Source organism: Pseudomonas sp. MF06569 (assembly GCF_059862735.1).
Genome location: NZ_JCBCUZ010000001.1, coordinates 165800 through 392332 on the forward strand (window position 1 = coordinate 165800; position 226533 = coordinate 392332).

Sequence of the window (226533 nt, forward strand, 5' to 3'; positions counted from 1 at the left end):
TGGCGCTCAAACAGGCGCAAGGCAAGTGAGCCGCTCAGTGAAGTGCGCACGCAACGGTCGGGGGCAATGTGCCGCTGGCTTCTTGGTCCAGCTGTTTGCAGGAGTCAGGACATGAGTGCTGTTATCGATGACCACGGACATGCAGACGGCCAGGCCCATGGTCCGGCCAAAGGCCTGATGCGCTGGGTGTTGACCACCAACCACAAAGACATCGGTACCTTGTACCTGTGGTTCAGCTTCTGCATGTTCCTGCTCGGCGGCTCGTTTGCGATGGTCATTCGCGCCGAGCTGTTCCAGCCCGGCCTGCAGATTGTGGCTCCGGCCTTTTTCAACCAGATGACCACCATGCATGGGCTGATCATGGTGTTCGGCGCGGTGATGCCCGCGTTTGTCGGCCTGGCCAACTGGATGATTCCGTTGATGATCGGCGCACCCGACATGGCCCTGCCGAGGATGAACAACTTCAGTTTCTGGCTGCTCCCCGCAGCGTTCCTGCTGCTGGTATCGACCTTGTTTACCGCCGGTGGCGGGCCCAATTTCGGCTGGACGTTCTATGCGCCACTGTCCACAACGTACGCACCCGAAAGCGTGACTTACTTTATTTTTGCCATTCATTTGATGGGTATCAGTTCAATCATGGGCGCGATTAACGTGATCGCCACCATCCTGAATTTGCGTGCCCCCGGCATGACCTTGATGAAAATGCCGCTGTTTGTCTGGACCTGGCTGATCACGGCCTTCTTGCTGATCGCGGTCATGCCGGTGCTGGCGGGCGTGGTGACCATGATGTTGATGGACATCCACTTTGGCACCAGCTTTTTCAGCGCGGCCGGTGGCGGAGACCCGGTGTTGTTCCAGCACGTGTTCTGGTTCTTCGGGCACCCCGAGGTGTACATCATGATCCTGCCGGCCTTCGGTGCCGTCAGCTCGATCATCCCGACCTTCTCGCGCAAGCCGCTGTTCGGCTATACCTCGATGGTCTACGCCACGGCCAGCATCGCATTCCTGTCGTTTATCGTGTGGGCGCACCACATGTTTGTGGTCGGCATTCCGTTGGTGGGCGAGCTGTTCTTCATGTACGCCACGTTGCTGATCGCGGTGCCGACCGGGGTCAAGGTGTTCAACTGGGCCAGCACCATGTGGCAAGGCTCGCTGACCTTTGAAACACCGATGCTGTTCGCCGTGGCCTTTGTGATCCTGTTCACCATTGGCGGGTTTTCCGGGTTGATGCTGGCCATTGCCCCTGCGGACTTCCAGTACCACGACACCTATTTCGTGGTGGCGCATTTCCACTATGTGCTGGTACCGGGAGCAATCTTCGGGATCTTCGCGTCGACCTACTACTGGTTGCCGAAATGGACCGGTCACATGTACGACGAAACCTTGGGCAAGCTGCATTTCTGGCTGTCGTTTGTGGGCATGAACCTGACCTTCTTCCCGATGCACTTTGTGGGGCTGGCGGGCATGCCGCGGCGGATTCCGGACTACAACCTGCAATTTGCCGACTTCAACATGGTGTCGTCGATTGGCGGATTCATGTTTGGCGTTACGCAGTTTCTGTTCCTGTTTATCGTCATCAAATGCATTCGCGGCGGCCCGAAAGCACCGGCCAAACCGTGGGACGGTGCCGAGGGTCTGGAGTGGAGCGTGCCTTCACCTGCGCCTTACCACACCTTTACGACGCCTCCGGAGATCAAGTGAACACCCCTGTAGGAGACGGTCATGACTGAGTCCTCTTCCATCAAGCGTCTGGTCCTGCGCCTGTCACTGATGGTGGTGGTGATGTTCGCCTTCGGTTTTGCGCTGGTACCTATTTACGACGTGATGTGCAGGGCCTTCGGTATCAACGGCAAGACTGCCGGGCAGTACGAAGGTGAGCAGGTGGTGGACCCGAGTCGTCAGGTACGGGTGCAGTTTTTGTCCACCAATGCCATCGACATGGTGTGGGACTTTTATCCCAAGGGCGATCAGCTGGTGGTCAACCCCGGCTCGGTCAACGAGATGGTCTTTGTGGCCTACAACCCCACCGACCACCCCATGTCGGCGCAGGCGGTGCCGAGTATTTCTCCCGCCGAAGCGGCTCAGTACTTTCACAAAACCGAGTGCTTTTGCTTTACCCAGCAGGTGCTGCAACCGGGTGAACGGATCGAGATGCCGATGCGCTTTATCGTCGATCGGGCCATGCCCAAGGATGTGAAACACCTGACGCTGGCCTACACGCTGTTCGATATCACTGCTCGCCATCCGCCCGTCGCCGCTATCGCTGGCAAGGACGCTGACCAGCCTTCCCGATAAGGAGAAAGCCCCATGGCAACTCATGATCAGTACTACGTCCCGGCGCAAAGCAAGTGGCCGATCATTGCCACGATCGGCTTGCTGGTCACGGTGTATGGCCTGGGAACCTGGTTCAACGATCTGAAGGCGGCGCGGCCTGAATCCCATGGCCCGCTGATCTTCTTTGTCGGCGCCCTGATAGTGGCCTACATGATGTTTGGCTGGTTCGGCGCGGTTATCAAGGAGAGCCGCGCCGGGCTCTACAGCTCGCAACTGGACCGTTCGTTCCGTTGGGGCATGACCTGGTTTATTTTTTCCGAGGTGATGTTCTTTCTCGCGTTTTTTGGCGCGCTGTTTTATGTACGCCACTTTGCGGGCCCTTGGCTGGGTGGCGAAGGCAGCAAGGGCGTGGCGCATATGTTGTGGCCTGACTTTCAATTTGCCTGGCCGCTGCTGCACACCCCCGACCCGGCCCTCTACCCGCCGCCCAAAGGCACCATCAGTCCTTGGGGCTTGCCACTGCTCAACACAGTGCTGCTGGTCAGTTCCAGCATCACGCTCACCATTGCCCACTACGCACTGAACAAAGGTCATCGCGGGGCACTCAAGTTCTGGTTGGCCGTCACGGTGCTGCTGGGCGCCGGTTTTCTGGGGTTCCAGGCCGAAGAGTATGTCCACGCGTACAAAGAGCTGGGGCTAACCCTGGGCTCCGGGATCTACGGCGCGACTTTCTTCATGCTCACCGGTTTTCACGGCGCCCACGTGACCATTGGTGCACTGATTCTGCTGATCATGCTGATTCGCATCGTTCGAGGGCATTTCACTGCCGAGCACCAGTTCGGCTTCCAGGCCGCAACGTGGTACTGGCACTTTGTGGACGTGGTCTGGCTCGGCCTGTTCTTGTTTGTCTACGTGCTATGACGCGCTTTCGTCCCGGTGTTGCCCCCACCCTGGTGGTGCTGGCACTGCTGCCTGTGCTTGTGTTTCTGGGGTTCTGGCAGCTTGGCCGCGGTGAGCAGAAACGCGTGTTGCTCGGCAGCTACGCCGAGCGCCAGGTAGCCGCGCCGGTAACGGTCGGGCAACTGCTGACCCTGGACGGCCCGGCCTTTCGCCGCGTGCAGTTGCGCGGGCATCTGGATGGGCAACACAGCCTGTTGCTGGACAACCGCGTACGGGACGGCAAGGTCGGCGTCGAGCTGCTGCAACCTTTTCAGGATCAGGCCAGCGGTCAGTGGCTGCTGCTCAATCGTGGCTGGTTGCCGTGGCCGAGCCGCCAGACACCGCCCGTGTTCACCACCCCCGATCAGATACTGGACGTTCAGGCGTGGGTCTATGAGTCTCCGGGCACGCCCTTTCAGTTACACGCCGATCCGTCGGACGCGCCCTGGCCACGACTGGTAACGGCCGTGATGCCTGACAAATTGTGGGCCGAGCTGGGCCGCGAAGGTTTTGCCGATGAGGTGCGTATCGCTCCGGGCCCCGCAGCGTATCAGGCCGACTGGCCGCTGATCTCCACGGGCATGGGCCCGGAGAAACACACCGCTTATGCCGTGCAGTGGTTCGCGATGGCGCTGGCCTTGCTCGGTCTTTATCTGTACCTCGGTTGGCACACTGCTCAGGAGAAACGCCATGGGAACGGCCATCAATCAGCCTGATACCGCACGCGTCCCGTCCCCGGCTACACGTCGGCGCGGACGGTTGCAGCTGATCCTTATTTTGCTGCTTACCGTTGGCCCCATGGTGTTGGCCACGGGCATGTACAAACTCAAATTCTGGGTGCCCGACAGCCGTAGCTATCACGGTGAGCTGATTGGCGACGGGCAAAGCCGGGCCGCCCTTGGGGTGGCGGCCGATGAGCAACGCTGGCAATTGCTGGTGACCGCGCCACAGGCCTGCGATGCGGATTGCCAGCAACTGGTGTATCTGGCCCGCCAACTGCAAATCGGCCTGGGCCGCGATGCGTCCCGTGCAACCCACGGGCTGGCGGTCGCACAGCCGGTGGACGCGGCCTACGCCGCCAAGCTGCAACTCGAGTATCCGCAGTTACAGCGCTACACCCTGGACGTGCCGACTTATACACAGGGCGCCGAGGGCAACGGTGCCGCGCAACTGTGGATCATCGACCCCCATGGCAATCTGGTGCTGCGCTACGGCCCCGGGGTTATCGGCAAGGACGTGCTCAACGACCTGCGCCTGCTGCTCAAGCTGTCCAATATCGGATAGGGGCTCTGTCATGGCCAAAGCTGGATTTCGCCTCGCGTTGTTTGCCACCTTGCTGGCGCTGGTGGTGGTGCTGCTCGGCGCCTACACCCGCCTGACCCACGCCGGGCTCGGCTGCCCGGACTGGCCCGGCTGCTATGGCTTTATCAGCGTGCCCAAGACCGAGGCGCAACTGGCCCATGCCGAACTGCACTTTCCCGATACCCCGGTGGAGGCTGACAAGGGCTGGAGCGAGATGACCCATCGTTATTTCGCCGGCACGCTGGGCTTATTGATCGTGCTGTTGGCGGCACGGGCCTGGCGGCAACGGCATGTGCCGGATCAACCGCTCAAGCTGCCGCTGTTCATTTTGCTGGTGGTGATTGCCCAAGCGGCTTTTGGCATGTGGACGGTGACGCTCAAATTGTGGCCGCAGGTGGTCACGGGCCATTTGCTGGGCGGTTTTGCGACCTTGAGCCTGCTGTTTTTGCTGACCCTGCGCCTGTCCGGCGTCCTGCCCGCGCTGGCTGTGCCCCGTCGCTTGCAGCGCTGGGCCACGGCCGGGTTGGTGCTGGCGATCATGCAAATCGCGCTGGGGGGGTGGGTCAGTTCCAACTATGCCGCGGTGGCCTGTGTCGACGTACCGACCTGTCACGGCCAGTGGTGGCCCGAAGCTGACTTTGCCAATGGTTTTCACCTGACTCAGCACATCGGTCCCAACTACCTTGGCGGGCAACTGGACAGTGAGGCCCGTACGGCAATTCACCTTACCCATCGTCTGGGCGCGTTGTTGCTGACCCTGGTGTTGCTGGGCCTGGCCTGGCAGTTGCGCAGGGTCGGCATGACCCGCCTGGCGGGGTTGCTGCTGGTGGCGCTGGCGGTGCAAATCAGTCTGGGGCTCAGCAATGTACTGTTTGGCTTGCCGCTGGCGGTGGCGGTGGCACACAACGCCGGTGGCGCGGCGTTACTGATGACGCTGGTGCTGGTCAACTACCACGCGCGTACGGCCCTGGTCAGGGTCAGGGCCCCGCGCTTTGCCCGCTGGACCTACAGCCTGAAAGGAGAACAGCCGTGGCGACCTTGATTGGCGAACGGGCGCAGCAAGCGTTGTGGCGCGATTATCTGGAACTGACCAAACCCAAAGTGCTGGTACTGATGTTGATTACCTCGCTGGTGGGCATGTTCTTGGCGACCCGTGCCGGAGTGCCCTGGACAGTGCTGATCTTCGGAAATCTGGGGATTGGACTGTGTGCAGGCGGGGCTGCGGCGGTCAATCATGTGGTGGACCGGCGCATTGACGCCGTCATGGCCCGCACCCATAAACGCCCGCTGGCGCAGGGGCGTGTGTCACCGCTTGGCGCGCTGTCATTCGCCCTGTTGCTGGCCTTGGCGGGCATGGGACTGCTGCTGACGTTTACCAATCCCCTCACCGCCTGGCTGACGCTGGCGTCTTTGCTGGGTTACGCGGTGATTTACACCGGTTTTTTGAAGCGGGCCACGCCGCAGAATATTGTGATCGGCGGGCTGGCCGGTGCGGCGCCGCCATTGTTGGGGTGGGTGGCAGTCACGGGGCACGTCACCGCCGAGCCGCTGCTGCTGGTGCTGATTATCTTCGCCTGGACCCCGCCGCATTTTTGGGCGCTGGCCATTCATCGCAAGGAGGAATACGCCAAGGCTGATATCCCGATGTTGCCGGTGACCCATGGCGAGCACTACACCAAGGTGCATATCGTGCTGTACACCTTCGTACTGCTAGCAGTCAGCCTGCTGCCGTTTGTGATTCACATGAGCGGCTTGCTCTATCTGGCGTGTGCGCTAGGGTTGGGCGCACGCTTTCTGCATTGGGCGTGGGTGTTGTACCGTGGCACCCAGCCGCACGCGGCGATCAACACGTTCAAGTACTCTATCTATTACCTGTTCTTGCTGTTTATCGCGCTGCTTGTCGATCACTACCTAGTGTTGAACCTATGACTAAAACTCAAAAAACCGTCTATATCCTCGTTGCGCTGGTGGCGTTGGTCATGGGCCTGACGTTTAACAAAATGATGTCGGGTAAAAGTCAGGGCGACAACACGTCTCTGATTGATGCGGGGATCATTTTGCTGCCGCAAAGCCGTCAGTTGCCGCAGGTGACAATGACCAACCAGGACGGCCAGCCGGTGGTGATGAACGAGCTGAAAGACAAGTGGAGCCTGCTGTTTTTTGGCTACACCTTCTGCCCGGACATTTGTCCGACCACCCTCGCCCAGTTGCGTCAGATCAAAAGCGAGCTGCCTAAAGAGGTGCAGGACAAACTGCAAATCGTGCTGGTCAGCGTCGACCCCCATCGCGATACACCGCAACAGCTCAAGCAGTACCTGGGCTACTTTGACCCGCAGTTTGTGGGCCTGACGCCGGGCTCCATCGATGAGCTGCAAACACTGGCCAACGCGGTGAGCATTCCGTTTATTCCGGCGGATACCAGCAAGCCGAACTACACGGTGGATCACAGTGGAAATCTGGCGCTGATCGGGCCGGACGGCACTCAGCGAGGTTTTATCCGCGCACCGTTCAACAACCAGAAGATGGTTGCCCAGTTGCCGGGGTTGGTTGAACGCAAGTAAGGAAGGTTGCAGAAAACTGCTGTGTGGGAGCTGGCTTGCCTGCGATGCAGGCGGCACGGTCTTTCAGACAAACCGTAATGATGCCATCGCGAGCAAGCCCGCTCCCACAGGGAGAGGGGTTTGGTCGCGATGGTGGGTATCAGAACGCTGGAACGATTGCGCCTTTGTATTTTTCCAGAATGAAGGCTTTCACTTCCGGGGTATGCAGGGCTGCAACCAGCTTTTGCATGTCAGCCGAATCTTTATCGTCCGGGCGAGCTACCAGAATGTTCACGTAAGGCGAGTCGCTGCCTTCGATGACCAGTGCATCTTTTTCCGGGTTCAGCTTGGCTTCCAGCGCGTAGTTGGTGTTGATCAGCGCCAGATCAACCTGGGTCAGCACGCGCGGAATGGTGGCGGCTTCCAGTTCGCGGAACTTCAGGTTTTTAGGGTTCGCGGTGATGTCCTTGACCGTGGACAGGATGTTGGTCGAGTCCTTGAGCTTGATCAGGCCAGCCTTGTCCAGCAGCAGCAGCGCACGGCCGCCATTGGTGGCGTCGTTGGGGATGACAACGGTGCTGCCATCCTTGAGTTCATCAAGTTTTTTGTACTTGCTCGAGTAAGCACCCAGCGGTTCAAGGTGAACGGCTGCAACGCTGACCAGGTGGGTGCCCTTGGCCTTGTTGAACTCATCCAGGTACGGCTGGTGCTGGAAGAAGTTGGCGTCCAGGCGTTTTTCGGCCACTTGTACGTTTGGCTGGATGTAGTCAGTGAAGACCTTGACCTTGAGGTTGACGCCCTCTTTGGCCAATGCAGGTTTCACGAACTCCAGGATCTCGGCGTGCGGCACCGGGGAAGCGGCTACCGACAGGTCGCCCGCGTGGGCCGAAAACGCCGCAACAGCGGCCACAGCAGCAAATAACTTCTTCATTCAGCAACTCCTTGTGAATACCTGGGTTCAGGTATCTGCCAGCCGTGGGCTGGCGGTTACGTTTATTGACGCGGGTCGCGTTTACTTGCGTGAAAAGTGAACCACCAGCCTGTCGCCAACGGTTTGCAGAATTTGCACCAGAATCAGCAACAGCACCACTGTGACGATCATCACGTCAGGCTGGAAGCGCTGATAACCGAACCGGATGGCCAAATCCCCCAGACCGCCAGCGCCAACCACGCCCGCCATTGCGGTGTAGCCCACCAGCGTAATTGCCGTCACCGTTATCGCGGCAAAAATGCCGGGGCGCGCTTCGGGCAACAAGGCATTGGTAATAATCTGGCGCGTATTGGCGCCCATAGCCTGAGTGGCTTCGATGATGCCGCGATCCACTTCCCGAAAGGCTGTTTCTATCAAGCGGGCAAAGAACGGTGTGGCGCCCACCACCAATGGTGGAATGGCCCCGGCAACGCCCAATGATGTCCCGGTAATCACCACGGTGAGCGGGATCATGACGACCAGCAAAATGATGAACGGCAGCGAGCGCAGGATGTTCACCACAAAAGACAGCGCGCCATACAGGGTTTTCTGTTCAAGAAGCTGGCGCGGGCTGCACAGGAACAGCAGGATGCCCAGCGGCAGGCCGAGCAATACCGTGAACAGCAGCGAACCGCCGAGCATGATCATGGTGTCGCCGGTGGCTAGCCATATTTCGTACCAATCAATGTTGGAGAAGAAGCCCAGGAAGGATTCCATTAGCGCAGCACCTCCATATGAACGTCAGCAGCAACGAAGCTGGCGAACGCCGCTTCCATGTCGCCACCGGTGATGGCGAGGGTCAGTTGCCCATAAGGGGTGTCTTTGATGCGGTCAATGCGGCCGGCCAGGATGCTGTAATCCACGCCCGTTTCGCGGGCGATGGTGCCCAGCAGAGGCGCGTAGGTAGATTCGCCCTGGAAGGTCAGGCGGACGATGCGGCCAGGGACATGAGCGAAATCGTCGCGCTGCTCACTCTCGTCGATCTGCTCGTCTTCTTGCACAAAGCGCTTGGTGGTCGGGTGCTTGGGGTGCAGGAACACCTCGGCCACCGGACCTTGCTCGACGATAACGCCAGCATCCATCACCGCCACTTCGTCACACACACGACGGATGACATCCATCTCATGGGTGATCAGCACGATGGTCAGCTTCAGCTCGCGGTTGATCTCGGCCAGCAGTTGCAACACAGAGGCGGTGGTTTGCGGGTCGAGGGCACTGGTGGCCTCGTCGCACAGCAATACTTTGGGTTTGGTGGCCAGGGCACGGGCAATGCCCACACGCTGTTTCTGGCCGCCCGACAGTTGCGCCGGGTACTTTTTGGCGTGATCAGACAGGCCTACGCGTTCGAGCAATTCAGCGACGCGCTGATCAATAGCACTGCGGGACAACTCACCGGCAAGTGTCAGAGGCATTGCAACGTTGTCGGCCACTGTCTTGGAGGCCAGCAGGTTGAAGTGCTGGAAGATCATGCCCACTTGCTGACGGAAGCGGCGCAGGCCGTTGGCGTCCATTGCGGTCACGTCTTCGTTGTCGACGATGATCTTGCCGCCGCTCGGGGTTTCAAGGCGGTTGATCAGGCGCAGCAATGTACTTTTGCCCGCACCGGAGTGGCCAATCAGGCCGAACACCTTGCCGCTCTCAACACGCAAACTGGTGGAGTGCAACGCGGGAATGTCCTTACCGGCAACCCGGTAAGTTTTATGAACGTTATGAAACTCAATCACGTAGCGAACCTTGTGGGCGCGTAAATAGAAGTTCAGCGGTAAGCCGGGCACGCATCTTATCGTGCTCGCATATGCTTGACTTAGCATTTATTAATGGGCATTCCTTTGATTTTGGAATAAGAAATCAAAGGTCAGAAAATGCCAATCGCCGCGTGTGCCAGTGTTGCGCTAGGGCGCAATACTCTGGGTTGGCACAGGCGGCGACTTTTTGTATCAAGGCTTGCGCGGTGTCAGTACCAATTGCGCAGGCACATGGCGAATGATCTGACGCTCAAGGCTCAGGTCAAACCCGGGGTCGAGCTTTTTAACGCGCTTGCTGATCAGTGTGACCAGCCACGGGTAGTCCGCCGTACGCGGAACCTGCAGGCTGACGGCACACTGGTAATTGACGATATCTTGCGCGATCAAATCCAGTTGATGGCGAAGTTTCGCACTATCGGTGATGTTCAGCGCTACGGTGGTGCTCAGGGCCGCCGGGTCGATCACCTTGGCCGGTGGGCGGGCTTCAGCTGCCTTGAGGGCTGCCTCGGCTTTATCCAGCTCGGCCTTGCGTGCCTGGGCAATGGCGCTGTTGACGCCGCCCGTCAGCGCAGGTGCTTTGGGCATCAGGGCGCGGGCACGGCTCAGGGCTGTGGCTGCGGCGTTGACGTCACCTTTTTGCAGAACGATCTGGCTGCGCTGCAGGTAGGCTTCGGCCAGTTGGCGCTGGTACTGCACCCATTGCGGATCATCCGGCGTCTGGGCCTGCAAGGTGCTCAGTTGGTCTTCAGCGGTCGCGAGTTCGCTGCTGGCCAGGTTTTGCTCCAGCTGTGCGATGGCCGCAGCGCGAGCGTCAACGGCAGTAGTATCGGCCGACGGCGTGCTTTGGCAGGCGCCCAGCAGCAAGGAAAATGCGGCCAGGAGCAAGTAACGGAAGTTGAACAGCTTCATTCCTGCGGCTCTCTAAGTGCGCAAAAAACAAGCAAGTCTACACCCCTCGACGGGGCAGAACAAAACTCAGCAAAAACAGTGCTGCGGCACACACCACAATCGATGGCCCCGCCGGCGTGTCCTTGAACCATGACAAGGCCAGACCACCACACACGGCCAGTATTCCCAGGGCACTGGCGCCCAGTGCCATTTGCTCCGGAGAGCGCGCATGGCGTTGGGCCGCTGCTGCCGGAATGATCAGCAGGGAGGTGATCAACAGCACGCCGACGATCTTCATCGCCACGGCGATCACCACGGCGATCAAGAGCATCAGGGTCAAGCGTAACGCGGCCACTGGCAAACCTTCCACCGTGGCCAGTTCTTCGTGAACAGTAATCGCCAGCAACGGCCGCCACAGCGCAACCAGAAGCGCCAGTACCGCAGCGCTGCCGCCCAGAATCCACATCAGGTCGGTAGGGCTGATGGCCAGTAGGTCGCCAAACAAATACGCCATCAGATCAATCCGAACTTCATGCATGAAGCTTAGTACGACCAGCCCGAGGGACAAGGTACTCGGGGCGAGAATTCCGAGCAACGTGTCGGATGCCAACGATTGGCGTTGCTGAAGCGTGACCAGCAGCACGGCCAGCAGCAGGCAGCCCACGGTCACGGCAATGGTGGGGCTGATGTCCAGCAAGAAACCCATCGCTACACCCAGCAGGGCCGCATGGGACAACGTGTCGCCGAAGTAGGCCATGCGCCGCCACACCACGAACGAACCCAGAGGTCCTGCAACTATTGCCAAAGCCAGACCTGCCAGCAGGGCGTAAAGCAGAAAATCAGCCATGCTTGCAGCCTTCTCCGTGAACGTGGGCGGATGCCGCCGTGGTGTTTTCGTTGACCACCGAACCATGCAAGTCATGGGCGTGGTCGTGATGGTGGTGATAAATCGCCAGGCTTTGTGCGTTTTTGCCAAACAGCTCGACAAAGGCCGGGTCGCCGCTCACCTGCTCAGGATGGCCTGAACAGCAGACGTGGCGATTAAGGCACACCACCTGATCGGTTGTGCTCATCACCAGATGCAAATCGTGGGAAACCATCAGCACGCCGCAACCGTGACGGTCGCGCAGGCGGGTGATCAGGGCATACAGCTCCGATTGGCCGGCTACGTCCACGCCTTGAACCGGTTCGTCGAGCACCAGCAATTCGGGTTTGCGCAGCAGGGCACGGGCCAGCAGCACACGTTGCATTTCACCCCCTGAAACGCTTTGCACCGGGCTGTCGATCACCTTCTCGGCGCCGACTTCCTTCAGTGCCTCAAGGGCCTGGGCGCGATCTACGCCGGGCACCAGGCGCAAAAAGCGCAGCACCGACAGTGGCAGTGTCGGGTCGACGTGCAGCTTCTGGGGCATGTAGCCAACACGCAGTTTAGGCTTGCGCCAGACACTGCCGCTGGTGGGCTTGAGCAGGCCGAGTACGGCCTTGACCAACGTGGTTTTACCCGCGCCGTTGGGGCCGATCAGGGTCACGATCTGGCCCGGCTCAACGCTCAGCTCAATATTGTCGAGTACGTTTTGCCCGGCATACGTCACGGTGACGTGTTGCAGGCGAATCAGTGCAGTGCTCATCAGGCCTCCCGGCAACCCGAACACAAACCGACCACTTCGACGGTCTGGCCTTCGACAGTAAAGCCGACATCCCGTGCGCTGTTGATAATCGCGTCACTGATGGATTTTTGTTCAAGTTCGATCGCGGCGTGGCACGTGCGGCAAATCAGGAACTGGCCCTGATGCGGATGCTCGGGATGGCTACAGCCGACAAAGGCATTGAGCGACGAGATGCGGTGCACCAGGCCATTGTCGAGCAGGAAGTCCAGGGCGCGATAAACGGTCGGCGGCGCGGCGCGGCGCCCGTCCTGCTCGCTGAGCACGGCCAGAATGTCGTAGGCACCCAGCGGCTTGTGGCTCTGCCACACCAGTTCCAGCACCCGACGTCGCAAAGCGGTCAGGCGCAGGCCTTTTTGCGCACACAGTACATCGGCCTCAGTAAGCGCACTGTGGACACAATGAGAATGGTCATGGGGACGACTGGCAAGCGGTGTTATAGGCATGGGCGGCGACGATTTTTGAGAGAGACGTTATTATGTTACCTGTTTCAGCCACCATGAGTGCTCATCGTGCCCCGTCTTTTTTCCCTTTTTCTTGCTCTAAGTGCCAGTTTGCTTGTGATTAACCCGGCTCAGGCCGAGGTGAACGTGCTGACCAGCATCAAGCCCTTGCAACTCATTGCCGCTGCCGTACAGGACGGCGTAGGGCACCCGGAGGTACTTTTGCCTCCCAATGCTTCGCCGCATAACTATGCGTTGCGACCATCCGACGTACGGCGTGTGCAGTCGGCGGATCTCTTGTACTGGATCGGTCCGGACATGGAAGGTTTCTTGCCGCGAGTGATCAAGACTCGCACCTTGCCATCAGTGACGGTGCAAACCCTGCCGGGTTTGAAGCTACGTCATTTCGCCGAAGATAGTCATTCCCACGAAGAAGATGCCGCCGAACATGATCACGATCATCGTCCTGGCACGCTGGATGCGCATTTGTGGCTGGCGCCGGACAATGCACGGGTGATTGCTGCAAAAATGGCCGCAGACTTGAGCGAAAAAGACCCCGCCAATGCGGCCAGATACCAGGGCAACCTCAAGGCTTTCAATGAGCGTCTGGACGAATTGAATGCGCGCTTGAAAGCCCGCATGGCCGGAATTGCCGACAAGCCGTTCTTCGTCTTCCATGAAGGCTACGATTATTTCGAAAGCGCTTACGGTCTTAAGCACACGGGTACGTTCAGCGTGGCTTCGGAAGTGCAGCCGGGCGCTCAACACGTAGCGGCCATGCGCAAGCGTTTGCAGGAAGTGGGCAAGACGTGCGTGTTCAGCGACCCGCCGCTGCGTCCGCGTCTGGCTGACACGCTGACGGCCGGCTTGCCGGTGAAGTTGGCGGAGCTGGATGCATTGGGCGGCTATACCCCCGCGACGGCGCAGGGCTACGAGCAGTTGCTGGAAAAGCTGGGCAATGATCTGGCGGGATGTCTGGAAAGCTTGTAAGCCGACTCCCACAGATTGTGTGGCATTCACAAAAGTTGCTGCTTGCCAGAACCTCTGTGGGAGCGGGCTTGCTCGCGATTGGATCGACGCGTCTGTTCAGATACACCGCGCCGTTTGAATCGCGAGCAAGCCCGCTCCCACAATTGATTACTGTGTTTGTTACAGCGCGAACGGCAGTTGTACGGTCACCGTCTGACGCAATGCCAGGCGCTTTTCAAATTCGCCCGGATCGTGAATCAGCACGTCCTGACCGGCAAAGGTCTGAGCGGCGATGAGGCGCGACAGCCAGAATCTCACGCACGCTACGCGCAACATGGTGGGCCACAACTCGGCTTCAGCAGCCGTGAACGGGCGCAGTGCCGCATAGGCGCCGAGCAGGGCGCGCGCGCGCGGGGCGTCGATCTGACCTTCTTCGTCAGCACACCAGTCATTCAGGGCGATCGCCACGTCGTACAGCATTGGACCTGAGCAGGCGTTGTAAAAGTCGATCAGCCCCGTCAGATGGGTGCCTTCAAACATCGCGTTGTCGCGAAACAGGTCGCCGTGCAGGTTGGCCCGGGGCAGTGCCAGGATCTGTGCCTTGCGCTCAGTGATTTCCTGTAGCGCCTTTTGCAGCAAATCTGCCGAGTCAGGCGACAAATCGGCCATCAGGGCGGGTCCTTCAGCCAGCATCCAGTCCAGGCCGCGGTCTGTCTTGCGCTCCAGTACCTTGTTGCGCGTGGCTGTGTGCAAGTGACCGAGCAATTCCCCGACCTGGGCGCAATGCTGCGCGTTGGCCTCACGAATATGCTTGCCCGCCAGGCGTGGCTGCAGCAATGCCGGTTTGCCCTTGAGTTCGCGCAGGGCCTGGCCGTCAACGGTGCGCAAGGCAAAAGGCACCGGAAGGTCGGCGTCATGCAGCACATCCAGCAGCTCGATAAAGAACGGCATTTCTTTGACCGGGCCGCGCTCAACCAGGGTCAGGACATATTCACCCTTCTCCAGGCTGATGAAGTAGTTGGTATTTTCGCTTCCCGCGGCAATTCCCTGGAAATCGAGCAGGCGGCCGAGTTCGTAAGGCGCAAGGAAGGTTTCCAACTCGCTGCGAGTCAGTGGGGTGAATACAGACATGATTTAAATTGCCAGTACGGGCGCCGTGCGAGGCGGCGCCAATTAAAGTTAAGACGCTACTTCCATTCGAAGATTTTCCACGAAGGAATCAGCATATCCGGCTGGTCGGAACGGATGTAATTGGCATCAGTACCATCAGCCCGCACCAGAAAGTACGGTTTGCCCCCTTTTGGGGTGACCTTGATGGCGTACAGGAAACCGTTTTGACGGTATTCCTGAATGGTTTTATCGCCTTCCGTGCGAATGGTTACATCTGGATCGGCGGTGACTGCTTCATCGGCTGCAAAGGTTACCAGCGGAGTGAATGCAAACAAACCGGTCAGCAACAGGCGATTGAGTGTACGCATGATAACCTTGTCCCTTTGTCGTCATTGGTCCGGACATTCTAGCGCCGGACTCGCCGAAAAGGTTGATCCTGCTCATGAGCCAAGCTCCCCTCGTCCTGGTGGACGGTTCTTCATATTTGTACCGCGCCTTTCACGCGCTTCCGCCGCTGACTACGTCCAAGGGTCTGCCGACAGGCGCCGTAAAGGGCGTGTTGAACATGCTCAAAAGCCTGCGCAAGCAGTATCCGGACAGCCCGTTCGCGGTGGTTTTCGATGCCAAGGGCGGGACATTTCGCGATGACATGTACGCCGAATACAAGGCCAATCGTCCAAGCATGCCCGATGACATGCGGGTGCAAATCGAGCCGTTGCACGCCAGTGTGATCGCGCTGGGCTTCCCTCTGCTGTGCGTTGAAGGCGTTGAAGCGGACGATGTCATCGGCACGCTGGCCCGCAGCAGCGCAGCAGCAGACCGACCAGTGGTTATCTCGACCGGTGACAAGGACATGGCCCAGCTGGTTGATGGCCACATCACCCTGGTCAACACCATGACTGGCAGCGTGATGGATATCGAGGGCGTCAAAGAGAAATTTGGCGTCTCGCCCGAGCAGATCATCGATTACCTCGCGCTGATGGGCGATTCGTCCGACAACATTCCAGGCGTTCCGGGGATTGGTCCAAAGACCGCGTCTGGCTTGCTGGTGGGTGTAGGCGGTGGCCTTTCTGATCTGTACGAAAAGCTCGATATCGTGCCGACCCTGCCCATTCGTGGCGCAAAAAACCTGCCCGCCAAACTCGAAGAACACCGGGAAATGGCATTTTTGTCGTATCAGCTGGCGACCATCAAGGTCGATGTGCCGCTGGACATCGGCCTGGAAGACTTGCACCTCAAGGCGCCGGACTGCGAAAAACTGATTGAGCTGTACACCGAGCTGGAATTCAAAAGCTGGATTGCCGATGTTGAGCGCGAGGCCAAGCGCGCCGGTCAGGTGATCGTGCAGGAAGAGCTGCCCGCCTCAACGGATGAACAGCACTACGAGACCATTCTCGATCAGGCCCGTTTTGACGTATGGCTGAAGAAGCTCAACGACGCCAAATTGATTGCCTTTGACACCGAAACCACCGGCCTGGACGCCCAGCAAGCACAGCTGGTGGGGCTCTCGTTTGCAGTCAAGCCGGGCGAAGCTGCCTATATTCCGTTGACCCACTCCTATATGGGCGTGCCGGAGCAACTGGATCGTGACACCGTCCTGCGTGCCCTCAAGCCGTTGCTGGAAGACCCGAGTAAAGCCAAGGTCGGGCAACACGCCAAGTACGACATGAATATCCTGGCCAACTGCGCCATCGGTGGCGATCAGGCGTGCGGGATCATGGTGCAGGGCGTTGCCTTCGACACCATGCTTGAGTCCTATGTGCTGGACTCCACAGGCAGCCGTCACGACATGGACAGCCTGGCCCTCAAGTACCTGGGGCACACCACCACCAGTTTTCAGGACATAGCCGGCAAAGGCGTCAAACAGCTGACCTTTGACCAGATTTCCCTGGAGCAGGCAGGGCCGTATGCTGCCGAAGATGCTGACGTGACCTTGCGCCTGCACCATGTGCTGCACGAAAAACTGGCAGCGATTCCTAGCCTGAACAGCGTGCTGACAGACATCGAGATGCCGCTGGTGCCGGTGTTGGCGCGTATTGAACGCCAGGGCGCGTTGGTAGATGCCAACCTGCTGGGCATTCAAAGCGTTGAGCTGGGTGACAAGCTGGTTGCACTTGAGCGTGAGGCTTTTGTCATTGCCGGTGAGGAATTCAACCTGAGTTCACCTAAACAACTGGGTGTGATTCTGTACGAAAAACTCGGTTTGCCGATTATCAGCAAAACAGCCAAAGGCCAGCCTTCGACTGCCGAAGCCGTGCTGGCTGAACTGGCCGAGCAGGATTTCCCGTTGCCCAAGGTGCTGATGCAGTACCGCTCGATGAGCAAACTGAAAAGCACCTACACCGATCGGCTACCTGAGCAGATCAATCCGCGTACGGGGCGCATTCATACGTCCTACCACCAGGCTGTTACGGCGACCGGGCGTTTGTCTTCAAGTGATCCAAACTTGCAGAACATTCCGATTCGTACCGCCGAAGGTCGTCGGATTCGTCAGGCGTTCGTTGCTCCCAAAGGCTACAAACTGCTGGCGGCGGACTACTCGCAAATCGAATTGCGGATCATGGCTCACCTGGCCAAGGACGAAGGTTTGCTGCATGCCTTCCGCAACAATCTGGATGTGCACAGCGCTACGGCGGCCGAAGTTTTTGGGGTTGAACTGGGTGATGTCACCACTGATCAGCGTCGCAGCGCCAAGGCAATCAACTTTGGCCTGATCTATGGCATGAGCGCCTTTGGCCTTGCCAAGCAGATCGGTGTCGATCGCAAACAGTCACAGGCCTATATCGACCGCTATTTCGCGCGGTATCCGGGGGTGCTGGATTACATGGAGCGCACGCGGACTCAGGCTGCCGAGCAAGGATATGTCGAGACCATTTTTGGCCGTCGCCTGTACTTGCCGGAAATCAACGCGAAAAACCCGGCGCTGCGCAAAGGCGCCGAGCGTACGGCCATCAACGCCCCGATGCAGGGCACCGCAGCCGATATCATCAAAAAAGCGATGGTGGCTGTGGACAACTGGTTGAGTGCGTCCGGCCTAGATGCCCGCGTCATCCTGCAGGTACACGATGAATTGGTGCTTGAAGTGCGTGAAGACCTGGTGGATCAGGTGCGCGACGAAGTACGTGTGCACATGAGCGAAGCGGCGAAGCTGGATGTGCCACTGGTGGTTGAGGTGGGAGTGGGCAATAACTGGGATGAGGCGCACTAAAGGGGGGATGTGGGAGCGGGCTTGCTCGCGATGCAGGCAACGCGGACTGTCGCAATGACCGCGTTGATGCCATCGCGAGCAAGCCCGCTCCCACACTAAAAATCTATTGCTGCTGCAAAGTCGGGGCTTATTCCAAATCGTTTTTAGCCTCCGGGAACTAAATCTGCCAATCACCACTCAGATTTATTGAACGGGTGGTGAAGCCCTTCAATGCTCCTAATGTTGTGTTAAGTGTTGGCAGATATCTGGACCCCGCCCTAGCGGTCCAGTACTTGAACCCCGGACCTCCTTCCCCCCATGCGAAGTCCGGGGTTTTTTTTGCCCGGGGTTTTTACTCGCCAGCCTCGACCAGCTCTTCGCCTTTGTTCGGCAGTTCCATCCAGCGTGCAAGGACGGTGTACGCCTCTTCCAGGCCCATGCGCTTAGGAGTGGAGAATAGCTGGATAGTGACTGCGTCGCCCCACTGCTTGCGAATATCCGACTGAATTTTGAGCAGCGTATTTTTTGCAGCGCCGTACGTCAGTTTGTCGGCTTTGGTCAGCAAAATATGCATCGGCATGCCGCTCGACACGGTCCAATCGAGCATCAACAGGTCGAAATCGGTCATTGGATGACGGATATCCATCATCAAAATCACACCCTTGAGGCTTTCGCGGCTGCCGAAATAAGCTTCAAGGTGACGCTGCCAGTGCAGCTTCAGCGGGATCGGCACCTTGGCGTAGCCGTAGCCGGGCAGGTCGACCAGGCGACGTTCTTCGTCCAGCTGGAAGAAGTTCAGCAGTTGGGTGCGCCCTGGCGTTTTCGACGTACGCGCCAGGCTGGCGTGGGTCAAAGTGTTGAGTGCGCTGGACTTGCCGGCGTTTGAGCGGCCGGCAAACGCGACTTCGTAGCCTTCGTCATCGGGGCATTGATCGACTTTGGCAGCGCTGAGCATGAAGGTAGCCTGTTGGCACAGACCTAGAATGGGGTTCTTGAGTTGCATGGGATTTCCGATGTGAGCGGCGTCAGGAATGGACGCGGCGAGCGTGTCGTTTCCGTTTCAGTGACGCCAGTATATAATGCCGCAGATTTTGTGTGCGCTTTGTCCCAGCGTAGGATGAAGAACACGGGAGTGAAAAAACCAGGTTGCGCATTAGAACGCAGCAAGCTCCCAACCCTGAAAAGGTCGTTTTATGACGAAATGGCTGCTAGTTACCGGTGTCTTGAGGCCACGTTACAGCATTCAGGCTACACAGGATTCGGAAGCCGTGTACAACCGCGTTTGTATTGTCTGCCATGCTGGCCAGCAGTAAGGCCAAGGTTTGAGCAAGGTATGGAGGCGCTGGTGCAACACGTGACCCAGGGTTTCAAGGCGATGCCGCCGCGTGGTTTGTGCATGGACTGCAGTGTCGAGGATTACCGATCTGTCCTACAGTGGATAGGCGAGTGAGCCCGGCCCATAACTCTTTAACCCTTAGCCGTAGTTGGATTAGCTGATGAACAAATTACTCGTGAGTCTGCTGTTGACCTTGGGTGTCACCGGTATTGCCCAGGCTGCAGGCACCGCTGTTGTAGGCGATGCTGCTGCAGGTCAGGCAAAAACCGCTGTGTGTGGCGCTTGTCACGGTCCAGACGGCAATAGCATGGCCCCAAACTTCCCAAAACTGGCCGGGCAAGGTGATCGTTACCTGCTCAAGCAGTTGCATGAAATCAAGGACGGCAAGCGTCAGGTGCTGGAAATGACCGGCCTGCTGGCAAACCTGAACGATCAGGACCTTGCCGATATCGCTGCTTACTACTCCAGCCAGAAAAACTCGGTTGGCGCTGCCGACCCGGCACTGGTTGCCCAGGGTGAAGCCCTGTTCCGCGGCGGCAACCTTGAGAAAGGCATGCCAGCATGCACCGGTTGCCACTCCCCGGATGGCCAGGGTAACGCGGCTGCAGGCTTCCCGCATCTGGGCGGTCAGCATGCAAGTTACATCGAGAAGCAACTCACAGACTTCCGTGAAGGCGATCGCACCAACGATGGTGACTCGATGATCATGCGCGGCATTGCGGCCAAGATGAGCAACAAGGACATCAAGGCGCTGGCCAGCTATATTCAGGGTCTGCACTAAGGCCGTTACGATCGGTGGAGACAGTCCTTGAAACGACTGGTCATCTTAACGATCGTTTAATCCTTGAATGTGAACCTCAAAGGGCAGCTTCGGCTGCCCTTTTTCATGGCATCTACCGTTACACTATCGAACTCAAGTCAGCGCGGGCCTGTCTGAATACAGGTCACGTTGAAACGACCTTATCTGCCCAGGAGTAAAGCATGCGTAATCTGATTCTCAGCGCCGCTCTCGTCAGTGCCAGCCTGTTTGGCATGACCGCTCAAGCTGCCGAACCGCTTGAGGCGGGTAAACAATATGTAGAGCTGAGCAGCGCCGTTCCGGTTGCAGTGCCTGGCAAGATCGAAGTTGTCGAACTGTTCTGGTATGGCTGCCCGCATTGCTTTGCATTCGAGCCAACCATCAACCCTTGGGCTGAAAAGTTGCCGGCTGATGTGAACTTTGTACGTATCCCTGCCATGTTTGGCGGGATCTGGAATGTTCACGGTCAACTGTTCATCACCCTGGAAGCCATGGGTGTAGAAAACAAGGTTCACAAGGCTGTTTTCCAGGCGATCCATGATGGCAAAAAGCTGGCTACCCCGGAAGAAATGGCTGAGTTCCTGGCAGGCGAGGGCATCGATAAAGACAAGTTCCTGAGCACCTATAACTCGTTCGCCGTTAAGGGCAAGGTTGAGGATGCCAAGAAAAAGGCCCAGGCCTACCAGATCTCCGGTGTACCGACCATGGTCGTTAACGGCAAGTATCGCTTTGACCTGGGCACTGCCGGCGGTCCTGAGGGCGCATTGAGTGTTGCCGATCAGTTGATCGCCAAAGAGCGCGCGGCGAGCGCCAAGAACTAAGCGGCGCCCGCCCCCGTGGGTCGCTGGAAAAGCGAGCGAATCGTTGGTCTGCACGAACCGCAGATCAATGAGGACCATCTGGCAACCTGCGGGATGCCGGATGATCGGCGTCTGCGATTGCTCAGTTTCAATATCCAGGTTGGTAACAGCACTCAAGGTTACCGACACTACCTGACCCGCAGCTGGCAGCATGTGCTGCCACACAAGGGGCGGGCCGGTAATCTGGAGCGCATAGGCGACTTGCTGGGCGACTTCGATCTGGTTGCCCTGCAAGAGGCGGACGGTGGCAGCCACCGCTCCGGCTACGTCAATCAGGTCAAGTACCTGGCCCAACAGGGCGAATTCCCCTACTGGTATCAACAACTCAATCGCAATCTGGGTCGCCTGGCCCAGCACAGTAACGGGATGCTGAGCCGTCTGCGTCCTAGTGCTATTGAGGATCATCCCTTGCCCGGCCCTGCGGGTCGTGGCGCCATTCTGGTGCGTTTCGGTGATGGCCCGGATGCTTTGGTGGTCGTGGTCATGCACCTGGCGCTGGGGACAAAAACCCGCACCCGACAGCTGGCTTACATTCGTGAGCTGATTGGCGGGTATCAGCATCAAGTGTTGATGGGCGACATGAATACCCATGCCAACGACCTGCTGCATACATCGCCTCTGCGCGACCTGGGGTTGCTGGCACCGCAAATGGAGGCCACTTTCCCCAGTTGGCGTCCACAACGCTGTCTTGATCATATTCTGCTCAGTCCCAGCCTGACCCTTGAACGGGTGCAGGTGCTGGACCAGCCTATTTCAGACCACTTGCCGGTGGCGGTTGATATCCGTTTGCCAGGTTCGGTGGGTGTTGATTCACAGATTGCCTTGCGACCCACAGACAGTGGGCCCCTGGCATGAGTGACGAAGCTGCGCGCTGGAAAGAGAAATACCTTAAAAGTGTTGAGCAGCAAGACAAGCTGGAGCGTCGCTGGAATGCACGCCTCGACTTGCTGCGCCGTGGACTGGTACGCAGCACCCTGGCGGCAGAAGGCACTGATCGCACCGTCGATCAGTGCATGAAGGAAATGCGCGAAGTGGTGCGCACCAATGAGATGGACGCTGCCCTGGCCGCCTTGCTGCCTCGTCTGGAAAAGGCTGTCCTCGACTCTGAACAGCGTCGCGAAACCCGGGTTGAGCAAGTCGGTGTAGCGCTCAACACCCTGGTCACACAACTGCAGGCTTTACCGTTGCCACGTGAAGTCAGCAAACCGCTCAAGGCATTTGCCAAGCAGCTCGACAACCGGGTGGCCCATGCCCGTGAAATACCGCTGTTGCTTGACGAGCTAAGCCGCTTGCAGGGACAGGCTCTGGCGCAGCAAGACAATGGCGCAGAACCGCCCAGGCCGGGCTTGTTGCAGCGACTGTTCGGGGGGCACGACGCCGATAAAACCCAGGGCGAGCCCCCTGAACCTGCGCCGGCAGCTCCCGAGGTGCAGCCGGCACGTGTCATGGCGCCACCGGTTGTCGCCAAACCACTGGAAGCCTCTTCGCCAGAGGTGAAGCCGCGGCTGACAGTTGAAGTGGCCTCTCCACACATCAACGCCCCGCAGCCCAAGACGGAGTCTTTGGCCGACGCCGAGCTTTTTTCGTCCCCCGAACCCGAGCCGCAGGTTGTTGGCGAGCCTGAAGAGCCGGAGCCGGAGCCGGGCGGTGCGCTTGAGTCCGTTGTCGCGCAGGTCGACGCCGAAAATAATGTCCTCCACGTGCCGCCTGAGCCTTCCACCCTTGAAATGGCGGGCAGTCCCGAGCCGGTTGAGGGTGAGATTGACGCCGTCTATGCCCTGCCCGAAAGCCCCGAGCCGTCTTACAGTTCGGTGGCGGTGCATATCGAATCCACACTGCTCGGTCTGCTCAATGATCTATCCCTGCCCGAACATCACCGGCCGCAGGCCGAAGCTATGCGCAAGCGTCTCGAAAAGGGGCTGAACTGGTACGAATTGCTGCCGATTCTCGATGATCTTGCCGTCTTGATGCTAGCCATTACCGATAGCGGCCAGCATGAGTTTGAAGCGTATCTCAAGCAACTCAACGGGCGCCTTGAGTCGTTCCAGAACAACCTTCAGGCGGCCAGTGAAGGCCATGCCGAAGGACGGTCTGCCGCGGACGACCTGCACTCCCGGCTGCTTGAGCACGTCGATGGTTTGCAAAACAGCGTGCAAGACGCCGTTGACCTGAACAGCCTCAAGCACCTTTTGGAAAACCGCCTGGAAGGGTTGCTGGGCACGATGGATCAGCACCAGCAACAGCGAAATGCCCGTGAACAGGAGCTTTCAGCCCACCTGCAAGGGTTGGCCGAGCGCATAACCCACATGGAGCAGCAGGCCCAGGACTACCGCGAACACCTTGAGGAGCAGCGCCAGAAAGCATTGATAGACCCTCTGACCGGCCTGCCTAACCGGGCGGCATGGGGTGAGCGCCTGCAATTTGAAGTGGAACAGTGGCAAGTTCACGGCAACCCGCTGCTGATTGCCATGCTCGACCTCGATCACTTCAAGCGTATCAATGATGGCTATGGCCACCTGGCGGGCGACAAGGTGCTCAAGATCATCGCCGCACAGTTGCGCAAACACCTGCTTCCCAGCGATTTTGTTGCCCGTTTTGGTGGCGAAGAGTTCGTGCTGCTGATGCCCGGTACAACACTGGCTGACGGCCTGCAGCGGGCCGAAAGGCTTCGGGCGGCCATCGAGGCGTGTCCGTTCCATTTCAAGGGCGAGCCTGTGACTCTGACGGCCTCCATCGGTGTGTCGGCGTTCAAGGCGGGTGATCGCAGCGAGCACGTGATCAAGCGGGCAGATGAGGCGCTGTATCGGGTCAAGGCTAATGGGCGTAATGGCGTTGATCCGTGTCCATCAACTACTGAGTTCATTCTTTAAATAAACACTGTCGATTGAAAGTATCTAAGCAAAGCGTGCTGGGAGTCGTAATAGCTTTCCAACTTCCCAGTAGTACTTATCGGTTTTTAAACAGTATTGCTTAATGATGTTTGTTGATTCTTGACGTGCGAAGGGTGAGCGACTTATATGAAATAACAGGCTGTTTCAGGTTGCTCTAAGGGTGGCCGCAGCACTGTCATCTGTTTATAGGTCGGATGTTTATTGAGAGCGCCATGCCTGCGTGTTCAGGCTGTGTGGTGCCCTGCGCGACTCAAAAGGTAATATATGAAAACGTTAATTTCCTTGTTGTCCGCTCTTGTTTTACTGGTGGGCGCTATTGCGGTTAATGCAGCGGATAAAACCTCCCTGTATTCAGCATATATCAACAAAGATGGAACCCTGGCAACGCAGTCGCCTTATTGGATTGACCGTATTGAATATTCCAGTCAGCCCGATTATGCAGCCAGTTATAAAATAAAGTTGAGGCCCGGCAGCTTCCAAAAAGTGCCAAAGTTTTGTGTGGTGTCAGCCGATGATAAATCAAGTTATGAGCACACGCTTTATGGCATGGCAAAGTTGTCGGGTAAACCGACCCGTGAAGAGGTCAATGTGATCGGGCTGATGCTGGGGCTCGATGGGCCGTCGGGCGACTCATCGACAAGCTTTTATCTGGTGTGCGGCAAGTAGCCGCTTTCCTCCTGCTCGTGCGCGAGCAGGGGGCTCGTTTCAACTCGCTGCCCTGGTACAGCTGCGCGACATGAGCAGTGAGGTATGCTTGATCATTAACTTTCAGCTGTGTTGTCTTTGCCCATGAAATTTTTAACGTTGATCTTGTCCATCGTTTTGCTGGCCGGGTGTGCCAATGGCCCTCCCATGGACACCCGCCATCCGTCGGTCAACTACGACAGCCGCGTGCAGTTTGTGGTGCTTCATTACACCTCGACCTCTCTGGAGCGCTCTCTGGAGCTGTTGACCCATGGTCCTGTCAGCAGCCATTACCTGATAGGTGATACCCCGCCAACGATCTACAAGCTGGTGGACGAAAACCAGCGCGCCTGGCATGCCGGTGAAAGCCAATGGAAAGGCCGCACATGGTTGAACTCCAGCTCCATCGGCATTGAAATCGTCAACAAGGGTTTTCGTGACACCCCGCAAGGGCGGGTCTGGTATCCCTACACCGAAGGTCAGGTCCAGTCGCTTATTGCTCTGCTCAGAGACATTTCGACACGCTACAAGATCGACCCGCGCAACATCATTGGCCATAGCGACATAGCCCCATTGCGCAAGCTGGACCCCGGGCCGCTTTTCCCCTGGAAGCGACTGGCCGAGGCAGGCTTTGGTATCTGGCCAAATGCTCAAGCCGTCGCCCGTGAGCAAGCGCTGTACGCCAGCAATGTGCCGAGCATCACCTGGTTTCAGCAGCAACTGGCGCTATTGGGCTACGAAACGCCGCAAACCGGGGAGCTGGATGTTGCGACCCGCCACGTGTTGTCCGCGTTTCAGATGCACTTCAGGCCTGCACTATTTGATGGCACGCCGGATGCTGAGAGTGCGGCCATCTTGAAAGTGTTGAACACGCAAAAGCACTGATAAACCCGTGAGGGCTACAGCAGCGGTAGCGCCATGTAAAACTGCGTGCCTTGGCCGGGGCGCGAGTACACACCGATGCGTCCGCCATGCAGTTGCACAATCTCCTTGCACAGCGCCAAACCAAGCCCGGCCCCGCCTTTTTTGCGACCCACCTGCACAAAGGGTTCAAAAATACGGCCTTGCTGGCTATAGGCAATACCTTCGCCATTGTCTTCGATACTGATGATTACCCGCTCACCATGGCGCCGGGCCTGAAGTCTGATCTGGCCGCCGCTGGGGGTATGGCGCAAGGCGTTGTCCAGCAGATTATCCAGCACACGTTCAAGCTGGACCTGATCGGCACTGAGCACAGGCAGAGGCTGTTGCAGCTCGACCAATAGCTCGATATTCCTCGCGGTGGCGGGTTCTGCGAAGCGTGCGCGTGCGTCTTCGAGCATCTGCCCGAGGTCACAGGGGGTCAGCGTCAGCTTTTGCATGCCGTTTTGATAACGAGAGAAGTTCAGCAGGTCATTGATCAGCTGCATCAGGCGCTGCATTTCTTCGTTTACGGTGTTGAGCAAATCGGTTTCGCGCGATTGCGGATCAAAGCGCGCGCGCTCCAGAAACAACCCGAACGCCATGTGCATGCCGGTGACGGGGGTACGCAGCTCATGGGACGCCCGCAGTACGAACTCGCTGCGTACACGCTCAAAAGCGCGTTGCTCGGTGACATCATGGAGCACCATGACCGCGCCAAGAATCGGACCTTTGGGTTGGCTGACCGGGGTCAGGCTATAGGTCAGCAGGCGGTTCTCGCCCTCGATGTCGACACTCAAGTCTTCCGGTAACCGTTCAAGGCTGCCACCGCGCAGCACCGTTTGCAGTTGCTGGTCGAGTTCGGGGCGTTGCAAGGCTTCGCCCAGTGGCTGGCCCAGGCGGCTTTCGTCCCAGCCCAGTTGCCGCTGTGCCACTGGATTCAAATGCTCGAGTCGACCCTGCTGATCAATCATCAACAACCCGTCATCAATACTGTCGAGCACTGCCTGCAGCCGTTGCTGGCCCGCCAGCAGCTCGTCGATATTGGTTGCCTGATGTTGGCGCAACGCTTCGGCCATCGTGCCGAAGCGCCGTGTCAGCAGGTTCATTTCAGTGGCCGAAGAGAGGGGAAGTACCACCTCAAAGTTACCTTTGCCAATATTGTCGGCGGCTTTGGCCAGCGCCTCGATGGGGGCACCAAAACGCCTGGCAATGCCGTGGGCGGTAACAAAGCCGATGATGAGCACCGCAAGGCCGACCAGACCCAGCAGGGACGCGATGATAATGGCGCGATCACGGGCGGCGGCCTGTGCGGCATAAATGGTATCCAGCGCTCGGCGGTGTTCGGTGATCAGGCCATTGCGCAACTGATTGAAACGATTTGAAAGCTCGTTGTCAGTGCTCAGATTGAGTGAGGCGCTATTGGCTTGATGGAACGCTTCCAAAAAACTGCCGTAATCTTTGCGTGCCTGAGCAAAGCCGCTGTGCAGATCGTTTTTGCGCTCATGCTCGATGCCCTCGTCGAGCAGGGTCAGATACTCCTGGGTAGAGGCTTGCAGCGCCTGCGGGTCTGGATTGTTGCGCAGCATCAGGATCAATTGATCACCCAGGGACTGACGCAGCTTGAGCCCCAGATCCAGAGTGATGAAGTTGTTGCGTATCAGAGCTTCCTGGCTCTTGGCCATCTGCATCACGCTGACAACGCCAAGCAAAAGCCCGAGCAACGCCACTGTAATCAGTGCAGATATGCTAAGGAACAGACGGGTACGCAGCTTGATCGCAAGTCTCATCGGATGCTCACAGGTTGTACTGCTTACGTTTGCGATACAGCGTCGAGGCATCAATGCCCAAGGTTTTTGCCGCCTGATCCAGTGTTTCGCTGGTAGCCAGAACGGCGCCGATATGGGCTTTTTCCAGTTGGTCCAGGCTTAATGCCGCACCAATGCGCGGGGCATTGGGTGTGGTCTGTTCGGCCATGCCCAAGTGGCTGACTTCGACCACTTCCTGGGGACAAATGATACTGGCGCGCTCAACCACGTTGCGCAACTCTCGAATATTACCCGGCCAGCGGTAGTTGGACAGCGCCAGGCGGGCTTCCTGACTGAAGCCCCGAGCAGGTCGGGCGTATTCCTTGACGAAGCGGGCCAGAAAGCGATCGGCCAGGGTCAGGATATCTTCACTGCGCTCGCGTAACGGCGGCAGATGCAAGGTGATTACGTTCAGGCGATAGAGCAGGTCTTCACGAAAACGACCATCACGCACCATGTCTTCAAGGTTGAGGTTGGTGGCGGCCAGAATCCTTACATCGGCGCGGCGGGTCACGGGGTCGCCCACGCGTTCGTATTCCTTGTCCTGAATAAAGCGCAGCAGCTTTGGCTGGAGTGTCAGTGGGAAGTCACCGATCTCATCCAGGAACAATGTACCGCCGTCAGCCTGGTTAACCCGGCCCAGTGTGCTTTCACTGGCACCGGTGAACGCTCCGCGGGTATGGCCGAACAGCTCGCTCTCCATCAACTCGGCCGTCAGGGACGGACAGTTAATAGTCACGCACGATTTCTTGGCCCGTTTGCTCCAGCCATGAATCGCCCGTGCCAACTCGCCCTTACCAGTGCCGGATTCACCGAGAATCAAGATGTTGGCATCAGTGCCAGCTACCTGACGTGCCGTTTCCAGCACCGCCATCATGGCCGGACTGTGGGAGTCCAGGCCGTCCTTTGGCTTGCGCACTTCGCCTTCCAGGGCTTCAAGACGGGCGGACAACTGGCGCACTTCCAACTGTTTGGCCGTCGCCAGACGCAACTGGTCAGGGCTGCACGGTTTGACCAGATAGTCGGCGGCACCGGCTTGAATCGCATCCACTGCGGTGTCGACCGCCGAGTGGGCGGTGACAATCACCACGCGCATCCATGGGGCTTGAATGCGCATCTGGGCCAACACATCCAGTCCGTTATCTTCGCCCAGACGCAAATCGAGGAAACACAGATCGAACACCTGACGTTGCAGCAGCGAGTCTGCCTGTGCCGCGCTGTTGGCGGTGGCAACGGTGTAACCCTCGTCTTCGAGGCAATAGCGGAATGTGCGCAGGATGGCAGATTCATCATCGACCAGCAGAATGCGGCCCTGGTGCTCTTTGGCTGATTCCATGTCCTGCGTTCCTTTATGAGTGATCTTGGTTAGTGTCGGAATAATCGGGCAAGTTGCATGATTTTTCAGGATTCATTCCGAGGCTAGCACTGAAGGCAGTCTGTTGCCCGGAGTAACTGGCTGATTTTAAAGCTGAATAGGCTGAATATCAGGTCTTGATCGATCGTGGGAATTTACCCTCGTAGCATCTGACTCGCGGAGCGAGGCTGCGGGGTTTGCGTGGCAGCGGGATCGTGCATAACGCACGACGGGCATTGGGGCTATCGTGCAGGATGCGCGTAAAAGCGGCCTTTTAAAACAACTAAGTAGCTGATTTATATAGGTTTTATATCGATTCAAAAACTGGCATGGCACCTGCAATTACCTATGTATAGAGCGTCGCGGCTTGCGACTTATCCACACATTGACCACCGGGTGGCAGGAGTTTGAACATGAATCGTCAACAATTCTCCAACATGCGTGTTTCGTCATTGCATCTACAGCAGGGTTTGTTTGCCAGCCTTGCCTTGTCGGTGACATTGATCGGTGGTCAACAGTGGAGCCGATTGGAAGCCGCGCCGCAGCCCGTTGCGACCGTTCTGCACTCTGCCGCCCCACAGCAGCATTTCAAGGCTTACGGATCTGTGACTGACTCCGCTGGCCGTTACGAACTGGCGGCTTCGGACGAAACACAAATAGCCAACACTCAACCTGCACCGGAACGTTGGGTGTTTTGAGTGTTCACAACCTTGAGGCCCTGATCGGGCATCGAGCTATACCAGCGGCATCATCCTGTTTCGCACAGTAATAAGGAGAATCACCATGTTGAGTTGGGCAATTACCTTCCTGATTATCGCCATCATCGCTGCTGTTTTGGGCTTCGGTGGTATTGCGGGCACCGCGACCGGCATCGCCAAGATCCTCTTTGTCGTGTTCCTGGTCATGTTTGTGGTGTCCTTCATCTTTGGTCGTCGCGGTCGAGGCTAGGCATGTTCGCCCCATCCTTTAAGGAAGTGGTCGCTGTCCTGTTAATAACAGGCGGCGACCGAGGGGCATGAAACCGGTTACAGGCTTTAATGATGCCAAGGTTTTGCCTTGGTTTTTTTGTGCCTGAAGAAAATCATCCGGTAGACGTAATGCCTTATCAGGGTTCATTTTTTTGAAAACAAATGTGGCCTGAACGGTGCTTCGAAACGTCGACCGTATATCGACAAATAGAAAAATAGCCCGGACTTATATCTGATTTGTGTTGTCGGATATTTCTTGGATATATGCGGCTTTATGCCACTCCCTTCGTGGCTAAAAATACCTTGAAACAGCCGGTCTACGGCACTTATGTCGTCTATTCTGTGGAATCGCAGGGGGGGCGATTTGAGGTCTTGTCGGACAAAACCCATGCCGATTCGGCATAGGGTAGGCGTTTACGGCATTAGACGGCCACCTCATGCATGGGAATAGTTGCGCCTTTTTTCGCCTGCCAAAGAGCCTTTCTGGCTCGGTTTGGGCGACCTTCTACGGGGGTGGCGGTTTCTGATTTTTGCGCTTTCGAGCGCTCTAGTCTGAGCCTCTGCCCGAGTCCACTTGAAGTAAGGGTAATGACATGAAGAAGGCAAAACTTAGCCTCGCCTGGCAGATCCTGATTGGTCTGGTCCTCGGGATTGCAATCGGCGCGCTGCTCAACCATTTCAGTGCTGAAAAGGCCTGGTGGATCAGTAACGTTCTGCAACCTGCCGGCGATATCTTTATCCGTCTGATCAAGATGATCGTAATCCCAATCGTGATTTCTTCACTGGTTGTCGGGATTGCAGGCGTGGGAGATGCGAAGAAACTCGGTCGTATCGGTTTTAAAACCATCATTTACTTCGAGGTGGTCACCACCATCGCGATTTTGGTCGGCCTGGTGCTGGCCAACGTGTTCCAGCCAGGTGCCGGGATCGACATGAGCACCCTGGGCACAGTCGATATCTCGAAATATGCGGCCACGGCGGCTGAGGTTACCCATGAACATGCGTTCATCGAGACCATCCTCAACCTGATCCCGTCCAACATCTTCGCGGCCATGGCTCGCGGTGAGATGCTGCCGATCATCTTCTTCTCGGTGCTCTTCGGTCTCGGTTTGTCGAGCCTGAACGCCGAACTGCGCGACCCGCTGGTGAAAACCTTCCAGGGCGTGTCCGAGTCGATGTTCAAAGTCACTCACATGATCATGAACTACGCGCCAATCGGTGTGTTTGCCCTGATCGCCGTGACCGTCGCCAACTTCGGCTTCGCCTCCCTGGTGCCATTGGCCAAGCTGGTGGTGCTGGTTTACGCGGCCATCCTGTTCTTCGCCTTTGCGGTACTGGGCCTGATCGCCAAGCTGTTCGGCTTCTCCGTGATCAAGCTGATGCGCATCTTCAAAGACGAACTGGTACTGGCTTACTCCACCGCCAGCTCCGAAACCGTGCTGCCGCGCGTGATCGAGAAGATGGAAGCCTACGGCGCACCGAAAGCGATTTGCAGCTTTGTGGTACCGACCGGCTACTCGTTCAACCTTGACGGTTCGACCCTGTACCAGAGCATCGCGGCAATCTTTATCGCTCAGCTGTATGGCATCGACCTGTCGCTCAGCCAGCAACTGCTGCTGGTATTGACCCTGATGGTCACCTCCAAAGGCATCGCCGGTGTGCCGGGCGTGTCCTTCGTGGTGTTGCTGGCCACGCTGGGCAGCGTGGGTATCCCGCTGGAAGGCCTGGCCTTTATCGCCGGTGTTGACCGTGTGATGGACATGGCCCGTACGGCCCTGAACGTGATCGGTAACGCCCTGGCGGTACTGGTAATTTCCCGTTGGGAAGGCATGTACGACGACGCCAAGGGCGAGCGCTACTGGAACTCGCTGCCGCACTGGCGCAGCAAGGAAGCCCTGCCAAAAGGTGAGTAACCTCGCCTGGTAGTGCAACTCCCACAAACCCCGGCCCAGGCCGGGGTTTGTTGTTTCTGGGGGTAGGCCGCTATCATTCGCACCATCTTCCAGGAGTTTTCTTGATGCTCAACGGCCTATGGCTCAGCTTTTTCGTCGTCGCTACGGTGTCGGCGCTCGCCCAATGGCTGGTGGGGGGCAATGCGGGGATCTTCTCCGCGATCGTGGAAAGCATCTTCGCCATGGCCAAGTTGTCGGTCGAAGTGATGATTTTGCTCTTCGGCACACTGACGTTATGGCTGGGCTTTTTGCGTATTGCCGAAAAGGCCGGGATCGTCGACTGGCTGGGCAGGGCGCTGGGGCCGCTGTTCAAGCGCCTGATGCCGGAAGTCCCGCCCGGCCACCCGGCGCTGGGCTTTATCACCCTTAACTTTGCCGCCAACGGCCTGGGGCTGGACAACGCTGCCACTCCCATCGGCCTCAAAGCCATGCGCGCCCTGCAAGAACTCAACCCGAGCCCGACCAGTGCCAGCAATGCGCAAATCCTGTTTCTGGTGCTCAACGCCTCGTCCCTGACCCTGTTGCCGGTCACCATCTTTATGTATCGCGCCCAGCAAGGGGCTCCTGACCCGACGCTGGTGTTCCTGCCGATCCTGCTGGCGACCAGTGCCTCAACCCTGGTCGGGCTGCTATCGGTGGCCGTGGTGCAGCGCCTGCGCCTGTGGGACCCGGTGGTGCTGGCGTACCTGGTGCCTGGCGCGTTGATCCTGGGCGGCTTCATGGCGCTGCTGGCGACCCTCTCGGCCACGGCGCTGGCCAGCCTGTCCTCGATCCTGGGCAACCTCACCCTGTTTGGGCTGATCATGTTGTTTCTGGTGATTGGCGCCTTGCGCAAGGTCAAGGTTTACGAAGCGTTCGTTGAAGGGGCCAAGGAAGGCTTCGACGTGGCAAAAAACCTGCTGCCATATCTGGTGGCGATGCTGTGTGCAGTGGGGGTGTTGCGGGCATCCGGGGCCCTGGACTTTGGCCTGGACGGCATTCGTCATGTGGTCGAGTGGTTGGGTTGGGACACCCGTTTTGTCGACGCTTTGCCCACGGCGATGGTCAAGCCTTTCTCGGGCAGTGCTGCACGGGCGTTGCTGATCGAAACCATGCAGACCCAGGGTGTGGACAGCTTCCCGGCGCTGGTGGCGGCCACGGTGCAGGGCAGTACTGAAACCACCTTCTATGTGCTGGCGGTGTACTTCGGTGCGGTGGGTATCCAGCGAGCCCGGCATGCGGTGAGCTGCGCCTTGCTGGCTGAACTGGCGGGTGTCGTGGCCGCTATTTTGGTGTGCTACTGGTTCTTTGGCTAAGAGCACACCGTTTACAGCACTGTAGTCGCTGCCGAAGGCTGCGAAGGGTTGCGGAGCAACCCGTTATTCTGAATTTCACGCGACCCTCAACGCAGCCTTCGGCAGCGACTACAGGGCTTGTGCAGCGGGCTTGCGCCACACACTCACCAGCCACGGCTGCAGGTCACGGGGCAAGCCCGCCGGGCGATAGTAGTGTTCAAGTTCGGCAAAACCGGCTGCCATCAGCATCGCACGCCAGTTCTCCAGATCGTGATAAGCGCCATAACGTTCACCATTCCAGCCTTCACGGTTGTCGCCGCGAGGGTTGGAACTGAGCAGTACACCTCCGGGTTTCAAGGTGGCGTGCAGCTTGCCCAGTACCAGGCCCAGTTCCTGGGTCGGCACATGGAACAACGAGGCGTTGGCAAAAATGCCGTCGAAGCGCTCAGCGGGCAAATCAAGCTTGAGAAAGTCCTGGTGCCACACTTCGCAGCCGCTGTCCTCGCGGGCCATTTGAGTGAAACGCTCGGTGCCGTCCAGCCCGACCGCGACATGGCCCAGCCGGGTGAAGGTTTGCAGGTCGCGACCCGGACCACAGCCAAAATCCAGAATCGAAAACGGCGAACTGCCCTGGATATGCCGCAGCAGAGCGTTGATGTTCTGGCTCACGTCGTGGTCGCGGGTGCCTTCACGGAAGCCTTCGGCACTCTGTTGATAGTGGCCAAGTGTGATGGCAGCAATCTGTTCGAGGGTCTTTGGATCGAGGGTCATCGCAGGCTCAGTCGGCGTCAGTCAGGCCGCCGACTATACCTCAGCGTTTGTTCAGTGCCAGGGCCAGGCGGTCGCCGCCGAGCTGGATCACGGCCACCAAAATCACCAGCAATACGATCACGGTCAACATCACTTGCGAATCGAAGCGCTGATAGCCGTAGCGGTAGGCAATGTCACCCAACCCGCCTGCACCGATCGCACCAGCCATTGCCGAAGAGTTGATCATGGTCACCAGGGTGATGGTAAAACCGCCGACGATACCGGGTAAGGCTTCGGGCAACAGCACATGCCAGATGATGTGATGACGCTTACAGCCCATCGCCTGGGCGGCTTCGATTAATCCGTGATCAACTTCGCGCAGGCTGACTTCGGCAATCCGGGCAAAAAACGGTGTAGCCGCGATGGTCAGTGGTACGACTGCAGCCCAGACCCCGTAGGTAGTGCCTACAATCAGGCGGGTAAACGGGATCAGCGCCACCATCAAAATCAGAAAGGGAATTGAGCGAAACAGATTCACGAACGCACCCAATGCCTTGTTCAGCGCCGGGGCCTCATAAATGCCACCCTTGCCGCTGGTGACCAGAATCACCGCCAGCGGAATACCCAGGATCAGCGCGATCAGCGAAGACACACCGACCATCAAGAAGGTGTCGATCACCCCCTGCCATAAACGATCAAATCCCATAACCCACCACCTCGACCTGTTGTGCCCATTGACCGGCGCGCTTGCGCAGTTCGTCCACGCCCAGCGACGTGCTGGTCACGCTGAGCAGCAGTTGGCCCAGGGCATGGCCCTGGATGTGCTCGACACCGCCGTGCAGCAGTCGCACCTGCCCACCCAGGGCGCTGAACAACGCGCCAAGATCCGGCTCTTGCGCCTGGTTGCCGGTGAAGCGCAGACGCAGGATCACGCTGGATTGCGAAGACAGCGGTTGCGCGCAAATACGCTTTTGCAGGGCTTCGGGCAGGGTGTCTTGCAGCGGCGCGAGCAGGGTTTTGCTGACATCGTGCTGTGGGTCGCCAAACACTTGCCACACCGGCCCTTGCTCCACCACCCGACCTTGCTCAAGCACCACTACGCGGTGGCAAATATCCCGAATCACAGCCATTTCATGGGTGATGAGGATGATGGTCAGGCCCAGGCGCTGATTGATTTCGCGCAGCAAGCCCAGAATCGACTGCGTGGTTTCGGGGTCCAGCGCCGAGGTGGCTTCGTCGCAGAGCAGAATCGCCGGGTCGTGAACCAGCGCCCGGGCAATGCCGACACGCTGTTTCTGCCCGCCCGAGAGCTGCGCCGGGTAGGCCGTGTGCTTGCCTTGCAGGCCGACCAGCTCCAGCAGTTCGCGGACTTTCTGCTCGCGTTGCAGCTTGGGAACCCCCGCCACCTTGAGCGGCAGTTCGACGTTCTGCCACACGGTCTTGGCCGACATCAGGTTGAAGTGCTGGAAAATCATGCCGATCTTGCGCCGCAGTGCGACCAGTGTGTCTTCGTCAAAACCGGCGATATCCACCTGGTCAATCAGCACGCGTCCGCTGCTGGGATGTTCGAGGCGGTTAATGGTACGAATCAGCGACGACTTGCCCGCGCCGCTGCGGCCAATAATGCCGAATATTTCACCCCGTTGAATCGCCAGGTCGATGCCTTTGAGGGCATCCACCGGGCCTTGGCGGCCGTCATAGGTTTTGCCGATACCGATAAAACGCACATGGGCGTGGCTCAGCTCGGGGTGCAGCTCGGTGTGGTTCGCGCTGGGCTGCGGCTGATCGAGCCGCTCGCGAGCAATGGCCACGCTCATGATCAGCCTCCCCAGCCGGGCTGGTACAGGTTGCCGTAGGTCTTATCCAGTTGGGCCTTGACCACGGGGGAGTGCTGATAAATGTCGATGAACTTGGCCAGGCGCGGGTCGTCCTTGTTTTTAGGCTGGATCACGAACTGAATCACGTACTCGGGGTGATCGATGCCGTCGAACAGCAACGCCGACTCGGCATCAAAGGTTTTGGCCAGGCGGATGTAGGCAGGGTAGCCCTGAACCAGGTCGGCATCGTCGTAGGCGCGTACCAGTTGCACGGCTTCAACCTGCAGTATTTTGATCTTCTTCGGGTTGGCGATGATGTCTTCTTCGGTGGCCTTGTAACCGACGCCGGGCTTGAGGGTAATCAACCCGGCCTTGGCCAGCAGTTGCAGGCCGCGCCCGCTGTTGATCGGGTCGTTGGCGATGGCGACAGTGGCGCCTTCAGGCAAGGCGTCGAGGCTTTTGTATTTTTTCGAATACAGGCCCACGTTGTTGATGATGCCTTTGGCGTAAGGCGTCAGGTCAAACCCGGCAGCGGCTTTGGCGTTTTCCAGAAAGGGGATGTGCTGGAAGTAGTTCACGTCGATATCGCCGCTGGCCAGGCTGACGTTAGGTGCGATCCAGTCGGTGAACTCCACCAGTTCGACCTTGAGCCCTTGCTTGTCGGCCTCGGCCACTGCGGTTTCCAGCGGGATGGCGAAAGCGGCGGTGGTGCCGACCTTGAGGGGCTTGTCGGCTGCGTGGATGAGGCCGCTAAACAGCCCGAGGGCCAGAACCAGTGCGTGTTTTTTGTTCATGGTGTTTTCTCAGTCAAATAGTCGGAATTCGAACCCTGTAGTCGCTGCCGAAGGCTGCGAAGGGTTGCTCTGCAACCCGTTTTCTCGAAATCCACGCAGACCTGATCGCAGCCTGCGGCAGCGACTACAGGGCTTGATATCTGTAAGCCGCGCCGGTATGGCGTTGTGGCAAGTGCGCATCCCCGTCGACAAACAGCTTTTGCCGCAGGCTGCCGGTGTCATAAGCGGTTTTATAGGAGCCCCTGCGTTGCAGTTCGGGGACCACCAGGTCGATAAAATCGACGTAGCTTTCAGGGGTAACGATGCGGGTCAGGTTGAAACCGTCGAGGCCGGTTTCTGCGATCCACGACTCCAGTTCATCAGCCACGTGTTCCGGCGAACCCACCAGGGTGATGTAGCGCCCGCCCAGCGCGTGCTGTTCGAGTAACTTGCGCCGGGTCCAGTCGTTGTTTTGCAGCACTTTGGTCGCTGACTGGATCGCGTTGCTCTTCACGTACTGGATCGGCTCGTCCAGCTCATAGTCGGCAAAGTCGATGCCCGTGGAGCTGGAAAAGTGCGCCACTCCCGCTTCGGCGCTGGCATAGCGCAAGTACTCGTCACGCTTTGCCTGCGCCTGTGCCTCGGTCGGTGCAACGATCACGTTGAGGCCCATGAACAATTTGATGTCGTCAGGGTTGCGACCCGCCGCCACGGCGCTGGCGCGAACCTTGTCGACCTGGGCTTTTGTGGCGGCCTTGGTCTGGCCACTGATAAACACGCACTCGGCATGGCGCCCGGCAAATACCAGCCCGCGATCCGAGCTGCCCGCCTGAAACAGGACCGGGGTGCGCTGGGGCGACGGCTCGCAGAGGTGATACCCCTCCACCTGATAGAACTCACCGTCGTGTTTGACCTTGTGAACCTTGTCGGGCCGGGCGTAGATGCGCTGCACCGGGTCATTGATCACGGCGTCGTTTTCCCAGCTGCCTTCCCAGAGCTTGTAAAGCACTTGCAGGTACTCATCGGCCTGATCGTAGCGACGGTCGTGCTCGACTTGCTCGGTCAGGCCCATGGCCTTGGCAGCGCTGTCGAGGTAGCCAGTGACAATATTCCAGCCCACGCGGCCGCGGGTCAGGTGATCCAGGGTCGACATGCGGCGCGCGAATAAATACGGGGTTTCGTAGGTCAGGTTGGCGGTCAGGCCAAAGCCGAGGTTTTTGGTGACGGCAGCCATCGCCGAAACCAGCAGCAGCGGGTCGTTGACCGGCAACTGGATCGCCTCTTTGAGGGGGACATCAACCGACTGTTGATAAACGTCGTACACGCCCACGATGTCAGCGATGAACAGCCCGTCAAACAGTCCTCGTTCCAATAGCTGAGCCAGCTCTGTCCAGTACTCCAGGGTGTTGAAGGTGGTCGAGTTGTCCCGTGGGTGCGTCCACAGCCCGTGATTGATATGGCCAATGCAGTTCATGTTGAAGGCATTGATCAGGATCTTCTTTTTACTCATCAAATGGTCCCCCGCAGTGGCGGGTTGGCATCGTTGAGGTAGTAGTTGCCCACGGCGTGGTACTTCCAGCGCACCGGGTCATGCAGCGTATGGACCCGGGCATTGCGCCAGTGGCGGTCGAGACCGTGTTCGGCCAGGGTGGCCTGGCTGCCCGCCAGCTCGAACAGAGTGCTGCCCGCGGCCAGGGAAATTTCAGTGCTCAGGGCTCGCGCCTCAGCGATGGCTATCGAGGCGGCTGCCACGGTGCTGGCGCTGGTGTCGGTCTGGGCGCTGTCGAGGAATTCCCCGGCCCGCTCCAGCAGGGCCTCGGCAGCATGCAGGCGCACACTCAAGTGGCCGAAGCTTTTCAGGGTCAGGGGGTCTTCGCTGGCGATATCGGTGGTGGCGTCGATCCAGGGCCGGGTTTTGGTACGCACAAAATTCAGGGCGTCTTCAAAGGCGGCGCGGGCAATACCGGTGTCGATGGCCGCGTGCAGAATCTGCGCCAGCGGGCCAACCGGGGTCGGACGCTCGAAGGCGCTTTGAAACGGGATCACGTCCTGGACGGCGACCGATACGTTGTCGAATACCACCGAGCCGCTGCCCGTGGTGCGCTGGCCAAAGCCGCTCCAGTCGTCGATCACGCTCAGACCGTCGCTGTCGCGGTGGACAAATGCCAGGTGCTGGATACCGTTATCGTCCACCACCGAGGTAGGAATCCGCTGCGCATACAGTGCGCCGGTGGCGTAGAACTTGCGGCCGGTGATGCGATAGCCGTGTTCGGCCTTGGCCAGGTGGGTGGTGCGATCGTGTGCAGTCTTGGTGCCGATTTCGGCCAGGGCATTGCCGAAGCGTTGCCCGGCCAGCACTTCGGCATACAGCCGCTGCTTTTGCTCGTGAGTGCCATTGACCCGAAGAACTTCAAGGGCATAAAAGTGATTCTGCGGGATTTGCCCCAGCGAGGCATCGGCCGCAGCGATCAACGCGACAACCTGGGCCAGGGTGACATTGGACACACCGGCACCGCCGTAGGCCTTGGGCACGGTGATGCCCCACAGGCCGGTGTGGGAAAACAGTTCCAGCTCATCAAAAGGCAGGCGTCGCTCACGATCGCGCAAGGCGCTGTCGCGTTTGAAATGCGCCGCCAGCTCACGGGCTACGCTCAGGGCCTCGGCATCGCTGTGGATAACCGGGACCTGTTTGGATATCAGTGACATGGGTGTCTCCAGGGTCAGATCCAGGAATGCCGGGCAGGCAAGGTGCCGTTGAGGCGGTAAGCGCCAATGGCGTGGTACTTCCAGCGCACCGGGTCGTGCAGGGTATGCACCCGGGCGTTGCGCCAGTGGCGGTCGAGGTTGAATTCGGCAAGGGTGGCGCGGCTGCCGGCGAGTTCGAAGAGCTTTTCGCTGGCCAGCAACGACAGCTCGGTGGTCAACACTTTGGCCTCGGCCACGGCAATGGATGCGCGGGCAGCGGCGGGGGCGTCAATCGCAGCGGCGCTGACTTCGTCCAGCACGCGACCGGCTTTGCGCAGCAGGGCCTCGGCGGCGTGCAACTCAATGTGCAGCTTGCCGATGTCGGCGATCACGTAAGGGTCATCGCTGTTGCGTTCGACCTTGGCGTCGATCCACGGGCGTGAGCGTTCGCGCACAAAACTGATGGTGTCGGCGATGGCGCCCCGGGCAATACCCAGATCGATGGCCGCCTGGATCAACTGCGACACCGCGCCTTGAATATTGGGCGCATCGTTGAGGCGCGAACTGTCGACCACCAGTTCGGCTTCAACTCGAACATTGTTGAGCAGTACGGTGCCGCTGGCGGTGGTGCGCTGACCAAATCCGGACCAGTCATCGACAACGCGCAAGCCCGGTGTGCCGCGACGAACAAAGGCCATGACCGGCTTGCCGTGATCGTTGATTGCCTTTACCGCAATCCAGTGGGCGAACAGGGCCCCGGTGGAATAAAACTTTTGACCGTTGATGACGAAATCGTCGCCATCGGCGGTGATCCGTGCCTTCAGGTCGAGGGTGTTTTTGCTGCCGCGTTCGGGACCTGCATTGCCGATGCGCCAGCCTTGCAGCACGCTGGCGAACAGTTGTTCTTTTTGCGCCTGGGTGGCCGTGGCAGCGATCAGGCTGAGAATGCCGACCTGATTCTGCGGGATCTGCCCCAGCGCCGGATCGGCAGCCGAGATAATCGCGAACACTTCGGCCAGGGTCACGAATGATACCTTGGGCCCGCCAAACTCGCGGCCAATGGAGATACTTCCCAGGCCACTACGGGTAAAGGCTTCTATATGCGACCACGGCAGCTTGCGTTGCTGGTCGCGTTTGCCCGCGTGTTCCCGTGCGCTGGCAGCCAGCGCGCGGGCGGCTTCAAGGGCTTCGTTGTCGGTGCGCAGAACCTGCGCTGCCAGCAACAGAGGCGCGACATCCTGGTCGCTTTGCAGGTGTGCATTGGCCAGATTGGACATTAGTACCGCTCCTTGGCTGCACTCAATGCCCTGGCGTTATGCACAAGGGTGATTGTTTTACGGACCATACCTACCTCACGTTTCATGGGAGCGCCGCTTGAGCGGCGCGGATAAAAGCAGAGAGTCCGGTGGTCCGGTCTATATACCCTAATCGAGTATAAAAATTAAAAGAACTAACTTTTAGGAATATGAATAGATGATTCCATTGCGTCCCCGGCCCTAGCTGCGCCAGTCGGGGTGTGTTTCTGCCGCGTGCAGTGCCTCCCGTGGCGTGGGCTTTAGATAGCGTTTTGGGGCGCCTACCTTGAGTATTCGTGCGGGCGCCCAGCGCGAATTGTTGCCTGCACGGTCGATCACGCAGTAGGTGACTTCCAGTTTGGAGTCTTCGCCGGCTTCCTGAATGATGTGTGGGGGGACGAACACGCTTACAGGCTTGTCGATATCCACCTGGCGCAGTTTGGGCAGGTCCAGGCGTACGTCGCCCCACAGCAGGGTGATCGCGTCTTCGCAGGCCATGTTGCGGTAGGGCTCGATGGTCACGGGTACGCCGCGTCTCATCTGGCTGGAGTTAACCCCGTAACGCTGGATAGGCTCGGGAATGATGAGTGGGGCGAGGCCCTGATTTTCATCGTCGACGGCTTCCCCGCCCGGGCAGTCAAGTTTGACAAAGACCTTGAGCTGGGCAGAAAGAGCAGGGGTACTGCCGATATGCATCACACGGTAATAAAGACGTGCCGAGCCACTTTGAATAAAACTTTGAGGCACTCTTAACAGCACAGGGTGGCCAATGTCAGTGTTTAGAATTTTCTGCGAGGTTACATAACAGCCGTCCCAAAACAACTCGACGAGGTCGCCTTCCTCCATGTTTTTATAAGGCGTTATTGTGATAAGCAAATGTTCAGCGGCCCGTGCGCAGATCGTGTTTTTTTCAGGGTTGGAAAGTGCAGGAGGCGCAAGTTTGTTTATGCATGAGGTAAAGGGCATATATAAAAGATTCCTTTCTGGCTGGTCAGTGGGCGACAGGCGTCGCACAGGCGAGCTCCGGGCCTGGTGCCGTGTGATGAAGGGCCTGCGATGAATGTGCGTGGTGGCTGGTGTTAGCTGCACAGTAGGCGATCGATATATAACTACTTCAGTAAGTCAGCCGAGCCGGTTGTTTTATTAGATAAGAGCCTGGAAGTCTGAGTGTCAAGGGAGAATGGAATACGTGTGAATGTCTTTGGGTTATTCGGAAATCTCCTACTGGTAGAGCGTGTAGATAATGAAAGGCAAGTGCTAGTTGTTCGGTATTAGTGTCTGTGGGGTACTAAAAGTTATAGAGAGTCAGGCCCGAGAGTGGATGGGCGTCTATTTTTATACCTGTGAAGTGAACCGCGCTGTCGATCAATGGCACTCGTTCAATCAGCAAGGACCAGTGCCATCAAGTTTTTTGGCATTTTTACTATTAATTTCACACGCCTTTTGCATAATCATTGCGCGCGAGGCAGTCGGTTTGCCCGCTTTGTGATGTCCAGCATCAGCCAAATCTCATGGAAGCCCACTCAAATGGCAACAGACCCTCAGTTGATTCCGCCTCTCCCCAAGTCCTCTCGCTTGCGCATGCGCTGGTATTACTGGTTATTGCTGCTTGGCGCATTGCTTTATGGACTGGCGTCGATCATGCATTGGGATGACCGCGGTGCATTGTGGGTGCTGGAACGGTTTGAGAGCCCGTCTGAGCAGAACGAAAGTGTGTGGCTGCCTGACTACACCGTGGTGATTGATGCCAAGGTGCTGCCGGGGATGGAAAAGGACGAAGCATCAGATCTGGCTTATAACCCGCTGAGCAAAACGCTGTTTTCGGTGATGGGCAAGAATCCGTTCCTGGTGGAGCTGACCCTTGATGGCGATGTGCTGCGTAAAATTCCTCTGGTGGGCTGGAGCAACCCCGAAGGCCTGACGGTGATGGAAAACGGTCTGCTGGCCATTGTTGACGAGCGTGAGCACATGCTGAGCATCGTTAATATCGATGCCGACACCAAAACCTTGAACATTGCCGACTTCCCCAAGTACGACCTGGGCCCGTCGAAAAACCAGAACAAGGCGTTTGAAGCCATTGCCTGGGATCCCCGCCGCCAGCAGCTGTTGCTGGGTGAGGAGCGTCCGCCGCAGTTGTTTGTATGGAAAAGCGATGGTGGCCAGGTACTCACCGGCAGCAAGCAAAAAGTACCCAGCGATGAACTGGATCTGCGCAATCTGTCTGCCCTGAGCATTGACCCGCGCACGGGGCACACACTGGTGCTGTCGGCTGATTCGCACATGCTCCTAGAACTTGATGAACTGGGCGAACAAGTCAGCTTCATGACCTTGCTCGGCGGTTTCAACGGTCTCAAGAACACCATTCCCCGGGCCGAAGGGGTCGCGATCGATGAGCACGGTACGCTCTACATGGTGAGCGAGCCGAACCTGTTTTATCGTTTCGAGAAAAAGGCCAGGTAACCAGCCGTCTTGCGCGCCAGACACGTTGTGTATTGAGGGTTAAGGTTGAGTTCAGGCAGTGGTGGTATTTCTCCTGCCTGATTTTTTAGAGTTCGACCTCAATGCGCCGTGTCAGCCGTCCTTTTGCTCTTGTTCTGGGTGTAATGCTCGTGGCTCTTGTGGCCGCCGGATTCGCCGCGCAACACTTTCGAGTCTTTGAGCGAGCCTGGTTTCAGGCCAGCCAGTTGTGGCAACCCGCCGATCCGGCTGCGATCAATCTGGGCGAGTACCGCGCCGTGCTGCAAGGCAAGGTGATCGAGGGACTTGAGGACGATGTGTCGGCCCTGACCTACGATCCGCTGCGCAAAAGCCTGTTCACCGTCACCAATAAAAAAGCCGAGCTGGTCGAGCTGTCCCTCGATGGTCGTCTCTTGCGGCGCATCGTGCTGGTCGGGTTTGGCGACGCCGAGGCCGTTGAGTTTATTGGCGAGAACACTTACGTCATCACCGATGAGCGTCAACAGCGGCTGATCAAGGTAAGGATCGATGACAGCACCCAGGTGCTGGATGCAAAAGATGCGGAGCAATTGACGCTGGGGATCAACCGGTCGGGCAACAAGGGCTTTGAAGGCCTGGCCTATGACTCTGTGGGCAAGCGCCTGTTTGTGGCAAAGGAGCGCGACCCGATGTTGATTTATGAGGTGCGCGGCTTTCCTCAGGCCAATGCGCAGCAACCTTACGCCACCCATGTGGTGACCAACCCGCGACGTGATGCGCGATTGTTTGTGCGGGATTTGTCGAGCTTGCAGTTTGACGAACGCACCGGGCATTTGCTGGCGCTGTCGGATGAGTCCAGGTTGTTGCTGGAGCTGGACCTGGAGGGGCGCCCGATCAGTGTGTTGTCGCTGAAAAAGGGCCGTCATGGCCTGAAGAAATCAGTGCCGCAGGCAGAAGGTGTGGCCATGGACGAAGACGGGACGGTGTACGTGGTGAGTGAGCCGAATTTGTTTTACGTGTTCAAAAAAACCTGATTTGTAGTCGCTGCCGCAGGCTGAGATGGGTTTGGTGCGCCACTGCGACGCAGCGACCCTGCTTAAAAGCGAAGGCCCTGCGGTCCTTATCGCAGCCTGCGGCAGCGGCTACAAGTTTTGCAGTTACTTGCTCAGGGTTTTGACGCCTTCAGGCGTACCCAGCAACAGCAGGTCAGCCGGGCGGGCGGCGAACAGGCCGTTGGTCACGACGCCAACAATGGCGTTGATCTGACGCTCCAGCTCAACCGGGTTGATGATCTGCATGTTGAACACGTCGATGATGATATTGCCGTTGTCCGTCACCACGCCTTCGCGGTAGACCGGATCGCCACCCAGCTTGACCAGTTCGCGGGCCACGTGGCTGCGGGCCATCGGGATCACTTCAACCGGCAGCGGGAACGCCCCCAGTACCGGAACCAGTTTGCTGGCGTCGGCGATGCAGATAAAGGTCTTGGCCACGGCCGCCACGATCTTCTCGCGGGTCAGGGCTGCGCCACCGCCTTTGATCAGGTTCAGGTTTTCGTCGCTTTCATCGGCACCATCAACGTAGAACTCCAGGTCGCTGACCGTGTTCAGCTCATACACCGGAATGCCGTGGCCCTTGAGGCGGGCAGCGGTGGCTTCCGAGCTGGCCACGGCGCCGTCGAATGCGCCCTTGTGCTGGGCCAGAGCGTCGATGAAGCAGTTGGCCGTGGAGCCGGTGCCGACCCCGACGATGCTCTTGTCATCCAGTTTTGGAAGGATGAAGTCGACTGCAGCCTGGGCTACGGCCTGTTTGAGTTGATCCTGGGTCATGCGGGCTCCGGGGCGGGAAGGTTAAACAAACAGAAGGGCGCAAGTATAACCCAAGCATGTAAAACCTTTGGATTCGTATGGTCGCCCGCGTAAACGCTGGGGTAGACTCCTTGGTCCCTGCCAACCCGCCCAGTGAAGCTTCCCGATGCTCGAACAGTACGTTAAGAAGATCCTAAACTCGCGTGTTTATGACGTTGCCGTAGAAACCCCGTTGCAGCTGGCCAACCAGCTGACCGAGCGGTTGGGCAACCAGATTTGGCTCAAGCGTGAAGATTTGCAGCCGGTGTATTCGTTCAAGATTCGTGGCGCTTACAACAAGCTGATGCACTTGAGCGACGCCGAGCGCGCTTGCGGAGTGGTCACGGCCTCTGCTGGCAACCACGCCCAGGGCCTGGCCCTGGCGGCCAAGGTACTGGGTGTCAAAGCCACTATCGTCATGCCGAAAACCACTCCTGAGATCAAGGTCGAAGGCGTGCGTTCCCGTGGCGGCATTGTGGTGCTGCACGGCGATTCCTTCCCGGAAGCGCTGGCCTACTCGCTGCAACTGGTTGAGCAAAAAGGCTACGTCTACGTCCATCCCTACGATGACCCGCACACCATTGCCGGGCAGGGCACCGTGGCGATGGAAATTCTGCGCCAGCACCCGGCGCCGCTGGATGCGATTTTCGTCCCGGTGGGCGGTGGCGGGCTGATTGCCGGTATTGCGGCGTACGTGAAATATCTGCGTCCGGATATCAAGATCATTGGTGTCGAGCCCGATGACTCCAACTGCCTGCAAGCTGCGATGGCGGCAGGCGAGCGCGTGGTACTGCCAACGGTGGGGATTTTTGCCGACGGTGTTGCTGTGGGCCAGATTGGCCAGTACACGTTCGACATCTGCAAAGACTATGTGGATGAAGTGATCACCGTCAGCACTGACGAGATCTGTGCGGCAATCAAGGATATCTTCGACGATACCCGCTCGATCACCGAACCTGCCGGCGCGTTGGGTGTGGCCGGGATCAAGAAGTACGTTGAGCAACGGGGCGTGCGTGGCCAGACCCTGGTGGCGATCGATTCCGGGGCCAACGTCAACTTCGATCGTTTGCGCCATGTGGCCGAGCGTGCAGAGCTGGGTGAAGGCCGCGAAGCCATCATCGCCGTGACGATTCCAGAAGAAGCAGGCAGCTTCAAGGCGTTTTGCCAGGCCATCGGCAAGCGTCAGATCACCGAATTCAACTACCGCTACCACACCGGCAGCGAAGCGCACATTTTCGTGGGTGTGCAGACTCATCCTGAAAACGACCCGCGCAGCGCACTGCTGGCCAGCCTGACAGAGCAAGGCTTTCCGGTGGTCGACCTGACCGAGAACGAACTGGCCAAGCTGCACATCCGCCATATGGTGGGCGGGCATGCGGCGAAGGTCAGTGATGAATTGCTGTTCCGTTTCGAGTTTCCGGAGCGTCCGGGTGCGCTGTTCAACTTCCTGAACAAGCTGGGCGGGCGCTGGAATATTTCGATGTTCCACTACCGCAACCACGGTGCGGCCGATGGTCGGGTCATGGCGGGCCTGCAAGTGCCTGCCGACGAACGCCATCTGGTGCCGGCGGCACTGGCTGAAATCGGTTATCCGTATTGGGATGAGAGCGATAACCCGGCCTATCAGCTGTTTCTTGGCTGATAGCCGCTACGCTGATTGAACGGCTCAAGGGATTAACATATGGAAACGTTCACAGCGTTAAAACTGCTGCATGGCGTGTCGACACTGCTGCTGTTTGTCAGCGCCATTGCTTTGCTGGTCCTGGTGATTCGTCGTTGGCGTGCAGGGGACAAGAACCTGTCGGGCGGGCTGGTGCAGCGGCCCTGGAGCTTTGTCTGGGCGTTGATGGGGGTGTGCTTGCTGGCGTTGCCGGTCAGTGGCTGGTTTCTGGTGCACTTGGCCGGTTGGCCCCTGAGCCAATTGTGGTTACTGGCGGGCAGCTGTTTGTATGTGCTTGGCAGCTTGAGCTGGTTGTGGCTGGTGGTGCGCCTCAACCGGCTGCGGTTGGGAAGAATGGCCAGGTATCCGGGCTTTACGCTGGTTTTAGCGATTTTTTGTGCCGTCTGCTTTATCGCCATTGCCGGGCTGATGGGCGCCAAGCCGGTTTAAGCACACTTGCTTGTGTGGGAGCGGGCTTGCTCGCGATAGGATCGCCGCGGTTTTTCTGCAAGATCGCAGTGATGCCATCGCGAGCAAGTCGAATCGTCGCACCGCCGCTCCCACACAGGTTGTGTGTCAGTCGCGCAGCGAGATGACTTCCCAGCCACGCTTGATGGCCTCGGATCGCAAGTTTGGATCAGGGTCCACTGCCACCGGATGGTCAACCTGCTCCAGCAACGGCAAGTCGTTCATCGAGTCGCTGTAGAAGTAGCTGTCTTCAAGGCTGTAGCCGTTTTCGGCCATCCAGCGGTTCAGGCGTGTGACCTTGCCTTCACGGAAGCACGGTACGTCGGTGCTGCGTCCGGTGTAGCGGCCATCGACGATTTCGCACTCGGTGGCAATCAGATGTTCCACGCCAAGTTTCTGGGCAATGGGGGCCGTGACCACGCGGTTGGTGGCGGTGATGATCACCAGCGTGTCGCCTGCTTCACGGTGCTTGGCAAGCAGGGCCTGGGCCTTGGGCAGCATCAGGCCGTCGATGCAGTCGCGCATGAACTCGCGGTGCCACTGATCCAGTTGCGCCATGTCATGGCGGCCAAAGATTTCCATGCTGAAATTAAGATAGGCAGCGTTGTCGAGCTTGCCGGCCAGGTAATCCTGGTAGAACTCGTCGTTGCGCGCCTTGTAGGCGTCGCCATCGAGAATGCCCCGTTGGCACAGGTAGTCGCCCCAGGCGTGATCGCTGTCACCGCCCAGAAGGGTGTTGTCCAAGTCGAATAAAGCCAGACGCATTGAGGTTACCCGTTGAGTTGCCTGAGAAAAGGCCACAAGAATACGGTCTTTTAATAAGAGTGCACATAAGGCAGGAAGGCGCGTTGCTGCTTTCACAACCTTTGTGGAACAATGCGGTGACATGCGTTTGCGAGGTTGTTGCCGTGATCGACCCCGATGGTTTCCGCCCTAATGTCGGGATTATTCTGACAAATGACGCTGGTCAGGTACTTTGGGCTCGCCGTATCAATCAAGACGCCTGGCAGTTTCCACAGGGAGGCATCAACCCTGATGAGACGCCGGAAGACGCCTTGTACCGTGAGCTGAACGAAGAAGTTGGCCTTGAACGCGAAGATGTAGAAATACTCGCCTGCACGCGAGGCTGGTTGCGTTATCGTTTGCCGCAACGACTGGTGCGTACCCACAGCCAACCGCTGTGTATCGGCCAGAAGCAAAAGTGGTTTTTGCTGCGCCTGGTCTCTAACGAGCAACGGGTGCGGATGGATTTGACCGGTAAACCGGAGTTCGATGGCTGGCGTTGGGTCAGTTATTGGTACCCGTTGGGCCAGGTGGTGACATTCAAGCGCGAGGTCTACCGTCGCGCTCTCAAAGAGCTTGCCCCGCGCCTTTTAACGCGCGCCTGACACGGAGTTCGACCCCGAGCCATGCTCAATACGCTGCGCAAGATCGTCCAGGAAGTTAACTCCGCCAAGGATCTCAAGGCGGCGTTGGGGATTATTGTGTTGCGCGTCAAAGAGGCCATGAGCAGCCAGGTCTGCTCGGTCTATTTGCTTGATCCAGAGACCAACCGCTTTGTCCTGATGGCCACCGAGGGCTTGAACAAGCGCTCGATCGGCAAAGTCAGCATGGCGCCCAACGAAGGCCTTGTGGGCCTTGTGGGCACCCGTGAAGAGCCTCTGAACCTCGAAAACGCCGCCGATCACCCGCGCTATCGCTACTTTGCCGAAACCGGAGAGGAGCGCTATGCCTCTTTCCTGGGTGCGCCGATCATCCACCACCGCCGTGTGGTCGGGGTTCTGGTCATCCAGCAAAAGGAGCGTCGCCAGTTCGATGAGGGTGAAGAAGCCTTCCTGGTGACCATGAGCGCCCAGTTGGCCGGGGTTATTGCCCATGCCGAAGCCACGGGGTCGATTCGCGGCCTGGGCCGTCAGGGCAAGGGTATTCAGGAAGCCAAGTTCGTCGGCGTGCCGGGTTCTCCGGGTGCGGCGGTGGGTACTGCCGTCGTCATGTTGCCTCCGGCGGATCTGGACGTGGTGCCCGACAAGGCCATCACCGATATTCCTGCCGAAATCGCGCTGTTCAAAACAGCCCTCGAAGGCGTGCGCAACGACATGCGCGCCGTGTCGAAAAAACTCGCCACGCAGTTGCGCCCCGAAGAGCAGGCGCTGTTCGACGTATACCTGATGATGCTCGACGATGCGTCGCTGGGCAGCGAAGTCAAAAATGTCATCAAGACCGGTCAGTGGGCCCAGGGCGCGCTGCGTCAGGTGGTGACTGATCACGTCAACCGTTTTGAATTGATGGACGACGACTACCTGCGCGAGCGGGCGTCGGATGTGCGCGACCTCGGTCGTCGCCTGCTGGCCTACTTGCAGCATGATCGCCAGCAGAGCATGGTCTACCCCGACAACACCATTCTGGTCAGCGAAGAACTGACCGCCACCATGCTCGGCGAAGTGCCTGAGGGCAAGCTGATCGGCCTGGTGTCGGTACTGGGTTCGGGCAACTCCCACGTGGCCATTCTGGCACGGGCCATGGGCATTCCTACGGTCATGGGCCTGGTCGATCTGCCGTACTCCAAGGTCGACGGCATCCAGATGATCGTCGACGGCTATCACGGCGAGGTCTACACCAACCCCAGCGAAGTGTTGCGCAAGCAATACGCCGAGGTTGTCGAAGAAGAACGCCAGTTGTCTCTGGGGCTGGACGCCCTGCGCGAGCTGCCGTGCATCACCCCGGACGGGCATCGCATGCCGCTGTGGGTCAACACCGGCCTGCTGGCCGATGTGGCGCGTGCGCAACAGCGTGGCGCCGAAGGCGTAGGTCTGTACCGCACCGAAGTGCCGTTCATGATCAACCAGCGCTTTCCAAGCGAAAAGGAGCAGCTGGCGATTTATCGCGAGCAACTCGCCGCCTTCCATCCGCAACCGGTGACGATGCGCAGCCTGGACATTGGCGGCGACAAGTCACTGTCGTACTTCCCGATCAAGGAAGACAACCCGTTCCTTGGCTGGCGCGGGATTCGCGTCACCCTCGACCACCCTGAAATCTTTCTGGTTCAGGCCCGGGCCATGCTCAAGGCCAGTGAAGGCCTGAACAACCTGCGCATTTTGCTGCCGATGATCTCCGGCACCCATGAGCTCGAAGAAGCCTTGCACCTGTTGCACCGTGCCTGGGGTGAGGTGCGTGACGAAGGGACCGACGTGCCGATGCCGCCCATTGGCGTGATGATCGAAATCCCGGCGGCGGTCTATCAGACCAAGGAGCTGGCGCGCCAGGTGGACTTCCTGTCGGTGGGTTCCAACGACCTGACTCAATACCTGCTGGCCGTGGACCGTAACAACCCACGGGTCGCGGATTTGTACGACTACCTGCACCCGGCCGTACTGCAAGCCCTGCAATCGGTCGTGCGCGACGCCCACGCTGAAGGCAAGCCGGCGAGTATCTGCGGTGAAATGGCCGGTGATCCGGCGGCAGCGATCCTGCTGATGGCGATGGGTTTTGACAGCCTGTCGATGAACGCCACCAACCTGCCAAAAGTGAAGTGGATGCTGCGTCAGGTCAGCCTGAGCCGCGCCAAGGAGCTGTTGGCTGAAGTGATGACCATCGACAACCCGCAGGTTATTCGCAGCACCATCCACCTGGCCCTGAAAAATATGGGTCTGACGCGGATGATGAACCCGGCGGCAATCAAGCCGTATTGAGAAGCGGCCACGTGTGGGAGCGGGCTTGCTCGCGATAGATTCAACTCGGTCAATCAGTCAGACCGTGGTGTCTGTATCGCGAACAAGTCCGCTCCCACAGGGTTTATGCCCTCAGGCTTCTATCCTCACTTCCCCCAGCCGCCCCCCGAGCGGTCCGAAGCTGTGCTCCACCACTAACCTTGAACCGTCAGCATTGATGATCAGCGCCGTGCTGGCGCGAGTGCCGTAGCTGGGACTGGCAATGAACACACTCGACAGCAGGCTTTCAGTGGCCAGCCCCACACCGGTATCCGGCAGTTCGCTAAAGGGTGCGGTTTGCGAGTCTTTGAGCAAGGCCAGCAGGGCTTGCGGTTGCGGGTCGTCGAGTACCTCGGCCAGCGCTGCCTTGGCCTTCATCAGCTTGGGCCAGGGAGTGTCCAGCCCGGCATTCGACAAGCCATAAATACCTTCGCCCAGCGGCTGTGGCGCCAGGTCTTTGGAGTTGAAGTGCCAGAGTTGATCGCGGGTGCCCAAAAGCAGGTTAAAGCCAGCATATTCGACGGAACGTCGCCCAATTTGCGTGAAGTACTCTGCAATGGACTGGTTGCCGGTCAAGAAGTCCGCCACCAATTCACCTCGGGAACGCCGCGAAGGTGGCTTGTGGGGTTCGCGGATATTGGTCAGTGCCGCAAAGCGCCCGTCAGCACCAATCCCCAGCCAGGTTCCGCCCGCCTCAAGGTCGCGGCCAGCATACACCTGGGGTGTATTGGCCCATTGGGCAAAGGGTTTGGCGGGGCGCGCATAAAACTCATCGCGGTTGGCCGCAACGACCAAAGGCTGTGCATGGCCGGGGCGCCAGGCGAAGACAATCAGACACATGGGCAGTCCTTAATGTTTTTTTAATCACTCTACTTATAGATTGCTCAGGCCGGTCGCGCCATACCACTGCAGCGCAGTGGAGCCAAAGCCCTTGCTCCGTTACCATGCGGATCAAATTTGGGGGGCGTCATGGAATTTCTGCTCTATCTGGTGCTGGGAGGTTTTGCGGGCGTGCTGGCCGGGCTGTTCGGGGTCGGTGGCGGAATAATCATCGTGCCGGTGCTGGTGTTCAGCTTCACCTTGCAGGGTTTTGACAGCGAGGTGCTGACCCATCTGGCCGTGGGTACGTCATTGGCCACGATCATTTTTACCTCGATCAACTCGATTCGTGAGCACAACCGCAAAGGCGCCGTGCGCTGGCCGCTGTTTGTCTGGATGACACTGGGCATTCTGATCGGCGCGGGTATTGGTGCGATCACGGCAGAAGCGATTGCCGGTCCTCACTTGCAGAAAATTATTGGCGTGTTCGCCCTGTTGATTGCCGTGCAAATGGCCCTGGGGTTGCAGCCCAAGGCCAGCGGCACGGTGCCGGGCAAGTTCGGTCTGACCCTGGCGGGCACCGTGATTGGCTGGGCTTCGGCGATTTTCGGCATCGGTGGTGGTTCGCTGACCGTGCCATTTCTGAGCTGGCGCAGTGTGCCGATGCAGCAAGCCGTAGCCACCTCGGCGGCCTGCGGATTGCCGATTGCGCTGGTGGGTGCATTAAGTTTCATGATCATTGGCTGGCATAACCCCGACCTGCCCGCGCATAGTCTCGGTTTTGTCTACTTGCCGGCGCTGCTCGGGATTGCCCTGACCAGCATGTTTTTCGCCCGTTTTGGTGCGCGACTGGCCCACAAGCTTTCGCCACGCCTGCTGAAACGGCTGTTTGCCGCACTGTTGTTCTGTGTCGGTTTGAGTTTCCTGATCTAACAAGGAGTCGCAATGCTGCCTTACCCGCAGATTGACCCGGTGGCACTGGCCATCGGACCGCTGAAAATCCATTGGTATGGCTTGATGTACCTGATCGGCATTGGCGCTGCCTGGCTGATCCTGTCGCGACGCCTTAACCGCTTCGACCCGACCTGGACCAAGGAGAAACTCTCCGACCTGGTGTTCTGGGTGGCCATGGGCGTGATTGTCGGGGGTCGTTTGGGCTATGTGCTGTTTTACGACCTGAGCGCCTACATCGCCAACCCGCTGCTGATTTTTGAAGTGTGGAAAGGCGGCATGGCGTTCCACGGTGGCCTGATCGGCGTGATGCTGGCTGTCTGGTGGTTCGGCAAGCGCAACGGCAAATCGTTCTTCCAGATCATGGACTTTATTGCCCCTGTGGTGCCGATTGGCCTGGGTGCGGGGCGCATCGGCAACTTCATCAACGCCGAACTGTGGGGCAAGGCCAGTGATGTGCCGTGGGCGATGATCTTCCCTACCGACCCGCAGCAACTGGCGCGCCATCCGTCGCAGCTTTATCAGTTTGCGCTGGAAGGTGTGGCACTGTTCCTGATTCTTTGGCTGTACTCGCGTAAACCTCGGCCAACCATGGCGGTGTCCGGGATGTTCGCCCTGTTCTACGGCATCTTCCGCTTTATCGTCGAATTCGTCCGTGTACCGGATGCCCAGCTAGGCTATCTGGCGTTCGGCTGGGTGACGATGGGGCAAATTCTCTGCATCCCGATGATCGCGGGCGGCCTGTTCCTGATCTGGTGGGCTTACCACCGCGATCCAGCGGCTAACAAAGCTGCGCTTTAAATTCGAATCGCAGGGCGCACAACGCCCTGCATTCAAACGGTAGGAAAACCATGAAGCAATATCTCGACCTCGTTGCCAACGTCATCAAAAACGGCACCCTGCAAGCCAACCGCACCGGCGTGAAGACCATCAGTCTGCCCGGCGCCATGTTGCGCTATGACCTCAAGGAAGGCTTCCCGGCCATCACCACCCGACGCATGGCGTTCAAATCTGCCATTGGCGAGATGTGCGGCTTCCTGCGTCCGGTCAACAGCGCCGCCGATTTCCGTGCGCTGGGTTGCAAGGTGTGGGACCAGAACGCCAACGAAAACGCGCAGTGGCTGGCCAACCCGTTCCGTCAGGGTGAAGACGACCTGGGCGAAATCTACGGCGTGCAATGGCGCAAATGGCCGGCTTACAAGCAAATCGAGCGCAGCAACCAGGCGGCTATCGAGTTGTGCCTGAGCCAGGGCTATCGCCAGATCGCCGAAGGTGAAGAAGACGGTCAGGCCTACGTGGTGCTGTACAAAGCCATTGATCAGGTGCGCCAGTGTGTCGACACCATCATCAATGACCCGGGCAGCCGCCGTATTCTGTTCCACGGCTGGAACTGCGCCCAGCTCGACGAAATGGCCCTGCCGCCGTGCCATTTGCTGTATCAGTTCCACCCGAATGTCGAGACCAGGGAAATTTCCCTGACCCTGTACATCCGTTCCAACGACCTGGGCCTGGGCACACCGTTCAACCTGACCGAAGGTGCTGCACTGCTGAGCCTCATCGGCCGTCTGACCGGATATACGCCACGCTGGTTCACCTACTTCATCGGCGATGCCCATGTGTATGAAAACCACCTGGACATGCTCAATGAGCAACTGACCCGTGAACCGTTCCCGATGCCTAAATTGGTGATTTCGGATCGCGTGCCGGAATTCGCCAAGACGGGCGTGTATCAGCCGGAGTGGCTGGGCCTGATCGAGCCGAGCGACTTCAGCCTCGAAGGCTATCAGCACCACGCGCCAATGACCGCGCCGATGGCGGTGTAAACCCTCAACGCCAACCCTGTAGTCGCTGCCGCAGGCTGCGATCGAGCCCGAAGGGGTCGCGCTTTTTGGCCCTTGTCGCAGCCTGCGGCAGCGGCTACAGGGTGGTGTCAATGTCCGTGGCTTCTGCCCACATGGCTGGGCTCGCCTTCCGGCGTGCTGACCGATCCGCTGACTTCCAGCTGCTGCAAAATTCCGCAATGTTCCCCGTTCGGCCCTTCGCCACACCGTTGGCGCAGGTCGAGCAGTTGTGTCTGCAAGGCCAGCAAGCCGTCGATCCGTGCCTTGACGTGATGAATATGCTCGTCGATCAGCGCATTCACGCTTTCGCACTGGTCCTGCGGGCTGTCGCGCAGGTTGAGCAGGCTGCGGATTTCTTCGAGGGTCATGTCCAGGCTGCGGCAATTGCGGATGAACGTCAGCCGCTCCACGTGGGCCTGGGTGTACAAGCGGTAATTGCCTTCACTGCGCGCAGGCTCCGGCAGCAACCCTTCGCGCTCGTAATAACGGATGGTTTCGACCTGACAATCGGTCAATTTAGCCAGTTCACCAATTTTCATCGCGTTTATCTCCGAAAGGTTGCTTGACCCTATAGTGGCTACAGGGTCTTTACTTGGCAACAGGCACCTTTTCCGGACGCAACCTGATGAGCGATTCCATTCACACCCCGCACAAGCACGACCACGACCACGACCACGATCATGGCAAAAAGCATGACCACGCCAGTCATGGCCACAGCTGCTGTTCGACCGCGGCGGGCCCCAGCGTGATCAAGCTCGGCGCTGCCCCTACGGCGGGTGCTCGGCTGAGCAACTTTCGCATCGAAGCAATGGATTGCCCCACCGAACAAACGCTGATCCAGAACAAGCTGGGCAAGCTGGCGGGTGTGCAGCAGCTGGAGTTCAACCTGATCAACCGGGTGCTGGGCGTGACCCACGACCTGCCGTCGACCGAACCGATTATCGCGGCGATCAAATCCCTTGGCATGGTGGCTGACCCCATTGAGTCCGGGGCAGAGGCGGCCCCGGCTGCGCCACCCGTCAAAAAACACTGGTGGCCGCTGGCGGTAGCCGGTGTGGGCGCACTGGCGGCGGAAGTCCTGCACTTCACCGATGCGGCGCCTACGTGGGTGATCGCGCTGGTGGCCTTGGTGTCGATCCTCAGCGGCGGCCTGACCACCTACAAAAAGGGCTGGATTGCCCTGAAAAACCTCAACCTGAATATCAATGCGCTGATGAGCATTGCGGTGACTGGCGCAGTGTTGATCGGTCAGTGGCCAGAAGCTGCCATGGTGATGTTCCTGTTTACCGTGGCTGAGTTGATCGAGGCCAAATCCCTCGACCGCGCACGCAATGCCATCAGCGGACTGATGCAAATGGCACCGGACAAGGCCACCGTGCAACAGGCGGATGGCAACTGGATCGAGCTTGAGGTCAAAGACATCGCGCTTGGCGCCATCGTGCGGGTGCGCCCCGGCGAGCGGATCGGCCTGGACGGCGAAGTGATCGCGGGCAGTTCGACGATCGATCAGGCGCCGATCACCGGTGAAAGCCTGCCCATCGAGAAGACAGTGGGCGATAAAGTCTTCGCGGGCACCATCAACCAGGCCGGTGCCCTGGAGTACCGGGTGACGGCAGCGGCCAACAACTCGACGCTGGCGCGGATCATCCACGCCGTGGAGCAAGCCCAGGGCTCTCGGGCGCCGACCCAGCGCTTCGTCGACAGTTTCTCGAAAATCTATACCCCGCTGGTGTTCGTTTTCGCCTTGGCAGTGGCTGTGATTCCGCCCCTGTTCATGGGTGGCGTCTGGTTCGACTGGATCTATCGCGCACTGGTGCTGCTGGTTGTTGCGTGCCCGTGTGCGCTGGTGATCTCGACACCGGTCACCATCGTCAGCGGCCTGGCGGCAGCGGCCCGCAAGGGGATTTTGGTCAAAGGCGGTGTGTACCTGGAAAGCGGCCATAAGCTCGACTTTCTGGCGCTCGACAAGACGGGCACCATCACCCACGGCAAACCGGTGCAAACCGATTACCTGCCCCTTGATCCGTTGGTCACCGACAGCGCCGTGTTGTTGGCCGCAAGCCTGGCCTCGCGCTCCGATCACCCGGTCTCACTGGCGGTCGCCACTGCGGCTGTGGATAAAAACCTGCAACTGAGCGCTGTGGATAACTTCGCCGCCCTGGCGGGTCGCGGCGTGCGTGGCGAGATAGACGGCAAGCTTTACCACTTGGGCAACCACCGACTGGTAGAGGAACTGGGCCTGTGCTCGCCTGCCCTTGAAGAAAAGCTGTTTGCCCTGGAAGAGCAGGGTAAAACGGTCATCTTGCTGTGCGACAACTCAGGTCCGATGGCGCTTTTCGCGGTAGCAGACACCGTCAAGGAAACCAGCCGCGAAGCGATTCGGGAATTGCATGAGCTGGGCATCAAAACCTTGATGCTCACCGGCGACAACCCGCACACCGCCAGTGCCATTGCGGCCCAGGTCGGCATCGACGAAGCGCAAGGCAACTTGCTGCCGGAGGACAAGCTCAAGGCGATCGAAGCCCTGTATGCCAAGGGGCATCACGTAGGCATGGTGGGTGACGGAATCAACGACGCCCCTGCCCTGGCCCGCGCCGAGATTGGTTTTGCGATGGCTGCTGCGGGTACGGATACTGCGATTGAGACGGCGGATGTCGCCCTGATGGACGACGATCTGCGCAAGATCCCGGCATTCATTCGCCTGTCACGCCAGACCTCCAGCATCCTCAAGCAGAACATTGCCCTGGCATTGGTCATCAAAGCGATCTTTCTTGCGGTAACCTTCCTCGGTATGGCCACCATGTGGATGGCCGTGTTTGCCGACATGGGCGTGAGTCTGTTGGTGGTGTTCAACGGTTTGCGCCTGCTGCGCAAATAGAGCAAGAGAGGCCGCTGTGCTGAGTGCCGAGCTGAAAGCGTTTTACCGGGTGGCCCAGTTGGGCAGCATTACTCAGGCCGCAAAAAAGCTCGGGCTTAGCCAGCCGACTGTGACCACGCAGATCCGTAACCTCGAAAGCCAGTACGCCGTGGAGCTGTTCTACCGTGGCGGCCGGCGCCTGACACTCAGCGATGAGGGCGTGCGTCTGCTGCCGATGGTCAAGGCGCTGCTGCAGCAAGAAGCCGACATCGAGTTCTTTTTGCGCAACAGCGGCCAGGGCAACGGCACCTTGCGTATCGCCGCCACGGCACCGTATTACATCCTCGATCTGGTGAAGGCCTTTCGCGAACGCTTGCCGCAGATCGAAGTGTCGGTGGACATCGGCAATTCCCAGCAGGTGCTTGAAGCGCTGGATGAATACCGGGTCGACATTGCGGCCTCGTCGCAATTACTCGAAGACCCGCGCCTGATTCGCCGCGTACTCGGCGCCGATCCGCTGGTGCTGGCGGTGCATCGCAATCACCCGCTGGCCAACCTAGAACACGTGCCGTTGAGTGCGCTGGCCGGGCATTGTCTGTTGATGCGCGAACAGGGTTCGACCACGCGCAAGTTGACGGAAGAACTGCTTGAAAGCGCCGGTGTCAGCTTTGGCCCGCTGCTGGAAATCGGTAGCCGGGAATCGATCCGCGAGGCGGTGCTGCGCAACATCGGCATCAGCATCATTGCCCGGCAAGAAGTGCCCCACGACCCGCAGCTTCGGGTGCTGACCCTGGAAAATGCCCCGGTCATCCACGAATACCTGTACTGCCTCAAAGAGCGTAAATCGGCGCGTTTGCCAGCGGCTTTTCTGGGGCTGGCGCAAGAGATGGCCCCGGCCTGACCACAACCACTGTGGGAGCGGGCTTGCTCGCGATGCAGGCGATGCGGCCTGTCAGGCAAAACGCGGTAAGGCCATCGCGAGCAAGCCCGCTCCCACAATGACCCAGCACCCATACCCAAATCCACCAATACCACTATCGGCAGCTTTGGCCTTGCTGCCATATCCTGTACGCATTGCGTCTCTAGGATGACCCCCATCTGCTTGATGAGGTGCATCCATGAACAGCTCGAACGCAACCGCTTTGACCCAACCCGGCGTACCGATGAGGGTGCGCAATGTCAGCAAACGCTTTGGCGCCTTTACCGCGCTGGACAGCGTCTCGCTGGAGGTGGCCGCAGGCGAACTGGTGTGCCTGCTCGGGCCGTCAGGTTGCGGCAAGACCACGCTGCTGCGGTGCATTGCGGGGCTTGAACGCCAGGACGACGGCGCGCTGTATCTGGGTGATCGCGATGTGTCCGAGCTGGCACCGCAAGCCCGTGACTACGGGATTCTGTTTCAGTCCTACGCCTTGTTTCCCAATCTGACCGTTGAAGCCAACATCGCTTATGGCCTGGCGGGCAGCAATCGTGATGTGGTGCGCAAGCGCGTTGGCGACATGCTCGAACTGGTGGGCCTGACCGGCAGCGAAAAGAAATACCCGGGGCAGTTGTCGGGTGGCCAGCAACAGCGCGTTGCCCTGGCCCGCGCCCTGGCTCCTTCGCCGTCCTTGTTGTTGCTCGACGAGCCGATGTCGGCACTGGATGCCCGTGTGCGTGAGCACTTGTGTACCGAACTGCGCCAACTCCAGCGCAGCCTGGGCATCACTACGCTGATGGTGACGCACAACCAGGACGAGGCCATGTTGATGGCCGACCGCATTGCCGTGATGAACAACGGTAAGGTCGAGCAATACGCCACCCCGCAGGAAATCTACGACAAACCGGCCACCCCGTTCGTGGCCGAGTTTGTGGGGCAGGGCAACTGGCTGCCGTTCCAGCGCAACAGCGCGAGCCACGCCCAGGTCGGCGGTATGAACATGCGCCTGGCAGACGATGCCGGGCGTGCCGCCTCGGGCCGTCTGTTTTGTCGCCCTGAAGCCATCAGCGTGAACCCGGTGCTGCATCAGGAAAACCTGTTCCCGGCGCGGGTGCGAGAAATCACCTTTCTGGGCAATCGTTGCCGCATGAGTTTTGAACTCAACCACTTGCCGGGCCATGCGCTGACTGCCGAAGTCGGCAGCCAGGACTTGCCGCGCCTTGGCGCCCCGGACATTTTCGTCGCCCTGCCCCCGGGCAGCTTGCAGGTGTTTGCCTGAGATGGCTGCTGATATGGCCCTGCCACTGCCCGGCAACCTGCCCCGCAAAACTACCCGCGCTGAGCTCGGCGACCGCATGTTTGTAGTCGGCGGCAAACTGCTTTTACTGCTGCTGCTGGGGGTTGCCGTGTTGATGCCGTTGCTGGCGATCTTCTGGCGCGGCTTGAGCGCCGAAGAGGGGCAGGGCGGTGGTTGGGTTGCCGCTCGGGAGCTGGTCACCAGCGATAATTTCCACTGGCTGGTGGGCAATAGCCTCAAAGTGGCGCTCAGTGTAGCGGCCATTGTCGTGCCGCTGGCCTACCTGTTTGCCTACGCCCTGCAACGCACCCTGATCCCCGGCAAACCCATCTGGCGCGGTATGTCCCTGTTGCCGCTGATGGCTCCGTCGATGTTGCCGGGCATTGCGCTGGTCTACCTGTTCGGTAATCAGGGCATGTTGCGCGGGCTGATTTCGGACAACATCTACGGCTTCTGGGGAATCGTGCTCGGCGAAGTGATTTATACCTTCCCCCACGCGTTGATGATTTTGCTGTCGGCCTTGTCGCTGGCCGATGCACGTTTGTTTGATGCGGCATCGAGCATGGGCGCCGGGCCATTCAAAGCCTTTCGCAGCATCACCTGGCCGGGCACCCGGCAGGCGGTGTTCGCAGCGTTCTGCCTGGTGTTCACCCTGACCATCACTGACTTCGGGGTGCCTGTGGTGGTGGGCGGTGACTATCAAGTGCTGGCGCTGGAAGCCTACAAGGCCGTGGTCGGTCAGCAGCAATTCGGTCGCGGTGCCCTGATCGGCATGGTCTTGTTGCTGCCTGCGCTGTTCAGCTTCGGGGTCGATGCCTGGCTGCGCCGCCAGCACGGCGATGCCATGAGCGGCCGCGCCCAAGTGTTCAAGCCCCTGCCTTCCAAGATGCGTGACCGCTGCTACCTGGCCATCGTGCTGCTGATCTGCGCCATCCTGCTGCTGGTGTTCGGCATGGCGGTGTACTCGTCGCTGGTCACGTTCTGGCCGTACAACCTGTCGTTGTCGCTCAAGCACTACCAGTTCGGCGACACGGCCGGCGGCGGCTGGCTGGCCTATCGCAACAGCGTGACGATGGCGCTGTGCACGGCCTTGATCGGGAGTGCAGTCATCTTCACCGGTGCCTACCTGATGGAAAAAACCAGGGGCCAGAAGGGACTGACCCTGGCCCTGCGCATGCTCAGCTTCGTGCCGATGGCGGTGCCCGGCCTGGTGCTTGGCCTGGGCTACGTGTTCTTTTTCAATTTGCCCGGCAACCCGCTTCACGTGCTCTACGGCACCATGACCCTGCTGGTGGTGTGCACCATTGCTCATTATTTGACCACCGCGCAAATGACCGCCACCACTGCGCTGCGCCAGCTCGACGGCGAATTCGAAGCGGCCGCGCTGTCGCTGAAAGCGCCGCTGTACCGCCATTACTGGCGCGTCACCGTGCCGATCTGCCTGCCAGCGCTGCTGGACATCATCCGCTACCTGTTTGTCTCGGCGATGACCACCGTGTCGGCGGCGATCTTCCTCTACAGCCCCGACACCATCCTTGCAGCGGTGGCGGTGCTGAACATGGACGACGCCGGCAATGTGGGCGGCGCGGCGGCCATGTCGACCCTGATCCTGTTCACCTCGGCGTGTGTGTCCCTGCTGCTGGCCCGGGCTTCGCGCGGCTTGCTGAGTCGCTCCCAGGCCTGGCGCCAGGGCGCTCCTGCGCAATGATGCGTGCCCACACAACTCTGCCCCTACAACCATAAAGGAACCGCACCATGTTCAAGCCACTTGCCCTTGCCGCTGCTGTCCTCACCGCTTTTAGCTTCAATGCGTTTGCTGCGAAAACCGAGCTGACCGTATACACGGCCCTCGAAGCCGAGCAGCTCAAGACCTATAAGCAGGCTTTCGAGAAGGCCAACCCGGACGTTGAGATCAAGTGGGTGCGCGATTCCACGGGCATCATCACGGCCAAACTGCTGGCTGAAAAAGCCCGCCCGCAAGCCGATGCCGTATGGGGCCTGGCTGCGTCCAGCCTGGCGATCCTGGATCAGCAAGGAATGCTGCAACGCTACGCGCCCAAGGATCTGGCCAAGATTGGCGTCAACTACCGCGATGCGGCCAATCCGCCTGCCTGGGTGGGGATGGACGTGTGGGCTGCGACCATTTGCTTCAACACCATCGAAGCCGAGAAACAGGGCCTGACCAAGCCGGTGAGCTGGCAAGACCTGACCAAGCCCGAGTACAAGGGCAAGATCGTCATGCCCAACCCGGCTTCATCCGGTACCGGCTTTCTGGACGTGAGCGCGTGGTTGCAGACCTTTGGCGAGAAGCAGGGTTGGCAGTACATGGACGACCTGCACCAGAACATCGGCCAGTACGTTCACTCCGGCTCCAAGCCATGCAAGTTGGCCGCTTCGGGGGAATTCCCGATCGGTATTTCGTTTGAATATCCGGCGGTGCAGCTCAAGCGCCAGGGTGCCCCGCTGGACATCGTGTTGCCAAAAGAAGGCCTGGGTTGGGAAATCGAAGCCACTGCCGTGATCAAGGGGACGCCCCACGAAGAAGCCGCCAAGAAGCTGGCTGACTTCTCCGCCAGCCCCGCAGCGATGGAGCTTTATAAAGAGAACTTCGCCGTCCTCGCCCAGCCCGGCATTGCCAAGCCACAGACCGAACTGCCAGCCGACTACGAGCAGCGCCTGATCAAGAACGACTTCGCCTGGGCCTCGCAGAACCGCGACAGCATCCTGGCCGAGTGGCGCAAACGCTATGACGGCAAGTCCGAGAAAGCGGCGCAGTAGTTTTGTAGCCACAAAAGACCTGTGGGAGCGGGCTTGCCCGCGATTGGATAGCCGCATCGCGGCGTTTGTATCGCGAGCAAGCCCGCTCTCACAAGGTAAGTGAAGTTGCCCTTCAGGACATCGTGATGACTCAACCAATCCTTATCGTCGGCGCTGGCATTCTGGGCTTGTCCCACGCCTATGCCGCTGCAAGACGCGGGCTCAAGGTGCGCGTATTCGAGCGTACGGCTACGCCCTTGGGCGCTTCGGTGCGCAACTTTGGCCAGGCCCTGGTCACCGGCCAACCGCCCGGCGTGATGCTCGATCTGGCCCGGGCCAGTCGCCCTGTCTGGGCCGACTGGGCGCAGCGTGCAGGTTTCGAGCTCAAGCGTAATGGCTCATACCTGTTCGCCCGCACCGAAGCCGAAGAGCACCTGCTGGACGCCTTTTGCCAAGGCCGCGCTCGTGAATTCGGCTATCGTGCCGAACTGTTGCGCGGCGCAGACCTGGACGCGCTGTACGGCGGTCAATTCAGCCATCACCGTGCTGCTTTGCACGGTCTGGACGATCAGCAGGTCTATTCCCGGGAGGCGATCCCGGCATTGATTGCGTATCTGCAGCGTGACCTGGGGGTCGAGTTTCATTTTTCGACCCTGGTACGCGAGGTCGAGCCCGGTCAAGTCCACACCACGGCGGGCAGTTTCAAGGGCTCGCAGGTGATTGTGTGTTCGGGGCACGATTACCTGACTTTACTGGCCGAGCCGCTGGCCCGGCTCAACCCGCAGATTTGCCGCCTGCAAATGCTGCGTGTGAGACCCAAGGTCGATTTGAAGTTGCAACACGCCCTGCTGACCGGGCTCAGCTGTGTGCATTACGGTGCCTTTGCCGACTTGCCAGAAGCAGCGGCGGTGCAGGACGAAATCCTGCGAGGCAGCCCCCATCTGGATCAGCACGGCATACATCTGCTGATCAGCCCAACGCCCTACGGTGACTTGATTGTCGGTGATTCTCACGATTACAGCCGGGATCCGACACCCTTTAACGGTGAACAGGTTGATAACTGGATGCTGCAGCTGTGCGAGGAAACCCTGGGTTGTGAAGTCCGGGTGATTGAGCGTTGGCAGGGTGTCTATGGGGCAAAAGGGGCCAAGCCGTTCACCTGGCTGGAGGTGGAACCGGGGCTGAATGCGGCGCTGATGCACACCGGCGTGGGCATGAGCGTGGGCCCGGCGATGGCCGAGGGCAATATCGCCCGGATGCTGGAGAGCATGTGATGACAGCTGCGCAGCAAGTGGTTGAAGAGGTGTTTGGCTTGTATCGGCAATACGGCACTGACGATTACATCGGCGAGCCGGTGTCCCAGATCGAGCATATGTCCCAGGCCGCACAGTTAGCGTTGGCCGAAGGCTGTGACGATGAAGTGGTATTGGCGGCGTTCTTTCACGATATTGGCCACTTCTGCGTCAATGATGCAAAGAACATGGATGGCTATGGCGTGGTCAGCCATGAACGGGTGGGCGCCAATTATTTGCGCCGTGCAGGTTTCAGCGAGCGGGTGGCCAGGCTGGTGGAGTACCACGTACAGGCCAAGCGCTACCTGACCTTGCGCCAGCCGGGGTATTACGACTTGCTGAGCGAGGCCAGCATTCGCACGCTGGGGTATCAGGGCGGGGTGATGAGCGAGGCCGAGGCGGATGCATTCGAGCAAGATCCGCTGTGTGCGTTGAGCCTGCGCATGCGGGTCTGGGATGAGCAGGCCAAACAAGAGCATGTCCCCATCATTGACCTGCAAATGCTTAAGGACAAGGCCATCCGCCTGCTGAACAGTTAAAGACAAACTCTTGTGGGAGCGGGCTTGCTCGCGATGCAGGCGATGCGGTCTACCTGCATGACCACGGTGATGCCATCGCGAGCAAGCCCGCTCCCACAGAAGATGCCTTTCAGATGTGTGTGGCCAGCCACTCGATCTGTTCCTGGCGCTCGGCCTGGTTCAACTTCGGATGGGGGTTCAGAGACGACCATTGCGGGTGCGCACGGGCTTTGTTCAGGGCTTCGGGCAATTTGCCCTCGCGCCAGGTTTTGTCCTGTGGGGTGGCGACCTTGATGCTGTCGACAGCGGCATGCCCGCGGGCATTGAGGGCGTGCAGCAATTGCCGTTGGCGCAAGGCCAGCAGGCGCAACACGCTGTCGTCCACGGTCAATTCACGCTGGCCCTTGAGTTTGCCCAGCAAGCGGCTGCCATAGCTGCGTGCGGTCTGCAGCGCACCGCCGGCAATGGCGCCGGCCAGTGCGGCCGCACCCAGGGTCAGGCCGCCGACCATCAGGTCCACACCGGCCCCGGCCGCCGCGCCTGCAGCAATCCCGCTACCGACCCGCACACCCAGTTGCTTGAGGGTCTCGGGGTTGAACAAGTCATCGCCCCAGCGCCCGTCAAGCAACGGCAAATCACTGGCCGCCGCATCGCTGGTACGAAAGCCATACAGTTTGAGCATGGCTTCAACGCAGCGCTGCTCACGCTGGCGGATGGCTTCGCGCAGTTGCTGGATGGCCTGTTGTTCGGCGGCTTTTTCGCTGATCACGCTACGACGGCACGCGGCGCAGTCGATCAGCAACTCGGCGATCAAGCGCAGCGCACTGTGCTTGCGGGCTTCTCGTTGGGCCTCCTGGTCTGTAATCAGGCGCTGCAACGCCTCCCGTGAATGCTCCAGCAGCAGGGCCAGGCTTTCATACAAGCGGCGCTCGCCATCTTCGGGCGGGGCCACGCTGTCAAACCGCACCAGAGCATGCAAACCAAGGCGTGCCAGGGCTTCGCGCCATTCAGGCTCGCGGTGCTGCGGGCTGCTGACAAAATTGAGCACCGGCAGCAGCGGCTTGCCGCAACTGGCCAGCACACTGAGTTCGTCGCGGTACTTGGCCAGGACCGGCTCGCGGGCGTCGATCACAAACAACCCCGCGTCCGATGCCAGCAGTTGGCGCAGTACCTTGGCCTCCTGCTCAAAACGCTGGCGTGCCTCGCTGCCTTCAAGAAACCGGGCCACCCGCGCCGGGCCATCAAGGCGTTCGCCGGGGTGGTCGAGGCGCTCAAGGTAGTCGAGCAGGGCGATGGCATCTTCAAGCCCCGGGGTGTCGTAAAGCTCCAGCAGGGGCTCGCCGTCTACCGACAATCGCGCACCTTCGACATGGCGCGTGGTACTGGGACGATGGGACACCTCGCCAAAGCCGACATCCCGGGTCAGGGTGCGCAGCAAAGAGGTTTTGCCGACATTGGTGTGGCCGACTACGGCCAGCGTCAGTGGCTTAGTCATGGCCTGTCTCCAGCCAGTTCAAGGGGGCACTGGCGGCGAACGGCAGCCCCAGTTGCTGCAGCGCAGTGTGCCAGTCGCCCAGGCGGTCGGCATCCAGCGCCTGGCCGGGCGGGGCTTGCAGCAGCCACACGCGGGTCTCGCTGGCACTGCGGGCCAGTTCGCCGATCAGCGCCAGGCTGCCGCGGTCCGGCGAGCGCCGCGGGTCGCAAGCGATGGCAAGCCGGGCCGGAGGGAAGCGGGTCATTTGTTCGAGCAGTTTTTGCCGGGACTCGCGGCTGTCGAGTATGCCCGCATCCTTGACCGTGGGCGGCAAGGTGGGTGGCCACGGATGCTGGTCGTCCAGTTCAATGGCCACGATCAATGCGCCATCGGTGTGCAGGTCGCTGTGCCCGCCCTGCACGCTGTGCAATTGCTCGGGGGCGATGTCGTTGACGCCCAGGCGTTCGCTGCTGGGCATCAGCCGTTCGCGCAACTGGCTGTAGCCGGGCAGGTTGAGATCCAGCTCCAGAGCGTTGCGCCCGGTTTTCCAGCGCCACAGGCACAAGGCTGCCAGAAGCAGGCGCGGCAGTACGCCGTAAATCAGTACCACGCCAACCAGCCAGACCGCCCAGGCCTGACGCACCAGTTCGTTGTTGTAGAGGCTGGTGTCGTTGCTGATGCGGATCATCTCTACGGTCGGCACGCTCATGCCCAGCCAGTTGGGCAATGCGCCAAGGGCGCGGGTGGCGGCGACAAAGACGTCGGCGCCCAGAATCGTGGTCTCCCAGATAAACCCGTAGCGGCGGGTGGCCATAAGCAACAGCATCATCACCAGCGCGCTGAGCATTGCCAGCAGCCACAGGCCATTGACCAGTGTGCCGAGCGCCCAGCGATTGAGTTTGCGCCGTTGCAGCAACAGCAATAACGCGGGTGCCAATTGCGCGGCCTTGGCGTCACGGGCGAGTTTTTCACTGAGCCACAGCCACAGGCGGCCGAGGCTGGCGCCGTGTTCACCGGCAAACAGCAGGCCGGTTGCCCAGCTCAGAAGCAGTATCAGGTTGAGCCCCAGCAGGCTGCCCAGTGCCCAGAACACATTGACCGGGGTTTGCCCGTCGCCCAGGGCCGCAAATGCAAGGCCGGCGCCGCTGATCACGGCCAGCACGGCCAGCACCAGCAACGCCAGCCGGGCGCCTTGCAGCCAGTGCTGCATGGCACTGAGCAAACCATCGCGTTCGGCCAGCCACAGGGCACGGTTTTGCAGGCGTGTGGATAAGTCGCCAGCCGTGGTGCGGGCACGGCGATTGGCTTCCAGGTCGTCCAGCGGGCCTGCGTGTTCTTCGCGCAGGCGCACGGTCTCGGTCAACCAGAGGCGTTGTAATGGGGAAAGTTGAGTCACGCGACATTCCATTCAAGTGAACAAGGAGCATAACCGCTGTTAGTCAGGCGGGGTACTGTCGGCGCAGGTCGCTCTGGTATCCTCGGCGCCATGAAAAAATCACTCCCCCTAAGCCTGATCGCGGCACTCGCTGAAAACCGCGTGATCGGCGTCGACAACAGCATGCCGTGGCATTTGCCTGCGGATTTCAAATACTTCAAGGCCACCACCCTGGGCAAGCCGATCATCATGGGTCGCAAAACCTGGGACTCCCTGGGGCGCCCGTTGCCGGGTCGATTGAACCTGGTGGTCAGTCGTCAGACCGATTTGCAGCTCGAAGGTGCCGAGGTGTTTGCATCGCTTGAAGCCGCGGTTGAGCGTGCCGAGCAGTGGGCAACCGAGCAGGGCGTAAGCGAAGTCATGTTGATTGGCGGCGCGCAGTTGTACACCCAGGGCCTGGCGGATGCCGACCGGTTGTACCTGACGCGGGTGGGGATGAGCCCGGAAGGCGATGCGTGGTTCCCTGAGTTTGATCAGGCGCAATGGAAGCGGGTGTCAGAAGAACTGCATGCCGCCGCGGATGACAAGCCGGCGTTCAGCTTTGAGGTGTGGGAAAGGGTTTAAGGCAACCCATTACCCTGTGGACCTGGCTTGCTCGCGATTGCATCACCGCGTTGGTACAGACAAACCGCGTTGCCTGAATCGCGAGCAAGCCCGCTCCCACAAGCGTGGGCGCGGGGTCAGTCAGGTGTTACGCGTGCGCCAGATCACCATGGTCGTCTTCAGCCAGAATGGCCTTGTCGGTCTGGTGCAGAATCTGGCTGGTCACCGTACCGGCGACCATCGAACCGCTGACGTTCAGCGCCGTGCGGCCCATGTCGATCAGTGGCTCAACCGAAATCAGCAACGCCACCAGCGATACCGGCAAGCCCATCGCGGGCAATACGATCAGTGCCGCGAAGGTCGCACCACCGCCCACACCGGCCACGCCCACTGAACTCAAGGTCACAATCGCTACCAGCGACGCGATCCACACCGGGTCCAGCGGGTTGATGCCAACGGTCGGGGCAACCATCACCGCCAACATGGCCGGGTACAGGCCGGCACAGCCGTTCTGGCCAATGGTGGCGCCAAACGAGGCGGCAAAGCTGGCGATGGAAGATGGAATCCCCAGGCGACGGGTTTGCGCTTCAATGCTCAGCGGGATGCTGGCCGCGCTCGAGCGGCTGGTGAAAGCAAACGTCAGTACTGGCCATACCTTGCGGAAAAAGCGCAGCGGGTTAACGCCGGATACCGACAGGATCACGCCATGAATCACGAACATCAGGGCTAGGGCGATGTAGGACACCACCACAAAGCTGCCCAGTTTGATGATGTCTTGCACGTTGGACATGGCGACCACTTTGGTCATCAGGGCCAGAACGCCATACGGGGTCAGTTTCATCACCAGGCGCACCAGGCGCATCACCCAGGCTTGCAGGGTGTCGATGGCGCTGAGGATCTTGCCGCCTTTTTCCGGTTCATCCTTGAACAGTTGCAGTGCAGCAATACCCAGGAATGCAGCGAAAATCACCACGCTGATGATCGAGGTCGGCTTGGCTCGGGCCAGGTCGGCAAACGGGTTCTGCGGGATAAACGACAGCAGCAACTGCGGCACGTTCAGGTCCGACACCTTGCCCACGTAGTCGCTCTGGATCACTTGCAGGCGGCTCATTTCAGCCGCGCCCGCCACCAGGCCATCGGCGGTCAGGCCGAACAGGTTGGTCAGGCCGATGCCCACCAGCGCTGCGATCATGGTGGTGAACAGCAGCGTGCCGATGGTCAGGAAGCTGATCTTGCCCAGGGATGAGGCGTTATGCAGTCGGGCCACAGCGCTGAGGATCGATGCGAAAACCAGCGGGATCACGATCATTTGCAGCAGTTGCACGTAGCCGCTGCCTACCAGATCGAACCAGCCGATGGACGTTTTCAGGGTAGGGCTATCAGCACCGTAGGTCATGTGCAGGCACAGACCGAAGACCACGCCGAGAACCAGTGCCAGCAAGACTTTTTTAGCCAGGCTCCACGCGGTGTGGCGGGTCAGCGACAGGCCAAACAGCAACGCGAGGAACACCAGCAGATTGAGGATCAGCGGGAAATTCATGAAAACTCCGAGGGGACGACGTGTATCAGTATTTGTATGCAGCTATTGCGAACCGGAAATCGTAACAGTTTGAAATAACAGGAAATATACCGTTGTGGAATGACAACCTTTGTTTTTGGAATAAGGCGGTGACGCATTCACGACGATAGCCGTCGTGTCCGAATCAAAAATTGTCACACAGGTTTGTTAGCTTCGATGCCTTTGACGTGGAGCATAGCTGATGAAACTGACCGCCAAGTTGATCGCTGCAACCCTGTGTCTGGGCCTGACGGGCCAGGCACTGGCCACAGAACTGAAACACTGGCCCGCTGACCAGGCCAGGCAACTGGAAGCCATGATCGCCGCCAACGCGAACAAGGGTAACTTCGCGGTCTTTGACATGGACAACACCAGCTATCGCAACGATCTGGAAGAGGCCCTGCTGCCTTATATGGAGAACAAGGGCCTGATCACCCGCGAAAGCCTGGACCCGTCACTCAAACTGATCCCCTTCAAAGACACCGCTGACCACAAGGAAAGCCTGTTCAGTTACTACTATCGCCTGTGTGAAATCGACGACATGGTCTGCTACCCGTGGGTGGCCCAGGTGTTTTCCGGTTTCACCCTGCAACAGCTCAAGGGTTACGTGGATGAGTTGATGGCGTCGGGCAAGCCGGTGCCGGTGACTTATTTCGAGGGTGATGTGGTCAAGACCTCAGAGGTTCAGCCGCCCAAGGTGTTTACCGGTCAGGTCGAGCTGTTCAACAAACTGATGGAAAACGGCATCGAGGTCTACGTGATGACGGCCGCCTCGGAAGAGCTGGTGCGCATGGTGGCGGCCGATCCCAAGTACGGTTACAACGTCAAGCCGCAGAACGTGATTGGCGTGACCACCTTGCTCAAGGACCGTAAAACCGGGGAGCTGACCACGGCACGCAAGCAGATCAGTGCGGGCACCTATAACGAAAAAGCCAACCTTGGGCTGGAACTGACGCCTTACCTGTGGACTCCGGCGACGTGGATGGCGGGCAAGCAAGCGGCGATCCTGACCTATATCGATCAATGGAAAAAACCGGTGCTGGTGGGCGGTGATACGCCGTCCAGTGATGGCTACATGTTGTTTCACGGGGTTGACGTCGCCAAGGGCGGGATTCACCTGTGGGTCAACCGCAAGGACAAATACATGGCGCAGCTGGAAGGCATGATGGCCAAAAACGCAGCGGCCCAGGCCAAGGAAGGTTTGCCGGTGACGGCGGACAAGAACTGGGTGATCGTCAAGCCTGACCAGATCCAGTAATTCCTGTGGGAGCGGGCTTGCTCGCGATGCAGGCGGCGCGGTCTGCCTGCATGACCACGGCGATGCCATCGCGGGCAAGCCCGCTCCCACACGGGTGGTTATGTTGCCCATAAAAAATCCCGGCACCTGGCCGGGATTTTTGTTGTTGCAGGGTGGCTTACGGCACCAGCTTGTCCAGCAATGCTTTGTCACGCACCGCGCCCTTGTCGGCGCTGGTGGCCAGCAAGGCGTAGGCCTTGAGGGCGGTGGTGACTTTGCGCGGACGCACTTCAACCGGCTTCCAGCCTTTCTTGTCTTGCGCGGCACGGCGTGTCGCCATTTCTTCGTCGCTGATCAGCAGGTTGATCGAGCGGTTTGGAATGTCGATCAGCACTTTGTCGCCGTCCTGCACCAGACCGATCGCGCCGCCAGCCGCCGCTTCCGGCGAAGCATGGCCGATGGACAGGCCCGACGTACCGCCCGAGAAGCGGCCATCGGTAAGCAGGGCGCAAGCTTTGCCCAGACCTTTGGATTTCAGGTAGGACGTCGGGTAAAGCATCTCTTGCATGCCCGGGCCGCCTTTCGGGCCTTCGTAGCGGATGATCACGATGTCACCGGCCTGCACTTCGTCCGCCAGAATGCCGCGCACGGCGCTGTCCTGGCTTTCGAAGATCTTGGCATTGCCTTCGAACACGTGGATCGACTCGTCTACGCCCGCCGTTTTAACGACGCAACCATCCAGCGCGATGTTGCCGTACAGCACGGCCAGGCCGCCTTCTTGCGAGTAGGCATGCTCGACACTGCGGATACAGCCGTTTTCACGGTCGTCGTCCAGGGTGTCCCAGCGGGTCGACTGGCTGAACGCGGTTTGGGTTGGAATACCGGCCGGGCCTGCACGGAAGAAGGTATGCACGGCTTCGTCGTCAGTCTGGGTGATGTCCCACTTGGCGATGCCTTCGGCCAGGGTCTTGCTGTGTACGGTCGGCAGGTCGGTGTGCAGCAGACCGCCACGGGCCAGCGAGCCGAGGATGGAGAAAATGCCGCCGGCGCGGTGCACGTCTTCCATGTGGTACTTCTGGATGTTCGGCGCGACTTTGCACAGCTGCGGCACGTGACGCGACAGGCGGTCGATGTCTTTCAGGTCGAAGTCGATCTCGGCCTCTTGGGCAGCGGCCAGCAAGTGCAGGATGGTGTTGGTCGACCCGCCCATGGCGATGTCCAGCGTCATGGCGTTTTCGAATGCCTTGAAGTTGGCGATGTTGCGCGGCAGTACCGATTCGTCGTTCTCGACGTAGTACTGGCGGCACAGGTCGACGATGGTGCGACCAGCTTGCAGGAACAGTTGCTCGCGGTCGCTGTGGGTCGCCAGTGCCGAGCCGTTGCCCGGCAGGGCCAGGCCCAGGGCTTCGGTCAGGCAGTTCATGGAGTTGGCGGTGAACATGCCGGAGCACGAACCACAGGTAGGGCAAGCGCTGCGCTCGTACTCGGCAACCTTCTCGTCAGAAGCGCTGGAGTCGGCCGCGATGACCATGGCATCTACCAGGTCCAGGCCGTGGCTGGCGAGTTTGGTCTTGCCCGCTTCCATTGGGCCACCGGAAACGAAAATCACCGGGATGTTGAGGCGCAACGAGGCCATCAACATGCCAGGGGTGATCTTGTCGCAGTTGGAGATACACACAATGGCGTCGGCGCAGTGGGCGTTGACCATGTACTCGACGGAGTCGGCGATGATCTCGCGGCTCGGCAGCGAATACAGCATGCCGTCATGGCCCATGGCGATGCCGTCGTCTACGGCAATGGTGTTGAATTCCTTGGCAACGCCGCCAGCGCGCTCGATCTCGCGGGCAACCAGTTGACCCATGTCCTTCAGGTGGACGTGGCCGGGTACGAACTGGGTAAAGGAGTTGGCAATGGCGATGATCGGCTTTTTAAAGTCGGCATCTTTCATCCCCGTGGCGCGCCACAAAGCGCGGGCGCCGGCCATGTTGCGGCCGTGGGTGGAGGTTTTCGAACGATAGTCAGGCATGGAACAACTCCGGGCGGCTAATCAGGTAACAAACAGGGAAGTGAGCTTCTAATGACTGGCAGACCACACAGAAAATGACTACGTGTCAGCTAGCTGCCTTAAACGCTGCGGGATCGCCGCGCGCCTGGGCCTGAGCTCATAAACCCGCCGGGGATGATTGGCGATGAATCCGTCGATTCTACACGGCTGGCGGGCGGAGGGAATGGGCAGGGCCGTTACTCCAAGGTACAAATGAATGACTCGTGAAGATGTATGGGGCAATAAGTTCTAGTAAGGCGGGACCTACTTTACTGTGGGAAAGAACTATTTTTAAAAAGTGGCAAGATCATTTAATGGGAACCAAGCAATAGTGTGCGATTGGTTTTTTGGTGAGGAGTGCAAATGCTGACGCTTGATCGATCCGTCAAAACGTATCTGGTCATCGGCCTGGTGCAAGGGCTGTTGCTATGGCTGGGCACCGCCATAGGCGAGCCGGGAGTCCAATATGGGCTGATGACTGCAGTGCTGGTGGGTGGCATCAACCTGTTGCTGCTGGGCGAGAAAATCCGTCAGAGCGGCACTATAGGGTTGGTGCTCGGGCTTACGGCAGTCATGACGGCAATCAGTGCCTGGGTATTTTGGGGCGGCGATGAGTATTGGCGCTCAGGCAGTTGGCTGGTGGGCAGTTGGACCTTCTTCGCCGCCGTCATTACTTATGTGTGCACGGTTTTTATGCTGAGCTGGCCGACGCGCGAGGGGCGCTACCCACGCTACGAAGACCTGTTCCGCCATGCCTGGGACACAGTGTTTATCGTCATGCTGGGCCTGCTGTTGAACGGGGTGTTCTGGGCATTGCTGTTGCTGTGGGGCGGGCTGTTCAAGATGCTCGGCATCGTGGCGCTCAACAAGCTGTTCTCAACCGATGGGTTTATCTGCGTCAGCTCGGCGATGGTGTTTGCCCTTGGCGTGCATATGGGCCGCGAAAAAGAGCGGGTTGTCGGCCAGCTGCGCGGGATTTTGCTGGCGCTGTGCCGCTTTCTGCTGCCGTTGAGTGCGCTGATTGTCATTGTGTTCACTTTCGCCTTGCCTTTTACCGGGCTGGAGCCGATCTGGGATACCGGCTATTCGACGCCAATCATGTTGTGGCTGGTGGCGGTCAGTCTGTTTTTGCTCAATGGCGTGTTTCAGGATGGCAGCCAAGGCAGCGGTTATCCGGCCTGGCTGGTGCGGGTAATCGACCTTTGCCTGCTGTGCTTGCCGGTGCTGGTGGTGTTGGCGGGGTATTCGACCTGGCTGCGTATCGAGCAGTACGGCCTGACCCCGTCGCGGATTCTGGCCATGGCGCTGGTGCTGATGATTTTTGTTCATTGCCTGGCGGCGGTTTGGGCCGTGTTCGCCACCAAGGCTGTCTGGCTGGGTAGCTTGCGTGCCAGTAATCCGTTGATTGCGCTGCTGTGTGTGGTGTTGCTGCTGGGGCTGCATACGCCGTGGTTCAGCCCGCTTAAGTTGAGCGCGAACAATCAGGTGCAGCGCGTGCTCAGCGGCAAGGCTGCGGTGGATACCTTTGATGCTGATACCTTGCGCAATCGTCTGGGGCCACAGGGCAAGCAGGCGTATGACGCGTTGTTGGCGCAAGTCGAGCAGGGGGTGGTACTGACCGGGCCGAAGCGGCAAGTCTTGTTGAAACGTCTCAAGGAAGCAGGAACGGGCAATGGCCCCAGAGGGTCGGAACGGTTGCTGGAATGGATCGGGCCCAAGGTCGAGGGCAGTGAGCAGTTTGAGGACAAGGAGTTTGACGGGCAGTTGTGCCTGGCGCCAGGTTGCGCCCTGTGGGCCGTGGATCTGGATCAGGACGGGCAGCCGGAGGTGCTGCAGTTACCCAAGAACAAGTGGTCCGAGCCGTTGCACTTCTTCAAGCGTGATGCTCAGGGCAAATGGCGGCGAGCCGGTACTTATGCGGGTGATGAGAGCGCGCTGGAACTGATCGAGAAAATCCGCCAAGGCAATGTGAAGGTGGTGAAACCGAGTTATCAGTCATTGCAGATTGGCGAGGTTGAGCTGACGCCGAAGCTGGAGAAGCCTAGCAAGCCCTGAGCCCCCCGTAACAGCTGCCTTCGTTCCTCGGCAGCTGTTACGGGGCGATGCCCGCCTTACTTAGCTGTTAGGCAGCAAACGGCAGGTGATGCTCTTGATGTAGCGTGTTTCGTTGATGGCCGGGTGTACCGGGTGATCCGGACCCTGGCCACCGCGTTCCAGCAGCTGGATGTTGCGATCCAGATGACGGGCGCTGGTCAGCAGAATGTTCTGCAGGTCGTCTTCTGGCAGGTGCATCGAGCACGATGCGCTGACCAGAATCCCGTCCTTGGTGAGCAGGCGCATGGCTTGCTCATTCAGGCGGCGGTAGGCACCTTCGCCGTTTTTCAGGTCTTTTTTGCGTTTGATGAAGGCCGGCGGATCAGCAACGATCACGTCGAAACGCTCTTCGTTGGCTTTGAGTTCCTTGAGGGCTTCAAACACGTCGCCTTCCATGCAGGTGACTCGCTCGGCAAAACCGTTCAGGGCCGCGTTGCGCTCAACACCGTCCAGGGCGAACGATGACGCGTCGACACAGGTCACTTCGCTGGCGCCGAAAGCAGCCGCCTGAATACCCCAGCCACCGATGTAGCTGAACAGGTCCAGGACCTTTTTGCCTTTGACGTAAGGCGCCAGGCGGGCACGGTTCATGCGGTGGTCGTAGAACCAGCCGGTTTTCTGACCGGTCATGACCGGCGCTTCGAACTTGACGCCGTTCTCTTCCAGCGCAACCCACTCCGGCACCAGGCCGAACACGGTTTCGACGTAGCGCTCAAGGCCTTCAGCGTCGCGGGCAGCCGAGTCGTTCTTGAACAGGATGCCGCTTGGCTTGAGGACTTGCACCAGCGCTGCGATCACGTCGTCTTTGTGCTGTTCCATGGTGGCCGAAGCCAGCTGGACCACCAGGATGTCACCGAAACGGTCGACTACCAGGCCCGGCAGCAGGTCTGAATCGCCGTAAACCAGGCGGTAGTAAGGCTTGTCGAACAGGCGGTCGCGCAGGGACAGGGCCATGTTCAGGCGGTGAACCAGCAGCGATTTGTCCAATGGCAGCTTGATGTCGCGTGACAGCAGGCGTGCACAGATCAGGTTGTTGGGGCTCATGGCAACGATGCCCAGCGGCTTGCCGCCGGCGGTTTCGAGTACCGCTTGGTCGCCGGCCTTAAAACCGTTCAGCGGTGTGGCGGCTACATCGATTTCGTTGCTGTAGACCCACAAGTGGCCGGCGCGCAGGCGTCGATCGGCATTGGCTTTAAGGCGCAGGCTTGGCAGGGACATGACGTCGCTCCGGGTATTGAAAAGGGCGCGATTATAGCCTTAGACGTAACCTTGAGGCTTGGCTGATTCACCGCATTGCGTCGGATCACGGAGCTAGTCGCGCAGAAATTTCCGTTAGAATCGCCAGCTATTCCAGAGTACGGAGCCCCCATGCCTGAATTACCTGAAGTCGAAACCACCCGGCGTGGCATCGCCCCGCACCTTGAGGGGCAGCGGGTCAGCCGGGTGATTGTGCGCGAGCGCCGTTTGCGCTGGCCGATCCCCGAAGACCTTGATGTACGGCTGTCAGGGCAGCGCATTGTGCTGGTCGAGCGTCGGGCCAAGTACTTGCTGATCAACGCCGAGGTGGGGACGCTGATCAGCCATTTGGGCATGTCCGGCAACTTGCGGCTGGTGGAGGCGGGCCTGCCCGCTGCCAAACATGAGCATGTGGACATTGAACTGGAGTCCGGGCTGGCCTTGCGTTACACCGACCCGCGCCGGTTCGGGGCAATGCTCTGGAGTCTGGATCCGCTGAACCACGAGCTGCTGGCGCGCCTGGGGCCGGAGCCGCTGACGGACCTGTTTGATGGCGATCGACTGTTTCAGCTGTCGCGCAAGCGTTCGATGGCGGTCAAGCCGTTCATCATGGACAACGCGGTGGTGGTGGGCGTGGGCAATATTTACGCGACTGAAGCATTGTTTGCTGCCGGGATCGACCCGCGTCGCGAGGCCAAGAGTATTTCCCGTGCGCGCTATTTGAAGCTGGCGATTGAGATCAAACGGATTTTGGCCGCCGCCATCGAGCGTGGTGGCACGACCTTGCGCGACTTTATCGGTGGCGATGGCCAGCCCGGTTACTTCCAGCAGGAACTGTTCGTGTACGGGCGCGGGTATGAGCCCTGCAAGATCTGCGGCACTGAACTGCGTGATGTAAAGCTGGGTCAGCGCGCCAGCGTGTTCTGCCCGCGTTGCCAGACGTAGCCACCAGTCCTGCGCTGAACGCTTGTGGGAGCGGGCTTGCTCGCGATGCAACCACCTCGGTCGAACGGGTCGATCGCAGTGAATCTATCGCGAGCAAGCCCGCTCCCACACAAATCGCATAGACGATGAATCAGGCCTTCCCGGTAATTGCCCGGTACTTTTCCATCAGCTGTTCTTCGGTTTCCGGGTGGGCTTCATCCAGCGGGATGCAGTCAACCGGGCAAACCTGTTGGCATTGCGGTTCGTCGTAGTGGCCAACGCACTGGGTACACAGGTTGGGGTCGATCACGTAGATCTCTTCGCCCTGGGAAATGGCAGCGTTCGGACACTCGGGTTCGCAGACGTCGCAGTTAATGCAATCGTCGGTGATGATCAGGGACATGGGTACTCCGGCCGGGGCGGTCGGCCCGGGCAACTGAAATCGAATGCGGCAATTGTGCCGCATTGGCGCCCGCAGTGCACGCGGGCGCCGCTTCAGTGGTTATTTCTTGCGAAAACGCTCGGTCAGGGCATCCGCCACGGCCGGGTGTACGAATTTGTTGATATCGCCGCCCAATGCTGCGATTTCGCGCACCAGCGTCGACGATATGAACGAATAACGCTCTGACGGCGTGAGGAACAGACTTTCGACATCGGGGGCCAGTTGGCGATTCATGTTCGCCAGCTGAAACTCGTATTCGAAGTCCGACACGGCACGCAGGCCACGCAGAAAGACATTGGCGTTCTGTTCTTTGGCGAAATGCGCGAGCAGCGTCGAGAAACCGACCACCTCAACATTGGGCAGGTGTTTGGTGACTTCACGAGCCAGCTCCACACGCTGTTCCAGTGGGAATAGCGGGTTTTTCTTGGTGCTGGCAGCGACAGCAATGATCACGTGATCGAACAGGCGCGAAGCGCGTTCGACCAGATCGCCATGGCCCTTGGTAATAGGGTCGAATGTACCTGGGTACAACACTCGGTTCATCGCGTCGTCCTGGCGGGAATCCGTTGGGGAGTCGGATGGTATCGCAGCATTACCGGTCGGCCAAGTCGCCATTCGAAGAAGAAAGCACTATAGACGCGACGAATTAACTGCTTTTTCATGAACTTTTAAGGCGTTCGGCCAGTTGCGTCGCGAGTTTAGCCGTCAATCCGTACACCGATAATTGTGGGTTGGCACCAATGCTGGTGGGGAATAAAGAGCCGTCGTGGACCGATACATTGCGCAATTGATGATGGCGGCCGAGGCTGTCGGTGACGGCCATCTGCGGATTTTCACCCATTGAACATCCGCCCATCACATGGGCACTGGCCAGGCGGGTTCGATACAACTCAAGGCTCAAACTGTCGATCTGGTCACGTGTTTCGCGAAGGCGTGTCATGTAGCGCGCATCGCTGTGCAATGGCATGACTGCGCTGGCACCTGCCGCAAACTGGATTTCGGCCATGCTGTGGAAGGCGCGCTTGAGCCCCTCCCAGCCGTAGGGCGTGAGGGTGTAATCGAGCACCGGACTGTCATCGCTGCGCAACTCGACACTGCCACCAGGGCTGTCAGGATGAAAACCGTCGCGCATCAGCGCCAGCATCATGTGGGTGGTGGGCAGTTTGGCCATTTGTTCAGCGCTGCTCTGGCCAAAGCCTGAAAACAAGGTGGCGGCCAATGCCGGGTGCAGCGGCGGTACTTCGAGTTTGTAGCCCAAAGGGCCTTTGGGACCGTCTTTCCATTGAAAGTGATCTGAGTAAATCGACTGCGGGGCGCCGTAGAAAGGATTGATTGCAGTAGGAAATTGCGCTGCTGAGAAGTTGACCAGATGCAGAAATGTCCGCTTGCCCAGTCGCTTGTGTGGGTCGGGTGCGTCGGAGCGCATCAGCAGGCCGGGCGTATTGATGCCACCGCCTGCCAGAACGTAGTGGCGGGCCTTGACCGTAATCGTGTGGCCGTTGGGGGTCACGCAGCGGCTGTCCATTGCCTGGCACTCCAGGCCGGTGACATGGTCGCCACTGATGGATAACCGCCACGCGCGGGCCAGATACAACAGTTCGCCGCCGTTCTCCAGAGTCGCGGGAATGGTTGTGACCAGCATTGATTGTTTGGCGTTGGTCGGGCAGCCCATGCCGCAATAGCCCAGGTTCCAGCAGCCCCGCACGTTGCGGGGGATCACATGCCAGCTGTAGCCGAGCTTTTCGCAGCCGTTGCGGATCACTTCGTTGTTGGCGTTGGGCGGGACTTGCCAGGGCGCAACACCCAGGCGCTGCTCCATGTGTTCGAACCAGGGAGCCATCTGTTCCTCGCTGTGGCCTGCGACTGCGTGCTCGCGGGCCCAGTGTTCCAGAGTGGGCGCCGGGGTGCGAAAGCTGGAGGTCCAGTTCACCAGCGTGGTGCCGCCCACGGCCCGGCCTTGAAGAATGCTGATGGCGCCGTCTTTGCTCATGCGCCCCACACCTTCCTGATACAGGCTGGCGTAGGCCTCGTCCTCGAGCAGCTTGAAATCGCTGCTGGTCTTGAGCGGTCCTTCTTCGATCAGTAGGACCTTGTAGCCCGCTGCGCTGAGGATTTCAGCCGTGGTGCCGCCGCCTGCACCGCTGCCGACAATGGCGACGTCTGCCTCCAGTGTCAGATCGCCTTCCAGTTGCGAGCCATCATGGGTTTTCCAGCCTCGGGCCAGGCCTTCGCGAAACGGATCGGTTACGGGCATCAGGGTTACTCGAGATGAGTGCGGGAGCGTAAGTGTTTTTATATTTTTGGCGGGCCCGGGTAGCCGCAGGCCGCCCATGATTGCGGGCACTCGTACCAACTCATCATGACCAGCTGCACCAGCGAGCCATGACCCATTTTCAGCAAGCCCAGGCTGCTGTTTTGCCAGCGCTGGAGAAAGTGCCGGATCTGCTCGGGGCTGGCGTATTCCCAGCGCCCCCAAACGCCGGTCAACGGGCCGCGTGTCATGGGCATGGCCAGCACGTCGAACAGTTGTTGGGTAAGGCTGAGCAGCGCGGGAGACAAGTGGTTGAGGTTGTCGTCCAGAGTATTCAGCGTGGCCTTCGTAGCGTCGGACATCGAGGATGCAGGCACGCTGCCAGCGAGCATGACCGGGATCAGCGCGCGCAAAAAAACCAGGTCGCTGCTGCGCAATACCGCAAAGCCACTGGCGCTGCTGCTGGCCGAGCAGCCGCTGAGGCTGGCACCCAGCCCGGCAGTCGCCAGTAATGCACTGGCACATGCACCGACCTTCAAGACCCCGCGACGTGAAAGCAGGGCGTTCTCGACACTGAGTACAGGCATAGCCAAGGCTCCGCTAGCGGATGAACAGTTTCTGGATCAGGCGCACCAACTGCCGGCCGTAAGGCGGGTAGATCATCAGCGAGCTGTTCCAGCGCTGTTTGACCAGGACCCCTTTGGCCTTGCTGAAGGTCAGAAACCCTTCGTGACCATGGTAATGGCCCATGCCCGAGTGCCCGACCCCGCCAAAAGGCAGGTCGTCGATGGCCACGTGCAGCAGTGTTTCATTGATGCTGACACCGCCCGAGTGGGTGTGCTGGATGACACGCTGTTGCTCGGCCTTGTTGTAGCCGAAGTAATAAAGCGCCAAGGGGCGAGGTCTGGCGTTGATGTACGCCAATGCCTGATCGAGATGGGTATAGGTCACGACGGGCAGCAGCGGGCCAAAGATCTCGTCCTGCATGACCTGCATGTCGTTGCTGACCTCCAGCACCAGTGCATGGGGCATGCGTCGCCCCTGGCCTTGTTCATATAACGGAACCAGGCGTGCGCCCTTGAGGGTCGCATCGGCTTGCAGTCGTTCAAGGCGCGCCACCTGGCGTTCGTTGATGATTGCGGTGTAGTCCGGGTTATCGATCAGGGTCGGATAAAAGCTGTGGACCGCCTGGCGGTAGGCGTCGATAAAACCGTCGACCCGGTCCTGGGGTACCAGCACGTAATCCGGGGCGATGCAGGTCTGTCCCGCGTTCAGGGTCTTGCCCCAGGCGATGCGCTGGGCGGCATCCTTGAGCGGTACATCGGCCGACACAATGGCAGGAGATTTGCCGCCCAGTTCCAGGGTGACGGGGGTCAGGTTTTCAGCGGCCGCGCGCATCACCTGCTTGCCCACGTGGGTGGAGCCGGTGAACAGCAAGTGATCAAACCCCAGGCTGGAGAACGCTACAGCCACATCGGCTTCGCCCAGCACCACCGTCACCATGTCTTCGGGAAAGATGCGCCCCAGCAAATCCTTGAGCAAACGCCCTGTGGCCGGGGTGAACTCGCTGAGCTTGAGCATGACCCGGTTGCCGGCGGCCAATGCCCCGACCAAAGGGCCAATTGCCAGGTACAGCGGGTAGTTCCACGGCACGATAATTCCGACCACGCCCAGTGGCTGGTACACCACCTTGGCGCTGGCGGGGACAAACATCATGCCGACGCTGCGCGTTGAAGGCTTCATCCAGCGCTTGAGGTGTCTGAGGGTGTAATCAATGCTGTGCAGGCAAGGCATCAGCTCGGCAAACAAGGTTTCGTCCGGACTGCGGTGGCTGAAATCCTGACTGATGGCGTCGATCAAGACTTCACGCTCGGCACTGAGCAGTCGGCGCAGACTTTTTAACCATTGCTGGCGTTGCGCAAGAGGTGCAAACGGATGGGCTGCGTAGGCCTGACGCTGTTTGTCGAGCAGTGAATTGAGCTCATCCTGAAGGGCTGAGACGTTGTGATCGTAGGCACTGTCGACAGACATGGTTGCTCCAGGCGTTTTTTCTATGGGTTTTTATCGTTGGAGAGCAGTGATGTTTTTAGAGCTTGTGCTCTAAGTTGTCAATCGCCGGGCCTGTCACCCGTGTTGTTTATCGATTCAAGGTTAGGCCGTAAGATGCCTTTCGTTTTTAAATTAAGCGCAAGCTCATGGCCATACGACTAAAAACCAGCCAGCGCATCGCCAATAGCAGCCTGGAGCTTTTTAACCAGCTGGGCGAACGCAGTGTCAGTACCAACCACATTGCGGCCCATATGGAAATTTCGCCGGGCAATCTGTATTACCACTTCCCGAACAAGCAGGCGATCATCTCGGTGTTGTTCAGTGAGTACGAAGCACTGGTATTGAGTTTTTTACACCCGCCAGAAGGGCGTTTGCCCACCGTTGCCGACAAGCGCCATTACTTGCAGCAACTGCTGGATGCCATGTGGCGCTACCGTTTTTTGTACCGCGACATTGAGCATTTACTGCACAGCGATTCGGAACTGGCCATCCGCTATCGACGCTTTTCACAGCACTGCCTGGCTCAGGCGCAGGCGATCTATGCCGGATTCGTCGAGGCCGAAATCTTGCGTATGACCTCCCAGCAAATCGAATCCTTGAGCCTTAACGCGTGGATTATTCTTACCTCGTGGGTCGGATTTTTATGCACCACCCGTGAGAACAGTGAGCAGCTCAGCGAGCAGGCGATCAAGCGTGGTGTGTATCAACTGCTGGTGCTGGAGGCGGGGTTTGTCACCGACCAGGCCCGTGAAGCAGTCGATGAACTGATCAAGGAATATTACGTTCCCCTGGAACATGCGCTGTACGCTCAATAACTGCATTTCACCCCCTCACAGGAGTTCACTATGCCCGTTGCGCAACTGATCAGCCCTCAAGCCCTGAATGAACGTCAGGCGCAGCCCGGTCTGGTTATTCTGGACTGTCGCTTTGCCCTGGAAGACCCGGATTATGGCCGTTGCAGTTATGCCGAAGGGCACATTGCCGGCGCACAGTTTGCCGACCTTGAGCGTGACCTGAGCGGGCCGGTGATCAAGGGCGTGACAGGTCGCCATCCGCTGCCCGATCCGCGCACCCTTGTGGAGCGACTGCGCGCCTGGGGTGTAAATGCCGACAGCGATGTGGTGCTGTATGACGATGGTCCCGGTGCCTTTGCTGCTAGGGCATGGTGGTTGCTGACCTGGCTGGGCAAGCGCGACGGCGTGTTTATCCTGGATGGCGGCCTCAAGGCCTGGCATGGAGCGGGCTTTCCCCTGAGCCTGGATGCGGCCCCGACGTTGCGCGGTACGTTCGAAGGTAAACCTGACAGCCATATGCTGCTCAGCGCGGAGCAACTGCAAAAGCGCCTCGGCAAACCGCAGATGACCTTGATCGACGCCCGTGCGCAGCCGCGCTTTCGAGGCGAGGTGGAGCCCATCGATCCTGTTGCCGGACATATTCCAGGTGCGCAGTGCGCAGCGTTCAGCGAAAACCTTGATAGCACGGGGCGTTTTTTGCCTGCCGAGCAACTCAAGCAGCGGTTCGCCGAAAAGCTGGGGGATCGCTCGCCCGAAGAGCTGGTGGCCTATTGCGGGTCCGGCGTGACGGCGTGTCATAACCTTTTTGCGCTGGGGCTGGCGGGTTATCCGCTGGGCAAGCTCTATGCGGGTTCGTGGAGTGAGTGGATCAACGATCCGGCGCGTGGCATTGCTACCGGCGATTGATCAACCGAGGGCGGTTTAGTGTGTGGGAGCGGGCTTGCTCGCGATTCAGGCGGCGCGGTCTATCAGGTGAATTGCGCTGATGCCATCGCGAGCAAGCCCGCTCCCACAGAGGCGGAGTGCAATCATCGGCGGTCCGAGTTGGCACTGGCCAAGCGATACGCACCAGGGCCAACGCCATAGACCTTCTTGAATTGCCGGCTCAGGTGGCTCTGGTCGGCAAAACCCAATTGCGTCGCCACTTGTAGCGGCAAGCAGCCTTGTTGCAACAAAGCCCGGGCATGGGCGATGCGCTGCTGCATCAGCCAGGTGTGTGGTGGCATGCCAGTGGCCCGTTGAAACACCCGGGCAAAGTGGAACGCAGACAAGTTGACCGCTGCGGCGAGCTCTTCCAGTGAGGGTGGCTCTGCCAGCCGGGCGTTTAACAGTTCCTTGGCCCGGCTTACGGCGCGATGCTCGACGCCGGGTTTTGCCGGCATCGGCAGGCGGGCATGGCGATTGAGCAGGGCTAGCATCATCTGGCGCCATACAGTTTGCTGGTGCAAGGTAGTTTCTGGCCCTTCGAGCAATTGATGCAGTTTGAACAACCCGTGAAACAGGTCGCTGTCGTACAGCAATGTGTCATTGAAGGTCGGCAAGTGCGTGGCGGGCAGTTCGAGTTCTTCGAGCAATTGTTGAATTTGCGCGTTGTCCGGGTAAAAAGCCCGGTAGCGCCAGCCCGCATCATGGCCTTTGTGCCCATTGTGGACTTCGTCCGGGTTGATCAGCACCAGCGTGCCCGTGGCGGCCAGGTGTTCGGCGCCCCGATAGCGATAACGCTGGGCGCCCTCGACGATCATGCCGATCACAAAACCATCATGCACATGGGGCACGAAGCGGTGCTCGATATAGCGCGCCGTGAGCAATTCGACGCCCGTCAGGGGCGGCGTTTGCCAGAAGCGAATCGACTCACCCTGCTGTGCGTCCATTACTCGGACTCAAGCCGCAGCGCGGCCAGCCATTGGGGAATCCGTCGCTCAAGGTAGTAACCCGGCCTGGTCGGCGTACCTTCCAAAAAGCCGACATGTCCGCCTTTGGCGTGCAATTCAAGTTGCGTGCTGGGCGACAGCTCGCTGGCTTCAGGGATGCTGTGCTTGAACACGAACGGATCGTCCGTGGACTGGATAATCAAGGTTGGGGTGTCGATAGCACCGAGGAAATAACGGCTGGAGGCGCGACGGTAGTAATCATCGACGTTGAGATAGCCGTTAAGGGGGGCTGTCACACGGTCATCGAATTCCCAGAAGGTGCGCATCTTGCCCAGCGTCTTCACTGAACCCAGCTCGGCCAGTCTGGCCAGGCCTTCGTGTTGGGCATCGAGCTGGAACCGGTGCTTTTTGACTTTGACGTAGGCCAGCATCTCGCGCATGAAATGAGCCTGGTAGACCCTCGAAAACCCGAGGCCGATCCGGTCTGCACACTGGTCAAGACGGAACGGTACCGACACGGCGACGGCACCTTGCAAGCCACTCTCGTGGCCGCTTTCGCCCAGATACTTGAGCAGCACATTGCCCCCCAGCGAATAGCCCACGGCATACAGCGGCGCCAACGGGTGTGTGGTGCGCAAATGCGCCACGGCTTCGGCCAGGTCTTCGCTGGCGCCTGAATGATAGCTGCGAGCCAACAGGTTGGGTTCGCCCGAGCAGCCTCTCCAGTTCAGTGCAGCACTGGTCCAGCCGCGTGCGGCAAGGGCGTTTTGCAGCCCCAGAACATAGTGCGAACCCGATGAGCCGGTCAGGCCGTGCAGCACCAGAACGACGGGTGCATATGCCTGCGGCGTGCCGTGCCAGTCCAGATCGAGAAAGTCGCCATCCTTGAGCCAGATGCGTTCACGCCGATGCTCGATGGCAGGTTTTGTGCGCCATAACGGCCCCCATAACGTCTGGATATGGGGATTACCCAAACCCGACGCCGTGACAAACGGCTTGAGGGGTAAAGCATGGCTGGCTGAAAAAGGCACGGTGGTTCTCATCGGATGACAGGTACGGCGGGTGTCTAAATTGCCACATAGCAGCCCGGCACCCAAGTGTTGCGTAATGGCCTGTTAGTTATCTGATGGCTGGCATGCAACGGGGTCCCATCAAAAGAACCGGCTGAGCTTGCGAAGGCAGGAGAGGGTGTTGCGCAGGGATTGTGTGTTTGCAGGCGCGCTCAAGGCATCGCCCGGACCGTGGAGCCGCTGCCGTAGGCTGCGATAAGGGCCGAAGAACCTTTGCTCTTGAAAAAGAGCGATCCCTTCGGGCTCGATCGCAGCCTGCGGCAGCGGCTACAGGTTATTGTGCGGCCGCAGCCTCACGCTGCCACAGGGCGTAGTTCACGCCCCCGGCTTTTTGCTCGCGGTGCAGGCGCCAGTTGGCAGGCAGGCTCAGTTCCGATGGACGGACTTCGCTTTCGGTGTAAACCCATGCGTCATCGGCCAGCCAGCCGCGTTGCTCCAGCAGGTCGCAGGCCGGCTTGAGCAGGTCCTTGTTGAACGGCGGGTCCAGGAAAACCACGTCGAACGTGTCAGTTGCCGTCGCGTCCAGATAACGAAGGGCGTCGGTCTGCTGCACTTCGCCGACCGTGCAGCGCAGGATGCCCATGTTCTCGCGAATGTTGGAAATCGCATCGCGGTTGCTGTCCAGTGCCACGCCTTTGGCTGCGCCGCGGGACATGGCTTCAAGGAACAGCGCGCCGCTGCCGGCGAATACGTCCAGTACCTTGGCGCCGCCGATGTGCGGGGCCAACCAGTTGAACAGGGTTTCTCGCACGCGATCCGGTGTCGGACGCAGGCCCTCTACATGGGGGAAGTCGAGCTTGCGGCTGCGCCATTCCCCGCCAATGATGCGTAACTGACCCGCACCTGAGTGCGATGTGTTTTTTGGCTTTGCCATTAATGCTCCGGAACCCCAAGAGGTTGCTCTGAAGGTTTGTCGGTAGGAGGTGGCAGTGTTTTTTGCGGCACGGTTGGGCCAGCGGTCACTACGACCATTTTGTCGGCGCTCAGGTGCTTGTTCATGGCGGCCTTGACCTGATCGGTGGTCAGGTCCTGGGATTGCTGCATGAAGGTTTCAAGATAGTCCAAAGGCAAATCATAGAAGCCCATTGCGCCAAGTTGGCCGACGATGGCTGAGTTGCTGGCAGTGGACAGCGGGAAGCTGCCTGCCAGTTCACGCTTGGCATCGTCGAGTTCTTTTTGCGTCGGACCATTTTTCAGGTAATCAGCCAAAATGTCTTGCACCAATTTGAGCGTACCTTCGCTCAATTCGGCACGGGTTTGCAGGTTGATCATGAACGGGCCACGGGCTTGCATCGGGCTGAAGCCGGAATACACGCCATAGGTCAGGCCGCGCTTTTCACGCACTTCAGTCATCAGGCGCGTGCCGAAACCGCCGCCACCCAGGATGCTGTTGCCCAAAGCCAGTGCGGCATAGTCGGGGTCGTCACGGTCAATGCCCAGTTGGGACACCAGCAAGTGGGTTTGCTTGGACGGGAACTCGATGTGGGTTGCGCCGGGTTTTGGCTCGCTCGGTTGCACTGTTTTTGCAACGGCCGGGCCCTTGGGCAGCGCGGCCGAAACCTGGGCTGCGATGGCTTCTGCTTCAGCGCGAGACAGGTCGCCAACGATCGCAATGACTGCGTTGCCAGCGGTGTAGGCCTTGTTGTGGAAGGCCTTGAGCTGATCGATGGTTATAGAAGTGATGCTTTGGGCGTTGCCATCGCTGGCATGAGCGTACGGGTGATCGCCGTACAGGCGCTTGAACAGCTCATCGCTGGCCAGTTTTCCGGGGTTTTGCTTCTGGAACTCAAAGCTGGCGAGCAACTGGTTTTTGATCCGCGCCAGGGAGTCAGCCGGGAATGTCGGCTTGCCCACCACCTCGGCGAACAGATTGAGCGCCGGAGTGCGTTTGTCCACATCGCTCAGGCTGCGCAGTGAGGCAACGGCCATATCGCGATAAGCACCATTGCCGAAGTCGGCACCCAGGCCTTCAAAGCCCTGGGCGATGGCGCCTACATCTTTGCCGGCCACGCCTTCGTTGAGCATGGCGTTGGTCAGCAGGGCCAGGCCGGGGGTGTTGTCGTCCTGGCTGCTGCCGGCGGCGAAGGTCAGGCGCAGGTCGAACATCGGCAGCTCCCGTGCTTCGACGAACAGCACTTTGGAGCCTTCTGCGGTTTTCCAGGTTTGCACGTTCAGCGCACGGTGGCTGGGTGCCTTGCCGTCGAGTTCGGCCAATGACTGGAGTTTTTGCTCGGTCTTGGCCTTGTCCAGCGCCTGGCTTGCAACCGATTGGTCGGGATTGGCAAAAAAGTAGCCGAGTGCGCCAACCAGAACGGCAGCGCTCAGACCGAGCAGGGCGAAGCGGGAGGCTTTACGCTCACTCATGGGTTTTCTCCTCGGGCAGAACATGCGCAACGCTCAGGCGGTCGCGAGTGAAATAGGTGCGGGCGGCTTGCTGGATATCGGCCGGTGTGACCTTTTGCAGGTCAGCCAGCTCGGAGTCCATCAGCTTCCAGGACAGGCCGACGGTTTCCAGTTGGCCAATCGAGGTGGCCTGGCTGGTGATCGAGTCGCGCTCGTAGACCAGGCCGGCAATCACCTGGGCACGCACGCGCTCAAGTTCTTCAGTGGTAGGCGGGGTCTTTTTCAGGTCGTCGAGCAAACGCCACAAACCCGCTTCGGCCTGGGCCATGGTGACTTTTTTCTGGCTGTTGGGCATTGCTGAAAGCATGAACAGGCTGTCGCCACGGGTGAAGGCGTTGTAGCTGGACGATGCCCCGGAGACCAGTTCTTCACCGCGCTCAAGCTGGGTCGGCATGCGTGCGCTGTAGCCGCCGTCCAGCAGCGCAGAAATCAGGCGCAGGGCATTGGCGGTGATCGGGTCTTTGGCCGTCGCAATGCTTGGCACGTTAAAGCCCAGCATCAAGCTTGGCAGTTGGGTCTGTACGTGGATCTTGAGCAGGCGCTCGCCAGGGGTTGGCAGCTCCAGCGGGATTTTGGCGACAGGAATTTCGCGTTTTGGAACAGGCCCGAAGTAGCGTTGAGCCAGGGCTTTGACTTCATCCGGGGTCACGTCGCCAACCACGACCAACGTGGCGTTGTTGGGCGCATACCACTCTTCGTACCATGCGCGCAGTTCGCCAACGCTCATGCGCTCGAGGTCCACCATCCAGCCGATGGTCGGAGTGTGGTAGCCGCTGGACGGGAAGGCCATTGCACTGAACAGCTCGTAGGCTTTGCTCATGGGCTGGTCGTCGGTGCGCAGGCGGCGTTCTTCCTTGATCACTTCGATCTCGCGCTTGAACTCTTCAGGCGGCAGGCGAAGGCTGGCCATGCGATCGGCCTCAAGTTCAAAGGCCACGCCCAGGCGGTCGCGGGCCAGCACCTGGTAATAGGCGGTGTAGTCGTCGCTGGTGAAGGCGTTTTCCTGGGCGCCAAGGTCGCGCAGGATCAACGAAGCCTCGCCGGGGCCGACCTTGTTGCTGCCCTTGAACATCATGTGCTCAAGGGCGTGGGACAGGCCGGTCTTGCCGGGCGTCTCGAAACTGGAACCCACTTTGTACCAGACCTGGGAGACCACTACGGGCGCGCGATGGTCTTCGCGCACAATGACTTTCAGGCCATTGTCGAGGCGGAACTCGTGGGTCGGCTGCGGTTCGGCCGCCAGGGCCGAAAGCGGAAGTAAAACTGTGCTGAGCAACAGGCCAGCAGCGCGGCGGGCTAGATTCATTCGTTTTTTAACCTGTTGGGCTACCTGCTCGGCCTTAGCGTCTGCAGGTGAGGAGGTGCTAGGATACTGATCCGTTTTACTGGCGGCCACGCCTATCAGGCCATTGACGATCAGACTAAGGTTGATCGGGCAGTATAGGAGCCCGCTTGGAAGTGTGGATGTATCCCGGTAAATTTCGCATTTTTGCCGACTTTCCCGTGACAGACCCGAGTTAAGACGAAGTTCACGAGGTGCGTTTTACCCTCTGAACACAGTTGCGTGCGAACAAGCTGACAAAATTACAGTCTGTTTCACACCGAATATTATTTGCCGGGGCGCCACAGTGGCGCGCCGCTACGATGAGATAGCCGTCCTCCATGTTTGGTTCCAACGACGACAAGAAGAACCCAGCTGCGGCTGGCGAGAAAAAAGGCCTGTTCGGATGGCTGCGCAGAAAGCCGCAGGAAACCGTCGTGGAACAGCCCGCGCCTGCGCCCGAAATTACCCCGCAGCCGTTGATTGAGGCCACTGCGGTGGTCGTCGAGGCAACGCCTGAAGTGGTCGTCGTGGCCGCAGCACCAGCGGTTGAGCCAGCCATTGAACCGCCTGTCGCCCCTGAGGCGGCGCCATGGCCGCCGTTGCCTGTTCCCGAAGAGCCGGTGGCACTGGTTGCCGACGTGCAAGCGCCGCATGTCGTGCCTCCGATTCCTGAGCCTGAGGTGGTTGTTCCCGAGCCGGTGATTGCCCCGGAGCCAGTGGTTGAAGAGCCCGAGGTGGTTGAACCCATCATTGAGCCAGAGCCAGAGCCAGAGCCAGTGCGAGTTGCCGTTGTTGAGCCGGTCATCGTGCCAGCTCCGGTGGCTGCAGCCGCTCCTGTGGTTGAAGCCCCGGTGCCGGCTCCGGTGGTTGCCGCTGAACCCAAGACAGGCTTCTTTGCCCGTCTCAAGCAAGGTCTGTCCAAGACCAGCGCCAGCATTGGCGAAGGCATGGCCAGCCTGTTTCTGGGTAAAAAGGCCATTGATGACGATTTGCTCGAAGAGATCGAAACCCGTTTGTTGACCGCCGATGTGGGCGTTGAAGCAACGTCGGTGATCATTAAAAACCTGACGCAGAAAGTCGCCCGCAAGCAATTGACCGATGCCGACGCACTGTACAAGTCGTTGCAGGACGAGCTGGCGGCCATGCTCAAGCCGGTTGAACAGCCGCTGAAAATCGAATCGCAAAACAAGCCATTCGTGATTCTGGTGGTGGGCGTCAACGGTGCAGGTAAAACCACCACCATCGGCAAGCTGGCCAAAAAGCTGCAGCTTGAAGGCAAGAAAGTCATGCTGGCGGCCGGTGATACCTTCCGCGCCGCGGCCGTTGAGCAGTTGCAGGTGTGGGGCGAGCGCAACCATATCCCGGTCATCGCCCAGCACACTGGCGCTGACTCGGCATCGGTGATTTTTGACGCCGTGCAAGCCGCCAAGGCCCGTGGCATCGACGTATTGATCGCTGATACCGCCGGTCGCCTGCACACCAAAGACAACCTGATGGAAGAACTCAAGAAAGTTCGTCGGGTTATCGGCAAGCTCGACGCCGATGCCCCGCACGAAGTGTTGCTGGTACTTGATGCTGGCACAGGGCAGAACGCTATCAGCCAGACCAAGCAGTTTGATCAGACCGTTGCCCTCACAGGCCTGGCGCTGACCAAGCTGGACGGCACGGCCAAGGGCGGGGTGATTTTCGCCTTGGCCAAGCAATTCAATATCCCGATCCGCTTTATCGGTGTGGGTGAAGGGATTGATGATTTGCGTGACTTTGAGTCCGAACCCTTTGTCCAGGCTCTGTTTGCGGAGCGGGAGCGTCCATGATTCGTTTCGAGCAGGTCGGTAAGCGCTATCCAAATGGACACGTGGGCCTGCACGAGCTGAGCTTTCGGGTCCGTCGGGGCGAATTCCTCTTTGTGACCGGCCACTCCGGCGCAGGTAAAAGCACGCTGTTGCGCCTGCTGCTGGCGATGGAACGTCCGACCACCGGCAAGTTGCTGCTGGCCGGGCAGGACCTGGGGCAGATCAGCAATGCGCAGATTCCTTTCTTGCGTCGCCAGATCGGCGTGGTGTTCCAGAACCACCAGCTGTTGTTTGATCGCACGGTGTTCAACAACGTCGCCTTGCCGCTGCAGATTCTCGGGTTGTCCAAACCTGAAATCGCCAAGCGAGTCGACTCGGCGCTGGAGCGTGTTGCGCTGTCGGACAAAACCGATCTTTATCCAGGTGACTTGTCCACAGGTCAGCAACAACGCGTGGGCATTGCCCGAGCCATCGTCCATCGTCCGGCCTTGCTGCTGGCCGATGAGCCCACCGGTAACCTCGATCCGCGTCTGGCGGCGGAAATCATGGGCGTATTTGAAGACATCAACCGTTTGGGCACCAGCGTACTGATCGCCAGCCATGACCTGGCCCTGATCGCACGCATGCGCCATCGCATGCTGACCTTGCAGCGCGGGCGATTGATTGGCGACGGGGAGGCCGCCGTATGAGTGCAACACGCAGCTCCAAAGTGTCCGAACGCGTAGCACCCAAGGCAGCCGATCCGCAGCCACCGAAGAAAAAACACGACGATGACGATGGTCCGACCTTTGGCATGTTGTTTCACGCCTGGGTTGAGGCTCACCGTGCAAGCTTGCTAGATAGCCTCAAGCGCCTGGGCAAGCAGCCCATTGGCAGCTTTTTTACCTGTCTTGTGATGGCCGTTGCCCTGAGTCTGCCCATGGGCTTGTCGTTGTTGCTTAACAACGTCGAGCGCTTGGGAGGTTCCTGGCAGCGTGCAGCGCAAATCTCTCTGTACTTGCAGATGGATGCCAGCAGCGAGCAAGGTGAAAAACTCAGCGATCAGATCAAAGGTATGGCGGGGGTGGCTGACGCAGAATTCATCAGCCGTGAAAAAGCCCTTGAAGAGTTCCAGCAGCAGTCAGGGCTGGGCGAAGCGCTTAAAGAACTGCCCGATAACCCGTTGCCGGGCGTAGTGCTCGTGACCCCGGCCGAGGTCGATAAAGCCACGCTTGAGGCGCTTCGCGAGCGTCTTGCGCAGTTGCCAAAGGTGCAACAGGCGCAACTTGATCTAGTCTGGGTCGAGCGCTTGGCGGCCATCCTGAAATTGGGTGACCGTTTTGTGTTTGGCTTGACGGTGTTGCTGGTATCAGCTTTGCTGCTGGTCATCGGTAATACGATTCGTTTGCATATCGAGAATCGTCGTATCGAAATTGAAGTCATCAAGCTGGTCGGTGGTACTGACAGCTATGTGCGCAGGCCATTTCTATACATGGGCGCGCTGTATGGTTTCGGTGCGGGAGTGCTTTCCTGGGGCGTTTTGGCTTTCGGCCTGAATTGGCTAAACGACGCGGTGGTGGGATTGGCTGGTCTGTATGGCAGCAATTTTGCCCTGGCGGGTGTGCCGGTAGCCGATGGTCTGTCTCTCTTGCTTGGCGCGGTGTTGTTAGGGTATATCGGTGCATGGATTGCAGTCGCGCGTCACTTACGTGAGCTTTCGCCCAAGTAGTGTCTTTACACCTGTTGACCTTTTCAGCTTTTTTTGGGAACTTTTTTCCAGGTTTCCGGTCAACTTTCGCAGTGCTGAACTGCACGAGTTATGTAAGACGGAGGTTTTTTCGTATGACCACTTCTTTGCAACCTGCGTATGCGTTGGTCCCTGGTGCGAACCTTGAGGCCTATGTCAACACGGTGAACAGCATTCCACTGCTGACACCGGAGCAGGAGCGTGAACTGGCCGAGAGTCTCTATTATGAGCAGGATTTGGGGGCGGCTCGGCAGATGGTGCTCGCCCACCTGCGTTTTGTTGTACACATTGCCCGTAGTTATTCGGGCTATGGCCTGGCTCAGGCTGACCTGATCCAGGAAGGCAACGTCGGCCTGATGAAGGCGGTCAAACGCTTTAACCCTGAAATGGGCGTGCGTCTGGTGTCGTTCGCCGTTCACTGGATCAAGGCAGAGATCCACGAGTTCATTTTGCGTAACTGGCGGATCGTGAAAGTCGCGACCACCAAGGCTCAGCGCAAACTGTTCTTCAACCTGCGCAGCCAGAAAAAACGTTTGGCCTGGCTGAACAACGACGAAGTTCATCGTGTGGCTGAAAGCCTCGGCGTAGAGCCTCGTGAAGTACGCGAGATGGAAAGCCGCCTGACCGGTCATGACATGGCCTTCGACCCGGCAGCTGAAGCTGACGACGACAGTGCATTCCAGTCGCCAGCCAACTACCTGGAAGACCATCGGTACGACCCGGCGCGCCAACTGGAAGATGCTGACTGGACTGATAACTCCACCAGCAACCTGCATGAAGCGCTGGAAGTGCTGGACGACCGCAGTCGCGACATTCTGTATCAGCGCTGGCTGGCTGAAGAGAAAGCCACGCTTCACGACCTGGCACAGAAGTACAACGTGTCTGCCGAGCGGATTCGTCAGCTTGAAAAAAGCGCGATGAACAAGCTCAAACTGTCGATTGCCGCCTAACCCGGCTCGATAAAAAAACGCCCCGGCTCGCAAGAGTCGGGGCGTTTTTGTGTGTGTTGCAGTTGCGTTCATTCTACGGTGCGGATGGTGTGGGAGCGGGCGTGCTCGCGATGGCATCACTGCGGTTGGCCTGACAAACCGAGTGCTGTGCATCGCGAGCAAGCCCGCTCCCACAAACGCATGGGCGGGGGACGGCTTCAGTCAGCCCACGGCGCCTTGCGCGAGTTATTCAGGGTGTCGAGGTAGCTATCACCGCCCAACTGGCGCATTTGCTGGCGAATCCAGCCTGCGCGGCGGCTCACGTAGGTGCTGGGGTGGCTGGCGCTCCAGTTCAGCGGGCTGGGCAGCACCGCTGCCAGGTAGCTGGCCTGCTGGGTTGAAAGGTTCTTGGCACTCACGCCGAAGTGATGGCGAGCTGCCGCTTCTGCGCCGAATACGCCTTCATCCCACTCTGCGCTGTTGAGGTACACCTCAAGAATTCGCTGCTTGGGCCAAAGGATTTCAATCAACCCGGTAAACCAGGCTTCCAGGCCCTTGCGTAACCAGCTGCGGCCCGACCATAAAAACAGGTTCTTCGACACTTGCTGGCTCAGCGTGCTGGCGCCGCGCAATGTGCCGCCCTGCTCGTTGTGCACCAGGGCAGCGCGGATTGCACCGAAGTCGAAACCCCAGTGCTCGGGAAATTTCTGATCCTCGCCAGCCATGGCTGCGACTTTGAGGTCGTTGGAGATTTCATCCCACGGCCGCCAGCTGCGCTGCAGGTCGATGGGCTCACCATCGAACCAGGACTCGACCTTGCGCTCGACCATCAGTGCAGTGCCGGGTGGTGGCACCCAGCGAAAGATCAGCACCAGCAATGCGCTGCCCACTGCGAACCAGAGCAGGGCTTTAAGAAAGCGGTGAACAAGAAAACGCAGCATAGATGGCTTGGCCGAACCCGTTGAGCGGGCCATTATACAGACCCTGCGCCATTCGATGATCCTGACTGGAGTTACCCCATGCTGCGCACTTATTTGATGCTGGCCGCTTTCTTTGGCTTTACCGGTGTTGCGCTGGGCGCATTCGCCGCCCACGGCCTGAAAGGTCGCTTGAGTGAGCAGTATCTGGCTATTTTCCATACAGGCGTGACCTACCAACTGGTTCACACCCTGGCCCTTTTCGGCGTGGCATTGCTTGCTACGCATCTGCCCGGACGCCTGGTGACCTGGGCAGGTATCTGTTTCGCCCTCGGGATCGTGCTGTTCTCGGGCAGTCTGTACCTGCTGACCATGACTGGCATCAGCAAGCTGGGGATCATTACACCCTTCGGTGGCCTGGCATTTTTGGCCGGCTGGCTGTGTTTGGGGCTGGCCGCCTGGCGCCTGAGCTGAGACCACAAGATGAATGGCTTGGGTCGGCCTGACTGATCGGGCTAGAATGCTGGCCCCTTAAAATGAAGGCAGCGTCGCGCATGCTCATTCAGTTGAACGGTGAATCCTTTGAACTACCGGACGGCGAGACCGTCGCGGATCTGCTGGCACGCCAGGAGCTGACGGGCCGTCGGGTCGCGGTCGAGCTCAATCTGGACATTGTCCCGCGCAGCCAGCATGCCGAAACGGTACTCAAAGCAGGCGATCAGGTTGAAGTGGTGCACGCCATCGGTGGCGGCTAGGTTTTGCCACACACTTCACGCCCGGCCCACAGTGCACATAATTAAAGAGGATTCCCGATGAGCAACGTTCGCAGCGACAAGCCCTTTATCCTGGCTGGCCGTACCTATCAGTCGCGTTTGCTGGTAGGCACCGGCAAGTACCGTGACCTTGAAGAAACCCGCCTGGCCATCGAAGCCTCGGGTGCTGAAATCGTCACTGTTGCTGTGCGTCGCACCAACATCGGCCAGAACCCGGGCGAGCCCAACCTGCTGGACGTGTTGCCGCCGGATCGCTACACCATCCTGCCGAACACCGCCGGTTGCTATGACGCGATCGAAGCCGTGCGCACCTGCCGCCTGGCCCGTGAACTGCTCGATGGCCACAAGCTGGTCAAGCTCGAAGTGCTGGCAGATCAGAAGACCCTGTTCCCCAACGTCATCGAAACCCTCAAGGCCGCCGAGATTCTGGTCAAGGACGGTTTTGACGTCATGGTGTACACCAGTGATGACCCGATCATTGCCCGCGAGCTTGAAGCCATGGGCTGTATTGCCGTGATGCCGCTGGCTGGCCTGATTGGTACAGGTTTGGGGATCTGCAACCCTTACAACCTGCGCATCATTCTTGAAGAAGCAAAAATTCCGGTGCTGGTCGATGCGGGTGTGGGTACTGCCTCCGACGCGACCATTGCCATGGAAATGGGCTGTGAGGCGGTGCTGATGAACTCGGCCATCGCCAACGCCCAGCACCCGATCATCATGGCCGAAGCCATGAAGCACGCCATTGTGGCGGGCCGTCTGGCGTATCTGGCCGGGCGCATGCCGAAAAAACTCTATGCCAGCGCCTCTTCGCCGCTGGATGGTCTGATCAAGTAAGAGCCACTGATGACTGAATCACTAGACACCCCAATCCCGGAAGAAGGCGAAGATCGCCAACACCGCCGCATCAAGAGTTTTGTGATGCGCGCCGGGCGCATGACCGAAGGCCAGCAACGCGGCCTCGATCAAGGCACGCCGCTCTATGTACTGCCGCTGGCTGACGCGCCGGTCGATTTTGATCAGGTGTTCGGCCGCTCCGCGCCGCGCACCCTCGAAATCGGCTTTGGCATGGGCCATTCCCTGCTGGAAATGGCGGCTGCTTCGCCTGAGCAGGACTTCATCGGGGTAGAGGTTCACCGCCCGGGTGTGGGCGCGCTGTTAAATGGCGTGCTGACCCAGGGCCTGACCAACCTGCGGGTTTACGATTGCGATGCGATCGAAGTGCTGACCCGTTGCGTGGCAGACAACAGCCTTGACCGTCTGTTGCTGTTCTTCCCGGACCCTTGGCACAAGAGCCGTCACCACAAGCGCCGGATCGTGCAAGCATCCTTTGCCGAGCTGGTGCGCTCCAAGCTCAAGGCCGGTGGCGTGCTGCACATGGCTACCGATTGGGAACCGTACGCTGAATACATGCTGGAAGTGATGAACGTCGCGCCGGGCTACCGCAACCTGGCTGAAGATGGCCTTTGCGTGCCGCGTCCGCCTGAGCGCCCGGTGACCAAGTTCGAACGCCGCGGCGAACGTCTGGGTCATGGCGTGTGGGATCTGAAGTTCGAAAAACTGGCGTAGTCGCTGCCGAAGGCTGCGAAGGGTTGCGTAGCAACCCGTTTCTTTGAAGATCCACGAGGTAAGTGCGACGGCTTCGCCGCCGATCGCAGCCTCGTGCCTCGGCAGCGACTACAGTCAGGTACTTCTACCCCCGTCGATCCGCCACAACCCCGATCAACACCAGCACCACCAACAACACCGGCGCCAGGCTGTAGTTGTTGAACTGGCTCAATCCGCGCTCCACCCACGGCGTGGCATAGATCAACGCAGCGCCGCTGCCGATCAGGCACAGCAAGGCCATCAGCGGTACGCGCAAGGCGCCGGCGATGCTGCCCAGACGTTGTTCGACCCAGCCCTTGAAGTCGGCACCAAACAGCACCAGCACACAGCCAATCAATGCCAGAGCGATCTCCGAGAGATGGCTGCGGCTCCAGCGCGATACGGTGGCAAGCAGGTCAAGTACCAAGTCCATTCGAGTTCCTTAGGTCAAAAAGTGCTGCAACAAGTCGTTGAGAAACAGCTGGCCCCGGGCGGTTGCCGCCAGGCGTGACGGTTCGACCTGCAATAAGCCACTTTGTTCGGCTTCTTTGCGTCCAATGCTCAGGCTTTCCAGGGGCAACCCGGTGCGCTGAGGGTAGAGCACCGAGTCGACGCCATCGGTCAGGCGCAAGGCGTTCATTAGAAACTCGAAAGGTAGCTCTTCGGCTGTAAGGGTTTTCTCGCCTGCTTGAAAGTTTTTAGCTGGATTCAGGTAGTCCTTCGGCAGGCGGGTTTTCCAGGTGCGTACGATACGGCCATCGGGATGGCTCAATTTGCCGTGGGCTCCGGCGCCGATGCCGATAAAGTCGCCAAAGCTCCAGTAGTTGAGGTTATGCCGCGCCGCACGACCGGGCTGGGCATAAGCCGACACTTCGTACTGGGCGTAGCCGTGTTCGGCGAGCAGGGCCTGGCCAGCTTCCTGAATATCCCACAGGGTGTCGTCTTCAGGCAGAACCGGCGGCTGGTTCCAGAATACGGTGTTGGGTTCCAGTGTCAGCTGATACCACGACAGGTGGGTCGGCTTGAGTGCGATCGCCTGGCGCAGGTCGCCCAGGGCGTCTTCCAGCGACTGATCGGGCAAGCCGTGCATCAAGTCCAGGTTGAAATTATCAAAGCCCGCCTGACGCGCCATCCCGGCCGCACGTACGGCCTCGTCACCGTTGTGGATGCGGCCCAGGGCCTGCAGTTTTTCTTGCTGGAAGCTCTGGATACCAATCGACAGGCGATTGATCCCCAGTTGGCGGTAGGCCACGAACTTTTCCTGCTCGAACGTACCGGGGTTGGCTTCCAGGGTGATTTCGATATCGCTGGCAAACGGGATACGCGCTTCAACACCCTTGAGCAAGCGCCCCAGGGATTGCGCGCTGAACAGGCTGGGTGTGCCGCCGCCGAAAAATATCGAGCTCAGCTCACGGCCATAGACGGCATGCAGGTCCTGATCAAGGTCGGCCAGCAGCGCGTCGACATACTCGTCTTCGGGCAGCACCGGGCTTGCGGTGTGGGAGTTGAAGTCGCAGTACGGGCATTTGCGCACGCACCACGGGATATGGATGTACAGCGACAGGGGTGGCAATTGGCTCAGCGGCGCGCGCGGCGCCTGCTGGGTAAAGCCAGCCGCGCCCAGATAGAGCGGCTGTGGAGGTGTGTCGTGGGTCATTTCAGGCCCAAACGCTGACGCAGAAGAACCATGGCCCGGGCACGATGGCTCAGCTGGTTTTTCTCGATCGGGCTGAGTTCGGCGCTGGAGCAGTTGCGCTCCGGGACCCAGAACAGCGGGTCATAGCCAAAACCGTGTTCGCCACTGGCCACAGGCAGGATGCGCCCGTGCCACAAGCCTTCGCAGATAATCGGCAGCGGATCATCGGCGTGGCGCACCAGCGCCAACACGCAGACAAACTGTGCGCCGCGCTCGGCTTCAGGCACGTCCTTGAGGGCGTCCAGCAGCTTGGCGTTGTTCGCCGCGTCACCTTGGCCGTCAGCGTAACGCGCCGAATAGATGCCCGGCGCGCCACCGAGAAAGTCCACCGCCAGCCCCGAATCGTCGGCCAGTGCCGGCAAACCCGAGATGCGCGCCGCATTGCGGGCTTTGAGAATCGCGTTTTCAACAAACGACAAACCGGTCTCATCCGGTTCGACGCTGCTGAACTCTCCAATCGAGCGCAACTGCACCGACTCGCCGAGCATGGCCTGAAGTTCTTTGAGTTTGCCGGCGTTGTGGCTAGCCAGTACCAGTTGCGTGAGGTTCATCATTCGATTGGAGCGACCATTTGAGAAAATTGGATGGTTTCAGAGGTTGCGCCGCCAGCCTTCACATCCACCTTGAAGGTGAAGGTTTGCGGTCCGGCTACCGGGAACTGGGCCAGATAGTTGATTTCGCCGTTCTTGCCCACCTGCCGGAATGTCAGCGGTGTTGGTTTGGCGTCGCCACTCTGGACCGTGCCCTGAACGTTGGCGGCAATGTTTTTGCCGCCCTTGTTCAGGGTGATGTTCAGGACCGCATTGGTTTTGCTGCGGGTGACTTGAAATTCGTTGGCGATGTCCGGCGTCAGGAAAGTCGACGGGAACGCGTTGTAATACACCGTTGTGTCGCCAAACGTCTGCTGACGCTGGGCAGAGGTTCCGTCACCGGCAAACGCCTGCATGCCAAAACACATTGAAAGCAGTAGTAATCCAATACGACCCATTGTCACTCTCCTTGAACTTGCTGGTTTAGACCGCGACCTGATGATCTTGAAGGCCAGGGCTGCTGACACGATAAATGCCAATCTCGCCCAACAGGTTAGGCCATATCTTGCTTGCCCACCCGTGTCGGTGTTGTTGATCCACGGCAAGACGGTTGATCACCCGGGCTTCACGACCACGGCACAGCGCTTCGAAGTCTTCGAAGGTGCAGAAGTGGATGTTCGGCGTGTTGTACCAGGTGTAGGGCAGAAAGTCGGAAACCGGCATCCGTCCCTTGCTGGCCAGGTACCAGCGGCAGCGCCAGTGGCCGAAGTTGGGGAAGGTGATGATGCATTGGCGACCCACGCGCAGCATCTCGTCGAGGATCCGGTCGGGGTAATGCACGGCTTGCAGCGCCTGGGTCATGACCACGATGTCGAAACTGTTGCTGGCGAAGTTGCCCAGGCCTTTGTCGAGGTCTTGCTCGATGACGTTGATGCCCTTGGCAACGCACTCGGCGATATTGTCCGGGTCGTTTTCCAGGCCGTAGCCGGTGACTTGTTTGTTGTCGCGCAGCCAGCTCAGCAGCTCACCATCACCACAACCGAGGTCGAGCACGCGGCTGCCGGCGGGGATCCAGTCTTGGATGATTTCCAGGTCGGCTCTCATGGCGTTCTCACAGTTCTATTCGGTTCATGTAGTTGCTGAAGGCTTGCAGGTAACGCGGAATCGGGATCAGGAAGGCGTCATGGCCCTGCGGAGCGTCGATTTCCAGATAGCACACGTCTTTTTTCGCGGCCATCAGGGCATCCACCAGCTCCCGCGAACGGGCCGGCGAGAAGCGCCAGTCGGTGGTGAACGACATCACGCAAAAGCGCGCCTTGGCACCGGCAAAGGTTTTGGCCAGGTCGTCGTCGAAATTGGCCGCGGGGTCGAAGTAGTCCAGCGCCTTGGTCATCAGCAGGTAGGTATTGGCGTCGAAACGCCCGGAGAACTCTTCACCCTGATAACGCAGGTAACTCTCGACCTGGAACTCGACGCTGTGGAAGTCGTAGTTGAGGTTTTCGTTTTTCAGGCCACGGCCGAATTTTTCACCCATCGAGTCATCGGACAGATAAGTGATGTGCCCTACCATGCGTGCCAGCATCAGGCCGCGCTTGGGGATTACGCCTTTTTCCTGGAACGAACCGCCGTGGAACTCGGGGTCGGTGAGGATGGCCTGGCGGGCGACTTCGTTGAACGCGATGTTTTGCGCAGACAATTTGGGTGCCGAGGCAATCGCCAGACAATGGCGCAGGCGATCCGGGTAGCTGATGCTCCACTGGAGCGCCTGCATGCCGCCCAGGCTGCCACCGATCACGGCGGCCCACTGGTAGATGCCCAGCCGGTCGGCCAGACGTGCCTGGCTGTGGACCCAGTCTTCGACGGTCAATACCGGGAACTCGGCGCCAAACGGGCGACCGGTTTCGGGGTTGGTGCTGCTGGGGCCGGTAGAGCCGTTGCAGCCGCCCAGATTGTTCAGGCTGACGACGAAGAACTTGTTGGTGTCGATTGGCTTGCCGGGACCGATGCAACTGTCCCACCAGCCGGGCTTGCGATCATCGGCGCTGTGATAGCCCGCCGCATGATGGTGCCCTGACAGCGCATGACAGATCAGTACCGCATTGCTGGCGGTGGCATTGAGCTGGCCGTAGGTTTCGTAAATCAGGTCGTAGGCAGGCAGCGAGCGGCCGCAGGCTAACGCCAGGGGCTCGTTGAAGTGCGCCGTTTGCGGCACAACCAGACCAACGGAATCGGGGGGAAAGGCAGCTGGCATCGACCCTGCTCTCATTTAAATGAGGCGTAAGTCTAATGAGCGGGGGACCCAGCAGCAAGCAATGGTCTGGGCTGATTTTATGAGCTGACCCAAACCTGTAGTCGCTGCCGCAGGCTGCGAAGGGGATCGTGGGCGCCCCCTGGACAACGAGTCGCTACGCAACTCTTCGCAGCCTGCGGCAGCGACTACAAATTTTGGTTCAGGGCCTGGCCAGCCCCGGCAGGTCCGGCAGTTTTTTCGGGCCGTGCAAGCGCACCCGTTTCTGACGGTTCAGTTCGCCGCTGATCAGGCTTACCTGGCTTTTGGAGATGCCAAACGCCTTGGCCAGAAAAGCCATCAGGTGGGCATTGGCCTTGCCTTCTACCGGCGGGGCAGTGAGGCGGATTTTCAGACGATCACCGTGCAAGCCAGCGAACTCGTCGCTGCTGGCCTTGGGTTGCAGGTGACAGTCGAGAATCAGGTCCTCGCCGTCCCAACGGAAGTAGCTCATCAGATCAGGCCGAACAACACGACCGGCATGCCGACGTACATCGCCAATGGCGGGATCACGTAGCTCTGGATCAACTGGATGACCATGAACGCCAGGATCGGCGAGATATCCAGGCCGCCCATGCTTGGCAGGAAGCGGCGAAACGGTGCCAGTGCAGGCTCGGTGATCTGGTTGACCAGTTCAGCGCCTGGGCTGGTGCTGCCCGGTGCAACCCACGACAGGATCACGCTGATGATCATGGCGAAGAAGAACACCTTCAAAAACAGTGCGGTCACGCCAATGATCGCCCACAGCAGCAGGCCCAGCACGTTGAACGACATGTAGCTGAGCGTCAGTACCACGGCGAAAATCACCATCTGCACGGCGATAGCCAGTACCAGGGACGACATGTCCAGGCCGAACAGGCTTGGAATCACCCGGCGCAGAGGCTTGAGCAAAGGCTGGGTGGCCTTGACCGTGAACTGGCACAGCGGGTTGTAGAAGTTGGCGCGCACCAGCTGCAGGATGAACCGCAGCAGTACGATCAGCAGGTAGAGGCTACCCAGGGTTTGAATTACGAAAATGGCTGCGCCATTTAGTCCTGACATCATGTGCTCCTTATTGACCCAGTTGTTCGGCCATTTCGGCCGAGCGGTGCGCGGCGGCACTCAATGCTTTTTCGACCGAGGCTGCGAAGCCGTCGGCCTGGAATGATTTGATTGCAGCTTCGGTGGTGCCGGCAGGCGAAGTCACGCGGCGGCGCAGTTCGGCGGCGTCGACATCGCTGCCCACGGCCATGTGCGCGGCGCCCAGGGCGGTCTGCTCGGCAAGCTGCTTGGCGACTTCGCGGGGCAGGCCGAGCTTGACGCCAGCCTCGGTCATGGCTTCGATCAGCAAGAAGAAGTACGCAGGACCACTGCCGGACACGGCGGTCACGGCATCGATCTGCGCTTCGGTATCAACCCACACCACAATGCCCACGGCGCTCAACAGTTGCTCGGCCAGCTGGCGTTGCTCGGCGCTGACGCCGGCGGTGGCGTACAGGCCGCTCACGCCTTTGCCCAGAAGCGCCGGGGTGTTGGGCATGCAGCGTACCAGCGGTTGGTTGCCCAGCCAGTTGAAGAGGCTGGCGCAGGTAATGCCTGCGGCAATCGATACCAGCAACTGATGCGGCAAGAGGTGCGGGCGCAGGTCCTGGCACACGGCTTTCATGGCCTGTGGCTTGACTGCGATCACAATCACATCGGCGTCTTGAATGGCTTGGGCGTTATCGGCAAACAGCTCGACACCGTGCTCGGCGGCCACTTTGGCCCGGGTCTCGGCACCGGGATCGCTGGCGCGGATCTGTGCTGCATCCAGACCTTTGGCCAACAGGCCGCCGATCAGGCTGGAAGCCATGTTGCCGGCGCCGATAAAGGCAATACGCGTTTTGCTCATAACCGATCCTTATAAAAAAAGAGAAGGCCTCTTCAGGCCTGGCCGTAGTCGCGGGCGCCAAATAATGCGGTGCCAATGCGCACCCAGGTGGCACCTTGGGCAATAGCCGACCCAAGGTCGTGGCTCATGCCCATCGAAAGCGTGTCGAGCCCCATGTTCAGGCTCTCTTGCAGCGTACGTACCGTCGCAAATGCGGCGTCCTGCTCGGCGCGGTCTTGCGTTGGTTCCGGAATCGCCATCAAGCCGCGCAGTTTCAAACGGGGCAGCGCGCTGATTGCGGCCGCCAGCGCAGGCAAGTCTGCCGGGTTACAGCCCGATTTACTGGCCTCGCCACTGACATTGACCTGAATGCAGATGTTGAGCGGCGGCAAGTCTGCCGGGCGCTGGTCAGACAAGCGCTGGGCAATCTTGAGCCGGTCAACGGAATGCACCCACGCAAAATGCTCGGCGATGTCGCGCGTCTTGTTCGATTGAATGGGGCCGATGAAGTGCCAACACAAGGGCAGGTCGGCCAATTCGACCTGTTTGGCGCGGGCTTCCTGCAGGTAGTTTTCGCCAAAGTCGCGAACCCCTGCGGCATAGGCTTCACGCAGTGCGGCGGCAGGTTTGGTCTTGCTGACAGCGAGCAGGTGAATGCTCGTTACATCACGTTGCACAGCCAGTGCTGCTGCACGGATGCGAGCCTCAACCTGTGCAATGTTGCCTGCTATCGTGGACATTCGTTTAAGCCCGCCGTTGTGAAAGTCTGCGGCATTCTACTGGAATTGGGAGGGGGGATGGATATCGCCGACCTGTTGGCGTTAAGCGTCAACCACGGGGCTTCGGACTTGCACCTGTCAGCGGGCGTGGTGCCGATGCTGCGCATTGACGGTGACATGCAGCGCTGCGATTTGCCGGTGCTGGAGGCAGGGCAAGTGCGAGGGCTGGTCCAGAGCGTCATGAGTGAAGCACAGCGCCGAGGGTTTGAGGCGCAACTCGAAGCCGATTTTGCGTACGCCCTGCCGGGGCTGGGCCGCTTCAGGGTCAATGTTTTCGAACAGCAGCGCGGCCCCGGCGCCGTGTTTCGCCGCATAGCCGAGACAGTGCCCAGCCTTGAATCGCTGGGCCTGGGCGACGTATTCAGCCAGCTCTGCCAGGCACCCCACGGGCTGGTCCTGGTCACGGGCGCGACGGGCTCGGGCAAGACCACCACCCTGGCGGCGATGATTGATCACCTCAACCGCACCCGCCAACGGCACATCCTCACCCTTGAGGACCCGATCGAGTTTATCCACTCGCCGTGTCTGTCCCTGATCAGCCAGCGCGAGGTGCATCGCCACACCCACAGCTTTGCAGCCGCCTTGCGTTCGGCCATGCGCGAAGACCCGGATGTGATCATGCTGGGCGAGATGCGCGACCTGGACACCATCAGGCTGGCGCTGACAGCGGCAGAAACCGGACATCTGGTGTTTGCCACGCTGCACACATCGTCGGCGGCCAAGACCATCGACCGGATGGTGGATGTGTTTCCCGGCGACGAAAAGGCGATGGTGCGCGCCCTGCTCTCGGAGTCACTGCTGGCCGTGGTTTCCCAGACACTGGTAAAAAAAACAGGAGGGGGGCGTGTGGCGGCTCACGAAATCATGCTGGCTACGCCTGCGATTCGACATCTGATTCGGGAGAACAAGGTGGCGCAGATGGTTTCAGCGATCCAGACCGGCGCAGCGGTGGGCATGCAGACGCTGGAAATGGGCCTGAACAGGCTGAGGGAGCAGGGACTGACGCAATAACCGGGGGGGTGTTGTTTCTGTGGGAGCGGGCTTGCTCGCGATCCAGGCGGCGCGGTTCAGCGGGTGAACCACGCCGCTCCCATCGCGAGCAAGCCCGCTCCCACAGCTTTAGCGTTGTACAACCTGCAGCGGGGCTTTCTCTTTAGGCAATACGCGCTTGGCGACCACGTAGTGGCTCTGCCAGTAAGGCTTTTTCAGCGTGTCGATAGTGACCGACTTGCCGCGACGCGGAGCGTGGATGAACCGGTCGTTGCCCAGGTAGATGGCAACGTGGTTGACCTTGCGGCTCTTGATGTTGAAAAACAGCAAGTCGCCAGGCTTCAGGTCCTTGCGTTCGACCTTCTGACCATGACCACTGGCCATTTCGCTTGAAGTGCGCGGCAAGTCGACTGCTGCAACGTCATTGAAGGCATATTTGACCAGGCCGCTGCAGTCAAACCCTTTGCTTGGGCTGCTGCCGCCCCAACGATAAGGGGTGCCCAACACATTTACAGCGCGGCTCAAGACCGTGCTGCTTTGCTTGTTGGCGGCTGCCAGTGAAGCGGTCGCAATTTTGCCTGGGGCTTTGCGGTGGGCTTTACTGGCTGCAGGACGTGCTACGGTCTTGCTGTTAGAGGCAACGTAAGCGGCGCCCGCAGATGACTTTGCGGTGTAGCCGGTGAAGCCTGAAGGAAGATGTTGCTCACGATTGGTGGCGTGGGCGGCCAGTGGCAATAATAGGCAAATGGTTAGCCATGTCTTGAATATAGGACGCATTCGGCAGGGCTCAATGGTTATAAACGCGAAACTTTATAACAGCTTTTTTGTCCTTTCTCAGGCCATTTGTCAGTTGGACTATGGGGTCAAATTCCGCAAAGGTGGTGGCAAATTGTCACATGGTGACGGCGCAGGTCAGGTCCTATAAGGCTTTGCGCCATTTCTTGTAAGACACTTTTACCTTTTGCACGACAGTAAAAAAGTCACAAAAAACTTCACAATATTTTTCTATCAGCAGCAACGAGGGCATTTATGAGCGGCTATCGAGACGATATACAACGCGATACTCACAGCAAAGTGCTGGGCTACCTGCTGTGGATTTTCGGTTTTCTGGGGGCGCATCGCTTCTATTACGGCAAGCCGGTGACCGGGACGATCTGGTTTTTCACCTTGGGCTTGTTGGGAATTGGCTGGTTGATCGACTTGTTCCTGATCCCGAGCATGGACCGTGAAGCTGACTTGCGATTCACCTCAGGTGACACAGACTACAGCGTGGCCTGGATTCTGCTGACGTTTCTGGGGTTGTTCGGCGTACACCGCATGTACATGGGCAAATGGATCACCGGGATCATCTACCTGTTTACCGGTGGTTTGTTCTTGATCGGTATCCTGTATGACTTCTGGACCTTGAACGAGCAGATCTCGATCAAGAACGCAGAGCGTCGTTAAGCCGTCGCACATTAAAGCCTGTGGGAGAAGGCTTGCTCGCGATTCAGGCACCTCGGTATTTCTGAAAAACCGAGTTAATCCAATCGCGAGCAAGCCCGCTCCCACAGGGTGCACTTCAGGCTTCAGCCTTCGTAACTGATCCGACCATCCACCAGCGTGTAACGCACGGCACTCGGCAGGCAATGGCCGAGGAACGGGCAGTTATCGCCTTTGGAATACCATTTTTCGCCGACCAGGGTCGAGGCCGCCGGGTCAAACAGCACCAGGTCTGCAGCCGAGCCTACCGCCAGCTTGCCGGCCGGTAGGCGCAGCGCTTGAGCCGGGCCTGCGCTGAGACGAGAAAGCAGTGTCGGCAAGTCCAGCAGGCCGTCTTCTACCAAGGTCATCGCCAGCGGCAGCAATACTTCAACACTGCTCATGCCCGGTTCGGTAGCGCCGAACGGTGCCAGTTTGGCGTCGCGTTCGTGGGGCTGGTGATGGCTGGAAATGGCTTGCACCACACCCGACTTCACCGCCTCGCGCAGACCATCACGGTCGGCACGGGTACGCAACGGCGGTTGCACGTGGTAAACGCTGGAGAAATCCTCCAGGGCCTCATCCGTCAAAATAAGCTGATACAGCGCCACATCGGCCGTGACCTTGAGGCCGCGTGCCTGGGCCTGGGCGATCAGGGCCACACCCCGTGCACTGGTCAGTTGACTGAAGTGGGCGCGCACGCCGCTTTGCTCAACCAGCAGCAGATCCCGGGCCAGCGCCACGGTTTCGGCGGTTTCCGGGATGCCCGGCAAACCACGGAACGCGGCCATCGCGCCATCGTGGGCAATACCGCCTTCGGCCAGGTCACGGTCCTGGGAGTGGAAAATCACCGTCAGGTCGAACGTGGCCGCGTATTCCAGTGCCCGGCACAGGGTGCGGGTGTTGGTGAAGCTGTTGAGGCCGTTGCCAAACGCCACACAGCCGGCATCGCGCAAAGCGATCAGCTCTGCAAGCTGCTCGCCCTCCAGGCCCTTGCTCAGTGCGCCAATGGGGAACACTTTGCAGTTTCCGGCTTCGCGGGCGCGGTCCAGGATCAGCTCGGCCACCGCCGAGGTATCCAGTACCGGCTTGGTGTGCGGCGGGCAGCACAGGCTGGTGACGCCACCGGCTGCCGCAGCACGGGTTTCGCTGGCAATGGTGCCTTTGCGGCTGTAACCCGGCTCGCGCAGGGCGACGTTCAGGTCAACCAGGCCGGGGGCGGCCACCAGGCCCTGGGCCTCAATGGTTTGAGTCGGGGTGAAACCGGCTGGCGCTGCGCCAATGGCAATGATCTTGCCGGCTTCCAGATGCAGGTCAGTCACTTGATCCAGCTGGGTGCCCGGATCAATTACACGGGCGCCGAGAATGCTGAGCTTCACTGGGCGTTCTCCTGTTCGAATTGGCGCTGGGCGGTTTGTCCGCTCATGGTCATGGACAACACGGCCATGCGTACGGCAATGCCGTAGGTCACTTGGTTGAGAATCACCGAGTGCGGACCGTCGGCCACGGCGGATTCGATTTCGACCCCGCGGTTGATGGGGCCCGGGTGCATCACGATGCAATCGGGCTTGGCGCCGGCCAGGCGCGCAGTGGTCAGGCCGAACAGGCGGTAGAACTCGCCTTCGCTCGGCAACAGGCCGCCGGACATGCGCTCGCGCTGCAGGCGCAACATGATCACCACGTCGACGTCTTTCAGGCCTTCGGTCATGTCGGTGTAGACCTTCACTCCATATTGCTCGATGCCGATCGGCAGCAAGGTCTTGGGAGCAATCACGCGGATGTCAGGGCAGCCGAGGGTCTTGAGGGCGATCATGTTCGAGCGCGCGACCCGCGAGTGCAGGATGTCGCCGACGATGGCCACCGACAGGTTCTCAAAACCGCCCTTGTGCCGACGAATGGTCAGCATGTCGAGCATGCCCTGGGTCGGGTGGGCGTGACGGCCGTCGCCACCGTTGATGATCGCTACCTGAGGGCACACGTGCTCAGCAATGAAGTGGGCGGCGCCGGAGTCGCCGTGGCGTACCACGAACATGTCAGCGGCCATGGCTTCAAGGTTGCGCAGGGTGTCGAGCAGGGTCTCGCCCTTGCTCGCCGACGAGGTCGACACGTTGAGCGTGATCACGTCGGCAGACAGGCGCTGGGCGGCCATTTCAAAGGTGGTACGGGTGCGAGTGGAGTTCTCGAAGAACACGTTGCATACGGTCTTGCCGCGCAGCAACGGGACTTTTTTCACCGCTCGGGCACCGACTTCAAGGAACGAGTCAGCGGTGTCGAGGATTTCAGTCAGCAGCTCGCGGCGCAAACCGTCGAGCGACAGAAAGTGGCGCAGCTGGCCCTGATCATTGAGCTGCAGCGGGCGCTTGGCGTCTGTAGGCGTCATCGCAATGGTCTCATCTCTTAATGGGCAGGAAGGGCTAGGTCTTGAAGTTCGAGTGTCAGTGGCGCAGGGCCGGACAACTTCACCCGCTCGCTCGGCTTGAGGCACAAGGTCGCCCCCACCACATCCGGCCGGATCGGCAGCTCGGCCGCGTCCAGGTCCAGCAGGCTGACCAGCGTCACGCTGGCCGGACGTCCATAGTCGAACAGCTCGTTAAGTGCCGCGCGGATGGTGCGACCGCTCATCAGCACGTCGTCGATCAGCACCAGGTGCTGGCCTTCGATTTCGAACGGCAGCTCAGAGGGACGCACTTGCGGGTGCAGGCCGTTCTGGCTGAAGTCATCGCGGTAGAACGATACATCCAGCGTACCCAGCGGAGCATCGCTGTTGAGCGCCCGCAGCAGCGCCTGGGCAACCCAGATGCCGCCAGTGCGGATACCGATAAAATTCGGTTCAGTGATGCCGCGACGGGCAAGGTGGGCCTTGAGATCAAGGGCCATCTGGGAGATCAGTTCAGCGGGAACAGGCAGGATCATGGTGGCTCCTTTAAAGGCCCGCGCAGCAAAACGTGCAGCGGCGGGCGCAAACAACGGGGCGGGTCAAGTGATACAAGCGCCGGGTCAGTCCTGGGATTGAGCCGGGTTTTCGTCGAGCCAGCCTTGCAGCACCAGCTTGGCGGCGATGGCATCGACGGGGTTGTCGCGGTAGCTGCCGCGCTGGCCGCCCTGGGCCCGGCGTTCGCCCTTGGCCTCGAAGGTGGTCAGGCGTTCATCGTGGGTGAAAACGGGCAGATTGAAGCGGCCATTCAGACGGTTGGCAAATTTTTGCGCACGGGCGCAGAAGTCGCTCGGGGTACCGTCCATGTTCAGCGGCATGCCGACCACCATTGCGTCGGGCTGCCATTCCTTGATCAGCTTTTCAATTTCTTCCCACCTGGGAATGCCATTTTCGGCTTTCAAGTTGCATAGCTCGCGGGCTTGGCCGGTAATCATCTGGCCGACAGCGACACCGATGGATCGGGTGCCGTAGTCAAAGCCCAGCAGTAAACGAAGGCCGGCCATCAGGAATGGCCTGCTTGGGTGCTTAACAAATTGAGGTTCACTCCGAGGTGTTTCGCGGCCGCGTCGAGGCGCAGCTCGCTAGGGGTTTCAAACAGGACATCAGCGGAATACGGGCAGGTCAGCCACGCATTGTCGACCAGTTCGGCTTCCAGCTGGCCAGCGTCCCACCCGGCATAGCCCAGGCAAATCAGGCTGCGGTTCGGGCCGTGCCCGTCGGCAATGCTGAACAGCACATCGGCCGAGGTGCTGAGGGCCAGCCCGTCAGCCAGCTCGACGGTGGCGTCAAAGCTCATTCCCGTGGGGTGCAGGACAAATCCACGGTCAGTCATCACTGGCCCGCCGCCATAGATCGGAACGTGCTGGCACAGGGCCGAGGAGAGTTTTTCCGGACGCAACTGCTCAAGAATGTCCGCCAGGCTCAGTTCCAGCGGGCGATTGATCACCAGCCCCATGGCCCCACTGGCCGTGTGCTCGACGATGTAGGTCAAGGTGTGGGCAAAATTCGGGTCGGCCATGTGCGGCATGGCGATCAGGAATTGATGCTTGAGGTAAGTCGGTGCGTGGTTTTTCATGAGTCTTAGTGTGGCGCTGGCAACGTGAACTGACAAGTTTGAGGATGATAAAAGCCCTGTAATCACTGCCGAAGGCTGCGATAAGGTCCGCAGGACCTTCAAAAGCCAGGGCCGCGGTGCGCCCCATCGCAGCCTTCGGCAGCGACTACAGGTTTTACCTCAGTTGCTCGAAAGCCGATCGCCCTGGGCGAACTTCCAGGTGCGGATGATTTCGAGCCGGTCGATGTCTGCCAGGTCGCCCGTGAACGGTGCAAAGGGTGCGGCCAGGCGCACGATGCGTTGCGCAGCCTGATCCAGCAGCGGCTGGCCCGATGATTCAAGCACCAGCACTTCATGCAGCGAACCGTCCCGGTTGATCGACACCAGCAGCCGCAGCTTGCCGTAGATTTTTTCGCGACGTGCCTGCTCGGGGTAATTCAGGTTGCCGATGCGCTCGATCTTCTTGCGCCAGTCCTCTTTGTACCAGGCGCCCTTGTCACGCATGGTCGAGGCCGCGCTCATGCGGTAGATCTTCGGGCGCTTGGCGTACAACTGCTGCTCGTTGGCCAGTTCGGCCTCCAGGCTGGATATCTCGCTGGACAGCTGGGAGCTGTCGAACGTTGGAATGCTGGCCTTGGGCGCGGCTTCGGTCTTGACCTTTTGCGGCTGGCTCGGCGCTTTTTTCGGGGCTGGCGCCACGGTGGTCACGGCAGCCTTGGGTGCGGTTTGGGTCTGCTCGGGCTTGGCGGCCGGCGGCGGAGTGACCTTTTTCACGCTGTTGTCCTGGAAAGGCGCAATTTCAGTGGTCTTGGGCACGGCTTTTTTATCCAGCGTGCCGCTGCCTTGCTGATTGTCCTGAGCCAGAAAGTCCGCTTTCTCCGGGGCCTTTTCGCTTTTGAATGTGGAGAGCGTGATCTCCAGGGTTTTACTGATCTGTTTGGGTTCGGTCATGCTGAAACCCACGCCCACAATCACCGCGATATGAATCAGCGCCGCCACAAACAGGGTAAATCCAAGGCGATCGGCCGCTCGCACGCCTTTATGGCTGAGTTCGGGGGGCAGGTCGCTGGGGAGTGTCATGGCAAAAAGACCAACATCGCGGGTTTCACAGGGTGCGCATGATAGCGCAATGTTGGTCGATTACTGGGTGTTGCAGATCAGCGCGCGGCGAGCTTGCGCTCAATCGCGTCCATCAGCAGGGCGCCGATATTGGTACCGAACGCATTGTCGATCTCGCGGATGCAGGTCGGGCTGGTGACGTTGATTTCGGTCAGGTGCTCACCGATCACGTCCAGGCCGACAAACAGCAGCCCTTTTTCACGCAGCGTCGGGCCTACCTGGGCTGCAATCCAACGGTCCTTGTCGCTCAGCGGACGGGCTTCGCCCCGACCGCCTGCAGCCAGGTTGCCACGAGTTTCGCCAGCTGCCGGGATACGCGCCAGGCAATACGGAACAGGCTCGCCGTCGATCATGAGGATGCGTTTGTCGCCGTCCTTGATCGCCGGTAAATAGCCTTGAGCCATGATTTGCTGGGTGCCGTTGGCGGTCAGGGTTTCGAGAATCACCGACAGGTTCGGATCGCCCACACGGTGACGGAAGATCGACGTTCCGCCCATGCCATCCAGGGGTTTGAGAATCACGTCACCGTGCAGGGCGGCGAACTCACGCAATACATCGGCGCGGCGGCTGACCACGGTGGGCGGCGTGCACTGGGTGAACTGGGTGGCGAACAGCTTTTCGTTGCAGTCGCGCAGGCTTTGCGGCTTGTTGACGATCAGTACGCCATCACGCTCGGCCTGCTCCAGCAGGTAGGTGGAGTACACGAACTCCATGTCGAAGGGCGGGTCCTTGCGCATCAGGATCACGTCCAGGTCGCTCAGGGCCGTGTCGGTTTCGGCGTCCAGCTCAAACCATTTTTCAGGGTTGGCGAACACCTTCAGCGGCTTCATGCGCGCCCGCGCCTTGCCTTCATTCAGGTAAAGGTCTTGCTGTTCCATGTAGAACAGGGTCCAGCCGCGATCCTGGGCGGCCAGCAACATGGCCAGCGAGCTGTCCTTTTTATAGGAGATGCCCGCAATGGGGTCCATGACAATCCCGACTCGAACGCTCATGGCAAATTCCTCAATAAATAATGGGCAAAAAGGCTCTGAAAAGTGGCGCCAGAGTGGCGCTGAGTGTGGCCCCGGTCAAGGAAAAACCACCTGCTCCAGCACGCCTTGGGCGGTTCGATAGATTGACGGTCGTGACTGTGCTAAAAAGGCTGGCACAGTGCTTTGAGCCCTTGTCCATCAAGGAGTTGGGGTTTTAAGTCGCACAGTTGTAACAAAATGGGTCGCCGTGGCGATGGTAGAGCACATATGGAAAAACATTCCAGCGCCTTGAAGGTGATGGTAATCGACGATTCGAAAACCATTCGCCGCACCGCCGAAACGCTGTTGAAAAACGTGGGCTGCGAGGTCATTACCGCCATCGACGGTTTCGATGCGCTGGCCAAGATTGTCGACCATCATCCGCACATCATCTTTGTAGACATCATGATGCCGCGTCTGGATGGCTATCAGACCTGCGCACTGATCAAGAGCAACCGGGCGTTCAAGTCGACCCCCGTGATCATGCTGTCGTCCAAGGACGGCCTGTTCGACAAGGCCAAGGGACGAATTGTGGGCTCTGATCAATTTTTAACCAAGCCCTTCAGCCGTGATGAATTGCTGAGCGCAATCAAGGCCCATGTGCCAGCCTTCAACATCGTACAAAGTGCTCAATGAAGCCCGGCCAGCCGGCCAACCACCTTATAAATGGGGAACACCATGGCTCGCATTCTGATCGTCGATGACTCGCCGACTGAAATGTACAAATTGACCGGCATGCTGGAAAAGCACGGCCATGAAGTGCTCAAGGCTGAAAACGGCGCCGACGGCGTTGCCCTGGCACGCCAGGAAAAGCCCGATGTGGTGTTGATGGACATCGTGATGCCGGGCCTCAATGGTTTTCAGGCCACGCGTCAGCTGACCAAAGATCCGGAGACCAGCTACATCCCGGTTATCGTTGTGACGACAAAGGATCAGGAAACCGACATGGTCTGGGCCCAACGACAAGGGGCCAAGGGCTACCTGACCAAGCCGGTCGATGAAGAGCAACTGATCCTCAAGGTGAAAAAAGTCCTGGAAGAAAACCCTCCAAAATGACGGCCGCCTTATGCCTGGCTCACTGACGGCCTTCGAACTGCTGCTTGAAATCGACCAGCGCTGTCGCCAGCTGGCAGCGGGCCTGGTGCCTGCACAAGCGCAACTCGATACCTGGAGCGGGATCGGCTTTCGCATCGGCGAGCATTGTTTTGTGGCGCCGATGGGCGAAATTGCCGAAATCCTCCATGAGCCGCGATTCACCTTGTTGCCCGGTGTAAAGCCCTGGGTCAAGGGCGTGGCCAATCTGCGCGGGCAATTGCTGCCGGTCATGGACCTGTGCGGCTTTTTCGGGGTTGAGCTGTCGCCCTTGCGTAAACAGCGCCGGGTGCTGGTGCTGGAATATAAAGACGTGTTTGTCGGGTTGCAGGTGGACGAAGTGCAGGGCATGCAGCACTTTGCCCATGCCGATCTCAATGCCGATACGCTCGCGTTGCCTCATCCGATGTTCGCGCCTTATGTGCAGGGGCATTTTGCTGGCGAACACCCTTGGTGGGTATTCAGCCCGTTTGCCCTAGCTCAGGCGCCGCAATTCTGGGCGGTGGCCGTGTGATCAGGCCTCGCGCTTTAAAACGGGATCTCAGGACCTGATTGATGACCACAGCCAATACCGCTAAACCAATGGAAGGGTCGCGCAGTCGTTCGCAGATCATCGTGCTTTTTATCGCCCTGATCGTGTTCATCATGCTGTTGTTCGCCAACTTTGCTTACCTCAACACCCAATCCAACTACGACAAGCAATACATCAGCCACGCGGGTGAATTGCGCGTCCTGTCCCAGCGTATTGCCAAAAACGCCACTGAGGCCGCAGCCGGAAAGGCTGCCGCGTTCAAGTTGCTGATCGATGCGCGAAACGATTTCAGCCAGCGTTGGGGCTATCTGAAAAAAGGCGATCCGGTCACTGGCCTGCCTCCCGCGCCTCCTGCAGTCCACAAGGAAATGCAGGCGGTTCAGCGTGACTGGGAGCTGTTGCTGAGCAACGTCAACGCCATTTTGGCCAGTGAGCAAACCGTACTGTCGTTGCATCAAGTGGCCGCGACACTGGCCGAAACCGTGCCGCAGCTACAGGTCGAATACGAAAAGGTCGTCGAAATCCTGTTGCAGCGTGGCGCGCCAGCCAGCCAGGTGGCCCTGGCGCAGCGTCAGTCATTACTGGCCGAACGCATTTTAGGCGCGGTGAATACGGTGCTGGCCGGTGATGAAAATGCAGCCCAGGCCGCCGGTGCTTTCGGGCGCGATGCCAACCGCTTCGGGCAAGTGCTCAACGGCATGCTGGAAGGCAATGACGGGATGAGGATTACCCAGGTCGAAGACAAGGACGCCCGTGCCCGCTTGCAGGAAATTTCCGAGCTGTTCCAGTTTGTGTCGGGCTCAGTGGATGAAATCATTGAAACCTCGCCGCAGCTGTTCCACGTTCGTGAAGCCGCCAACACCATATTCAGCCTGTCGCAAACCCTGCTTGATGAAGCGTCGACCCTGGCCAACGGCTTTGAAAATCTCGCCACCGGGCGCTCGCTCGACATCATTGGCGGTTACGTATTGGGCTTGCTGGCACTGGCATCAATCATCCTGATCGGGCTGGTGATGGTGCGCGAAACCAATCGCCAACTGCGTGAAACGGCCGAAAAGAACGAGCGCAACCAGAACGCGATCATGCGTTTGCTGGACGAAATTGCCGATCTGGCCGACGGCGACCTGACGGTGACGGCCTCTGTCACCGAAGATTTTACGGGGGCCATTGCCGACTCCATCAACTACTCGATCGACCAACTGCGCGAGCTAGTGGCCACGATCAACCACACCGCAGGTCAGGTCGCGGCAGCCGTGCAGGAAACCCAGGCAACCGCCATGCAGCTGGCCGAGGCTTCCGAGCATCAAGCCCAGCAAATTGCCGAGGCTTCGGGAGCCATCCAGCAAATGGCCCACTCCATCGATCAGGTGTCGGCCAACGCTTCGGAGTCTTCAGCGGTGGCGGAGCGCTCCGTGGCGATTGCCAACAAGGGCAATGAAGTGGTGCATAACACCATTCATGGCATGGACAACATTCGTGATCAGATCCAGGACACCGCCAAGCGGATCAAGCGGTTGGGCGAGTCTTCCCAGGAAATCGGCGACATTGTCAGCCTGATTGATGATATTGCCGATCAAACCAATATCCTGGCGTTGAACGCGGCCATCCAGGCCTCGATGGCCGGCGATGCCGGGCGCGGGTTTGCCGTGGTGGCCGACGAAGTCCAGCGCCTGGCCGAGCGCTCATCGGCGGCTACGCGGCAAATCGAAACCCTGGTGCGGGCGATTCAGGCCGACACCAACGAGGCGGTGATTTCCATGGAGCAAACCACCACCGAAGTGGTGCGCGGTGCCCGTCTGGCCCATGACGCCGGAGTTGCGCTGGAGGAGATCGAAGGCGTGTCGCAAAATCTGGCGGACCTGATTCAAAGCATCTCCAACGCCGCGCAGCAGCAGACCACTTCGGCGGCGCAGATCTCCCTGACCATGAACGTTATTCAGCAAATCACCAACCAGACCTCGTCGGGCTCCACTGCGACCGCCGACAGCATCGGTAATCTGGCCAAAATGGCCAGCCAGCTGCGGCGTTCGGTATCTGGCTTCACATTGCCTGCTCCGCCTAAAGACCTTGGTCCACAGTAATGCGCTGCAATTCTGACTGGAGTCGTTATGGTTGACCGGCACGACTATGTGGCCCTTGAGTGGGTCAAAGGCGAAATTGCCCACACGCTAAAACAGGCCCGCGTGGCGCTGGATGCCTACGCGCAACAGCCTGCCGCCGACACGCTGGAGCAATGCCTGGCCTGTATTCATCAGGTGCATGGCAGCTTGCTGATGGTCGAGTTCTACGGCGCGGCGTTGCTGGCAGAAGAGATGGAGCAGTTGGTCATTGCCTTGCAACAGGGCCGCGTCAGCCAGCTCGACGAAGCCCTGCGATTATTGCAGCAAGCCTTCAGCCAATTGCCGTTGTACCTGGACCGAGTACACAGTGCCCGACGGGATTGGCCATTGGTGGTGTTGCCGTTGCTCAATGACTTGCGCAGCGCCCGTGGCGAAGCCCTGCTCTCGGAAACCAGTCTGTTCAGCCCGCCCTTGCAAGTGTTGCCCCCATTGGACACGGCCGCCCTGGCCCGTTTGCTCCCCGCAGACTTGCCGCGGGAGCTGCGGATTCTGCGCCATACCTTGCAAACCGCGTTTCTGGGTTTGCGCCGTGGCGAAGCCGTGCAGGCCCATCTGGAAATGATGGCCGGGGTGTTCGCACGGCTTCAAAGCCTGTGCCTGGGTTCGCCGCTCAACGCCCTGTGGAAAATAGCCGCGGCCCTGGTCGATGGCATGCTCAAGGGGCGGGTCCCGAACAGCCCGGCCCTGCGCAGCCTGCTTAAAAAGTCCGACAAGGAACTCAAGCGCCTGCTGGAGCAAGGCATCGAGGCCGTCAATCAGCCTGCGCCCGAAGAGTTGCTCACCAGCCTGCTGTTTTACATCGCCAAAGCCGAGCATCCGACCTCGAAAATGCTCGCCCTGAAAAACCATTACGAACTGGATCAGGCCATGCCCGATGCGGCGATGGTCGATGAGGAGCGGGCGCGGCTGGCTGGCCCCGACCGCGACGCGATGCGCTCAGTGGTTGCGGCATTGTGCGAAGAACTGGTGCGGGTCAAGGAGCGCCTCGACCTGTTTGTGCGCAGCGACCGTTTGCACGTCTCGGAACTGAGCAGCCTGATGGCCCCGTTGCGCCAGATCGCCGACACCTTGGCGGTGCTGGGGTTTGGTCAGCCGCGCAAAGTCATCATCGATCAACTGGCGGTAATGCAAAGTCTGGCCCAGGGCCAGCGCGAGCCAACCGATGCGGTGTTGATGGATGTCGCGTCAGCCTTGCTCTACGTAGAGGCCACATTGGCTGGCATGGTTGGCAGCGTTGAGCCCTCGCAGCGCGAAGAGAGCCGTTTGCCCACCACCGACCTCATGCAGATCCATCAACTGGTGATCAAGGAGGCGCGTATCGGCCTTGAGGAAGTGAAGGATCTGATCGCCGATTACGTGATGGCCGGCCATGACCGCCTGCACTTGCAGCCACTGCCTGCGCTGATCACACAAATCCGTGGCGCGCTGGCAATGATCCCCCTGAGCCGCGCTGCCAGCCTGCTGCAAGCCTGCCATGACTATCTGTGCGAGCGCCTGCTGCAGGGGCCTGATATCCCGACAGCGCAGCAACTGGATCATCTGGCCGAAGCCCTGAGCAGCATCGAGTATTACCTGGAGCGTCTCTCCCAGGACCCGGGAGCCGCGGGCGAGCGGGTGTTGGATTGGGCCGAAAACAGCCTGGCCAGGCTGGGCTATACCCCGGCCGAGCCTGCCGGACCGTTGCTGGATGACGCCTGCAGCCCCGCGGATCAACCGCTGATGCCGGATATGCAGGCGCACCTGGCCGAAGTGCTGGCGAGTCCGCTGTCTGCGCTCAATCCGCCTGCGCAGCACATGCCCGCCAGCCTGCTGCCGCCGCCGATGGATGAAGAGCCCCTGGATGAAGAGTTGCTGGACGTCTTTCTGGAAGAGACCGACGAAGTACTGATCACCCTGCACGATTGCCTGCCGCAATGGGTCGCCAACCCGGCGGACAGCGCCGCACTGGCTGAACTGCGCCGCGGCTTTCACACCCTCAAGGGCAGCGGGCGCATGGTGCGTGCGCTGGTGCTTGGGGAATTGGCGTGGGCGGTCGAGAACCTGCTCAATCGCGTGATTGAGCGCAGCGTGGCGCCGTCCCCAGAGATCTTTCAACTGCTTGAAGACGTGCTGGTGATGCTGCCCGAGCTGATCCAGGCGTTTGCCGAGCAAAGCCAGCGTCAGCGCGAAGACGTCGACCAACTGGCCGCTCGGGCACAGCGCCTGGCCAAAGGTGAGCCGCAGCCGCTGCTGATTGCCCAGGACGCCAGCCATTTCGACCCGCAGTTGCTGGACATCTTCCGACAGGAAGCGCAAACCCACCTTGAGCGTCTTGACCGTTTTCTGGATCGGGCCCGCGAGCAAATGCCGCTGTATGCCAGCGACGACCTGCAACTGGCCATGCACACCCTCAAAGGCAGTGCGCACATGGCGGGCGTGGTGCACATGGCCGAACTGGCGGCGCCACTGGATCATCTGGTCCGTGAGTACAAGGCCCATCATCTTGCCCTCGGGCAGGAAGAAATTGAGCTGTTGCGGGAGGCTGACGGCTTGTTGCACCGCGGCCTCAAGCAACTGGACAGTGACCCGCTGGCCGAGATCAAGGGGGCCCGCTCCCTGATCGAGCGCACCGAGCGACTGATCGCCACCCGACTTGAAACCCTGCTCAATACGCCCACCAGCAGTTGGGTGGCCCAGCGCGACCCGCAACGGATTACCGAGTTTCTGGGCGAAAGCATGGACATCCTGTTTGACGCCGAAGAGCTGCTTAAAAACTGGCACCAGAACCCCCAGCAGCGGGAGGGCCTGGATACCCTGCTGGACCAGCTGACTGCCTTGGCCCAGGCCGCACACCTGCTGGACCTGCACCCCATTGATGCCGTGTGCGAAGCCTTGCTCGACCTGTATGGCGCCGTTGAGGAAAGCAGCCTGGCGGCCAGTGAGCGGTTCTTCGAGGCGGCCGATGATGCTCAGGAAGCGTTGATCAACATGCTCGATCAACTGGCAGCGGGGCAAGAAATCATCCCGCAACCTGAGCTGATCCAGACCTTGCATGCGCTGCTGCACGAAGGGCTGGCGCCTGACGCCACGGGGCTGATTCGCCGTGATGGCGGCCAGACGCTGGACATCACCGAACTGGGCGCCGCGACTGACCAGTTGGGGGCGGGGCTGGACGATGATGTCGACGAGGAAATCGTCGAAATCTTTCTCGAAGAGGCGGTGGATATTCTCGACAGTGTCGGGCAGGCCCTGCAGCGTTGGCTGGGCGCTCCCGACAGCCTCGCTTCGCTGTCTTCCTTGCAGCGCGATTTGCACACCCTCAAGGGTGGGGCGCGCATGGCCGGGATCGAGCCGATTGCCGATCTGGCCCATGAACTGGAGCACCTCTACGAAGGCCTGCTGGACCGGCGCCTGAGTGAAAGCCCGGCATTGAGCCGCTTGCTTGAGCGCAGCCATGAGCAACTGGCACTGATGCTCGATCAGCTCAAGCACAAGCATCCGTTGAGCGAATCTTATGAACTGATTGAGGCCATTCGCGGGTTTCGTCTCTACAGCCATTCGCCTGTCGAGCCGGGCAATACTGAAGCCGAGCCCGCTGCAGCCTTGAACACGGCCGACCCTGAATTGCAGGATATCTTCCTCGACGAGGCTTTCGACATTCTCGAAAGCTCGGGCACGGCGTTATCGCGCTGGCGGGCCGACCCCCAGAGCCACCTCGAAGTCGAAAACCTGCTGCGTGACCTGCATACCCTCAAAGGTGGGGCGCGGATGGTTGAGGTTGCCGCCATTGGCGACTTTGCCCATGAACTCGAAACCCTCTTCGAAGATATTTCGGCTGGCTTGCTGGCACCCAATGCCGAGCTGTTTGTGCTGCTTGAGCGTTGCCATGACCAGCTTGCACAAATGTTCGATGCGTTGCGCAGTGGCCAGCCGCTGCCTTCGCCTCAGACGCTGATAGAAAAAATCCGCAGGATTGAACGCAACACCCGTCAGGAGGCTCCCGCAGCTTCCAAGTCCGAGCCTGTGGCGCCGCCATTGCCCGAAGGTGAGCGCACGGGGCTGGACACCCTCAAGGTGCCGGCCGAGTTGCTGGAAGACCTGGTCAACCTGGCAGGCGAAGCCTCGATCATCCGTGGGCGCGTTGAGCAGCAGGTCAACGATGGTCAGATCGCTCTCAACGAAATGCAGACCACCCTTGAGCGGATGCAGGACCAACTGCGTCGCCTCGACAGCGAAACCCAGGGGCGCCTGCACAGCCGCTCGCACACCGAAGCCGATGGCGTGGCTTACGACGAATTCGATCCCCTGGAGATGGACCGTCACTCCCTGCTGCAACAGCTGTCCCGTGCATTGTTCGAATCGGCTTCGGACTTGCTCGACCTCAAGGCCACACTGGCTGCGCGCAATCAGGATGCCCACGGCCTTTTGCAGAAGCAGGCGCGGGTAAATACCCAGCTGCAGGAAGGCCTGATGGGTACGCGCATGGTGCCGTTCGAGCGCGTATTGCCGCGCCTCAAACGGGTCGTGCGCCAGGTGGCCAGTGAACTGGGCAAGCAGGTCGAATTCAGCGTGATCAATGCCGAGGCCGAAATCGACCGCAACGTGCTTGAGCGCATGGTGGCGCCGTTGGAACACATGTTGCGCAACGCCGTCGATCACGGTCTCGAACCTGCAGATATCCGTCACGCCAGCGGCAAGCCGGAGCAGGGATTGATCAGTCTGGAGCTGTCTTACGACGGTGGCGACGTGGTCTTCGACATGCATGACGATGGCGCCGGCGTGCCGCTTGAAGCCGTACGCCGAAAAGCTATTTTGCGCGGCCTGTTGGATCCGCAGGCGACGATCAGCGACCGCGATGTCTTGCAGTTCATCCTGCAACCGGGGTTCTCCACCGCTGAAAAAATCACTCAGATTTCCGGCCGCGGCGTCGGCATGGACGTGGTTCACGAAGAAGTCCGGCAGTTGGGCGGCAGCATGACCATCGACTCGGTGGCCGGGCAGGGCGTGCACTTTCAGATCCGCCTGCCCTTCAGCGTCTCGCTCAACCGGGCGCTGATGGTGCAATGCGCCGACGAGCAATACGCCATTGCCCTCGACACCGTCGAAGGCATCGTGCGAGTCATGCCCAATGAGCTGGAGGGGTATTACCAGCTCAATCCCCCGCTGTATCACTACGGCGGGCAGACCTATGAGTTGCGTTATCTGGGGGAGCTGCTGCAAACCGTGGGCAAACCCAAGCTCGTGGGCGAAAGCCATTCGTTGCCGGTGTTGCTGGTGCATTGCCAGGATCAGCGTGTGGCGTTGCAAGTCGATGCGCTGGCGGGCTCGCGAGAAATCGTGGTCAAAAGCCTCGGCCCGCAATTTACCGGGGTGCAGGGGTTGTCGGGTGCGACCATTCTGGGGGATGGCCGGGTGGTGCTGATCCTCGATCTGCTGGCTTATATTCGCGCCCATCAGGCGCGTCAGCCGTTGCAGCGGGCGCATCACGAAGCCGTCGGCGCGCTGGAGTTCACCCCGGCCGTGCGCCCGCCGCTGGTGCTGGTGGTGGATGACTCGGTCACGGTGCGCAAAGTCACCAGTCGCCTGCTGGAGCGCAACGGCATTAACGTCATCACCGCCAAGGACGGGGTCGACGCCATGAGCGTGCTCGAAGAACACACCCCTGACCTGATGCTGCTGGACATCGAAATGCCGCGCATGGACGGCTTTGAAGTGGCTACTCGCGTGCGCAACGACCCGCGTCTCAAAGACTTGCCGATCATCATGATCACCTCGCGCACCGGGCAAAAACACCAGAACCGTGCGATGGCCATTGGCGTCAACGACTACCTGGGCAAACCGTATCAAGAGTCGGTGTTGCTGGAGCGCATCGCCTACTGGAGCAACTTTCATGCTTGATCATCGCGTGGGCAGCCTGACCGGTTTGCTGCTGCCGCTGGCTGACCGCTATCTGCTGCTGCCCAACGTTGCCATTGCCGAACTGATCGGCTGGCAGCGCGGCGACCCCAGCAGCGACTCACCGCCCTGGCACCTGCGCCAGATCACCTGGCGCGACCATCAGCTGCCATTGATCAGCTTTGAAGCCGCCTGCGGCGGGCCGCTGGTGATCGGTGAGCGTGCGCGGATCGTCATCCTCAACACCCTGGGCGGCGACCCGGCGCTCAAGTTTATCGCCTTGGTGGTACAAGGCATCCCGCGCTCCTATCGCCTCGACAGCCAACTGAGCTTTGTCGACGTACCGCTCAGCCCGCTGGAGCGTGCGGCGGTGCAAGTGGGGGACCACGTGGCGAAAATCCCGGACTTGCTGGCGCTGGAAAGGTTGGTGCGCGGGGCTGCGGATTAATCCCGCTCTAACAGGTCAAGCTTGATCAGTCCCTAAAAGGGACTTATCGTTCCCTTTTTGGGACTCTTAGGCGGAGCCGTCAACATGTTATCGCTCAGTGATGCGCTCTTTACCACCACGCAGCAAAAAGTGCTGGGCCTGCTTTTTGGCAAGCCAGGCCAGAGCTTTTACGTCAACGAAATTGCACGTTGGGCAAAGGTAGGCAAAGGCAGTTTGACGCGCGAGCTGGGGCGTCTAGAGCGATCAGGCATTCTCACTGTGACCCGTCAGGGAAATCAGGCTCACTACCAGGCAAATGCACAGTGCCCGATTTATCAGGAGCTGCTGAGCATTATCCGCAAGACCTCGGGGCTCTCTGAACCGCTGCGTGTGGCGCTGATGCCTTTCGCAGAACAGTTGCAATGGGCATTTGTATATGGCTCGGTTGCCAAGGATCAGGCACACGTCGGCAGTGATATCGACCTTATGCTGATGGGTGAAAACCTGCATTACAGTGACGTCATGGAGCACCTGATGCCGCTTGAAGAATCGTTGGGTCGTACCATCAACCCGACGCTCTACACCCCTCAAGACTGGGCCGCCAAGCTGGCTGCCGGAAACAGCTTTGTCGTGAGGGTTGCGCAACAGGAAAAAATCACGCTGATCGGTCATGACCCGCTGGAGCCCGTGGATGGAGAAAAATGAAAACCTGGAAAATCTGGTACGCACTGGAGGCTTGAAGGTTGAACCACCCGATCGCAAGGAGTGTGAAGGGCTGCTGCGTTCGGCGGTTGATCGCCTGAAAGATGCAGGCAGCGCCCAGTTGTCTTTCGCCAGTCGTTTCGATCTGGCTTACAACGCAGCCCACGCCATTGCACTGACCGCCTTGCGGCTGTACGGGTATCGATCAGACCGGCGCTATCTGGTTTTTCAAAGCCTGATCCATACGTCAACAATCGACAAAGTGCAGGTGCGTTTGTTTGCCTTGTGCCATGAGCGCCGTAACCTCGCGGAATACGAAGGTTATATGGACGAAGATGAGGGATTGTTGGCGAGCCTGTTGGGCAGCACGCAGCAGTTGCTTGAACAGGTGCTGATGCTGCGGTTTGAAGCATTTGGCGATTAACGAGAAGCGCCTGCAGCCAACGCTGGCGAGTTTCTGGATCATGTGGGAGCGGGCTTGCTCGCGATGCAGGCGATGTGGTCTTTCAGTTGAACCGTGGTGCTACCATCGCGAACATATCGAATCGCCGCATTGCCCTTTAACTTCACACCCCTGACCCTTATCTAGTAACCGGGTGACACAGTCGCACTGTCAGTTTTTGAGGATGTTGCACATGTATCACGGTGAAAAGCTCAACGCCTGGACTCATCTGGTGGGTGCGGTTGCAGCAGCAGTGGGCAGTATCTGGTTGCTGGTGATGGCGTGCCTGGATGGCAGCCCGCAAAAGATTGTCAGTGTGGCCATTTATGGCGTCACGCTGGTGCTGTTGTACAGCGTATCGACCGTGTACCACAGCGTGCGCGGGCGCTCCAAGGTGATCATGCAAAAGTTTGATCACTTGTCGATTTACCTGCTGATTGCGGGCAGTTACACGCCGTTTTGCCTGGTCACGCTACATGGCCCGTGGGGCTGGTCGCTGTTCGGGATTGTGTGGGGCATGGCGGTGATCGGCATGCTGCAAGAGATCAAGCCACGCTCCGAGGCGCGCATTCTGTCTATCGTGATTTACGCGGTGATGGGCTGGATTGTGCTGGTGGCCGTCAAGCCGCTACTCGCGGCGCTGGGCACCGCGGGCTTTATCTGGCTGGCCACGGGCGGGGTGATGTACACCGTGGGGATTATCTTTTTTGCCCTGGACCACCGCCTGCGCCATGCCCACGGTATCTGGCATCTGTTCGTGATTGCCGGCAGCCTGCTGCACTTTGTGGCCATCGCGCATTACGTGATCTGATTCAGGGCAGTTTTTTAGTGTCACTGCGAACCTGCGCGTGACTGATCAGGGCAAAAATAAAACTGCCACCGATGATATTGCCGGCCAGGGTAGGGCCGGCAAAGATCAGCCAGAAGTCTTTCCAGGGCAGCTCCCCGGCAAACACCAGATAGGACACTTCGGCCGTACCGACCACGATGTGGGTGAAGTCGCCCAGCGCCATCAAGTAGGTGATGAGGATGATGATCCACATCTTGGCGCTCTCCATGGACGGGATCATCCACACCATGGTGGCGATCATCCAGCCCGAAACGATGCCCTTGGCAAACATCTGACTGGCGTCGTTTTCCATGACCTTGCGGCCGATTTCAAGAAAGGCCTTGTCGGTCGGCGTGTCGAAAATCGGCAGGTGCAGCATGACGTAGGCCACCAGCAGGGTGCCCATCAGGTTACCCACCAGCACCACCCCCCAGAGCCGCAGCAGGCGCCCGAAATTATTGAGCGTGGGTTTGCTCATGACTGGCAACACGGCGGTCAGGGTGTTTTCGGTGAACAATTGCTGGCGGGAAAGGATAACGGCCAAAAAACCTGCGCAGTAGCCGAAGCTGGCGATGACCTTGAAGGCTTCGCCGTCGGGCAGGCGCGAGTTGAGCAAGCCCATGGCCATAAGCGACAGGCCCATGGTCAGCCCTGCAGCGAGAGCCGACCAGAACAGGGCGGCGATGCTGCGCTCCAGTTCCTGATCGCCCTGCAAGCGAATGATCTCGTGCAGGACGGCGGCGCGTGGTGGCTGGTTTTTGGTGACGTCGTGCTCTTCTTCAGCCGACAGGTTGGGGGTTTTGCCGGACTTTTGGGTTTCCATGAGCTTCATGACCGTGGCGTGTGTAAAGGTACGACACGCAGGGGCTGTAGCTGTTCACTCAAAACCTGTAGTCGCTGCCGAAGGCTGCGATGGGGCCAATGGGCCTTCAATTAAACGGGTTGCTGCGCAACCCTTCGCAGCCTGCGGCAGCGACTACACAGGCCAGGCATCAAACCCGGTCATCAGTCCTGAAACTGGTCTTTGACGTATTTGATCTCGGTGCGCCCGTGCGGTGCGGGCAGGCCGTCCTCGCCCAGGTTGACGAAGACCATCTTGTCCACCGTCAGGATGCTTTTGCGGGTGATCTTGTTGCGCACTTCGCAGGTCAGGGTGATCGAGGTGCGGCCAAATTCAGTGGCGGTGATGCCCAGTTCGATGATGTCGCCCTGGCGCGAAGCACTGACGAAGTTGATTTCGGAGATGTATTTGGTGACCACGCGCTGGTTGCCCAGTTGAACGATGGCGTAAATCGCGGCTTCTTCGTCGATCCAGCGCAGCAGGCTGCCACCGAACAGGGTGCCGTTGGGGTTGAGGTCTTCGGGTTTAACCCATTTGCGGGTGTGAAAATTCATATTCGCTCCTGACCGTCTTGCCTTAGATGCGGGCCATGATGTCAGACCACGGCACTTAGCTCTATTAACCTTGGACTATGGTCTCGATAGGGTCAAAGAAAAAGCCTTGGGATCACTTGCCCGGATGGCTATAATACCCCCCGTTTCAAAACGGTCATTAATACCCAGTACCGTTCCCGCCACCTGTCCGAGGGGCGCTGCAGCAGGTTCAACCTGTCAGGCTCGGATGGGGCGTTGTTTGATCAGGGTCCCCTGTTCAGGCACTAAACGCACAACGGCGCCCATTCGCGATTAAACGAATGGAGGCTCTTGATGAGCGCTGTAAACACGCCTGCAGGTTTTACCGACTATAAAGTCGCTGATATGTCCCTCGCCCAATGGGGCCGTCGCGAAACGTTCATCGCCGAGTCCGAAATGCCAGCCCTGATGGGTCTGCGCCGCCGTTATGCAGCAGAACAACCGCTCAAGGGCGCGAAGATTCTGGGCTGCATTCACATGACCATCCAGACCGCCGTACTGATCGAAACCCTGGTTGCCCTGGGTGCCGAAGTGCGTTGGTCCTCGTGCAACATCTTCTCGACTCAGGATCAGGCTGCCGCTGCTATCGCTGCTGCCGGTATCCCGGTTTTCGCCTGGAAAGGCGAGACTGAAGAAGAGTACGAGTGGTGCCTTGAGCAAACCATCCTCAAAGATGGCGAGCCTTGGGATGCCAACATGATCCTCGACGACGGCGGCGACCTGACCGAGCTGCTGCACAAGAAATACCCGGCCATGCTGAAAAAGATCCACGGCGTGACTGAAGAAACCACCACCGGTGTTCACCGTCTGCTGGACATGCTGGCCAAAGGCGAGCTGATGATCCCTGCGATCAACGTCAACGATTCGGTCACCAAAAGCAAAAACGACAACAAGTACGGCTGCCGTCACAGCCTGAACGATGCCATCAAGCGTGGTACTGACCACCTGTTGTCCGGCAAGCAAGCACTGGTCATCGGCTACGGTGACGTGGGCAAGGGTTCGGCCCAGTCCCTGCGTCAGGAAGGCATGATCGTTAAAGTGTCCGAAGTTGACCCGATCTGCGCCATGCAAGCCTGCATGGACGGTTTTGAAGTGGTTTCGCCGTTCATCAACGGCCAGAACGACGGCACTGCTGCCAGCATCGACGCTGCGCTGCTGGGCAAGATCGACCTGATCGTGACCACCACCGGTAACGTCAACGTGTGCGACAAAAACATGCTGGCTGCGCTGAAAAAACGCGCCGTAGTGTGCAACATCGGTCACTTCGACAACGAAATCGACACCGCTTTCATGCGCAAGAACTGGGCATGGGAAGAAGTGAAGCCACAGGTTCACAAGGTTCACCGTACTGGCCTGGGCGAATTCGACCCACAGAACGACGACTACCTGATCCTGCTGGCCGAAGGCCGTCTGGTTAACCTGGGCAACGCCACAGGTCACCCAAGCCGCATCATGGACGGTTCGTTCGCCAACCAGGTTCTGGCCCAGATCTTCCTGTTCGCCCAGAAGTACGCTGACCTGCCAGCCGAGCTGCAAGCCGAGCGCCTGACCGTAGAAGTTCTGCCGAAGAAGCTGGACGAAGAAGTGGCCCTGGAAATGGTTCGCGGCTTCGGCGGCGTGGTCACGCAACTGACCAAGCAACAGGCTGACTACATCGGCGTCACCGTCGAAGGCCCGTTCAAGCCAGACGCTTATCGCTACTGATTAAAAAAGGCGGTCAGGCTTGCACTGACCGCCTTTTTTTTGTGTGAGTTCAGCGTCAGGGGGCATCACTGGCCTCCTTCGCGTACGCAAGGGTATTCCCATGTCTCAAGACCGTCGTTTCAGCTTCGAGTTCTTCCCGACCAAGACCGATGCTGGACATGAAAAGCTGATGAACACGGCTCGCCAACTGGCGACCTACAACCCGGATTTTTTCTCCTGCACCTATGGTGCCGGTGGCTCGACCCGCGACCGCACGATCAATACCGTGCTGCAGCTGGAGAGCGAAGTAAAAGTGCCTGCTGCACCGCACCTGTCCTGCGTGGGTGACAGCAAGGCCGATTTGCGCGGCCTGTTGGCCCAGTACAAGGCTGCAGGTATCAAACGCATTGTTGCACTGCGCGGCGACCTGCCTTCGGGTATGGGCATGGCCAGTGGTGAGCTGCGCTACGCCAATGACCTGGTGAGCTTCATTCGTGAAGAAACCGGCGATCACTTCCACATCGAAGTGGCCGCCTACCCGGAAATGCACCCGCAAGCGCGCAACTTCGAAGACGATATCAGCAACTTCGTACGCAAGGCCCAAGCTGGCGCTGACAGTGCGATCACCCAGTACTTCTTCAACGCCGACAGCTACTTCCGTTTTGTCGAGCGCGTGGAAGCTGCAGGCGTGATGGTTCCCATCGTGCCGGGCATCATGCCGATCACCAACTACAGCAAACTGGCGCGTTTCTCTGACGCCTGTGGTGCTGAAATCCCGCGCTGGATCCGCAAGCAACTTGAAGCCTATGGCGACGATACGCAGAGCATCCAGGCGTTTGGCGAGCAGGTCATCAGCGAAATGTGCGAGCGCCTGCTTGATGGCGGCGCACCGGGGTTGCACTTCTACACCCTGAACCAGGCTGATCCGAGCCTGGCGATCTGGAACAACCTCAAGCTGCCGCGCTGATCCGCCTTTGTGGGAGCGGGCTTGCTCGCGATGCATACGACGCGATCCCTTGAAAGACCGCAGCGATACCATCGCGGGCAAGCCCGCTCCCACACGGGTTTAAAACCGTTGGGCAGCATGAAATCGGCGCGCCGTGATTGCTCTGTTATACTCCGGGCTTTCCGCCAGGCTTACGCCCGGCCGCTCGTCCTTGTACAAGCCACTCAACCCCGCTACTGCGCAGCTCTTGCCCGCGCGAGCGGTGCGCATGAGCCTTGTGGACTGGAGCAGGACCGGACGGGATTGCGTCATCTTAAACGCCATTCACGCCAGGCAAGACTATCCCTTTGGGCCAAGCCCTAACTAGAACAGGATTTCTCATGTCCTTTGCTTCCCTCGGTCTCTCCGAGGCTTTAGTCCGCGCCATTGAAGCTGCGGGCTATACCGAGCCTACTCCGGTGCAACAGCGGGCCATCCCCGCCGTGTTGCAAGGTCGCGACCTGATGGTTGCGGCTCAGACAGGTACTGGTAAAACCGGCGGCTTCGCTCTTCCGATCCTGGAAAAGCTGTTTCCCAATGGCCACCCGGACAAATCCCAGCGCCACGGCCCACGCCAACCACGCGTGCTGGTCCTGACACCGACCCGCGAACTCGCCGCCCAGGTGCACGAGAGCTTCAAGCTCTATGCCCGCGACCTGAAGTTCGTCAGCGCCTGCGTGTTCGGCGGTGTGGGTACCAACCCTCAGGTCCAGGCTCTGGCCCGCGGTGTTGACGTACTGGTTGCCTGCCCGGGTCGTTTGCTCGACCTGGCCGGTCAAGGCAGCGTTGATCTGTCCCACGTTGAAATCCTGGTGCTCGACGAAGCCGACCGCATGCTCGACATGGGCTTCGTCCATGACGTGAAAAAAGTACTCGCGCGTCTGCCAGCCAAGCGTCAAAACCTGCTGTTTTCGGCGACGTTCTCCAAGGACATCACCGATCTGGCCGGCAAGCTGCTGCGCAACCCGGAACGTATCGAAGTTACGCCACCCAACACCACGGTCGAGCGTATCGAGCAACGGGTTTTCCGTCTGCCCGCTACCCACAAGCGTGCCCTGCTGGCGCACTTGATCACCGCAGGCGCCTGGGAACAGGTTCTGGTCTTTACCCGGACCAAGCACGGTGCCAACCGTCTGGCCGAGTACCTGGACAAGCACGGCCTCAGCGCTGTGGCCATCCACGGCAACAAGAGCCAGAACGCACGAACCAAAGCCCTGGCCGACTTTAAAGCCGGTGCCGTACGCATTCTGGTAGCGACCGATATCGCCGCTCGCGGCCTGGATATCGATCAGTTGCCACACGTGGTCAACTTCGAGCTGCCAAACGTCGACGAAGATTACGTTCACCGTATCGGCCGTACTGGCCGTGCCGGTCGTTCGGGTGAGGCCATCTCGCTGGTCGCTCCGGATGAAGAAAAACTGCTGAAAAGCATCGAGCGCATGACCCGCCAGAAAATCGCCGATGGCGATCTGATGGGTTTTGACTCCAGCACCGTAGAGGCCGAAAAGCCTGAAGTACGCGAGCGTCCGGATGTGCGTAACCCGCGCAACACGCCACGCGGTCCACGTGGCGACGGTCCGGGTAACCCGGGCGGTGGCGGCGGTCGTAAAGACAAGGGCAAGGAAAAGAGCAAAGAAAAACCGGCGGCTGCTCGCAGCGAGCGTCCAGCTCGTGAGCAAAAGCCACGCGAAGCTCAGCCTGCCCGTGAGCAGCGTCAGCCAGCGCCTCGTTCAGACGCCAACCGTGCGCCGGACGAGTTCCGTGATGACGATGTGGACAACTTTGGTAACCGCGCTGATTACGTCAGCCCGTACCAGAACAAAAACAACCAAAGCCGCGGCCGTCGTCCGGGAGCTCCGGCTCAAGGCACTGGCGCAGCACCTGCCGCGCGTACCGGTGGTCGTCAGAATGCTCCGCGTACTGGCAGCGGCGCTACCACTGGCACACCGCCTGCCAAGCGCAGCGGTCCACGCAGTGGTGCCCCGCGTGACGGTCAAGCCCGTCGCGAAAACCGCCCGGCCCGTGACGATGCCCGTCAAGAGCCAGCGGTTAAAGGCCCACGTGAGAATCAGCCGAAGATCATGCACAAAGAGTCGAAAAGCGATCGCTTCCCGACGCCTGAGCAGCTCGATCAACTGCCGAACCGCCCTCGTGGCGAGAAGCCGGCACTGCTGACGCGTAACCGCTAAAAATTGTGGGAGCGGGCTTGCTCGCGATTCAGGCACCTCGGGTTAACGGCTACACCGAGGCGACCCAATCGCGAGCAAGCCCGCTCCTACGACAGTACACAAAAAAACGCCCCGGCTTTCGCAAGCCGGGGCGTTTTTTGTTAGCCGTATAAAAGCGCTATTACTTGGCCTTCACGCCTTCGAGCGAGATATCCAGGCTCAGGGTCTGATCCTTGCTTGGGGATTTGATGCCGAAGTCGCTCAGGTTCACAGTCGTGGTCGCGTTGAAGCCAGCGCGTTCGCCACCCCATGGGTCCTTGCCTTCGCCGTTGAACGTTGCCTTGAAGGTCACAGGCTTGGTCACGCCGTGCAGGGTCAGGTCGCCTGTCACGTCAGCTGTTTTTTCGCCAGTCGGCACAACCTTGGTCGACTTGAAGGTCGCTTCCGGGTACTTGCTCACGTCCAGGAAATCTTTGCTGGCGATGTGCTTGTCACGTTCTGCGTGGTTGGAAAACAGGCTGGCGGTTTTCAGGGTCACGTCAATCTTGCTGTCTGCAGGCTTGGCTGCATCCCACGAGAATGTGCCGCTCCAGTCCTTGAAAGTACCGTGAATGAAGCTGAAGCCCAGGTGGCTGACTTTCCAGTCGATAAAGGCGTGCTGGCCTTCTTTGTCGATGGTGTAGTCAGCAGCCATGGCCTGGCCTGCGGTCAGCAGTGCGGTACCGAGAGCGAGCGCAGCGAGGGTCTTTTTCAACATGCTTTCTTTTCCTTTTGAGTTGAGGTCGAGCATCAGGCTTTGCGCCCCAGCATACGAGTCAGGGTCGCATCACGATCTATAAAATGGTGTTTCAAAGCGATCAGACCATGCAAGCCGGCAAAAATCACCACGGTCCACGCCAGGTATAAGTGCACGACACCGGCCACATCGGCCTGGTCGGGCAGGTTGGAAATCAGTGCAGGGACTTCAAACAGGCCGAAGACCGGGATGCCCACGCCTTCTGAGGTGGAGATCAGGTAGCCGGCGATCATCACGGCAAACAGACTCAGGTACAAAAAGCCGTGGCCGAGCTTGGCCCCAATACGCGTTGCCTTGCTGTAACTGGCCAGTGCCGGTGGCGCCGGGCTGATCCAGATCCACAGGACACGCAGCACCATCACGGCGAGCAACGTCAGGCCAATGCTTTTATGCAGGTCAGGGGCTTCTTTGCGCCAAGGGCTGTAATAGTCCAGACCGACCATCCATAAACCCAGGGCGAACAGTCCGAACACCGCGAGCGCAACGGTCCAGTGCATGAGAATGCTGACGGCACCATATCGAGAAGAAGAGTTACGTAGCTGCATTGCCAACATCCTGTAGGAACTTGGATCTAAGACTAATGGTTTACCTATCGATTGAAAGCTCATTTTTTAGCTGCAAGGTATCGATAAATACGATGTGTAGCCTGTGAGGCAATAATTAAGCAAACGTTAACAATATTTAGTGTCCTTCTTGCCAGTCTGCAAGCGTCTATACGCTGCCGGAATTTGTAATGGGTTGTGACACGCCTGCGGATTGCATAGGCTTGCGCGATTGTTTACCCGCAGATGTCGGGAACCAGCGCCAGGAGAGTGGAAATGGGCCTGAATAATCAGTGGATGCAGCGCGACCTTGCCGTGTTATGGCATCCCTGCACCCAAATGAAGGATCACGAGCAACTGCCGTTGATCCCGATCAAGCGCGGCGAAGGTGTGTGGCTTGAAGACTTCGAAGGCAAGCGTTACCTGGATGCGGTGAGTTCCTGGTGGGTCAACGTGTTTGGCCACTGCAACCCGCGTATCAATCAGCGCATCAAGGATCAGGTCGATCAACTGGAGCACGTGATCCTTGCCGGTTTCAGCCATCAGCCGGTGATCGAACTGTCCGAGCGTCTGGTGAACATGACGCCTGAAGGGCTGACTCGTTGCTTCTACGCCGATAACGGTTCGTCGTGTATCGAAGTTGCGCTGAAGATGAGCTTTCACTACTGGCTCAATCGCGAACAGCCGAACAAAAAACGCTTCGTGACCCTGACCAACAGCTACCACGGCGAAACCATGGCGGCGATGTCGGTGGGTGATGTGCCGTTGTTCACCGAAACCTACAAGGCGTTGCTGCTCGACACCATCAAAGTGCCTAGCCCCGATTGCTACCTGCGTCCCGAAGGCGTGAGTTGGGAAGCGCACTCGCGCACGATGTTTCTGGCGATGGAACAGACGCTGGCCGAGCACCACGACACGGTTGCGGCGGTGATCGTTGAGCCGCTGATCCAAGGCGCGGGCGGCATGCGCATGTACCACCCGGTCTACCTCACACTGCTGCGCGAGGCCTGTGATCGCTACGGTGTGCACCTGATCCTCGATGAAATCGCCGTGGGCTTTGGTCGAACCGGGACGATGTTTGCCTGTGAACAGGCGGGCATCACACCGGACTTCCTGTGCCTGTCCAAGGCGCTGACCGGTGGCTATTTGCCGCTGGCTGCATGTGTCACCACGGACGAGGTGTACAGCGCGTTTTATGACGACTACCCGACCTTGCGCGCCTTTCTGCATTCCCACAGCTACACGGGCAATCCGCTGGCCTGCGCGGCGGCCCTGGCGACGTTGGATATCTTCGAAGAAGACAACGTGATCGAAAACAACAAGGCCCTGGCACAACGCATGGCCAGCGCCACCGCGCATCTGGTAGACCATCCCCATGTTTCGGAGGTGCGTCAGACCGGTATGGTCCTGGCCATTGAAATGGTCCAGGACAAAGCCAGCAAAACCGCATACCCGTGGCAGGAACGTCGAGGCCTGAAAGTCTTCCAGCACGCGCTGGAGCGGGGCGCGTTGTTGCGTCCATTGGGCAGCGTGGTGTATTTCTTGCCGCCTTACGTGATCACCCCGGAGCAGATCGACTTTTTGGCCGAGGTGGCCAGTGAAGGGATCGACCTTGCGACGCGCAACGACATCAGCGTGGCCGTGCCGTCGAACTTTCATCCAGACTTCCGTGACCCGGGTTAAACCGGGCCGTACTTATATCCACTGTGGGAGCGGGCTTGCTCGCGATGCAGGCTGCACGGTATTGCTGAACCACCGCGTAGATACAATCGCGAGCAAGCCCGCTCCCACAGGGATGTGTGATCAGCACTCGAATTTCCAGAGAATATAAATGAGATTGTCCCGCTTCTTTATCGATGCTCCCTTGAGCCTTGGTGAACATGAGTTGCCTGAGGCCCAGGCGCATTACATTGGCCGCGTGCTGCGTATGGCCGAGGGCGATGCCCTGCAGGTATTCGACGGCTCGGGCCAGGAGTTTCTGGGGCGCTTGCTGGAAGTCGGCAAAAAACGCGTGCGCGTGTTGCTGGACGAAACCTTTGTCGGGCAAATCGAATCGCCATTGGCCATTCACCTCGGCCAGGGCCTGTCCCGTGGCGAGCGCATGGACTGGGCGATTCAAAAGGCCACTGAACTGGGGGTCACTGAAATCACGCCGATCATGAGCGAGCGCTGCGAAGTGCGGCTCAAGGACGAGCGCGCCGACAAGCGCCTGGCCCACTGGCGGCAAGTGGCGATCAGTGCGTGCGAGCAATGCGGTCGTTCGCGGGTGCCGGTGATTCATCCGCCAGTGCTGCTCGGCGACTGGATCAAAACCACGCAGGCTGACTTGAAACTGGTGCTGCACCCGGTATCGGAGCCCTTGGCCAGTCACGCCAAGCCTGCGACGCTGGCGTTCTTGATCGGCCCTGAAGGCGGCCTGACCGACAACGAAATCGATCTGGCCCAAGCCGCCGGCTACCAGCCTGCACGCCTTGGTCCACGGGTGTTGCGCACCGAAACCGCGCCGGTGGTAGCCCTGGCCGTGGCGCAGCAGTTGTGGGGCGATTTCTAAGTCAGCCTCAGCCCTTTTTTGCTTTTGTGGGAGCGGGCTTACTCGCGATTGGATCGACGCGGTTATCCAGATAATCCGCGGCGCCTGCATCGCGAGCAAGCCCGCTCCCACAGAAGGGTGTGTTAAAGCAGTACGCGCCTGAGTGCAGCAGGCGCGTCTTGGGACAGCTGGTTTGAAGGTGAGGGTGTAACGGAAGACTTTTTTTGACGCCCTTACTCCACCGGATCACTCACCGGCTTGGCGATGATCTGTTTTAGCTCGGCGGTCATCGGGAATTCCAGGTTCAGGCCGTTGGGCGGGATCGGTTGTTCGAACCAGCGCTGGTAAATGCTGGTGATTTCACCGGACTGGTACAGGTCAGCCAGGGTCTTGTTGACCACTGCCAGGAACTGCGGGTCGTCCTTGCGCACCATGCAGCTGTAGATTTCCCGGGATTGTTCATCCCCTACAACCACCCATTTGTGCGGATCACGGGCTTTAGCGCGTTCGCCGTAAAGCAGCGCGTCGTCCATGTAAAACGCTACGGCGCGGCCGGTTTCGAGCATCTTGAAGGCTTCGCCATGGTCTTTGGCGCTGATGACGTTCATGCCCATCTTGTGGTCGGCGCTGTAGCTTTTGATGAAGCGCTCATTGGTGGTGCCAGCCGTCGTGACGACGTTCTTGTCCCGCAAATCATCGAAGCCCTTGATGCCGCTGTCCTTGGCGGTCAGCAATTGGCCTTTGACGTAAATAAACCCATAGGAAAACGCCACCTGTTTTTGCCGCTCGGCGGTCACGCCGGTTGAGCCGCACTCCAGGTCAACGGTGCCGTTCTGCACCAGCGGGATACGGGTTTGCGAGGTCACCAGGTTGTATTTGACCTTCAGCGGTTTGTCGCCCACTTGCTGCTGGATACGTTCAACGATTTTGTTCGCCAACTCCACCGAATAGCCCATCGGTTTGCCGCTGTTGTCCCCGACATACGAAAACGGCACCGAGGCATCGCGATAACCCAAGGTAATACTTCCGGAGTCGGCGATTTTCTTTAGCGTGCCTTGCAGCGGCGTCTCATTGGCTTGCACGGTGTGGCTGATCAACAGGCCCAGGGTGCAACTGATCAAGGTAATTTTTTTCATGTTGTTGTTTTCCCTTAAAACAGATTAATGACGAACGGCAATCACGCTTATTTCCACCAACACCTGAGGCCGTGCCAGTTCGGCTTGCAGGGTGGTGCGGGTAGGCGCCTTGCCTGCCGATAGCCAGGCTGACCACACGGCATTCATGGCGGCGAAGTCGCGCTGAATGTCTTGCAGGTAAATGGTGGCGTTAAGGATGTGGTCCTTGTCGCTGCCGGTTTCGGCCAGCAGTGCGTCGATCTTGCTCAAGACCTCTTGAGTCTGTGCCGTGATGTCCTCGCTTTGCGTAGGAACTTGTCCGGACAAAAATACCAGCGCCTCGAACGTCGCGGCGGCGCTCAAACGGTCATTGCTGTTGATGCGGTCAATCGTCATCGGGCATTCCTTCTGGTTGGGATGACGCACTCAGGCAGCCAGGCCTTGCAGGTCAATGGACGTTTTACGGTGTGCAATAAGCTCGCTCAGCAAGCGCCCGCTGCCACAGGCCAGGGTAAAGCCCAGCGCGCCGTGGCCCAGGTTGAGCCACAGGTTTCGGTAGCCGCTGGCGCCAAGAATGGGAACGCCACTCGGGGTAGCAGGACGCATGCCAGCCCACTCGATAGCGTCGTGATAATCGCCCGCTTCCGGGAAAGTACTGCTGGCCAGTTGGCGCATTTGCGTCAGGCGCTTGGGGTCCAGCGAGGGATCGAAGCCGACAATGTCGACCATCGCGGCAATGCGCAATTGCTCGCCAATGCGGGCGTAGACAATTTTGCGGTCGTAGTCGGTGATGCTCACCTGTGGCGCTTTTTGCGGGTCGGTCAGGGCCAGCGTGAGGCTGTAGCCCTTGAGCGGGTACAGCGGCAGGTTCATCCCCGGCAGGCGCAGGGCCGGGCTGTTGTGCCCCGCTGCGAGCACAAGTTGATCCACTGCCAGCACCTCGTCGCCCATTTCCACAGCCTGGACTTCACCGTTGGCATGACGCAGGCGGGTGACGGTTTTACCCAGCAAGAACGTGCAACGGCCACTGGCCTGCAAGCGGGCGACCAGTTGTTGGCAGAACGCGTGGCAGTCACCGACCTCTTCGCTCGGGGTGTAGATGCCTCCCACAAATGCCGAGCCTTGCAGGCCGGGTTCCAGGCTGGCGCATTCGCTGGCGGACAGCGCCTGTTGAAATGAGCTGTGGATAACTTTTTTGCGCGCTTTGTCGAAGTGGCTGCGCTCACGAAACGCCACCAGTTTGCCGTTGCGCTGCCAGGCGAAACCGTCCAGCTGATCTTCTTCGCGCCATTGCTGCAATGTGGCCTGGCTGAGCAATGCCAGACGCAGCAAATGCGCGCCATTGCGCTGGTTCACCGAACCACGGCACGCGGCTATAAACGACGCCAGCCAGCGCCATTGGGCCGGGTCCATGCGTGGGCGCAGCTTGAGCGGCGAGTCGCCGCGCAGCATCCAGCCCACCGCTTGCAAGGGCACCCCGGCATCGGCCAGCGGGGCGACGTAGCGGTAGGAAAGCTGACCGCCATTGGCAAAGCTGGTCTGGCTGCCCAGGGTGGGCTGGGCCTCGATCACGCTCACGTCAAAGCCGTCGCGCACCAATGCATACGCCGTTGCCAGCCCGATAACGCCCCCGCCGATGATGCAAACTCGCTGTGCCATGTCAGTCCCTAGCCACTGTTTAACAGGCTTCAGGTTAGGGGCAGGTGACAGGCGGCGAACAATGAATAAAGATGGTCCCCCCATAAACAAAGGTTATGGACTGCTGCCATGCGCTTGCGTCATATCGAAGTGTTCCAGGCGATTCGCCAAACCGGGTCGGTGAGTGCGGCTGCCCAGTTGCTGCATGTTTCCCAGCCTGCGGTGAGCAAGGTGCTGCAACACGCTGAACAGCGGTTGGGGTTCCCGCTGTTTCTGCGGGTGCGCGGCAAGTTGCAGCCCACCCCCGAGGCGCTGTTGCTGGAGCGCGAAGTCGACAAGGTGACCGAGAGCCTGCAAGGCGTGCAGCGCCTGGCCGAAAGCCTGCGCCGTGAGCCGGGGCATCGTTTGCGCATTGGCAGCACGCCCGCGCTGGCGTTGTCACTGTTGCCGCCGGTGATCAGCGAGTGGACCCGTCGTTATCCCGATATCAACTGTGAACTGGCCAGCGCCCACAGCCGTGAGTTGGTGCAAAACCTGTTGATGCGCGAACTGGACGTGGCCCTGACCTTCAAGCTGCCCGATCATCCGGGGCTCAAGGCGCGGGCGCTGGCCCACGGTGTACTCGTAGCGCTGGCGCCGCGGGGTTACTGGGCGGATGAAAGCGAAGGCGTACCGCTGGCACTGGATGAGCTGGCGGACGCGCCGTTGATCGGGCTGAGCAGTGCCGATCCGCTGTTTGCCCGGCTGGACAGCTACCTGCAAGCAGTAGAGCCGCCGCCGCGCATCAGCATCGCGGTGCAGACCTATTCGCTGGCGCGGGCGATGGTGGAGTCGGGTGCGGGGTTGGCGGTGATTGATCCGTTTACGGCGTTGGGTGCTTCACGGGCAAGCACCTTGATCCGGCCCTTGAGCCCGGCGCTGCCGATTACGCTGTACGCGGTGACCAGGGCGGACGAAGCCCCGGCGCATACGCTGGAAGGGTTGCTGCAATTGTTCGCCGAGCGGGCCAGCGAGCAGTTGCAGCGGTTGGCGGGCTGATCAAACATCCGTGTAGTCGCTGCCGCAGGCTGCGATCGAGTCCAAAGGGTTCGCGTTTTTTCCAAGAGCGAAGGTCCTTCGGCCCTTATCGCAGCCTGCGGCAGCGACTACAGGTTATTTCCTGTTACTTGGGCAGTGCGTACACCACCACCTGGTCCCCTACCTGATCTTTCATAATCGAGTTGCCGCCCGCCACAAACGCCACATATTGTCGGCCTTTGTATTCATACACGGCAGGGTTGGCGACGGCAGGGGCCATGACGATGTCCGACCACAGCTCTTTGCCGTCTTCCAGGGCATAGGCACGGACCTTGGCATCCATCGATGCACCAATGAACACCACGCCACCTGCGGTCACAGCCGGGCCACCAATGGTCGGCGAGCCCATGTCTTCAGGCATGTACCAACCCCACTGCTGGACGGCGCCCATCGGACGACGCCATTTCACGTCACCGGTGCGCATGTCGATCGCCACGATTTCACCGAAAGGCGGTGCCCAGCACGGCATGCCCGCCCAGTTCTGCGCGTTGAGCAAACTCATGCCGTAAGGCGCGCCGATCTGTGGGTAGAAGCCGTTCTCGTTGCCTGCAGTTTTGGGTTGCTTGTCGTAGGAGGCGCGGTCCCACAGCTTGATCATCTGCACAATGTGCGAGGTGTTCACAATGGCGACCTGGCTGACCGGATCAAACGCTACACCGCCCCATTGCACGCCACCGGCACTGTCCGGGTAGGCCAGTACGCCGTAGCCTTTGGTGCTGGGCGGCGAATACATGCCGTTGTATTCCAGGCCGTCCCACATTTTCGTGCACTGGCCAAAACCGACAATGTCGGCGATTTTCCAGATCGCCGGTTTTTTCGACTGATCCATCAATGGTGCAGGCTTGGTCGGGAACGGTTGGGTTGGCGAGTACACCTCTCCAGCAGCATCACCCTGGGGTACAGGGCGCTCTTCAATCGGCCATACGTCCTCGCCGGTGCGGCGGTCAACGGTGAACAAAAAGCCCATCTTGGTCGCTTGCACCAGTGCTGCCACGGGCTTGCCGTTGACGGTGATGTCCATCAGCGTCGGGGCCGAGTTGATGTCGTAGTCCCATATGTCGTGGTGAACCCACTGACGAGACCACACGACTTTGCCGGTGTTGATATCCAGTGCCGTGGTGGAAGTGCCCAGCGGAATCGGCTTGGTCCGGTTGCCGCCCCAATAGTTGGGTGAAGGCGAGGACACGGGGATATACAGCAAGCCCAGCGCCGGGTCGTACGACATGGCTGTCCAGATGTTGGCAGTGCCGGTTTTGCCTGCTTCTTCCTCGGGGATCGGCTTGAATTCCCACTCCAGCGCGCCGGTGCGGGCATTGAGGGCAAACAGCGAACCCGGGGATTCAACTTCGTATTCCCAGTCTTTACCGGCCCAGCCCACGATCAACTTGTCACCGATGACGGTGGGTGGCTGCAACTGTGACAGCGGCCATTTCGCGTTCATGGTGTTCCATTGGTTGACGTCCACCACCCCGTTTTTGCCGAAGCCTTCGCAAGGCTTGCCGGTGTCGGCGTCTACCGCGTAGAGCTGCGCGGTCATGTTGCCCAGGTAGACGACCTTCTGGCAGGCCACGCCCGCTTGAGGGGTTTTTTCCTGCCAGTAGGCCACGCCACGTGATTTCAGCGCGGGCTGGGTTTCGGCGACCAGTTTCGACTTGGTGTCGTAGGTCCACTTTTCTTTGCCGGTCTCGGGCTCCAGGGCAATGATCCGGTAAAAAGGCGTGCCGACGTACAACGTGTCATTGGCAAAAATAGGTGTCGCGGACCAGACCGACGGCGGGATTTTGCCGGTGCCCGTGGACATGTCGCCGGTGAAGTATTCCCAGACCTTGGTCAGTTTGCCGACGTTGTCCTTGTTGATTTGAGTCAGGGGCGAATACTTTTGCGAGCTCAGTTGCCCGTGGAAACTGTCCCACTCCTTGCCGCTGGGGATCGGCAGTTTTGCGTCCTCGGCAGAGATGTTGGGCGGTGCCAGCAAAGGCGGCGGGACGGTGTAGGTGTCTTGCGCGTGGACGCTGGAAACACCCGCCAGCAAGCACAAGGCCGGAGCTGTCAAAAACTGTTTTGTGATCGCGCTCATATCGCGCTCCTTGTTGGCTTGCCGGCAAAGGTTTCAATGATCACACCCAGGGCGTAGATCCCCAGAACGGCGGCTGTCCACCAACCGTGCAGCAGGCATGCGGCAAACGTTGTTCCGATCACACCGACCCAGGCCAGGAAGAGGACGAAGTTTCGCAGGCCTCCCGCCCTGACTTGAGCCAGCACCACCCCCAGGACAAACAGCACAAACTCGGCCAGCATCGCCGTCATTGCCCCCCCGGAATCTGTCACCCCGGACAAGGGAGTGAAGAACCGCCAGGCGGTAATGCCCAGAGCAATCAATGCCGTGATGATCATGATGTTGGCGCCCAGAGGGCGCCTGGGTGGTGCATAGGCAGCAGAAGTACTCATCCCGTTCCCCTTTGTGTGTCATGCCTTAAGGCCTCAGGAACGTGAGTGTAGCCAAGGCGGGGGAAAACACCGGGATCAGTGCGCGTGCTCAACCTCTACCGGCGCATCCTTGGTCACGTGCTTGACCAGTTTGCCGATGGTCAAACCCTGGAACAGGATCGAGGACAGCACCACGATGTAGGTGATACTCAGGATCAGGTCACGCTCCGGGCCCAGTGGCAATGCCAGGGCCAGCGCCACCGAAACACCGCCGCGCAGGCCACCCCAGGTCAGGATGCGGATGGTGCCCCGTGGCACGGTACGCCAGCGGCGCAGCAGGACAATGGCCGGTGCCACGGTCAAGAGGCGCGACAGCAAAATGGCCACGGCCAGAACGCTGGCCGCCAGCAAATGCAGCCACGAGAACGGCAGCAGCAACAGTTCCATGCCAATCAGCGCGAACAGCAGCGCGTTGAGCATGTCATCAAGCAACTCCCAAAAACCGTCCATGTAGCGACGGGTCATCTCGTTCATGGCCTTGTTGCGGCCCAGATTACCGATGATCAGACCGGCGACAACCATCGCGATCGGCGCCGACACATGCAGTTCACTGGCCATGGCCGAGCCGCCGATCACCAGTGCCAGGGTCAGCATCACTTCGATCTGATACTGCTCGATGCTCTTGATCATCCGGTACACCAGGTAACCGATCAAACCACCGAACACCACGCCGCCGATGGCTTCGTGAACAAACAGCATGGCCGTGGCACTCAGGCTCGGGGTTTCGCCCAGTTGCAGGATGCCGAGCAACACGGTGAACACCACAACAGCGGTGCCGTCATTGAACAGCGACTCGCCTACGATGGTGGTTTTCAGCGGTTTGGAGGCGTTGGCGGTCCGCAGTACACCCAGCACGGCAATCGGGTCGGTGGGGGAGATGAGTGCGCCGAACAGCAGGCAGTACAGGAAACTGATATGCCAGCCGAACAGGGCAAAAATCCAGTACGCCAGGCTGCCGATCACGGTGGTGGCGATCAGCACACCGACGGTGGCCAACAGGCCAATCGGCCAGCGATAGCTGCGGACATCATTGATATTGACGTGCAAGGCGCCTGCAAACAGCAGGAACGACAGCATCCAGTTCATCAGCAGATCGCCGAAGTCGATCTGGCCGATCAGTTCTTGCACGCGCTCTTCAAGGCCCGGATAACCGATAAAGCTCAAGCCTTGCAGCAGCAACGAAAACATTAGGGCAGTGACCATCACGCCAATCGTCGGCGGCAGGCCGATAAAGCGGAAGTTCACGTAAGTCAGTAGTGAGGTCAGGCAGATAAACGCAGCAACAAGCTCAAGCATCCGGGATCCTGTGGTGGCGAGAGTGAATGGAAACCCGATCAGTACGGGCTATGTTTGGATGCAGGCGCGGGCATCAGGGGCACATCCCCGGGGTGTGGCAAATGGGCGCGATGTGCGAGGTCATTGACCACGCAGTTGCACTGAGGTTGCATGTGCGCACTGGCGCTGTAGCAGGCCACCCATACTCGTGTTGAAACTCTAAAAAGGAAATTCCAATGACGGTTGCCTTCTGGTGTGTGCTGATTGCCTTCTGTTTGACCTATGTGTGTACCGCTTTTGCCAAGTTCAGCGACGGCAAGTTCGGGCCCAAACAAAACCATGATCCACGTACGTTTCTGGACAACCTTCAAGGCTTTGCCAAGCGTGCCCACAGCGCCCAGCTCAACAGCTTCGAAGTGACCCCGGCCTTTGCGGCGGCGGTGATCATTGCCGATATCGTAGGGAACGCCCAGCCCGTGACCATTGATGTGCTGGCGGTTCTGTTCGTTACCAGCCGCATGCTGTACATCATCTGCTACCTGGCCGACTGGGCGATCCTGCGCTCCATCGTGTGGTTTATCGGCATGGGGCTGGTGGTCAGCTTCTTTTTTGTGTCGATGTAAACGCAAGCCAATGACGAATGTGTGGGAGCGGGCTTGCTCGCGATCCAGGCGATCCGGTTTGCCTGATGCACTGCGGTGATGCCATCGCGAGCAAGCCCGCTCCCACAAAGGTTTGGTTTCATTGCATGCAGGTGGTTTTACTGCGGCAGCGCCGCGCCTTTCGGCCATAGCAGCCAGATATTGCCCTTCTGCTTCATGTCGCCCGCAATCTTCCCGGCTTCAGGGCCGGTGCCCACGAAGAAGTCGGCCCGCACTTCGCCAGCAATGGCGCCACCGGTGTCCTGGGCGGCTACCGGGCGTACGATGGGTTGGCCATCAGCCTGGGTGGTCGACAACCACAGCAGGCTGCCCAGCGGGATGACCTTGCGGTCCACCGCCACGCTGTAGCCAGCCGTCAGCGGCACGTTCAGCGAGCCGCGCGGGCCTTCGTTGCTGTCCGGGTTCTGGGTGAAAAACACGTAGCTCGGGTTGCTGGCCAGCATCTCGTGGACTCGTTGCGGGTGATCCATGGCCCAGGCGTGAATGGTGCCCATGGTCACGTCTTCTTTTTTCAGTTCGCCCTGTTCAACCAGCCAGCGGCCAATCGGTTTGTACGGATGGCCGTTCTGGTCGGCATAGCCGATGCGCAGCTGGCGGCCAGTGTCGAGTTGAACCCGGCCCGAGCCCTGGATTTGCAAAAACTGCAGGTCCATCGGGTCGGTCAGCCACGCCAGTACCGGTGCTTGCAGGCCTTTGCTGTTAATGGTCTCTGCGGTGTCGTAAGGCTTGAGCACACGGCCCTCAAGGCGCCCGCGCAGGCGTTTGCCTTTGAGCTCGGGGTAGATGCTGTCCAGGTTGACCACGATCAAGTCAGCCGGTACGCCATAGATGGGTACGTTGGCGGCCTGGGTCGGCTTGAGGCTGCCGGGGTAAACCGGTTCGTAGTAACCGGTGATCAGGCCGTCGCTGCTACCTTCGGCCGAGCGCAGGCTGTACACGTCGAGGTGGGTTTGCAGGAAGTTGCTGATGTCGGCCACGCTCGGGCTGGCAGGCAAGGCGGCTGCGTCACTGCACACGGGGCCCCAGTTGGGGTCGGCCTTGAGTCGGGTACAGGCGCTGCGCCATGAAGCAAAACCGCTTTGCAGGTCGCTGCCCGTCACTTCAGGCAGTGCGCTCCAGTCAGCCTTGCTGTAGGTCGTGTGGGGTTCTGGCTGGGTGGCATTTTTGTCGGCGTCCTTGTCGGTGCCGTTACATCCGGCCAGCAACAGGGCAACGGGCAACGCCCAGGCCAGAGGCTTGAAAAATGTGTTCATTGGCGAAATTCCTTCGAGGTTTGCCGAGGCCGGGTAACCCTCTGGCAATCCTTGTATTCAATAGGGGTATTGGTCTTTGCAGGTGACGCGAGGATACTGGCGACCGATTTCCGTGACCTGAAGCGACCATGACTTTTAAACGATTGACTGTTGTTGTGCTGGCCTGCCTGACGTTGTCTGCGTGTGGCGGGGTGGATCCCGATTCGCCGCTGGGCCAGCGTAAAGCGATTTTCAAGCAGATGCTAAAAACCAGCGAAGACCTGGGGGGCATGTTGCGAAGTCGGATTCCCTTTGACGGTCCGCGCTTTACCGAAGGTGCCCTCAAGTTGGACGCTTTGGCTCACGAGCCGTGGAAGCATTTCCCACAGGTTAAGGAGTCTGACCTGACCAGTGCTACCGATGACGTCTGGCAAAAGCAGGAGCGTTTTCAGCAACTGGCGCGCCAGTTGGAGGGCGCAACCGGTGAGTTGGTGATCGCCAGCCAGGTACAACCCTACAAAGCCAGTAACCTGACGCCTGCCGTGCAGAAAGTGGAAGACACCTGCAGTGCGTGCCACAAGGAATTCAGGAATCACTGAGTAAAGATCAGCCGGTATCCGCCTTCTGTGGGAGCGGGCTTGCTCGCGATAAGCACGACTCGGGACTTCTGAATCACCGAGGTGCTGCCATCGCGAGCAAGACCGTTCCCACACAGGAGATCTGTATCGCGAGACTTATTTATCCAGCTGATCCAGCGCTTCTTGCAGTTCTTTGCGCGATTCGGCCAGCTTGTTTTTGCGTTTGTCGATTTTCTCCGGGTCGCCTTTCTTCATGGCTTTGTCCAGATCTGCCTGGCGCTTGCTCACTTCGTGCTTGGCTTCCAGCACCTTGTTTTCACGTTCCTTGCGCAGGCCCGCGTCAGTGCAGTGCTCGGTGACTTCGCTCAGGGCTTTTTCCAGGCCCGCGACCTGGTTGCTGTTGCCGTGCGCGCGGGCCTGCTCAAGTTGCAGGGTGATGGCTTGTTTCTTGGCAGCGCAACCGGTCAGTTCCGGCGCTGCGTCTGCGGCCATCAGAGGCGTTGCCAGCAGGCCGCAAACAGTCAACAGGGCGAGCGGTGAAAGTAATTTCATAAATGGCTCCATGACAAAAGATGACAATTAAATAAGGCTGAAAAAACGCCACGCAAGCGCGTTTCGGCGGATCCAAACCGTGGATGTTAGCAGCATCCGCAGGCAAGCAATCCGTCGAACGTTACCCATGAGCAGCAAAAAGCCCCGAACAGTCACCTGTCCGGGGCTTCTGGTGCAGCAGGCTTAATTACAAACCGGCGGCAGCGCGCAGCTCTTCAGCGCGGTCGGTACGCTCCCACGTGAACGTGGTGAAGGTATCGTCGCCAACGGTCTTGATCTGCGGCGTGCGACCGAAGTGGCCGTAAGCGGCAGTTTCCTGGTACATCGGGTGCAGCAGGTCAAGCATGGTGGTGATGGCGTATGGACGCAGGTCGAATACGTCACGTACCAGCTTGATAATTTTCTCGTCGGAAATTTTGCCAGTACCAAAGGTGTTCAACGAAATCGAAGTCGGTTGAGCGACGCCGATAGCGTAGGAAACCTGAATCTCGCAGCGCTCAGCCAGGCCGGCAGCCACGATGTTCTTGGCCACGTAACGACCGGCGTAAGCAGCCGAACGGTCAACCTTGGATGGATCCTTGCCCGAGAACGCGCCGCCGCCGTGACGGGCCATGCCGCCGTAGGTGTCAACGATGATCTTGCGACCGGTCAGGCCGCAGTCGCCCACCGGGCCACCGATGATGAACTGGCCGGTAGGGTTGATGTGGAACTGGGTGTCCTTGTGCAGCAGCTCGGCTGGCAGCACGTGCTTGACGATCAGTTCCATCACGCCTTCGCGCAGGTCGGTGTACGACACTTCAGGGTTGTGCTGGGTCGACAGCACGATGGCGTCGATGGCTACAACCTTGCCGCCTTCGTAACGGCACGTTACCTGGGACTTGGCGTCCGGGCGCAGCCACGGCAGCAGGCCGGATTTACGGGCCTGGGCCTGGCGCTGTACCAGTTGGTGCGAAAAGGTGATCGGTGCAGGCATCAGCACGTCGGTTTCGTTGCTGGCGTAGCCGAACATCAGGCCCTGGTCGCCGGCGCCCTGATCTTCAGGCTTGGCACGGTCAACACCCTGGTTGATGTCAGGGGACTGCTTGCCGATGATGTTCATCACGCCGCAGGTAGCACCGTCGAAGCCGACGTCGGAGCTGGTGTAGCCGATGTCGGTGATCACGTCACGAACGATCTGCTCCAGGTCGACCCAGGCCGACGTGGTGACTTCGCCCGCGATGATTGCTACGCCGGTTTTCACCAGAGTCTCGCACGCCACACGGGCGAACTTGTCTTCAGCAATGATGGCGTCCAGCACCGCGTCAGAAATCTGGTCGGCGATTTTGTCCGGATGCCCTTCAGACACGGACTCGGAGGTGAAAAGGGAGTATTCGCTCATCTCGACGGTTTCCTAATATTTACCGATGGTGAGTGTCGCCAGTTGGCCGCTGAAAGTGGCGGACCTGAAGCTGGAAACCATTACGTAAGCCTACATAGAGGCTTTCCCCGGGAACGAGTCCCGCAGCGGTGGCCCAATGGGCCAGATCATCTTGTTCAAAACCCAGCCACAAATCACCGCATGCCTCGCGGGCCCACGCCTGATTATGGCTGCACAACTCTGTTATCAGCAGGCTGCCGCCCGGCTGAAGCAAGGTTGCCAGTTGCTGAAGTGCTTCGGCCGGTGCGGCGAAATGGTGCAGGACCATGTTCACGACAACGCAGTCGGCTTGCAGCTGTGCATCGTGTAACGCGTCGGCCAGGATCAGGCTGACGTTGTTCAGTGACTCGCGTTCACAGAGCTGGCGGGCCAGCCCAAGCATGACCGGGCTGTTGTCCAGCGCCGTGACCTGATGGAAGCGGCGAGCCAGGTCGGGCAAGAAGCTGCCATCGCCGGGGCCGACTTCCAGGGCCGTGGCCGCCGGGTCGAAGCTCAGTTTGTCGAGCAGCGTCAAAACGCTGTCCCGGTATTGCGGCAAGCCGGCGATCAAATCCTGTTGAGCGCGGAACTTCTCGGCTACGCGTGAGAAAAAGTCCTGACTGGCGGCTGCACGCTGTGCATGTACTGCGCTGATTCGCGCTTGTACATCGGTGGGCAAGGTCAGGTTATCGACCTCTTCCAGCAGCGCAGCGTGGAGTTTTCCGCCTGGTTGCTCGGTGTGGGGCAGGGCACGGCGATAAAAAATCGCATTGCCTTCGCGTCGTGTTGCGACCAGCCTGGCTTGAGACAGCACCTTGAGGTGGTGACTCATGCCTGATTGGCCAGTGGCAAAAATCTGCGTCAGCTCCAGCACACCAAACGAATCGTTGGCCAACGCGCGCAGCACATTGAGTCGCAGCGGATCGCCTCCAGCCTTGCACAGGGCAGAGAGCTCGTCGCTATCGTCATGGCGGATTGAAGGCACGCGTAAGTTCATGGGGCCGCAGTCTAGTTACCCCGTACAGCCCCCGCAAGTTCAATATCGAAAAGTTTTGATATTGGTCGATAAGTGGCGCGCTTGTCGGAGAGTGTGTGCTTATTAACGAAATGAAATGTCCGATCCTTAACAGGTTGAACGGTTAAGCACAGGAAAAACGCCTCTTGCGACTATCTGTCATTGCCCCGAGGGCGTTGCCTGAGGGAAAATGCTCGCCTTTTTTCCGTTTCGATTTAACTTTCAATACCCAGGAGAACAGCGATGCCCAGCCGTCGTGAGCGTGCCAACGCCATTCGTGCACTCAGCATGGATGCCGTGCAAAAAGCCAACAGCGGCCATCCAGGTGCCCCTATGGGTATGGCGGATATCGCCGAAGTACTGTGGCGCGATTATCTGAAGCACAACCCGAGCAACCCTTCGTTCGCTGACCGTGACCGCTTTGTGCTGTCCAACGGCCACGGTTCGATGCTGATCTACTCGTTGCTGCACCTGACCGGCTATGACCTGTCGATCGACGACCTGAAAAACTTCCGCCAGCTGCACAGCCGCACCCCGGGTCACCCGGAGCTGGGCTACACGCCGGGCGTTGAAACCACCACTGGCCCGCTGGGTCAGGGCCTGGCCAACGCTGTGGGCTTTGCCCTGGCAGAAAAAGTCATGGGCGCTCAGTTCAACCGCCCTGGCCATAACGTCGTTGATCACCACACCTACGTGTTCCTGGGTGATGGCTGCATGATGGAAGGCATTTCACACGAAGTTGGCTCGTTGGCCGGCACTCTGGGTCTGAGCAAGCTGATCGCGTTCTACGACGACAACGGCATCTCTATCGATGGCGAAGTTGAAGGCTGGTTCACCGACGACACGCCAAAGCGTTTCGAAGCCTACAACTGGCAAGTGATCCGTAACGTTGACGGTCACGACCCGGAAGAAATCAAGACCGCGATCGAAACCGCACGCAAAAGCGACCAGCCAACGCTGATCTGCTGCAAAACCACCATCGGTTTCGGCTCGCCGAACAAGCAGGGCAAGGAAGATTGCCACGGTGCTCCACTGGGCAACGACGAAATCGCCCTGACCCGCCAGGCCCTGAACTGGAACCACGGTCCGTTTGAAATCCCGGCTGATATCTACGCCGAATGGGATGCCAAGCAAGCCGGTGCTGCGGTTGAGTCCGAGTGGGACAAGCGCTTTGCTGCCTACGCGGCCGAGTTCCCTGAACTGGCCGGCGAGCTGTCCCGTCGCCTGAGCGGCAAACTGCCTGCTGACTTCGATGCCAAGGCCAACGCCTACATCGCTGAAGTTGCGGCCAAGGGCGAAACCATCGCCAGCCGTAAAGCCAGCCAGAACGCATTGAATGCCTTTGGCCCACTGTTGCCAGAACTGCTGGGCGGCTCCGCTGACCTGGCCGGTTCCAACCTGACCCTCTGGAAAGGCTGCAAAGGTGTTTCGGCTGAAGACGCCAGCGGCAACTACGTGTACTACGGCGTACGCGAGTTCGGCATGAGCGCCATCATGAACGGTGTTGCCCTGCACGGCGGCCTGGTGCCTTACGGCGCGACCTTCCTGATGTTCATGGAATACGCCCGCAACGCCATCCGCATGTCGGCCCTGATGAAGCAGCGCGTGATCTATGTGTTCACCCATGACTCCATCGGTCTGGGCGAAGACGGCCCGACGCACCAGCCGGTCGAGCAACTGACCAGCCTGCGTACCACGCCGAACCTGGACACTTGGCGCCCAGCCGATGCGGTGGAATCCGCAGCGGCCTGGAAATTCGCCCTGGAGCGCAACGACGGCCCGTCCGCGTTGATCTTCTCGCGTCAGAACCTGAACCACCAAACCCGTGATGCTGGCCAGATTGCCGACATCAACCGTGGTGGTTACGTGCTGAAAGATTGTGCAGGCGAGCCTGAACTGATCCTGATCTCGGCCGGTTCCGAAGTGGGCCTGGCGGTTCAGGCTTACGAGAAGCTGACCGAGCAAGGCCGCAAGGTACGTGTTGTATCGATGCCATGCACCAGCGTGTACGAAGCTCAGGATGCAGGCTACAAGCAGTCGGTTCTGCCGCTGCAGGTGAGCGCCCGTATCGCGATCGAAGCGTCCCACGCGGACTACTGGTACAAGTACGTGGGCCTGGAAGGCCGCGTCATTGGCATGACCACCTACGGCGAGTCGGCGCCTGCGCCTGCCTTGTTCGAAGAGTTCGGCTTCACCCTGGAAAACATCCTGGGTCAGGCTGACGAGTTGCTGGAAGACTAAGTACTAAAGTGTGCCGTCTGGACTGCCGCTTTCGCGAGCCAGCCCGCTCCCACAAGGATTGTGAAGATCCTGTGGGAGCGGGCTCGCTCGCGATCACGGTGGTTCAGTCTCCGCTGTCATGAAGGTTTCACCCACAATAGAGAACCCCATGCCTCAACCGCGTCCTTACAAAGTTGCACTCAATGGCTACGGCCGGATTGGTCGTTGCGTCTTGCGTGCGTTGTTGGAACGAGGGGCGGATGCCGGGTTTGAAATTGTTGCACTCAATGATTTGGCCGATATGGCCAGTCTCGAATATTTGACGCGCTTCGACTCCACCCATGGCCGGTTTCCCGGCGAGATACGGATCGAAGGCGACTGCCTGCATATCAATGGCGACTGCGTGAAAGTGTTCCGCAGTGCCACCCCCGAGGGGATCGACTGGGCTGCCCTGGGAGTTGACCTGGTGCTGGAATGCTCCGGCGTCTACAACACCCGCGCCGACGGCCAGCGTTTCCTTGATGCCGGGGCTCCCCGCGTGCTGTTTTCGCAACCGATGGCCAGTGACGCCGATGTCGACGCCACCATCGTCTACGGTGTTAACCAGCACAGCCTGACCGGCGAAGAACGACTGGTGTCCAACGCCTCCTGCACGACCAACTGCGGCGTGCCGCTGCTGCGTTTGCTGGATGAGGCATTGGGCCTTGAGTATGTATCGATTACCACCATTCACTCGGCGATGAACGATCAGCCCGTGATCGATGCCTACCACCACGAAGATCTGCGTCGTACACGTTCGGCCTTTCAGTCGGTCATTCCGGTCTCTACCGGCCTGGCCAAGGGTATTGAGCGTTTGTTGCCGGAACTTGCCGGCCGAATTCAAGCCAAAGCGGTGCGGGTACCGACATTGAATGTGTCGTGCCTGGATATCACCCTGACCACGGCACGGGACACCGATGCCGCAGAGGTGAACCGCCTGCTGCGCGAAGCGGCCACCTGTGGCCCGCTCAAAGGCTTGTTGGCCTACACCGAGTTGCCCCACGCCAGCTGTGATTTCAACCATGACCCGCATTCGGCCATTGTCGATGCCAGCCAGACCCGCGTTTCCGGCCCCCGGCTGGTGAACCTGCTGGCCTGGTTCGACAACGAATGGGGTTTTGCCAATCGAATGATCGATGTGGCAGAGCACTATTTGCACGTTACCCACCCCAAACCCGCTCTCTAACATTAGAAACTCAGGAACTGCGACCCATGACCGTGTTGAAGATGACCGACCTCGATCTGCAAGGTAAGCGCGTACTGATCCGCGAAGACCTCAACGTCCCAGTCAAGGACGGTGTAGTCACCAGCGATGCGCGCATCCTTGCTTCGCTGCCGACCATCAAGCTGGCGTTGGAAAAAGGCGCGGCGGTTATGGTCTGCTCGCATCTGGGACGTCCGACTGAAGGCGAGTTCTCGGCTGAAAACAGCCTCAAGCCTGTAGCCGATTACTTGAGCAAGGCCCTGGGCCGCGAAGTGCCGCTGGTCAGCGACTACCTCAATGGCGTCGACGTTAAAGCGGGCGACATCGTGTTGTTCGAAAACGTGCGCTTCAACAAGGGCGAAAAGAAAAACGCCGACGAGCTGGCCCAGCAATACGCCGCCCTGTGCGACGTGTTTGTGATGGATGCTTTCGGTACTGCCCACCGCGCCGAAGGCTCGACCCACGGCGTGGCCAAGTTTGCCAAGGTTGCGGCTGCTGGCCCGTTGCTGGCTGCCGAGCTGGACGCACTGGGCAAGGCACTGGGCGCCCCGGCCAAGCCGATGGCCGCTATCGTTGCCGGCTCCAAGGTGTCGACCAAGCTTGAAGTGCTCAACAGCCTGAGCCAGATCTGCGACCTGCTGATCGTGGGTGGCGGTATCGCCAACACCTTCCTGGCAGCTGCCGGGCACTCGGTTGGCAAATCGCTGTACGAACCTGATCTGCTGGACACCGCCCGCGCCATCGCCGCCAAGGTCAATGTGCCTCTGCCGACTGACGTGGTCGTGGCCAAGGAATTCGCTGAAAGCGCTGCTGCAACCGTCAAGCTGATCGCTGATGTGGCTGCCGACGACATGATTCTGGACATCGGCCCACAAACCGCCGCGCATTTCGCCGAGCTGCTGAAGTCGTCAAAGACTATCCTGTGGAACGGCCCGGTAGGTGTGTTCGAGTTTGACCAGTTCGGTAACGGCACCAAGGTTCTGGCCCAGGCCATTGCTGACAGCGCAGCGTTCTCGATCGCGGGTGGCGGCGACACCCTCGCTGCGATCGACAAGTACGGTATTGCTGATCAAATTTCCTACATCTCCACCGGCGGTGGTGCCTTCCTTGAGTTCGTTGAAGGCAAGGTACTGCCTGCCGTCGAAATTCTGGAAAGCCGCGCCAAAGCCTGAAGGTGTTTCAGGCCCTGAAAGGAAGCATGGACATGGTCAAGTTGTTACCGCTGTTGATGATCGTGGGCTTTTTGGCCGGTTGCGCCAGTTCGGGCAAGCCGACGCCCGAAGCTGCAACCCCTGAAGAGAGTGGTTGCTACCAGGCAGACTGGCAGGCGCAAAGCGTGCCGCTGGTCAATAAACGCTCAGGTCCTGAAGCGCTGGAAAAATACGAGTCGCCCAAGGCTTCACAAGAGCGTGGGTGCCCTTGATTTGATATGGGTTTTTGCGTGGGAGCGGGCGTGCTCGCGATTGCATCACCGCGGTTCGGCAAATAGACCGAATTGCCTGCATCGCGAGCAAGCCCGCTCTCACAATCAGGCCGCATAGCTATAGCTGGAGCTGTATCGTTTCAGCTAAATCGGATTGGCAGAATGGGGCACAACCCCCGATCTGCAATAACTTGAATAGCAGCCGCCGCTACGGCAGGCTTGCACGATTAACGACCCTTGTCCGGGAGAGACACTCACAATGGCACTTATCAGCATGCGCCAGATGTTGGACCACGCCGCCGAATTCGGCTACGGCGTTCCAGCCTTCAACGTAAACAACCTTGAGCAGATGCGCGCCATTATGGAAGCCGCTGACAAGACCGACTCCCCGGTGATCGTTCAGGCTTCGGCCGGTGCGCGCAAGTACGCAGGTGCTCCCTTCCTGCGTCACCTGATCCTGGCTGCAATCGAAGAATTCCCGCATATCCCGGTGTGCATGCACCAGGACCACGGCACCAGCCCTGACGTGTGCCAGCGCTCGATCCAGCTGGGCTTCAGCTCGGTCATGATGGACGGCTCGCTGGGCGAAGACGGCAAAACCCCAACCGACTACGACTACAACGTTCGCGTTACTCAGCAAACCGTTGCCCTGGCACACGCGTGCGGTGTGTCGGTTGAAGGCGAGCTGGGCTGCCTGGGTTCGCTTGAAACCGGTATGGCTGGCGAAGAAGACGGCATCGGCGCAGAAGGCGTTCTGGATCACAGCCAGATGCTGACCGACCCGGAAGAAGCCGCTGACTTCGTCAAGCGCACTCAAGTGGATGCCCTGGCCATTGCCATCGGTACTTCCCACGGCGCTTACAAGTTCACCAAGCCACCTACTGGCGACGTGCTGGCGATCGACCGCATCAAAGAAATCCACAAGCGTATCCCGAACACTCACCTGGTGATGCACGGTTCGTCTTCTGTTCCACAAGAATGGCTGGCGATCATCAACGAGTTCGGCGGCGACATCAAAGAAACTTACGGTGTGCCGGTAGAAGAAATCGTTGAAGGCATCAAGCACGGCGTGCGCAAGGTCAACATCGACACCGACCTGCGTCTGGCATCGACTGGCGCCATGCGTCGTCTGATGGCAACCAACCCGAGCGAGTTCGACCCGCGCAAGTTCTTCGGCGCCACCGTAACGGCCATGCGTGACGTGTGCATCGCTCGTTACGAAGCTTTCGGTACTGCCGGTAACGCTTCGAAGATCAAGCCGATCTCCCTGGAAGCCATGTACCAGCGTTACCTCAAAGGTGAGCTGAACGCCAAGGTCAACTAAGACCGGCGCGTACTAAAAAGCCCGCAGCGATGCGGGCTTTTTTGTGGGTGCGATGTTCATGCAGATCGGTGTAATTGTTCCGGATCAACGCCATTGGCCTTGAGCAGGGCACTCACCAGCGAGCGGGACATCTCGACCGAATGCACCAATGACCATATCAGCCCGCGCTCGATGCCACTGGCATACTCGGTGATTTCATCCGAGACCTCTTCTGCGCTCTTGAGCATCAGCCAGATGTGAGACAAGGCCTCTATTGCCCGGATATCAGGCCGCACGGCAAAGGGTGATTTGGGGCTGACATGTTGCGCATTGGTGGGCTTGAGGCTGTCGAGGTCAACAGGCGGGGCACTGAGCACGGCATCGAGAATACGGCGGGTGGCCTCATCGTGCTGATGATCATCACGGGGGGTGTGATTTGTTTTGGGATCGTCGGGCGTCGTCTTTTTCATGTCTCTTCCACGGGGATCATCGGCGACTGGTGAAGATAGCCCCGAGGCTTTTCGGGCTGCAAGCGACGCTTGTCGGCACCGGGTTTTCTCGGAAATGTCTGGCTTTTGTTCGCGTAAAAGTCTGACGTGGGCGCCTTTGGGTCGAATTCGCTACACTGGCGCCCTTCTATGCTGTGCGTTGGCGTCCCATGACCGTTCTCAAGTACCTCCAGGCCTACCCCCAGACCTTGCAAGAGCAGGTGCGCCAATTGATTGAGCGCGATCAGTTGGGCAGCTACCTGAGCGAACGCTACCCGCAGCGTCACGCGGTGCAAAGTGACAAGGCGCTGTATACCTACGCGCTGGAACTGAAGCAGGAATACCTGCGCAATGCGCCGTCCTTCGACAAGGTGCTGTTTGATAACAAGCTCGACCTGACTCACCGTGCGCTGGGATTGCATACCGCCATCTCGCGGGTTCAGGGTGGCAAGCTCAAAGCCAAGAAAGAACTGCGTGTGGCCTCGTTGTTCAAGGAGGCGGCGCCTGAATTCCTGAAGATGATCGTGGTTCACGAACTGGCCCATCTCAAGGAGTCGGACCACAACAAGGCCTTTTACAAATTGTGCGAACACATGTTGCCGGGTTACCACCAGCTGGAGTTTGACCTGCGGGTATATCTGACGTGGCGTGACTTGGCAGGAAAACCCCAACCCTGAACCCGTGTGGGAGCGGGCTTGCTCGCGATGGTATCGACGCGTCTTCCCAGAAGGACCGCAGCGCCTGAATCGCGAGCAAGCCCGCTCCCACAGAAAGCCAGCAATCATCCGCATCAGGAGTTCTGAATGGACGTCAGCAAAACCAAAAGCAGCTTTTACCGGCGCTTGTACGTGGCCTGGTTAATCGATAGCCAGATTGCCAGCAACGTGCCCGCACTGACCGAAGTGACCGGCATGCCGCGCCGTACTGCGCAGGACACCATCGCGGCGCTGGCTGATCTGGATATTGTCTGCGAGTTCGAGCAGCAGGACGGCGCCCGTAATCATGCCGGGCGTTATCAGATTCACAGTTGGGGCCCTGTCGACAAAACCTGGGTCGGCGAGCATCTGGTGCAGATCAAGCAGGTGCTGGGTTATCCCTGAGGTGTCAGGCGCATGCCGATGTGCGGGATGTCATCTTCAAGATACATTTCGCCCTCGGCGCGAAACCCGTGTTGCCCGTAGAACGGCTGCAAGTGCGCCTGGGCGGACAAGAGCACGGGCTGCCCCGACCAGTAATCCTCGATGTTTTCCAGGGCTTTCTCGATCAGGATATGCCCCAGCTTTTGCCCGCGACCCTCAGGGGCAATGATCACGCGGCCGATCACCACGTCGCCGCCCTGGGATTCAGGGTCGAGCACGCGGGCATACGCCACCAGTTGATCGTTCTGCCAGCCCATCACATGCAACGTGTCCCCCGTCAGGTCTTGCCCGTCGACGTCCTGGTAGGCGCATTTCTGCTCGACGACGAATACTTTCGAGCGCAATTCCAGAATGGCGTAGAGCTGTTCCTTGCCCAGGTCGTTGTGGTGTTTGCAGAGCCAGTCGGTGGTCACGATCGCGTCCTTCTTGGTGAGTGTATGACCCGATAGTAGGCGCGATGTGTACTCGCGCCAAGTTCTAAGGTGCCTTGACCAAATGTGCCGCCAGGGTGCGCAGCGGCCCGAGCTGACGGCAAATCAACGCCAGTTGGGTTTGCACCAGACGCTGGTTTTCATCGATCTCCTCGGGCATTTGCTCAAGCTCGCTGGCCAGTGCTTCTTCATCATCACTTTGTACCGCCACCGCCTGCTTGGACGCCAGATCCTGTGCGATCTGGTCAATGCTGTCGGCAATCCTGCGTCCGGCGCCCTCGATCAACTGTTCCCGCACTTCACCGGGCAGCTCGGTGTCACGGTGAGCGCCCAGTCCTGACAAATAGCTGAGCAAGGTGTGGGACAGCACCAGAAAGCGGAAGCCCATGTCGGCATCCTTACGGAAATGCCCCGGTTCCATCAGCATATTGGCCAGTGTGGTCGACAGCGCCGCATCGGCGTTATGGGCGTTACGCCGCGCAAGGCGATAGGCGAGGTTGTCGCTTTTGCCCTGGGCGTACTGTTGCATGATCTGGCGCAGATACTGGCTGTTGCAGCTCAAGGTATTGGCCAGTACCTGATTCAGGCGTCGGCCCTGCCAGTCCGGCAAGAACAGGAATACCGCTGCCGCCGCAATCACGCTGCCCACCAGGGTATCGAACAGTCGCGGCAGGAACAGCCCGTAGCCGTCGCCCACCTGGTTGAAGCAAAACAGGATCATCAGGGTGATGGCTGCGGTACTCAAGGTGTAGCGCGTGGTGCGGTTGATAAAGAACACCACACCGGCGACCACCGCAAACATCGACTGCACCAGCGGGTTGGGGAACAGATCGAACAGCGCCCAGCCCACGGCCAGGCCGATGGCCGTGCCGATGATGCGCTGGCTGAATTTGCGTCGGGTGGCGCCGTAACTTGGCTGACACACGAACAGCGTGGTGAGGATGATCCAGTAACCCTGGCTCGGGTGAATCCAGTGCACCATCGCAAAACCGATGCTCAGGGCCAAAGGCAGACGCAAGGCGTGGCGAAAGATCAGCGACGTGGGTGTGAGGTGCTGACGCAGGCGCGACCACACGTCCTTGAGGTTGCGTGGCGAACGGTCCAGCAGGCTGCTGTCGGTGGCATCTGCCAGGTTGTCGGGGTTACTGGCGTCGCTCAATAAACGGTCGAGGGTGCCCAGGTTGGCGGCCAGCGCCCGCAGTGAACGCAACAGTCCGCGCCAGGCCGGGTTGCTCTGGATGCGCAAGTGTTCGAGCGAGGCGTGCAAGTCGCTCAGTGCTTCGGCAAAGCTGTCGTCGTAGACAAACGGCTGGCGCAGCTTGATCGACTCCGACAGGCGCTGACAAGCCACGCCTTGCTGGCGCAGCAGGCGTTGGCAGCGGAACATCACGTCACTGTGGAAGAAGGCTTCGGCCAGGGCGTTGTAGGGGTAGTGCGAGGAGCTGGCGCGTTCGTGGATGTCCTGCGCCAGGAAGTACAGCTTGAGGTAGCGGCTGAGCTTGGAGCCCGGCCGGGAGTTGCCGACCCGGTGCAGAATGATCTCTTTGGCAGTATTGAGCGCGGCCACCACACGTCCGTTTTGCCGCGCCAGTTCCAGTCGGCCGGCTTCGACATCCAGCTTGCGGATCGGCTCGAACAGCGACGATTTGATCTTCAGGTACAGGCCCAGCTCCCAGAACAACCGCGCCAGGCTTTGCTGTACCGGTTGATTGGAAAACAGCGCCTGCCACAGTACCGACAGCATCCCGTACCAGGCCGCGCCCGCCACCAGCAGCAAGGGTTCATGCCAGAAATTGGTGACTTCGCCACCCCGCTGGTCGACGCCAATCATGGTGTACACGGCCAGAATCAGTGTGGCCGAAGCAATCGCCCCGTAGCGCTCGCCCAGTGCACCGAGCATGGTCAGGCCGAAGCTGGCCATGGCAAGCGCGCAGACCATCAGCCAGGGATAGGGGAAGAGCAGTTCGACACTGAGTGCCGAGGCGGTGAAGCACACCAGCGTTACCAGCAAAGCGTTCAGTCGGCCTTGCCAACTGTCATCAGTCTCGGACAGCGCGCTGGCGATAATCCCCAGAAACAGCGGGATCAGCAGCGACATTTCATCCTGATACCAGCAAAAAGCCATGCTGCCGGTCAGGGCGACAAACACCCGCACGCTGTAACTGAACTTGTCCAGCGCCCACAAGCGGCGCAGGGAATGCTGAAAGCTTTTCGATGACATGGAGTGGCGGTGCCTGGCTCGTGATTCGCTAACTTGAGCCAGTTAAGACGACAGCGCAATGGCACTGTCACATCGAACACGAAATATTTTTAATGCCGCCTGGCGTTAAACGTACTGCGCCGCCGCATACCCCGAAGCCCACGCCCACTGAAAGTTGAAGCCGCCCAGGTGGCCGCTCACATCCAGCACTTCACCCACAAAGTACAGGCCGGGGCTTTTCAGCGACTCCATGGTCTTGGAAGACACTTCGCGGGTATCAACCCCGCCCAGGGTCACTTCAGCGGTACGGTAGCCTTCAGTGCCAGCCGGTATCACTTTCCAGCTCGCCAGTTTGTCAGCCACGTGCGCCAGTTCACCCGGGGTGTACTGCTTCATGGGCTTGGACTCGAACCAGTGCTCGGCCAACAGGTTGGCCATCTTCTTGGTGAAAAGCTCACCGAGCAGGGTTTTCAGTTCGCTGTTGGGGCGTTCGGCCTGCTGGGTTTGCAACCAGCTCAGCGCGTCGAGGTCGGGCAGCAGGTTGACTTCAACCGTGTCGCCGGTATTCCAGAACGACGAAATCTGCAAAATCGCCGGTCCGCTCAAGCCCCGATGGGTGAACAGGATATTTTCCCGGAAGCTCTGATCGTTGCAGCTCACCAGGCAGTCGACTGACGTGCCCGAGAGTTCGGTACAGATCTCTTTGAGCTGGTCGGTGATGGTGAACGGCACCAGGCCCGCGCGGGTGGGCAACAAGGTGTGGCCAAATTGCCTGGCGATTTGATAGCCGAAGCCTGTGGCACCGAGCGTCGGGATCGACAGGCCGCCGGTGGCGACCACCAGCGACAGGCAGTCAATCGGCCCCAGCGTTGTGTTGAGGCTGTAACCGTTGTCGGTTTTTTCGATCTGCTCGACCGAGGTGTCCAGGTGCAGGCTGACGCCTGCTTTTTGGCACTCATCGAGGAGCATTTCCAGGATGTCGCTGGATTTGTTATCGCAGAACAGTTGGCCGAGTTTTTTCTCGTGATAGGGCACGCCGTGTTTGGCGACCATCTCGATAAAGTCCCACTGGGTGTAGCGGGCCAGGGCCGACTTGCAGAAGTGCGGATTCTGCGACAGGAAATTGTTGGGTTCGGTGTACATGTTGGTGAAGTTGCAGCGGCCACCGCCCGACATCAGGATCTTTTTGCCCGCCTTGTTGGCGTGGTCTATGAGCATGACCTTTCGCCCGCGACCGGCAGCGGTCAGCGCGCACATCAAACCAGCGGCGCCAGCGCCAATAATCACAACGTCGGTAGAGCGCAAAGCGGTGTCCTCACAAAATTTATAGTCAATCCAAACCTAATGTGGGAGCGGGCTTGCTCGCGATTGCAGCACCCCGGTGATTCAGCTGAACCGAGTTGTTTGCATCGCGGGCAAGCCCGCTCCCACATGTGATCGCCAGTGTTCAGGCGATCGCTTACAAAACCCGAACGCGCAATACGCGGCCTTTGATTTTGCCTTCGCTCAAGCGCTGGGCAGCCTGTTTGGCCACGGTGCGGTCAACGGCCACGTAGGCCTGGAAGTCAAAGATCGCGATCTTGCCAACCTGGGCACCCGGGATGCCCGCGTCACCCGTCAGGGCACCGAGGATATCGCCCGGACGAACCTTGTCTTTACGACCGGCACCGATCACCAGCGTGCTCATGGCCGGCAGCAACGGTGCGCCGCCCTGGGAGGTCAGGGTGTCCAGGGTTTCCCAGTTCAGCGGGGCTTTCTGCAGCTGCTCGATGGCCTGGGCGCGGTGCGCTTCGGACGGGGCAACCAGGCTGATCGCAACACCTTTTTCACCAGCACGGCCGGTACGGCCAACACGGTGAATGTGGATTTCCGAATCACGGGCCAGCTCAACGTTGAGCACCATGTCCAGCGCGTCGATGTCCAGACCACGGGCCGCTACGTCGGTGGCAACCAGTACTGACGTCGAGCGGTTGGCAAACATCGCCAGCACCTGGTCACGGTCGCGCTGTTCCAGATCGCCATGCAGGCCAACAGCCGAAATGCCTTTGGACGTCAGGTGATCAACGGTTTCCTGAACCTGCTGCTTGGTGAAGCAGAACGCTACGCAAGATTGCGGGCGGAAATGGCCCAGCACCTTGGTCACAGCGCTCATGCGCTCTTCAGGGGAGATTTCGTAGAAGCGTTGTTCGATCTGGCTGTCAGTGTGCAGCGCCTCGGCTTTTACTTGCTGAGGGTTGCGCATGAACTTGGACGACAGTTGCTTGATACCAGCCGGGTAGGTGGCCGAGAACAGCAGGGTCTGGCGACGCTCCGGGGTTTTTACAATGATGTCTTCGATGGCATCGTAGAAACCCATGTCCAGCATGCGGTCCGCTTCGTCCAGTACCAGAGTGTTCAGACCGTCCAGAACCAGCGAGCCTTTGCGCAAGTGCTGCTGAATGCGGCCCGGTGTGCCGACGATGATGTGCGCACCGTGCTCCAGCGAGCCGATTTGCGGACCGAAAGACACGCCGCCACACAGGGTCAGCACTTTGATGTTGTCTTCGGCGCGGGCCAGACGGCGGATTTCCTTGGCAACCTGGTCAGCCAGTTCGCGGGTCGGGCAGATCACGAGGGCCTGGCAGCCGAAGAAGCGCGGGTTGATCGGGTTCAGCAGGCCGATGCCGAAGGCGGCAGTTTTGCCACTGCCGGTCTTGGCCTGAGCGATCAGGTCCATGCCTTTGAGGATCACCGGCAAGCTCTGCGCCTGAATCGGCGTCATCTGGGCATAACCGAGGGAGTCGAGGTTAGCCAGCATGGCGGCGGACAGAGGCAGAGTGTTAAAAGCGGTGGCAATGGTGGTCACGGGACTGGCCTGCAAAACAAAATGTCGCGCAGTGTACCAGTCCCATGCCCTTTGCCTGAACATTCTGGACGAGATGTCATCCAGTTCTGATTAAAAAGTCGCTTAATGTTCCAGGTCATGCTCCGAGTTGGCCTTGGGTTTGCGGCCGTCCTGCGGTGACAGTTGCAGGAAAATAGCCGCCGCCAGCATCGCCATGATCCCGACTGTGAGGAAGGTCAGCTGGAACGCCCCGAGCACCGTGTCCACCCCGTCGCTGCCGCCATCGCCAGTGAAGCCGCCGAGCAATGCCCCGGCGCAGGCCACGCCCAGGCTCAAGGACAATTGCGCCACCACCGACAGCAAACTGTTGCCGCTGCTGGCGCTGGCGTCATCGAGGTCGATCAGGGTGACGGTATTCATCGCGGTGAACTGCAACGAGTTGATCGCCCCCAAGACGGCCAGCATTGACAGCAACAGCGGGTAGGGCGTGTGTTCGGTGACCAGGCCCATGCTGGCCAGCATCAGGCCCAGGGCAAAGGTGTTGGCCGTGAGTACCGTGCGATACCCCGCGCGCTCGATCAGCGGTCGGGCTATCCACTTGGCCAGCATGGCGGCTGCGGCCAGTGGCAGCATGCTCATCCCGGCTTGTGACGGCGAGTAGCCCAGCGCCACTTGCAGCAGCAACGGCACCAGGAACGGCAGCGCACCGCTGCCCAGGCGAGCAAACAGGTTGCCCAGAATGCCCACCGCAAAGGTTTTGGTTTTGAACAGTGCCGGCGAGAACAGCGGGTTGCTGATATTGCCCGCCCGCAACCAGTAGGCCGCCAGGCACGCCATCCCGGCGAAGAGCAGCAACATCACGCGCAAGTGCGGCATGTGCAACTCGCCCAGCCCCTCCATCGCAATGGTGATAAATATCATCGCGGCGCCAAACAGCACGAAACCCAACCCGTCGAAGCGGGTGCGCTCGCTGCCGCGCAGGTCCGGAATGAAGTACCAGACTGCCCAGCAGCCCAGAACGCCCACCGGCAGATTGATCAGGAAAATCCAGTGCCAGCTCAGGTACTGCACCATCCAGCCGCCCATCGTGGGGCCGATCAATGGACCGAGCAGGCCCGGGATGGTGATAAACCCCATAATCCGCACCAACTCCGAGCGCGGGTAAGCCTTGAGCACCACCAGCCGTCCGATGGGCAGCATCAAGGCACCGCCCAGGCCCTGGATGATCCGTGCGCCAATCAGCTCGTTGAGGGTGTTGGACAGCGCACAAAGCAACGAGCCGAAACTGAACAGCAGAATGGCGCTGAAGAAGATTTTCTTGGTGCCGAAGCGGTCGGCAATCCAGCCCGAGGCAGGGATCAGCAGGGCCACGGTAAGCATGTAGGCAACGATCACGCCTTGCATGCGCAGCGGGTTTTCTTTCAAGTCCCTGGCCATGTCGGGCAGGGCGGTATTGAGGATGGTGCCGTCGAGCGACTGCATGAAAAACGCGATGGCCACAACCCACGGCAACCAGCGCAGGGTTTCAGGACTCAGAACCGGGCGTACGGGCATAAGACCTCTTTTTTATGGCGATTGGAGATGGAGATCCTGTGGGAGCGGGCTTGCTCGCGATGCGGCGCCCCGTTGCATCTGGGCACCGCAGTGATGCTATCGCGAGCAAGCCCGCTCCCACAGGGTTACAGCGTCAGCGTGAGCTTCTTGACCAACGCTCCCGGCAGCAGATTCGACGCAGTCTGGCGCTGGTCGTAGGTGCTGGCCGACAGCAACAACTCACGATCTGCCGTCAGTGCCTCCAACTGCGAACCCAGCAGACTATAGACGCTGTCATCAAAACGCATGGTGTTGACCGGGGCCTTTATCTCGCCGTTCTCGACCCAGAAGGTGGCAAAACGGGTCATGCCGGTCAGGCGTGCGGCCGGTTGGTCCGAGTAGTTCAAGTACCACAGGTTGCTGATGTACAACCCGGTGCCCAATTGCTTGAGAATATCGGCCTGTTCCAGCGTACCCGCCGCCATCGCCAGTGCGCTCGGCGCCTCGCCCTGTGGCGCGCCGTTGACCTCAAGGCCATATTCGGCAGCACTGCGCGAACCCACCAGTTGCTGGTTGGCCTTGCCGTGCTTGACCAGGGACAAGTCCTGGCGCGGATACCCTTCGCCGGAAAACGCCGGGCTCAGGGACTGGCTGACCTGCTCGTCAAACGACACCAGGGGGCTCAGTTGCGCATCACCGCCGTACAGTCGCTGCAACGGGCTGGATTTGCTGGCCAGCGCCTGTGCCGAAAAACCGCCCCAGCACAACATGCTCATCACTTCCTCCAGCGCCGCCGGGGCCAGGTAGGCCCTGTACTCGCCGGGTGCCAGGGCATGGAGCGGGCGATCCAGAAAGCTCAGTTGCTCACGGGCCAGTTGCATGCGCTGGGCAAAACGTTCGCTGTCCCAATCGGCCCCGGCGTAGCTGGCTTTCACCGCTTGGCCGTTGCTGTGGAACAGGCTCCAGTCGAAGTTGAAACTGTTGGCCTGATGCCAGCCAAATGCACCTTCGGAACTGGCGTAGCCATAGCTGATCGGGCCGCAGGCATAAAACCCCACCATATCGACGCCTTCGCACGCACGGCGGATTTCATCCAGCACCCGAGCGGTGTCCGGCAGTGGATGGTCCTGCACCTCATGACTGTGCCAAGGCTGGGGGTTCAGCAATAAATAAGGGTCGGCGGGCAACAACGGCAAGGTGTCACGCAGTTGTTGCACCGCGTCGGCCAGGCGCTGTTTGTCGACATCCGGCTCACCGGCCAGGGTAAGGCGGATATCCCCGTGGCGACCGTCGTTGATCAGTTTCAGGCTCAGGCTGGCCTGCTGCACACGCCCGGCCTGGCGCACCTTGCCCTTGTTGAAACGGATGAACTCCGAGGCTTCGGCGTCGTAGCCCAGGGTGAACTGCTCTGGCGGTCGAATGGCCTTGCCCAGCCATTCGACCAACGCCTTGAACTGCTCGGCCTGACTCAATGGGGTACTCATCAGGCATCGCCTCCAAACACATCAATTTGATTGAACACGCACGCGGGTGACGCATGCCCCACGCGAATTACCTGATTGGGTTCGCCCTTGCCGCAGTTCGGCGTGCCCAGCACCTTGAAGGTACTGGCGTCACCCACGGCGCTGAGGTTGCGCCAGAACTGATCGGAAATACCCCGGTAGTTGGGGTTTTTCACCACGCCCTTGAGTTCGCCGTTCTCGATCAACTGGCCCCACTCGCAACCGAACTGGAACTTGTTGCGCGCATCGTCAATCGACCAGGAACGGTTAGTGGCCATCAGGATGCCGTGTTCAACGCCGCCGATCAGTTGGGCCATCGACTGGTCGCCAGGTTCGATATTGAGGTTGGCCATGCGGTCGATCGGAGGGCGGTTCCAGCCGCAGGCGCGGCTGTTGGCCACGCCATCAAGGCCCGACCGGAACTGCGACAGCGCACCGCCCAAAGGCCGAAGCAGCAGGCCTTCGCGGATCAGGAACTCCTTGTGGGCCGGTGTGCCGTCATCGTCGAAGCTGTAGCTGGCCAATTGTTCCGGGATGTCAGGGTCGAAGGTGACGTTCAGCAGTTTGGAGCCGTACTGCAGGCTGCCAAAGTCGCTGGCCTTGACGAAGCTGGTGCCTGCGTAATTGCGCTCGTCACCGAGGATGCGATCCAGTTCCAGCGGGTGGCCGATGGATTCGTGGATTTGCAGGATCATCTGGTCGGGCATCAGCAGCAGGTCGCGTTTGCCGCTTGGGGCATTGGGTGCCAGCAGCAATTGCAGGGCCTGGTCGGCGACCTTTGGCGCGGCTCCGATCAACCCGCAGCGGCTGATCACGTCGGCGCCACCTTGCTGACCGAAGTTTTCGCGGCCCAGGCTGCGGGTCTGGCTGTCGTTGCCGTCATAGGCGGTGACGCTGATGCCCGGGTAGACAAAACGTTGTGCCCGGCGCAACTCGGCGCCAGCGCTGTTGAGATAGATCTGCTCGACGTGATTGAGGCCCAGCGAAACGTCCCAGCTGACCAGCCGCTCGTCCTTGGGGACGGCAGCCGACTCAGCGCCCAACAGTTCAAAGCATTCGTTGAGTGACGGGAATGCTTGATTGAGATGGGGCGAGTAGTAGTCAGCGCGTTCGTGGGACACCGGCTCCTGGCTCAGATCGAGCAGGGCGTGGGCAGCAATCAGTTGAGCCTGTGCCTCGGCACGTTCCAGAGCTGCCTGCAAACCGGCTTGCGACAGGTCATTGGTGGCGGCGTAGGCTTCGACACCCTTGAGCCGCACCGTGAGCATCGCGCCCTGATCGTGATTGAATGAAGGGGGTTCTGCGACGTTCTTGCGTACCGACAGGTATTGCCCGGACTCGCGCACATAACGCAGCGAAAAGAACTCGGCCCGGGTGCGCAACGCGCCAAAGCGTTGCTTGAGCTGAGGGTAAAAATCGAACATGCACTGACCTCCGAAAAACGGGAAACGTATCGAGGTTTGGAATAGGGGAGCGAAACGAGGCAACAGAGTAGGCCTGCGTTGAGGCCGGGGGCAAGCGGGGGGGAGATGAAATCAAACACGGCGACAAACCTGTAGTCGCTGCCGAAGGCTGCGATCGGGCCCGAAGGGTTCGCTCATTTCAAAAGCGAAGGCCCTTCGGCCCTTTTCGCAGCCTGCGGCAGCGACTACAGGGTGGTGTGCTTACTGCGCGGTACGGCTGACTTCACGCAGCGGCTTGCCGCGAACCGGTGCATCGCCTGCCACGTAGTAGTCGGCAGTGCTGCGCGGCAACGGCTGGCGGCCACGGATCTTGTCGGCGATTTTCTCGGCAATCATGATCGTCGGTGCGTTGAGGTTGCCAGTCGTGATCAGCGGCATGATCGACGCATCGACCACACGCAGACCCTGCATCCCATGCACGCGGCCTTCGGCGTCTACCACGGCCATCTCGTCGGTGCCCATCTTGCACGAGCAGGACGGGTGGAATGCAGTCTCGGCGTGTTCGCGAATAAAGGTATCCAGCTCTTCGTCGGTCTGCTTGTCGATACCAGGGCTGATTTCTCGGCCACGGTACGCATCCAGCGCAGGCTGCTGCATGATTTCGCGGGTCAGGCGGATGCCGTCACGGAATTCCTGCCAGTCTTGCTCGGCTGCCATGTAGTTGAACAGGATGCTCGGGTACTCACGCGGGTCCTTGGACTTCACGTTGATCCGGCCACGGCTTGGCGAACGCATGGAGCCCATGTGCGCCTGGAAACCGTGTTCTTTTACGCCATTGCTGCCGTTGTAGTTAATCGCTACCGGCAGGAAGTGGTACTGAATGTTCGGCCATTCGAATTCTTCGCGGGTGCGGATAAAACCACCGGCTTCGAACTGGTTGCTGGCACCAATGCCTTTGCCCAGGAACATCCACTCGGCGCCAATGGCCGGCTGGTTCCACCACAAGAGCGACGGGTACAGCGAAACCGGCTGGGTGCAGGCGTACTGCAGGTACAGCTCAAGGTGATCCTGCAGGTTCTGGCCAACGCCCGGAAGGTCGTGAACGACCGGAATATCGAGGCTGTTGAGCAGTTCGGCCGGGCCGACGCCGGAGCGTTGCAGCACGGTTGGCGAACCGATTGCGCCGCTGCACAGCAGCACTTCTTTACGGGCCTTGGCCTGGATGCGGGTGTCGCTGTCGCCGACCATGTAGGAAACGCCAACGGCGCGCTTGCCTTCAAAAACGATCTTGTCGGTCAGGGCGTGGGTCACGATGGTCAGCGTCGAGCGCTGCTTGGCGGTGTCCAGGTAGCCACGGGCGGTACTGGCGCGACGGCCGTTAGGCGTCACGGTGCGGTCCATCGGGCCAAAACCTTCCTGCTGATAGCCGTTCAGGTCTTCGGTACGCGGGTAGCCGGCCTGTACGCCTGCTTCAACCATGGCGTGGAACAACACGTTGTTCCCGGCTTTGGGCGTGGTCACGCTGACCGGGCCATCGCCACCGTGGTAATCGTTGGCGCCGATGTCGCGGGTTTCGGCTTTACGGAAGTACGGCAGGCAGTTCAGGTAATCCCAGTCTTCGAGGCCTGGCAGTTTTGCCCAGCCGTCGTAGTCCATCGCGTTGCCACGGATGTAGCACATGCCGTTGATCAGGGACGAACCGCCCAGACCCTTGCCACGGCCACATTCCATGCGGCGATTGTCCATGTGTGGCTCTGGATCGGTTTCGAAGGCCCAGTTGTAGCGACGGCCCTGCAGCGGGAATGCCAGGGCGGCCGGCATCTGGGTACGGAAGTCGAAACGGTAGTCCGGGCCGCCCGCTTCAAGCAGCAGCACGGTGACGCCTTGGTCTTCAGTCAGACGGGTCGCCAGGGTGTTACCGGCAGAGCCGGCACCAATGATGATGTAATCGAATTCTTGGGACATAAATGCACCCTCTTTGAAATAAACAAGCCTGTAGTCGCTGCCGAAGGCTGCGAAGGGTTGCTCAGCAACCCGTTTTCCCGAAGCCTTCACGGACTTCATCGCAGCCTGCGGCAGCGACTACAGGTAATCGGCTGCCAGTTGGGTTTAGAACACCGAAACGTAGTCGCCCAGCTCTACCTGTACCGATTTGATCCGGGTGTACTGAGCCAGCGAGCTGATGCCGTTTTCACGGCCAATGCCCGATTGCTTGTAGCCGCCTACCGGCATTTTTGCGTCGGACTCGCCCCAGGCGTTGATCCAGCAAATACCCGCTTCCAGTTGATGGATGACGCGGTGGGCGCGGTTCAGGTCCCGGGTCACGACGCCCGCAGCCAGACCGAACTCGGTGTCGTTGGCGCGGCGGATTACTTCTTCTTCGGTGTCGTAGGTGAGGATGCTCATCACCGGGCCGAAGATTTCTTCTTTGACGATGGTCATCTCGTCGGTGCAGTCGGTGAACACGGTAGGTGCCACGAATGCGCCCTTGGCCAGATCGCCCTGGGTCAGGCGTTCGCCGCCGCACAGGACGCGGGCGCCTTCTTCTTTGCCCTTGGCAATGTAGCCCAGCACACTTTCCATGTGAGCAAAGCTGACCAGCGGGCCGAAGTTGGTGTTTTCGTCTTCCGGGTTGCCGATGCGGATGCGCGCAACGCGCTCCAGGATCTTGGCTTCAAACGCAGCCTTCATGGCCGTCGGGATAAACACGCGAGTGCCGTTGGTGCACACCTGACCCGAGCTGTAGAAGTTGGCCATCATCGCGGTATCTGCGGCGCGATCCAGGTCGGCGTCGTCGAAAATGATCAGGGGCGACTTGCCGCCCAGTTCCATGGTCACGTCTTTCAAGGACGAGCTGGTGGCGCTGGCGGTGACTTTCTTGCCGGTGTCGGTGCCGCCGGTGAACGAGATTTTTTCGATGCGCGGGTGCTCGGTCAGCCAGGTACCGACTTCACGGCCACTGCCGGTCAGTACGTTGAACACGCCATCCGGCAGGCCCGCCTGGGTGAAGACCTCGGCCAGCTTGAGGGTCGTCAGGGAGGTGACTTCGCTTGGCTTGAAGATCATCGCGTTACCGGCAGCCAGTGCCGGTGCGGCTTTCCACAGGGCGATCTGGATCGGGTAGTTCCACGCGCCGATACCAGCTACAACGCCCAGCGGCTCGCGGCGGGTGTAAACGAAAGAGGTGGTGCGCAGCGGGATTTGCTCGCCTTCAATGGCGGGTGCAAGGCCTGCGTAGTATTCGAGTACATCGGCACCGGTCACGATGTCGACGTAACGGGTTTCGGAGTACGACTTGCCGGTGTCCAGGGTTTCCAGGGCGGCCAGTTCATCGTTGCGCTCGCGCAGGATTTCAACGGCGCGACGCAGGATGCGCGAACGCTCCATGGACGTCATGGCGGCCCAGATTTTCTGGCCCTTTTCAGCGCTGACAACCGCGCGCTCGACGTCTTCTTTGGTTGCGCGTTGCACTTGAGCGAGGACTTCGCCGTTAGCCGGGTTGATGGCATCGAAAGTAGCGTCGCTACCGGCGTCGGTGTAGCCGCCGTCGATGTAGAGTTTTTGCAGTTCGAAACGGGCCATAAAATCCTCGCAAGTGCATAAGTGGTTGGCGTTGATCGTGAGCCGGGTGCCATCTGATTGGGGCAACTCAAACTCACGACAGTTCAGGGGTTAAGCATTTATTGGGGCCTAACTCACCTGTTTCGCCAGTTGTAGATCCATGTATTCGTAGCAGATGCGTTGTGCCTGTTCGGTGTCGAACGCGTCTCCCGACAGGGCACCCCGCAACCATAGACCATCGATGAGAGCTGCCAGGCCCCGTGCTGCATTGCGGGCCTGGGCCTGCGGCAGTACGCGGCGAAACTGGCAGCACAGATTGGAATACAAGCGGTGATCGTTGATCCGCTGCAATCTGTGCAACGACGGCTGGTGCATGCTGGCGGCCCAAAAGGCCAGCCAGGTTTTCATTGCCGGGCCACTGACCTGGCTGGCGTCGAAGTTGCCTTCAACAATCACCTGCAGATGAGCCCGTGGGCTGTCATCGCTTAACGCCAGGCGGCGCTCGGTGACGTTGTCGATCAAGACGTTCATCAAGTACCGCATGGTGGCGGCAATCAGACCGTTCTTGTCTTTGAAGTAGTGACTGATGATGCCGTTCGACACACCGGCCAGACGGGCAATCAGCGCAATGCTGGCATCTGCCATCCCGACCTGATCGACCGCCGTCAACGTGGCTTCGATCAACTGCTGGCGGCGTATGGGTTGCATACCGACCTTGGGCATTTCGCAAATCTCCTTGGGCCGGCGAGCAGTGCATAAGCATCACTGAACGACAGCCAGTCTATTTTGTTTTGATTGAACGTTCAATCAACAAAGAATAAGCTCTGCGACAAATCGTCGCGATTTATGTCGTTTCCCTACGCATGAATGGCGCAAAACGACACGGTAAATTCCCATGGAACCTAGGCAGAAGCAGGCTTTCGCAGGCGCTGACAGGAGGTCCAAACAGGCATAACGCACCAGACCACGCGGGGCAGCCCTTGATTTCAAGGGGACGCACACAGGTTCTGAACGCGGTCTGGGCGGGTCCGGTTTTTTAGCGGTGTCTTTATATCACTCGACCGTTGGTCGTAATCCAACCCTTTGGTCGAGTGGTGCGTTGCCTTAAGTCCTTGTCTCGCACTGCCTGGAGCACCCGTGCAATGAGTTCTGCCTCTCTTATAAAGACCCCGCCGCAAAAGGTGACGGTCAATGGTTGGGTGTTTTACACCTCCACTGCCTTGATATTGTTGTTGACTGCCATCTTGATCATTGCCCCCGAAGAAGCGGGTCGTATTCTGGGTGTTGCCCAGGAATGGCTGTCGCGCAGCTTCGGTTGGTATTACATGGTGGTGATCGCCGCTTACCTGATCTTCGTGGTCGGTCTGGCGTTTTCGTCCTACGGCAAACTGAAGCTGGGCACCAAGCAAGACACCCCGGATTTCAGCTATGGCGCCTGGGCCGGGATGTTGTTTTCGTCCGGTATCGGTATTTCCTTGCTCTATTTCGGCGCTTCCGAGCCGCTGGATCACTACTTCAACCCGCCTGAAGGCGTGTCGGGCAGCCACGAAGCCGCGCGTCAGGCGTTGCAACTGACCTTCCTGCACTGGGGCCTGCACGGCTGGGCGATATACGCGCTGGTCGGCCTGGCCGTGGCGTATTTTGCCTACCGTCACAACCAGCCGCTGGCGCTGCGTTCGGCGCTGTATCCGTTGATGGGCGAGCGTTGGGTCAAAGGTGCTGCTGGCCATGCGGTGGACGGCTTCGGCATGTTCGTGACCCTGCTGGGGCTGGTGACCAACCTGGGCATTGGCTCGATGCAGGTGTCGTCCGGGCTTGAGAACCTGTTCGGCATGGAACACAGCAATACCAACCTGCTGATCGTGATCATCGTGATGAGCACCGTGGCCACCATCGCCGCTGTCTCTGGCGTTGAAAACGGCATCCGCCGGTTGTCCAACCTGAACATCGTGCTGTTCAGCGGCTTGCTGATTTTCGTGTTGTTGTTCGGCCCCACCCTGCACCTGCTCAACGGCTTTGTGCAAAACACCGGTGACTACCTCAACGGTATCGTCATGAAAACCTTCGACCTGTACGTGTATGAAGGCGATAGCAAGAAAACCGAGGGCTGGCTGGGTCTGTGGACCCTGTTCTACTGGGCGTGGTGGATTTCCTGGGCACCATTCGTAGGGATGTTCATCGCGCGTATTTCCCGTGGTCGTACCGTGCGTGAACTGGTGGCGGGCGTGTTGTTGATTCCGCTGGGCTTCACCCTGGCCTGGCTGTCGATCTTCGGTAACTCGGCACTGGACCTGGTGGTTAACCACGGTGCGGTGGAGTTGGGGAAAACGGCGCTTGAACAGCCGTCGATGGCTATTTACCAACTGCTTGAGCATTACCCGGCGTCGAAAATCGTCATCGGCGTGTCGATCTTTGTGGGCTTTGTGCTGTTCCTGACCCCGGCGGATTCCGGCGCGGTGATGATGGCCAACCTGTCGTGCAAAGGCGGCGATGTGGATGAAGACGCGCCGCACTGGCTGCGTATCTTCTGGTCTGCGGTGATCACTCTGGTGACCATTGGCCTGTTGTTCGCCGGTAACTTTGCGGCCATGCAAACCATGGTGGTGCTGGCCGGTCTGCCGTTTTCGGTGGTATTGGTCCTGTTTATGTTTGGCCTGCACAAAGCGATGCGCCAGGACACCCTGGTTGAGCAGGAACAAGCCGAGTTGGCCGCCCGTGGTCGTCGTGGTTTCAGCGAGCGCTTGACTGCCCAGGACCTGCAACCGACCCAGGCGGTGGTGCAGCGCTTCATGGACAAACACGTGACCCCGGCCCTGGAAGATGCGGCAGAACAGCTGCGCAGTCGGGGCTTGGAGGTGCAAACCCTGCTGGGCAGTGCCAAGCGTTGCATGGGCGTGCGGGTGGAGATGGAAGAGGGCAACCCGTTTGTCTACGAAGTCAGCCTGGACGGGTATCTGGCCGCACCGAGCGAATCCGAACAGGATGAAGTGCGCAGTCGTTATTACCGGGCCGAGGTGTATTTGCACAACGGCAACCAGGAGTACGACCTGATGGGCTTCACCCAAGAGCAAATCGGTCGTGACGTGCTCGATCAGTTTGAAAGCCATCGCCAACTCCTTGGCAGGGTGTACAGCTAAACCGCGTGTGGGAGCGGGCTTGCTCGCGATAGCATCAACGGGGTGTACCTGATACACCGCGTTGACTGCATCGCGAGCAAGCCCGCTCCCACAGGATGAGTGCGCGTCAGCCCAGGTTCTTGCCCAACAACGCGTGATACAACTCGGTATCGCCCAGTATCCCCACCACTTTCTGGTTGTCGTGCAGCACCAGTTTGTTGCCCGTCTGGTAGCGGATTTGCAGCGCGTCGCGCATGCCAATTCCCGAATCCACCAGGGTCGGCCCCCGGCCCAGACCTTCCACCGCCTGCCCGCTGCTCCAGCGCTGCAGCTCCACGGCACCGGCGCCCTGACGGACACCCTTGATGGTGTTGCCTTCCGCCAGATCAATCCACGAATCATCCCCCGGATCGATGCACACCGAGCCGTTGATGCGTTTGCAGTTGTCCAGCGTGCGCATCAGGCTGCGCCCGCACAGAACGTTCAACGGGTTGGTGTGGGCGACGAAGGTGCGCACATAGTCGTCGGCAGGGTTGAGTACGATCTCTTCGGGCTTGCTGTACTGCACGATCTTGCCGTCTTTCATGATCGCAATGCGGCTGCCCAGCTTGAGCGCTTCGTCAAGGTCATGGCTGACAAACACAATGGTCTTGTTCAGCTTGTGCTGCAGCTCCAGCAGCTCGTCTTGCAGGCCTTGGCGGATCAACGGGTCGAGGGCTGAAAAGGGTTCGTCCATCAGCAGAATATCGGCATCCATTGCCAATGCTCGCGCCAGGCCAACCCGTTGCTGCATGCCGCCGCTCAACTCATCGGGCTTTTTGTTGCGCCATTGGGTCAGACCCACCAGCTCCAGCTTTTCATCCACCAGGGTACGACGTTCTTTCTCGGGGCGGCCCTGCATCTCCAGGCCGAAGCTGATGTTCTCGCGCACCGTCAGCCAGGGCATCAGGGCGAATTTCTGAAACACCATGGCGATGCGCTTGGTGCGCATCATTTTCAGTTCGGCGGGGGTACATGAAGCAATGTCGATCTGTTTGCCTTCGTGCTCCACATACAACTGGCCACGGCTGACCGTATTGAGTCCGTTGATGCAGCGCAACAGGCTGGACTTGCCCGAGCCGGACAAGCCCATCAGCACACAGATTTCGCCTTTGTCGATATCCAGGCTGGCCTTTTCGACGCCCACAATCTGCCCGGTCTTTTTCAGGATCTGATCCCGCGAAAGGCCTTGATCCAGCAGGCTGAGTGCCTCACGGGGGTCTTTGGCGAAGATGACGTCCACATTATCGAAACGAATAATACTCATGCGTCGGCTCCTGTCTTGGCTTCCGGCTGTTTGCAGATCCGGTCGAGCATGATTGCCAGCAGCACAATCGCCAGCCCTGCTTCAAAGCCCAGCGCAATGTCGGCAGTATTGAGTGCGTTGACCACCGGTTTGCCCAGGCCATCGGCGCCTACCAGGGCAGCGATCACCACCATCGACAGCGACAGCATGATGCATTGGGTAATCCCGGCGGCGATGCTCGGCATGGCGTGGGGCAGTTCAATGCGTGTGAGCAACTGGCGGCGTGAGCAGCCAAACGCCTTGCCGGCATCCAGCAGTTCATGGGGCACGTCGCGAATGCCCAGGTACGTCAGGCGGATGGGCGCTGCAATCGCAAACACCACCGTGGAGATCAGCCCCGGCACCACACCCAGGCCAAACAGGGTCAGGGTCGGGATCAGGTAAACGAAGGTAGGCACGGTCTGCATCAAGTCCAGTACCGGGCGCATGAAGGTATAAAACATCGGCTTGTGGGCGGCGAGAATCCCCAGCGGCACGCCGATGATCACGCACACAAAGGTCGCGAACAGCACCTGGGCCAGGGTTTCCATCGTTTCTTGCCAATAACCCAGGTTCAGGATCAGCAGAAACGACATCGCCACGAAAACAGTGAGCCCCCATTTACGTTGAATAAAGTGGGCAAACAAGGCGATCAGGCCGATGAACACGAAAGGGTTGAACCAGGTCAGCGCAAACGTCACGCCGTGGATCATCGTTTCAAGTGTCAGCGCAATGGCATCGAAGGTGCTGGCACCGTTTTTGGTCAGCCAGTCGACGAAGCTTGCGATGTACTCGCCCAGAGGAATTTTTTGATCAATCAGCATGGTAGTGAACGTCCGCATGCAGGGGGATTAAAACGGAGCCAGGCGGGGTTGGCCGCCTGGCGCCCGCGATTACTTCGCGAGGCTGGCTTGAACGGCTGCAAGACCCGGTTTGCCATCAATCGTGGTTACACCTGCGAGCCAGGTTTGGAGCACTTGCGGGTTCTGTTTGAGCCAGGCCCTGGCGGCCACGTCCGGTTTGATCTTGTCGTCCAGGACCTTGCCCATCAGGGTGCTTTCCATGTCGAGGGTGAACACAAGATTTTTCAGCAGTTGACCGACGTTGCTGCACTCTTCGCTGTAGCCCTTGCGGGTGTTGGTATAGATGGTCGCCTGGCCATAGTTGGGGCCGAAGAAGTCATCGCCGCCGGTGAGGTATTTCATTTTGAAACGGGTGTTCATCGGATGGGGTTCCCATCCCAGGAACACCACTTCAGTGCCACGGCGCTGGGCGCGATCGACCTGCGACAACATCCCGGCTTCGCTGGATTCCACGACCTTGAAGCCCGCGTCTTTCAAGCCGAACGCGTTCTTGTCGATCATGGTCTGGATCATGCGATTGCCATCGTTGCCCGGCTCGATGCCATAGATCTTGCCGTCCAGTTCCTTCTTGAATTTGGTTATATCCGAGAAGTCCTTGAGGCCCTTGTCATAGAGGGCCTGGGGGACAGCGAGGGTGTATTTGGCGTTCTCCAGGTTGGCACGCACGGTCTCGACGGTGCCCGCCTCGCGGTAAGCCTTGATGTCGTTTTCCATGGTCGGCATCCAGTTGCCCAGGAATACGTCCATGTTCTTGCCATCGGCGAGCGACTTGTACGTGACCGGTACTGAAATCATGGTGGTTTTGGTTTTGTAGCCAAGGGCCTTGAGCACTTCGCTGGTGACTGCGGTGGTGACGGTGATGTCGGTCCAGCCGACATCCGAGAAGTTGACCGTGCTGCATTGCTCCGGTTCTGCTGCCTGGGTGATGACGGGCAGACTCAGCAATGCAGCCAACAACAACGATGAGGAATGTTTCATGGAACGACTCCTGTGTGTCTGGGATGCGGTTTTCGATCGAAAGCCGCACGTATCAGTTGCGGTTGGGTGATGCACGGCAGGGGTGTTGCCAGCGCATCTTGCAATCGAGTCAGGACTGATCATGTAACAGCGAAAATCAAACGCCTACAGGGGGCGTCGCATCCAGTACAGGCAGGGTCGTATCTGATACTTGGGAGGTCGTATATAGACGTTTCATGAGTAAAAACCGCTTTTTTCATGCCTCTGCACCGTATAAAACGTCGGGGGCGCTGGCAGGCAAAGGTGAGTCGTAGCTGGACGTTTTTGCAGATCGCAAACACCCCATGATGCGGGCACACACCCTTAAGGTTCGTGCTCATGGCTATCAGCGTATTTGACCTGTTCAAGATCGGTATCGGTCCCTCAAGCTCCCACACCGTAGGCCCGATGCGGGCTGCTGCGCTGTTTGTGCAGGGTTTGCGCGAGCGGGACCAACTGCAGCAGGTACATCGCATCGAAGTGCAGCTCTATGGCTCGCTGTCGGCCACCGGCATTGGCCACGGCAGTGACAGCGCGGTGATCATGGGCCTGATGGGTGAGTGGCCCGATGCAATTGATCCGGCGCAGATAGCCCCGCGCATCGCCCAGCTTCATCACAGCCAGACGCTGCTGCTGGATGGGTACATGCCGATCCCGTTCGTATGGTCGCAAGACATGCGCCTGATCGACGAAAACCTGCCGTTCCATCCCAACGCCATGACCCTGGTCGCAGAAACCGAAGCCGGTGAACTGCACCGCGATACTTACTACTCGGTGGGCGGCGGTTTTGTGGTCGACGCTGCGCAAGCGGCAAGCGGTGTGCTGGACATGGACCGCACCGAGCTGCCCTACGATTTCAATTCTGCCGTCGAGTTGCTCGACTTGTGCCGCAAGCACCATCTGAGCGTGGCGGCATTGATGATGGCCAACGAACGCACATGGCGCAGCGAGGACGAAATTCGTTGTGGCCTGATCAAGCTTTGGCGCGCCATGCAGGACTGCGTTGAGCAGGGCTTGAAACACGAAGGCATCCTGCCCGGCGGCCTGAATGTGCGCCGTCGCGCTGCCCGCCTGCACCGCAGTCTGCAGGAGTTGGGCAAACCCAATGTGATCGGTTCAACCCTGAGCGCCATGGAGTGGGTCAACCTGTTTGCACTGGCGGTCAACGAAGAGAATGCGGCGGGCGGGCGCATGGTGACCGCACCCACCAACGGTGCGGCGGGGATCATCCCGGCGGTGCTGCACTACTTTATGAAATTCAGCGATGAAGTCAGTGAAGCCCATGTGGTCGACTACCTGTTGAGCGCGGCGGCGATCGGCATTCTGTGCAAAAAGAATGCGTCGATTTCCGGAGCCGAAGTGGGATGTCAGGGCGAGGTCGGATCGGCCTGCGCGATGGCGGCTGCGGGGCTGGCGCAAATCCTCGGGGCGAGCCCTGAACAACTGTGCAACGCGGCTGAAATTGGCCTGGAACATAACCTGGGTTTGACCTGCGATCCGGTGGGCGGGCTGGTGCAGGTGCCGTGTATCGAGCGCAACGCCATTGCGGCGGTCAAGGCGATCAACGCGGCGCAAATGGCCTTGCGCGGTGACGGGCAGCACTTTATCTCCCTGGACCGGGTGATCCGGACCATGCGCGACACCGGCGCCGACATGCACGACAAATACAAGGAAACTTCACGGGGTGGCCTGGCGGTCAGTGCGGTGGAATGCTGAAAACCTTTGTGGGAGCGGGCTTGCTCGCGATGCAGGCGACACGGTTGGCCTGGACGCCATCGCGAGTAAACCCGCTCCCACAGAAGAGGCACACCTGCCAGCGCTGTTTCAGCGCACGCCGACCTTTTTTGGCGCACTCGTACTTTTCGTGACATTTGATTACCGCCCTGTTTCTGCCCCCTTCCCACAAGTGATACCAATGTGCTCAACAGCGCTGGATCACCCCCGTGCAGCCCTGCTGGGCCGTAGTTTTGGCAGGACCTGCCTAGACCCTTTGCGACGTCGTTTTCAGACTTTATTGAATACCCATCCAAGTTTAGGCATGGCATTTGCGTTGCCATCTAAAAGCCCCGTTCAACGAGGGCAAAAACAAGAGCCCGCGCCTGGGGCCATCACCCGCTTTGTGTGAGGAGATATCGCGATGACGTCGTTCAACTCCGGGGTCCAACCCCAGAACCGTACGCCTCAATCCATCGGCTTTCTGCTGCTGGACAATTTCACGCTCATTTCCCTGGCGTCCGCGATAGAACCCTTGCGTATGGCCAACCAGTTGTCGGGCCGTGAGTTGTATCGCTGGAGCACCCTCAGCGCGGATGGCAGCCAGGTATGGGCCAGTGATGGTCTGCAAGTGACCCCCGACGCCAGCATGCACAAGGCACCGGCGCTGGACATGGTGATCGTGTGCGGCGGTATCGGCATTCAACGCACCGTGACCCGCGAGCACGTGTCATGGCTGCAAAGCCAGGCGCGCCAGTCGCGCCGTCTGGGCGCCGTCTGTACCGGCAGCTGGGCGTTGGCGTATGCGGGCTTGCTCGACGGTTTTGATTGCAGCGTGCATTGGGAGTGTCTGGCGTCCATGCAGGAAGCCTTTCCGCGGGTTGTCATGAGCACACGCCTGTTTACCCTTGACCGCAGCCGCTTCACCAGCTCGGGGGGCACTGCGCCACTGGACATGATGCTGCACCTGATCAGCCGTGATCATGGTCGCGAACTGTCGGCCGCCATCTCGGAAATGTTTGTGTATGAGCGCATTCGCAACGAGCAGGACCACCAGCGCGTACCGCTCAAGCATATGCTGGGCACCAATCAGCCCAAGTTGCAGGAAATTGTCGCGCTGATGGAAGCCAACCTCGAAGAGCCGATCGACCTGGATGAACTGGCGGTGTACGTCACCGTCTCGCGGCGCCAGTTGGAGCGCCTGTTTCAGAAGTACCTGCACTGCTCGCCGTCGCGCTACTACCTCAAGTTGAGGTTGGTGCGGGCGCGGCAGTTGCTCAAGCAAACCCCCATGTCGATCATTGAAGTGGCGGCGGTCTGCGGCTTTGTGTCCACGCCGCATTTCTCCAAGTGCTACCGCGAATACTTCGGCATTCCGCCACGGGACGAGCGCGTGGGTTCCAACACGGCGCAGCAGACCACGCTTGTGCAGATCCCGCAGTCACTGTTGCTGTCCCCGCTGGCCGGGCCGATGTCCGCCTTGAATCAGGCGCGTAACGAATCGACGTTTGCCAGTGTGAGGTTGTAGCAAGCCGTTGTGGGAGCGGGCTTGCTCGCGATACAGGCACTGCGGTTCAACACACAGACCGCATTTTCTGCATCACGAGCAAGCCCGCTTGCGTACGGCTCAGTGCAATTGCTTTTGCTTGAACGCCATCAGCCCCGGCAACAGTTGCTGATCAATGGCCTGGCGTACCGCCGGTAAAATCGTTGCGCTGCCGGTGTAGAGCTTTTCGACCATGCCCTTCAAGGCCCGGGCATTGGTTTCATTCAGCCCGCATACCGCCGCCGAGCAGGCCTGTTCGGCACTGCCCGACACCTCGAACCCCAAGGCACGCAGTTGGCCCAGCAGGTCCTGCTCATCTATCAAATCCGCGTGCATCATGGTTTTGTCCTTTTATGAAGCGCGATTGAAGTTTGATTCTGGTAGGGCTTTGGTCCGTGGGCAAGGCCGGTTTGGCGATATGTCTGATCTGCCTAAGAACAGGTCGTTTTAAGGCAAGGGCAAGGCAATCACCCGCCCCACATGCTCGGGTTTCGGGAGATCACGTTGCTGGTGCTCGATGGCCTGCAACAAGGCCAGGGTGTGTTCGCCAAACGGCGCGGAACGCGGGCCTGCCAGGTCGACATGCAACAGCATTTGCTCATTGCCCGCCAGGGCCCTCTCATCACCGGCCAGGTGCAGGCTGTGATAGACATGCAGGCGTTTTTTGTCGTGGCCGATGAGTTGGGTGCGCACTTCAACCTGTGCCCCGAGTTTCACCTCGTGCAGGTAATTGAGGTGCACTTCCAGAGTAAACAGTGAATGGCCGCTGGCTTCACGGTTCTGGCTGTCGAGCCCCATGCGGTCCATCAGGGCATCGGTGGCGTAGCTGAAAATCAGCAGGTAAAAGGCGTCGCGCAAATGGCCGTTGTAATCGACCCATTCTTCAAGAATGGGGGTGCTGTAGGTGGTGAGCGCGGGCATGCTGAACCTCGTTCAATCGTTGATGGCAATGCCATGTTTGAGTTTGGTCGCGTTAACCGCTTCCATTACGGCCAGCAGGCAGTCATCACGATAGCGTTCCAGCGCGCCGATGCTGTGGCTGCCCAGTTGCTCAGTGGTGCCTTCGACCACGTCGTCGATCAGTTTTTCGCTGAGCTCAGGGGCGGGCAAATACGTCCAGGGCAGTTGCAGGGCCGGGCCGAACTGATTCATGAAGTGACGCATCCCGGCATCGCCCCCCGCCAGGGTATAGGTCAAAAAGGTGCCCATGAACGACCAGCGCAAACCTGCGCCAAAGCGGATGGCGTCGTCAATCTCGCCGGTGGTGGCGACCCCGTCATTGACCAGGTGCAGCGCTTCGCGCCACAAGGCTTCAAGCAGGCGGTCGGCAATAAAGCCGGGCACTTCCTTGCGCACGTGCAAGGGGCGCATGCCCAGGGATTGATAGACCTTGATGGCCGCCTGAATGGCCTCGGGGGCGGTTTTTTGCCCGCCGACCACTTCGACCAATGGCAGCAGGTAAACCGGGTTGAACGGATGGCCGACAACACACCGTTGCGGGTGGGTGGAGGTTTCGTAGAACTCGCTGGGCAGCAGGCCCGACGTGCTGGAGCCAATCAAGGCATCGGGTTTGGCGGCGGCGCTGATTCTGCGGTGCAAATCCAGTTTGAGATCGAGCCGCTCGGGGGCGCTTTCCTGAATGAAGTCGGCCTCGCTCACGCACGCTTCGATGGTGCTGACAAAGCGCAGCCGGTCTTGGGATGCGCCTTGGGCCAGGCCGCTTTTTTCCAGCGCCGGCCAGGCCTTGGCGACGCGCTTGCGCAGGGCCGCTTCGGCGCCGGGGGCCGGGTCCCAGGCGACAACGTCAAGTCCGTGGGCAAGGGCGCGAGCGACCCAGCCGCTGCCGATGACACCGCTGCCAAGGGCAGCGAAGGTTTTGATCTCGGTAATAAACGTCATGAAAGTGTCCTGAATTGAACCGTAGGAAAACGCAAAGACCATGGGGTTATCGGGAGGTGAGACCCATCTTCACCCGACCTTCTGCCGGGCTCAGCACCCGGGCGCCCAGGCGACTGAGGATTTCAGTGGCGCGTTCCACCAGTTGCCCGTTAGTGGCCAGTACCCCGCGATCCAGCCACAAGTTGTCTTCCAGCCCGACCCTCACGTTGCCGCCCAGCAGCACCGCTTGCGCGGCCATCGGCATTTGCATGCGACCAATCCCGAATCCGGCCCACACCGCGTTGGCGGGCAAATTGTCGACCATGGCTTTCATGCTGGTGGTGTCCGCCGGAGCCCCCCACGGGATGCCCAGGCACAGCTGAAACAGCGGGTCATCGAGCAAGCCTTCCTTGATCATCTGTTTGGCGAACCACAGGTGGCCGGTGTCGAAAATTTCCAGTTCGGCTTTCACGCCCAGTTCCTGGATACGCTTGGCGCCCGCCCGCAGTTGCGCCGGAGTGGAGACGTAAATCGTGTCGCCGTCGCCAAAGTTCAGGGTGCCGCAATCCAGTGTGCAGATTTCCGGCAGCAGCTCCTCGACGTGAGCCAGACGGGTCAGCGGCCCGACCAGATCCGTGTGGGGGCCAAACTCCATCGGGTTCTCGCCGGGACCGATATGCAAGTCACCGCCCATGCCGGCGGTGAGGTTGACGATGATGTCGATATCCGCCTCGCGGATGCGTTCCATCAGTTCGCGGTACAGCGCCACATCGCGGCTGAACTGTCCGGTCTTTGGATCACGTACATGGCAATGCACCACCGTGGCTCCGGCCTTGGCCGCTTCCACGGCTGCTTCGGCAATTTGTTTGGGCGTGACTGGCACTAAAGGGCTGCGCCCGCTGGTGTCGCCGGCACCGGTGAGTGCGCAGGTGATGATGACGTCGTGGTTCATGGGGCATTTCCTTGGGGCGTAGAGCGCCACAACGCAGCCATCAAGGGCCGCGAAGGTGGGCTTGGTGTTTGATTATTTAGCGCTGAGCTTCAAGTGTTCGGCAGCGGGTTTGCCATCCACGGTGGTGACGCCTTCAAGCCAGCGCTGAAGGTCTTGGGGATGGTCCTTGAGCCACTGGCGGGCCGAGACTTGTGCATCCTTGTGATCGAGTAGCGGCTGCATCATGCGGCTCTCGTCCTCGGCGCTGAAGGTCAGGTTGCTGAGCAAACGGCTGACATTGGGGCAGCGGCTGGCGTAGTCCGGGGTGGTAACGGTCCATACCGTGGCCAGGCCTTCATCCGGGCCCAGGACTCCTTCGCTGCCGGTCAGATACGTCATTTTCTGATTGATGTTCATCGGGTGCGGTGTCCAGCCAAAGAACACAATCGGCTCGTTGCGATTCACTGCGCGTGACACCGCCGAGAGCATCCCGGCTTCACTGGACTCCACCAGCTGGAACTTACCCAGGCCAAACTGGTTTTTCTCGATCATGGCCTTGATCTGGGTATTGGCGCCGGAACCCGGCTCGATCCCGTAAATCTTGCCCCCCAGTTCCTTCTCGAACCTGGCGATGTCGGCAAAGCTCTTGAGCCCCTTGTCAGCCATGTAGGTCGGAACGGCGAGCATGGCCCTGGCGTCTTTAAGGCTCGGCTCGGCCAGGACCGTGACCTGTTTGGCGTCCACGAACGGGGTAATGCTCTGGTTCATGATCGGGTTCCAGTAACCCAGAAACATGTCCAGCCGCTTGTCGCGCAGGCCAGCGAAGATGATTTGCTGTGAGGCGCTGGTTTGCCTGGTTTTGTAGCCGAGACCGTCGAGCAGGGTTTGCGCCATGGCGCTGGTGGCGATTACGTCGGTCCAATTGACCACGCCCATGCGTACGTTCTTGCACGATGCATCTTCAGCAGCCAGGACGCAGGGGCTCAGTACCAACAGGCAACAGCTGATCAGTCGTTTCATGGGTGGGGCCTCGGCAGGTTGTTATTGGGGGATCGGCGTCTTTGTGCGCCGTGATGCCAAGGTACGCAGGCGGCGTGCCGCGCAACCGCACTGGGGCGACGTGGTTTTGCACTGCAGCGACCTGACTGTGTTTCAATCCGTTGAACCGACTTGCGAGCGCTCCCATGGCCCAGGATTTTTACTTCCTTCTGCTGCCCGGCTTTTCATCAATGGGCTTTATTTCGGCCATCGAGCCGTTGCGGGTAGCCAACCGTTTTCGCGGCGAGCTGTACCGCTGGCACGTGCTCAGTTGCGAGGGGGGCGCCGTGCTCGCGAGCAACGGTATGTCGGTCAATGCCGAGGGCGGGCTGGGGGCACTTGAAGCCGGTGCGACACTGTTGGTGGTGGCCGGTTTTGACCCGCTGACCCACGTGACACCGGCCCTTAATCAGTGGTTGCGACGCCTGGACAACGACGGCGTAACCCTGGGCGCCATCGACACGGGCAGCGTGGTGCTGGCGCAGGCGGGCCTGCTCGACGGCTATCGGTTGACCCTGCACTGGGAGGCGCTGGAAGCGTTCAAGGAGTCATACCCCGCATTGCATGTGACTCAAGAACTGTTTGAGATCGACCGCCAGCGCATCACCTGTGCGGGCGGCACCGCCTCCATTGACCTGATGCTGGACCTGATCGCCCAGGCCCACGGGCCGGAGTTGGCGATTCAGGTTTCCGAACAGTTCGTGCTTGGCCGCATCCGCCCGCGCAAGGATCACCAGCGCATGCAGGTCGCCAGCCGCTATGGCATCCACAATAAAAAACTGGTGCAGGTCATTGGCGAGATGGAGCAACACAGCGAGCCGCCCCTGAGCACCTCGCAACTGGCGCTTGGGATCAACGTGACCCGGCGCCAACTGGAGCGCCTGTTCCGTTTGCACCTGCACGACACCCCGCGCAACTTCTACCTGGGCCTGCGCCTGGAAAAAGCCCGGCAACTGCTGCGCCAGACCGACATGAGCGTGCTCGACATCAGCATTGCGTGCGGTTTTGAATCACCGTCGTATTTCACCCGCAGCTACCGGGCGCGGTTTGGCTGCGCGCCGAGGCAGGACCGGGTGACGGGGGGGTGATGCTTAGCCGTTGATCATCGCGGTACACACTGCATTGAGCGTGGTCGGGCCACTGGCGCAATCGCCTGATTGCAGGTCGTTTTTGACTAAGTGCCCGCACGCGGCGCTGGGCAAACTGAATTCAGCAGCACTGTCGATGGTTTGGTCACCGTATCGGCATCTCACACCATTGGCCCCGAACCTGTCACGGCAGGTTCGGGGCTTTTTTGTCATGCCAGCCTGCTAAACATACTGGTTAAGATGGAATGAAGTCCCTCGCACGCTGGCATCATTGCTTGAGGCGACCCACGTTCTTTTTGGATTCATCGAGGTGACGTCGTTATTGATATCCGCCCCTTCAAAACCCAGCGCCTCAGCGCCCTCGAGTACGTAGGAACCGGTCAGTACCCGCGCTTCAGCAAGCGTTCCCAGTGATCTGTCCAGGATGCCGCTGGCCTGGGTGCCGGGTTCCAGCCCCGTTTGGGCGATTGCCATCTTCAGCCCGGCCGTGGTGGCTGCCACCGCCATTCGAGTCAACACACCGTGCACGGTGCCTTGACGCTTGGCGGCACTGACCGGGTTGGTGAGTTCCCACTTGCCGGGGTTGAATTTCGCATCAGGGTGTAAACCGCGCGTAAGCGTCCCGCCAGCAGAACCCATCATTTCCCCTGCCGTGCCGCCTGCAATACTGCTCACGGCTTTGGGTACCAAGTGCTGGCCGGCCCCTATCCCGGCCAGCGACGAGCCATAGATGGCACTTGAGCCAGCAAGCCCCGACACTCTGGGGCGATCATTCCAGGCAATTCTTGGGCCGAGCTCTGCAGACGCTTGCTGGAAGATTTCGCGGGTCATCGCGTTTGCAGTGGCGCCAATTTGACTAATGGCAGCCTGATTATGGCTGGGCGCCGCCGTATTCAAACTGCTCATGGCGCCGAAATACCCCAGAATCGAGGGTGCGGCCCCCGCAGCGGCGCCCAGCAGGCCGCCAACACCGGCCCCGGCCCACACGGCTGCCTGGGAGTCGCGAAATCGGCTGTTGGCCACAATATTCGCCCCCAGGCCACCGCCCACATAAAGCCCCGCGACACCTCCCGACAAAGCGCCTGCGACGGTCATGGCTGTGATACTGGCAGCCGTCACAGGCTGGCTGCTCAATGCTCCAGCCGTAAAATACCGAACGGTAGCCCCCATTGCCGAGGAAACACCGTCACGCATCATCCCGGCCCCGACAGCCTGAGCTATCTGGCTGGGTTCGGTGATCGTGCCTTGAACGTCGACATGAGCAACGGGGTTGTTATGCACCATGACAAACAGGTTGAGCCCGTCCACTTCCCCAAGCGGGTCAGGGTTGATCCAGCGTTGCAGCCAGGGTGCGTAGTACCTTGATCCGTAATAATACAAACCGCTCGTATCGCACTCCTTGCCCGAGTAACGGATCACCTTGGGGGCGGCATCAACCTGATTGCGCGCTGCCCACCAGGCCGTGCCGCCGTAGGGGTAATAGTCCTCGTGACTGATCACATCCCCCCCTTCATTCAGCTCCAGCGTGCTGCTGCCCAAGTGATTGCCCACACCGAATCGCCACTGCGGGGCCGGTATGGCCTTGCCATGCGCTACCCAGTGCAGGTGCCTGACGTTCATGCGGCCCACACGCAGTGTGGTGACGTGCAACACTTCGCCTGTGGCCGTGTTGGTGCGGATTTCCAGCCCCGGCAGATAGCGAACTTGCGCCACATTCTCGACAGCTTTGGCGTGATGAACGCGGATCTTGCGCTGGCGTTGCCCGCCCGCGCCGTACACATACACTTCGTCGTCATTCGCGCTGTCTTCACGCACTACCTGAGTGATGCGTTGCAACTGGTTGCGCGCATCCCAGTGCATTGTCTGTGCGCCTTCAAGGCGAAGCAGATTGCCATTGGCATCGAAGCTGTTGTTGATTTCCGGCGGGTTGTCCGCGTCGGCCTGATACAGGCTGCGGTTGCTAAAAGTGTCTACGTTCATCAGGCGTTTTGGCAGTTGACCGTGCTTCAAACTCAGCAGATTGCCCGCCTCGTCATAGCGGAACACTTGGGTGTAATTGCGCAGCCTGCTGGCGTCACCGCCACCGGGCAGCACCAGCCCTGGCAGGCCAGGCTGGAAGCCAGCTAACACACTTTCGCGGCCTCGGGCCTCGATAAGCTGGCCCAATGTGTCGTAGACATAATGATTGACCGCATCCACTTGTTCACCATCGAACCAGTCTGTCGGCTGCGCCGCATTTTCGATGCTCATGACGTTGCCTGACGGGTCGTAGGTGTGGCTCAGGTCCTGCAGCACCTTGTTTGCTTTTACGGTACGCAGTTGCTGCAATCGGCCATCCACAGGCGAGTAGATCGCCGTGGCAATGATGCCGTTGCCCAGGGTCTGGCTGTGTAATTGACCAAGTGCGTTATAAAACATGTTCTGGAACAGCGGCGTGGTACGGGGTTGATCCGCTGGTTTGAGGCTGACCATCGCCAGTTGCCCGGCGATGTCGTACTCATTGAACCGAGTGTTGCCCAGCGCATCGCAGTGGCTCAGGGTCTTGGCCGTCGCGTCGTATTGCCAGCGCGTTGTCCAGGTCAGCACTGTGCCGTGCTCATCCTGCTCAAGCAGTGCATCGCGCCCGCTCAGCGATGGCGGCCAGTGGGGTGTTTGCAGATCGCGGAGAAACCCTTGTGTCAGCTTAAGGTCCTGGCCCAACAGGCCGTAGTCCTCGTAAGTCCGGCAGCCTGCGGGGTCATTGTGACGAATAAGCCTTGTGCATTGGTTATGCGCTGCGGACACCAGGCTGCACGCTGCGTAGGTGAAACGCTCGGTGACACAAGGCGACGCACTGCTCGCATGCTCGATAATGGCAACAGGGCGCAGCGCATCGTCGTACTCGGTCTGGCGTTGATTGAGTCGGCCATCCCATTCACAGCGGATCTCTGCAGCGGCCCCATGCAGCCTCAAGCACCAGCCGGCATCGACGCTCTTGCGCAGCAGCACCTGGGAGGAGAGTGAAAACGCTTTGGTCAGGTTCGGCGCACTTGAAGTGGCTGGCAAGCGGGCATCGCGATGGGCGACTGCGCGTCCGGTTGCGTCGAATACATGACAGGTCGAGCGTGCATCTGCGTGCTGTCCGGGCGTTTCGCGGTGATAAGCCACCTCCCGGATCTTCATACCACGGGCGTTGATAACCACAAGGTTGGGGGTCAGGGAGTGAAGGTAGCTGGGCATAGTTATCAACCAGTGATGTGATTGATAGCTACGCTGCGCTCTTGTTGATTTGTTGTGAACTGTCAGAAATTACAGTCGTATCAACCCTTCAGCAACGCCGCACACGCGGCCTTGAACGCTTCATGCTGATACTTGTTCAGCGAGGCGGGCAGGTCGAAGGCGTGCTTTTTGTATTGGGCGTTGAGGGTTTGCGGGGATAGCAGCTGCACCTCGCAATCGTCCAGCAATTGGATAAGGCCTTCGATCTTGAACGTGATCGGGCCACCGGCGAACTCACCCTTTTTACTGCGCTTTTTGATCACGATCCGGGTGATTGCGTTGGCCTTCACAAAAGCGGCCATCTGCGCTGCGAAAGCTTTGACGCTGGCGGCGTCTTCATCGTCGTCCAGGGCGAGTTTCTTGGTGGCGTTGGCCACATGCTCAAGGTCCTGGTTGGCGAGGGCGAAAATAGCTTCGCTGCCTTTGATTTCGATACCGCAAATAGTCATAAAAACCTGATCGATTAGTTGAAACTGTTCTTGTGGGAGCGGGCTTGCTCGCGATGCAAGCGACCCGGTCTTCAGGTTGGACCGTGGTGATGCTATCGCGAGCAAGCCCGCTCCTACACCCGGAAGGGGTCAATCCTGCCCGATCGACTCCAGAAACTCAGAACGGTCGTCGCTGATGCGGGCCATGCAGTCGTTTTGGGCGATGTTGAATGCCTCGGTGCCAGCAGTGGCCGGGAACACCGCAATCGCGCAATCGGCGTCGCGCTGGTGCAACCACAGCGCCTGGGCCGCCTTGATCTTGCTGAGGATGTTATTGAGCTGGGTTGCGTTATTGCCGTACAGGGTCGTCATGCGCTCCTGCAGGGCTTCATAGTTTTCGGTCAGCAACTGCTCGGCAGCATTTTTGCTGAACACCGAACACGCCAGGGTTTGCCGGTCGTTTTCTACCGCGTCGCACGGGTTGTAGTCGGCATCATCGGCCGCATGGGCTCCGCTGGTGATCAACGCCAAGGCCAGGAGAATCGATTTCATTGCGGCTTCCTAATCCATAGATGGGGCGGATTCTGGCTTAAGCGTCGGCCAAAGAACAGTCGCGCAGCATAGGCCATGTCATCGCGGTTGCGCGCTTTGTCGTGGATTGACGCTTTCGGCAATTGCGCTGTCGCTTTTGCACCCGGCTGCTTTTAACCCCGGGCCTATGCTGGCCCCAAAGCGCCGGCAGACGATTCGGCGCAGCAAACGCCAATAAGGGGACGCCTGATGAGCCCAGCCGAGTTGCACGCAGACAGCATCGTTATCGACGGGCTGATCATTGCCAAATGGAACCGTGAACTGTTCGAAGACATGCGCAAAGGCGGCCTCACTGCTGCCAACTGCACCGTCTCGGTATGGGAAGGCTTTCAGGCCACGATCAATAACATCGTTGCCAGCCAGACCCTGATTCGCGACAACAGCGATCTGGTCATCCCGGTCAAAACCACCGCCGACATTCGCCGCGCCAAGGAGCAGGGCAAAACCGGGATCATTTTCGGCTTCCAGAATGCCCATGCGTTTGAAGACCAGTTGGGCTACATCGAGATCTTCAAGCAGCTCGGGGTTGGCGTGGTGCAGATGTGCTACAACACCCAGAACCTGGTGGGCACCGGCTGCTACGAGCGCGATGGCGGGCTTTCGGGTTTTGGCCGCGAAGTGGTGGCTGAAATGAACCGCGTCGGGATCATGTGCGACCTGTCCCACGTCGGCTCGAAAACCTCGGAAGAGGTGATTCTGGAATCGAAAAAACCGGTCTGCTACTCCCATTGCCTGCCGTCCGGCCTCAAAGAACACCCGCGCAACAAGTCCGATGCTGAACTCAAATTCATTGCCGACCATGGTGGTTTTGTCGGCGTGACCATGTTCGCGCCGTTTCTGGCCAAGGGTATCGATTCGACCATCGACGACTATGCCGAAGCGATCGAGTACACGATGAATATCGTTGGCGAAGACTCGATTGGCATTGGCACCGACTTTACCCAGGGCCACGGTCAGGACTTCTTCGAAATGCTGACCCACGACAAGGGCTATGCCCGCCGTCTGACCAGCTTCGGCAAGATCATCAACCCGCTGGGCATCCGCACCGTGGGCGAGTTCCCCAACCTTACCGAAACCTTGCTCAAGCGCGGTCACAGCGAGCGTGTGGTGCGCAAGATCATGGGCGAAAACTGGGTCAACGTCCTGAAAGATGTCTGGGGCGAATGAACCGTCAACGATCACGTTTTGCGTAGTCGCTGCCGAAGGCTGCGAAGGGTTGCGCAGCAACCCGTTTCCCCAAAGACCCCACACCTGATCGCAGCCTTCGGCAGCGACTACAGAGCCCGGGTCAAAACCGAATTTTGGAGCTGTATCCATGGCTAAAATCGCCCCGCAACTGCCTATCGAAGTCGACAGCGAAACCGGCGTCTGGACCTCAGACGCTCTGCCGATGCTCTACGTGCCACGGCACTTTTTCGTCAACAACCATATGGGGATCGAGGAAGTCCTGGGGGCTGACGCCTATGCCGAAATCCTCTACAAGGCCGGCTACAAATCCGCCTGGCACTGGTGCGAAAAAGAAGCCGAATGCCACGGCCTCGAAGGTGTCGCCGTATTCGAACACTACATGAAACGCCTGTCGCAACGCGGCTGGGGCCTGTTCACCATTCAGGACATCGACCTCGATAAAGGCACCGCCACGATCAAGCTCGAACACTCCTGCTTTGTTTATGTGTACGGCAAGGTCGGGCGCAAGGTCGACTACATGTTCACCGGCTGGTTTGCAGGCGCTATGGACCAGATTCTACAAGCGCGCGGCAGTGATATCCGCACCGTAGCCGAACAGGTCTATAGCGGATCGGAAGAAGGCCACGACCACGGCCTGTTTATCGTCAAGCCGTTGTAAGTCGAGGATCGGGATATGGCGTTCGAAGCAATGTTTGAGCCGATTCAAATCGGCAAACTGACCATCCGCAACCGTGTGCTCAGCACCGCACACGCCGAGGTCTATGCCACCGATGGCGGCATGACCACCGAGCGTTACGTGCAGTACTACGAGGAAAAAGCCAAGGGAGGTATCGGCCTGGCGATTTGCGGCGGTTCATCGGTGGTGGCCATCGACAGCCCGCAAGAGTGGTGGAGTTCGGTCAACCTGAGCACCGACCGCATTATCCCGCACTTCCAGAACCTGGCCGACGCCATGCACAAGCATGGCGCCAAGATCATGATCCAGATAACCCACATGGGTCGTCGGTCCCGCTGGGACGGTTTCAACTGGCCGACCCTGATGTCGCCCTCCGGCGTGCGTGAACCGGTTCACCGCGCTACCTGCAAGACCATCGAGCCTGAAGAAATCTGGCGCGTGATCGGCAACTACGCCAGCGCCGCCGGCCGGGCCAAAAAGGGCGGGCTGGACGGTGTTGAACTGTCGGCCGTGCACCAGCACATGATCGATCAGTTCTGGAGCCCGCGAGTCAACAAACGCACCGATGAGTGGGGCGGCAGCTTCGAAAATCGCATGCGCTTTGGCCTCGAAGTCCTCAAGGCGGTGCGTGCTGAAGTCGGCCCTGATTTCTGCGTGGGCATCCGCCTGTGCGGCGACGAATTCCACCCCGATGGCTTGAGCCATGAGGACATGAAGCAAATCGCCAAGTACTACGACGACACCGGCATGCTCGACTTCATCGGTGTGGTCGGTTCGGGTTGCGACACCCACAACACCCTGGCCAACGTCATCCCGAACATGAGTTATCCACCGGAGCCGTTTCTGCATTTGGCTGCGGGTATCAAGGAAGTGGTCAAGGCCCCGGTGTTGCATGCACAGAACATCAAGGACCCGAATCAGGCGACGCGGATTCTGGAGGGGGGATACGTGGATATGGTGGGCATGACCCGCGCCCATATCGCCGACCCGCACCTGATTGCCAAGATCAAAATGGGCCAGGTGGACCAGATCAAACAGTGTGTGGGCGCCAACTACTGCATTGACCGTCAGTATCAAGGCCTGGACGTGCTGTGCATTCAAAACGCGGCCACGTCCCGTGAATACATGGGTGTGCCGCACATCATCGAAAAAACCACCGGGGTTAAACGCAAGGTGGTGATCGTCGGCGCAGGCCCTGCCGGTATGGAAGCAGCGCGGGTGGCGGCTGAACGCGGGCATGACGTGACCCTGTTCGAGAAAAAGGAGGCTATCGGCGGGCAAATCACCACGGCGTCCAGAGCCCCGCAGCGTGACCAGATGGCAGGCATCACGCGCTGGTTCCAACTGGAACTGGCGCGCCTGAAGGTTGATCTGCGCCTGGGGACGGCCGCGGATGCGGCGACGATCATGGACCTGCGCCCGGACATCGTGGTGCTGGCTGTAGGCGGGCATCCGTTTGTGGAACAGAACGAACACTGGGGCGCTGCCGAAGGGCTGGTGGTGAGCAGTTGGGACGTGCTCGACGGCAAGGTCGAGCCGGGCAAGAACGTGCTGGTGTACGACACCATTTGCGAGTTCACCGGTATGTCGGTGGCCGACTACATGGCGGACAAAGGGGCCCAGGTCGAAATCGTCACCGATGACACCAAGCCTGGCGTGGCGGTTGGTGGCACGTCATTCCCGACCTACTACCGCAGCCTGTACCCCAAGGAAGTGATCATGACCGGGGACATGATGCTCGAGAAGGTCTACCGCGAGGGCGACAAGCTGATTGCCGTGCTCGAGAACGAATACACCGGGGCCAAGGAAGAGCGCGTGGTGGATCAAGTGGTGATTGAAAACGGCGTGCGCCCGGACGAAGAGCTGTATTACGGGCTCAAGCCGGACTCGCGCAACAAGGGCCAGATCGACGTCGAAGCCTTGTTCGCGATCAAGCCGCAGCCATGCCTGAGCGAAGCAGGGGACGGCTACTTGCTGTTCCGCATCGGTGACTGCGTGGCCCAGCGCAACGTGCATGCAGCGATCTATGACGCGCTGCGGTTGTGCAAGGATTTCTGATCCGATACCGAACCAATGTGGGAGCGGGCTTGCTCGCGAAAACAATCACGCGGTGTGTGAGATGCACCGTGTTGCCTGAATCGCGAGCAAGCCCGTTCCCACACTAGACCTGTGTGGTCTTTGGGAGCTTCACCATGCTGACAATCGTTCTCCCCATTCTGTTGTTCGCGGCACTGGTCCTCGCCGTGATCGGCGCCATCCGTCGAATGAACATGTGGCGCCGTGGCCGCCCGGCCAAGGTCGATTTGCTGGGTGGCCTGCTGGCCATGCCCAAGCGCTATATGGTCGACCTTCACCACGTCGTTGCCCGCGACAAATACATGGCCAACACCCACGTCGCCACCGCAGGCGGCTTTGTGCTGGCGGCGGTGCTGGCGATTCTGGTGCATGGCCTGGGGCTGCATAACCGCATCCTGGGCTATGCCTTGCTGTTCGCCACGGCGCTGATGTTTATCGGCGCGCTCTTTGTGTTCAAGCGCCGCCTCAACCCACCGTCGCGCCTGTCCAAAGGCCCCTGGATGCGCTTGCCTAAAAGCCTGCTGGCGTTTGCCGCAAGCTTTTTTATGCTCACCTTGCCGGTGGCCGGCTTGCTGCCTGAAAACTTTGGTGGCTGGCTGCTGGCGGCGGTGTTGAGCGTGGGTGTGCTGTGGGGCGTGACGGAGCTGTTCTTCGGCATGACCTGGGGCGGCCCGATGAAACACGCCTTTGCCGGCGCTTTGCACCTGGCCTGGCACCGGCGTGCCGAACGCTTTGGCGGCGGTCGATCCACCGGTTTGAAACCCCTGGACCTGAATGACCGCGCCGCGCCGTTGGGGGTGGAAAAACCCGAGGACTTCACCTGGAACCAGTTGCTCGGTTTCGACGCCTGTGTGCAGTGCGGCAAGTGCGAAGCTGCGTGCCCGGCGTTTGCCGCCGGGCAGCCGCTCAACCCCAAGAAGCTGATTCAAGACATGGTGGTGGGTCTGGCAGGTGGCACCGATGCGAACTTCGCCGGCAGCCCGTACCCTGGCAAACCGATAGGTGAGCACGGCGGCAATCCCCATCAGCCCATCGTCAACGGTCTGGTCGACGCGGACACGCTCTGGTCTTGCACCACTTGCCGGGCCTGTGTCGAAGAGTGCCCGATGATGATCGAGCACGTGGATGCCATCGTCGACATGCGCCGATTCCTGACCCTGGAAAAAGGGGCAACGCCGAACAACGGTGCCCAGGTGCTGGATAACCTGATTGCCACCGACAACCCCGGCGGTTTTGCACCGGGCGGGCGGATGAACTGGGCGGCGGATTTGAACCTCGACCTGATGCGCGACAAACCCTCGGCGGACGTGCTGTTCTGGGTCGGCGACGGTGCGTTCGACATGCGCAACCAGCGAACCCTGCGCGCCTTCGTCAAAGTGCTCAAGGCCGCGCAGGTCAACTTTGCCGTGCTGGGGCTGGAAGAACGGGACAGCGGAGATGTGGCCCGGCGTCTGGGGGATGAGGCCACGTTCCAGGCCTTGGCCAAGCGCAATATCCAGACCCTTGCGCAGTACCGCTTCACGCGCATCGTCACCTGCGACCCCCACAGCTTTCATGTGCTTAAAAACGAATATGGCGCCCTTGGCGGTGACTATCTTGTGCAGCATCACAGCACATACATGGCCGAGTTGATCGACGCAGGGTTGCTCAACCTGGCTGCGGATACAGGGGGCAGCGTGACCTATCACGACCCGTGTTACCTGGGTCGCTACAACGGCGAATACGAGGCACCGCGCGCTGTGTTGCGAGCGCTGGGCATTGAAGTCAAAGAAATGCAGCGCTCGGGGTTTCGCTCCCGTTGCTGCGGAGGCGGTGGCGGTGCTCCGATCACCGACATCCCCGGCAAGCAGCGTATTCCCGACATGCGCATGGATGACATCCGCGAGACCCTCGCCGAGCGCGTGGCAGTGGGTTGTCCGCAATGCACCGTCATGCTCGAAGGCGTGGTTGAGCCCCGTCCGCTGATCAAAGACATTGCCGAACTGGTAGCCGATGCCCTGATTGAAGGCGCCGTGCCTGCCCAACCGGCCAGGCGCGCAGCCCCGGAGGTGATCGCATGAGTGACATTATTCGCCGCGATCCGCGCGCCGAGTGGATCGCCCGCAACCGCCTGCACCCGTTGCACGCCGCCATGCAACCCCACCAGCAAAGCTGGATGGGGCCTAACGGCGTACTTCGCAAAAACGTGCACGGGGTGGGTTTCATCGGCCCCAACGGCATCAAGCGCATCGACCGCAGCGGCGCGCAGCAGGGAGGCACAAGCAAGCGTGCGGCCAGCGCCCAGGTGCAACTGGTGCTGCATCAAGTGTCTGCACCGGCGTTTTATATTGGCGTGGTACCGGACATGGTCGGCGGGCGCCTGAGCAGTCATGACCGCGACCTGTTGGGCCTGGCCCGGCAGTTGGCGGGTAGCGACGGCGCGGTGTTGGCGGTGGTGTTTGGCGAATCAAAAGAAACCGCTTTTGCCACGGCGGGCGTGGATCGGCTGCTGCTGCTCGACAGTGAAGGTTATGCACCGGAGCAACAGGTACTGGGGTTGCGGGCTGTGGATAACCAGTTTGCACCCAGGCATTGGTTGTTGCCTGACAGCCGCAGCGGCGGGGCGGAGTTGGGTCGGCGCTTTGCCGCAAGCCTGGGCGAACGCCCGGCCACGCGGGTGTGGCAGGTCAAGGACGGGGCTTGTGTGGGACGCGCTGGCGCGGGCCTGCAAGACGTAGCGCAGCCATTGCCGCGCTTGATCCTGGCCGCCGCCGAGTGCGCCGAACCGGTCAGCGAAACCCGTCACGAGGCCTTGGAGGTGCAGTTATCCACAGCGATTGCGAGCTGCCTGCCACGGATTGAAGATTTGGGCGCGGTGGCGGTCGATCCGGCTGCGATACCCATGGCCGAAGCCGAATTTATCCTCAGTGGCGGTAACGGGATTAAAGACTGGGGACTTTTCCACAAGGCTGCCGTTGCCCTGGGGGCCACTGAAGGGGCTTCCCGTGTGGCGGTGGATGATGGCTTTATGGCCCGGGAGCGTCAGGTCGGTGCCAGTGGGGTTTGGGTCACGGCACGGGTCTACGTGGCGGTCGGTATCAGCGGTGCAATTCAGCATCTGCAAGGGATTGGCGCCTGCGACAAAGTGGTGGCGATCAACCTGGACCCCGGTTGCGACATGATCAAGCGCGCTGACCTGTCGGTGATTGGCGATGGAACGGCTGTGCTTGAGGCATTGATTGTGGCTGTGGATAACTGGCGCAACGCATCTTCTGGGGGGGCGGGCTTGCTCGCGAATCAGGCGACCCGGTCTGCCTGATACACCGAGGCGATCCTGCGAAGGCAGCCCGCTCCCACATTGTCTGGAGATTTATTAATGAGCATCGCCACCGTTGCACTGGTTTCAATCGGCGCCCATCCGGCTTCAGGCCGCGCCCGCCGCGCCGAGCAGGACGCCCGCGCTGTCGAACTGGGCCTGGAGCTGGCTGGGGATAACTTGCATGTGCTGCACGCTGGCAATCCCCACGAGTCCGCCTTGCGCGCCTATCTGGGCATGGGACTGGACGAGTTGCATGTGCTGGAGCAACCGGATGGCGCCGATGTGGTCCCGGTATTGCGCGATTACATCCGTGAAGCGGGCGTACAGCTGGTGCTGACCGGCAGCCAGGCGGAAACCGGCGAAGGTTCTGGCATGTTGCCGTACCTGTTGGCCGAGCAACTGGGCTGGCCGCTGGTGGTGGGTGTGGCGCAGATCGAATCTATCCACAGCGGTGTGGCGCAGGTGCTGCAAGCCCTGCCTCGGGGGCAGCGTCGTCGGTTGCAAGTACGGCTGCCGTTTGTGATCACTGTGGATAACGCCGCCCCCAAGGCCCGACAAAGCGCTTATGGCCCCGCCACCCGGGGACTTGTCAACGCTGAAGTGGTTGAAGTCACGGTGGATGAGTTATCCACAAAGGGTGTGCTGCAACCTGCCAAGCCGCGGCCCAAGCGCTTGAAAGTGATCAAGGCCAAAAGTGGCGCAGATCGCATGAAAGCAGCCACAGCCAAGGCCGTTGGTGGCTCCGGGCAAGTACTCAAGGGTGTGAGTGCCGAAGAGGGTGCCCAGGCTATTTTGAAGCTGCTGGTTGAAGAAGGCGTGGTGCGCTGATACTTGCCCACAAAGTCTGTTAGCGCTTATGTGGATAAGTTGTTTGCTGTCGTCTAAGACCCATACAAACCGTGGCTTACAGGCTTCTGATCAAAAAACACCCAATTCATTGCTTTATCCACCGCCTGGCTGTTAAACCCTTGAATAATCGGTGCCTTAAGGGGTTTTCCACAGTGAAACGAGGCGGTGCATAAGTTGCGCACAATCTCTGTTGGTGGATATGTGGATAAGGTGTTCGCGGCTGGCTACAGGCCACGTGTTACGTGGCTTACAGTGTCCTGTACAAAAAACGATCAATTGATCATTCGGGCATAACTTGTCCACTTCCCCACAATTGCTGTGGGTGTGCCTGTGGACAAGATGTTGGTGAAGGGCTGTAGGCCTTTGAATGCATGGCCTGCAGACTATTGGTCAAAAATTGATCATTGAGTGGCAATATCTGGTTATACAGGTGGCCCGCCGTGGCCTTGTAGCCCTGGATGAGGCCGGGCTAAAAAGGGCGCCCAACGTCCTGTGGAGTACAGAAAATGAGTGTTTTATTTCGTCCGGCCGAGCGCGCCGATGCGCGGGAGATTGCTCGCCTGTTTCAAATTTCGTCCGAAGGATGTGCCGACTATATCTGGAGCCTGATCGCACAACCGGGGCAGGCGCTGCTGGACGTGGGTGAAATGCGTTACGCACGCGAAGGCGTTGTTTTTTCCTATGAAAACTGCCTGATTGCCGAGGCCGAGGGCCAGGTGATTGGCATGATGCACAGCTTTGTGATGCATCACGACCCTGATGCCGTGGCTGAGACCGATCCGGTGTTGGCGCCTTACGCGGATATGGAAATCCCGGACACGCTGTACATCTCGAGCCTGGCCCTGCACGAGGGTTGGCGAAGCCTTGGGCTGGGCGCCCGATTCCTGCAGCACGCCAGGGAGCGCTGCGCCGAACTGGGCCTGACGGGCTTGAGCCTGATCGACTATGCGGCGAACACGGGTGCCCGCCGGTTTTATGAGCGCCATGGTTTCGAGATCGTCAAAACCTGTCAGGTCACGCCCCACCCGCTGATTCGCGTGACGGGTGAGGCGTATTTGATGCTCTGGCCGTTGTCCAGCTAGCCACCTCTGCTTCCACAGGCGGGTGTCTATTGGGCAACTATGCCCTTGAGGTACGGCGCTGGCGCCGCCCCCAGGTTGTTCAGCAGCCGCTCGCTGTACCAGTCGATAAAGTTCACCACGCCAAACTCGTAGGTCTTGGAGTAAGGCCCAGGCTGGTAGGCGATTGAGTTGATGCCGCGCTGGTTCTCTTCGGCCAGCCGGCGGTCCTGGTCGTTGGTGGCGTCCCAGACTTTGCGCATGCGTTCCACGTCGTAATCCACGCCCTCAACCGCATCCTTGTGGACCAGCCATTTGGTGGTGACTATGGTTTCCTGCGCGCTGATCGGCCACACGGTAAACACAATGATGTGATCGCCCATGCAGTGGTTCCACGAGTGCGGCAGGTGCAGGATGCGCATCGAGCCCAGGTCCGGGTTTTTGATCCGCCCCATGAGTTTTGCACAGCCTTGCTTGCCATCCAGGGTCATGGACACGGTGCCCTTGAGCAGCGGCATGCGCACAATACGGTTACGCAGGCCGAAACTGGCGTGTGCATAAGGAATCTTTTCTGCGTCCCAGGCAGCGGCCGACGCGGCTACGTGATCCTTGAATGCCTGATCGGCCCGTGGATCGGTGACGTCGTCCCACTCCAGCAGGGTCTTGAGCAGTTCGGGGTGGGACGCGTTGCAGTGATAGCACTCGCGGTTGTTTTCCAGCACCAGCTTCCAGTTGGCTTTTTCCACCAGGGTGGTCTGAATCGCCACCTTGGTGTTTTCCATGTCGTAGGGTTCCATGTAGTGGTTCAGCGTGGCCAGGAACTCGTCGATGGCAGGCGGGTTCTCGGCCAGGCTGATAAAGATGTAGCCGCCCGCGGTTTTGACGTTTACCGGCTTGAGGCCGTATTGCTTCATGTCGAAATCGGCGCCCATCTCGGTGCCGGCAAACAGCAGGCGCCCGTCCAGTTCGTAGGTCCACTGGTGGTAATGGCACACCAGTTTGGCAACCTTGCCCTTTTCGCTGGTGCACAACCGTGAGCCGCGATGGCGGCACACGTTATGAAAGGCATGCACCTGGCCTTCGGCGCCGCGAATCACGATGATCGGGTTCTTGCCTATTTGCAGGGTCAGAAAGTTGCCCTTGGCCGGGATCTCGCAGGTCATGCCTGCAATCAGCCACTCTTTCTGGAAGATCTCCTGCATGTCGATGTCGAACAGGCGCTCGTCGTTGTAAAACGGCTGCGGCAGCGAAAACGTGCGTTCGCGGTTCTGCAACATCTCGGCGGTGGCCTTGCGTGCGGGTTCCAGTGGATCGCCCAGGCTCAGGTTTGCGGTGACGTCCATCGTTGTAATCCTCATGGCCATCGTATGTGGCCTAAAAGTGGCTGATCAGGGGTGCGACGCAAGGCAAAGCATTTACGGTAGTGAGTGGCGCTGAGTGTGCGTTCGAAGTGTTGCGATGCCTTATCTGCGGGCGACATGGCCAAATCTGTTCCCGACGCGCGAGCCCCTGTTTTCAGGGGCTGGTCGCCATAAGCATGTGAATGTCGCGAATAGATAAATGGCCGCCTCGGGGCATGCGCAGAATCGCCAGCAAGAGGCCGGTTGTCGGCCGTGGAGAAACGCATGTCCAACAGCTTTCTGAACCCTGTAACCACCCAGACCTGGGCTAACGGCCGACACATCGTGCGATGCGTCAAAGTCATTCAGGAAACCTGGGACGTGCGCACCTTCTGTTTTATGGCCGACCAGCCGATTCTGTTCTTTTTCAAGCCGGGGCAGTTCGTCACCCTGGAGCTGGAAATCGATGGCGACCCGGTGATGCGCTCGTACACCATCTCCAGCTCGCCTTCGGTGCCCTACAGCTTTTCGGTGACGATCAAGCGTGTACCGGGCGGGCGGGTATCCAACTGGCTTCACGACAACCTGCAGGAAGGCCAGGAACTGGCCGTACACGGGCCGGTCGGGCTGTTCAACGCCATTGATGCACCGAGCCCCAAGGTGCTGTACCTGAGCGGCGGCGTCGGGATTACCCCGGTCATGTCGATGGCGCGGTGGTTTTACGACACCAACGCCAATGTCGACATGGTGTTTATCCACAGCGCCCGTTCGCCCAAAGACATCATTTATCACCGTGAGCTGGAGCACATGGCTTCGCGCATCGACAACTTCAGCCTGCACCTGATCTGTGAAAAGCACGGGTTGGGTGAGCCGTGGGCCGGGTATCGCGGCTATCTGAACCACAAAATGCTTGAGCTGATGGCGCCCGATTTCATGGAGCGCGAGGTGTTCTGCTGCGGGCCTACGCCTTACATGAATGCGGTCAAGCGCCTGCTGGAGAACAACGGCTTTGACATGAGCCGGTATCACGAGGAGTCCTTTGGTGCGACGCCGCCCGAAGCCCGGGCCGATGCGGTGGAGCAAGCCGAACAGGCGGCCGAGGCGCCGGAGCTGGACTTGGCGGATTTGAATCAGGTGGAATTTACCGCGTCGGGCAAGAGCATCCGCGTGGGCCCGGCTGAAACCGTGCATGCTGCGGCGGCCAAGCTGGGGCTGCTGATTCCCAAGGCGTGCGGCATGGGGATTTGCGGCACCTGCAAGGTGCTCAAGCTGGGCGGCGAAGTCGAGATGGACCACAACGGCGGCATCACCGACGAAGACGTTGCCGAAGGCTATATTCTGTCGTGCTGCAGCGTGCCCAAGGGCGATGTGCGGATCGAGTTTTAAGGTGCATTCAAGGCAGCTGGGCGAAGATTGCTGTGCAAGCGGTTAGCGCCCCGATGGTGTGGTTTCGCGAGTTCATGCTGTTTCTTGCACCGCCAGCGCGGCGAGTTCTGCTTCGCGTTTGGCAATGGCGTGTTCAAGTTCCGGGGAGCGTTTGGCCCATTGTTCTGGTGGGAGGGGTTTTGACCATTCGATGATGTCGGGGTGGGTGAGGTCGGGTGGATAGGACAATTTCAGGTTTTGTAATTTCTCTGCGAGATAGGTTCCTAAAATCGTGATGCAAAAGATCCCCCATAAAACACCCAGCAGGTTTCCTTTGCGCAAATCAGTGATGATTGAACCGATCTGTGTTTTTTCATAAGGCGTAATACCAACTCGGCTGTCAGGTACCGCGTCCGGCCCAATTTCCATATAACTGCGCGTGCATTCCCACAAGGCCATCGCCGTCGTGCCGCCGCCGCAATTGAAACCAAACCAGAAATGCTTGTTGTCCTCTTTGGCGAGCGGGTCGGGGTTTTCAAATCCGATAATTAACAAACCCATCGTATTTTTACCCGCCTGACTTGTCGAAGAGTGCTGAGTGGCGGCAGCTGTGACACTTTCCCAAGGCACAATCCAATAGTCGCCATCTTCTCGCGGTACACAGACTTCTCGGCGTTGGCGATTGAAGCGTACGGGAAGGGGGACTTCGCGGAAGAGGCCTTGGATGACAAAACAAATAGGTATAGCTGTAATGCACGCTCCTAATATCAATGCGCCATAGTCATTGAAAATATAGGCCATTGAAAGAAACAGCATCACCAACGGCCAAATCGTCATCACCGCCGAACCAATGCTGTAGTTCCCTATATCAATAAACACATCGTTCTTGCGCCAAATGGTGTTAAGGACGTCTTCCGGTTTTTCTCCTGTCGGAACAGGCAATGGCGCCAAGTAGTCATCGCGTGAAAAAAACCGTTTCTTGGTGGTTCCCGCCGGTGGCGTACTCATGGCTTGTCCTTAGGTTGCAGGTATATAGCGCCGGGATGGCTCTTGCCGAGGGCGTAGGTTGGCACTCGATCCAGTTCGGGAGTCGGGTCGTTACGCAGGGCTATCACCCCGTCGTTGTTGGTGAGGGTAAAAGCAACACCCCGTTCGCCACCGACAAAGTTGTGAGCGCCCAGCATGGCAATCAAGGGTGTGCGATAGCGCAAACGAAGCGAAACAGTGGCTGGCGACGTGCTTAATACGTTCGACAGAGTTTTAAACGGGCCACTCAGGCGCAAGCCTTGGCCTTCCTGGAACGGTATCCATTGGCACTCGCTACTGGGCAGCCAATGAGGCGTCATGTCACGCCAGGGGCGAGGGGGTTTGTAGTTATTGTGAGGGCTGTTTTTGATCAGGTAACGGTAGGCTTGGGAGTCCACTGGATCGCCCATCATGCTCAATTCAAGATAGGCGGTACCCGGTTCTGCTCCCGGCAAGTCGATGGTCAGGGCATTGATGGAGCTGACGAAGGACAGCCCAGATGGACCATTGGAACCGCCTGTCTCGGAACTGCTTTGCATGCTGACGCGGGGGCTGTACAAGATGCCGTATAGCCAGTTCAGTTCTTCTTGCTGGGCTTTGGCGGGGATGGGCTCTAAATTCCTGGCCCGTGCTTTGGACCAGCAGCAGAAATTGAGGAAGTTTTGCACCGGGGTTTGCTGAAAGAACCAACTGATCAGGTACAACACGCCCAGTGCGGCAATAATCCAGTTCAGTGGGCCCATGTACAGCGTGTAACGCATGATGGCGACTTCTACTTCTATTAAACCTGCCAGTGCTTTACTGGTTTGAAACACACCTATAAGAGCCTGTGCCCCATAAGCGACTACTTGTCCTCCCACCACTGTTTGGCGCATCTCTAACCAGGGATCGATGTGTGTCTGCGCGTTCTCCAACTGTACTTGCAAAGAATAGAATTCATTTAAAGCGGCGTATGCCGACAACCCCCCAATCACCCCTCCAAACAATGTAAGAGTCGGAGCCATTGCTTGACCCTTGCCCACTGTTTTTATCCCCAACCCCTTCCTAACCTGACTATCAACCACCGCCACCAACGCCGCCGAGGCATACAGCGAAGCCGACACCGTGTCGTTGACCCGCTGGTCATCCATCCCTTCCAGCGCTGCGGCCTGGCTCAGGTAGTTGTTCGCATTGAGCGTGTTGAGCAGCAACGCCGCCAATGGCACCACGCCGCCGCTGTTGCTGATCAGCGGGGAGTTGGTCACGCGTTCCATGCGCCCGGTGCCGATGGCGTGTCCCGTGGCCTTGACCCAGTGGTTGAGGCCCTCGGCTTTTTCTCCCAGCAGGGTCCACATCTGCCTGCCCGCGTGGGTCACGGCCTGCAAGCGCGCATCGCTGCCCAGGCGTGCGGCGACGAAGATACCCACCCAGGCGCTGCTCAAGGTGGTGTCGCCCTTGAGGACCAGCAGCGCCGCCGCCAACCGGTTGACCAGTACGCTCCAGCGCCCCTGGGCGTCGCGGGCCATGGCGGCGATGTCGTTGGCAATCACGGCGCTCAGGGGAGCAAACAGCTGACGGGTTGCCTCGCGGTTTTCAGAGCCCAAAGCCGCCAGTATTTCCCCCAGGCGACCGGTGCCGACAATGCCCGCATCGATCGAGGGGGTCCAGGCGTGGAACAAGTATTTGAGCGCGCCTTCGTCGGGGGCGCGCACGTAGTCGGCATATTGCTCTGCACCCTTGGCCCGGGTGCATTGGGCGCTCAGGCAGCCGGTGGCCAGTTCGGTGAGCCACTGACGGCTTTCAACGTCGTAGTAATCGACGAACCAGGTGCCGCTGTGGGAGCGTGTGAGGTATTGGCCTCGGTCGGCAAACAAGGCGTTGTGGCGCTGTTCGACGTGTTGGTAATGGGCCGGTGCGGTGGTGTCGAGCCAGGTGTTCATGGCCGGCAAGTCAATGTACTCGCTGACCTTGGCGCTGAAGTGGTCGTTGTCGAGGTTGGACTGTTTTTCGGCGCGGTATTGATGCACCAACGCCTGCACGTCGGTGTACAGGTCGGGCGGAATGAAGGCCCGTACTGGCTCTACGATACGTTCGATACGGGCATTACGGGCGGTCACTTCGGCTCTGCTAGGCAGGCCACCATACTGGCGGTCCCGGGTTTCGAGCTTGAGTGCTTCGTCCAGTTGCTGCTGGGCGTCGAGCATGACCGTGCCCTGCTCGGGCGTGAGGCGGATGTCCCGATCCTTGTACCGGTAGCTCAGGGTGCTCGCCACCTCAGCACCCTCTTCGGTGATCAGGCTGCGAATAAAGCCACCGATGTTCAAGCGCAGGTTGTTGTCGCCCACCCACTGTTCGTGGCTCGATTCAACCCGTTCCTGCTCATGGTTGATGTCGCGCAGCACCCCCAGGTCGTCGTCCAGGCACACGAATACCGGGTACAGCGCCCTGGCCTCAGCCGTGGCGGCCTCCAGCCAGGTCTGGGTGCCCTGGCCGTCCCACGGCTCGGCACTCCACTCGCCGGGTGCCTGGTCAGGGGTGTCGGGGTATTGGGCGATGATTTTTTCGCGCTCCCGGGCGCGGTACATGGCATCGGTGTAAGCCTGGATGTTGGCCTTGGTGGGGTCTTTCATCACGGTTGCGCCCAACGCCTGGGTGTCATCGCCGCCGGCTTTTTGATCGGCCTTCATCGATTGGGCGTAGGTGTCGGGGATGAGTTCAGCCATCACCTCGGTGGCGTTTTCCAGGGGCGGACAGTGTTCGGCTTGCAGCTCGTTGGCCACGGTGCGCAAGGCCACATGGCGCATGTGCGCACTGCGCTTGGCGGGGTTCTCGCTGAGCAAGGCGCAGTGTTGCGGGTTAAGTGGGAACTCGCTGTAGAGCATCCAGGCGTCATGGATTTTGTTCAGCATCAGCCCTGTGAGGCTGCCTTTAAGCAAGAGGGTGGAGTCGTCCTCAAGCGCCTGCGGCTGAAGCCTGCCGTCGGTCGACACGGCATAGCGTTTGAGCGGACCTTTTTCCTGCCAGATATACAAAAAGCCGGCCCGCAGACGTCGGGCGGCCATGGGGTGGCTTTGGGTGGTCACGCCGGGGGAACAGCAGGGGTGAGTGGCCTGTTCCTGCGCCAGGGCGTAGCGCACGGGCACCACGAACACTTCGGGCTGGTGAGCCGGGCATGGCGTCAGGGGGCTTTTGACATCGACGTGAGGCTGGGCCCTGGCGGCGCGTTCGGCCTGCGCGGCGTTATCGATCATGGCCAGTTTTTGAGCGCTCATGCACAAGGTTCCTTGTTGGTGAGCAACTGGTACGTCAGCTCGGTGTTCAGGTTATCCAGACGTTGTTCGGGGGTTACGCCGGGCTCAGCCAGTATCAGACGATAAGCACTATGGGCCGGGCCTTGAGGAAAGTCCGTCCCCAGCACCGCTTGAAAGCGGGCCCACAAAAAAATCTCATCGGCGGCGCTGTAGCCGTATCGCTCGGCAGTGTTTATGCAGTGGGCGACCCATTGTTCTGCGGTCATGTCCTGACCTTGCAGATAGTCGGGGAAGTAAGTTTCGCAATGTTCGATCAAGCGCCGGGTAAAGCCCTGTTGCTTGGCACTGTTCAAGTGATCCAGTTGTTCTGCGGGCAGACGCAGCCAGGGCGTGTCTGCATACCGCGCTGCGGGCTGATCAGGTTGGGCCTGATGAATCACTGAGTGCGCCAGCCGTATCAGTTGTATTGGCCCCATCAAGGGCGCGCGCTCATGGGCAGGCAAGTCGGCTAGCCACAAGGCGGTAATCCGGGGGTCGTAGAAACGGAATAACACCGTGACCTCGCCCTCGACGCGGGCATGGACGAGGCTGCGCAGATGCTCGACTACGGTTTTTTCATCAGCCATTGATTCCAGCCAGATCCCCGCCGTGGCGTTCCACTGCTCGGTAAAGGTCTGAGCCAGAGGGCTGTTGGGCGTCACGGGGACCAGCACCGGGCTGACTTCATCCAGCGCGCTGTAGGCGGTGCGTTGATACAGGGAATGCAATTGCACGCCGGGCGCGACCTCGAACAACCGGTGCGCCAGATTGTCTATTTGGGTGCGATCAAGTAACAGGTACGCCTGACTCATGCCTTCGACTCCTCAAGCTTCTGACACACCGCACAAATAGAGGTGGCCTGTTGCGTGGCCTGCCTCACGGCTGTTTTTTGCGCAGGCAATGAGGGCACCCCCCGCGCACCCGCCACTACCGGAACCACCGAAGCCGCAGGCATGGCCCCTATTCCCACCGCCGGTGCGCCGCCCACGACGATGGGTTGGCTGCTGAAAATACCGCCGGCACTGATGACGATGTGTTGGCCGCCCGCTGCCAGCGTGAGGCTCATGCCTGCATCGATCACTACGTTGGTGGCGCTGAGGTGTGCCTGGCTGGTTGCCTGTATCACCAGTGAGCCATCGGCCGTGGTGCTGCTGTTACCGCGGATGGACAACAGCTCGTTGCCGCCGATCACGGTGTTGCGCAGGCCCTGGGTGGTGTGCAGTTCGTCGCCTTCAATCAGGCTGGAGCTGTTGCGGTCGACCTGCTCGAAGCGGTCGTGTTCGATCAGGCTGTGGCTGTCCCGGGTGATGTGCTCGCGGCGGTCGTTGCCAATGCTGGTGTCGCTGTTGTTGAGGATTACCTGCTCAAGGTCACGTTGGGCCCGCAGGTAGATTTTTTCCTGGCCTGCACGGTCTTCGATCAACAGTTCGCTATAGCCACCGGTGTGTGGCGAGCTTTGGCTGCGCAGCACGGTTTTGGTTTTGTGCGCCGGTAACGGGTAAGGCATCGGGTTGGTCTTATTGGGGACGCAACCGGTGATCAGCGGTTTGTCGGGGTCGCCTTCGACGTAGCTGATGACCACTTCCATGCCGATGCGCGGGATCGTCACGGCGCCGAAGTTTTCCCCGGCCCAGCTGGATGAAACCCTGACCCAGCAGCTGCTTTTTTCGCTGTTGAGTTCAGCTCGGTCCCAGGGCAGTTCAATCTTTACCCGTCCTAGCTCGTCGCAATAGATCTCTTGACCTTGGGGGCCGGTCACGCGGGCGGTTTGCGCGACCAGTGGCGCGCGGGCGGGTGGCAGGGGTGGGCGGAAGAACACGTCCCACGGTATCGCACTGAACGTGTTGCGGTAGCCCTGGGTGAAGCCGTCAGCGGGTGTTGCATCGCTGGTGATCGATTCTTCCAGCGCCTGGGGCTGCTTGCCTTCGTGGTTCACGCTGAGCAATAGCCACAGGTCGTTGCAGGCTTTGCGCGGGTGTTCGCTCAGGGTGAACAAGTGGCCACTGCGCAACGTGGGCTGATCGCTTTTGCCTTCGGCCAGTTGGTAGTCGGTTCGATGGCGTTCGAGGGCTTGCTGGGCCAACTGTTGGCCGCGCTTTTCGGTACTGATCAGTACCGGGTAGTGGTAATCCTCCAGCGCGGGGGTGAACTTGGCGGTGAAGGCATTTTCGATCAGCAGGCTTGGCCGGTTCAGGTCGTAATCACGACGGGTAACTGTGCTGGTGCGGGTACTGAAACGTTGGGAAAACTGCTCAACCACCGGGTAATCGGCGACGTTTCCGGTGCCTTGCTGGTAGGGCGTTTCGCCCAGCGCAGGAAAATAGGCCTGGCTGTCAGTGAATACCAGCAGGTGGCCGTCTTTCGTATGCTGGTGATGCCAGGCAATACCGTCTTCGGCACACAGGCGTTGCAGGAAGGAATAATCGCTTTCGCCGTATTGAGTGCAGTACTCGCGCACAGGACTGGTGCGGACATTAAAGGTAAATGCGTCAGCCTGAATACCGTGGCCTTGCAGGACTTTTGCTATGATCTGCGGCACGCTGTGGTGTTGGAAAATTCGCTGGTCGTAGCTGAACTGCAAATAGTGGAGTGCGGGGACCAGGGTCAAGTGATAGTGGGTCAGGCGCTTGCCGGATTCGCCCACGCAAACATTTTCGATGCGCCCGTGTATGCCTTCGCCGTTGAGGCCAAATTGCAAAAAGGCAGGCAGGCTGAGCAATGTTTCAAGATTGATGTCTGGTTTTTCACTGACCAGTTCAATGTTGATTTCGTAGAGTTGGCTGATGGCTTCAAATCCTTCAAAGCCGAGCACTTTGAAGTCGTTGCGGATATCGGGAATGTGCAGCGCGAAGTGTGCCGTGTTGGCCGGTACGAACATGCAATGACCTTCGGGGTGGGCGTTTAAATAAGGGCATTGAAAGCCTGTGGGTCAAAGAGTATGACCGATGGTTATTTGTTGTTGAAGTGCCTGGCTATATATCAAGATTTGTTTGATTTATATAAAAATTCATAGTTATCAATAGCTTGTATAAATTCAAAGGACTGAAGTTTATTAAAATTATTTGAATTATTTTATGAAGTGCGCAAGAAGTTGCGCACTTTCTACAGGTTAAAAGTGGCTTGATTAGTAGCGGTAAATAAGAAAAGGGTCTTTGTCCAAGTGTGCAACAAGTTGCGCACTTGGATAGCCGGTATTTGTTTTCGATGGCTATAGCGTGTCGTGTAGCAGCGGGTTCAAGGGCACATTCCACTGCCAGTGAAAGCAGGTCGTGGGTGGTTTTTACCGCTTGAAACGTGCCGCTGGGTCACCGGGCGGGGAACTGAGTAGCAAATAGGCAGTCTTTAAGGCGGGTAAAGCAAGGTCGCCGCTAGCTTAGGCGGTGACTTTTCTTTATCGTACGCGCCCTCCGAAACTGCTTGAGAACACCACCATGATTGAGTCATCCCTTAGCAAACTGGAACAACTGGTCAGCGACCTGGTTCAGCAAAAGCAAGAACTGCTGGACGCCAACGAACAACTGAGCGCTGAACTGGCTCTGGCCAAAGACGAAAACGAAAGCCTGCAACTGACCCTGATGGAACAGGAAGAGAAACAAGGCGCAACCGCAGCCCGCATTCAGGCACTGGTTGAGCGCGCGAGCCCTGTCAGCGCATGAGCGTGGACAGAGACGGAGTAAATGTCGTCTCGATTTTGGGTAACGACTACACGATCAAAGCGCCGGAGGGGGAGCAAAAGACCCTGATGGCGGCCACGGTCATGTTGAAAGCCGCCCTGGCCGAAACGAAAAGAAAGTACCCGAGCCTGATCGGGGACAAGCTGTTGGTGCTGGCAGCGCTGAATCTGTGTTCCAAGCAGATTGAGCTGCAACTGAGCCACAAACAGGAACTCGACCGTTATCAAGAGCAAGTCAGCGCCACGGTCGATGTGATTGAGCGAACGTTAGGGCAATCCTGACGCTTCGCAATACGATCACTCCCTGTGGGAGCGGGCTTGCTCGCGAGAGTCTCAGCGCGGTGGTTCAGACCAGCCGCGTTGACTGAATCGCGAGCAAGCCCGCTCCCACATTATTGAATGTTTACCCCGCCATCACTTCGCGAATATCCGCCGCCAGTTCCCGTACCCGTGCCTCTTCGGTGTCCCAGGAACACATGAAGCGTGCGCCGCCTTTGCCGATAAAGGTATAGAAGCGCCAGCCCTTGGCGGTCAGCGCAGCCACGGCCGGTTCCGACAGTTGCAGGAACACGCCATTGGCTTCCACGGGGAACATCAGTTCAACCCCCGGAATGTCACTCACCAACTGGCTCAGCAACTGCGCGCAGTGGTTGGCGTGGCGTGAGTGTTTGAGCCATGCGTCGTTTTCCAGCAAGCCCACCCAGGGTGCCGACAAAAAGCGCATCTTCGACGCCAGTTGACCGGCCTGTTTGCAGCGGTAGTCGAAGTCCACCGACAGGGTGTGGTCGAAGAACAGAATCGCTTCACCCACCGCCATGCCATTTTTGGTCCCGCCAAAGCACAGTACATCCACACCGGCTTTCCAGCTCAGCTCTGCGGGCGTGCAGCCGAGGAAGGCGCATGCGTTGGAGAAGCGGGCACCGTCCATGTGCAGCAACAGGCCCAGTTCCTTGCAGGTGTCGCTGATGGCGCGAATTTCTTCAGGGCGGTACACGCTGCCGACTTCCGTAGCCTGAGTGATGGTCACCACTCGCGGTTTTGGATAGTGGATGTCTTTGCGCTTGAGGGCGATTTCGCGGATCGATTCGGGGGTGATCTTGCCGTTTTCAGTGCGGGCGATCAGCAGCTTGGAACCGTTGGAAAAGAATTCAGGCGCGCCGCATTCGTCGGTCTCGACGTGGGCGGTCTCGGAGCAGATCACGCTGTGGAAACTCTGGCACAACGATGACAGGGCCAGGGAGTTGGCCGCAGTACCGTTGAAGGCGAAATAGACTTCGCAGTCGGTTTCGAACAGTTTGCGAAAGTCGTTGGCAGCGCGCAGGGTCCACTCGTCATCGCCATAAGAACGTTGATGACCGTGGTTGGCCAGTTCCATGGCGGTCCAGACTTCAGGGCAGATACCGGAGTAGTTGTCGCTGGCGAATTGTTGGCTCTTGTCAGTCATTTCCCGGTTCCTTGGTCGAATTGTGTCGTGCACTTTATCCAAGATTTTGTCGGGTGCACAGGCACGACTCAAAGTGCGGAAAACCCTTACAAAAGAATAGCTCAAAGTCCCGCAATAAAAGTGTGGGAGCGGGCTCGCTCGCGATGGCATCGCCCGGGTTTGCCAGACAAACCGCGCCGCCAGTATCGCGAGCAAGCCCGCTCCTACAGGGTTATGCGAAACCATGTCGTAAACGCACCATTGCGTGGCGTCCATAGGCATTTGATCTGCCTGCGCCAGCTCTACCATCTGGCTCAAAGGGCATACGCCCCACCGAGACCAAAGGCGCGCTGGCGCTGGGAGACACGCAATGTTCAGCAAGCAGGATCAGATCCAGGGTTACGACGATGCCTTGTTAGCGGCCATGAATGCCGAAGATCAGCGCCAGGAAGATCACATCGAGCTGATTGCCTCCGAGAACTACACCAGCCAGCGTGTGATGGAGGCCCAAGGCAGCGGCCTGACCAACAAGTACGCCGAAGGCTATCCGGGCAAGCGCTACTACGGCGGCTGCGAACATGTGGATAAAGTCGAGCAGCTGGCCATCGACCGCGCCAAACAACTGTTCGGCGCCGATTATGCCAACGTGCAACCTCACTCCGGCAGCCAGGCCAACGCGGCCGTGTACCTGGCGTTGCTCAATGCCGGTGACACCGTGCTGGGCATGAGCCTGGCCCACGGCGGGCACTTGACCCACGGCGCCAGTGTCAGCTTCTCCGGCAAGTTGTACAACGCCGTGCAGTACGGCATCGACACCACCACCGGGCTGATCGACTACGACGAAGTAGAACGTCTGGCCGTTGAGCATCAGCCAAAGATGATCATTGCCGGCTTCTCGGCTTACTCCAAATTCCTCGACTTTCCACGCTTTCGCCAGATTGCCGACAAGGTGGGTGCCTACCTGTTTGTCGACATGGCCCACGTGGCCGGCCTGGTCGCGGCGGGGCTGTACCCCAACCCGCTGCCTTACGCTGACGTGGTCACCACCACCACCCACAAAACCCTGCGCGGCCCCCGCGGCGGGTTGATCCTGGCCAAGTCCAACGAAGCCCTGGAAAAGAAACTCAACTCGGCCGTGTTCCCCGGTGGCCAGGGCGGTCCGCTGATGCATGTGATCGCGGCCAAGGCGGTGTGCTTTAAAGAAGCCCTGGAGCCGGGCTTCAAGACCTATCAAAAGCAGGTCATCGACAACGCTCAGGCGATGGCCGAAGTGTTTATCAAGCGTGGCTTCGACGTGGTCTCGGGCGGCACCGACAACCATCTGTTCCTGCTCAGCCTGATCCGTCAGGGCCTGACCGGCAAAGACGCCGACGCAGCCCTGGGCCGTGCTCATATCACGGTCAATAAAAATGCGGTGCCCAATGACCCGCAATCACCGTTCGTGACGTCGGGCCTGCGCATCGGTACCCCGGCAGTGACCACGCGCGGTTTCAAAGTGGCGCAGTGCACGGAACTGGCGGGCTGGATCTGCGACATCCTCGATCACCTCGGCGATGCCGATATCGAGGCCGACGTGGCACGCCAGGTGACCTCGCTGTGCAAAGACTTCCCGGTTTATCGCTGAGCGCGTTTTTGGAGTAAACCCTATGCAACGGTATTCAGGCTTCGGCCTCTTCAAACACTCCCTCAGCCACCATGAAAACTGGCAGAAGATGTGGCGCACGCCGACCCCTAAAAAGGTCTACGACGTGGTCATCGTCGGCGGTGGCGGCCACGGGCTGGCCACTGCCTACTATCTGGCCAAGGAGCACGGCATCACTAACGTGGCCGTGGTCGAGAAGGGCTGGCTGGGCGGCGGCAACACGGCGCGCAACACCACCATCGTGCGTTCCAACTATTTGTGGGACGAGTCGGCGCACCTGTACGAACACGCGATGAAGCTTTGGGAAGGCTTGTCCCAGGACTTGAACTACAACGTCATGTTCTCCCAGCGCGGCGTCTACAACCTGTGCCATACCTTGCAAGACATACGTGACTCGGAGCGCCGGGTCAGCGCCAACCGCCTCAACGGCGTGGATGGTGAACTGCTTGACGCCAAGCAAGTGGCGGACGAGATCCCGTACCTCGATTGCTCAAAAAATACCCGTTACCCGATTATCGGCGCCACCGTACAACGCCGTGGCGGTGTGGCCCGTCACGATGCCGTGGCCTGGGGTTTTGCCCGGGCTGCGGATGCGCTGGGTGTAGACCTGATCCAGCAAACCGAAGTGCTCGGTTTTCGCAAGGAAAACGGCGTGTGCATCGGCGTTGAAACCAGCAAGGGTTTTATCGGTGCCAAGCGCGTAGGCGTGGTGACGGCCGGTAACTCCGGGCACATGGCCCGTCAGGCCGGTTTCCGCCTGCCGATTGAATCCCACCCGCTGCAAGCGCTGGTGTCGGAGCCGATCAAGCCAATCATCGACAGCGTGATCATGTCCAACGCGGTTCACGGCTACATCAGCCAGTCCGACAAGGGCGACCTGGTGATCGGTGCCGGGATCGACGGCTACAACGGCTACGGTCAGCGCGGTTCGTACCCGGTGATCGAACACACGATTCAGGCCATTGTGGAAATGTTCCCGGTGTTGTCCCGCGTGCGCATGAACCGCCAGTGGGGCGGCATCGTCGACACCACTCCCGATGCTTGCCCGATCATCTCCAAGACCCCGGTGCCGAATCTGTTCTTCAACTGCGGCTGGGGTACGGGTGGCTTCAAGGCCACGCCGGGCTCGGGCAACGTGTTTGCCGCCAGTCTGGCCAAGGGCGAGATGCACCCATTGGCTGCACCGTTTTCCATTGACCGGTTCCACACCGGCGCCCTGATCGACGAACACGGCGCTGCCGCTGTCGCCCACTAACAGGAGAAACACTCATGCTTCATATCTTCTGTCCCCATTGCGGCGAACTGCGCTCCGAAGAGGAATTCCATGCCAGCGGCCAGGCGCACATCCCGCGCCCGCTGGACCCCGCGGCCTGCACCGACGCCGAGTGGGGCGACTACATGTTCTTTCGTGACAACCCTCGCGGCCTGCACCACGAACTGTGGAACCACGTCGCCGGTTGCCGCCAGTTCTTCAACGCCACGCGCAACACCGTGACCTACGAAATTCTTGAAACCTACCTGATTGGCACCCAGCCGCAGTTCACTGAACAGGCGGCACCACTGATCACCACGGCCACCCGCGAGCAGGGAGAAAAGGTATGAGCCAGACCCATCGCTTGCCTAATGGCGGCCGCGTAGACCGCAGCAAAGTGCTGACCTTTACCTTCAACGGTCAACAATACAAAGGCTACGAGGGCGACAGCCTGGCCGCAGCGCTGCTGGCCAATGGTGTCGACGTCATTGGTCGCAGCTTTAAATATTCCCGGCCTCGGGGCATCTATGCCGCCGGTGCCGAAGAGCCCAACGCGGTGCTGCAGATCGGCGCCACCGAAGCAACCCAGATTCCTAACGTGCGCGCTACGCAGCAGGCGTTGTACCAGGGCCTGGTTGCCACCAGCACCAACGGCTGGCCCAACGTCAACAATGATGTGATGGGGATCCTGGGCAAGGTTGGCGGCAAGCTGATGCCGCCGGGCTTCTACTACAAAACGTTCATGTACCCGCAATCGTTCTGGATGACGTACGAGAAGTACATCCGCAAGGCGGCAGGCCTGGGCCGTTCGCCGACCCAGAACGACCCCGACACTTACGACTACATGAACCATCACTGCGACGTACTGATCGTCGGCGCAGGGCCTTCAGGCCTGGCGGCGGCACTGGCTGCAGCACGCAGCGGCGCGCGAGTAATCGTGGCCGATGAGCAGGAAGAGTTTGGCGGCAGCCTGCTCGACAGCCGCGAGAGCCTGGACGGCAAACCGGCGATGGAATGGGTTGCTAAAGTCATCGCTGAACTCAAGGCATTGCCAGGCGTGACGCTGTTGCCTCGGGCGACCGTCAACGGCTATCACGACCACAACTTCCTGACCATCCATGAGCGCCTCACCGACCATCTGGGTGATCGCGCACCGATTGGCCAGGTTCGTCAGCGCATTCACCGGGTTCGGGCCAAGCGTGTAGTCCTGGCGACCGGCGCCTGCGAGCGGCCATTGGTGTACGGCAACAACGACGTGCCGGGCAATATGCTGGCGGGCGCAGTGTCGACTTACGTGCGCCGTTACGGCGTGGCACCGGGTAAAAAACTGGTGCTCAGTACCAACAATGACCACGCCTACCGCGTTGCGCTGGACTGGATCGATGCAGGCCAGCAGGTGGTGGCTGTCGCCGATGCGCGCAGCAACCCTCGCGGCGCACTGGTAGAAGCGGCGCGGGCCAAGGGCATCCGCATTCTGACCGCCAGCGCGGTGATCGAAACCCGTGGCAGCAAACACGTGACCGGTGCCCGTGTGGCCGCGATTGACCTTAAAACCAACAGTGTCGCCAGCCCCGGCGAATGGCTGGAGTGCGATCTGGTTGCCACTTCGGGCGGTTACAGCCCGGTGGTGCATCTGGCCTCGCACCTGGGCGGCAAACCCACCTGGCGCGAAGATATTCTGGGTTTCGTGCCCGGCGAAGCACCGCAAAAACGGGTGTGCGTGGGCGGCATCAACGGTGTCTACGGGCTGGGCGACAGCCTGGCCGATGGGTTCGAAGGGGGCGTGCGTGCTGCCAGCGAAGCCGGCTTCAAAGCGGTAGAGGGCGTGTTGCCCAAAGCCCTGAACCAGCACCAGGAGCCAACACTGGCACTGTTTCACGTGCCCCATGAAAAGGGCACTGCACGGGCGCCCAAACAATTTGTCGACCTGCAGAACGACGTCACCGCCGCGGCCATCGAACTGGCAACCCGTGAAGGTTTCGAGTCAGTCGAACACGTAAAACGCTACACCGCGCTGGGCTTCGGTACCGATCAGGGCAAGCTGGGCAACGTCAACGGGCTGGCCATAGCCGCACGCTCGCTGAATGTGACCATCCCGCAGATGGGCACCACCATGTTCCGCCCCAACTACACGCCGGTGACGTTCGGCGCCGTGGCGGGTCGCCATTGCGGGCATATTTTCGAACCGGTGCGTTACACCGCGCTGCAAGCCTGGCACGTCAAGCAGGGTGCCGAGTTTGAAGATGTGGGCCAATGGAAGCGTCCGTGGTACTTCCCGCGTCATGGCGAAGACCTGCACGCAGCGGTCAAGCGCGAGTGCCAGGCGGTGCGTGACAGCGTCGGTATTCTCGATGCCTCCACCCTGGGCAAAATCGACATTCAGGGCCCGGATGCGCGGGAGTTCCTCAACCGCATCTACACCAACGCCTGGACCAAGCTCGATGTGGGCAAGGCTCGCTACGGCCTGATGTGCAAAGAAGACGGCATGGTGTTCGACGACGGTGTAACCGCCTGTCTGGCCGACAATCACTTTGTCATGACCACCACCACCGGTGGCGCAGCACGGGTACTGCAATGGCTGGAAATCTACCAGCAGACCGAATGGCCTGAACTGAAGGTGTACTTCACTTCCGTGACCGACCACTACGCGACGCTGACCCTGTCCGGGCCCAACAGCCGCAAGCTGCTGAGCGAAGTCACGGATATCGATCTGGACCGTGAAGCGTTCCCGTTCATGACCTGGAAAGAAGGGCTGGTAGGCGGTGTTCCGGCGCGGGTGTTCCGCATCTCGTTTACGGGCGAGCTGTCGTACGAGGTCAATATCCAGGCGGACTACGCGATGGGCGTGCTGGAAAAAATCGTCGAGGCGGGCAAGCAATACAACCTCACCCCCTATGGCACCGAGACCATGCACGTGCTGCGGGCCGAGAAGGGTTTCATCATTGTCGGCCAGGACACCGACGGTTCCATGACCCCGGACGACCTGAACATGGGTTGGTGTGTGGGTCGTACCAAGCCGTTCTCGTGGCTCGGCTGGCGTGGCATGAACCGAGAAGACTGCGTGCGTGAACAACGCAAACAGCTGGTGGGCCTCAAGCCGGTAGATCCGACCAAGTGGCTGCCTGAGGGCGCGCAGCTGGTGTTCGATCCCAAGCAGGCAATCCCGATGACGATGGTGGGTCACGTGACCTCCAGCTATGCCCACAACTCACTGGGTTATTCGTTTGCAATGGGTGTGGTCAAGGGCGGCTTGAAGCGCATCGGCGAACGTGTGTTTTCGCCCCAGGCCGACGGCAGCGTGATCGAGGCTGAAATCGTGTCTTCGGTGTTCTTCGACCCGAAAGGCGAGCGCCAGAATATTTGAGTGACACCTGTGGCAGCGGGCTTGCCCGCGATGACGGCAGACCAAACTACACAGAATTGAGCGGGTGACCCATGACCACAGCCAACGTATACCAACAGCGCCCGGACTCGGGCGCCAAAGCCGAGTCATCGTTACACCAGGCCAATCTCGCGGGCCTGATCGGCAAGGGCCGCAAAAACCCTGGCGTGACCGTGCGCGAGAAAAAACTGCTGGGCCATTTGACCCTTCGCGGCGACGCTAAAGACCCGGCCTTTGCCGAAGGCGTGCACAAGGCCCTGGGCCTGGAATTGCCGGTGGCCCTGAGCCTGGTGGCCAAAGACGAGACATCGTTGCAATGGATGGGGCCGGATGAGTGGTTGCTGATCGTACCCGGTGGCCAGGAATTCGCCGTGGAGCAAGCGTTGCGCGCAGCACTGGCCGGGCTGCATATCTCGGTGGTCAACGTCAGCGGCGGGCAACAACTGCTGGAGCTGAGCGGGCCAAAGGTGCGCGAAGTGCTGATGAAGTCCACCAGCTATGACGTCCATCCGGACAACTTCCCGGTGGGCAAGGCGGTGGGTACCGTATTCGCCAAGTCGCAGCTGGTGATTCGCCACACGGCTGAAGACACATGGGAGCTGCTGATCCGCCGCAGCTTTTCGGACTACTGGTGGTTATGGTTGCAGGATGCAGCAGCGGAGTACGGGCTGAACGTCGAAGCGTAAATATGATCCTGCCTGCGCCTCTGTGGGAGCGGGCTTGTTCGCGATTGCAGCACCACGGTCATCCGGATGTACCGTGTTGTTTGCATCGCGAGCAAGCCCGCTCCCACACAGGTCGTGTGCGTTCCAATACCCATCAAGGAGCACCCCATGAGCCGCGCGCCCGATACCTGGATTCTCACCGCGGACTGCCCGAGCCTGCTGGGCACGGTGGATGCGGTCACGCGTTATCTGTTCGAGCACAGTTGCTACGTCACCGAACACCATTCCTTCGACGATCAGCGCTCGGCGCGATTCTTTATTCGCGTGGAGTTTCGTCAGCCCGACGGGTTTGACGAGCACGCCTTTCGCGCAGGCCTGGCCGAGCGTGGCCAGGCGTTCGGCATGACGTTCGAACTGACGCCACCCCATCACCGGCCCAAAGTGCTGATCATGGTGTCCAAGGCCGATCACTGCCTCAACGACCTGCTCTATCGCCAGCGCATCGGCCAGTTGTCGATGGACGTGGTGGCCGTGGTGTCCAATCACCCCGACCTGGAGCCGCTGGCAAGCTGGCACGGCATCCCTTACCACCACTTCGCTCTGGACCCGCTCAACAAACCGGCGCAAGAAGCAAAGGTGTGGCAGGTGATCGAAGACACTGGCGCCGAACTGGTGATCCTCGCCCGTTACATGCAAGTGCTGTCTCCTGAGCTGTGTCGCAAGCTCGACGGCAAGGCGATCAATATTCACCACTCCCTGCTGCCCGGTTTCAAGGGCGCCAAGCCCTACCACCAGGCCTACGAAAAGGGCGTCAAGCTGGTGGGCGCTACGGCGCACTACATCAATAACGACCTGGACGAAGGCCCGATCATTGCCCAGGGCGTGGAAGTGGTCGACCACAGCCACTACCCCGAAGACCTGATCGCCAAGGGCCGCGACATCGAGGCCCAGACGCTGGCTCGCGGTGTGGGCTATCACATAGAGCGGCGCGTTTTCCTAAATGGAGGTCGTACGGTGGTGCTGTAGGGGCGCGGCACGTTCTAAGCTGGCTGCAGCAAGTAATCTCTCCAATAACAACAAGGGTGAATACGATGGCTGACAATCGCGGTGTGGTGTACCTGGGCAATGGCCAGGTTGAAGTGCAAAGCATTCCTTTCCCGAAGATGCAAAACCCTCAAGGCAAGCCCATCCACCACGGCGTGATTCTGCGTGTGGTATCGACCAACATCTGTGGCTCGGATCAGCATATGGTGCGTGGCCGTACCACGGCTCAAACCGGGCTGGTGCTGGGCCATGAGATCACCGGCGAGGTGATCGAGGCCGGGCGCGATGTGGAGCATCTGAAAGTCGGCGACCTGGTATCGGTGCCGTTCAACGTGGCGTGCGGGCGTTGCCGCAGTTGCAAGGAGCAAAACACCGGCGTCTGTCTGACCGTCAACCCGGCCCGTCCCGGCGGTGCCTATGGGTATGTGGACATGGGCGATTGGGTCGGCGGTCAGGCTGAATATGTATTGGTGCCTTATGCCGATTTCAACCTGCTCAAGCTGCCTTATCGTGACGCGTCGATGGAAAAGATTCGTGACCTGACGTGCCTCTCCGACATCCTGCCCACCGGCTATCACGGTGCTGTCACCGCAGGAGTTGGCCCTGGCAGTACGGTGTATATCGCAGGCGCCGGCCCCGTAGGTCTGGCCGCGGCGGCTTCGGCGCGTTTGCTGGGCGCTGCGGTAGTGATCGTGGGTGACGTGAACCCGATTCGCCTGGCCCACGCCAAGGCACAGGGGTTTGAAATTGCCGACCTGTCCAAAGACGCGCCATTGCACGAACAGATTGCCGAGCTGCTGGGCGAGCCGGAAGTGGATTGCGCCGTCGATGCCGTGGGCTTTGAAGCCCGGGGTCACGGGCATGACGGGGTGAAACACGAGGCGCCGGCGACGGTGCTCAACTCACTGATGGGCGTGGTGCGGGTGGCGGGCAAAATCGGTATTCCGGGGCTGTACGTCACCGAAGATCCGGGTGCTGTCGATGCGGCCGCGAAAATGGGCAGCCTGAGCATCCGCTTTGGTCTGGGCTGGGCCAAATCCCACAGCTTCCATACCGGGCAAACGCCGGTCATGAAATACAACCGCCAACTGATGCAGGCCATCATGTGGGACCGGATCAAGATCGCGGATATCGTGGGCGTTGAGGTGATCAGCCTGGACGAGGCACCACGGGGCTATGGCGAGTTCGATGCCGGTGTGCCGAAGAAGTTTGTGATCGATCCGCACCGGATGTTCAGCAAGGCTTAAAAGCCACAACTGACTGTGTAGTCGCTGCCGCAGGCTGCGATGGATTGCGCAGCGATCCTGCCTTGAAGGGCCTGCGGCCCTTATCGCAGCCTGCGGCAGCGACTACAGGTTGGTTTACAGTGTCGCCAGCGGCCCCTGATACAACACGGGGCCGGTTGGCTGCCCGGTTGGTGAGCCGCCCTGCGGCTCAAGACTCACCGCCAGTACCACCGGGACCCTGATCAATTGCCGCTGGCTCTGGCTCAGGGCTATCCGACCATCGCCATCCGCGGGGATCAGCCCCAGGGACACCGGTTTGCCCTCAACCGGAATCGCCCACAATTCCAGACTGCGTCCTGCCTCTACCGCGCTCAGCTCAAGCGGTCGAACCTTCAGGTAATCGGCGTGGGCCTCGATCCTCAGGCCGGGCTGAGCGGTGCCGCTGAGCAGGGTTGCCTTGTACTGGACGCTGTCGTGGTTGTAGAGCAGGCCCACGGCCAAGGCGACCAGCAACGAACAGGCAACCGCACCCAACCGCAGCCAGTTCCAGAACGCACGCTTTGGCGGTACATGGAGTGTTTGCGGTTCAATGCGCGCCACGATGGCGTGCCACACGTGCTCGGGCACAGGTTGCTCGATCAGGGGCTCGGTCAGTTGGGTGAGGTGGTTCTGCCAGTGGGCCAGCTCGAGACGCAGGTTGGCATCGTCCAGCAGCAGGTTTTCGAAACGTTTGCGGGCGGTGGGCGGCATCAGGCCGATGGCGTAATCGGCGGCCAGCGCACGGCGCCGTTCAGGGGTTTGATAGTTCATGACTCAAGGCACCTGCGCAGTCGCTCCATGCCCCGGCGGATCCAGGATTTGACCGACCCCAGCGGTGCATCAAGGGTGTGCGCCAGTTCGCTGGCACTCAGCCCCTGAAAATAGGCGATGGTGATGCTCTGGCGCTGCATGCCTTCCAGTCGTTCAAGACAATGGCCAAGGGCGCTGGCCGCCCGGGCGCTGTCCAGTTGCTCATGGGCGCTGGGGCTCTCATCGGCCAAGGCGTCTTGCTGCAGGTCACTCAAGGGCAGTTCGCGATGTTTGCGCAGCTGGTCGATGGCCAGGTTGCGAGTGATGGTGATCATCCAGGTCAGGGGGGCCGACAAGTGGGCTTCATAACGGGAGGCGTTGTGCCAGATGCGCACAAAGCTTTCCTGTACCACGTCTTGCGCCAGGTCGCTGCGGCCCATGCAGCGCAGTGCCACGCTGTGCAGGCGCGGCGCCACGGTGCGGTAGAGGGTTTCGAAGGCGCGGCGATTGCCCAGTGAACATTGGGCCAAGAGCGTTGCAAGGTCATCGGCATCGGTATTTAAAATAGCCACTCTCCCGTCAAACACAGTCAGGGCATCAGACCAGTCGTCGGTTGAGGTTAGTTCAGGCTGTGTGGTTGTTCCAATCATGTGGCACCTCTGTGTCCTGTATACGCAGGCAAGGGCACAGCGGATGCAGCGGTTTTCAATTAAGATTGCGGCCCGTTTGATCCGATAGTGGCACCTGGGAACATCTGCTGGGGTTTTGGGTCATAGACATAGTTTTACCGTCTCTATTGCAGGCGGTTTTTTGGTTCTAGAGGTTGAAGCGATGAATAAGTTGAGCGGCGTGGCACTGGCAACATTGATGACCGTGGCAGCGAGCCCGGTGTTTGCAGGTTTCAGCCTGAGCGACGTGGCCAACGTGGCGGCGCAAGTGCAGGGTGCCAACGGCAATGGCGCGACCACCGACAAGTCGGCGCAAGCGGTGCAAATGCTGACCAAAGTCAACGAGCTGGGTGTAAAGCCTGAGCAGGCGGCGGGCGGTATCGGCGCGATGTTGAGCCTGGCGAAAAACCAGCTGACCTCCAGCGACTATTCCGAACTGACCCAGCAAGTGCCGGGCGTCAACAAACTGGCTGGTGCCGGTGCACTGGGCCAGTTGAGCCAGTTGGGCGGTTTGCTGGGAAAATCCAGTGGCGTGTCCGAGACCGCGACCAGCGCCGTCAGCAACGTGGCCAACACCGACCAGCTGAACAGTGCATTCACAGCCCTGGGCATGCAGGACGGCATGGTTGCCAAGTTTGCCCCGGTATTGCTGGAGTACTTCAAGGGCCAGAACGTCAGCACTTCGCTGCTGAGCAAGCTGGGCAGCGCCTGGGGCGTTTAAGGCTGGCAACTTTCACACCGTATTCTCTTTAAAAGGAAGTGCCCGTATGAGGTCTGTTTTTGTGTTGCTGTCTGTATTGGCGTTGCCGGTGATGGCGGCCGAGCCGACCCTGTACGGGCGTTACGAATACATCAAGTTGCCGGAAATTGGTGAAACCCTTAAAGCCAAGATGGACACCGGGGCCCTGACGGCGTCGCTGTCGGCCAAGAACATTCAGACCTTTACCCGTGATGGTGACGAGTGGGTCCGCTTCCAGCTGGCGACCGAAGGCGCGAGCAGCAAGGTGTACGAGCATAAAGTGGCGCGCATCAGCAAAATCAAGAGCCGCGCCGATGAAGATGATGAGAAAGAAGTCCCCGAAAGCGCCAAGCGCCCGGTGGTCGACCTGGAGATGTGCCTGGGTAACGTCAAGCGCACCGTGGAGGTCAATCTCACCGATCGCAGCAGCTTCAACTATCCGTTGCTGATTGGCGCCAAGGCGCTGCGCGAGTTTGGTGCCGCGGTGAACCCGGCCCGTCGTTACACGGCAGACAAGCCCGATTGCTGATTTAGGTGGGAGCGGGCTTGCTCGCGATGGTATCGACTCGCTTTAACAGCAAGACCGAGTCGATTGCATCGCAGGCAAGCCAGCTCCCACCTGCTCAGCGCTTGAGCAAACCGCGCACACTGATCCACACCGGGATCCCCAGCCCGATCCAGCTCAAGATGTCCCACGCGCCGTCACCCAGTAGCGCGCTGAACAATCCGGTCACGCTCACAAGCCCAATGGCCAGCGGGATGGAAAACACCTTCCAGAAGTTCGACTGACGCGGCCTCATCGAGCGTTCTCCCTGGCCGCACGTCGACGCACCCACCACAGGTACAAGCCGCTGGCGAGCACCACGATGGTCAGCAGGTCGAGGGCTGCCCAGAGGACTTTCATCGGCATGCCGCCGTAGTCGCCAAAGTGCAGCGGCTGGGACATGCCCATCGCATCCATGTACCACGGCCGTCCGGCCACTGCAGTGACGGCCAGGGTGCTGGCATCGATCAATACTGGTGTCAGCAGGTGTGAGGTCAGGTGCGTGTTGCCTTTCATGAACACGGCGTAATGGTGTTCGCTGGAGAAGCGTGTGCCGGGGAAGGCGATAAAGTCCGGGCGCATGTCGGGCGCGGCTTTTGCGGCGATCTCCAGCAACTGGCTGGCCGGGGCGAGATGGGTCAGGGGCGGGGCCTCGCGGTAGGGTTCGATCATGGCGCTGAGGCTGTCATTGCGCCAGGCGGCGATGATCAGGTCGGTGCAGGCGCTGATCACGCCGGTCACGCCCACCACGAGAGCCCAGGTCAGGGTCACGGCACCCAGCAGGTTGTGCAGGTCGAGCCAGCGCAAGCGGGTGGACTTGTCGGTGCGCACCGTCGCGAATTCGTGGCGGCGCATGAAGGGCAGATACAGCACCGTGCCGGAGATGATCGCCAGCACAAACAGCAGCCCCATGAAGGCCAGCAGCAGCTTGCCGGGCAGCCCGGCGAACATGTCTACGTGAAGGCGCAGCATGACCATCATGATCCCGCCATTGGCTGACGGAACCTCTATGGCCTCGCCGGTGCGCGCATCGAGCATAAAGGTGTGGGACGAGTTGGGCTCGGTGCCCGCGGTGGCCGCCATGATCGTGAGGACGGCATTGGGTTCGTCTTCTTCCCAGCCGAAGTACTGCATGACCTCGCCAGGCCGATGAGCTTCGGCGGCGCGTACCAGTTGTTGCAGGTCGAGCGTCGGGGTGTCGGCGGGCAGTTCCTTGACCTGCGGCGCATCGCCCAGCAGGTGGTCGATTTCATGGTGAAAAATCAACGGCAAACCGGTCAGAGCCAGCATCAGCAAAAACGCGGTGCAAATCAGGCTGGTCCAGGTGTGGATAAAGGACCAGCGGCGGATGGTTTTGCTTTTCATGAAAATCCTGAATGCGTAAACCCCCTGTGGGAGCGGGCAAGCCCGTTCCCACAGGAGTCAGGTGTCCCTTGGCGGGTTACCACTTGTAGTTGACGCTGGCCATTACGTTGCGGCGATCGCCGTAGTAGCAGTAGAAACCGTCGCAGGTCGACAGGTATTCCTTGTCGAATACGTTGTTGGCGTTAACCGAGACCGTGGCACCCTTGAGCGTTTTACTGACCTTGGAGAGGTCGTAATGCACGGCTGCGTCGTAGACGGTGTAAGCATCGGTGTGCCCGTAGGAAGCATCCGGCACATAGGCCATGCTGCCGATCGCAATGTTGTCGGTTTCACCAATGTAGCGAGCGCCAAAGCCCACGCCGAAGCCATCCAGCACGCCTTTGTGCCAGGTGTAGTCAGCCCAGATGGACGCCTGATGTTCAGGCGTCAGTGGCAGTGGACGGTTCTTGTCCAGCGGGTCCGACACCTTGGTCATTTTGGTGTTGGCGTAGGTGTAGGCGGCTGTCAGCTTCAGGTTGTCGTTGACGTTGCCCACGGCCTCCAGTTCTACACCGCGTACGTTGGCTTCACCCAGTGGTCGGCTGACACCCAGGGTATCGCTAAGCACAATGTTTTTGCGGGTCAGGTCATACACGGCTGCCGTGAACAGCATCTCGGTGCCGGGTGGCTGGTACTTGAGACCCACTTCGTATTGCTTGCCTGTGCCGGGTTTGAAGGCCTTGCCGCCAAAGCCACCCGGCTCGGCCTGGAACGATTCGGCATAGGAAACGTAAGGTGTGAAGCCTGAATCGAACACATAGCTCAGCGCGGCATTGCCGGTGAAGGCGCTGTCGTCACGTTTGTCGCGAGCGTTGTTTTCGTTGTAGAACGTGGTGTCGGTGTGCAGCCAGTCCTGGCGTCCGCCCAGGGTCAAACGCCAGTTATCCAGCGCCATCTGGTCTTGCAGGTAGAGGCCGGTATCACGGGTTTTCTGGTTGTAGTCGTTATAGGCGGTGTATTGAACGTTGCTGAAGTCTTGCCCGTAGATCGGGTTGATTATGTTGCTGGCCGGGGCAGCGCCGTATTGCCATTTGTAGTTGGTGTTGACGCGCTGGTGGTCGAGTCCGATCAGTACGGTGTGCTTGAGGGTGCCGGTGTTGAAGTCCGCCTGGAAGTTGTTATCCACGGCGAATTGACTGATGTCCTCGTTCACGATGTTGGCGCCGCGCTGCAGAGTGCCGTCGTCGGCAACCGAACCGTAATAACCGCCTGCCGTGATGCCCTGGAAGGACAGATCACTTTTGGTGTAGCGCAGGTTCTGGCGGAACTGCCACACATCATCAAAACGGTGCTCAAAGGCGTAGCCGAGTGCGTAGTAGGTTTTGTCGTAGAACTCCCACTTTGGATCACCCAGGTTCTCGTGAAACTTCACCTTGCCCGCTGGTGAGTCCACTTTGGTGCCCTGGATCGGCAAAAACTGGCTGGTGATGCCGGTGTCGTCACGATTGAACTGGCTGAGGAACGTCAGCTTGGTGTCTTCGTTGATGTTCCAGGTCAGGCTGGGCGCGATGTTGTAGCGTTTGTCTTCGTTATGATCGATCGCGGTGTTGCTGTCGCGTACCACGCCGCTGACTCGATACAAGAATTGCCCTTCATCATCAATCGGGCCGGTGCTGTCGAAGCTGATCTGCTTGCGCTGGTAGCTGCCGACTTGTACCTGCACTTCATGGCTTGGGGTGTCTTGCGGGCGACGGCTGACCATGTCCAGCAAGCCGCCAGCAGGTGTCTGGCCGTAAACCGATGATGCCGGGCCACGGAGCAGGGCTACGCGCTCCAGGTCCCAGGTTTCCAGCTTGGGCATGGTGTAGGAACCCTTGGGCAGCGGCAGGCCGTCCAGAAACTGGGTCGGTTCAAAACCACGTACCTTCAGCCACTCCGAGCGGCTGTCGCTGCCGTAACTGCTGGCCGTAACGCCGGGCATATAGCGCACCGCGTCATCCAGGTTCTGCACTGCCCTGTCCTGCATCTGGCTGCGTGTGGCAACGGAGATGGAGCGCGGAGCTTCTGCCAAAGAGGTATCGGTTTTGGTGCCCGACGCTGTGCGCTGGGCCAGGTAGCCATCAACCGGGCCCCAGGCGCTTTCGTAATTGCCCTGGCCAGAGATAGTCGTTGCCTCCAGGGCCAACGCACCCTGGGGGATTTCGATCAGTGTGAAGCTGCCAGCAGTGCCCGGCACCAGCTGCAACCCGCTCCCCTGCAACGCCTCACGCAAGGCAGTCGTGGCCTCGAACGTACCTTTGACCGGCGCTGAAGTTTTGCCCGCCAGCAAGGACGAGTCGATGGCCAGGGTGATGCCGGCCTGGCTGGCGATCTGGTTCAGGGTGGCCGCCAAGGGTCCGGCGGGCAGGTTGTAGCTGCGCGCAGACGATGCCTGCTCGCCAGCAACCAGAACGGTACTGGTCAACGGGGCGCAGAGGGCGATGGCGATGGCTAACAGGCTGGGGCGCAACAACGTGTCGAGGGAGCGGGACATTCGGCGGGTTCCTGAATGGAAATGTTTCTGATGCCTATCTGCCGGATGAGAGTTGAAAAGTGATAGGGCTGATTGAAAATAATTTAGATTCAGTTCGCCGACGGCTTGGCGCTGACGGTGATCCACCACGGGGTACGTTGCTCGATACGCACTGGCAAGGTCGGCAGCAAGGCATTGAGCGACCGTTCGATGTTGTTCAGTGGAAAGCTGCCGGTGATGCGCAGGTCGGCGACTTCGGGGCCTACGCCCAGATGGCCGACGTGGTAGCGACTGAGTTCGTTGACCATGTCGGCCAGGCGCACGTTGTCCAGCACCAGCATGCCCCGCGTCCAGGCGTCTGCCCCCGGGCTGAGGGTAAGCATCTGGCCCAGGCGGTCGCGGCGCATCAGGACCTGCTGGCCTTCGCTATAGATGATGTGGTCTGCGCTGTTCACTGGGTGTGCTTCGACTCGCGATTGCAGCACGCTCAGGCGCGTGCCGTCGTCTTCGCGCTTGACCATGAACCGTGTGCCCAGTGCGCGCAGGCTGCCGTCGCGGGTTTGCACGATAAACGGTCGAGGGTCGCCATGGCCGGTCTCAACCATGATCTCGCCTTCCTGCAGGATGATGCGTCGGGTCGTTTCATCAAACTGCACATCGACTGCGCTGTGGGTGTTGAGGTTGAGCAGCGTGCCATCGGCCAGGCGCAACTGGCGTTGTTCGCCGGTGGCGGTGCGCTGGTCGGCCATCCAGTAGTCAATGGGCAGGTAGTTTTTACCGGCGAACAAGGCCAGCCCACATACCAGCGCGATACTGGCCAGGCCACTGCCGATTTTGCGCACCTGCCCCTGTACGCCGTTGCGGGCATTGAGCAAGGCGTTGCGCGCCGGGATGCTGGTGGTGCTGAAGCGCTGATCGAGCATGCCCAGTTGCAGCCACGCGCGGGCGTGTTCTTCGCTGGCGCTGTACCACTTGGCAAATTCGGCCTGCTCAACGGCACTGCCGCTGCCGCAATCCAGGCACAACTGCCAGGCGATGGCGGCGTCCAGTACCTGGGAGGAGACCGGGTTGGTGTTGGCCTGGCTCATGTCGGTTCGCCATACAAGGCGATATAGCACTGGCGGATGCCCTGGGCCAGATACTGGCGTACGCGGGGCACAGACACGCCAAGGCGTTCGGCGATTTCAGCGTGGGTCAGGCCATCCAGACGGCTGTGAAGGAAGGCTGCACGGGACTTGCTCGACAGCTTGCCCAGCAGGCGATCGATGGCCCTGAGGTCTTCAAGGATCAGGTGCTGGGCTTCGGGTGAGGGGTGTTCGGCCTCGGGGATCAGCATCAGCTCGTTGAGCCAGGCCTGCTCCAGTGCCGCGCGGCGAAAATAGTCGAACAGCAGGCCCTTGGCGATGGCCGCCAGCAATGCCCGTGGTTCGCGGGGGGCTTGCAGTCCTGGGCGGCCGAGCAGGCGCACAAACGTGTCCTGACTCAGGTCTTCGGCCCGCTGCGGGCAGGCCACGTTACGCCGCAACCACGCCAGCAGCCAGCCGCGATGGTCGCGATAAAGCGCTCCAACCAGCTCACTGTGTGGGTTTTGGACTGACGACAAAGACATCACCGACGGCAAGTTTTAACTAACGATAATTATTCGCGATTGTGTCAGAGGGAATGGTCCTACGCAATTGACGCTCATCGGATGGCAGACCGGGAGGGTTAAAAACCATTTTTTGTGGGAGCGGGCTTGCTCGCGATGAAATCGCTGCGGTGTGTCTTATGGACCGGGTTGTCTGAATCGCGAGCAAGCCCGCTTCCACAGATTAAAAACCGTGCATCTGCTTGCGCCGTTGCCACTGGTTCAGCCGCTGTTGCAGGGCCTGGGGGGTGTCGATGCCTTGGGTGCGGGCACGGCTGAACAGGATCAACGCCAGTTCGGCGGTGGCCAGGGCATCTGCGCTGGCGTTGTGGCGGTCTTCGACCTGCAGGTTGAAGTGGTTGATCCATTGATCAAGTCCGGCTTCGCGCAGATTCACCTGGGGGCAAAGCATGGGCGCCAGTGCCGCCACATCCAGAAATGGATGCTGCAAGCGGTAGCCCAGGCTGTCCTTGAGGGCACGGGCGAGCATGTGCTGGTCAAACGGCGCATGGAACGCCAGCACCGGGCTGTCGCCCACAAAATCCATGAAGTCGAGCAGGGCATCGACCGGGTCGCTGCCTGCGGCAATGGCGGCAGGCCCCAGCTCATGGAGCAACATGCTGGGGCTCAAGGGGTTGTCGGGGCGCAGCAGGGTGCGTTCAAACCCCTGGCTGAAGTCGATGGCGCCGTCCTCAATGACCACCGCACCGATCGACAGCACTTGGTCGCGATTGAGGTTCAGGCCGGTGGTTTCCAGATCGACCACCACCCAGCGTTGCGTGCGCATGGGTGTCTCGCTCAACCCGCAGGCGGGCGGCAGTCGCAGCAGGCGCTGATGCTGCTCAAGGCTGAGCACCGGTTTTTTGCGTGGCAACAACCATGACAGCAGGCTCATAGCTGATACCGCAGGGCCAGGCTGCTTTGCAGGCGCT

The 226533-nt window shown here is 59.6% G+C and carries 209 protein-coding genes, 1 pseudogene and 1 riboswitch (2 of these 211 only partly in view); of the genes and pseudogenes, 101 read left to right on the forward strand and 109 right to left on the reverse strand.

The genetic code is table 11. The features are described 5' to 3' along the window. From coxB to AC19YQ_RS00905, 9 genes are all read left to right on the forward strand, one after another. Positions 1-29, forward strand: partial view of a cytochrome c oxidase subunit II gene (gene coxB / locus AC19YQ_RS00865; protein ID WP_133075085.1) — the 3' end only. The gene continues 1096 nt to the left of window position 1, outside the view; the window shows 29 of its 1125 coding nt (coding positions 1097-1125); its start codon lies beyond the left edge, outside the window; the stop codon is at positions 27-29. 82 nt (positions 30-111) lie between these two features. Continuing rightward, complete coding sequence (gene ctaD, locus AC19YQ_RS00870) at positions 112-1701, forward strand: cytochrome c oxidase subunit I (protein ID WP_133075086.1); 1590 nt, start codon at positions 112-114, stop codon at positions 1699-1701. 21 nt (positions 1702-1722) lie between these two features. Then, on the forward strand, positions 1723-2295 hold the full coding sequence (locus AC19YQ_RS00875; RefSeq protein WP_133075087.1) for a cytochrome c oxidase assembly protein: 573 nt from the start codon (positions 1723-1725) through the stop codon (positions 2293-2295). Between the two features lie 12 nt (positions 2296-2307). Then, on the forward strand, positions 2308-3195 hold the full coding sequence (locus AC19YQ_RS00880; RefSeq protein WP_133075088.1) for a cytochrome c oxidase subunit 3: 888 nt from the start codon (positions 2308-2310) through the stop codon (positions 3193-3195). After that, positions 3192-3929 (forward strand): SURF1 family protein, encoded by a 738-nt coding sequence (locus AC19YQ_RS00885; RefSeq protein WP_500594383.1) that lies wholly within the window; start codon positions 3192-3194, stop codon positions 3927-3929. Before AC19YQ_RS00880 ends, AC19YQ_RS00885 begins: the two co-directional genes overlap by 4 nt. Next, the gene (locus tag AC19YQ_RS00890; protein ID WP_339475135.1) at positions 3904-4497 is read left to right on the forward strand and encodes a PA_0111/PP_0108 family redox-active disulfide protein; all 594 of its coding nucleotides are present in this window, start codon (positions 3904-3906) and stop codon (positions 4495-4497) included. Before AC19YQ_RS00885 ends, AC19YQ_RS00890 begins: the two co-directional genes overlap by 26 nt. Positions 4498-4507: 10 nt before the next feature. Continuing rightward, on the forward strand, positions 4508-5557 hold the full coding sequence (locus tag AC19YQ_RS00895) for a COX15/CtaA family protein (RefSeq protein ID WP_133075091.1): 1050 nt from the start codon (positions 4508-4510) through the stop codon (positions 5555-5557). Next, complete coding sequence (gene cyoE, locus AC19YQ_RS00900; protein ID WP_133075092.1) at positions 5545-6444, forward strand: heme o synthase; 900 nt, start codon at positions 5545-5547, stop codon at positions 6442-6444. The genes AC19YQ_RS00895 and cyoE overlap by 13 nt, the downstream gene beginning before the upstream one ends. Continuing rightward, positions 6441-7076, forward strand: a complete 636-nt coding sequence (locus tag AC19YQ_RS00905) for an SCO family protein (RefSeq protein WP_339475137.1) — start codon at positions 6441-6443, stop codon at positions 7074-7076. The genes cyoE and AC19YQ_RS00905 overlap by 4 nt, the downstream gene beginning before the upstream one ends. Positions 7077-7215: 139 nt before the next feature. Here AC19YQ_RS00905 and AC19YQ_RS00910 read toward each other — a convergent pair whose 3' ends face one another. From AC19YQ_RS00910 to AC19YQ_RS00940, 7 genes are all read right to left on the reverse strand, one after another. After that, a complete protein-coding gene (locus AC19YQ_RS00910; RefSeq protein ID WP_046809345.1) occupies positions 7216-7986 on the reverse strand; it encodes a MetQ/NlpA family ABC transporter substrate-binding protein in 771 nt (256 codons plus the stop codon). Between the two features lie 81 nt (positions 7987-8067). Further along, entirely contained in the window at positions 8068-8742 is a 675-nt protein-coding gene (locus tag AC19YQ_RS00915; RefSeq protein WP_219262030.1) for a methionine ABC transporter permease, read from the reverse strand. Beyond that, complete coding sequence (locus AC19YQ_RS00920; RefSeq protein WP_133075341.1) at positions 8742-9749, reverse strand: methionine ABC transporter ATP-binding protein; 1008 nt, start codon at positions 9747-9749, stop codon at positions 8742-8744. Before AC19YQ_RS00920 ends, AC19YQ_RS00915 begins: the two co-directional genes overlap by 1 nt. A 213-nt stretch (positions 9750-9962) precedes the next feature. Beyond that, positions 9963-10679: a PA5502 family lipoprotein gene (locus AC19YQ_RS00925; RefSeq protein WP_500594384.1), complete on the reverse strand. Its 717-nt coding sequence runs from the start codon at positions 10677-10679 to the stop codon at positions 9963-9965. A 37-nt stretch (positions 10680-10716) separates the two neighbouring features. Continuing rightward, positions 10717-11505, reverse strand: coding sequence for a zinc ABC transporter permease subunit ZnuB (gene znuB, locus AC19YQ_RS00930; protein ID WP_133075096.1), 789 nt, complete (start codon positions 11503-11505; stop codon positions 10717-10719). Continuing rightward, positions 11498-12286: a zinc ABC transporter ATP-binding protein ZnuC gene (gene znuC / locus AC19YQ_RS00935; protein ID WP_339475142.1), complete on the reverse strand. Its 789-nt coding sequence runs from the start codon at positions 12284-12286 to the stop codon at positions 11498-11500. The genes znuB and znuC overlap by 8 nt, the downstream gene beginning before the upstream one ends. After that, the gene (locus AC19YQ_RS00940) at positions 12286-12768 is read right to left on the reverse strand and encodes a Fur family transcriptional regulator (RefSeq protein WP_133075098.1); all 483 of its coding nucleotides are present in this window, start codon (positions 12766-12768) and stop codon (positions 12286-12288) included. The genes znuC and AC19YQ_RS00940 overlap by 1 nt, the downstream gene beginning before the upstream one ends. Positions 12769-12834: 66 nt before the next feature. Between AC19YQ_RS00940 and AC19YQ_RS00945 the strand changes: the two genes are divergently transcribed. Beyond that, positions 12835-13755: a zinc ABC transporter substrate-binding protein gene (locus tag AC19YQ_RS00945; RefSeq protein ID WP_339475145.1), complete on the forward strand. Its 921-nt coding sequence runs from the start codon at positions 12835-12837 to the stop codon at positions 13753-13755. A 159-nt stretch (positions 13756-13914) separates the two neighbouring features. Here AC19YQ_RS00945 and AC19YQ_RS00950 read toward each other — a convergent pair whose 3' ends face one another. Then, the gene (locus AC19YQ_RS00950; protein ID WP_339475148.1) at positions 13915-14865 is read right to left on the reverse strand and encodes a homoserine kinase; all 951 of its coding nucleotides are present in this window, start codon (positions 14863-14865) and stop codon (positions 13915-13917) included. Between the two features lie 56 nt (positions 14866-14921). Next, on the reverse strand, positions 14922-15212 hold the full coding sequence (locus AC19YQ_RS00955) for a DUF2782 domain-containing protein (protein WP_019828138.1): 291 nt from the start codon (positions 15210-15212) through the stop codon (positions 14922-14924). Between the two features lie 74 nt (positions 15213-15286). Here AC19YQ_RS00955 and polA point away from each other — a divergent pair, with 74 nt between their 5' ends. Further along, positions 15287-18052, forward strand: coding sequence for a DNA polymerase I (polA, locus tag AC19YQ_RS00960; protein ID WP_500594385.1), 2766 nt, complete (start codon positions 15287-15289; stop codon positions 18050-18052). A gap of 331 nt (positions 18053-18383) precedes the next feature. Here the strand turns inward: polA and yihA are convergent, their stop codons facing one another. Next, positions 18384-19034, reverse strand: coding sequence for a ribosome biogenesis GTP-binding protein YihA/YsxC (gene yihA, locus AC19YQ_RS00965; RefSeq protein ID WP_019828135.1), 651 nt, complete (start codon positions 19032-19034; stop codon positions 18384-18386). A gap of 190 nt (positions 19035-19224) precedes the next feature. Between yihA and AC19YQ_RS00970 the strand changes: the two are divergent. The 7 genes and pseudogenes from AC19YQ_RS00970 (at position 19225) to AC19YQ_RS01000 (ending at position 25486) form a co-directional block, all read left to right on the forward strand. Then, a pseudogene (locus AC19YQ_RS00970) lies at positions 19225-19481 on the forward strand (c-type cytochrome). A gap of 46 nt (positions 19482-19527) precedes the next feature. Then, a complete protein-coding gene (locus AC19YQ_RS00975; RefSeq protein WP_339475152.1) occupies positions 19528-20148 on the forward strand; it encodes a c-type cytochrome in 621 nt (206 codons plus the stop codon). A gap of 200 nt (positions 20149-20348) precedes the next feature. Next, the gene (locus AC19YQ_RS00980; RefSeq protein ID WP_133075103.1) at positions 20349-20987 is read left to right on the forward strand and encodes a thiol:disulfide interchange protein DsbA/DsbL; all 639 of its coding nucleotides are present in this window, start codon (positions 20349-20351) and stop codon (positions 20985-20987) included. Positions 20988-21002: 15 nt separating this feature from the next. Then, the gene (locus AC19YQ_RS00985) at positions 21003-21881 is read left to right on the forward strand and encodes an endonuclease/exonuclease/phosphatase family protein (RefSeq protein WP_500594386.1); all 879 of its coding nucleotides are present in this window, start codon (positions 21003-21005) and stop codon (positions 21879-21881) included. Then, complete coding sequence (locus AC19YQ_RS00990) at positions 21878-23896, forward strand: GGDEF domain-containing protein (protein ID WP_500594387.1); 2019 nt, start codon at positions 21878-21880, stop codon at positions 23894-23896. Before AC19YQ_RS00985 ends, AC19YQ_RS00990 begins: the two co-directional genes overlap by 4 nt. A 285-nt stretch (positions 23897-24181) precedes the next feature. Further along, positions 24182-24583: a hypothetical protein gene (locus AC19YQ_RS00995; protein WP_500594388.1), complete on the forward strand. Its 402-nt coding sequence runs from the start codon at positions 24182-24184 to the stop codon at positions 24581-24583. A gap of 123 nt (positions 24584-24706) precedes the next feature. Continuing rightward, the gene (locus AC19YQ_RS01000; protein WP_500594389.1) at positions 24707-25486 is read left to right on the forward strand and encodes an N-acetylmuramoyl-L-alanine amidase; all 780 of its coding nucleotides are present in this window, start codon (positions 24707-24709) and stop codon (positions 25484-25486) included. A gap of 14 nt (positions 25487-25500) precedes the next feature. On the opposite strand, the gene AC19YQ_RS01005 is transcribed toward AC19YQ_RS01000, so the two are convergent. Both AC19YQ_RS01005 and algB read right to left on the reverse strand, forming a co-directional pair. Further along, positions 25501-27291: a KinB sensor domain-containing domain gene (locus AC19YQ_RS01005; RefSeq protein ID WP_500594390.1), complete on the reverse strand. Its 1791-nt coding sequence runs from the start codon at positions 27289-27291 to the stop codon at positions 25501-25503. A 7-nt stretch (positions 27292-27298) separates the two neighbouring features. Then, complete coding sequence (algB, locus tag AC19YQ_RS01010) at positions 27299-28645, reverse strand: sigma-54-dependent response regulator transcription factor AlgB (RefSeq protein WP_133075109.1); 1347 nt, start codon at positions 28643-28645, stop codon at positions 27299-27301. Between the two features lie 431 nt (positions 28646-29076). On the opposite strand from algB, the gene AC19YQ_RS01015 reads away from it, so the two are divergent. The 4 genes from AC19YQ_RS01015 (at position 29077) to AC19YQ_RS01030 (ending at position 32878) form a co-directional block, all read left to right on the forward strand. After that, on the forward strand, positions 29077-29361 hold the full coding sequence (locus AC19YQ_RS01015; protein WP_133075110.1) for a hypothetical protein: 285 nt from the start codon (positions 29077-29079) through the stop codon (positions 29359-29361). Positions 29362-29446: 85 nt separating this feature from the next. Beyond that, entirely contained in the window at positions 29447-29611 is a 165-nt protein-coding gene (locus tag AC19YQ_RS01020; protein WP_019828122.1) for a DUF1328 domain-containing protein, read from the forward strand. Positions 29612-30224: 613 nt separating this feature from the next. Further along, positions 30225-31544, forward strand: coding sequence for a glutamate/aspartate:proton symporter GltP (gene gltP / locus AC19YQ_RS01025; protein ID WP_133075111.1), 1320 nt, complete (start codon positions 30225-30227; stop codon positions 31542-31544). 104 nt (positions 31545-31648) lie between these two features. Then, complete coding sequence (locus AC19YQ_RS01030; protein ID WP_133075112.1) at positions 31649-32878, forward strand: nucleoside recognition domain-containing protein; 1230 nt, start codon at positions 31649-31651, stop codon at positions 32876-32878. 108 nt (positions 32879-32986) lie between these two features. Here AC19YQ_RS01030 and AC19YQ_RS01035 read toward each other — a convergent pair whose 3' ends face one another. The 8 genes from AC19YQ_RS01035 to AC19YQ_RS01070 form a co-directional block, all read right to left on the reverse strand. Continuing rightward, positions 32987-33628 carry a class I SAM-dependent methyltransferase gene (locus tag AC19YQ_RS01035; protein ID WP_500594391.1) on the reverse strand — a complete coding sequence of 214 codons (642 nt, stop codon included), beginning with the start codon at positions 33626-33628 and terminating at the stop codon, positions 32987-32989. 40 nt (positions 33629-33668) lie between these two features. Further along, complete coding sequence (locus AC19YQ_RS01040; RefSeq protein WP_019828117.1) at positions 33669-34313, reverse strand: methionine ABC transporter permease; 645 nt, start codon at positions 34311-34313, stop codon at positions 33669-33671. Next, positions 34303-35424, reverse strand: coding sequence for a methionine ABC transporter ATP-binding protein (locus AC19YQ_RS01045; RefSeq protein WP_500594392.1), 1122 nt, complete (start codon positions 35422-35424; stop codon positions 34303-34305). The genes AC19YQ_RS01040 and AC19YQ_RS01045 overlap by 11 nt, the downstream gene beginning before the upstream one ends. Positions 35425-35426: 2 nt before the next feature. After that, the gene (locus tag AC19YQ_RS01050; RefSeq protein ID WP_326425017.1) at positions 35427-36218 is read right to left on the reverse strand and encodes a MetQ/NlpA family ABC transporter substrate-binding protein; all 792 of its coding nucleotides are present in this window, start codon (positions 36216-36218) and stop codon (positions 35427-35429) included. Positions 36219-36342: 124 nt separating this feature from the next. Beyond that, complete coding sequence (locus AC19YQ_RS01055) at positions 36343-37707, reverse strand: LLM class flavin-dependent oxidoreductase (protein ID WP_500594393.1); 1365 nt, start codon at positions 37705-37707, stop codon at positions 36343-36345. Further along, positions 37707-38903 (reverse strand): SfnB family sulfur acquisition oxidoreductase, encoded by a 1197-nt coding sequence (locus tag AC19YQ_RS01060; protein WP_500594394.1) that lies wholly within the window; start codon positions 38901-38903, stop codon positions 37707-37709. The genes AC19YQ_RS01055 and AC19YQ_RS01060 overlap by 1 nt, the downstream gene beginning before the upstream one ends. Positions 38904-38917: 14 nt before the next feature. Further along, the gene (locus AC19YQ_RS01065) at positions 38918-40159 is read right to left on the reverse strand and encodes an SfnB family sulfur acquisition oxidoreductase (RefSeq protein WP_219262689.1); all 1242 of its coding nucleotides are present in this window, start codon (positions 40157-40159) and stop codon (positions 38918-38920) included. 219 nt (positions 40160-40378) lie between these two features. After that, a complete protein-coding gene (locus tag AC19YQ_RS01070; RefSeq protein ID WP_500594395.1) occupies positions 40379-41143 on the reverse strand; it encodes a hypothetical protein in 765 nt (254 codons plus the stop codon). Positions 41144-41704: 561 nt separating this feature from the next. Here AC19YQ_RS01070 and AC19YQ_RS01075 point away from each other — a divergent pair. Both AC19YQ_RS01075 and AC19YQ_RS01080 read left to right on the forward strand, forming a co-directional pair. Then, a complete protein-coding gene (locus AC19YQ_RS01075) occupies positions 41705-42637 on the forward strand; it encodes an SdiA-regulated domain-containing protein (RefSeq protein WP_339477343.1) in 933 nt (310 codons plus the stop codon). A 101-nt stretch (positions 42638-42738) separates the two neighbouring features. Next, positions 42739-43647 (forward strand): SdiA-regulated domain-containing protein, encoded by a 909-nt coding sequence (locus AC19YQ_RS01080; protein ID WP_500594396.1) that lies wholly within the window; start codon positions 42739-42741, stop codon positions 43645-43647. A 123-nt stretch (positions 43648-43770) separates the two neighbouring features. Here AC19YQ_RS01080 and rpiA read toward each other — a convergent pair whose 3' ends face one another. Next, the gene (rpiA, locus tag AC19YQ_RS01085; RefSeq protein WP_133075121.1) at positions 43771-44442 is read right to left on the reverse strand and encodes a ribose-5-phosphate isomerase RpiA; all 672 of its coding nucleotides are present in this window, start codon (positions 44440-44442) and stop codon (positions 43771-43773) included. Positions 44443-44587: 145 nt separating this feature from the next. On the opposite strand from rpiA, the gene ilvA reads away from it, so the two are divergent. Further along, positions 44588-46102 (forward strand): threonine ammonia-lyase, biosynthetic, encoded by a 1515-nt coding sequence (gene ilvA / locus AC19YQ_RS01090; RefSeq protein ID WP_133075122.1) that lies wholly within the window; start codon positions 44588-44590, stop codon positions 46100-46102. A 39-nt stretch (positions 46103-46141) separates the two neighbouring features. After that, entirely contained in the window at positions 46142-46570 is a 429-nt protein-coding gene (locus tag AC19YQ_RS01095) for a DUF2269 family protein (RefSeq protein ID WP_133075123.1), read from the forward strand. A 126-nt stretch (positions 46571-46696) separates the two neighbouring features. Here AC19YQ_RS01095 and AC19YQ_RS01100 read toward each other — a convergent pair whose 3' ends face one another. Beyond that, positions 46697-47353, reverse strand: coding sequence for a histidinol-phosphatase (locus AC19YQ_RS01100; RefSeq protein WP_500594397.1), 657 nt, complete (start codon positions 47351-47353; stop codon positions 46697-46699). 143 nt (positions 47354-47496) lie between these two features. On the opposite strand from AC19YQ_RS01100, the gene AC19YQ_RS01105 reads away from it, so the two are divergent. After that, positions 47497-47976 carry an RNA pyrophosphohydrolase gene (locus tag AC19YQ_RS01105; RefSeq protein WP_019828104.1) on the forward strand — a complete coding sequence of 160 codons (480 nt, stop codon included), beginning with the start codon at positions 47497-47499 and terminating at the stop codon, positions 47974-47976. Between the two features lie 21 nt (positions 47977-47997). After that, positions 47998-50277, forward strand: a complete 2280-nt coding sequence (gene ptsP / locus AC19YQ_RS01110) for a phosphoenolpyruvate--protein phosphotransferase (RefSeq protein WP_133075125.1) — start codon at positions 47998-48000, stop codon at positions 50275-50277. A 111-nt stretch (positions 50278-50388) separates the two neighbouring features. On the opposite strand, the gene AC19YQ_RS01115 is transcribed toward ptsP, so the two are convergent. After that, positions 50389-51135: an NRDE family protein gene (locus AC19YQ_RS01115; protein ID WP_339477337.1), complete on the reverse strand. Its 747-nt coding sequence runs from the start codon at positions 51133-51135 to the stop codon at positions 50389-50391. Between the two features lie 129 nt (positions 51136-51264). Here AC19YQ_RS01115 and AC19YQ_RS01120 point away from each other — a divergent pair, with 129 nt between their 5' ends. Genes AC19YQ_RS01120 through AC19YQ_RS01130 form a run of 3 tightly spaced genes read left to right on the forward strand, consistent with a single transcriptional unit; the run spans position 51265 to position 53888 of the window. Then, positions 51265-52047, forward strand: coding sequence for a sulfite exporter TauE/SafE family protein (locus AC19YQ_RS01120; RefSeq protein ID WP_133075127.1), 783 nt, complete (start codon positions 51265-51267; stop codon positions 52045-52047). Between the two features lie 12 nt (positions 52048-52059). Then, positions 52060-52866, forward strand: coding sequence for a prolipoprotein diacylglyceryl transferase (lgt, locus tag AC19YQ_RS01125; protein ID WP_133075128.1), 807 nt, complete (start codon positions 52060-52062; stop codon positions 52864-52866). Between the two features lie 50 nt (positions 52867-52916). Further along, positions 52917-53888, forward strand: a complete 972-nt coding sequence (locus AC19YQ_RS01130; RefSeq protein ID WP_219262684.1) for a thymidylate synthase — start codon at positions 52917-52919, stop codon at positions 53886-53888. 107 nt (positions 53889-53995) lie between these two features. On the opposite strand, the gene cadR is transcribed toward AC19YQ_RS01130, so the two are convergent. Next, positions 53996-54445 carry a Cd(II)/Pb(II)-responsive transcriptional regulator gene (gene cadR, locus AC19YQ_RS01135; protein ID WP_133075130.1) on the reverse strand — a complete coding sequence of 150 codons (450 nt, stop codon included), beginning with the start codon at positions 54443-54445 and terminating at the stop codon, positions 53996-53998. Between the two features lie 86 nt (positions 54446-54531). Here cadR and AC19YQ_RS01140 point away from each other — a divergent pair, with 86 nt between their 5' ends. The 7 genes from AC19YQ_RS01140 to AC19YQ_RS01170 all read left to right on the forward strand — a co-directional run bounded on the left by AC19YQ_RS01140 (position 54532) and on the right by AC19YQ_RS01170 (position 63564). Next, on the forward strand, positions 54532-56784 hold the full coding sequence (locus AC19YQ_RS01140; RefSeq protein ID WP_500594398.1) for a heavy metal translocating P-type ATPase: 2253 nt from the start codon (positions 54532-54534) through the stop codon (positions 56782-56784). Between the two features lie 16 nt (positions 56785-56800). After that, the gene (locus AC19YQ_RS01145; protein ID WP_133075132.1) at positions 56801-57664 is read left to right on the forward strand and encodes a LysR family transcriptional regulator; all 864 of its coding nucleotides are present in this window, start codon (positions 56801-56803) and stop codon (positions 57662-57664) included. Between the two features lie 217 nt (positions 57665-57881). Continuing rightward, complete coding sequence (locus tag AC19YQ_RS01150; protein ID WP_133075133.1) at positions 57882-58958, forward strand: putative 2-aminoethylphosphonate ABC transporter ATP-binding protein; 1077 nt, start codon at positions 57882-57884, stop codon at positions 58956-58958. Between the two features lies 1 nt (position 58959). Beyond that, positions 58960-60684, forward strand: coding sequence for a putative 2-aminoethylphosphonate ABC transporter permease subunit (locus tag AC19YQ_RS01155; protein WP_500594399.1), 1725 nt, complete (start codon positions 58960-58962; stop codon positions 60682-60684). A 47-nt stretch (positions 60685-60731) separates the two neighbouring features. Then, the gene (locus AC19YQ_RS01160) at positions 60732-61754 is read left to right on the forward strand and encodes a putative 2-aminoethylphosphonate ABC transporter substrate-binding protein (RefSeq protein WP_500594400.1); all 1023 of its coding nucleotides are present in this window, start codon (positions 60732-60734) and stop codon (positions 61752-61754) included. Between the two features lie 125 nt (positions 61755-61879). Further along, a complete protein-coding gene (locus AC19YQ_RS01165) occupies positions 61880-63007 on the forward strand; it encodes a TIGR03364 family FAD-dependent oxidoreductase (protein WP_500594401.1) in 1128 nt (375 codons plus the stop codon). Next, positions 63007-63564, forward strand: a complete 558-nt coding sequence (locus AC19YQ_RS01170; RefSeq protein WP_500594402.1) for a phosphonate degradation HD-domain oxygenase — start codon at positions 63007-63009, stop codon at positions 63562-63564. The genes AC19YQ_RS01165 and AC19YQ_RS01170 overlap by 1 nt, the downstream gene beginning before the upstream one ends. Before the next feature lie 109 nt (positions 63565-63673). Here AC19YQ_RS01170 and AC19YQ_RS01175 read toward each other — a convergent pair whose 3' ends face one another. Next, positions 63674-65038, reverse strand: coding sequence for a GTPase/DUF3482 domain-containing protein (locus AC19YQ_RS01175; protein ID WP_500594403.1), 1365 nt, complete (start codon positions 65036-65038; stop codon positions 63674-63676). Next, positions 65031-66413 (reverse strand): DUF2868 domain-containing protein, encoded by a 1383-nt coding sequence (locus AC19YQ_RS01180; protein WP_339477318.1) that lies wholly within the window; start codon positions 66411-66413, stop codon positions 65031-65033. Before AC19YQ_RS01180 ends, AC19YQ_RS01175 begins: the two co-directional genes overlap by 8 nt. Before the next feature lie 90 nt (positions 66414-66503). Here AC19YQ_RS01180 and AC19YQ_RS01185 point away from each other — a divergent pair, with 90 nt between their 5' ends. Beyond that, the gene (locus AC19YQ_RS01185) at positions 66504-67016 is read left to right on the forward strand and encodes a dihydrofolate reductase (protein WP_500594404.1); all 513 of its coding nucleotides are present in this window, start codon (positions 66504-66506) and stop codon (positions 67014-67016) included. Between the two features lie 127 nt (positions 67017-67143). Here the strand turns inward: AC19YQ_RS01185 and AC19YQ_RS01190 are convergent, their stop codons facing one another. Then, entirely contained in the window at positions 67144-68535 is a 1392-nt protein-coding gene (locus AC19YQ_RS01190; RefSeq protein WP_133075141.1) for an L-cystine transporter, read from the reverse strand. 220 nt (positions 68536-68755) lie between these two features. Here AC19YQ_RS01190 and AC19YQ_RS01195 point away from each other — a divergent pair, with 220 nt between their 5' ends. After that, positions 68756-69811 (forward strand): HAD family hydrolase, encoded by a 1056-nt coding sequence (locus AC19YQ_RS01195; protein WP_219262677.1) that lies wholly within the window; start codon positions 68756-68758, stop codon positions 69809-69811. Positions 69812-69968: 157 nt separating this feature from the next. On the opposite strand, the gene ilvD is transcribed toward AC19YQ_RS01195, so the two are convergent. Further along, a complete protein-coding gene (gene ilvD / locus AC19YQ_RS01200; protein WP_133075143.1) occupies positions 69969-71816 on the reverse strand; it encodes a dihydroxy-acid dehydratase in 1848 nt (615 codons plus the stop codon). Positions 71817-72197: 381 nt separating this feature from the next. On the opposite strand from ilvD, the gene AC19YQ_RS01205 reads away from it, so the two are divergent. Further along, entirely contained in the window at positions 72198-73889 is a 1692-nt protein-coding gene (locus tag AC19YQ_RS01205) for a DUF4153 domain-containing protein (protein ID WP_500594405.1), read from the forward strand. Positions 73890-73949: 60 nt separating this feature from the next. Here AC19YQ_RS01205 and AC19YQ_RS01210 read toward each other — a convergent pair whose 3' ends face one another. Continuing rightward, on the reverse strand, positions 73950-75146 hold the full coding sequence (locus tag AC19YQ_RS01210) for a class I SAM-dependent rRNA methyltransferase (RefSeq protein WP_019828076.1): 1197 nt from the start codon (positions 75144-75146) through the stop codon (positions 73950-73952). Between the two features lie 150 nt (positions 75147-75296). Between AC19YQ_RS01210 and mutM the strand changes: the two genes are divergently transcribed. Then, positions 75297-76109 carry a bifunctional DNA-formamidopyrimidine glycosylase/DNA-(apurinic or apyrimidinic site) lyase gene (gene mutM, locus AC19YQ_RS01215; protein WP_500594406.1) on the forward strand — a complete coding sequence of 271 codons (813 nt, stop codon included), beginning with the start codon at positions 75297-75299 and terminating at the stop codon, positions 76107-76109. Between the two features lie 130 nt (positions 76110-76239). Here mutM and AC19YQ_RS01220 read toward each other — a convergent pair whose 3' ends face one another. From AC19YQ_RS01220 to AC19YQ_RS01240, 5 genes are all read right to left on the reverse strand, one after another. After that, positions 76240-76491 (reverse strand): YfhL family 4Fe-4S dicluster ferredoxin, encoded by a 252-nt coding sequence (locus AC19YQ_RS01220; RefSeq protein ID WP_016782613.1) that lies wholly within the window; start codon positions 76489-76491, stop codon positions 76240-76242. A gap of 99 nt (positions 76492-76590) precedes the next feature. Continuing rightward, entirely contained in the window at positions 76591-77073 is a 483-nt protein-coding gene (gene coaD / locus AC19YQ_RS01225) for a pantetheine-phosphate adenylyltransferase (RefSeq protein ID WP_004419754.1), read from the reverse strand. Positions 77074-77188: 115 nt separating this feature from the next. Beyond that, on the reverse strand, positions 77189-78784 hold the full coding sequence (locus AC19YQ_RS01230) for a GMC family oxidoreductase (RefSeq protein WP_500594407.1): 1596 nt from the start codon (positions 78782-78784) through the stop codon (positions 77189-77191). A gap of 38 nt (positions 78785-78822) precedes the next feature. Then, positions 78823-79368, reverse strand: a complete 546-nt coding sequence (locus AC19YQ_RS01235) for a twin-arginine translocation pathway signal protein (protein ID WP_500594408.1) — start codon at positions 79366-79368, stop codon at positions 78823-78825. A gap of 13 nt (positions 79369-79381) precedes the next feature. Continuing rightward, positions 79382-80812, reverse strand: a complete 1431-nt coding sequence (locus tag AC19YQ_RS01240; RefSeq protein ID WP_500594409.1) for a coniferyl aldehyde dehydrogenase — start codon at positions 80810-80812, stop codon at positions 79382-79384. Between the two features lie 164 nt (positions 80813-80976). Here AC19YQ_RS01240 and AC19YQ_RS01245 point away from each other — a divergent pair, with 164 nt between their 5' ends. Both AC19YQ_RS01245 and AC19YQ_RS01250 read left to right on the forward strand, forming a co-directional pair. Beyond that, positions 80977-81645, forward strand: coding sequence for a TetR/AcrR family transcriptional regulator (locus AC19YQ_RS01245; protein WP_500594410.1), 669 nt, complete (start codon positions 80977-80979; stop codon positions 81643-81645). Positions 81646-81675: 30 nt separating this feature from the next. Beyond that, positions 81676-82530, forward strand: coding sequence for a sulfurtransferase (locus tag AC19YQ_RS01250; RefSeq protein WP_339477309.1), 855 nt, complete (start codon positions 81676-81678; stop codon positions 82528-82530). A 122-nt stretch (positions 82531-82652) separates the two neighbouring features. Here AC19YQ_RS01250 and AC19YQ_RS01255 read toward each other — a convergent pair whose 3' ends face one another. From AC19YQ_RS01255 to AC19YQ_RS01275, 5 genes are all read right to left on the reverse strand, one after another. Further along, positions 82653-83495 carry a helix-turn-helix domain-containing protein gene (locus AC19YQ_RS01255; protein ID WP_500594411.1) on the reverse strand — a complete coding sequence of 281 codons (843 nt, stop codon included), beginning with the start codon at positions 83493-83495 and terminating at the stop codon, positions 82653-82655. Next, positions 83495-84526, reverse strand: a complete 1032-nt coding sequence (locus AC19YQ_RS01260; protein WP_500594412.1) for a hydrolase — start codon at positions 84524-84526, stop codon at positions 83495-83497. The genes AC19YQ_RS01255 and AC19YQ_RS01260 overlap by 1 nt, the downstream gene beginning before the upstream one ends. A 313-nt stretch (positions 84527-84839) precedes the next feature. Then, entirely contained in the window at positions 84840-85439 is a 600-nt protein-coding gene (gene rsmD, locus AC19YQ_RS01265; protein ID WP_133075153.1) for a 16S rRNA (guanine(966)-N(2))-methyltransferase RsmD, read from the reverse strand. After that, positions 85439-86929 (reverse strand): M16 family metallopeptidase, encoded by a 1491-nt coding sequence (locus AC19YQ_RS01270; protein WP_500594413.1) that lies wholly within the window; start codon positions 86927-86929, stop codon positions 85439-85441. Before AC19YQ_RS01270 ends, rsmD begins: the two co-directional genes overlap by 1 nt. Then, positions 86922-88274 (reverse strand): M16 family metallopeptidase, encoded by a 1353-nt coding sequence (locus AC19YQ_RS01275; RefSeq protein ID WP_133075155.1) that lies wholly within the window; start codon positions 88272-88274, stop codon positions 86922-86924. Before AC19YQ_RS01275 ends, AC19YQ_RS01270 begins: the two co-directional genes overlap by 8 nt. A 356-nt stretch (positions 88275-88630) precedes the next feature. On the opposite strand from AC19YQ_RS01275, the gene ftsY reads away from it, so the two are divergent. From ftsY to rpoH, 4 genes are all read left to right on the forward strand, one after another. After that, positions 88631-90106, forward strand: a complete 1476-nt coding sequence (gene ftsY / locus AC19YQ_RS01280; protein WP_500594414.1) for a signal recognition particle-docking protein FtsY — start codon at positions 88631-88633, stop codon at positions 90104-90106. Next, positions 90103-90774 (forward strand): cell division ATP-binding protein FtsE, encoded by a 672-nt coding sequence (ftsE, locus tag AC19YQ_RS01285; RefSeq protein ID WP_019828060.1) that lies wholly within the window; start codon positions 90103-90105, stop codon positions 90772-90774. Before ftsY ends, ftsE begins: the two co-directional genes overlap by 4 nt. Further along, complete coding sequence (ftsX, locus tag AC19YQ_RS01290) at positions 90771-91793, forward strand: permease-like cell division protein FtsX (RefSeq protein ID WP_339477300.1); 1023 nt, start codon at positions 90771-90773, stop codon at positions 91791-91793. The genes ftsE and ftsX overlap by 4 nt, the downstream gene beginning before the upstream one ends. 113 nt (positions 91794-91906) lie before the next feature. Continuing rightward, positions 91907-92761, forward strand: a complete 855-nt coding sequence (rpoH, locus tag AC19YQ_RS01295; protein ID WP_004419731.1) for an RNA polymerase sigma factor RpoH — start codon at positions 91907-91909, stop codon at positions 92759-92761. Positions 92762-92958: 197 nt separating this feature from the next. Here the strand turns inward: rpoH and mtgA are convergent, their stop codons facing one another. Further along, entirely contained in the window at positions 92959-93714 is a 756-nt protein-coding gene (gene mtgA / locus AC19YQ_RS01300) for a monofunctional biosynthetic peptidoglycan transglycosylase (protein ID WP_500594415.1), read from the reverse strand. Between the two features lie 45 nt (positions 93715-93759). Between mtgA and AC19YQ_RS01305 the strand changes: the two genes are divergently transcribed. The 4 genes from AC19YQ_RS01305 (at position 93760) to trmB (ending at position 95996) form a co-directional block, all read left to right on the forward strand. After that, positions 93760-94131 carry a DUF423 domain-containing protein gene (locus tag AC19YQ_RS01305; RefSeq protein WP_133075159.1) on the forward strand — a complete coding sequence of 124 codons (372 nt, stop codon included), beginning with the start codon at positions 93760-93762 and terminating at the stop codon, positions 94129-94131. An 80-nt stretch (positions 94132-94211) separates the two neighbouring features. Further along, positions 94212-94412 carry a sulfur carrier protein ThiS gene (gene thiS / locus AC19YQ_RS01310; RefSeq protein ID WP_016782550.1) on the forward strand — a complete coding sequence of 67 codons (201 nt, stop codon included), beginning with the start codon at positions 94212-94214 and terminating at the stop codon, positions 94410-94412. Between the two features lie 57 nt (positions 94413-94469). Further along, a complete protein-coding gene (locus AC19YQ_RS01315) occupies positions 94470-95264 on the forward strand; it encodes a thiazole synthase (RefSeq protein WP_500594416.1) in 795 nt (264 codons plus the stop codon). A gap of 9 nt (positions 95265-95273) precedes the next feature. Then, a complete protein-coding gene (gene trmB / locus AC19YQ_RS01320; RefSeq protein WP_133075160.1) occupies positions 95274-95996 on the forward strand; it encodes a tRNA (guanosine(46)-N7)-methyltransferase TrmB in 723 nt (240 codons plus the stop codon). Positions 95997-96120: 124 nt separating this feature from the next. On the opposite strand, the gene AC19YQ_RS01325 is transcribed toward trmB, so the two are convergent. The 10 genes from AC19YQ_RS01325 to AC19YQ_RS01370 form a co-directional block, all read right to left on the reverse strand. Beyond that, positions 96121-96447, reverse strand: a complete 327-nt coding sequence (locus AC19YQ_RS01325) for a DUF3392 domain-containing protein (RefSeq protein ID WP_046810379.1) — start codon at positions 96445-96447, stop codon at positions 96121-96123. A gap of 9 nt (positions 96448-96456) precedes the next feature. After that, positions 96457-97671: a radical SAM family heme chaperone HemW gene (hemW, locus tag AC19YQ_RS01330; RefSeq protein WP_326425038.1), complete on the reverse strand. Its 1215-nt coding sequence runs from the start codon at positions 97669-97671 to the stop codon at positions 96457-96459. Then, positions 97668-98264 (reverse strand): RdgB/HAM1 family non-canonical purine NTP pyrophosphatase, encoded by a 597-nt coding sequence (gene rdgB, locus AC19YQ_RS01335; protein WP_133075162.1) that lies wholly within the window; start codon positions 98262-98264, stop codon positions 97668-97670. Before rdgB ends, hemW begins: the two co-directional genes overlap by 4 nt. Beyond that, entirely contained in the window at positions 98261-98698 is a 438-nt protein-coding gene (locus AC19YQ_RS01340) for a DUF4426 domain-containing protein (RefSeq protein ID WP_133075163.1), read from the reverse strand. The genes rdgB and AC19YQ_RS01340 overlap by 4 nt, the downstream gene beginning before the upstream one ends. A gap of 25 nt (positions 98699-98723) precedes the next feature. Then, a complete protein-coding gene (metW, locus tag AC19YQ_RS01345) occupies positions 98724-99344 on the reverse strand; it encodes a methionine biosynthesis protein MetW (RefSeq protein WP_133075164.1) in 621 nt (206 codons plus the stop codon). Between the two features lie 7 nt (positions 99345-99351). After that, positions 99352-100491 carry a homoserine O-succinyltransferase MetX gene (metX, locus tag AC19YQ_RS01350; protein WP_133075165.1) on the reverse strand — a complete coding sequence of 380 codons (1140 nt, stop codon included), beginning with the start codon at positions 100489-100491 and terminating at the stop codon, positions 99352-99354. A gap of 199 nt (positions 100492-100690) precedes the next feature. After that, a complete protein-coding gene (locus AC19YQ_RS01355) occupies positions 100691-100981 on the reverse strand; it encodes a DUF167 domain-containing protein (RefSeq protein WP_019828043.1) in 291 nt (96 codons plus the stop codon). Next, positions 100981-101568, reverse strand: coding sequence for a YggT family protein (locus tag AC19YQ_RS01360; protein ID WP_500594417.1), 588 nt, complete (start codon positions 101566-101568; stop codon positions 100981-100983). The genes AC19YQ_RS01355 and AC19YQ_RS01360 overlap by 1 nt, the downstream gene beginning before the upstream one ends. Positions 101569-101578: 10 nt before the next feature. Beyond that, a complete protein-coding gene (proC, locus tag AC19YQ_RS01365) occupies positions 101579-102397 on the reverse strand; it encodes a pyrroline-5-carboxylate reductase (RefSeq protein WP_219262666.1) in 819 nt (272 codons plus the stop codon). 32 nt (positions 102398-102429) lie between these two features. Beyond that, entirely contained in the window at positions 102430-103116 is a 687-nt protein-coding gene (locus AC19YQ_RS01370; RefSeq protein WP_500594418.1) for a YggS family pyridoxal phosphate-dependent enzyme, read from the reverse strand. 57 nt (positions 103117-103173) lie between these two features. On the opposite strand from AC19YQ_RS01370, the gene AC19YQ_RS01375 reads away from it, so the two are divergent. Then, the gene (locus AC19YQ_RS01375) at positions 103174-104166 is read left to right on the forward strand and encodes a type IV pilus twitching motility protein PilT (protein ID WP_500594419.1); all 993 of its coding nucleotides are present in this window, start codon (positions 103174-103176) and stop codon (positions 104164-104166) included. Positions 104167-104274: 108 nt separating this feature from the next. Here the strand turns inward: AC19YQ_RS01375 and AC19YQ_RS01380 are convergent, their stop codons facing one another. Further along, entirely contained in the window at positions 104275-104922 is a 648-nt protein-coding gene (locus tag AC19YQ_RS01380) for a C40 family peptidase (protein ID WP_133075171.1), read from the reverse strand. 252 nt (positions 104923-105174) lie between these two features. On the opposite strand from AC19YQ_RS01380, the gene AC19YQ_RS01385 reads away from it, so the two are divergent. Beyond that, a complete protein-coding gene (locus tag AC19YQ_RS01385; protein ID WP_133075172.1) occupies positions 105175-105591 on the forward strand; it encodes an NINE protein in 417 nt (138 codons plus the stop codon). Between the two features lie 122 nt (positions 105592-105713). On the opposite strand, the gene AC19YQ_RS01390 is transcribed toward AC19YQ_RS01385, so the two are convergent. From AC19YQ_RS01390 to gshB, 7 genes are all read right to left on the reverse strand, one after another. Continuing rightward, complete coding sequence (locus tag AC19YQ_RS01390) at positions 105714-106985, reverse strand: dihydroorotase (protein ID WP_500594420.1); 1272 nt, start codon at positions 106983-106985, stop codon at positions 105714-105716. Further along, positions 106982-107986, reverse strand: coding sequence for an aspartate carbamoyltransferase catalytic subunit (locus AC19YQ_RS01395; RefSeq protein WP_019828034.1), 1005 nt, complete (start codon positions 107984-107986; stop codon positions 106982-106984). Before AC19YQ_RS01395 ends, AC19YQ_RS01390 begins: the two co-directional genes overlap by 4 nt. Positions 107987-108003: 17 nt before the next feature. Further along, on the reverse strand, positions 108004-108519 hold the full coding sequence (pyrR, locus tag AC19YQ_RS01400) for a bifunctional pyr operon transcriptional regulator/uracil phosphoribosyltransferase PyrR (RefSeq protein ID WP_133075174.1): 516 nt from the start codon (positions 108517-108519) through the stop codon (positions 108004-108006). An 84-nt stretch (positions 108520-108603) separates the two neighbouring features. Further along, positions 108604-109044: a Holliday junction resolvase RuvX gene (gene ruvX, locus AC19YQ_RS01405; protein WP_339477287.1), complete on the reverse strand. Its 441-nt coding sequence runs from the start codon at positions 109042-109044 to the stop codon at positions 108604-108606. Next, positions 109044-109616 (reverse strand): YqgE/AlgH family protein, encoded by a 573-nt coding sequence (locus AC19YQ_RS01410; protein WP_133075176.1) that lies wholly within the window; start codon positions 109614-109616, stop codon positions 109044-109046. Before AC19YQ_RS01410 ends, ruvX begins: the two co-directional genes overlap by 1 nt. A 159-nt stretch (positions 109617-109775) precedes the next feature. Continuing rightward, complete coding sequence (locus AC19YQ_RS01415; RefSeq protein WP_219262663.1) at positions 109776-110675, reverse strand: energy transducer TonB; 900 nt, start codon at positions 110673-110675, stop codon at positions 109776-109778. Positions 110676-110752: 77 nt separating this feature from the next. Next, positions 110753-111706, reverse strand: a complete 954-nt coding sequence (gshB, locus tag AC19YQ_RS01420; protein WP_133075178.1) for a glutathione synthase — start codon at positions 111704-111706, stop codon at positions 110753-110755. 246 nt (positions 111707-111952) lie between these two features. Here gshB and pilG point away from each other — a divergent pair, with 246 nt between their 5' ends. The 9 genes from pilG (at position 111953) to trhA (ending at position 123724) form a co-directional block, all read left to right on the forward strand. Beyond that, positions 111953-112360 (forward strand): twitching motility response regulator PilG, encoded by a 408-nt coding sequence (pilG, locus tag AC19YQ_RS01425; protein ID WP_019828024.1) that lies wholly within the window; start codon positions 111953-111955, stop codon positions 112358-112360. 42 nt (positions 112361-112402) lie between these two features. Next, positions 112403-112780, forward strand: coding sequence for a twitching motility response regulator PilH (gene pilH, locus AC19YQ_RS01430; RefSeq protein WP_095027494.1), 378 nt, complete (start codon positions 112403-112405; stop codon positions 112778-112780). Between the two features lie 10 nt (positions 112781-112790). Next, a complete protein-coding gene (locus tag AC19YQ_RS01435; protein WP_500594423.1) occupies positions 112791-113330 on the forward strand; it encodes a chemotaxis protein CheW in 540 nt (179 codons plus the stop codon). A gap of 41 nt (positions 113331-113371) precedes the next feature. Then, a complete protein-coding gene (locus tag AC19YQ_RS01440) occupies positions 113372-115429 on the forward strand; it encodes a methyl-accepting chemotaxis protein (RefSeq protein ID WP_133075181.1) in 2058 nt (685 codons plus the stop codon). Positions 115430-115456: 27 nt separating this feature from the next. Then, positions 115457-121345: an Hpt domain-containing protein gene (locus tag AC19YQ_RS01445; RefSeq protein WP_500594426.1), complete on the forward strand. Its 5889-nt coding sequence runs from the start codon at positions 115457-115459 to the stop codon at positions 121343-121345. Next, positions 121338-121790 carry a chemotaxis protein CheW gene (locus tag AC19YQ_RS01450; protein WP_326425049.1) on the forward strand — a complete coding sequence of 151 codons (453 nt, stop codon included), beginning with the start codon at positions 121338-121340 and terminating at the stop codon, positions 121788-121790. The genes AC19YQ_RS01445 and AC19YQ_RS01450 overlap by 8 nt, the downstream gene beginning before the upstream one ends. An 84-nt stretch (positions 121791-121874) precedes the next feature. Next, entirely contained in the window at positions 121875-122474 is a 600-nt protein-coding gene (locus AC19YQ_RS01455) for a transcriptional regulator (RefSeq protein ID WP_257623007.1), read from the forward strand. Further along, positions 122461-122895 carry a hypothetical protein gene (locus AC19YQ_RS01460; RefSeq protein WP_133075185.1) on the forward strand — a complete coding sequence of 145 codons (435 nt, stop codon included), beginning with the start codon at positions 122461-122463 and terminating at the stop codon, positions 122893-122895. The genes AC19YQ_RS01455 and AC19YQ_RS01460 overlap by 14 nt, the downstream gene beginning before the upstream one ends. A gap of 211 nt (positions 122896-123106) precedes the next feature. Next, positions 123107-123724, forward strand: coding sequence for a PAQR family membrane homeostasis protein TrhA (trhA, locus tag AC19YQ_RS01465; protein ID WP_086795678.1), 618 nt, complete (start codon positions 123107-123109; stop codon positions 123722-123724). 1 nt (position 123725) lies between these two features. Here trhA and AC19YQ_RS01470 read toward each other — a convergent pair whose 3' ends face one another. Together AC19YQ_RS01470 and AC19YQ_RS01475 are read right to left on the reverse strand one after the other, a co-directional pair. Next, positions 123726-124565, reverse strand: coding sequence for a formate/nitrite transporter family protein (locus AC19YQ_RS01470; RefSeq protein WP_339477272.1), 840 nt, complete (start codon positions 124563-124565; stop codon positions 123726-123728). Between the two features lie 182 nt (positions 124566-124747). After that, positions 124748-125137 (reverse strand): acyl-CoA thioesterase, encoded by a 390-nt coding sequence (locus tag AC19YQ_RS01475; protein WP_048361238.1) that lies wholly within the window; start codon positions 125135-125137, stop codon positions 124748-124750. A gap of 183 nt (positions 125138-125320) precedes the next feature. Continuing rightward, a riboswitch (S-adenosyl-L-homocysteine riboswitch) is annotated at positions 125321-125427 on the forward strand. 22 nt (positions 125428-125449) lie between these two features. On the opposite strand from AC19YQ_RS01475, the gene ahcY reads away from it, so the two are divergent. The 3 genes from ahcY (at position 125450) to rhlE2 (ending at position 130012) form a co-directional block, all read left to right on the forward strand. Further along, positions 125450-126859 carry an adenosylhomocysteinase gene (gene ahcY / locus AC19YQ_RS01480; RefSeq protein ID WP_219262660.1) on the forward strand — a complete coding sequence of 470 codons (1410 nt, stop codon included), beginning with the start codon at positions 125450-125452 and terminating at the stop codon, positions 126857-126859. Positions 126860-126959: 100 nt separating this feature from the next. Then, positions 126960-127805 (forward strand): methylenetetrahydrofolate reductase [NAD(P)H], encoded by an 846-nt coding sequence (metF, locus tag AC19YQ_RS01485; RefSeq protein WP_133075187.1) that lies wholly within the window; start codon positions 126960-126962, stop codon positions 127803-127805. Between the two features lie 359 nt (positions 127806-128164). After that, on the forward strand, positions 128165-130012 hold the full coding sequence (gene rhlE2 / locus AC19YQ_RS01490; protein WP_133075188.1) for an RNA helicase RhlE2: 1848 nt from the start codon (positions 128165-128167) through the stop codon (positions 130010-130012). Between the two features lie 160 nt (positions 130013-130172). Here rhlE2 and AC19YQ_RS01495 read toward each other — a convergent pair whose 3' ends face one another. Then, positions 130173-130748, reverse strand: a complete 576-nt coding sequence (locus AC19YQ_RS01495) for a YceI family protein (RefSeq protein WP_339477267.1) — start codon at positions 130746-130748, stop codon at positions 130173-130175. 32 nt (positions 130749-130780) lie between these two features. Further along, positions 130781-131332, reverse strand: coding sequence for a cytochrome b (locus tag AC19YQ_RS01500; RefSeq protein WP_500594427.1), 552 nt, complete (start codon positions 131330-131332; stop codon positions 130781-130783). Positions 131333-131605: 273 nt separating this feature from the next. Here AC19YQ_RS01500 and AC19YQ_RS01505 point away from each other — a divergent pair, with 273 nt between their 5' ends. Both AC19YQ_RS01505 and AC19YQ_RS01510 read left to right on the forward strand, forming a co-directional pair. Further along, the gene (locus AC19YQ_RS01505) at positions 131606-133012 is read left to right on the forward strand and encodes an adenosylmethionine--8-amino-7-oxononanoate transaminase (RefSeq protein WP_219262658.1); all 1407 of its coding nucleotides are present in this window, start codon (positions 131606-131608) and stop codon (positions 133010-133012) included. Between the two features lie 148 nt (positions 133013-133160). Then, positions 133161-133880 carry a 16S rRNA (uracil(1498)-N(3))-methyltransferase gene (locus AC19YQ_RS01510; protein ID WP_219262657.1) on the forward strand — a complete coding sequence of 240 codons (720 nt, stop codon included), beginning with the start codon at positions 133161-133163 and terminating at the stop codon, positions 133878-133880. Between the two features lie 212 nt (positions 133881-134092). Here the strand turns inward: AC19YQ_RS01510 and AC19YQ_RS01515 are convergent, their stop codons facing one another. The 3 genes from AC19YQ_RS01515 to AC19YQ_RS01525 are packed head-to-tail and all read right to left on the reverse strand — an operon-like array spanning position 134093 to position 136633. Beyond that, the gene (locus tag AC19YQ_RS01515; protein ID WP_500594428.1) at positions 134093-134995 is read right to left on the reverse strand and encodes a transporter substrate-binding domain-containing protein; all 903 of its coding nucleotides are present in this window, start codon (positions 134993-134995) and stop codon (positions 134093-134095) included. Between the two features lie 24 nt (positions 134996-135019). After that, complete coding sequence (locus AC19YQ_RS01520; RefSeq protein WP_133075194.1) at positions 135020-135370, reverse strand: RidA family protein; 351 nt, start codon at positions 135368-135370, stop codon at positions 135020-135022. Positions 135371-135400: 30 nt separating this feature from the next. Beyond that, complete coding sequence (locus tag AC19YQ_RS01525) at positions 135401-136633, reverse strand: D-amino acid dehydrogenase (protein ID WP_500594430.1); 1233 nt, start codon at positions 136631-136633, stop codon at positions 135401-135403. Positions 136634-136741: 108 nt separating this feature from the next. Between AC19YQ_RS01525 and AC19YQ_RS01530 the strand changes: the two genes are divergently transcribed. After that, entirely contained in the window at positions 136742-137650 is a 909-nt protein-coding gene (locus AC19YQ_RS01530) for a LysR family transcriptional regulator (protein ID WP_133075196.1), read from the forward strand. Positions 137651-137774: 124 nt separating this feature from the next. Here AC19YQ_RS01530 and AC19YQ_RS01535 read toward each other — a convergent pair whose 3' ends face one another. The 3 genes from AC19YQ_RS01535 to AC19YQ_RS01545 form a co-directional block, all read right to left on the reverse strand. Continuing rightward, a complete protein-coding gene (locus tag AC19YQ_RS01535; RefSeq protein ID WP_500594431.1) occupies positions 137775-139766 on the reverse strand; it encodes a pyrroloquinoline quinone-dependent dehydrogenase in 1992 nt (663 codons plus the stop codon). Next, positions 139763-140137, reverse strand: a complete 375-nt coding sequence (locus AC19YQ_RS01540) for a hypothetical protein (RefSeq protein WP_500594432.1) — start codon at positions 140135-140137, stop codon at positions 139763-139765. Before AC19YQ_RS01540 ends, AC19YQ_RS01535 begins: the two co-directional genes overlap by 4 nt. A gap of 75 nt (positions 140138-140212) precedes the next feature. Further along, positions 140213-141472, reverse strand: a complete 1260-nt coding sequence (locus tag AC19YQ_RS01545; RefSeq protein WP_133075199.1) for a cation:proton antiporter — start codon at positions 141470-141472, stop codon at positions 140213-140215. 215 nt (positions 141473-141687) lie between these two features. Here AC19YQ_RS01545 and AC19YQ_RS01550 point away from each other — a divergent pair, with 215 nt between their 5' ends. Continuing rightward, the gene (locus tag AC19YQ_RS01550) at positions 141688-142074 is read left to right on the forward strand and encodes an MAPEG family protein (protein WP_133075200.1); all 387 of its coding nucleotides are present in this window, start codon (positions 141688-141690) and stop codon (positions 142072-142074) included. A 137-nt stretch (positions 142075-142211) separates the two neighbouring features. Here AC19YQ_RS01550 and mltA read toward each other — a convergent pair whose 3' ends face one another. Then, positions 142212-143366, reverse strand: coding sequence for a murein transglycosylase A (gene mltA, locus AC19YQ_RS01555; protein WP_500594433.1), 1155 nt, complete (start codon positions 143364-143366; stop codon positions 142212-142214). A gap of 128 nt (positions 143367-143494) precedes the next feature. On the opposite strand from mltA, the gene AC19YQ_RS01560 reads away from it, so the two are divergent. Then, positions 143495-143944: a c-type cytochrome gene (locus tag AC19YQ_RS01560; RefSeq protein ID WP_500594435.1), complete on the forward strand. Its 450-nt coding sequence runs from the start codon at positions 143495-143497 to the stop codon at positions 143942-143944. A 135-nt stretch (positions 143945-144079) separates the two neighbouring features. Here AC19YQ_RS01560 and AC19YQ_RS01565 read toward each other — a convergent pair whose 3' ends face one another. The 3 genes from AC19YQ_RS01565 to AC19YQ_RS01575 all read right to left on the reverse strand — a co-directional run bounded on the left by AC19YQ_RS01565 (position 144080) and on the right by AC19YQ_RS01575 (position 146868). Next, positions 144080-144475: a DUF1090 domain-containing protein gene (locus AC19YQ_RS01565; protein ID WP_133075203.1), complete on the reverse strand. Its 396-nt coding sequence runs from the start codon at positions 144473-144475 to the stop codon at positions 144080-144082. 187 nt (positions 144476-144662) lie between these two features. Next, complete coding sequence (gene metK / locus AC19YQ_RS01570) at positions 144663-145853, reverse strand: methionine adenosyltransferase (RefSeq protein WP_133075204.1); 1191 nt, start codon at positions 145851-145853, stop codon at positions 144663-144665. 19 nt (positions 145854-145872) lie between these two features. Continuing rightward, positions 145873-146868 carry an ArsR/SmtB family transcription factor gene (locus AC19YQ_RS01575; protein ID WP_500594437.1) on the reverse strand — a complete coding sequence of 332 codons (996 nt, stop codon included), beginning with the start codon at positions 146866-146868 and terminating at the stop codon, positions 145873-145875. A 261-nt stretch (positions 146869-147129) separates the two neighbouring features. Between AC19YQ_RS01575 and tkt the strand changes: the two genes are divergently transcribed. From tkt to fba, 5 genes are all read left to right on the forward strand, one after another. Continuing rightward, positions 147130-149127: a transketolase gene (gene tkt / locus AC19YQ_RS01580; RefSeq protein ID WP_133075206.1), complete on the forward strand. Its 1998-nt coding sequence runs from the start codon at positions 147130-147132 to the stop codon at positions 149125-149127. A 148-nt stretch (positions 149128-149275) separates the two neighbouring features. Beyond that, positions 149276-150331 (forward strand): erythrose-4-phosphate dehydrogenase, encoded by a 1056-nt coding sequence (gene epd / locus AC19YQ_RS01585; protein ID WP_339477247.1) that lies wholly within the window; start codon positions 149276-149278, stop codon positions 150329-150331. Positions 150332-150357: 26 nt separating this feature from the next. Further along, positions 150358-151521: a phosphoglycerate kinase gene (locus tag AC19YQ_RS01590; protein ID WP_500594438.1), complete on the forward strand. Its 1164-nt coding sequence runs from the start codon at positions 150358-150360 to the stop codon at positions 151519-151521. Positions 151522-151553: 32 nt separating this feature from the next. After that, positions 151554-151772, forward strand: coding sequence for a hypothetical protein (locus tag AC19YQ_RS01595; RefSeq protein WP_019827976.1), 219 nt, complete (start codon positions 151554-151556; stop codon positions 151770-151772). A gap of 259 nt (positions 151773-152031) precedes the next feature. Then, positions 152032-153096 carry a class II fructose-bisphosphate aldolase gene (gene fba, locus AC19YQ_RS01600; RefSeq protein ID WP_004419605.1) on the forward strand — a complete coding sequence of 355 codons (1065 nt, stop codon included), beginning with the start codon at positions 152032-152034 and terminating at the stop codon, positions 153094-153096. A gap of 56 nt (positions 153097-153152) precedes the next feature. Here fba and AC19YQ_RS01605 read toward each other — a convergent pair whose 3' ends face one another. Further along, positions 153153-153545 (reverse strand): hypothetical protein, encoded by a 393-nt coding sequence (locus tag AC19YQ_RS01605; protein WP_339477244.1) that lies wholly within the window; start codon positions 153543-153545, stop codon positions 153153-153155. A gap of 188 nt (positions 153546-153733) precedes the next feature. On the opposite strand from AC19YQ_RS01605, the gene AC19YQ_RS01610 reads away from it, so the two are divergent. Further along, positions 153734-154240: a YgjP-like metallopeptidase domain-containing protein gene (locus AC19YQ_RS01610; protein WP_133075210.1), complete on the forward strand. Its 507-nt coding sequence runs from the start codon at positions 153734-153736 to the stop codon at positions 154238-154240. A 126-nt stretch (positions 154241-154366) separates the two neighbouring features. Beyond that, on the forward strand, positions 154367-154663 hold the full coding sequence (locus tag AC19YQ_RS01615; RefSeq protein ID WP_500594439.1) for a winged helix-turn-helix domain-containing protein: 297 nt from the start codon (positions 154367-154369) through the stop codon (positions 154661-154663). Here AC19YQ_RS01615 and AC19YQ_RS01620 read toward each other — a convergent pair. The 10 genes from AC19YQ_RS01620 to betI all read right to left on the reverse strand — a co-directional run bounded on the left by AC19YQ_RS01620 (position 154654) and on the right by betI (position 168879). After that, entirely contained in the window at positions 154654-155115 is a 462-nt protein-coding gene (locus AC19YQ_RS01620) for a GNAT family N-acetyltransferase (RefSeq protein WP_500594440.1), read from the reverse strand. The genes AC19YQ_RS01615 and AC19YQ_RS01620 overlap by 10 nt on opposite strands. Before the next feature lie 64 nt (positions 155116-155179). After that, positions 155180-157354, reverse strand: a complete 2175-nt coding sequence (gene yccS, locus AC19YQ_RS01625; protein ID WP_500594441.1) for a YccS family putative transporter — start codon at positions 157352-157354, stop codon at positions 155180-155182. Positions 157355-157459: 105 nt separating this feature from the next. After that, positions 157460-158638 (reverse strand): BaiN/RdsA family NAD(P)/FAD-dependent oxidoreductase, encoded by a 1179-nt coding sequence (locus AC19YQ_RS01630; protein ID WP_500594442.1) that lies wholly within the window; start codon positions 158636-158638, stop codon positions 157460-157462. Between the two features lie 154 nt (positions 158639-158792). Beyond that, positions 158793-160130 carry an ATP-dependent RNA helicase DbpA gene (dbpA, locus tag AC19YQ_RS01635; RefSeq protein WP_241486165.1) on the reverse strand — a complete coding sequence of 446 codons (1338 nt, stop codon included), beginning with the start codon at positions 160128-160130 and terminating at the stop codon, positions 158793-158795. 150 nt (positions 160131-160280) lie between these two features. Continuing rightward, the gene (mdtD, locus tag AC19YQ_RS01640) at positions 160281-161711 is read right to left on the reverse strand and encodes a multidrug transporter subunit MdtD (protein ID WP_500594443.1); all 1431 of its coding nucleotides are present in this window, start codon (positions 161709-161711) and stop codon (positions 160281-160283) included. A 125-nt stretch (positions 161712-161836) separates the two neighbouring features. Further along, positions 161837-163174 carry a TldD/PmbA family protein gene (locus tag AC19YQ_RS01645; protein ID WP_500594444.1) on the reverse strand — a complete coding sequence of 446 codons (1338 nt, stop codon included), beginning with the start codon at positions 163172-163174 and terminating at the stop codon, positions 161837-161839. Continuing rightward, entirely contained in the window at positions 163174-164616 is a 1443-nt protein-coding gene (locus AC19YQ_RS01650; RefSeq protein ID WP_500594445.1) for a TldD/PmbA family protein, read from the reverse strand. Before AC19YQ_RS01650 ends, AC19YQ_RS01645 begins: the two co-directional genes overlap by 1 nt. Before the next feature lie 240 nt (positions 164617-164856). Then, complete coding sequence (betA, locus tag AC19YQ_RS01655; RefSeq protein ID WP_500594446.1) at positions 164857-166560, reverse strand: choline dehydrogenase; 1704 nt, start codon at positions 166558-166560, stop codon at positions 164857-164859. A gap of 144 nt (positions 166561-166704) precedes the next feature. Next, complete coding sequence (betB, locus tag AC19YQ_RS01660) at positions 166705-168177, reverse strand: betaine-aldehyde dehydrogenase (RefSeq protein ID WP_339477224.1); 1473 nt, start codon at positions 168175-168177, stop codon at positions 166705-166707. 108 nt (positions 168178-168285) lie between these two features. Further along, positions 168286-168879, reverse strand: coding sequence for a transcriptional regulator BetI (gene betI, locus AC19YQ_RS01665; protein WP_339477222.1), 594 nt, complete (start codon positions 168877-168879; stop codon positions 168286-168288). A 476-nt stretch (positions 168880-169355) separates the two neighbouring features. On the opposite strand from betI, the gene AC19YQ_RS01670 reads away from it, so the two are divergent. Next, positions 169356-171293, forward strand: coding sequence for a BCCT family transporter (locus AC19YQ_RS01670; protein ID WP_326399150.1), 1938 nt, complete (start codon positions 169356-169358; stop codon positions 171291-171293). A gap of 106 nt (positions 171294-171399) precedes the next feature. Here AC19YQ_RS01670 and choV read toward each other — a convergent pair whose 3' ends face one another. The 3 genes from choV to AC19YQ_RS01685 form a co-directional block, all read right to left on the reverse strand. Then, a complete protein-coding gene (choV, locus tag AC19YQ_RS01675; protein ID WP_133075221.1) occupies positions 171400-172578 on the reverse strand; it encodes a choline ABC transporter ATP-binding protein in 1179 nt (392 codons plus the stop codon). Next, a complete protein-coding gene (choW, locus tag AC19YQ_RS01680; protein WP_133075222.1) occupies positions 172575-173420 on the reverse strand; it encodes a choline ABC transporter permease subunit in 846 nt (281 codons plus the stop codon). Before choW ends, choV begins: the two co-directional genes overlap by 4 nt. Positions 173421-173489: 69 nt before the next feature. Continuing rightward, the gene (locus tag AC19YQ_RS01685; protein ID WP_133075223.1) at positions 173490-174437 is read right to left on the reverse strand and encodes a choline ABC transporter substrate-binding protein; all 948 of its coding nucleotides are present in this window, start codon (positions 174435-174437) and stop codon (positions 173490-173492) included. Between the two features lie 357 nt (positions 174438-174794). On the opposite strand from AC19YQ_RS01685, the gene AC19YQ_RS01690 reads away from it, so the two are divergent. Both AC19YQ_RS01690 and gbdR read left to right on the forward strand, forming a co-directional pair. Then, a complete protein-coding gene (locus AC19YQ_RS01690) occupies positions 174795-176171 on the forward strand; it encodes an L-serine ammonia-lyase (RefSeq protein WP_133075224.1) in 1377 nt (458 codons plus the stop codon). A gap of 421 nt (positions 176172-176592) precedes the next feature. After that, positions 176593-177696 carry a choline metabolism transcriptional regulator GbdR gene (gene gbdR / locus AC19YQ_RS01695; RefSeq protein WP_133075225.1) on the forward strand — a complete coding sequence of 368 codons (1104 nt, stop codon included), beginning with the start codon at positions 176593-176595 and terminating at the stop codon, positions 177694-177696. A 99-nt stretch (positions 177697-177795) separates the two neighbouring features. Here the strand turns inward: gbdR and AC19YQ_RS01700 are convergent, their stop codons facing one another. From AC19YQ_RS01700 to choX, 5 genes are all read right to left on the reverse strand, one after another. Then, positions 177796-178053, reverse strand: coding sequence for a hypothetical protein (locus AC19YQ_RS01700; RefSeq protein ID WP_133075226.1), 258 nt, complete (start codon positions 178051-178053; stop codon positions 177796-177798). 108 nt (positions 178054-178161) lie between these two features. Continuing rightward, positions 178162-178635: a thioesterase family protein gene (locus AC19YQ_RS01705; RefSeq protein ID WP_339477216.1), complete on the reverse strand. Its 474-nt coding sequence runs from the start codon at positions 178633-178635 to the stop codon at positions 178162-178164. Positions 178636-178647: 12 nt separating this feature from the next. Beyond that, complete coding sequence (locus tag AC19YQ_RS01710) at positions 178648-179613, reverse strand: L-carnitine dehydrogenase (RefSeq protein WP_339477214.1); 966 nt, start codon at positions 179611-179613, stop codon at positions 178648-178650. 46 nt (positions 179614-179659) lie between these two features. Then, positions 179660-180544, reverse strand: a complete 885-nt coding sequence (cdhC, locus tag AC19YQ_RS01715) for a 3-dehydrocarnitine:acetyl-CoA trimethylamine transferase CdhC (RefSeq protein WP_326398598.1) — start codon at positions 180542-180544, stop codon at positions 179660-179662. 72 nt (positions 180545-180616) lie between these two features. Further along, positions 180617-181543 carry a choline ABC transporter substrate-binding protein gene (choX, locus tag AC19YQ_RS01720; RefSeq protein WP_500594447.1) on the reverse strand — a complete coding sequence of 309 codons (927 nt, stop codon included), beginning with the start codon at positions 181541-181543 and terminating at the stop codon, positions 180617-180619. 164 nt (positions 181544-181707) lie between these two features. On the opposite strand from choX, the gene AC19YQ_RS01725 reads away from it, so the two are divergent. Then, on the forward strand, positions 181708-182649 hold the full coding sequence (locus tag AC19YQ_RS01725; RefSeq protein WP_500594448.1) for a GlxA family transcriptional regulator: 942 nt from the start codon (positions 181708-181710) through the stop codon (positions 182647-182649). A gap of 222 nt (positions 182650-182871) precedes the next feature. Here the strand turns inward: AC19YQ_RS01725 and AC19YQ_RS01730 are convergent, their stop codons facing one another. From AC19YQ_RS01730 to AC19YQ_RS01740, 3 genes are all read right to left on the reverse strand, one after another. Continuing rightward, complete coding sequence (locus AC19YQ_RS01730; protein ID WP_500594449.1) at positions 182872-185868, reverse strand: RHS repeat domain-containing protein; 2997 nt, start codon at positions 185866-185868, stop codon at positions 182872-182874. Between the two features lie 80 nt (positions 185869-185948). Further along, a complete protein-coding gene (locus tag AC19YQ_RS01735) occupies positions 185949-186356 on the reverse strand; it encodes a DUF3010 family protein (RefSeq protein ID WP_235572043.1) in 408 nt (135 codons plus the stop codon). A 129-nt stretch (positions 186357-186485) separates the two neighbouring features. Further along, positions 186486-186887, reverse strand: a complete 402-nt coding sequence (locus tag AC19YQ_RS01740) for a lysozyme inhibitor LprI family protein (RefSeq protein ID WP_133075233.1) — start codon at positions 186885-186887, stop codon at positions 186486-186488. A 228-nt stretch (positions 186888-187115) separates the two neighbouring features. Here AC19YQ_RS01740 and AC19YQ_RS01745 point away from each other — a divergent pair, with 228 nt between their 5' ends. The 7 genes from AC19YQ_RS01745 to AC19YQ_RS01775 all read left to right on the forward strand — a co-directional run bounded on the left by AC19YQ_RS01745 (position 187116) and on the right by AC19YQ_RS01775 (position 196095). Continuing rightward, positions 187116-188093, forward strand: a complete 978-nt coding sequence (locus AC19YQ_RS01745; protein ID WP_095036151.1) for a dipeptidase — start codon at positions 187116-187118, stop codon at positions 188091-188093. A 148-nt stretch (positions 188094-188241) separates the two neighbouring features. Next, complete coding sequence (locus tag AC19YQ_RS01750) at positions 188242-188772, forward strand: DUF5943 domain-containing protein (protein WP_339477198.1); 531 nt, start codon at positions 188242-188244, stop codon at positions 188770-188772. A gap of 15 nt (positions 188773-188787) precedes the next feature. Then, positions 188788-190848, forward strand: a complete 2061-nt coding sequence (dgcA, locus tag AC19YQ_RS01755) for a dimethylglycine demethylation protein DgcA (protein WP_339477196.1) — start codon at positions 188788-188790, stop codon at positions 190846-190848. Positions 190849-190982: 134 nt separating this feature from the next. Beyond that, on the forward strand, positions 190983-192926 hold the full coding sequence (gene dgcB / locus AC19YQ_RS01760; RefSeq protein WP_339477194.1) for a dimethylglycine demethylation protein DgcB: 1944 nt from the start codon (positions 190983-190985) through the stop codon (positions 192924-192926). After that, positions 192923-194164, forward strand: a complete 1242-nt coding sequence (etfA, locus tag AC19YQ_RS01765; RefSeq protein WP_339477193.1) for an electron transfer flavoprotein subunit alpha — start codon at positions 192923-192925, stop codon at positions 194162-194164. The genes dgcB and etfA overlap by 4 nt, the downstream gene beginning before the upstream one ends. Before the next feature lie 57 nt (positions 194165-194221). Beyond that, the gene (gene etfB / locus AC19YQ_RS01770) at positions 194222-194992 is read left to right on the forward strand and encodes an electron transfer flavoprotein subunit beta (protein WP_500594450.1); all 771 of its coding nucleotides are present in this window, start codon (positions 194222-194224) and stop codon (positions 194990-194992) included. Positions 194993-195519: 527 nt separating this feature from the next. Beyond that, positions 195520-196095, forward strand: a complete 576-nt coding sequence (locus AC19YQ_RS01775) for a GNAT family N-acetyltransferase (protein ID WP_339477191.1) — start codon at positions 195520-195522, stop codon at positions 196093-196095. A 26-nt stretch (positions 196096-196121) separates the two neighbouring features. Here AC19YQ_RS01775 and gbca read toward each other — a convergent pair whose 3' ends face one another. Continuing rightward, positions 196122-197414: a glycine betaine monooxygenase oxygenase subunit gene (gene gbca / locus AC19YQ_RS01780; protein ID WP_133075240.1), complete on the reverse strand. Its 1293-nt coding sequence runs from the start codon at positions 197412-197414 to the stop codon at positions 196122-196124. A gap of 282 nt (positions 197415-197696) precedes the next feature. On the opposite strand from gbca, the gene gbcB reads away from it, so the two are divergent. Then, positions 197697-198797 carry a glycine betaine monooxygenase reductase subunit gene (gbcB, locus tag AC19YQ_RS01785; RefSeq protein WP_133075241.1) on the forward strand — a complete coding sequence of 367 codons (1101 nt, stop codon included), beginning with the start codon at positions 197697-197699 and terminating at the stop codon, positions 198795-198797. 72 nt (positions 198798-198869) lie between these two features. On the opposite strand, the gene AC19YQ_RS01790 is transcribed toward gbcB, so the two are convergent. Genes AC19YQ_RS01790 through tssI form a run of 4 tightly spaced genes read right to left on the reverse strand, consistent with a single transcriptional unit; the run spans position 198870 to position 205949 of the window. Then, the gene (locus AC19YQ_RS01790) at positions 198870-199784 is read right to left on the reverse strand and encodes a hypothetical protein (protein WP_500594451.1); all 915 of its coding nucleotides are present in this window, start codon (positions 199782-199784) and stop codon (positions 198870-198872) included. Next, positions 199781-203053, reverse strand: coding sequence for a toxin VasX (locus AC19YQ_RS01795; RefSeq protein WP_500594452.1), 3273 nt, complete (start codon positions 203051-203053; stop codon positions 199781-199783). Before AC19YQ_RS01795 ends, AC19YQ_RS01790 begins: the two co-directional genes overlap by 4 nt. Next, a complete protein-coding gene (locus tag AC19YQ_RS01800) occupies positions 203050-203883 on the reverse strand; it encodes a DUF4123 domain-containing protein (RefSeq protein WP_500594453.1) in 834 nt (277 codons plus the stop codon). Before AC19YQ_RS01800 ends, AC19YQ_RS01795 begins: the two co-directional genes overlap by 4 nt. Continuing rightward, on the reverse strand, positions 203880-205949 hold the full coding sequence (gene tssI / locus AC19YQ_RS01805) for a type VI secretion system tip protein TssI/VgrG (RefSeq protein ID WP_500594454.1): 2070 nt from the start codon (positions 205947-205949) through the stop codon (positions 203880-203882). The genes AC19YQ_RS01800 and tssI overlap by 4 nt, the downstream gene beginning before the upstream one ends. 553 nt (positions 205950-206502) lie before the next feature. Between tssI and AC19YQ_RS01810 the strand changes: the two genes are divergently transcribed. Continuing rightward, on the forward strand, positions 206503-206727 hold the full coding sequence (locus AC19YQ_RS01810) for a hypothetical protein (protein ID WP_133075245.1): 225 nt from the start codon (positions 206503-206505) through the stop codon (positions 206725-206727). After that, complete coding sequence (locus AC19YQ_RS01815; protein ID WP_133075246.1) at positions 206724-207026, forward strand: cell division protein ZapA; 303 nt, start codon at positions 206724-206726, stop codon at positions 207024-207026. Before AC19YQ_RS01810 ends, AC19YQ_RS01815 begins: the two co-directional genes overlap by 4 nt. A gap of 121 nt (positions 207027-207147) precedes the next feature. On the opposite strand, the gene AC19YQ_RS01820 is transcribed toward AC19YQ_RS01815, so the two are convergent. Continuing rightward, positions 207148-208188, reverse strand: a complete 1041-nt coding sequence (locus tag AC19YQ_RS01820; protein WP_133075247.1) for a threonine aldolase family protein — start codon at positions 208186-208188, stop codon at positions 207148-207150. A 349-nt stretch (positions 208189-208537) separates the two neighbouring features. On the opposite strand from AC19YQ_RS01820, the gene glyA reads away from it, so the two are divergent. The 7 genes from glyA (at position 208538) to fdhA (ending at position 217399) form a co-directional block, all read left to right on the forward strand. After that, positions 208538-209791, forward strand: coding sequence for a serine hydroxymethyltransferase (gene glyA / locus AC19YQ_RS01825; protein WP_219262842.1), 1254 nt, complete (start codon positions 208538-208540; stop codon positions 209789-209791). A gap of 22 nt (positions 209792-209813) precedes the next feature. Beyond that, the gene (locus tag AC19YQ_RS01830) at positions 209814-211064 is read left to right on the forward strand and encodes a sarcosine oxidase subunit beta (protein WP_133075249.1); all 1251 of its coding nucleotides are present in this window, start codon (positions 209814-209816) and stop codon (positions 211062-211064) included. 14 nt (positions 211065-211078) lie between these two features. Further along, the gene (locus AC19YQ_RS01835) at positions 211079-211411 is read left to right on the forward strand and encodes a sarcosine oxidase subunit delta (protein ID WP_339477902.1); all 333 of its coding nucleotides are present in this window, start codon (positions 211079-211081) and stop codon (positions 211409-211411) included. Next, complete coding sequence (locus tag AC19YQ_RS01840; RefSeq protein WP_500594455.1) at positions 211408-214425, forward strand: sarcosine oxidase subunit alpha; 3018 nt, start codon at positions 211408-211410, stop codon at positions 214423-214425. Before AC19YQ_RS01835 ends, AC19YQ_RS01840 begins: the two co-directional genes overlap by 4 nt. Before the next feature lie 71 nt (positions 214426-214496). Then, entirely contained in the window at positions 214497-215129 is a 633-nt protein-coding gene (locus AC19YQ_RS01845) for a sarcosine oxidase subunit gamma (RefSeq protein WP_133075252.1), read from the forward strand. A gap of 147 nt (positions 215130-215276) precedes the next feature. Continuing rightward, a complete protein-coding gene (gene purU / locus AC19YQ_RS01850; protein ID WP_500594456.1) occupies positions 215277-216134 on the forward strand; it encodes a formyltetrahydrofolate deformylase in 858 nt (285 codons plus the stop codon). A gap of 65 nt (positions 216135-216199) precedes the next feature. Then, on the forward strand, positions 216200-217399 hold the full coding sequence (gene fdhA, locus AC19YQ_RS01855) for a formaldehyde dehydrogenase, glutathione-independent (protein WP_500594457.1): 1200 nt from the start codon (positions 216200-216202) through the stop codon (positions 217397-217399). A 114-nt stretch (positions 217400-217513) separates the two neighbouring features. Here fdhA and AC19YQ_RS01860 read toward each other — a convergent pair whose 3' ends face one another. Both AC19YQ_RS01860 and AC19YQ_RS01865 read right to left on the reverse strand, forming a co-directional pair. After that, positions 217514-218188 carry an anti-sigma factor gene (locus AC19YQ_RS01860; RefSeq protein ID WP_500594458.1) on the reverse strand — a complete coding sequence of 225 codons (675 nt, stop codon included), beginning with the start codon at positions 218186-218188 and terminating at the stop codon, positions 217514-217516. Beyond that, the gene (locus tag AC19YQ_RS01865; RefSeq protein WP_500594459.1) at positions 218185-218817 is read right to left on the reverse strand and encodes a sigma-70 family RNA polymerase sigma factor; all 633 of its coding nucleotides are present in this window, start codon (positions 218815-218817) and stop codon (positions 218185-218187) included. Before AC19YQ_RS01865 ends, AC19YQ_RS01860 begins: the two co-directional genes overlap by 4 nt. Before the next feature lie 181 nt (positions 218818-218998). On the opposite strand from AC19YQ_RS01865, the gene AC19YQ_RS01870 reads away from it, so the two are divergent. Together AC19YQ_RS01870 and rloA2 are read left to right on the forward strand one after the other, a co-directional pair. After that, positions 218999-219556 carry a DUF2780 domain-containing protein gene (locus AC19YQ_RS01870; RefSeq protein WP_133075258.1) on the forward strand — a complete coding sequence of 186 codons (558 nt, stop codon included), beginning with the start codon at positions 218999-219001 and terminating at the stop codon, positions 219554-219556. Between the two features lie 46 nt (positions 219557-219602). Then, positions 219603-220103, forward strand: a complete 501-nt coding sequence (gene rloA2 / locus AC19YQ_RS01875; protein ID WP_133075259.1) for a retropepsin-like aspartic peptidase RloA2 — start codon at positions 219603-219605, stop codon at positions 220101-220103. 94 nt (positions 220104-220197) lie between these two features. Here rloA2 and AC19YQ_RS01880 read toward each other — a convergent pair whose 3' ends face one another. The 7 genes from AC19YQ_RS01880 to AC19YQ_RS01910 all read right to left on the reverse strand — a co-directional run. Then, positions 220198-220374, reverse strand: a complete 177-nt coding sequence (locus AC19YQ_RS01880) for a hypothetical protein (protein WP_219262847.1) — start codon at positions 220372-220374, stop codon at positions 220198-220200. Continuing rightward, complete coding sequence (locus AC19YQ_RS01885; RefSeq protein WP_500594460.1) at positions 220371-221483, reverse strand: PepSY-associated TM helix domain-containing protein; 1113 nt, start codon at positions 221481-221483, stop codon at positions 220371-220373. Before AC19YQ_RS01885 ends, AC19YQ_RS01880 begins: the two co-directional genes overlap by 4 nt. A 76-nt stretch (positions 221484-221559) precedes the next feature. Then, complete coding sequence (locus AC19YQ_RS01890; protein ID WP_219262849.1) at positions 221560-223995, reverse strand: TonB-dependent siderophore receptor; 2436 nt, start codon at positions 223993-223995, stop codon at positions 221560-221562. 89 nt (positions 223996-224084) lie between these two features. Further along, positions 224085-225062, reverse strand: a complete 978-nt coding sequence (locus AC19YQ_RS01895; RefSeq protein WP_500594461.1) for a FecR family protein — start codon at positions 225060-225062, stop codon at positions 224085-224087. Further along, positions 225059-225583 carry an RNA polymerase sigma factor gene (locus tag AC19YQ_RS01900; RefSeq protein ID WP_326398592.1) on the reverse strand — a complete coding sequence of 175 codons (525 nt, stop codon included), beginning with the start codon at positions 225581-225583 and terminating at the stop codon, positions 225059-225061. The genes AC19YQ_RS01895 and AC19YQ_RS01900 overlap by 4 nt, the downstream gene beginning before the upstream one ends. 202 nt (positions 225584-225785) lie before the next feature. Further along, positions 225786-226496, reverse strand: a complete 711-nt coding sequence (locus AC19YQ_RS01905; protein ID WP_339477927.1) for a 3'-5' exonuclease — start codon at positions 226494-226496, stop codon at positions 225786-225788. Next, on the reverse strand, positions 226493-226533 hold the end of the coding sequence (locus AC19YQ_RS01910) for a putative nucleotidyltransferase substrate binding domain-containing protein (RefSeq protein WP_500594462.1). Its footprint extends 1894 nt past the window's final position; 41 of the gene's 1935 nt are visible here — the last part of the coding sequence; its start codon lies beyond the right edge, outside the window; the stop codon is at positions 226493-226495. Before AC19YQ_RS01910 ends, AC19YQ_RS01905 begins: the two co-directional genes overlap by 4 nt.

Coding starts and splice junctions, on each gene's coding strand:
- AC19YQ_RS01705 (WP_339477216.1), bottom strand. CDS start 178,635: ATGCCCGCGCTCACCACCTACAGCACCCCCATTCTTGAAGAATGGGTC.
- AC19YQ_RS00975 (WP_339475152.1), top strand. CDS start 19,528: ATGAACAAATTACTCGTGAGTCTGCTGTTGACCTTGGGTGTCACCGGT.
- epd (WP_339477247.1), top strand. CDS start 149,276: ATGCCTCAACCGCGTCCTTACAAAGTTGCACTCAATGGCTACGGCCGG.
- AC19YQ_RS01470 (WP_339477272.1), bottom strand. CDS start 124,565: ATGGAAACCCAAAAGTCCGGCAAAACCCCCAACCTGTCGGCTGAAGAA.
- AC19YQ_RS01605 (WP_339477244.1), bottom strand. CDS start 153,545: ATGAAAAAGACGACGCCCGACGATCCCAAAACAAATCACACCCCCCGT.
- AC19YQ_RS01395 (WP_019828034.1), bottom strand. CDS start 107,986: ATGACGCCTACAGACGCCAAGCGCCCGCTGCAGCTCAATGATCAGGGC.
- gbca (WP_133075240.1), bottom strand. CDS start 197,414: ATGGACGTCACCGCAAACCTGAGCCTGGGCGATCCACTGGAACCCGCA.
- choX (WP_500594447.1), bottom strand. CDS start 181,543: ATGAAACGACTGATCAGCTGTTGCCTGTTGGTACTGAGCCCCTGCGTC.
- AC19YQ_RS01700 (WP_133075226.1), bottom strand. CDS start 178,053: ATGATGCACGCGGATTTGATAGATGAGCAGGACCTGCTGGGCCAACTG.
- AC19YQ_RS01115 (WP_339477337.1), bottom strand. CDS start 51,135: ATGTGTCTGATTGTCTTCGCCTGGCGCCCCGGCCATGCACAGCCTTTG.
- coaD (WP_004419754.1), bottom strand. CDS start 77,073: ATGAACCGAGTGTTGTACCCAGGTACATTCGACCCTATTACCAAGGGC.
- algB (WP_133075109.1), bottom strand. CDS start 28,645: ATGGAATCAGCCAAAGAGCACCAGGGCCGCATTCTGCTGGTCGATGAT.
- AC19YQ_RS01535 (WP_500594431.1), bottom strand. CDS start 139,766: ATGAGCGCGATCACAAAACAGTTTTTGACAGCTCCGGCCTTGTGCTTG.
- AC19YQ_RS01160 (WP_500594400.1), top strand. CDS start 60,732: ATGTTCAAGCCACTTGCCCTTGCCGCTGCTGTCCTCACCGCTTTTAGC.
- znuC (WP_339475142.1), bottom strand. CDS start 12,286: ATGAGCACTGCACTGATTCGCCTGCAACACGTCACCGTGACGTATGCC.
- AC19YQ_RS01545 (WP_133075199.1), bottom strand. CDS start 141,472: ATGCTTGAGCTTGTTGCTGCGTTTATCTGCCTGACCTCACTACTGACT.
- AC19YQ_RS01360 (WP_500594417.1), bottom strand. CDS start 101,568: ATGTCAGGACTAAATGGCGCAGCCATTTTCGTAATTCAAACCCTGGGT.
- AC19YQ_RS01845 (WP_133075252.1), top strand. CDS start 214,497: ATGACCACAGCCAACGTATACCAACAGCGCCCGGACTCGGGCGCCAAA.
- AC19YQ_RS01810 (WP_133075245.1), top strand. CDS start 206,503: ATGATTGAGTCATCCCTTAGCAAACTGGAACAACTGGTCAGCGACCTG.
- AC19YQ_RS01530 (WP_133075196.1), top strand. CDS start 136,742: ATGCGCTTGCGTCATATCGAAGTGTTCCAGGCGATTCGCCAAACCGGG.
- AC19YQ_RS01750 (WP_339477198.1), top strand. CDS start 188,242: ATGGCTAAAATCGCCCCGCAACTGCCTATCGAAGTCGACAGCGAAACC.
- dbpA (WP_241486165.1), bottom strand. CDS start 160,130: ATGCTGGCTAACCTCGACTCCCTCGGTTATGCCCAGATGACGCCGATT.
- AC19YQ_RS01450 (WP_326425049.1), top strand. CDS start 121,338: ATGCTTGATCATCGCGTGGGCAGCCTGACCGGTTTGCTGCTGCCGCTG.
- AC19YQ_RS01315 (WP_500594416.1), top strand. CDS start 94,470: ATGAGCAACGTTCGCAGCGACAAGCCCTTTATCCTGGCTGGCCGTACC.
- AC19YQ_RS01095 (WP_133075123.1), top strand. CDS start 46,142: ATGGAAACGTTCACAGCGTTAAAACTGCTGCATGGCGTGTCGACACTG.
- AC19YQ_RS01745 (WP_095036151.1), top strand. CDS start 187,116: ATGAGCCCAGCCGAGTTGCACGCAGACAGCATCGTTATCGACGGGCTG.
- metW (WP_133075164.1), bottom strand. CDS start 99,344: ATGAGAGCCGACCTGGAAATCATCCAAGACTGGATCCCCGCCGGCAGC.
- AC19YQ_RS01155 (WP_500594399.1), top strand. CDS start 58,960: ATGGCTGCTGATATGGCCCTGCCACTGCCCGGCAACCTGCCCCGCAAA.
- AC19YQ_RS01515 (WP_500594428.1), bottom strand. CDS start 134,995: ATGAAAAAAATTACCTTGATCAGTTGCACCCTGGGCCTGTTGATCAGC.
- AC19YQ_RS01455 (WP_257623007.1), top strand. CDS start 121,875: ATGTTATCGCTCAGTGATGCGCTCTTTACCACCACGCAGCAAAAAGTG.
- AC19YQ_RS01170 (WP_500594402.1), top strand. CDS start 63,007: ATGACAGCTGCGCAGCAAGTGGTTGAAGAGGTGTTTGGCTTGTATCGG.
- fba (WP_004419605.1), top strand. CDS start 152,032: ATGGCACTTATCAGCATGCGCCAGATGTTGGACCACGCCGCCGAATTC.
- pilG (WP_019828024.1), top strand. CDS start 111,953: ATGGAAAAACATTCCAGCGCCTTGAAGGTGATGGTAATCGACGATTCG.
- AC19YQ_RS01550 (WP_133075200.1), top strand. CDS start 141,688: ATGACGGTTGCCTTCTGGTGTGTGCTGATTGCCTTCTGTTTGACCTAT.
- thiS (WP_016782550.1), top strand. CDS start 94,212: ATGCTCATTCAGTTGAACGGTGAATCCTTTGAACTACCGGACGGCGAG.
- purU (WP_500594456.1), top strand. CDS start 215,277: ATGAGCCGCGCGCCCGATACCTGGATTCTCACCGCGGACTGCCCGAGC.
- AC19YQ_RS01860 (WP_500594458.1), bottom strand. CDS start 218,188: ATGAACTATCAAACCCCTGAACGGCGCCGTGCGCTGGCCGCCGATTAC.
- AC19YQ_RS00880 (WP_133075088.1), top strand. CDS start 2,308: ATGGCAACTCATGATCAGTACTACGTCCCGGCGCAAAGCAAGTGGCCG.
- AC19YQ_RS01065 (WP_219262689.1), bottom strand. CDS start 40,159: ATGTCCAATCTGGCCAATGCACACCTGCAAAGCGACCAGGATGTCGCG.
- ilvA (WP_133075122.1), top strand. CDS start 44,588: ATGCTCGAACAGTACGTTAAGAAGATCCTAAACTCGCGTGTTTATGAC.
- AC19YQ_RS01080 (WP_500594396.1), top strand. CDS start 42,739: ATGCGCCGTGTCAGCCGTCCTTTTGCTCTTGTTCTGGGTGTAATGCTC.
- dgcA (WP_339477196.1), top strand. CDS start 188,788: ATGGCGTTCGAAGCAATGTTTGAGCCGATTCAAATCGGCAAACTGACC.
- pyrR (WP_133075174.1), bottom strand. CDS start 108,519: ATGATCCTGCCTGTTCCCGCTGAACTGATCTCCCAGATGGCCCTTGAT.
- ftsE (WP_019828060.1), top strand. CDS start 90,103: ATGATTCGTTTCGAGCAGGTCGGTAAGCGCTATCCAAATGGACACGTG.
- AC19YQ_RS01645 (WP_500594444.1), bottom strand. CDS start 163,174: ATGAGTACCCCATTGAGTCAGGCCGAGCAGTTCAAGGCGTTGGTCGAA.
- AC19YQ_RS01050 (WP_326425017.1), bottom strand. CDS start 36,218: ATGAACAAAAAACACGCACTGGTTCTGGCCCTCGGGCTGTTTAGCGGC.
- choW (WP_133075222.1), bottom strand. CDS start 173,420: ATGCTGATTGATCAAAAAATTCCTCTGGGCGAGTACATCGCAAGCTTC.
- cdhC (WP_326398598.1), bottom strand. CDS start 180,544: ATGAACCACGACGTCATCATCACCTGCGCACTCACCGGTGCCGGCGAC.
- AC19YQ_RS01355 (WP_019828043.1), bottom strand. CDS start 100,981: ATGAGCTACTTCCGTTGGGACGGCGAGGACCTGATTCTCGACTGTCAC.
- AC19YQ_RS01820 (WP_133075247.1), bottom strand. CDS start 208,188: ATGACTGACAAGAGCCAACAATTCGCCAGCGACAACTACTCCGGTATC.
- AC19YQ_RS01230 (WP_500594407.1), bottom strand. CDS start 78,784: ATGCCCGTAACCGATCCGTTTCGCGAAGGCCTGGCCCGAGGCTGGAAA.
- AC19YQ_RS01730 (WP_500594449.1), bottom strand. CDS start 185,868: ATGCCCAGCTACCTTCACTCCCTGACCCCCAACCTTGTGGTTATCAAC.
- ctaD (WP_133075086.1), top strand. CDS start 112: ATGAGTGCTGTTATCGATGACCACGGACATGCAGACGGCCAGGCCCAT.
- AC19YQ_RS01075 (WP_339477343.1), top strand. CDS start 41,705: ATGGCAACAGACCCTCAGTTGATTCCGCCTCTCCCCAAGTCCTCTCGC.
- AC19YQ_RS01210 (WP_019828076.1), bottom strand. CDS start 75,146: ATGTCCCTGCCAAGCCTGCGCCTTAAAGCCAATGCCGATCGACGCCTG.
- ahcY (WP_219262660.1), top strand. CDS start 125,450: ATGAGCGCTGTAAACACGCCTGCAGGTTTTACCGACTATAAAGTCGCT.
- mdtD (WP_500594443.1), bottom strand. CDS start 161,711: ATGCCCGTACGCCCGGTTCTGAGTCCTGAAACCCTGCGCTGGTTGCCG.
- AC19YQ_RS01120 (WP_133075127.1), top strand. CDS start 51,265: ATGGAATTTCTGCTCTATCTGGTGCTGGGAGGTTTTGCGGGCGTGCTG.
- AC19YQ_RS01610 (WP_133075210.1), top strand. CDS start 153,734: ATGACCGTTCTCAAGTACCTCCAGGCCTACCCCCAGACCTTGCAAGAG.
- AC19YQ_RS01435 (WP_500594423.1), top strand. CDS start 112,791: ATGCCTGGCTCACTGACGGCCTTCGAACTGCTGCTTGAAATCGACCAG.
- AC19YQ_RS01500 (WP_500594427.1), bottom strand. CDS start 131,332: ATGCAGCTACGTAACTCTTCTTCTCGATATGGTGCCGTCAGCATTCTC.
- betA (WP_500594446.1), bottom strand. CDS start 166,560: ATGTCCCAAGAATTCGATTACATCATCATTGGTGCCGGCTCTGCCGGT.
- AC19YQ_RS01205 (WP_500594405.1), top strand. CDS start 72,198: ATGCTGACGCTTGATCGATCCGTCAAAACGTATCTGGTCATCGGCCTG.
- gshB (WP_133075178.1), bottom strand. CDS start 111,706: ATGAGCGTTCGAGTCGGGATTGTCATGGACCCCATTGCGGGCATCTCC.
- AC19YQ_RS01800 (WP_500594453.1), bottom strand. CDS start 203,883: ATGAGTCAGGCGTACCTGTTACTTGATCGCACCCAAATAGACAATCTG.
- AC19YQ_RS01815 (WP_133075246.1), top strand. CDS start 206,724: ATGAGCGTGGACAGAGACGGAGTAAATGTCGTCTCGATTTTGGGTAAC.
- mtgA (WP_500594415.1), bottom strand. CDS start 93,714: ATGGCCCGCTCAACGGGTTCGGCCAAGCCATCTATGCTGCGTTTTCTT.
- AC19YQ_RS01735 (WP_235572043.1), bottom strand. CDS start 186,356: ATGACTATTTGCGGTATCGAAATCAAAGGCAGCGAAGCTATTTTCGCC.
- gbdR (WP_133075225.1), top strand. CDS start 176,593: ATGACGTCGTTCAACTCCGGGGTCCAACCCCAGAACCGTACGCCTCAA.
- AC19YQ_RS01165 (WP_500594401.1), top strand. CDS start 61,880: ATGACTCAACCAATCCTTATCGTCGGCGCTGGCATTCTGGGCTTGTCC.
- AC19YQ_RS01520 (WP_133075194.1), bottom strand. CDS start 135,370: ATGACGATTGACCGCATCAACAGCAATGACCGTTTGAGCGCCGCCGCG.
- AC19YQ_RS01710 (WP_339477214.1), bottom strand. CDS start 179,613: ATGACGTTTATTACCGAGATCAAAACCTTCGCTGCCCTTGGCAGCGGT.
- AC19YQ_RS01250 (WP_339477309.1), top strand. CDS start 81,676: ATGCCCGTTGCGCAACTGATCAGCCCTCAAGCCCTGAATGAACGTCAG.
- AC19YQ_RS01575 (WP_500594437.1), bottom strand. CDS start 146,868: ATGAACTTACGCGTGCCTTCAATCCGCCATGACGATAGCGACGAGCTC.
- AC19YQ_RS01880 (WP_219262847.1), bottom strand. CDS start 220,374: ATGAGGCCGCGTCAGTCGAACTTCTGGAAGGTGTTTTCCATCCCGCTG.
- AC19YQ_RS01900 (WP_326398592.1), bottom strand. CDS start 225,583: ATGTCTTTGTCGTCAGTCCAAAACCCACACAGTGAGCTGGTTGGAGCG.
- AC19YQ_RS01375 (WP_500594419.1), top strand. CDS start 103,174: ATGGATATCGCCGACCTGTTGGCGTTAAGCGTCAACCACGGGGCTTCG.
- AC19YQ_RS01525 (WP_500594430.1), bottom strand. CDS start 136,633: ATGGCACAGCGAGTTTGCATCATCGGCGGGGGCGTTATCGGGCTGGCA.
- AC19YQ_RS01885 (WP_500594460.1), bottom strand. CDS start 221,483: ATGAAAAGCAAAACCATCCGCCGCTGGTCCTTTATCCACACCTGGACC.
- AC19YQ_RS01055 (WP_500594393.1), bottom strand. CDS start 37,707: ATGAGTAAAAAGAAGATCCTGATCAATGCCTTCAACATGAACTGCATT.
- AC19YQ_RS01370 (WP_500594418.1), bottom strand. CDS start 103,116: ATGTCCACGATAGCAGGCAACATTGCACAGGTTGAGGCTCGCATCCGT.
- betB (WP_339477224.1), bottom strand. CDS start 168,177: ATGGCCCGTTTCGAACTGCAAAAACTCTACATCGACGGCGGCTACACC.
- metF (WP_133075187.1), top strand. CDS start 126,960: ATGTCTCAAGACCGTCGTTTCAGCTTCGAGTTCTTCCCGACCAAGACC.
- AC19YQ_RS00995 (WP_500594388.1), top strand. CDS start 24,182: ATGAAAACGTTAATTTCCTTGTTGTCCGCTCTTGTTTTACTGGTGGGC.
- dgcB (WP_339477194.1), top strand. CDS start 190,983: ATGCTGACAATCGTTCTCCCCATTCTGTTGTTCGCGGCACTGGTCCTC.
- AC19YQ_RS01895 (WP_500594461.1), bottom strand. CDS start 225,062: ATGAGCCAGGCCAACACCAACCCGGTCTCCTCCCAGGTACTGGACGCC.
- mltA (WP_500594433.1), bottom strand. CDS start 143,366: ATGAACACATTTTTCAAGCCTCTGGCCTGGGCGTTGCCCGTTGCCCTG.
- ilvD (WP_133075143.1), bottom strand. CDS start 71,816: ATGCCTGACTATCGTTCGAAAACCTCCACCCACGGCCGCAACATGGCC.
- AC19YQ_RS01385 (WP_133075172.1), top strand. CDS start 105,175: ATGAGCGGCTATCGAGACGATATACAACGCGATACTCACAGCAAAGTG.
- AC19YQ_RS01650 (WP_500594445.1), bottom strand. CDS start 164,616: ATGTTCGATTTTTACCCTCAGCTCAAGCAACGCTTTGGCGCGTTGCGC.
- AC19YQ_RS01380 (WP_133075171.1), bottom strand. CDS start 104,922: ATGCGTCCTATATTCAAGACATGGCTAACCATTTGCCTATTATTGCCA.
- AC19YQ_RS01220 (WP_016782613.1), bottom strand. CDS start 76,491: ATGTCCCTGATCATCACCGACGATTGCATTAACTGCGACGTCTGCGAA.
- metK (WP_133075204.1), bottom strand. CDS start 145,853: ATGAGCGAATACTCCCTTTTCACCTCCGAGTCCGTGTCTGAAGGGCAT.
- glyA (WP_219262842.1), top strand. CDS start 208,538: ATGTTCAGCAAGCAGGATCAGATCCAGGGTTACGACGATGCCTTGTTA.
- AC19YQ_RS00940 (WP_133075098.1), bottom strand. CDS start 12,768: ATGCCTATAACACCGCTTGCCAGTCGTCCCCATGACCATTCTCATTGT.
- rhlE2 (WP_133075188.1), top strand. CDS start 128,165: ATGTCCTTTGCTTCCCTCGGTCTCTCCGAGGCTTTAGTCCGCGCCATT.
- AC19YQ_RS01190 (WP_133075141.1), bottom strand. CDS start 68,535: ATGAATTTCCCGCTGATCCTCAATCTGCTGGTGTTCCTCGCGTTGCTG.
- AC19YQ_RS00905 (WP_339475137.1), top strand. CDS start 6,441: ATGACTAAAACTCAAAAAACCGTCTATATCCTCGTTGCGCTGGTGGCG.
- trhA (WP_086795678.1), top strand. CDS start 123,107: ATGTATCACGGTGAAAAGCTCAACGCCTGGACTCATCTGGTGGGTGCG.
- AC19YQ_RS01040 (WP_019828117.1), bottom strand. CDS start 34,313: ATGGGATTTGATCGTTTATGGCAGGGGGTGATCGACACCTTCTTGATG.
- ruvX (WP_339477287.1), bottom strand. CDS start 109,044: ATGGCCGGCCTTCGTTTACTGCTGGGCTTTGACTACGGCACCCGATCC.
- AC19YQ_RS00910 (WP_046809345.1), bottom strand. CDS start 7,986: ATGAAGAAGTTATTTGCTGCTGTGGCCGCTGTTGCGGCGTTTTCGGCC.
- AC19YQ_RS01325 (WP_046810379.1), bottom strand. CDS start 96,447: ATGGACTTGGTACTTGACCTGCTTGCCACCGTATCGCGCTGGAGCCGC.
- AC19YQ_RS01150 (WP_133075133.1), top strand. CDS start 57,882: ATGAACAGCTCGAACGCAACCGCTTTGACCCAACCCGGCGTACCGATG.
- AC19YQ_RS01270 (WP_500594413.1), bottom strand. CDS start 86,929: ATGAGTGAGCGTAAAGCCTCCCGCTTCGCCCTGCTCGGTCTGAGCGCT.
- AC19YQ_RS01035 (WP_500594391.1), bottom strand. CDS start 33,628: ATGACCCTCGATCCAAAGACCCTCGAACAGATTGCTGCCATCACACTT.
- AC19YQ_RS01445 (WP_500594426.1), top strand. CDS start 115,457: ATGGTTGACCGGCACGACTATGTGGCCCTTGAGTGGGTCAAAGGCGAA.
- AC19YQ_RS01175 (WP_500594403.1), bottom strand. CDS start 65,038: ATGACTAAGCCACTGACGCTGGCCGTAGTCGGCCACACCAATGTCGGC.
- AC19YQ_RS01440 (WP_133075181.1), top strand. CDS start 113,372: ATGACCACAGCCAATACCGCTAAACCAATGGAAGGGTCGCGCAGTCGT.
- rdgB (WP_133075162.1), bottom strand. CDS start 98,264: ATGATGAACCTCACGCAACTGGTACTGGCTAGCCACAACGCCGGCAAA.
- cadR (WP_133075130.1), bottom strand. CDS start 54,445: ATGAAAATTGGTGAACTGGCTAAATTGACCGATTGTCAGGTCGAAACC.
- betI (WP_339477222.1), bottom strand. CDS start 168,879: ATGCCCAAGGTCGGTATGCAACCCATACGCCGCCAGCAGTTGATCGAA.
- AC19YQ_RS01725 (WP_500594448.1), top strand. CDS start 181,708: ATGGCCCAGGATTTTTACTTCCTTCTGCTGCCCGGCTTTTCATCAATG.
- AC19YQ_RS00950 (WP_339475148.1), bottom strand. CDS start 14,865: ATGTCTGTATTCACCCCACTGACTCGCAGCGAGTTGGAAACCTTCCTT.
- AC19YQ_RS01000 (WP_500594389.1), top strand. CDS start 24,707: ATGAAATTTTTAACGTTGATCTTGTCCATCGTTTTGCTGGCCGGGTGT.
- AC19YQ_RS01865 (WP_500594459.1), bottom strand. CDS start 218,817: ATGATTGGAACAACCACACAGCCTGAACTAACCTCAACCGACGACTGG.
- AC19YQ_RS00955 (WP_019828138.1), bottom strand. CDS start 15,212: ATGCGTACACTCAATCGCCTGTTGCTGACCGGTTTGTTTGCATTCACT.
- AC19YQ_RS01415 (WP_219262663.1), bottom strand. CDS start 110,675: ATGACACTCCCCAGCGACCTGCCCCCCGAACTCAGCCATAAAGGCGTG.
- AC19YQ_RS01100 (WP_500594397.1), bottom strand. CDS start 47,353: ATGCGTCTGGCTTTATTCGACTTGGACAACACCCTTCTGGGCGGTGAC.
- AC19YQ_RS01615 (WP_500594439.1), top strand. CDS start 154,367: ATGGACGTCAGCAAAACCAAAAGCAGCTTTTACCGGCGCTTGTACGTG.
- pilH (WP_095027494.1), top strand. CDS start 112,403: ATGGCTCGCATTCTGATCGTCGATGACTCGCCGACTGAAATGTACAAA.
- ftsY (WP_500594414.1), top strand. CDS start 88,631: ATGTTTGGTTCCAACGACGACAAGAAGAACCCAGCTGCGGCTGGCGAG.
- AC19YQ_RS00980 (WP_133075103.1), top strand. CDS start 20,349: ATGCGTAATCTGATTCTCAGCGCCGCTCTCGTCAGTGCCAGCCTGTTT.
- AC19YQ_RS01890 (WP_219262849.1), bottom strand. CDS start 223,995: ATGTCCCGCTCCCTCGACACGTTGTTGCGCCCCAGCCTGTTAGCCATC.
- AC19YQ_RS01240 (WP_500594409.1), bottom strand. CDS start 80,812: ATGTCTGTCGACAGTGCCTACGATCACAACGTCTCAGCCCTTCAGGAT.
- mutM (WP_500594406.1), top strand. CDS start 75,297: ATGCCTGAATTACCTGAAGTCGAAACCACCCGGCGTGGCATCGCCCCG.
- znuB (WP_133075096.1), bottom strand. CDS start 11,505: ATGGCTGATTTTCTGCTTTACGCCCTGCTGGCAGGTCTGGCTTTGGCA.
- metX (WP_133075165.1), bottom strand. CDS start 100,491: ATGCCAGCTGCCTTTCCCCCCGATTCCGTTGGTCTGGTTGTGCCGCAA.
- AC19YQ_RS01540 (WP_500594432.1), bottom strand. CDS start 140,137: ATGAGTACTTCTGCTGCCTATGCACCACCCAGGCGCCCTCTGGGCGCC.
- AC19YQ_RS01505 (WP_219262658.1), top strand. CDS start 131,606: ATGGGCCTGAATAATCAGTGGATGCAGCGCGACCTTGCCGTGTTATGG.
- AC19YQ_RS01020 (WP_019828122.1), top strand. CDS start 29,447: ATGTTGAGTTGGGCAATTACCTTCCTGATTATCGCCATCATCGCTGCT.
- gbcB (WP_133075241.1), top strand. CDS start 197,697: ATGTCCAACAGCTTTCTGAACCCTGTAACCACCCAGACCTGGGCTAAC.
- AC19YQ_RS01510 (WP_219262657.1), top strand. CDS start 133,161: ATGAGATTGTCCCGCTTCTTTATCGATGCTCCCTTGAGCCTTGGTGAA.
- AC19YQ_RS01305 (WP_133075159.1), top strand. CDS start 93,760: ATGCTGCGCACTTATTTGATGCTGGCCGCTTTCTTTGGCTTTACCGGT.
- AC19YQ_RS00990 (WP_500594387.1), top strand. CDS start 21,878: ATGAGTGACGAAGCTGCGCGCTGGAAAGAGAAATACCTTAAAAGTGTT.
- AC19YQ_RS01475 (WP_048361238.1), bottom strand. CDS start 125,137: ATGAATTTTCACACCCGCAAATGGGTTAAACCCGAAGACCTCAACCCC.
- AC19YQ_RS01870 (WP_133075258.1), top strand. CDS start 218,999: ATGAATAAGTTGAGCGGCGTGGCACTGGCAACATTGATGACCGTGGCA.
- yihA (WP_019828135.1), bottom strand. CDS start 19,034: ATGCAACTCAAGAACCCCATTCTAGGTCTGTGCCAACAGGCTACCTTC.
- ptsP (WP_133075125.1), top strand. CDS start 47,998: ATGCTCAATACGCTGCGCAAGATCGTCCAGGAAGTTAACTCCGCCAAG.
- AC19YQ_RS01060 (WP_500594394.1), bottom strand. CDS start 38,903: ATGTCACTGATATCCAAACAGGTCCCGGTTATCCACAGCGATGCCGAG.
- AC19YQ_RS01015 (WP_133075110.1), top strand. CDS start 29,077: ATGAATCGTCAACAATTCTCCAACATGCGTGTTTCGTCATTGCATCTA.
- AC19YQ_RS01830 (WP_133075249.1), top strand. CDS start 209,814: ATGCAACGGTATTCAGGCTTCGGCCTCTTCAAACACTCCCTCAGCCAC.
- AC19YQ_RS01030 (WP_133075112.1), top strand. CDS start 31,649: ATGCTCAACGGCCTATGGCTCAGCTTTTTCGTCGTCGCTACGGTGTCG.
- polA (WP_500594385.1), top strand. CDS start 15,287: ATGAGCCAAGCTCCCCTCGTCCTGGTGGACGGTTCTTCATATTTGTAC.
- AC19YQ_RS01275 (WP_133075155.1), bottom strand. CDS start 88,274: ATGAATCTAGCCCGCCGCGCTGCTGGCCTGTTGCTCAGCACAGTTTTA.
- AC19YQ_RS01740 (WP_133075233.1), bottom strand. CDS start 186,887: ATGAAATCGATTCTCCTGGCCTTGGCGTTGATCACCAGCGGAGCCCAT.
- AC19YQ_RS01130 (WP_219262684.1), top strand. CDS start 52,917: ATGAAGCAATATCTCGACCTCGTTGCCAACGTCATCAAAAACGGCACC.
- trmB (WP_133075160.1), top strand. CDS start 95,274: ATGACTGAATCACTAGACACCCCAATCCCGGAAGAAGGCGAAGATCGC.
- rpiA (WP_133075121.1), bottom strand. CDS start 44,442: ATGACCCAGGATCAACTCAAACAGGCCGTAGCCCAGGCTGCAGTCGAC.
- AC19YQ_RS01685 (WP_133075223.1), bottom strand. CDS start 174,437: ATGAAACATTCCTCATCGTTGTTGTTGGCTGCATTGCTGAGTCTGCCC.
- AC19YQ_RS01195 (WP_219262677.1), top strand. CDS start 68,756: ATGAAACTGACCGCCAAGTTGATCGCTGCAACCCTGTGTCTGGGCCTG.
- AC19YQ_RS01140 (WP_500594398.1), top strand. CDS start 54,532: ATGAGCGATTCCATTCACACCCCGCACAAGCACGACCACGACCACGAC.
- lgt (WP_133075128.1), top strand. CDS start 52,060: ATGCTGCCTTACCCGCAGATTGACCCGGTGGCACTGGCCATCGGACCG.
- AC19YQ_RS01495 (WP_339477267.1), bottom strand. CDS start 130,748: ATGTTGAAAAAGACCCTCGCTGCGCTCGCTCTCGGTACCGCACTGCTG.
- AC19YQ_RS01245 (WP_500594410.1), top strand. CDS start 80,977: ATGGCCATACGACTAAAAACCAGCCAGCGCATCGCCAATAGCAGCCTG.
- AC19YQ_RS00885 (WP_500594383.1), top strand. CDS start 3,192: ATGACGCGCTTTCGTCCCGGTGTTGCCCCCACCCTGGTGGTGCTGGCA.
- AC19YQ_RS01840 (WP_500594455.1), top strand. CDS start 211,408: ATGAGCCAGACCCATCGCTTGCCTAATGGCGGCCGCGTAGACCGCAGC.
- AC19YQ_RS01795 (WP_500594452.1), bottom strand. CDS start 203,053: ATGAGCGCTCAAAAACTGGCCATGATCGATAACGCCGCGCAGGCCGAA.
- AC19YQ_RS01185 (WP_500594404.1), top strand. CDS start 66,504: ATGAAAAAATCACTCCCCCTAAGCCTGATCGCGGCACTCGCTGAAAAC.
- AC19YQ_RS01595 (WP_019827976.1), top strand. CDS start 151,554: ATGGTCAAGTTGTTACCGCTGTTGATGATCGTGGGCTTTTTGGCCGGT.
- AC19YQ_RS00890 (WP_339475135.1), top strand. CDS start 3,904: ATGGGAACGGCCATCAATCAGCCTGATACCGCACGCGTCCCGTCCCCG.
- etfA (WP_339477193.1), top strand. CDS start 192,923: ATGAGTGACATTATTCGCCGCGATCCGCGCGCCGAGTGGATCGCCCGC.
- fdhA (WP_500594457.1), top strand. CDS start 216,200: ATGGCTGACAATCGCGGTGTGGTGTACCTGGGCAATGGCCAGGTTGAA.
- AC19YQ_RS01790 (WP_500594451.1), bottom strand. CDS start 199,784: ATGAGTACGCCACCGGCGGGAACCACCAAGAAACGGTTTTTTTCACGC.
- AC19YQ_RS00895 (WP_133075091.1), top strand. CDS start 4,508: ATGGCCAAAGCTGGATTTCGCCTCGCGTTGTTTGCCACCTTGCTGGCG.
- rpoH (WP_004419731.1), top strand. CDS start 91,907: ATGACCACTTCTTTGCAACCTGCGTATGCGTTGGTCCCTGGTGCGAAC.
- AC19YQ_RS01775 (WP_339477191.1), top strand. CDS start 195,520: ATGAGTGTTTTATTTCGTCCGGCCGAGCGCGCCGATGCGCGGGAGATT.
- gltP (WP_133075111.1), top strand. CDS start 30,225: ATGAAGAAGGCAAAACTTAGCCTCGCCTGGCAGATCCTGATTGGTCTG.
- AC19YQ_RS01560 (WP_500594435.1), top strand. CDS start 143,495: ATGACTTTTAAACGATTGACTGTTGTTGTGCTGGCCTGCCTGACGTTG.
- AC19YQ_RS01835 (WP_339477902.1), top strand. CDS start 211,079: ATGCTTCATATCTTCTGTCCCCATTGCGGCGAACTGCGCTCCGAAGAG.
- yccS (WP_500594441.1), bottom strand. CDS start 157,354: ATGTCATCGAAAAGCTTTCAGCATTCCCTGCGCCGCTTGTGGGCGCTG.
- AC19YQ_RS01340 (WP_133075163.1), bottom strand. CDS start 98,698: ATGGGTCGTATTGGATTACTACTGCTTTCAATGTGTTTTGGCATGCAG.
- AC19YQ_RS01070 (WP_500594395.1), bottom strand. CDS start 41,143: ATGCCCTTTACCTCATGCATAAACAAACTTGCGCCTCCTGCACTTTCC.
- choV (WP_133075221.1), bottom strand. CDS start 172,578: ATGAGTATTATTCGTTTCGATAATGTGGACGTCATCTTCGCCAAAGAC.
- AC19YQ_RS01690 (WP_133075224.1), top strand. CDS start 174,795: ATGGCTATCAGCGTATTTGACCTGTTCAAGATCGGTATCGGTCCCTCA.
- ftsX (WP_339477300.1), top strand. CDS start 90,771: ATGAGTGCAACACGCAGCTCCAAAGTGTCCGAACGCGTAGCACCCAAG.
- AC19YQ_RS01460 (WP_133075185.1), top strand. CDS start 122,461: ATGGAGAAAAATGAAAACCTGGAAAATCTGGTACGCACTGGAGGCTTG.
- tssI (WP_500594454.1), bottom strand. CDS start 205,949: ATGTTCGTACCGGCCAACACGGCACACTTCGCGCTGCACATTCCCGAT.
- rsmD (WP_133075153.1), bottom strand. CDS start 85,439: ATGGCAAAGCCAAAAAACACATCGCACTCAGGTGCGGGTCAGTTACGC.
- tkt (WP_133075206.1), top strand. CDS start 147,130: ATGCCCAGCCGTCGTGAGCGTGCCAACGCCATTCGTGCACTCAGCATG.
- AC19YQ_RS01045 (WP_500594392.1), bottom strand. CDS start 35,424: ATGAGCGTGGCCATTGCTCGCGAGCGGCTCGATCAGCCGCAGCCCAGC.
- AC19YQ_RS00915 (WP_219262030.1), bottom strand. CDS start 8,742: ATGGAATCCTTCCTGGGCTTCTTCTCCAACATTGATTGGTACGAAATA.
- AC19YQ_RS01905 (WP_339477927.1), bottom strand. CDS start 226,496: ATGAGCCTGCTGTCATGGTTGTTGCCACGCAAAAAACCGGTGCTCAGC.
- etfB (WP_500594450.1), top strand. CDS start 194,222: ATGAGCATCGCCACCGTTGCACTGGTTTCAATCGGCGCCCATCCGGCT.
- proC (WP_219262666.1), bottom strand. CDS start 102,397: ATGAGCAAAACGCGTATTGCCTTTATCGGCGCCGGCAACATGGCTTCC.
- AC19YQ_RS00875 (WP_133075087.1), top strand. CDS start 1,723: ATGACTGAGTCCTCTTCCATCAAGCGTCTGGTCCTGCGCCTGTCACTG.
- AC19YQ_RS01255 (WP_500594411.1), bottom strand. CDS start 83,495: ATGGACGCACAGCAGGGTGAGTCGATTCGCTTCTGGCAAACGCCGCCC.
- AC19YQ_RS01565 (WP_133075203.1), bottom strand. CDS start 144,475: ATGAAATTACTTTCACCGCTCGCCCTGTTGACTGTTTGCGGCCTGCTG.
- hemW (WP_326425038.1), bottom strand. CDS start 97,671: ATGACCCACGACACACCTCCACAGCCGCTCTATCTGGGCGCGGCTGGC.
- AC19YQ_RS00925 (WP_500594384.1), bottom strand. CDS start 10,679: ATGAAGCTGTTCAACTTCCGTTACTTGCTCCTGGCCGCATTTTCCTTG.
- AC19YQ_RS01410 (WP_133075176.1), bottom strand. CDS start 109,616: ATGAAAAACCACGCACCGACTTACCTCAAGCATCAATTCCTGATCGCC.
- AC19YQ_RS01235 (WP_500594408.1), bottom strand. CDS start 79,368: ATGCCTGTACTCAGTGTCGAGAACGCCCTGCTTTCACGTCGCGGGGTC.
- AC19YQ_RS01005 (WP_500594390.1), bottom strand. CDS start 27,291: ATGAGACTTGCGATCAAGCTGCGTACCCGTCTGTTCCTTAGCATATCT.
- rloA2 (WP_133075259.1), top strand. CDS start 219,603: ATGAGGTCTGTTTTTGTGTTGCTGTCTGTATTGGCGTTGCCGGTGATG.
- AC19YQ_RS01590 (WP_500594438.1), top strand. CDS start 150,358: ATGACCGTGTTGAAGATGACCGACCTCGATCTGCAAGGTAAGCGCGTA.